Here is a 230686-nt window from a genome sequence, read left to right as displayed (position 1 = left end):
GGCCATGACAGTCAAAATGATGATCGGGCTTGTTTTGGTCATCACGGGCGTCATCCTGCTGAACCGTTCCAAGTCCCAAAAAGCTAAAAAAAATCAAACGGCCCGGAGCTGACCGTTTGAACTCGTCAAGCGCGGGCAGCTTTTACTTCAACCTCAAGCTCCATCTCCACGTTTCCTTGGACCGCTCGTGAAATCATACATGAGGACTCCGCTTTTTGCGCTAACTTCCTGGCGAGCGTAAAATCCGTTTCGGCTGCATCCGGCTTTAATAATATAAACGGGCGGTGAATGATTTTCTGGTACGTGAACACACCGTTTGTGACGTCTACAATTCCTTCAGATTCCATATGTAGATCTTCTTTATCCAGGCCGCTTCTTTCCATCATCGCCGCAAGCGTTATAATATAACAGGTCGCGGCCGCTCCAAGCAGCATTTCATCAGGATTTGTGCCTTCTCCGGGTCCGTCCATTTCCTTAGGAATGGACACAGCCGTCTCCAGCCGGCCGCTTTTAATATCGCCGACGTCGTTGCGATTTCCGGGCCAATTTGCTTTTAAATAAAAGTGATGTTTTGCCAAGGGACAAACCTCCTTTTTTTCAGTTTACTCATCTTTCACTGGTTTGTCTTTTTTTAAGCTCACGAATACTCTTGATTGATCACTCTTTTTATCGTACGGACAAACCGGTAAAATTCCTCCGTTTTTGTGAATTCCCTTTCGCGGTAATCAAAATTATCAAAAAACGCTTCCCGCTGTTTTCTGCTGATCTCAAGCTGTATGCTCAGCCCGGTTTGCGCCTGGTTATTGATATTTTCGGTGTCAACCCCGGCCAGACCGGTTTTTGAGGTTGCCAATTCTGCAGAAAATCCGTTTCGTTCGAGAGCTCTCACCAATTTTTTCGCCCGCTTCCGGTCGCTTCCTCCGACAAGAGTATTTTTCTCGTCGCCTTTATAACCGTGCACTGCGATAACATAACGGTGCTGCTTAATGCTTTCGACTGCTGAAGGCTCATCGAACTTGGTGCTCGTAATATGAAGAGTCTGGTTATCATGCGCTTTTAATCCCTCAAACAGGTAGGTTGAATAATCATCCCTGAAAGAGCGGACGATCTCGCTCACCCCGCCCTCAATTCTCCCTCCGTGCGGCGACATGATCAATACGGGGCTCCCCTTTCGCTTATTGTACGATATATGATAATCATCGGGGTCTTCGTGTTCAGCCAGATCTTTAAAATCTGTGTATGTATCAGAAGAATTCGAGGGATCAGGGTCTGACGCATAATGAGCACATCTTATTAGTAAGACCATTGCTACGATAATGATGACATTAAGTAAAATTCTTTTCATCAGCTCTCCTTCATTGCTCCTTTCTGAAAAATGACATGTTCATTATATGGATTTTTGTCAATAGGTCTTATCTTAACATTCTATTAACATTATCATCAGTGAAAAACTTCCCGGTTTCGAAAAATCAATGGATTGTCACGGTTCAAGCGCTCAAATGCCGGGCATCAGTGAAAAAAGGTTGAGAGAGGGCAAAAAAAAAGGGAGGAACGCCCGAATTTTCAGGGGCGGGAGATTCACGGCCGGAAACGGACGGCATCAAGAATACGCTTTTAAAAATGAATATCCGCCTCCCGAAGCAAATGCGCAGGACAGAATGGAGCCCGTCAAAAAAGTTCTCATCTGCCTTTTTGTACAGCAAAATGCCGTTTCAGCCCGCTCATCCCCTTTTTTTATAATAATGGTCCGTTTTGAAATGGAGCCGTCTTTTTTCATATATATAATATCAATCGGAAGCTGTTTTTCCAAGGAATGTCTCAATATTATGTTCATGTATATACCTCCTTCCGCCGGCTTCATTATAAACGCGTTCCGTTTCAACTCGATTTCTTCTCCTGAAAAAGCCGCAAGTAACCAGCTCTCCTGAAGGACAAACAAACTGACCGAACATACGGCCTGTTCATATGGTATAGAGAGAATCGCCAGAATGGGAGGAAAAGTATATATGTTTGGTTACTCAATGGTACAAATGGTGCGGTCAAATGCTCATAAGCTGGACTGGCCGCTCAGAGAAAACGTCTTACAGTTATATAAACCTTTCAAATGGACACCTTGCTTTTTGCACAATTTTTTCGAAAAAAAGGTGAAAAACAGAAAGAAAATGTCAGTCATCATTGAATTTGAAGAGGGCTGCCATGAATCCGGTTTTCACAGCACAGGACAGGTCTTATTAAAAGAAAAACGCTGCACCATAAAAAAGCAGTTTCAAACAATCAATTGCTGCAGCGCCGAAGTCACTCCGTCCGCTCTTCACATGCTTCTTTCGCAATGCCGGGATATCCGTAAAATCTATTTAAACCGTGAAGTAAAAGCGCTCCTTGATACGGCAGCTGAATCGTCTCATGCAAAAGAAGTGACCCGTAACGGCACCGTATTAACAGGAAAAGGCGTAACCGTCGCCGTTATTGATACCGGAATCTATCAGCATCCCGATTTAGAAGGCAGAGTTATCGGATTTGCGGACTTCGTCAACCAAAAGACAGAACCGTATGACGACAACGGGCACGGCACCCATTGCGCCGGTGATATTGCAAGCAGCGGCGCTTCATCTTCCGGTAAATATCAGGGGCCGGCGCCGGAAGCCGATCTGATCGGAGTCAAGGTTTTAAACAAATCAGGATCAGGAACCTTGGCTGATATCATTGAAGGTGTGGAATGGTGCATACAATATAATAAAGAACACACGAAGAATCCGATCAGAATCATCAGCATGTCACTGGGCGGAGATGCGCTCAGATATGATAAAGAAACGGACGATCCGCTCGTCAAGGCCGTTGAAGAGGCATGGAATGAAGGAATCGTCGTCTGCGTCGCCGCGGGCAACTCCGGTCCGGAAGCTCAAACGATTTCAAGCCCCGGTGTCAGCGAGAAGGTCATCACGGTAGGCGCCTATGATGACAATAATACGGCCGGCAATGAGGACGATACGGTCGCTTCATTCTCAAGCCGCGGCCCGACGGTGTACGGAAAAGAGAAGCCTGACATTCTTGCGCCCGGGGTCGATATCGTATCTCTCCGTTCTCCGCGTTCATATCTTGACAAATTACAGAAATCAAACCGTGTAGGCTCCTTGTATTTCAGTCTGTCGGGCACGTCCATGGCCACTCCGATCTGTGCTGGCATTGCCGCCTTAATCCTTCAGCAGAACCCGCAGCTTTCGCCTGACGAAGTGAAAACACTGATCAAACAAAGTCCGGATCAATGGACAAATGAAGATCCGAACATTTACGGAGCGGGCGCAGTAAACGCTGAAAACGCCGTGCCGAAAGAGTAATCTTTTTATCATGAGAACGGGGTCGTCTAAACCTGCAGATGACTCCGTTTTTCAGGTGAACAGATGAAACATTTATAATGAAGGAACTCGGAATGCTTCAGAACCGGCTGTCAGAAAAAAAGATCAATCAAGGCAGTGTATTTCTAAAAAAATAGGGAATAAGTATGGTGTAGATAAAAGGAGGAATCACAATGGCACTTACAAACACCGAATTGTCTGAATGGCTGCAAAAACAGATCGGACAAACGCTTGATATCAGAAAAGGAGAGCTGACAGACAGCCGAAACGAGATTTCTGATATGGACCAGATCATGCTTCACCTTGATGATGTTCTCGTCCGCCGGACAAACCATCCCGATGACTATGTAGCGGACGAAGAGCTCGTCTTAAAAGGGCACGGCACAACCTATACGGAGGAAGGAAATGTCCCGCTTCCTCAAGATGCGTATGAAATCCCTCTGCTCGGCGATATTACCATCCAAAAGGAGCAAGACGGATTAAAGGTACATACAGATCGGGCCGTGTATACAATCGGGACCCGGAAAGAGCAATAAAAAGAAAAAACGCCCTGAACCAGCGGCGTTTTTTTATTGGTTTTTTTCTTCAGAATATCCGTGGAACATCGTGAATGCGCAAAGCATAATGCCTAAAATAATGATAATCGGAAGCCAGATCACGGCAAACTTATAATCCGGTTCGGCAAAAGCGCCGATGACCGCCCCAAAGCAATACAGAACCAAGGCAAGCGCGCGCAAAACAACATCTCTCGTAAACTGCTTCCGCTTGTCCGCTTTGTAAAACCTTGCGGTGAGATCTTCAAAAAAATTAGCGAGCGTTCCCGTTAATACGGTCGTGGAAATCCCCGCTACACCAAGTTTTCTCGCGGCTGTCGTCTGCATTCCCATTGCGAAGCTGAGCAGCATAATCAGCACATAAACAGAAATTGCGTCTGCAAAAAAGCAAGAGAACAAAGCAAACAGCAGCAAAACAGCTCCTTCAATAGCTAAAGCTGCAGTTACCGCAGGGGGCCAGAATGATTTCTTTTTATTGCCCACAAGCAGGGCCGCGGCAATAACGCCGGCAATAAATCCGATTAACGAGGTTAACGATTTGAGTACGGCAAGGTGCCATGAGTTGCCGATCGCCAGGCCGAACAGAACGATGTTCCCCGTCATATTGGCGGTAAAGATATGTCCCAGGCTTAAATAACCGATCACATCCACAATTCCCGCTGTTAAACAAAGAAGTAAAAGTGCAATATTTCGGTATGTAGTCACTGTCAATGTGATCCAATCCTTTCTCATGCTGATTCCAACATATAAGTTTACTCTTTGCCATTTCATATGTCCAGCCGGCGTGCCGCTTTTTCAGAGCATAAAAAAACTCCGGCGAACCGGAGAAGCTACTGAACGATAAATAGTACTCTCGTGCCGTCGGAGTATCCGCTCATTTGATTTCCAACCCATGAACCGGCCCCGCGGTTATCCGACGGGGTTACATATCTGATATCAGCCCCCGCCCCGCCTTCTGTGCAAACTGCCATGGGCCATTCATCACGGTCAAACCCGGGCTTTGTCGGAATTCCTTTCAATGATTCTTTCCTTCTATTCTCCGCTCCGCCCCGATCAATTGTACAAATCTCAGAATGACCTGCCGAAATGGCGTCTTTTATATGATTTCCCGTCTCCGGATATTTTGACAGCGGGAAATACAGCACCTGATCGTATCGGGATGCGGCACGAGCAGCACTGTCCGAATGGATGCCGGCGCCCGTAAGGCCGACCTGAAGAGAGATCACCAAAAGCAGACTTGCCGCCCATTTCATAAACGCATTCATTCACATCCTCCTTAAGAAGTTGATATGAAGCGTAAATATGTATATTAGCCGGATTTAACACACATGATGAAATGGCAAAAAAAGTTTGCTGTTTTGTTGATAATCAACGAAAATGGCGGCTTTACGATTTGTCTATTGAACCGGCTTCTGTTTCCTTATATATTTTAGACATACTTATGAGCCGTTGTGATCAGTGTCTTCGGCAGATAAAAGGAGGAATGCCGTCCGGTCGGCAGGCACCGGCTGTTTGTTATGTCTTTTCAAAAACATGAAGGCGGGGAATCCAGATGGAAAAAACAATGTTTCACCCACACTCACCCGAGTTTCACGAAAACCCTTTTGCGGTTTTAAGCAGATTCAGAGAGCAGGACCCCATACATAAATTCGAACTGCAGCGTTTCGGAGGCACCTTTCCGGCTTGGCTCATCACGCGTTATGATGATTGTATGGCGTTTTTAAAAGACGGCAGAATTACGAGAGATGTAAAACGGGTCATGCCGAAGGAGCTGATCGCGAAGCTGAATGTCAGTGAAGATATCGATTTTGTCTCAGAGCATATGCTGGCAAAAGACCCTCCGGATCATTCACGTCTTCGATCTTTGGTGCATCAGGGGTTCACTCCCCGGATGATTGAGCAGCTTCGCACCGGGATAGAGCAGATCACAGAAGAGCTGCTGGATGAAATGGAAACAAAAGCAGACCCTGATATCATGAGAGATTTCGCCGCACCGCTTCCGTTTATCGTCATTTCCGAACTGCTCGGGATTCCGAAAGAGGACCGCGCCAAATTTCAAGTGTGGACAAACGCAATGGTCGACACGTCAGAAAGCGGACAAGATGCGACCAACCAGGCTCTCAAAGAATTTAAACAATATATGAAAACACTGATCGAAGAAAAAAGAAAACATCCGGCTGAAGATCTGACAAGCAAGCTTATTTACGCTGAAGAGGACGGCCAAAAGCTGAGTGAATCAGAGCTGTATTCCATGTTGTTTTTGTTAGTCGTTGCCGGGCTTGAAACAACGGTTAACCTTCTCGGCTCCGGCACCCTGGCGCTTCTTCTGCACAAAGACCAGATGGAGAAGATAAAGAGGCAGCCGGAAAATATCCAGACGGCGGTCGAAGAGCTTTTGCGTTATACCTCTCCCGTCATCATGATGGCGAATCGATGGGCGATTGAAGATTTCACCTATAAAGATGTTTCTATTAAAAAAGGTGATATGATATTTATCGGCATCGGTTCAGCCAATCGGGACCCGGAATATTTTGATGATCCTGATACATTAAATATAGCGAGAACACCGAACCGTCATATCTCTTTTGGATTCGGCATTCATTTTTGTCTCGGGGCTCCGCTCGCCCGGATGGAAGCATCTATTGCCTTTACCGCGCTTTTAAAACGGTTTCCGAATATAGAGCTGAAAGGCGCACCCGAGGATGTAACATGGAGAAAAAATGTGTTTTTGAGAGGGCTTGAAACATTGCCTGTCAGATTTTAATATCGCCCCCTGTTTATCGGGGGTTTTTTTAATGTCTTATAAACGGAAATCAATACAGTAGTGAATATTTAGTACATAGTGAATTTAGTTCTATATAGATAAAAAAAGCGGCCGGATTGCTCCGGCCGTTCTCTATTACCGTTTTACCAACTCATTTGTTTCGTCCAGCTTTTTTCTGAAAGATTTAAGGAAATTTGCGCTTATCGTTCCTTTGTTTGCGTACAGTTTTTCGCAGAATGCCTTAATGGCATTTTGCGTCTTTGGTTCCGACAGCATTGTGACATGATTGGAAGAGTGAACGTCCAGCAGGTGAAACTGTTTCATCTGGCGTTCCCATTCTTTCCAATACGCATCATGGTCTAACGGGATTTGTTCTTCCTCTGCTGTCAGATAACGTTCAAGATCTCCGAGGAACAAACCGCTTTTATTACGGAAGTAGTAGCATTGCAGCGCTTCCGGATGAGGCAGCGGCTTCATATCATACTCTTCCATTCCGTAAGCGAGCTGCGTCTTCATCATTTGCTCCAGTTGCATCCGGATCGCTTCTTCGGATTTTGGCAGACCGCGCTTTTTGGCAAGGCCGATCAATTCTTTCAATACTGCTTCTTCCTCAGCCTGGACGGTAATGTCTTCTCTGCTGATTAATGCCTCTTCAAGGTTTTCAGGCTTAAGATATGCTGTAAGCATCGTATTGATCGTTTGCAGCATGACCGACTTAACAGATGGTTTTCTTTCTTTCCATTTTTCACTGTACGGGGTGTCGATCATGACGGCGCTTTTTACCGTATGACCTTCCTCCTGCAAGAGGCGCGCGGTTTCATATGCAAGCATTCCGCCCAAGGAATATCCGCCGAGGTCATAAGGCCCTTTCGGCTGTACCGCTTGGATGATTCTCATATAAGAAGCGGCCGTCTCTTCGATTCCTTGCAGCGGCTCTTTCCCTGTCAAACCTCTTGCCTGTATGCCGTAAAAAGGTCGCTGACTCTTTTTGGCGAATGGCTGGTATGCTTCAACGCCTCCCGTTCCGCCGTGAAACCAAAAAACAGGACGGCCTTTTTCTCTATCATTCAGCTTGACGAGTTCTGGAAAATTTCGGCCCGCCTCCTGCGATTGGTTCGTTTTTAACAGCATGCTAATCTCCTGAACAGTGCTGCATTTCTGAAGAGCCTCCAGACTGATGCGGCTGTCTCCGTCCTCAAGTTTCTTCAACAGCTGAATAGAGGAGATTGAATCGAAGCCGTATTCAGTCAGCGGCTTATTTTGATCAATTTCCGCTGCCTTCATCCCCAAAATGTCTGCCACAATGTCAGCCGCGCTCTCGCAGCGGATCTGAGGAGTCTGTGATACCGGTGCAAGGCTGATGTCTTCTGACTGACCGCCGTTCCAATACTTATGGTTTTCAAAAGGATATGTCGGAAGCGGCACTCTTTGAACAGATTTGCCTTGGTGGAGTCTGTCCCACGGTATATCCGCACCTTTCACCCAGCAAAATGCAAGTTTTTCCAGATTGTTTTCAGCCAACAGCGTCTCCGTGACGACTGTACCGAGAGTCCCTTCCAGTAAAACGCCGATATCTCCTGATCCAGTCTGCTGACTGCCTGTAAAGAAGCTTTTCATTCCATTGCTTTCTTCGGAAAATGCTCTGTACTCTTTCAGTTTTTCCAGCAATTCATCTTGATTGCGGGCAACGAGTGCCAGGCGGCAGTTCATCGCCTCACGGCCGGTCTGAAGCGTATAAGCAATATCCCGCAATGACGGAGTATCTCCAGTTTGCACAAAATCAGCCAGCTGACCTGCGGCCGCCTTAAGACGTCCTTCGCTCTTAGCAGAAAGCACGATAAGCTGCGGTTCACACGCAGATTCTTTGTCTTTATGGCTCGGGCTGTACTGTTCCAAGACGACATGCGCATTCATGCCGCCGAAGCCATAGCTGTTAATTGCGGCCCGGCGCGGGATCGGTCTGCCCGTATGGTTGGTGAGCTGTGTCCATTCCTGATTGTCTTCGGTGAAACGGAAGCGGCTTTTCTGAATGGCCATTTGCTCATTTGCAGCTGTAAATCCCGGAATGCCCGGGATGGTATGATGCTTCATGGCCATCGCCACTTTTATAAGGGCGGCCAGTCCGGAAGCGAGTTCGCCGTGCCCGATGCAAGGTTTCACGGTGCTGATATAACAAGGCGCGCTTTCCTCTTGATTTGCAGATTCGCCGTAACCCGCTTTGATTGCATTAAACTCCAGCGCATCTGCCATTTCGGAGGCAATGCCGTGCGCTTCAATATAAGTGACAGTTTGCGGATCAACATCGGTGTCTTCGTACGCTTTTTTCATCGCGGCCTTCATTCCCGCCGGATTCGGTGCGTGAAGCGACATGCCTTTACCGCCGTGAGACACTCCTGTTCCTTTAATGACCATGTGAATATGATCGCCGTCTTCAATTGCCGCCTCAAGCGGTTTGATGATGATCACGCCCGCCCCTTCGCTTCTGACAAAGCCATCGGCATCTTTTTGGAACGATTTCGCCCGGCCGTTTTTGCTTAAATATCCCATTGAGTCAAAACCGATAAAGCCCTTCGGCGATTGCAGAATATTGGCGGCCCCCACGACAGCCTGCTCACATTCGTTATGACGGATTGATTGAACCGCCCTGTGCAATGCCACCAGCGTTGACGTGCAGGCAGCCTCGTAATATTCACTCGGTCCTTGTAAATTCAAGGCATATGATATTCTGTTCGGAATGATGGACGGGATGGCTGTTCCATTGTTCGGATCGCTGTTGCCCGCGGCAACGAAAACGCCTGTCGGTCTGCTTGATAATTCCTTATTTGTCAGGCCCGCATCCTCCATTGCCTTCCATGTATGCATCAAAAGCAGAAATTGCTCCGGCCCCATTTGTGATGCCTCTTTAGGGGAAATTCCGAAAAAGAGCGGTTCAAATTCGCCGACACCGTCAATAAAACCGCCCCATCTGAGACTCGTGTCATTCTCATCACCGGCGTAACGGCGCCAGTCCCAGCGGTCCGCCGGAATTTCGGTAATACAGTGATCCCCGTTTACGATGTGCTCCCAAAAAGACTGGATATCCGGGGATTGCGGAAACTGAGCTGACATACCGATAATCGCGATTCCTTGCTTGATATCGGCGTTATCACAAGGCGGATGCTGTTTCTTCGGTAAAGTGCGTTCTTCTGTTTCCGTGACCCTGGCCTCTTCTGAATGCTTATGATCGGCAAGCAGTTGAGAAAACTTGCTCTCATATGCTGACGCGAAGTGGCGGGTCAGCTCCTCCGCGGTCGGATACTCGAAAAACAATGTTGGATTCACATCGATGTCCGCCTCTTGGCCGATCTCTTTTGTCAGCCCGATCAGGCTCGCTGAATCAAGTCCCAATTCCATGATATTCGCGTCAGACGGGAGAGATGGCGCGGGTTCATCCATCATCTTGGCGAGCTTGCCAAGGACGTAGCTGCGGATATCATCTGTCAGACTGCCGGCAGAAATCGGTGCTCCCGCATTCTTAACAGCCGTTCGGGCCGGCTGATTCATCTGTTCGGTTTTCGGGCGGAATCGTTTCAGGGCATAGCCTTCAAAACGCATCACCACTTCCGATCGGCTGCTGATGACATCTGCGTTAATCAGAATCATTTCCCCCGTTTGTTTGGCCAGCTTGATGTGCAGCCAGCAATCGGTAAGATCTTCCGGGCTGCTGAAGGTGATGGAATTAATGCCGAACGGCAGATAGCTTTCCGCCTCCGTTTGGTCCAATAAAGAAAGCGAGGCCAAGTAAGCACTGTTGGCGATTAATGGATTTACGGCATAATGATGCGCTTGTTGTGAGTCGCTATTGTTCAGGTTCACTTTTGCTAAAACGGCATCAGTGCCTTTGTACAGGCGGGTGATCGTTTTAAATTCTTCTCCCCACACGACGGTTCCCGTTCCGTCTCCGTATAACTCATCTATCCGGCCCACTTCCCGGTAAGAGCGCTGAATGGCCGCCAGATCCGCGTGCTGCTTTTGAAACGGATACGGGCTGCACTCGGCATACGCCGCTATGCTCCAATCAGGAGACGTGCGGCTGCGGTGCATTATGCTCAGTTCAAATCCATCCCCGTTTTGTTTCGATTCTGTTTTCAGCTCGATGCGATCGCCTTTTTTTACGGTAATGGGGCTGACGTAATTCAGTTTTTTAATTTGTCCTCCTTCCGCTTCAGGTAAAAGATCACAAAAATGATCGACTGCCAGACTGTTATATGTAGCGCCGACGAGTACCGGTTCTCCGCTGAATTGATGCCCTTTCACGTATGGGTCGACATCACTGTATACCGCCTGAACGCCGGCAGCGTTTTCTGATTCACCGAATTGAAAAGAAGTCCCGTGGTCAAAAGCGTAGGCCGGCAGATGAACAGCGTGCTCCTGCTGCAACTGATCAAACGCGATATTCTCTCCTTTTTCCCATTGCCGCGCACGCCGGCCAATATCAGAATCGGAGAAATTGAGATTCCGCTGATCCATGCGGTAAGCGGACAGCTTATTCAGCAGTTCCTGAACGGAAGCAGCCGTAAATGCCGCCCGATACTCCGAATGATGCGTTCTTTTTTGCAGCGCGGATGCGATGGCGGCCGGATGAAGAGATGGCGTCTTTTCTAAAAAGGCCGCCAGTCTGTCAAGATAGGCTTCAAAACTCCATTTTGTTCTCGCTGACACAGGGAAAATATATTCCTCATCTCCGTGACGGCTCTGATCGGAATTCGGGCTGATATATTCTTCTACGATGAGATTTGCATATGCCCCGCCTGCCCCGAAGGAATTGATCATGCTTCTCCGCGGTATGATGTCTCCTGTCTCGGCATCCTTCAGACGTTCCCAATACTCGGTTTTCTCCTGCAGGTAAAAGGCCGTTTGTTCAAGCGCGATATTCGGATTTTGCGGTTTTGCGTTAATCGTCGGGACTAATGTTTCCCGCTCCATTTGCAACAGCACTTTCGCGAGCTGGGACATGCCGGAAGCCGCCTCTAAATGCCCGAGATTTGACTTGACGGATCCAAGCGCGCAAAATCGCTTTTTATCGGTATATTGCGCGAACGCGTTTGTCAGGGCAATGACCTCAATCGGATCTCCCAATACAGAGCCGTTTGCCGCTGATTCAACATAACTGATTGTTTCCGGATTGATTCCGGCCTTGTCGATGGAAGCCGCCATGAGCTTCGCCTGCTGTTTCGGATCCGGAGCCGTGTACATCTGCCTTCCGCCGCTATGACACAACGCGCTGCTTTTAATGACCCCGTAAATATGGTCTTTGTCGGCAACCGCTTTGGAGAGCGGCTTCAAGAGCACCGCCCCGACTCCTTCTCCCGGCATCAGGCCCGTGCCGGTTCCGAAGCTTTTGCTTTCACTTCCCTGTTCAAGCAAATTCGCCCGTTCGAGCGCATCATATTTAGACGGTTCAAGCGTGAGATTGACCCCTCCGGCAATCGCCATGGAACAGCTGTTAAGCTTCAGGCTTTCACAGGCGAGATGAATGGCGCTCAGTGAGCTGGAGCATGCGGTCGTAACGCCCATGCTCGGGCCCGTTAAATTGAAAAAGTGGGAAATGCGGTTGGCGATATGCCAATCCCCTCCGTTAGAGCTGAGCGCAGCTTTTTCCAACGACGGGATATTCCAGAAATATTGATTGTACATACTTCCCATAAATACACCGATGCCGCTGTCTGATTCCTGCCATTCGTTTACTCTTTCTAACGAGTAACCGCCGTTTTCAAATGTTTCCCATACGGTTTCTAAGCTTAGACGGAGCTCAGGCGTCATCTCCATCACATGGTCTTCCCGGATGTCAAACAAGTGATGGTCAAAAGCGTCAATATGCTGCAGAAATCCGCCGTACCGTGTTTTGCGTTCTTCTTTTCGTGTTTCTTTTGCCATTGTTTTCAGAAGACCGGATTTCCATCTGTTTTCCGGAGCTTCCGTAATACAGCTGTCTCCGGCTTTTAAATGCTCCCACAGCTCATCGAGGGTTTCAGACTCGGGATAGCGGCCGCTGATGCCGATAATGGCAATGTCGTCACGATCAGAACGATTAACGGTGACGGTTTCTGTTTCCGGCTTTGGCGCTTTTGGCTCTTTTTGTTCAGTGATAAACCGCCGTGTTTCCGTGACAAGCGGCACCGGTTCATTCATTACAGGTTCCAGATGCTTTGTTTCAGGAGGCGCTTGTTCGGCTCCGAATGCCTGTTGCAGCTTATCCGGGTAAGTTTCCAGCAAATACTCGGCAAGTTCTTTCGTATTCGTGTGTTCAAATAAGACCGTTTTCGGCAGCTCGCCCGTCAATGTTTCCAGTTCGCGGATAAAATTCACCTGCAAAATGGAGTCGATGCCGTATTTTTCAAAGCTGGTTTCCGGCTGAATGCGCTCGGGAGCAAGCTTTATGGACTTGGCTAACGTTTCTTTTATGAATTGCACAGTCCGGTCTGTGACTGAAAAAGACGGTTCTGTGAAATCAGCCGGCTCTTTGGAAGCCGCAGTTTCTTCAACCGCCTGCGCGTCCGGCTGCTTTTGCCTGATGACGCCGTCGCTTTCTGCCGCCACGATCTGCTGGCCGAGGTGATGTGACGATTCCGCCATAAATGTAACGTACCGATATCCTTCGCTTTCCAGCGCAGACTGCCACGCTTCAGGATACAGCCCCGGGCATCCGAGAATGCGCAGTTTGGCGTCTTCATACAGCCACCAGCCTTCCAAAAGGCCGAATGTCAGGTGAGAATAAACCGAATGGCTGCTGATCTCATTTAATAGCAAAATCCCATTCTTTTTAAGCACCGCTTTGGCATTGCGAAGTGTCCGCCGAATATTTTTTGTCGCGTGAAGCACATTTGCCGCAATTACCGCGTCATATGCGCCCGCCTCTATACCTTGCAAAGCCGGGGGCTCTTCCACATTAAACCGCTTATAAGTCAAATACGGATTGTCGGGACCGTATTCTTTTTCAGCATGCATGAAAAAGGCCTTTGACAGATCGGTGTAGCAATATTCTTTCACATGATGTTTGTACTCTTTTAATCTTTTGAAAACGGCTACGCTTGTCCCGCCCGTCCCCGCTCCGATCTCTAATATCCGGATTTCCGCGTTCGGATCTTCTTTCAGGCGTTCTTCAATGAAAGCTGTCAATGTGTCAGCGAGCACCTCATTAAAGTAGTCTGCCGTTTCATTGTTTTTATAGATTCCTTCCACCAATTCCATTGAGGAATCAGGAAACAGAACATCAGTGGCAGAAACTCTGCCGGATAAAATATCCGGCAAAGCTCTGAGAGCGGTCTCCACTAAGGTGATCATCGCCTGTTTGCTGCTGTCCTTGAGTAAAGGAGCTTTCTTTTCATCCCATTCTTGCCACAGAACGTCCGCACGCTCTATCGGACCCGTTAACACATACGTACTGCCTGACTGTTTCAAAAAGCCTTTTTGCACCAAGATGGAGATGCTTTCTTCCAGCCACCTGCCGTAAAATCCCTGCATGACAGGCTGTGTTTCGTTTTCCGTAAAAAATCCGACAGATTTCAGCTGGCCTGCCAATAGTTTGTAAAGAAGATCTTCAGTGTTTTGCAAAGCCGTCCCCTCCTTAACTCAATTGTTGTACATGTCTTGTTACTTTAGGCTGATAGCTTCGCAGTTTTTGCATCGCCGAGCCGTGATGTTCAGGGTATACTTCTATCATTTCTTCCGGTTTTTCCTCCGGCTCTTCCGCCTGTTTCATCATGACGAACTGATTCAATGGGCCGCCGAGCAATCGTTCAAGCGCCGCCATTGCTTCCGGCGCTTCAATTGATCCGACTCCCGCCAGTTTCATCCGTTCTTGATATTCGGCAGATGATACGATTCCGACACTGCCCCAGTAGCTCCAATTCATCACTGCCGCCGAATACGGCCGAACTTGAGCCAAATGAGCGGCAAAGGCATCTTTGAAACTGCATCCGGCAGCATAATTGCTTTGTCCGGCTGCTCGTGCAAATGATTGAACAGATGAGAAGAACAAAGCAAAGTCCAGCGGCTCATTTTGGAACACGCGGGCCATATTCACGCTGATATTGACTTTTGCAGCGAGCACGCTTTTAAAACGGCTTTCCGGCATATTTTTCAGGCTCTGATCCTCTAAAACAATTGCGGAATGGATGATTCCGTTAATTTGCGGGTGCGTGCGTTTGATCGTTTCATACGCCCGTGTGAGCTCATTCGGATTTGCCGCGTCAGCTTCAATATAAATCGGCGCCGGGCCGAATTGGCTGAGTCTGTCGATTTTTTCCTGGATGGCGCTGTTATGTTTTCGTCTGCCGATCCAAACGACTCGCGCCTGATACGTTTTCACGGCATATTCGCTCCATGCCTCGCCGATGCCCCCCGCACCGCCGATGACAACATAAACGCCGCCTTGTTGGTAAGCGGGCCGGCTTGACACCGGCTGCTGTACAGGAATAAGGCGCTGTTTGTACCAGTGATTGTTCCGGTACGCCCATGTATTGCCTTGCTCATCAAACGGCGCTGAGAACAGCTCCGCCTTTGAAACATCTTCCGGACATCCGGCATCAATCAGCCTTGTTTGCCAGTTCGGATACTCTTTTGCGAGCGAGCCGACCAAACCGTGAATGCCTGCATGAGCCGGATCAATAATGTCCGCCGGCTGTACGGACTGTGTTTTTATTGTGACTGCAGTCAAGCTGATTCGCTTGCCTCCATATCCTAAAGCAAGCATGGCCTTAATCACTCTGTACATCTGGATGACGCCCGCATCCTGAGCTTTTACCATGTCATCAGCGCTGTGAAAAGGAGCGATCCATACGATATGCCCGAAAGACCCTGTTGCTTTCAGTTCAGCCGCAACAGCCTCTATTTCATCCTCCGGGTTGATATTAAGCCGTTTCGCAGAAGGATGATGCAATTGAAAAACCGCGCTTTCCTCATCCCCCGCGATAAAGACAACCTCTTCCGTCTTATATGCCGGGCTTTGATCACGGAATTCCGCGAGATCCCACACCGGAGCCAGAAGGTTTGATCCATTTAATGATGTTTCCGGCGCGGGGCCTTCCATCATTCTGGAAGAAATCCCTTTAATTCTGACACAGACCCGGCCGGTCTCATCGCATAAGTCAATGTCCATACGCTGTATTTTTTCATCCGTTCCCCGGGAGCTGACGTACGCCCACATGCTTGTCGTGCACGGGCTGAAAATGTCCAGTTCTTCAAGGGCGAACGGCAGTGACAGCTGGTTATCATCTGCGTGCAGCTTCAGACCGATTGTCGCTTGCAAAGCTGAATCAAGCATACACGGGTGAAGAACGTATTGATCTGCCGTTTCTTCGAGGAAGGAAGGCAGCCGGAGCTCAGCTAATACTTGATTGCTTCCGATATGAATGTGCTGAATTCCTTGTTGTCCGGGACCGTAGTCAATGCCGATTTTGCTGAATAAGCCGTAACACTGTTCAGAAGTCAGTATACTGAGGCCGCATTGAGCTTTCAGTGCGCCTATATCACGGTGCGGAGCCTCCCCGGCGCTGAGAATGCCGGCAGCACCCTGACAGTGTATCTGCCTGCCGCTTGCTTCTGTTTGTGAATCCGTGTAAATGTCATACACGATTTCACCGTTTTCCCTCGGGTTCAGGCTGATTTGCGCTTCAATCGGGCGGTTTCCCGCTTCGATCGGCCGAACCCAAACGATGTTTTTCAGGCGGGTGACATACGGACGTTCCTTTTGCCCTTTGACTGCCTGAGCAACCGCCGCCCTAGCCATTTCCAAGTAGGCGACGCCCGGCATAACCGGCTTGCCTTTAATAAGATGATCGGTGAAAATCGTCTCTTGTCCCGTAAATTCGGATCGGTACCGCTGCTCTGTTAAATCTGATACATTTTCGTGAAGCAGCGGGTGCAACACCCGCGACGTCGGCACAGCTTGCGGTTTCTCTGCTTTCGGCCGATTGTCCGTGATCCAGTACCGCTCTTTCGCAAACGGGTAAGCAGGAAGACTCATCCGTTGGGGCTTGATATCTGAATATAAGCCGTCCCATTTGATATCCGCGCCCTGCACCCATAATTCCGCAAGCTTGACATTTTCTCGGCGGCTTATCAGCTCTTCGATATCCGCTTCGCCGTTTGCGCCTGCCAGAATGGATTTCAGGGAGGTTTTACCCGCTTTTCCTTTATAAATGCCCGCTATATCATAACGTCCTTTCGCACAGCTCTTTAGCTTGTCCCGCAGTTCTTCGGCCGAGGAAGCGATAATGGCCGCTCTTTCTTCCATCGCATCACGTCCCTGCTGAAGCGTGTAAGCAACATCCGCAAGATCCGCATCCGTAAAAGAAGCTTGCGCCAGCTGCTGCGCCTGTTCCTGCAGACGCTCTTCCTCTTTGGCCGACAGCACAAAGATTTGAGGGTGTGTGAAAACAGCTGTTTTTCTTTCTACCTTCGGGATATATTCTTCAATGACGACATGGGCGTTTACGCCGCCGATGCCGAAAGAACTGATTCCCGCACGGCGCGGCAGATGATTGCCGTTTTCGTCTTTCAATGCCGTCCATTCTCTTTTTTCCTGTACGATGTAAAACGGACTGTCTTTCAGCTTGATATACGGGTTGATGACCTCGCTGTGGAGGCTTTTTGCAAGTGTTTTATGCTTCATCTGCATCAGCACTTTGATCACACCCGCGACACCGGCTGCCAGTGACAGGTGGCCGATATTGGTTTTAGCCGATCCCAGACCGCAGTGACTCGCGTAAACGGCGGAATCGCCTGTTTTTTCGTACAGCTTTTGAAAGGCGGATTTCAGGCCGTTGATTTCGACCGGATCGCCAAGCTCCGTTCCGGTTCCGTGCGCTTCTATATAAGTGACTGTTCTCGGATCAATGCCTGCTTTGTCATAAGCCGTTCTGACGACTTCCGCCTGGGCTTTCGGGTTCGGTGTCGTCAAGGAGTTCGCGCGTCCGCCGTGGTTGACCGCGCTGCCTTTGATGACACCGTAGATATGATCGCCCGCTTTTTCCGCTTCTGACAGCTTTTTCAAAAACAGAATTCCGGCACCTTCACTGACGGCAAATCCGTCCGCCCTGTCGGAGAATGTTTTACATTTCCCTTCTTTGCTCAGAGCGCCGGCTTTGTCATAAGCGATGTGGCCTTGCGGTGTGACGACGGTATTCACGCCGCCGGCGATCGCCATATCGCAGTTCCCGTTTTCAATGGCGCATACGGCGTGATGAATCGCGACCAGCGAGCTGGAACAAGCCGTGTCGATCGGTTCACTCGGCCCGTGCAGATTAAGCATATAGCTGACGCGGTTCGGCCCCGCTGACGGACTCATATTTGCGGCTGACGCACCGCCGATATCCAGGTCGGAAAACAGTGAACCGTATCCGGTATTCCCCGTGCCGATATACAGGCCTGTTTTCGTGCCGGAAAGGCTTTTAGCGGAATATCCCGCATCTTCTATCGCCTTCCACGCATACATCATTAACAAGCGCTGCTGGGGATCCATCTGTTCGGCTTCCAGCGGTGAAATTCCGAAGAACAGCGGATCAAAATCCGCAACTCCGTCGATAAACCCGCCCCACTTTACATTTGTTTTGTTGGCTTCATTAAGCGGGTCACCGTAATACTCACGCCAGTCCCAGCGATCCGCCGGAACCTCTGTTATACAATCTTTTCCCTCTTCTAAGTTGCGCCAATACTCATCAATATTTGCTGCCTTCGGAAACACTCCGCTCATGCCGACAATAGCGATCGGTTCCGGTTTATGTTCAGCCGCAGTCTGAACAGGCTGTACGGCAGTTTTTGCAAATCGTTTGTTCCCTGCCAGTCTGATGCCGCCATCATCAGTTACGCCGCTTTGTTTTTCTTCTTTCGGCTGTGTGCTGCCGGCAAATTGTGTTTGATAGTCTTCTGCTAAATGATGCGCCAGGGCTTGAATCGTCGCATATTCAAAAAATACGGTCGGTGTCAGATCAAGCTGATAAGTGTCATTCAGCTTGTTGGCGAATTCCGTCAGCGTAATGGAATCAAATCCGTATTGATTAAACTCCAATTCGATATCGATTTCTTCAATGTTTATTTTCAGAAGCCCGGAAACCTCTTTTGCCAGCAATTCCTGAAGTTTTGCCGTCAGGTCTTTCGGCGCAGGCGTTTCATCCGTTTTCTTAACCGGTGCAAAAGCGGCTGCAGGAGTCTTTTGAAGCAGCTTTTCCCGCATTACGGCGCGGTTTCCTTCCATGACGAGCACGCTTGTTTTCCCCGTGCTCCATGCTTTGTAAAGAGCTTCTATTCCGGTCTCAGTGCGCATCGGCGTTACACCGGTTCTTTTTTCGGTGAGCTTCGCCATTTCTTCATTGACTTGCATTCCGCCGTCTTTCCAAAGCGGCCAATTGACCGACAATGTATGTCCGTGGCGGTACATTGCCGTAACCAGCGCGTTGCGGTATGCCGCATAGCTGTCCATAAATGCGTTTGCCGCCGCGTAATCCGCCTGTCCCGCATTCCCGGTGACGCCGGAAATGGATGAGAAAACAATGAAAAAGTCCAGTGCTAAATGCTCGGTTGCTTCATCAAGGTTGACAAATCCGTCCGTTTTAGGAGCCAATACACTGTAAAACTCTTCGGTTGTTTTCTTTGCGATATACTGATCTTTCATCACACCCGCGCTATGAATGATGCCGTGAAGGCCGCCATATTCCGTCTCAATTGTTTTGACCAGGTCTGCCGCAGTTTGAGCGTCTGTTACGTCAGCCTGCTTGTATTCCGCTTTTGCTCCGAGTGATTCAAGCGATTGCAGCTGCATCCGCTGATTCTCACTTAAAGCGGAACGGCCTGTCAAAACCAGTGTCGGCTCTTTGACTTTGCGGGCGATTTCTTTCGCGAAAATAAAGCCTAAGCCCCCGGCTCCTCCGGTAATGAGATAAATGCCTCCGTCGTTCCACGGAATGCGTATTTTGCCGCCGGACACGGCCGTTTCTTTGACATCTGCGCTGTATCGGATGCCGTTTTCATAATTGATATGGCTGTCATCAGCCCGTGTTTTATTTTCTCTGATGATGTCTGTGATTCTGCCGTTTTCCGCCGGTTCTATTTCAATCAGCTGGGTTTTCAGTTTTTTATGTTCCAGGCCGGCTGTTTTTAACAGAGCTGAAATGCCTGAGAGCAGCTGATGCTTATCTGTTTTAGAGAGAACCGTCTGGATGAGGACGTCTCCATCCGTCTCTTCCTTCAGCAGTTTTTGCAGCGTCTCCAATATCCGTCCTGTATAATCACGGAAGCGCGCCGCCGCTTTCCCATGCTGGGAGGTCATTTCAATACATTCAGCTCCCGCGGCTTCAACGGCTTGTTTCAATCCGGCGTCTGTGTCACAAAGCAACACGATATGCCGGGCAAAAACCGGTTCCGTTTGAACGGCGGTTTTATCGCTTCGGCTCCATACCGGCTCAAGCATGAGCGTTTCCGGAGCTTTTTCTTTTTTCTCAGGTTCTTTTTCAGCCGTTCTGAATGACAAACCTTTCAGCCTTACGCAAACCTTGCCGTTTTCATCACAAATATCAAGATCGCGCTTTTCAATCTGGCCGGCTTTGTGGTCTTCAGAAAGTCTGGCGTAAACCCACATCTCGGCAGCGCATGCGCTGAATACTTCAAGCTCCTGAACCGCAAACGGAAGCATCAGTTTTTCATCATTTGTTCCGGTTAATATGCTTGATGCCTGCAATGCAGAGTCCATTAAGCCCGGATGCATGACATACTCCTGTACCGTGTCCGCACAAGCCGCATCAAGTGACAGTCTGCCCAATACGAAATCATCACCTGTATAAATCGCTTTGACACCCCGGAAAGCCGGGCCGTAATCAAAACCGATTTTGCGGTACATATCGTACACTTCATCTGCAGAAAACGGTGTCTCGGCGGATTGTGATCTCAGCTTTTGGAGATCAATGACCGGAGCCTCGGCGTCAGGGCGGACTGATACTGCCCCTTGGCTGTAAACGGACGGCTGATCTGTGTCCCGGCCGCTGTAAATGTCGAATTGAACGTCATTTGCCGTTTCAGGAATGAGACGGATGTTGACATGAACCGGCTCGTCTTCAATGGTGATCGGCCGCACCCAAACCGTATTCTTAAGCTTGACGCTTCCTAGTCCGGCCGGAACTTCAGATGCCTGTTCCATTGCTGCGCGCGCCATTTCAAGATGTGCCACTCCCGGTAAAATCGGCACGCCTTTTACAACATGGTCCGCAAGGTAAAATTCTTCTCCTGTATAGATTGAACTGAACCGCTGTTCTGCAAGGTTTGAAGTATTTCTGTGCAGAAGCGGATGAAGCGCGTCTTGTTTTCCGGCAGATATAGTGCTTGTTTTTTCGTGTTTTCCGGTATGTTTCGCCGCCCAATAACGGTCTTTTGCAAAAGGATACGACGGCAGGCTCATGCGTTTAGGCGGCCGGTCTCCATACAGCTTCGCCCAATCGACGTTCAGCCCTTTGACCCACAATTCAAGCAGCTTCGCGTATTTGCCGCGGGCCATCCATTTTTCAACGGCTTCTTGAATTTCTTCATCTTCCGTCAGCATTTGCAGCGTGCCTTTGTCTATTCTTCCTCTGTACAAGTCCGCGTGCTTATCTCCAGTGATAAACTGTGACAGTTTTTCCTGCAGTTCTTCTGCGGATCCGGCAATAACCGCCAGGCGTTCTTCCATGGCGTCCCTTCCGATTTGGAGGGTATATGCCATAGAAACGAGGGAGGATTGATCGTACCGCTTTTCTGTAAGCGCGCGTTTCAGCTGTTTTGCCTGCTCTTTCAAGCGTTTTTCATTTTTGGCGGACAGAACGAAAAGACATGAATCGATATGAGAATCATCTGCTTCCTCTCTGTCTTCTGGAATGTATTCTTCGATGACGACGTGGGCATTTACGCCTCCGATGCCGAATGAGCTGATGCCCGCGCGGCGCGGCTGTTCGTTTCCGCGTTCGTCCGTCTGCGTCTTCCATTCCATCGTCTCCCGCACCAGATAAAACGGGCTGTCTTCAAGCTGAATGTACGGATTTACCGTCTCACAGTGGAGACTTTTTACTAGTGTCCGATGCTTCATCTGCAGCAAAATTTTAATAATGCCCGCTGCTCCCGCGGCAAGGGATAAATGGCCGATATTCGTTTTGACCGACCCTAAGCCGCAATAGCCGGCCGCTTTCTCTTTTCCGTCTGTAAACGAGCTGAACGCTTGTTTCAGGCCGTTAATTTCAACGGGATCTCCCAGTTCTGTTCCGGTGCCGTGCGCTTCGATATAAGAGACTGTTTTCGGATCAATGCCCGCTTTTTTGTATGCGGCTTTAATGACTTCCGCCTGTTGTTTCGGGTTAGGCGTTGTTAAAGATGCCGCACGGCCGCCGTGATTCACCGCGCTTCCTTTAATGACGCCGTAAATATGGTCCCCATCCGCCTCAGCGGCTTTCAGCTTTTTGAGGAAAAAGAGCCCTGCTCCTTCACCATGGGCAAAACCGTCAGCCTGATCAGAGAACGTTTTGCATCTTCCTTCTTTACTCAGCGCGCCTGCTTTGTCAAAACTGATATACACATCCGGAAGAACAATCGTATTGATTCCTCCCGCCAAAGCCATGTCGCACGTCCCTTCTTCAATTGAAGAAACGGCATGGTGTATGGCAACGAGCGAGCTTGAGCAGGCGGTATCAATCGGTTCGCTCGGCCCGTGCAGATTGAGCGTATAGCTGACACGGTTCGGTCCGACAGACGGACTTGTATTCGCCGCGGATGACCCTTCAATCTCGGCATCGGCATTGGCTAAAAGAGAACCGTAGCCGGTATTTCCGGTCCCGATAAACACACCTGTTTTTGTGCCTGAGAGACTCTTTGACGCATATCCGGCATCTTCAATCGCTTTCCACGCGTGCGTCAGCAAGAGTCGCTGCTGAGGGTCCATTTGCTCCGCTTCCCGCGGTGAAATCCCGAAAAACAACGGATCAAATTCAGCAATTCCGTCTATAAACCCGCCTTGGTTGACGTTTGTTTTATTGGCTTCTTTTGCGGGATCTCCGTAATAGTCCCGCCAGTCCCAGCGGTCTTTCGGAATCTCGGTCATGCAGTCTTTGCCTTCTTTTAGGTTCTGCCAGTAAGCTTCAATGTCTTCTGCCATCGGGAAAATCCCGCTGATGCCTACGATTGCAATCGGTTCCGGCCCTTGGTCCCGCTGCACTGTCTGCGGAAGTGTCTCAGGCAGAGTGCGGCGTCGCTTAACGGCCGGGCGCGTGATTTGAGTCTCTTTTACCGGTCTTGCCGATTGAACCGTTTTTGTATTTACCGCAAACCGTCCGGCAAATTCCTCTTCGTATTCACTGATTAAATGAACGGCAAATTCATGGATTGTCGGATGATCAAAGAAAATCGTCGGCGTTAACGTAAGCCGGTACGTTTTGTTTAACTGGTTCGTAAACTCAGTCATCGAGATAGAATCCAGCCCGTATTTTGTCATTTCTTCATGAGGATCAATTTTGTCAATGTTTACTTTTAACAATGAGGCCGTCTGCTGTTTTAACAGATGCTTCACTTTTTCAAGCAGGCTGTCAGCATCAATGTCATGACGTACGCCGGTCTCTGTTTCCGGATGATCATTCTCTTTGCGGAACAGTTTTGCTTTCATGTGTTTCACATCTCCTTCAAGAACCGTCATCCGGGCTGTCCCGCTCATCAAGCCTTGATATAAAGCCTTGATGCCGGCATCTGTGCCGAGCGGTGCGATTCCCGCCTCCTGCATCAGCATATCTTCCGTCTGCTTTCCTGCCTGCATTCCGCCTTCTTTCCATAACGGCCAGCTGACAGAAAGCGTCTTTCCGTATCTTTGTCCTGCGGCTTGTAAAGAACGGCGGTACTCGGCATACATCTCCATAAAGACATTTGCAGACGCATAATCAGCCTGGCCGACGCTTCCAAGCACACCTGATAAGGATGAGAAGACAATAAAGACATCTAATTTCTCATGTTGTGACGCTTCATCAAGATACACAAGGCCCTTCACTTTCGGAGCGAGAACATCTTGGTATTCCTCTGCCGTCTTCTTCACCATGTAGTTGTCTTTTATAATGCCGGCACTGTGAACAATCCCGTCCAGCCTGCCGTGCCGTTTGCGGATATTGCGGATCAATCGGTATACTTCTGCTTCGTCCGTGACATCGGTCTGCTCGTAGAAAACAGAAGCGCCGGCAGCACGTACTGTTTCCAGCATGTCTTTCTGCTTTTCTCTGAGAGCGGACCGGCCGGTTAGTATGATGACGGTGTCTTTTGTACGGTTTGCGATCTCTTTTGCAAAAATCAGACCTAAACCTCCCGCTCCTCCTGTAATGAGATAAACGCCTTCGTCTTTCCATGGAATGTCCGGCTCCGCTCGAGGTATATCCATTTCTCCCCAACCAGCGGCAAAGCGCTTGCCGTTTTCATATTTCACATGGACGCTTTCGGCATGCATACGGTTTTCGGACGCTTTTTCCGCTATGCCTTCAGCACTTTCTTCCTCCTCGGCTTCGATCATTTGACAGATCAGCTTGGAATGTTCAAGGCACGCGGTTTTGAAGAGGCCGGTAATGCCTGAGAACACCTGCTGTAAGCCTGCTGACCGCGTAACAGCCTGAAGAAGAACGCGGCCCTTCGGCTTGCTTTTCATTATGGTTTTGATATGGTCAAACAGCTGGCCCGCATAAGAATGATACCGCTCTGCAATGGATGCGGGACGAGCGTCCAAGATAATGACGCTTGCATGTTCAAGCTTTGCTTCCACGGCCTGTTTTACAGCTTCATCGTACTCACAAAGGAAAATGATATGCTCTTCATACGAAGGCTCGTGGTCCGCCGGTTCCGGCTGCTCTTTCCAGACCGGTTCAGCGAGCAATGTGTCCGTACGGCTGACCGAAACGCCGGCACCCGCGTTTTCTTCCATGATCCGCGTTGAGAAACCTCTCATCCGCACACAAAGCCCCCCGTTATTGTCATATAGATCAATATCGGCTTTTTGGATAGGATCGCCGGCTTTATTGTTCGCACTGAATGTGACGTGCACCCACATATCATCAGCGCACGGATTCAGAACGTCCAGCTCCTCTAAAGCAAACGGCAATGCGGCTTTGAATGGTTCCCCGCTTTCTGTAAGCAGCGCTCTCGTCACGTTTTGCAAATATTCGGCGGCCTGAAGCGCACCGTCCATCATACTCGGATGAAGGATATAATCAGCTTTTGTATGAGAGACGGATTCAGGAAGCTTCAATTTAGCAAGCAGCCGGTCTTCGCCTTTGTATACAAGCTGCACCCCTTTGTATCCGGGCCCGTAATCAGCACCGATCATTCCTTTGTAAAACGCTTGAGATTCGATTGTTCCCTGTGTGCACCGGCGCTTCAGCTGCTCAATATCCGCCGCTTCCTCCGGTTCCTTCCGGATGATTTCAGCGATGCCCTGATTATAAAGAGGAGCTTCTTCACCGATAGAATCGTTACCCCCGTACATTCTGTAATGAATCTGTCCGTCCTCTTCTTCATAAAGTCCGATATGGACACGGACAGCCTCCTGATCGGCTATCACCGGGCGGACCCATACGATATTCTTTAAGCGCAGGCCCAGAGATTCCTCTGTTGCCCCGCCGATGCTTTTCTCCGCCGCGGCCCGTGCCATCTCAAGGGTAACGGCAGCCGGCACGATCGCCATTCCTTTAATGATATGCTCGGCAATAAAATACTCTTTTCCCGTGAATTCCGAACTGAACCGCTGCTCCTGCAAGACAGATGTATTCTGATGTACCAGCGGATGCAAAAGTTTGGTATCTGTTTGCTTCACAGTTTCCTCCGGCCAGAAGCGCTCCTCTGCGAACGGGTAGGTCGGCGCACTGATTCTTTGCGGCGCGGAATCCTGATACAATAAGCCCCAATCGACACGCGCTCCTTCAACCCAGAGCGCCGCGAGTGCTTTCAGCTTTTCATCCCGTGTCTGACATGACGCAAGCTCTTCCATCTCCTGAGCTGACACTCCTCTGCTTCTCACTTTTTCGCCCCGTAAGATGTTTTGGTCATTGCCGTTGATAAAATCCTGCAGCTGACGCTTCAAATCGTGACGATCATGACTGATAAAAACGGCTCTCTCTTCCATCGCTTCACGTCCGGTCTGATACGTAAATGCCAGATCATGCAAGGAAACATCGTTTTCGGCTTCATCCAGAAAGCCGGATAAACAAGATGCATAGGCAGTAAGACGCTGCTTATTTCTCGCTGACAGCGGAACGATAAAAGGCGGCTGTCCGTCATTTGATCCGCTGATCGTTTTGTTTTCATACTGTTCAAAAATGGCGTGGGCGTTTGTTCCTCCGAGTCCGAATGAGCTTAACGCTGCGCGGTGCGGCGTCTCTCTCTCCGGAAGCGGTTTTCGCTTATCCGCCACATAAAACGGCGAATCGCTGAATTTGATATTCGGATTCGGTGACGTGTAATTAATGGTAGGTGCCAGCTCCCGATGATATAAACTCATGGCGACTTTGATGCACCCGGCCAGACCTGCTGCTGTATCCAAATGTCCGATATTCGTTTTTACGGAGCCGATCCCGCAATACTGCTCCCGGTCCGTGTAACGTTTATACACTTGCTGCAGCGCGGACATTTCAATCGGATCACCCAATGTCGTTCCAGTGCCGTGCGCTTCGATATAGGAAATCGTCTCCGGGTGAATATTCGTGCTGTCTAAAACATGCTGGATGACGTCAGTCTGGCCTTTTACACTCGGTGCGTAAAAACCGACTTTATCCGCTCCGTCATTGTTCAGACCGATGCCTCTGAGCATGGCGTATATGTGATCTCCGTCCTGAACGGCTTGTGACGCCTTTTTCAGCAGAATGACGGCCGCTCCTTCTCCGCCCGCCATACCGTCGGCTGAAGCGTCAAATGCCTTGACATGCCCGTCGCTTGAAAAATTCAATCCGTTTTGGTGCACATAGCCGATGCCGGTCGCTGCATGCAGAGTTGCTCCGCCGACGAGCGCGTATTCCGATTCTCCGCTCGTTATGCTTTTGTAGGCTGAATAAAGACCGACTAATGATGATGAGCAATTGGAATGAACGAAATAGCTTGGCCCTTTTAATCCGAGCTTATGGGAAACCATCGTCGGAATCGTACCGCTCTGTGCTAACACCCATGACACATAGCCGTCGGGAGAATCATGGCCTTCTGTTGTTTTTTCCGGCAAAAGCGACCGATACGAATTATTGCTTGCCGACATATATACGCTTGTCTTCGGAATCTCTTTCGATACATATCCCGCGTCCTCGACGGCTTTCCAAGAATGAAGCAGCAGAAGCCGAAGCTGAGGGTCCATAAATTCTGCGTCTTTCGGAGAAATGTGAAAGAACTCAGGGTCAAAGAGATCTTTTCCTTCTATCGTCGATAATGCCGGCACATAGTCGGGATTTTCGATCAAATCCTCAGGCACACCGGCTTCCCGAAGTTCTTCTTCCGAGTAGAAACGGACGCTTTCTTTTCCTTCTCTTAACTGCTTCCAAAACTCATGATGATTTTTCGCGCCGGGGAACTGGCAGGAAATCCCCACTATCGCCACACTGTCTTCAAAGTAAGACGGCATCCCGTTTTGCGGTGTATGTTCTTTTTCTCTTTCATCTTGGCCGGGCACCTCTGATTCAGCTGCCTGTTTTGTTTCAACAATAAATCGGCTGATCGCCTGAATGGTAGAGTGTTCGAATAAATCCGTGACGGTAAAATCGCATTCCAGCTCCTGTTTAATGCGTTCTGCCGCTGCAACAGCCAGAAGCGAGTCTCCTCCCACATCGAAAAAGCCGTCTTCGGTTTTGATGCCCGCCGTATTCAGCAGGTCTTCCCATATTGCGGTCACTTTCGCTTCCGCTTCTGATAACGGCAGTCTGCCCGTCTTTTCAGACCGGTGAACGATTACCTTGCGCTGTTTTAGGTCTTTGCGGTTCACTTTTCCGCTCGGTGTTAACGGCAGCGCATCCAGACGGATAAAATGGGCAGGCGCCATATAATCCGGCAGACTCGATAAAAGATGGTTGCGGAGCGCTTTTTCATCTGCCGTATGACCGGAGCGGGCCGTATAATAAGCAATCAGCTTTTTATGTCCGTTCTTTTCCTGAACAACTACCGCCTGATCAAGGATATCCGGATGTTCGCTCAATTTCGTTTCAATCGCTCCCAATTCGATGCGGAAGCCGCGGATTTTCACCTGACTGTCAATACGGCCGGCATATTCTATATTTCCGTCAGGCAGCCATCTGGCCAAATCACCTGTCTTGTAAAGTTTTTCTCCTTCACTAAACGGATTATCAATAAATGATGCCGCCGTCAGCTCAGGCTGATTGTAATAGCCTCTGGCCAGACCGGCGCCGGCCACGCAAAGCTCCCCGGCCACACCGTCAGGGACGGGGCTGAGCTTTTCATCGACGATATAAAGCCGCGTATTGTGAATCGGTTTCCCGATCGGCGTATTCCTGCTTGTGATTTCCTTTTGGCCGCAGCTGTAGTAAGCGGCATAAATGGATGTTTCCGTCGGGCCGTATATGTTTTCAATTCTGGCATGTTTGAAGATGGAAACTGACTTTTTGACTAAATCTTTCGGAAACGCCTCACCTGCCACCATCACATACTTCACAGGGCCGTCTTCTGTAAATGCCGTATGCCGCTTTACCGTTTCCAGAAACACATTAAACACGGCGGGCGCAAAATTCAGATGCGTGACCTGGTGGGTTTGGATGTATTCCATGCAAAGCTGCGGATTTTTTTCTGCACCAGGCGGCAAAATGACAAGCCGTCCGTTTCCGATAAACCAGCCGAATAATTCAGAAATCGAAACGTCAAATACGTAATTCGTTTTTAACAAATAGGCATCCTCTTGAGCGACCGGGTACTCAGCTTCCAAAAACTGCAGCGTATTCATGATGGCCCTGTGCTCAACCATGACGCCTTTCGGTTTTCCCGTGCTTCCGGATGTATATAGAATATAAGCGAGATGATGCGGTTTTGAACGCGGCGTCAGTTGTGCCCCGCTGACAGAACGTCCGCTGTTTTCAATTTCCACCGTGCTCACACCGCCGATGGCCAACTGTTCAATCATGCAGCGCGTCTTTTCCTGCGTTAATACAATTGAAACGCCGCTGTCAGTCAACACGTGCGCCATCCGTTCGTTTGGAAAAGCCGGGTCCAGCGGCACATACGCGCCTCCCGCTTTTAAAATGGCGAGGATGCCGATGACCATCTCAAAAGAACGCTCCGTACAAATGCCGACCGGGCATTCCGGTGTGACGCCCTTTTCTTGCAGGTACACAGCGAGCGCCGTGCTTCGTTCATCTAATTCGCGATATGTAAGACTGTTTTCACCGAATGTGACGGCTTCTCTGTCAGGGTGGCGTCCGGCTTTTTCTGCAAACACTTCATGAATGCAGCGCTCATTCGGCTGATGGGATGAACGGCTTGCTTCACGTTTTTGATTAAGCAGGCCGGAACATGCTTCAAAAGCGATCTCCGGATCAGAAAGCACCTTTTCTGCCAGTTTCATATAATGCTCCGCCATCCGTTCGATGAAAGAAGGGCTGTAGACATCCGGGTTGTACAGAAATTGCAGGACGGTTCCCGTTTCTTTTTTATAGACTTCAAGCGCAAGCTCAAATTCGCCTTCCTGATGAATGTCTTCTATCATTTCAATGCCGAGTGATTGATATAGTTCCGTCAGCTTTTCCGCTCCTTCTGTGCGGAAGAAGTTTTGATAGAAAAACGCGGTTTGAAAAACAGGCGACACCGCAGGCGAGCGTTCCGTCTTCAATTCTTTGACAAGCGCGGGAAACGGATACGCGGCATGGTCCAGCCCTTCTGCCAGTGTCAGCTGCAGCTCCTTCAAAAACGACGTAAAAGATTTGGCGCCCGTCTCCCTGCTTCTGACCGCGATCATATTAATAAAGTATCCGATGACAGATTCAAATTGAGCCTCAGAACGCCCCATCGTCGGCATGCCGACGATGACATCTTCCTGATTCGTATATTGATAGAGCAGTCCTTTAAAAATAGCGAGATACACAACGGATTCATTGACATTATTTTTTTGGGCACAAACTTTAATCTGCCGGTTCAGTTCATCAGGAAGCAAGCGCTGATACGCCTGCCCCCTGCACGTTTGGACCGATGATCTCGGATAATCCGACGGAAGCTCAAGCACCGGCAGCGGTCCTTTCAGCTGCTTTTTCCAATAAGACAGATGCGTTTTTCCCGCTTCGCTTTCCAGCAGCTCTTTTTCCCATTTCACAAAGTCATGATAATCTGCGGCCTGCTGAAGCATGACAGGTTCTTTGCCTTCACTTGCTTTTGCATAAGCGTCCAGCAGCGCCGACATAAACGTCATAAGAGAGACGCCGTCAAAAATGATATGGTGAATGGTGATTAACACAATCGGCTCCCGCTTCGCCCGCCGGAATACTTGAACACGCAGGAGCGGCCCGGTTTCAAGCGAGAACGGTGCTTTTGCTTTTTCTTTAATAAACGAAAGAGCGTCACGCCCGCTTAATTCGGAAAGATCCATTTCTTCAATCGGAAAATGCCGATCCGTATCTTCTATCTGATACGGAAGGCCGTTTTCCTCTTTTATCACACTGGTCAAAATAGGGTGCTGGCGCTGCACGGACAAAAGGGCGTTTTTGAATGTCTCGACATCCAGCTTTTGAAAACGAAAGCATAACGGAATGTTATATGCGCTCATCTCCGGAAACATTTTCTGAAGCATCCACAAACCTTTCTGGCCTTCAGAAAGCGGACGTTTTGCAGTTGTCCGCTTGAAAGCCTGAAGCTTTTGTTCTACTTCAGCGATGGTGAGCGTTCCTGATCTGTAGGCATCGAGAAGTTCTTTATGATTCATAGGTCTTACTCCCTTCTATGATGTCTTGCACTCTTTTAAAATCTAATGTCCCCTCAGAGACCTGTTTCATCATGGCGATGATCTCCTGATCCGTATACTCCTTGTTATCCGGAGCGGCGGCTTCTGTTTCGGTTTCTTCCGTTCGGTAAAACGTTTCGATCGCTTCTTTATGTTCTGTCAGGTAATAGCTGATGACGTCTCCGAGCGTGGCATAGCTGTAAAATAACGCCGGAGTGACTTCAATGCCGTAATGACTCGACAAAAGAGCGGCAAATTTGGCTAAATAGATGGAATCAAATCCGAATTCCGCCCAGTTTTTATGCAGGACGAGTTTATCTTTGGATATTTTCAGCAGACTGTGTATCAGCTCTTTCAAATCCGCTTCGAGCCGTTTTTCCGCGCTTTCTTCCGGGATGCGGCGGCTCACGGTTTCCAAAAGCGCATCCGTTTTTAATGAATCGTCCCGCCGTATGCCTAAAAATCGTTCGGCACGGCTTCTTTCACCGGCAATGACAAGGCACTGGGTGTTGTCTTGAGAAATGATGCGCTCAAAAAGCTCAATGCCTTCATCTGTTTCTAAAAGGCGCTGGCCGCTTGATTTCAAGTACATGCCCGTCGTCTCTTCACCGCCGACGGCCATTCTGCCGTTTTTCCAGACCGGCCAGTTTATGACAAAAGCGTTTCCGCTTTCTGATTGTTCGTTTTTATAGTGGGCATACGCCATTTGAAACCTGTTCGCGACCGCGTAATCACAGCAGCCGAAATCCCCTAAAACAGCCGATGTGGATGAAAAGTAGCAGATGAAATCAGGCGTTTCGTTTTTCAGCCACTCGTCAAGAAGCAGGCTTCCGTTTATTTTCGGTTCAAGCGTACTGCGGAAATTCCCGATTTCATTTTCAAAGACGGATGTTCTGCTTTCGATGCCCGCCGCATGAATGACGCCGTGAATGGCTCCGAATCGTTCTTTCGCGCGCTTGATGCAGTCGCCCATTCCGATCGGATCACAAACATCGGCTTCGGCGTAAAGAACACCCGCACCGAGATTTTCCAGGTCTTTCATTTTTTCTTTCTTTTCTTCATTGATCGGCGACCGCCCCGTGAGAATGACATTTGCCTGGTAGTTCCGGGCCAGATGGCGGGCAAATAAGTAGCCGAGCCCTCCTAATCCGCCTGTAATGAGATATGTTCCGCCGGTTCTGATCCTGCCGTTTTCTTTCGTTAGTCCGGTTGGTTCGGTGTGATAGACATATCGTTTTCCCTCTTCCAAGAAAACAGTATGGTCTGTTTCAGCTTTCAGCTCGTCCCAAATGGTTCTCACCCAGTCCGTTATGGCCGCACCGGCTTTTCTGAAGTGGCCGGTAACACTTGTTTTCGGGAGAACAATGCCGAGCGAACGCTCAAAGCCGATCCATGATTCCAAGTAGCACCTTTCCAGACCGGATGCATATTCCCCCGCCAATAACAGCCTTTCCGGCTGCAGACCGGTCTCAGCCATTGCTTTGAGAATATGGACGATACATGAATAATCTTCGATGCAGCTTTTATCTTCAAGCGCCCATAAATACAAAATGGCAGAAGCCTCACCGTACTCTTTTTGAATATCCGCAAAAGCGTTCACATATGATTGCGGATCTTCCCGCACCACTTGGCAGCGGCCGGCGGACAGAGCCTCATACCGGTCTCCCTGAGCGATAAAAATAACGTCAATGTCACTGTCATACGATTTGACCACAGAGACGGCTTCCTGCTGCTTCTTCTGATCAGATAAGAAAGAAATCACCGTTTTGACTTGCTTTGCTCCGGCAGCCGGCAGAGCCTGTTCTTTAAGAACTTCTCTAAAAGCCATTACTTCAAATTGTTCCGCCGGATCACTTTCATCAGCCGGCGCGTTAACGGGCGCGGCCTTGCTTTGTACAGGCTGCTGATGCCAGAAGCGTTCTTTCACAAACGGATAAGCAGGCAGGCTGATGCGGGCCGGAGGACGGTCTCCGTATAATTTCGCCCAATCGATGTCCAATCCTTTTACCCAAAGCTCAAGCAGCTTAGAATATTTCCGTTTGCTGATCCAAGCGTCTATGATTGTTTCCATATCATCATCCGCCGAAAATACGGCAAGCATCCGTTTGTTTTCTTCCGTGCCGTCACGGTGCAGTCCGGCGCTGTTTTGTCCGGCGATAAATCCATTCAGTTTTTCCTCAAGTTCATAAAGTGAATGGACGATAAAACCGAGACGCTCTTCCATCGGCACCCGGCCCGTCTGAAGAGTAAAGGCTATGCTCATAAGGTCGCTGCCGCTGTATCTTTTTTCACGGATGGCGTCTCTGAGCTGTTTTGCTTTTTCAGTGAGCCGTTCGCTGTTTTTCGCGGACAGGACGATGATGGCGGACTGATCTGCCGGCGTTTCATCAGGCTCTTTGTCTGCCGTATATTCTTCTATGACGAGGTGGGCGTTTGCTCCTCCCGCGCCGAAGCTGCTTAACCCCGCCCTTCTCGGAAGCTCTTTGCCGCCGATGACGGGACGTTTCCACTCACCGAGCTCCTGCTGAACGGCAAACGGCGTATACGCGAAATCAATATTCGGATTCAGCTGTTCCGCGTGCAGGGACGGTGCAATTTGGCGGTCTTTGAGCTGGAATAGTATTTTTGTCAGACCCGCAATGCCCGCGGCGCTTTCACAATGACCGATATTTGATTTTGCGGAGCCGATGGCGCAAAACTGTTTGTCTGTTGTATCCTCTTCAAATGCTTTCGTTAATCCGGCGATTTCAATCGGATCTCCTAATGCGGTGCCCGTACCGTGGGCTTCAATATAACTGACGGTGCGCGCCGGGACGTTTGCCCTTTGGAAAGCTTCTTTTATTAAGGCGGCCTGCGCATTCGGATTCGGAACGGTGTATCCGTTCGTTTTGCCTCCGCTGTTAATGGTGCTTCCTTTAATCACACCGTAAATGTGATCGTTGTCGGCAATCGCTCGGTCTAACGGCTTTAACACGACCGCGCCCACCCCTTCTCCGTCGACAAAACCATCCGCGCGGTCTCCGAACGATTTGCACGTGTCACCTGCGGAAAGCATGTTCATGACTGACAGATTCATATAATGGATCGGATCGGTCACTATGTTTACGCCCCCGGCAATCGCGCATTCGCTTGAACCGCTGTATATGCTCTCAAGCGCCAGATGAATGGCCGTCAAAGAAGAAGAGCAGGCTGTATCAACGGCAATGCTCGGCCCTTGGAAATCAAAAAGGTAAGATACCCTGTTGGCAATGGACCAGTAGCCGTAGCCTGTCGGGTAGTTTTTGTTCATCGCGCCGGCAAAAACACCGATTTTTCTGCTTTGGCACAGGTTGTCAGGCGTATAGCCGGCATCCTCGATACTCGCATACGCCGTTTCTAAAAATAATCGCTCCTGCGGGTCCATTCGCTCTGCTTCCAAAGGAGAAATCTGAAAGAACAGCGGATCAAACTTGTCCATATCCTCAATGAAGCCGCCCCATTTCGTATAAATAGAGCCTTCTTTACCTTTCTCTTCATCGTAGTAATCCTTCCAGTTCCAGCGTTCCCGCGGGATTTCTTCTATGCAGTTTTTTCCTTTTTTAATATTAGCCCAAAGCTCAGCCGCTGTTTTTGCCTGCGGGTAGCGTCCTGAAACACCGATGATGGCCACGTCGCGAACCGAACTTTGCCGGACCGTCTCTTTGGCTGCCCGTTTTTCCCTCCGCCGCCAGTCAGTGCGAAGCGGCTTAGCCGGCTGTACAGCCTGCGGTTCTGGTGATGCCTTCCGTTCTTCCTGAACAGGCGTTTGTCCCGTCAGTTTGATCATCGCGTCTTTTTTCGTTTTGATTAAGTGAGCGACGAGCGCCTCAATCGTCTGATATTCAAAAAATAAAGTGCTGCTGACTTGGTCCAATACATTTCGTAACGCGTTTGTCAGCTGTACAACGACGATAGAATCAATTCCGTATTTTTCAAGCGGCGCTTTCGGATCAATTTGAGCCGGCGGAATTTTTAATGTTTCTCCGATTAACGTTTTCAAGTACTCGGTGCTTTTTTCTGTTAAAGACGTGTCGCCTTTTTGCACCGTTGTTTGCGCCTGAAGTTCCGGCGCATGTACTGCTTTTGGCTGAGCGGTCCGTTTTTCGGCCCCTGATTTAAGCGTTTTTTGGCGAACAATGCCGTTGCTTGTTGCCGCTATAATCTGATGGCTTAATTCATGTGCCGCTTCTGCCGGGAAGAAGACAGAATGCCAGCCTTCACTTTCTAACACGCGCTTCCAGCTTTCCGGATACAAGCCCGGGCACCCCGGAATACGAAGGGCAGAATCTTCATGCAGCCACCAGCCTTCAAGCAGTCCGAAAGTAATATGCGGGAACAGGCTGTTTCCCGCCATTTCATTTAAGAGCAGCAAACCGTTGTCTTTTAAAACGGCTTTGGCGTTTCTCAGCGTCTGGCGGATGTCTTTCGTCGCGTGGAGCACATTGGCCGCAACGACGATGTCGTATGCGCCCGGCTCTATGTCCTGGCCGGCAAGCGGCGCTTCTGCGTTAAAAAGCTGATACGTCAGATAAGGATTCCGTTTGCCGTATTCCGTCTCCGCATGCACGAGAAAAGCTTTCGATACATCGGTGTAACAGTATTCTTTTATATGGTTTTGATACGGCCTAAGCTTTTCAAATATGCCTGCGCTTGTGCCGCCTGTGCCCGCTCCGATTTCCAGGATGCGGATCTCGGCTTTTGAATGTTTGCTGATGTTTTCTTTCACATAAGCCGTTAATGTATCTGACAGGGCGCTGTTAAAGTAATCCGCGACTTGGTTGCGCTTATAAATTCCTTCAACAAGTTCCATTGAAGAGTGCGGGAACATGATGTCTGTCGCCGGCACTTCTTCCCGCAGAATGTCCGGCAGTGCTTTAAGCATCGTCTCGGCTAAAACAGTCATCGCTTTTGTATCGGCGTTATTGAGCCATTCCTCTTTTTCCCGCTCCCATTTTTGCCATAGCGAGGCGGTTGTGTTTTCGGCTCGCGCCGACAGTTTATATGAATCCGCATTCCCTTCCAGATAGCCATGTTCCAGAAGGAAAGCGATCGTTTGATTGAGCCATTTTTTAAAGTATTCGTGTTCGGGCTCATACGCTTTAAGGCTTTGCGGCGTCAGCAAGTCTGCTTCTTTAAGCTGGGCGATCAAAAGCTGATACAGAAAATCATCGAGCTCCTGATGGTCAGCCTCTCTAACAAGACGTGCGCCGGGCGGAGCGACCTTCGGCTGTTGTGAAAAGACAAGCGGCTGAGGCGGATAAACGGAAATCTTGTCTCTTTCATTCATCCCTTCGACTGCGACCGGTTTTGTCGTATGAATGAAGGCCGCCTGATCAATCGGCAGCGTCATAAGGGTTTCAAGCGCCTCCATTGCAGCGTCCGGTTCGATCAATCCCAATCCGATCTGATCCATCAGCTGAATAAAATCACCGTCTTCAGCCGCTTCGCTGTTGCCCCAATAGCCCCAGTTCATCACTTTGACCGGACAATTCCATGTCTGATCAAGTTCCTTCGCAAATGCGTCACTGAAAGCGCATCCTGCGGCATAATGGCTTTGTTTCACGTTATGAATAAATGCCACAAGCGAGGAGAAGAAGAGCGCAAAGTCAAGCGGCTCCCGTCCAAATACCTCCGCCATGGACACACTTACATCGGCTTTTGCCCGCAGCACCGATTTGAACTCTTCTGTCTTCATATTATTTAAGCTTTGCTCAGACAGATCCATTGCCGAGTGGATGATTCCGTTCATTTTTGTGTGGCGCTCTTTTATGAACTGATAAGCCCGCTCTAAGGAAGAACTGTCGGCGGCATCGGCGGAAACATATTCAGGCGCCGGACCGAATGCGCTGAGCCGGTCGAGTTTCGCCTGTATGGAATCATTCAGTGTGCTTCTTCCGATCCAAATGATGCGTGCTTTGTAGCGGCGGATCATGTATTCACTCCATGCCTCGCCAAGATATCCGGCGCCTCCGATCACGGCATAAACCCCGCCTGTTTGGTACAGCGTGCCGTTTTTCGGCATATTGTCAAGCGGGATCAGCTGCCGCTCAAACAGCTGCTGATTGCGGTACGCCCAAATTTGACCGTTTTTCCCGGCAGAAAGACTGAGCGCCTCTTCGATCGGCCAGCTGCCGTCCGTTTCTGTGTCAATCATGCGGATATGCCAATGCGGATATTCTTTCGCCATTGTTCCGGCAAGTCCGCTGACTGCGGCTTGTGACGGGTCGGCGCTGTCTTGATCCGAAAACGGCTGGGCATTTGCTGTGACGATGCACCAGTCCAAACGTTTTTCTCCGTACCCTAAGGCAAGTAATGCTTTCATCAGCTTGAACACATGAAGAACGTTCCTTTCCTGTTCCTTGAGGCTGTCAGCACTCTCAGCCTGCGGAGCAAGCCAAATGATTTGCTCCAGTTCTTTTTGTCCTTCAAGCATGTGCGTAAGAGATGTGATATCATCCGTACCTCTGATCGGATAATAGGAAGCGTTCGGCAGATGTTCTTTTATGCGCGTATGTCTCGAATCCGTTCCGCCGAATACTGCCGTCTGCTTATCCACCGCTGCTTCCCCGGCTTTTTCAAGCGCAACAGGCTCCCAAGCCGGAATCAGCATCGTATGGCCGACAGGCGCCTCCGAGGTTTCTCCGCCCGCTGTTTGGCTTGTGTCAAGCGCCCGGACGGACGCCCCTTTCATCCGGACATAAACCGTACCGGCATCATCACACATATCAATGTCAAATTTTCTTACGTTGTCATCTGCTTTGCTTCCTTCTGTGTACCGGATATATGACCAGATATGTTCAGGACACGGTCTGAACACTTCCACTTCCTGCATCGCAAACGGCAAAGAAAGCTCGTGGCTGTCTGCATCGTCATGTATCGAGCGGACAAGCAGACCGACGGAAGCGTGAAAAGCGGCGTCCATCATACTCGGGTGAAGCGTATACTGTTCTTTTTTGTCATGTACGGCAGCTGGGAGTGAAATACGGGCCAATAATCGGTCTTCTCCAAGCAGCAACTGCTGTACGCCCCTGTATGCCTCTCCGTAATCCAGACCGATCTTCTCAAAAGCACCGTAACATTCTTCCGCAGTCACGATTCCTAAATTGCAGGAAGCTTTGACAGACTCGATATCTATCTGGGCGCTGCCCTGTTCGGTAATGACCGCTTCACCCTGGCTGTGAATAACCGGATCTTCGTCGTTTTCCGCCTCACTGTATATTTCATAGGTAATCTCACCATTATCTTCTGGGTAAAGGGCGATATGTATTTCTTTCGGCTTGTCTTCAATTATGACCGGACGGACCCAAACAACCTGCCTGAGTGTGACGCTATGGTCTTTTTCCGTCACGGCAGCGGCCTTTTTGACCGCCTCTGCGGCCATTTCCAAATAGGCGACACCCGGCAGTATTTTTTGTCCGTTGACGACATGGTCAGATAGGAAAAATTCATCTCCGGTAAAAAGAGACGTGAAGCGCTGCTGCGAAAAATCTGACGTATTTTCTTGTAAAAGCGGATGCAGCACTGTGCCTGACGGGCTTTTCTCCTGTTTTTTCTGCTGCGGAATCCAATAGCGTTCTTTTGCAAACGGATACGTCGGAACGCTTGTTTTACGCGGTTTATATGAACCGTACAGCTTATTCCAATCTATTATTTTCCCTTCTGCCCATAACTCGGCAAGCCGTATCGGATCATCCGTCTCAGGAGCGGGTTCGCTCAGTTCCGGCAGCTCGGCTTGTCCGCGCCAAAGACCGGGGATGTTTTCGTTTCCTTTTACGAAATCATTCAGCTTTTCTTTCAAGTCGCGGGTGTCATTTACAAGGAAGACAGCTCTCTCCTCCATTGCTTCACGTCCTGTCTGAAGAGTATAAGCCAGTTCAGACAGCACCGTCTTTTCTGAAAGCGATCGGGCTAGTTTTTCCGCATAGGCCAGAAGCCTGTCTTTATTTCTTGCTGACAGCGGGATGAGTTTTGCTGCATCGTTCTCAGGTGCAGGCGCTTTTTGTTCAGGCTGAATGTATTCTTCTAAAATGATATGGGCATTCGAACCTGATGCACCGAAGGAACTGAGTCCGGCCCGGCGCGGATAATGTGTGACTTTACCGTTTTCTTCGGCTGCCGGCTGCTTCCACGGAGCAGTCTGCTGCTGTACGTAAAAAGGAGATCCCTCAAATTTCAGGTAAGGATTTAATTCCGCAGAATGCAGTGATTTGACAAGCGTTTTGTGATGAAGCTGCAGCGCCGCTTTTGTTAACCCGCTGATCCCCGCCGCTGATTCTGCGTGGCCGATATTTGATTTGACCGAACCGATGGAACAAAATTGCTGATCCTGCGTCCCTTGGCTGAACGCTTTTGACAGACCTTCAATTTCAATCGGGTCTCCTAACGAGGTACCCGTGCCATGGGCTTCCACATAACTGACGGTCCGCGGGCTGATACCTGCTTTTTTCAGACAGGCCTTAATGACTTCTGCCTGTGCAGCAGGACTCGGGACGGTAATTCCGCTTACTTTCCCTACGTGGTTAACGGCGCTTCCTTTAATGACCGCGTAAATGCGGTCGCCGTCTTGTTCGGCTTTTTCCAGCGGCTTGAGCAATACCGCACCGACTCCTTCTCCGGAAACGTAGCCGTCCCCGCCCTCGCCGAATGTACGGCAGCGGCCGTCACTTGAGTGCATGCCCACGCTTCCGTAGCTGAGATATTTCGCCGGGTGCAGCGACAAGTTCACCCCTCCCGCAAGCGCGGCTTCACATTCGCCGCGGCGGATGCTTTCAATGGCCAGATGGACGGCGGTCAATGATGAGGAACAAACGGTATCCACCGCGATGCTCGGCCCGTGGAAGTCACAATAATAGGACACTCTGTTGGCGATCTGCGCATAATTCAGTGAAACCGGAAAAGGATCAGTTTCAGATAATTGTTCTGCGCCGATTAAGGAATAATCTTTATGCATCACCCCTGCAAATACGCCGATCGGATGCTGTTTCTCCCCTTTATTCCCCAGCGTTTCAGGCGTATACCCCGCATCTTCAATCGTTTCCCAGCATGTTTCTAAAAACAGGCGCTCCTGCGGGTCCATCGTTTCCGCCTCACGCGGTGAGATTCTGAAAAACTGCGGATCGAAGCAGTCGGCATCGTCAATGAAACCGCCCCATTTTGATACTGTTTTTCCAGACGGGGACGTTACGTTTTGATATGTTTTCCAATCCCATCGGGACTTCGGAACTTCTGTGATGCAATCCGTGCCTGCCTTCAGGTTTTCCCAAAACTCCGCCACACTTTTCGCTTTCGGATAGCGGCCGGCCATTCCGATAATCGCGATGTCTCCGGTGTTTTTATGATGTTCTGGCGCGTCCGGTGCTTCAGCTTCAGACCGTGATGGTTCGGCTGCACGTTCCGCACATTCAAATGAAACGGTCTTTTTCAAAAAGGCTGCGAGTTCTTTTATATTTGTATATTCAAAGAGAAGAGTGGGCGCGAGGTCCGCACCCGTCTTTTTACTGATATCCTGTACAATCTCAAGCAAAGAAGATGAATCCAGCCCAAGCTCATAGTAGCCTGCAAGAACGTCCAACGTCTCCCAAGGCTGACCAAGCTTATCAGCCAAAAGCTTCTTTAAAAACAGAATGATGTCTTTTTCATCTGTGCTTTCCGGCTCAGTTGCAGCCTGTTGATTCTGTTCGGCTGTATTCGCGTCTTCTTCGAGCCGAACCGCTTTTCCCGTAATGTTTTTAAGCTCCGCCACCTTTTGTCCGGATCGGCTGAAGTACTCGATCGTCATCGTTGTGAGTTCTTTTTCCTGACGGACGCCGGAAGCGGCGATACGCGCCGTGCACTCTGATTGCAGCCTGTCGGCGGCCGTGAACGATTCATAATATAAAGGCAGGTGAAGCCGGTTTGTTTCAGAAAGCAAACCGCTCGCCCCGATTCCGCTCGCATCCAAAAGGGCCGGATGGAATAAAAAGAAATCTTTTCCTTCTTCGCAAGAAAGCTCAGCCAGCATGCCGCCTTCTGTTTCGTACAATCGTCCGTTCGATTTCATCATGCCGGAATGAACCAAGTCATGATCCAGGCAGCGGTTATACATGTCATCAAGATTCAGAGATCTGCCTGACTGCTTCACATCGCCGAAATCAATGGTTTCGTCAAATGTGACAGCGTCCCTTTTCACCATTTCAGCCGTCGCATATTGTATATTGTCTGACAGCTCGTCACCTTGCTGTTTCTGCCCTGAAAGGGAGATGAGCCACTTTCCATCTCCGCTATCAGAACATTGAATGGTCAGAATGATTGCAGCCGTTTCACTGACGGTTAAAGGCTGATAAATCGTAACGTGCTTCAATTCGAGCTCATTGTATACATAACCGTGTTCCTGAAAAACCTGATAAATCAAATCGATATAAGCAAGACCGGGCAATACCGCTTCACCAAAGACCATATGGCCCTTCATGATGGGATGATCCAGTGAGATATTGATTTTTTCCGATATCATTCCTTCCCACTCCTCTCTCATTTAAATGCTTTCCAGAACATTTTTTTCGCAGGAAGCTCTTGTTTCTCCGCTCGTACGTCAGGTTCTTTTACCAGAGCCTTACGTCTTAATGACGGTACCGGCAGCGGCTTTCTTTTCAATCGGGTATCTTTTTCTTCCCAAGCTTCCAGAATAACGTGGGCGTTCGTTCCGCCGTCGGCAAAGCAGTTGATGGCTGCTGACGGTCTGGCTGCATCCCATTCGCCGGCTGTTTTATGAAAGTGAAAATCTGTCTTTGTTATATCAAAATACGGCATCGGTTCGTCTCCTGAGAGAAACGGAACCGTTTGTTTATGCTTCAGCATTAATACGACTTTAATGAAGCTTGCGATGCCTTCTGCGCAAAGCGGATGCCCGATGTTCGGCTTGATTGACCCGATGCCGAGCGGAACATGCTGACCTGAGCGGTATACGGATTGAATCGCCTTCAGCTCAAGCAAATCAGTCACCGCGGAACCCGATCCGTTTGCTTCGATATAAGTGATGTCTTCCGGCTTTTTGCCGCTTTTGAAAAGCGCGCTTTGCATAACGTCTTTTTGCGCCTGCATATTAGGGGCTGACGGGCCTGCCGTTCTGCCGTCATTGTTCATGGCGGCGGCCTTAATGACTGCGTGTATCGTGTCGCCGTCTTTTTGCGCCTGGCTTACTGTTTTTAACAGAACCATGCCGACGCCTTCACCGAGGACAACTCCGCCTGAACGCTTGTCAAATACGTGAAATGCCGGTTTTTCGTTTAACAGCCCGCGCTCTTGGAACATCCGGTGCGCCGCATCCGTGTTCAGCAGGCTGACGCCGCCAACTACCGCCGCTTTGATATCGCCGCTTCTCAGTGCCTGAACGGCCATGTTCATTCCTGTCAAAGCCGATGAACAAGCCGTATCAAGCACGATGCTCGGCCCGCGCAGATCAAAAAATTGCGAAACGTTTGCCGCTAAATAATTCTGCCCGCCCGCAACGATCGGGTTGCGGGTATTCGCAAGACTTTCAGGATCAGGCTGATGCTGGCTGCGGCCTCCGATATACACACCGGCTTCTATGCCCTTGATTTCTTCACGGGTATAGCCGGCATGGCACCAAAGTTTCAAGCTCTCTTCCAACACCGCCAACGCCTGAGGGTCCATCGCTTTCGCGTCGTTTTCCGGAATGAAAAAGAATTCGGAATCAAAGTGATCCATATTGTCAATCAATCCCGCAACGTATTGATTTGCATATCCGAAACGTTCCGCCGGGACGGAGCCGATTGCGGACCTGCCGCTTCTCAGCAAGTCCCAATATTGGTCTAACGATTCCGCTCCCGGAAAACGGCAGCTCATTCCGACGACGGCAATGTCTTCAGTTACAGCATCACGCTTTTGTTCAGTGTGAACCGTTTGTACGGCAGCCGGAACCAAGATTTCAGTATCAGGTTCCTCTCTTTCTGCAAGCAGCGGCTGCCCATTGGATACAAGCCATTCGGCAAACGCGTCAATCGTCGGATGTTCATATAAAACAGATGGGTCTAAGTCCTCTTTGAGCGCTTGATTCATTTGCTGTAAAAGCTGCGCTAAAATGATCGAATCAACCCCGTAATCCTGAAACGGTTCGTCTGTTTCCAGTTCTTCCGGAGCGATTTTCAGCTCATCGGAAAACAATTTCACAAGCCACGCCTTCGTATCAAGAAGCAGTTCTCTGTCTGAATGTTTTTCCGCGGCTTTGCCGGTTATTACGGCTTCAGTCTCTTTTTGTGTTTTCTCTTGACAGAGCAGCCTGTCAGGATGCCATTCGCTCCGATCAACGATAGCCGGCAGAACGGACGGGCGGATGTTTTCAGATAAAATGCGGTCCAGCAAGTCAAGTCCTTCCGCGTTGGACAGTCCCAGCAGCCCGGTCTGCTTCAGGCTTTCTGTGCGGACTTCACCCAATCCGGTTTCCTTCCAGTTCGGCCATTGAATGCTGACTAACGGATATTGATGCTGATGAGCCGCCGCGAAATAATCCATGTACGCATTTGCCATCGCATAATCCGACTGTCCCGCCGCGAGCGCCGGAACGACTGCAGATACTGAAGAAAATAAGACAAAAAATTGCAAAGGATCATTTGTGAAAAGGCTGCTTAATGTTTGAAGCCCTGCGACTTTCGGTTCCAGCACTTCTTGTATATCGTCGGCAGTCTTTCTGATAAACGCCGGATTTACTGAATTAACCGATCCCGCACAGTGAATGACGCCGCCGATCGGTCCCATCGTGCGCCGGATCGTTTCAATTTCCGCTGCCGCCGCATCATGATCAGACAATTTCAGACTGATCACCGCCACTTGCACTCCTTTTGCTTCAAGCTCTTCAATCCCCCGTATCTTCTCTTTCAGCCTCGTATTAACGGCTGACCGTTCATGGCGGGGAGGAATCGGTTCCCTGCCTGTCAGCACTACTTTTTTCACGCCGTGTTTTTCTGTGAAATGGCGGGCGCATAAGAGACCCAGTCCCCTCGTGCCTCCGGTAATGAAAAGCACATGGTCTTCAGGAAACGGTGCGGGCTTATGTTCTGCTCGCTTCCCGCTTGGAATCTCCCTGAATAAAGCACGGTATCTCTGTCCGTTTCGGCGGCAGATTTCCGGTTCTGTGCTGTCCGCCGAAAATTCATCTGCAATCTGTTTGGCAAGCGTCTGCTGATCCGTATCTGTATCGGCATCCATGTGTCTTGACGTCACGTTTTGATACTCATTTTGAAGCATTCTGTACAGGCCGCTTTTTGCCGCTCCTGCAAGATGAATCGTTTTCTGCTGAAATGGCTCCAATCCTTTTGTTACATATAGCAGCGTCAGCGGCCGCGCTTGCCGGCGGCTTGTATCAATCAGAGTCTGGAGCCGGCTGATCCCTTCCAGTGAAAGGTCTTCGTCTCCGCATCCCGTCAGATCGATTGCGCCATCTATGTGATTCCAATCGCTAGCTGCAGTATCAGCGGAATCGACCGGGAGAATGAACGAGTCAGCGAAATGCTTCGCAGTCTCTTCGGCTAGCTCCGCTGTCCTTGCATCAGCCAGAATCATGACCGTCCTGCCGCTTTTCTCACCGGCCGAATCGATCTCACACGGAACCCATTGCTTTTCTAAAAGCACAGCCTTGCGCCGGTCTTCTGTTTCCTGCGGTACGGCTTTCGGCTCAGGCAGCCAGTACGGCTCCTTCGCAAATGGGTAAGCCGGCAGACTGATTCTGCGGGGTTTTTCGCCTTGATAGAGTCTGTCCCAGTCCATCTGAAGCCCTTTGGCCCACAATTCCGCTATTTTGGCGTATTTTTTCTTATCGAACCATGACCTCACAAGCTGCTTCAGGTCATCGTCCGTTTCAAATGCTTTGATTTCTTTTTTAGCCGTTTTGATATGGGCTTCATATATCCCTTCACCCGTATTTCCGTTTACAAAATCGGTTAAACGGCTGATCAGTTCTTCTCTCGAACCGGCTGTAACCGCAAGACGGTAATCCATCGCATCACGCCCGGTTTGAAGCGTGTACGCCATATCTGAAAGATTGATATTCTGATTGGCTTTTGCAAATTCGATCACAGACTCGGCATAGGTTTTTACCTGGGGCGCTTTTTTCGCCGACAGCACAAAAATGTTTGTCTCATCAGGCTTACGGCTTCCCCGGTCTTTCGGCTGATACTCTTCGATAACGAGATGAGCGTTTGTGCCGCTGTAGCCGAATGAGCTGACACAGGCCCGCCGCGGTGCTCCGCCTGTTTCCCAAGGTTTGAGTTCGGTATTGACAAATAAAGGCGAGTCATCGAAATCAAAATGTTCATTCGGCGTGCTGAAATGAAGGGTCGGTACAAGCTGCTGATGCTTCATCGACAGCAGAACCTTCTGGACGCTTGCTACACCTGCCGCCGCCGACGTATGCCCAATATTCGATTTAACCGAACCGATGGCGCAAAATTGTTTGCGGTCCGTTTTTTCCTTAAATACAGAAGACAGGGCTTCTAATTCAATCGGATCCCCCTGCTTTGTGCCGGTGCCGTGCATTTCCGCATAGGTGATGCTCTCAGGGTGGATGTTGTGCGCTTCATACACTTGGCGCTCTAAATCCATTTGGCTTTTCGCGCTTGGTGCGGTAATGCCGTTGGTTTTTCCGTCCTGGTTAATTCCAGATCCGATAATGACTCCGTAAATATGGTCTTGATCGGCTTCCGCATCTTTCAGCCTCTTCAAAACGAGCGCCCCCGCGCCTTCGCCGGGCACAAATCCGTTCGCACTGTTATCAAATGCTTTACATTGGCCGTCAGGAGACAGCATTCCGGCTTCACACATGCTGATGTATGATTCAGGCGTTAAATACAAGGTCACGCCGCCGACAAGCGCCATGTCAATTTCATGATTCAACAGCGCCTGACGCGCCAAATGAGTCCCGACGAGAGATGAAGAGCATGCCGTATCAATCGGAATGGCCGGCCCTTTCAAATCGAGATAATAAGGCAGGCGGGCCGCCGCGATGCTGAAACTGTTGCCCGTCGCGCTTCCTCCTGTCTGATGGTTGTTTAACATCAAGCCGTATTCATTGTTCATAATCCCCAAATAAACGCCGCAATTTTTCCCGTTTAATTCTTTTGAGCTGTAACCCGCATCTTCAAAGGCTTTAAAACCTTCCTGTAAAAATATCCGGTGCTGCGGGTCCATAAGTTCCGCTTCAGACGGAGAAATATTAAAGAACAGCGGATCAAATTCTTCAATGCCGTCAAGCATACCGATTGATCTGCAGTATACTTTGCCCTTCTTGTTTAAGGCCGGATCATAGTATTTGTCTACATCCCAGCGGGAAAGCGGGATGTCGCGAATGGCATTTTTCGCACGGGCTAAGTTGTCCCAATACGTCTTTAGGTCCGGCGCATCCGGGTACTTGCCCGACATGCCGACGATGGCTATCGCGTCCGCTATCTCGTCTTTAGGCTCCCGTTTGGCCTGCACCGGTTCAGGTTCCTTTTGAACCGTTAATCTCTCAGGCTCGGCAGGTGTTTGCTCCTGCAGGGCGTGTTGCTGTGTAAGCGGCTTTGGACGTACGGGAACCGCCTGTTTTTTTCTTCCGCGGACGGACGGCTGCGTACGCAGAAAATCGGCAAATTGGCGGATTGTCGGATAATCATACACTTTCGTTACGTTACAGTCCGTGCCGTACCGTTTATTGACGGCCTTTATCCATTCAAGACCGGTAATCGAATCCATACCCAAGTCAATAAAGGCCTCATCAATATCTACCTCATGCCGCTCCATGTACAATACATCAGCCAGTGCTTTTGATAACTCGTCATGCACCGCTTCAATCGGTTCTTCCGGTTCGGCGGAAGCTGCCGTTTCAGACATCGCCTCCAGAATATCCGCTTCTGCTTGTATCACATGCTGCTTATGAGCGTTTAAAGGCTGCAGCAGTATGTTTGACGGTTTTTTCACGGCCTCTGTTTTCTGCGGTTCGGTTGCTTCCTCAAGGATCGGTTCTGTCCCGAGCTCTTTTTGCAAGAAAGCCGCAAACTGGCGAATTGTCGGATAATCATATACTTTCGTCACCGTAAGGGACGTGCCGTATGCTTTATTAACAGCCTTTATCCATTCAAGACCGGTGATTGAATCCATGCCGATATCAATAAATGTGTCGTCTGCGTCGATATCGTCGGCATCCATATATAAAACGTCTGCCAAACTTTCGGTCAATACGGCACTTACTTTTTCAACGGAAACCGCCGGACGGGAAACAGACTGTACGGTTCTTTTCGGTTTCGCGCCGCTCAAAGGCTGCAATGAAATGTTTGACGGTTTTTCTTTGGCAGTCTCCTCGTGAAGAGTTGTTACTTCAATGACCGGTTCCGGGGCGGCCGCCGGTGCGATCGGCGCAGACTGTGTTTCGCCCGGTCTTTTGACAGCTGCATCTGCTGATATGTCGATCCAATAACGGTCTTTTGCAAACGGGTAGGCCGGGAGACTGATTTTTTGCGGTCTGCCCATTTGATACAACTTATCCCAATTCAGCGGAAGACCCTTCACCCAAAGCTCTAATACCTTTGCGGCTTTGCCTTTTTCAAGCCACGCCTCAATGGTTTTTTCCATGTCCTCATCAGCCGCAAACAGCGCCATCGTGTCTTTATTCTGTTTGACTTGTCCGCGGTAGAGCTGGTCAATTGACTCCTTGCCGCCCGTAAATTCGTCAAGCTTTTCTTCAAGCTCGCGCAAATTGCTGACAATCATTCCGAGACGCTCTTCCATCGGTTCACGGCCGATTTGAAGCGTATATGCGATCCGGCTCAGATCCGCTTCCCGGTAACGCCCGCTCCGCAGCGCATCAAGAAGACGTTCCGCCCGTTTTTGAAGCCGTTTCTCATTTTTCGCGGAAAGGACGATCATCGACGGATGAGGCGCGGCAAAAGCCGTCTCCTTATCCTCATCAGCTGAATATTCTTCGATGACGATATGAGCGTTGACACCGCCGGCTCCGAATGAGGAAAGCCCCGCGGTTCTCGGCAATTCTTTATTTATTCCGTTTTCATTTATGACCGGTCTTTTCCACTCTTCAAGCGTCTGCTGCACTTTAAACGGCGTAGCGAGAAAATCAATATTCGGATTAAGCGTCCGGGAATGCAGTGACGGTGCGAGCTTCTTATGTTTCATTTGCAGGAGCACCTTCGTCAGACCCGCGATGCCCGCCGCGCTTTCACAGTGCCCGATATTGGATTTCGCTGAGCCGATGGCACAAAACTGTTTATCTTGTGTTTGTTCTGAAAAGACTTTTGTCAGACCCGTGATTTCAATCGGATCGCCGAGTGAAGTCCCGGTGCCGTGGGCTTCGATGTAGCTGACCGCCCTCGGATCGGTTCCCGCGTCTTTTAACGCCTGTTTGATCACCGCGGCTTGGGCGTTCGGATTCGGTACGGAATACCCGTTTGTTTTTCCATCATGGTTCACGGCCGTTCCTTTGATCAGGCCGTAAATATGATCACCGTCCGCTTTCGCTTTAGAAAGCGGCTTAAGGAGTACGGCGCCCACTCCTTCACCGGGCACATAACCGTCCCCGCCTTCTCCGAAACTTTCACATCTGCCTTTGCTTGATAAAAATCTGTTCTGGCCGAGCATCAAATATTTATTCGGATGAACGGATACATTGACGCCCCCGGCAAATGCTGCCTCGCATTCCCCGTTCCGCAAGCTTTGGCATGCCAGATGAATGGCTGTTAAAGAAGAAGAGCACATCGTATCCAGAGCCATGCTCGGGCCGTTAAAACCGAATACATAGGAAGCCCTGTTCGCAATTGATGACGGATTTCCGGTCAGCGCAAGCGATTTTCCGCGCGCCTGTTCTTCTGCTCCGTAAAGCTGATATTCCTCATACATGACGCCGACGTAAACACCGACATTGGCGCCAAGCAAATCACCCGATTTTTCCGTGAGCTTTTTGCGCGTGTAACCGGCATCTTCCATCGTTTCGTAGACACATTGCAGGAATAACCGCTCCTGCGGGTCCATCAATTTTGCATCCCGGGGCGAAATAGAGAAGAACTGCGGATCAAATTTGTCCACGTCTTTCAAAAATCCTCCCCATTTTCCGTACGTCTTGCCTTCTTTATCTTTATCAGCGTCGTAATAAAGACTGTGATCCCAGCGATCGTTTGGAATTTCGGTTATGCAGTCAGTGCCTTCACTCAAGTTCTTCCAAAATTCCTGAAGATTTTCGGCCTGCGGATATCGTCCTGACATACCGATAATCGCGATATCTTCACGCTCTGTCAGCTGCTGATTTTTCCGCGTGTCTGGACGGACTTGCGCAAAGCCTTTTTTGCCTTCATTCCGTTTGAAAACGGGCTTTACTTTCGCTTTCTCAGACAGCGCCGGTTTGGCTGCAGGGGTTTCTTCTGTTTTCATCCCGGTCACTTCCAGCAGCGTGTCCCGGTGTGCTTTCATAAAATACTGCGCCAGCGATTCGATATTCTGATATTCGAAAAACAAAGTTTTTGACAATGAGCCGAAGCTCTTTTCCAGCCGGCCCGTCAAATGCATAATCATAATCGAATCAATACCGTAATCTTCCATAGGCGCCTTGGCGTCAATTTTGCCGACAGGAAGTTTGGTCACTTCCGAAAGCACTTGTTTCAAGAAATGCTCCGTTTTTTCTGCAAGCATGTTCTCTCCGCCCGCTGTAAGACCTGCCGTTTCTTCGGTTTCGCTGCCCGAATCCAGCTGTTCATCCGCTGATTTTTTCAGAAACGCCCGGATTTTTGCGGCGTAGCCTTCCGTCACCATGACTTGGGATGTGTTTGCCGCCCACCCGCGGTACAAAGCCTGAATGCCGTTTTCTGTTTGCATAGGGACCATACCGCTTTCTTTTGTCAGCATGGCTTCCGTTTCAGCATCAACCGTCATGCCGCCGTCTTTCCAAAGCGGCCAGCAGATTGAAAGGGTGTGTCCATAGCGTTCATTTCGGGCTTTTTTACGGTTTCTTTTTTCACTGAAGGCGTTCATAAACGCATTGGCCATCGCATAATCAGCCTGACCCGCGCTTCCGGCGCTTCCGGCTCCGGAAGAGAAAAGAATCAGAAAATCCAGCTCAATGTCCTTTGCCGCTTCATCAAGATGAACCAGCCCGGAGACTTTCGGCGCCAGTACATCACGGATTTCATCCTTGTCCTTTTTCAGAATATAGTTGTCTTTTATCGTTCCGGCGCTGTGAATGATACCGTTTAAGCCGCCGTACTGCCGACAGATGTCCGCTATGAGCGATTGAACTTCTTGTTTTTCCGTCATGTCCGTTTGTTTGTACACGGCTTGCGCGCCGAGATCGGACAGTTCTTGAAGCTGGGATTTTTTACGGTTATCCAACAGAGAACGCCCCGTTAAAATAAGAACGGCGTCTTTTGCATGCCGGGCGATTTCTTTGGCGAATAAAAATCCGAGTCCGCCCGCACCGCCTGTGATCAGATAAACACCTTTATCCTTCCACGGCTTTTCGGCGCCGAACTGTTCCAGCCCTGTTTCCTGCCATTGTGCCGTATAGCGCCTGCCGTTTTCATAGCGAATATGCTTGTCATCAGGATGAGCGCTGCATTCTTTTACATATCGGGACAGCGTGTCTGCCTTGACGTCCGGCTCCGCTTCAATCAGCTGGCCGGTCAGGTTCGGGTTTTCAAGCGCCGCTGTTTTCAAAAGCCCCGTTAAGCCGCAAAGGAGCTGCGTATCCGCTTCTTGAGGCACGACAATCTGAATGAGCTCGCGCCCGCCGGAATTTGAAGCGAGGATTTTCTTCACTTCTTCGAACGCCTGAAGCGCACAAGCTTCAAACCGTTCGTCTTCACTCTTATGCTGATCACGGAGCACATGACAGCTGAAGTCTGTCTGTATGCTGTTCATTTGATCCGTAAACCGGTCAGATATCATCACGTGACGGGCTTTGAAATGGATCGGCGCTTTTTCATGTACAGCGGCCTTCTCTTCCCATACGTGTTCAAAAAATAGTGTATCTGTTTTATCCGTTTCAATTTCCCGTGCGGAATAACCAGTCATTTTCACACATACATTGCCTTGTTCGTCACACAAATCAATATCCAGCTTCTGCACAGCATCTTCAGGCTTACTTTCGCCGCTGTACGCAATGGATACCCACATATCACTTTTACAGCTTTTCAACACATCAATCTGTTCGAGAGCAAACGGCAGCATCGGCCGTATGTCAGTCCCGTCTCTGTCAAGCATTAACCCGATTGTCGCGTGGAAGGCCGCATCCAAAAAGCTCGGATGGAGGACAAACTGATCTTTTGTATGAGAAATAGATGACGGGAGTGAGAGCTTCGCGAGCACTTTGCTGTCGTTTGCATAGATTTCCGTGACCGCTTTGTGAGCATCTCCGTATTCAATCCCCATCTGTTTGTATGCCTGATAGCAAGCGTCAGGTGTGATCAGACGGCGAGACTCTCTTAATTTGTCAATCTCGATTTTGGCCGGTTCGCGCGCTCGGACAAACGCCGCGCTTCCTTGCGCATAGAGAACGGGCTCTTGTTCCGAGGAAGCCGATTCACTGTAAACCGTAAATCCCATCTCTCCATTTTCTTCGTCATAAAGGCGGAGATACAGTTCTGCGGACTCATCCGCCGCTGTAAACGGACGTATCCATACGACATGTTTCAGCCGGACTGTTCCTTCTTCCTTCGTTTCTGCCGCATGTTCCACGGCCGCCCGAACCATTTCCAGATAAGCCGCGCCCGGTAACGTCCGCTCGTTTTTGACGACGTGATCTTTCAGGAAAAATTCTCCGCCGCTAAAAGAGGACCGAAAACGGACGCCTGACATGTTTGATACATTTTCATGAAGGAGCGGATGCAGCATGCCTGCATTTTTTTGCGGCAGCGATTCTCTTTTCTCCGCCTTCGGCACCCAATACCGGATTTTTTCAAACGGATATGTCGGCAGGCTGATCCGATTCGGTTTGTTTTCACCGTACAAGAGATTCCAATCCATCGTTCCTCCGCCGGCCCACTTTTCGGCAATCATCCCCAGACTCCCGGAGGAAAGCCATTTATGTATCAAGTCCGGAGCAAGCTCTGCCTGTTTGCTTTTATCGGCTCGGTTCCGCCAGCACCCGCTGACCGTTTTACCCGCCAGAAAGCCTTCCAGCCGCTCTTTGAGCTGTGTCATATTCTGAGCGGTGAACGCAACCCGCTCCTCCATCTGTTCACGGCCGATCTGAAGTGTATACGCCGCATCCTCAAGCGGCAGGCCGGGATGAATAAATGCAGACAGCTTCGCAACATACTCTTTTAGCCGTTCTTCATTCCGGGCTGAAACCGGAAAAATGAATGTCTGTTCTCCTGCCGGTTCAGCATTTGTTCCGTGTGATTCTTCAGGGATAAATTCCTCCAGAATGAGATGCACGTTTGAACCTGTCGCCCCGAAAGAACTGATGCCTGCACGCCGGGGATATACGGTCTCATTTCCGTTTTCCGTCACTGAGGGCTGATGCCATTCTTCGGTATGATGCTGGACGTAAAACGGTGATTGTTCAAAATCTAAATACGGATTCAGCTCCTCGGAATGAAGAGACGGCACCAAAGTTTTATGGTGAAGCTGCAGGGCAACCTTGCTTAAGCCGCTGATGCCCGCCGCCGATTCCGCATGGCCGATATTGGACTTCACTGATCCGATCGAACAGAACTGTTTGTCCTGTGTGTACTGGCGGAACGCCTTGACAAGGCCTTGAACCTCAATCGGATCGCCGAGAGAAGTTCCCGTCCCGTGCGCCTCAATATAACTGACCGTGCGCGGATCGATGCCCGCTTTGTCCAGGCATTCTTCAATCAAATCGGCCTGCGCGACAGGGCTCGGCACGGAAATTCCGCTCACTGTCCCCACGTGATTGACGGCACTGCCCTTTATCACCGCATAAATCCGGTCTCCGTCTTTTACCGCCTCTCGCAGCGGTTTTAATAAAACGGCACCGATTCCTTCAGCCGGTACATAGCCGTCTCCGTCTTTCCCGAATGTATGACAAACCCCGTCTGTTGAAAACATGTCCCATAAACCGTATGTCAGATATTTATTCGGATGCAGCGACAAGTTGACGCCTCCGGCAACTGCCGATTCACATTCCCCGCGCCGAATGCTTTCCGCAGCAAGGTGAACCGCAGTCAGCGAAGATGAACAGACCGTATCGACCGCCATGCTCGGCCCATGAAAATTGCAAAAATATGAAACTCTGTTTGCGATTTGCGCATAATTAAGAGAAAGCGGGAATACATGATCTTCGGAAGAAGCTTCAGCCCCGACCAACGTATAATCCTTATGCATCACCCCTGCGAAGACGCCGACGCGCTGTCTCTTATTCCGTCCGCGCGCCTCTGCGAGCGACTTCGGCGTATATCCGGCATCCTCAATCGTTTCCCAGCATGTTTGTAAAAACAGCCGTTCTTGAGGGTCCATTGTTTCAGCTTCCCGCGGCGTAATCCGGAAAAATTGGGGATCAAAGCAATCCGGATCATCAATAAATCCGCCCCATTTTGAAATGCTCTTTCCGGAAGGCGACTTTACATTTTCAAACCGGCGCCAGTCCCAGCGAGACTCCGGAATTTCGGTAACACAGTTTTTTCCTTCTTTCAGGTTTTCCCAGAATTCATGAATATTTTCGGCCTGCGGGTAGCGGCCGGCCATGCCGATAATGGCGATATCTTCATCTTGCGGAACACTGCTTTTCCGTCTTCTCTCTGTTTGCGGCTCAACCGGCTTCTCCATTTTTGCCGGAGGCGCGCTGAAATGGCTCCCGTACTGCTCAGTCAGGAAAGCTGCCAGCTCTGCTGCCGTCGTATATTCAAACAGCAAAGTCGGAGAAAGGGTTTCGCCGATTTTTTCGCTGATCGTTTCGACGACGTCAAGCAGTCCGGACGATGTCAGCCCCATTTCATAGTAGCCGACTTGAGAATCAATCTGTTCAAGCGGCTTGCCGATTTTTTCCGCCATCAGATTCATGACATACCGCTCTGCTTCCTCATGCGGGTGTCCGCCTTCAAGCGATGCCGCAACTTCCGGTAAACCGGCTTTTTCAGGAGACTTCTCAGCAGGCTTACGGTCTGTATTGATCAGCTCGGCATCCCGCACGAGCTTGCTTGTGAAATCTTTCAGCTCGGCTACTTTCCGGCCGGATGCGTTAAAAAACTCCAGTGTAATGTAAATGAGCTCCTTTTCCTGCCGAAGCGACGAACGTTTGATTCTCGTGATGCAGCCGCTCTGCAAAGGTTCGGAAGCTGTAAAAGATTCGTAGAAAAGAGGCAGAAACAGCCTCTTTTCCCCATTTAACAGCGATGAGATCAATAGGTTTGCGCCGACGCCGCTTCCGTCAAGAAGAGTCGGATGGAACAAAAACCCCCCGGCCTGTCCCATCGCGTCTTTTCCGAGCGATACATCAAAGGTGACGCCGTCCCGCTCCTCAAACACTTCTCCTTCTGCTTTCATATATCCGCTGTGAACCAATTCCTGGCTTCTGCATTGTGCATACAGCTCATTTAAATCGATGGTGCGTTCCGCCTCGCGTTTGACAGAGTCAAGATCAAGCGTGTCACTGAAAACTGCGGGTGCCGTCTCGTGCATTTCCGCTTTGACGTAAATACGTTCTTCCGGCTGTACGCGTCCGCCGCTGACCTCAGCCCCTTTTGCGGTAAGTTTCCATCGCCCTTCTTTTACCTTTGTACATTCAACCGTAAGCTTGACGGCGCTGTCTTCTTTCGCAATAAGCGGCTGATATATGGATAAATGGCGCAGCTGAAGCCCGTCGTATGAATAGCCGCGCTCTTTGAAAATCTGATAAAACATATCAATATAAGCCAATCCCGGAAGGACTTTTTGTCCGTAAACGTCATGATGTAAAATAAACGGATTTTTCAGCGATAAAGTGATTTGCTTATTGAAGTTCTTCACGTTAAACCTCCACTTCATAGGTATCCCAGATGTTTGCCGCAGCTTTTTCGTTCGTTTCTTCTTTGCTGTCCGGCGAAATCAGCCGCTTATTTAATGCAGGCGGTGTTAAAGGATGGCGCTTGATTGGGCGCCCTTCGTCTTCCTGCCACGCTTCCACAATGACGTGGGCGTTTGTTCCGCCGTCGGCAAAACAGTTAATTCCTGCCGCCGGTATTGGTGACGGCCAGTCTGCCAGAGTGCGGCTGAACTGAATATTGGCCTTTTCTCTATCAAAATGTGTATTTTCATGCTCGCCTGATAAAAACGGGATAAAGCTCTTTTCTTTCAGCATGAGAACAACTTTTATGAAACTTGCAATTCCTTCCGCGCAAAGCGGGTGCCCGATGTTCGGTTTCACAGATCCGATTCCGAGCGGGCCGGCGTCTTTTGAACGGTAGACGGATTGAATGGCCTTCAGTTCTAACAGATCCGTCACGACCGTGCCTGAACCGTTCGCTTCAATATGAGTAATGTCTTCCGGCTGTTTTCCGCTTTTTTCAAGAGCCGTCTTCATGACGGATTTTTGCGCTTCCAGACTGGGCGTAGCCGGGCCTGCCGTTCTTCCGTCATTATTGACGGATGCCGCCTTCACTACGGCATAAATAGAATCTCCGTCTTCAATCGCCTGAGACACGGTTTTTAATAGAACCATTCCGACACCCTCGCCCAGCACAACTCCATCGGCGCGTTCGTCAAATACATGGAACGACTGCGCTTTACTTAATATGCCGCGCTGTTCAAATAATTTATGGGTTTCTTCTGATTCAAACAGGCTCACGCCGCCGACGACGGCCGCTTTTATTTCTCCTGTTACAAGAGCCTGCACGGCCATATTCATGCCGACTAAAGCAGAAGAACAAGCCGTATCGAGGACAACACTCGGGCCGCGCATATCAAAATATTGAGAGAGATTTGCGGCCAAATAATTCTGGCCCAGCGCGATGATCGGGTTTTTCGCATCCAGCAGTTTCTCTTCACCCGGTTTGTGACGGCTGCGTCCGCCGAGATACACACCTATTGCTTCTCCCTTTATCTCATCCGGCGTATAGCCAGCGTGATACCACAGGTTAAGGCATTCTTCCAGAGCGGCCAAAGCTTGAGGGTCCATTGCCTTTACATCTTCTTCTGCCAGTAAAAAGAAGTCCGGATCAAATTGATGAATTCCATCAAGCATTCCCGCGTAATAAGGCGTCTTCAAACCCCATCGCTCAGCCGGAACAGGACCGATAGCCGAACGGCCTTCAGCCAAAAGCGACCAGTACGCCTCTAAGGAAGCCGCCCCCGGAAACCGGCAGGACATGCCGACGACCGCGATATCTTCCCGGTGAATCTGTTTTCCGGCCTGCTCTTCTTGCACCTTAACGGCTTGTGTTTCAATCACCGGCTCAGCCGGCTTCTTCAGAACAGGCTCCGCCGCCAAATCAAACCGTTCTGATAAAACTTCTGTATATCCTTCGAGAAGCCAATTTGCGAAAGATTGAATCGTCGGATATTCATACAGAATGGACGGGTCAAGCGATGTCGAGAGATTCCGGTTGATCCGCTGCAGAAGCTGAGCAAGGATAATGGAGTCCACTCCGTAATCTTGGAATAATACGTCTGTCTCAAGCTGATCCTGGTCAATCCGCAGCTCTTCAGAAAATAATTCTATCAGCCATTCTTCTGTTTTCCTTGTTAATTGAGCGTTGTCTGCGGCAGTATAAGCGGTTTTTTCCGCCGGTTTTACCATAGCCGGACTCATTGGCTGATCCTGCCTGCTCCGCCGCAGGAATCGCTCCGGCTTCCACAGCTTAGGATTCAGAACGGCCGGCAGCACCGGGCCCCTTGCTGATTCAAGAAGTATGCCGTCAAGGAGCTGTAATCCTTCTGCATTCGTGATGCTGTATAGCCCGCTCTCTTTATAAGCTTTGTTCGTTACTTCGCCCATTCCGGTTTCTTTCCAGTTCGGCCACTGAATGCTTACGATCGGCAGCTGCTCTTTGTATGAGTTTGCAAAATAGTCCATATACGCATTGGCCATGGCATAGTCGGCCTGTCCTGCCGAAAGCGCCGGTATCGCAGCTGACACGGAAGAGAACAAGACGAAAAACTTCAGCGGCTCTTCGCTGAGCACACTGTATAACGCCTGAAGCCCGTCTACTTTCGGCTCGAGCACGCGCTGTATGTCTTCATCGGTTTTTCTGATGAATGCGAGCGTCTCTTTATCGGTCACACCCGCGCAGTGAATCACGCCGCCGATAGGTCCGAGCGTCTGTTTTATCTGACTCAGTTCCTGTCTCAGCCCGGCTTCATCAGCTAACGGGACTGACAATACCTTCACTTGTACACCTTTGGATTCCAAGTCGAGAACAGCTTCAATTTTCGCTTTTACAGAAGCCGTCACCCCATTCAGTCCGCCCGTCCACTCACTTCGCGGCGGAAGGGTCTCACGGCCTGTAAGCACCAGTTTTTTCACTCCGTAATGTTCGGCAAAATGGCGTGCGCATAAAAGGCCGATCCCCCTCGTACCCCCGGTGATCAGAAGCACATGGTTGTCCGGAAAATCAATTCTCTCGCCTTGCATATTCATATTTTCTGAGCCGCTTAATACAGCGCGGTAACGCAAGCCATCCCTCCGGCAAACTTCCGCGTCATCAGTACGGGCATGAAACTCATCGGCAATCTGCTTCGCCAGTTTGTCAACAGAAAGCCCTCCTTCAAGGTCGAGATGCCTTGAAGACAGATGACCGTACTCGTATGCCAGCATTCTGTACAGACCGGCCCGTTTTGCTCCTGTTGTTTGATTGGCTTCTTTATCTAGTGACTCAAGGTCTTTCGTGACACAAAGCAGTGTCATCCCTTCTTTATGCCCATGCTCAATCAATTGCTGAAGCCATTTGATACCGGCCATGTCTTGAGAATCTTCTTTCGCTGCGCCGAGGAGGTCGATGACTCCGCCAAACGCCTGCCAGTCATATTCACCGGTAAGGTCTGATGCTGTGATGATACGGTGATTCGGCATATGCGCTGCGATCTCTTCTGCGAGATTGATCGTGTCCCCGCCTGTCAAAATCGCAACGGAACGTGCGCACGGTTCACCCAGTTCGAGCGGGCTCGGTTCCCATTGTTTCGTCAGAATACGTTTCATCCGTTCCTCTGTATGGACCTTCTTTTTGTCAGGATTCTCAGGCACCCAATACGTGTCTTTTGCGAACGGATAAGACGGAAGACTGAGTAAACGCGGCGTACCCTTTTCATACAGCCGGTTCCAATTCAATACGCCGCCTTTCACCCATACCTCTGCCAGCTTGGCGAATTTTCCTTTTTTAATCCAGGCGTCAATGACGATGTCCATATCTTCATCTGCGGTGAACAAGGCAAACGTATCTTTATTGCGGTGAGACTGGCCGGTATACAGCCCGGCAATGTTTTTCTCATTTTTCGTAAATGCTTCCAGCTTTGTTTCCAATTCCGCCATCGTCGCTGCAAGAATGGCCAAGCGCTCTTCCATTTCGTCCCTTCCGGTTTGCAGCGTATAAGCGACGCCCGCCAAGTCTTGATCTGTATACGGCGTTTGACGGATCGCTTTTTGCAGCTGCCGCGCCTGTTCAAACAGTTTTTCTTTTGATTTGGCGGACAAAACGATGATTGCCGGATTTTCCGGGCTGTGCTCAGGCTGAGCGGCTGCTTTCGGGACATACTCTTCAATGACGATATGAGCGTTGACCCCGCCGATGCCAAATGAGCTGACCCCGGCCCGGCGCGGAATGGCATTTCCGTTTCTATCTTTTGCTGCCGTCCATTCCTGATTTTCCCGCACGATGTAGAAAGGACTGTCATCGAGCTGAATGTACGGATTGATCGTCTCGCAATGCAGGCTTTTCACCAGCGTTTTGTGCTTCATTTGCAAAAGCACTTTCATGACGCCTGATACTCCCGCGGCAAGCTCTAAATGGCCGATATTGCTTTTGACCGAACCGATGCCGCAGCGGTGACCGAAGACTTCAGGCTCTTGATTTGTTTTCGCCAGCTCGTGAAACGCCGCTTTCAAACCGTTTATTTCAATCGGGTCGCCCAATTCCGTTCCTGTACCGTGCGCTTCAATATACGTAACGGTGCTCGGGTCCACTCCCGCTTTCCGGTATGCTTTCACCAATAAATCAGCCTGCAGTTTCGGATTCGGCGAGGTTAACGTATTCGCCCGGCCGCCGTGGTTTTCAGCCGTACCGCGGATCACGCCGTAAATCGGATTGCCGTCACGTTCTGCATCTGTCAGTTTCTTCAGCATCAGAATTCCCGCGCCTTCTCCTCTGACATACCCGTTGGCATCTTTGGAGAAGGTTTTGCATTTTCCGTCTTTGCTGAGCATGCCTGCTTTGCTGTAGCTGATATGCGCTTCTTCCGTCAGAATCGTGTTGATTCCCCCGGCAATCGCCATGTCGCATTCTCCGTTTTCTATAGCGGATACCGCCCGGTGAATCGCCACAAGCGAGCTTGAACATGCCGTTTCAATCGGCTCACTTGGCCCGTGAAGATTTAACAAATAGCTCAAACGGTTCGGACCTATGGAAGGAATCATGCTGCCTGTCGCCGCATGTCCTTCCGGCGCAAGACCTGCCCTTGTGAACAAATCTTTATAACCGGTATTTCCGGTGCCGATAAAGACGCCCGTATTTGTGCCGGAAAGGCTTTCCGGCTTACAGCCCGCATCTTCTATCGCCCGCCATGCATAAGTCAATAACAGCCGCTGCTGCGGATCTAAATATTGGGCTTCCCGCGGTGAAATCCCAAAGAACAGCGGATCAAATTCAGCTATTCCGTCGATAAAGCCGCCCCACTTGATATTCGTTTTGTTCCCTTCAAGATTCGGGTCGCCATCAAACGCTTCCCAATCCCAGCGTTCTTTCGGAATGGTTGTGATCGAATCCTTTCCTTCTTTCAAATTGCGCCAAAATTCCTCTATATCCTTCGCGCCCGGGAATCGGCCGCTGATTCCGACAATCGCAACCGTATCCAAGCGGCGCGGCTCTTGTGTCCCTGCCGCAGCGTTCATTACCGTTGCGAAGCGCTTTTTCCGCTGCATTTTCGATTTTTGGGCTTTTGGCTGCTCTTTTTTCGGAGACTCTTTCTTCTTTTCGCCGAAACGGCCCGGATGCTCTTTTGACAAATATCCGGCGAGACCGCTGATCGTTCCGTACTCAAAGAAAATCGTCGGCGCCAGTTCCAGCTGATACGCTTCATTTAATTGATTCGTAAAGACGGTAAACGATACGGAATCAAAACCGTATTCACTCAATTCCGTATCTGTCTCAATGTCCTCACGATCAACTTTTAAAATGCCGCTTACCATGGCTGTCAAAGCGGTGTGAAGCGTTTGAAGAGATTCTTCTGCATCTTGTTTTTCTTCCGGCTGAGAAGGAAGGCCGGCTTCTGCCTCATCCGTCAAATACTCTGCTAAACTGCGGATCGCCCCGTGTTCGAAGAAGATCGTCGGCGCCAGTTCCAGCTGATACGCTTCATTTAATTGATTCGTAAAGACGGTAAAGGATACCGAATCAAAACCGTATTCACTCAGTTCCGTATCAATATCAATCTCGTCTTGGCCGACTTTTAAAATTGAACTGACCAATCGGATAAGCACACCGTGCCATTTGTCTCCCGAAACGGCGGATACAGGCTCTATTTTCTCCACCTGCGGCTTTTCAGTTTCAGAAACGGATAGGAACGACTGTTTTAATTTTGCTGCGTGTCCTTCAGCTGCTAAAAGCTGCGGCTTTTCCTGAGCCATTCCTTCATAAAAAGCAGCCAGGCCTGACGCCTTTTGAAGCGGAACCATGCCGAAAGCTTTTTTCATCATTCTCTCCGTCTCGTCTCCCGCCTGCATACCGCCATCTTTCCACAGCGTCCAGTTAAAGGCGACCGTTTTTCCGTGCCGAAGGCCATTTTCCGTAAGGGATTGCCTGTAAGCGGCGTATGCATCCATAAACGCGTTGCCTGCGGCATAATCAGCCTGCCCGATATTGCCGAGAATGCCGGAAACACTGGAGAACAATACGAAAAAGTCAAGATTGCAGTCTTTGCTGGCTTCATCTAAATAAGCGGTTCCGATCACTTTCGGATCAAGCACTTCCCTGAACTCTTCCTTCGTTTTTTGCAGCAGGAAGCGGTCTTGTATCACTCCCGCAGCGTGAATAATCCCGTTAAGCTTTCCGAATTCGGCCGTAACCTCTTTTATCAGCGCTTCATTTTCCCGCCGGTCTGCCGCATTCATCTTTTTGTAGACGACATTTGCGCCTGAGTGCTGAAGCATAGCAAGCTCACGCTGTTTGGCTTCTGCCAGATTTGAGCGGCCGGTCAGAATGATTTTCGGGTGTTTTACGCGACCTGCGATTTCTTTTGCGAACATCAAGCCCAGGCTTCCTGCCCCTCCGGTAATCAGATATACGCCTTCGTCCTTCCAGACGATGCCGCCCCCTGCGGGATGCATTTCTTCCCAAGCCTTCACATACCGTTTGTCTCCTTTATAACGGATATGTTTATCATGCGGCCGATGACTGTCGTTTTTCAGTTTTTGAGCGACAGCCGGTATTTCACCGATTGATTCCATTTCGATGAGCTGACAGTCAAGTTTTCCGTATTCTAGCTCGGCTGTTTTTAACAAACCTGTTAACCCCGCAAACAATTGCTGGCTGCCGTCTGCTGAAATAACGGTCTGAATCAGAATGCGGCCCTGCCTTTTTTCGCTGATGATCCGCCGGATGTGTTCGGCGATTGTCTGCGCGTAGCTTTGGAAGCGTTCAGCGGCTGTTTCACCCTCACCTTCTGCAATCAGCAGTTCGGCGTCTTTCAGGCCGGATGCCGCTTCATCTTTTATACGGCAGGCATCTTCACAAAGTATGATCAAATGCTCATCAGCATGGACAGAAGCTTTCTCGGATGCGGCAGCTTCTTTCCAGACCGGTGCAAACAAGACCTTTTCCGAGCCTGATAGCCGCTGAGCCGATTCTGCATCGCCTTCAAGCACTCTCGTAGAGAATCCTCTCACCTTCACGCAAAGCGCTCCTGTTTCGTCGAACAGGTCAATGTCGGCTTTCTGCACGGAATCACCGGTTTGATATCCTTCACTGAAGCGTGCATGCGCCCGCATAATCGGCGTGCATGCTTTGACGACTTCAAGATATTCCAGCGCAAACGGCAGAATCAGTTTTTGTCCGGAAAACTCCTGCATAATGCAGATCGTCGCCGTCTGAATAGCCGAATCAATGATGCTCGGATGAAGCGTAAATTGTCCGTTCGTATGAGAAACAGAATCCGGAAGCTGTATGTCCGAAAGCACTTCTTTCTCGCCGATAAAGGCGGACTTAATGCCTTGGAAGGCTTTTCCGTGGAACATCCCCCTGCTCCGGCCTTCCCGATAAAAGACCGCCGGATCAAGAATGTCCGCTGTGCATCTGTTTTGTATGGCAGAAAGGTCTCTCTCAGGCTCTCGTTCAGCCTTTATGATTTCGGCACGCCCTTGGCTGTGCAGCACTTCTTCATCGTCAGCGTTTATGCTGTAAATGTCATATGAGATGATGCCGTCCTCTTCAGGGAACAGCGCAATATGGACCTGGCGCTCTTGTTCGTGAACGACGATCGGCTTCATCCAGACGGTATGATGGAGCGTTATTCTGTCTTGGTCTTTTAATAAGCCGCCAAGCGCCCGTTTTACCGCTTCATAAGACATTTCCAAATATGCCGCTCCCGGCAGCACAGCTTTTTCCCTGACCACATGATCCTTCAGGAAAAATTCTGAGCCTGTAAACCGTGAGCTGAACCGCTGAAGGGTTAAATCTGACGTATTTTGCTGCACGAGCGGGTGTAAAACTGAGACTCCGGTGTGTGCGGCAGATGTTTTCTTTTCTGCTTTTTTCGGCCAGTACGGCTCCTTTGCAAACGGGTAGACCGGCACGCTGATTCGTTTCGGATGCTTGTCTTTGTAAAGCTTGTGCCAATTGATGGCGACACCTTTACTCCACATTTCACAGAGCTTCGATCCTTTTCCTTTCGCAAGCCATTTCTCAATGAGTTCAGCGCTGTCATCATCATCAGAAAGCCAGGCAATATCTTTCGCCTGCTGTTTTTCTCCCCTGAAGCAGCCTGTTACAGCCGGCTTATCATTGATAAAATCGGCAAGCTGCCGCTTCAGCTCCGCAGTGCCGCTTGTGATAAAGGCCGCGCGCTCTTCCATCGCTTCCCTTCCGACTTGGAACGTGTAGGCAAGATCAGCGAGGTCGACGTCCGTTTTTCTTTCCAGAAAAGCCAGCAGCTGTTTTGCGTACTCCTTCAGACGATCTTTTTTTCTGGCAGACAACGGAATGATGAACGGACCGGCAGCGTCTGCTGCCTCAGATGCATCCGGATATTGTTCAAAAATCGCGTGTGTGTTTGTTCCGCCAAGACCGAAAGAGCTTAAAGCCATGCGGTGCGCTCTGTTCTCACGGGTTAACTCTTTCTTTTCTTCCGCTACGTAAAACGGAGAGTCTTCTAAATGAAGATTCGGGTTCGGCTCTTTGTAATTGATGCTCGGCGCGATTTCCTGATGATATAAGCTCATGACAACCTTGATGCAGCCCGCCATTCCGGCCGCTGTATCCAAATGCCCGAGATTTGTTTTGACTGAACCGATGCCGCAGTATTGTTTTTTATCTGTATATCGGCCGTACACCGATTGAAGTGCGGACAGTTCGATCGGATCGCCGAGTTTTGTTCCTGTGCCGTGAGCTTCGACGTACGCGATCGTTTCGGGATGGATGCCCGTCTGATCAATGACCTTCTGAATGACCTCAGCCTGTCCTTTGACGCTCGGCGCATAAAATCCGACCTTATCCGCTCCGTCGTTATTGACGCCGATTCCGCGCAGCAGCGCATAAATATGGTCGCCGTCCTTAACGGCATCAGACGCTTTTTTCAAGAGCACGGCGCCGGCTCCTTCACCGCCGATCATTCCGTCAGCAGCCGCGTCAAACGCTTTAATATGCCCGTCGCTCGAAAAATTCAGCCCCGGCTGATGAACATATCCGGCGCTTGATTCCGTATGAAGGGTCGCACCGCCGACAAGGGCGTACTTGGCTTCGCCGGACTGCAGGCTTTGAAAAGCCGAATGCAGGCCGATTAACGAAGATGAGCAGTTGGCATGGACAAAATAGCTCGGCCCTTTCAACCCGAGTTTATGAGAAATCATCGTCGGAATCGTACCGCTTTGGGCAAGCACCCATGACACGTAGCCATCCGGCGTTTCCAGCTGTGCTGTCGTCTCCTCCGGCAGCAGGCTGCGGTAAGAGTTCGTGCTGGCAGACATATACACGCTTGTTTCCGGAATTTCTTTTGAGATATATCCCGCATCCTCGATTGCCTTCCATGAATGGAGTAAAAGCATTCTCAGCTGAGGGTCCATATATTCCGCATCTTTCGGTGAAAAGCCGAAGAAACCGGGATCAAACATTTCTTTCCCCTCTAAAACTGATTTAGCCGGAACGAAGCCGGGATGATCAGCCAGTTCTTCAGAAATACCGAATCGGCGGAGCTCTTCTTTTGAAAAGAAGGTGATGCTTTCTTTGCCTTCTTTGATGTTATTCCAAAATTCATAATGATCTTTCGCTCCCGGAAACTCACAGGATATACCGATAACCGCAAGGCTGTCCTCGTAATAATCGGGAAATTCTCCCGCTAGGTGTTCCCGGTCTTCTGTATTCACTTTCTTTTGCGGCACAGGAGCCAAAACGGCTTCTTTCGGTTTTTGTTCAGTGATGTACCGGCTGATGTCTTTTACCGTCGCGTATTCAAACAGCTCCGTTACACTGAATTCACAATCCAGTTCCTGCGTCATCCGCTCAGTGACAGTCACGGCAAGAAGCGAATCTCCCCCCGCATCAAAAAAGCGGTCATCAAGCTCTATATCTTTGCTTTTCAATACATCCTGCCAAATCGCCAGCACCGCCTGCTGGATATGAGATGATGAAAATGTTTGTGTGTCCGGCTGCTTTTCCGTCAGGTCGCGGGCAGCAAGAAGCTTGCGGTCCACTTTTCCGTTCGGTGTGAGCGGCAGCTCTTCAAGTCGGATAAACGAAGCTGGCGTCATATAGGCCGGCAGCGCTTGTTTCAAATGATTGCGCAATTCCTTTGCAGATGGAAGCGGCTCTCCGTTTTTCAGGATATAAAACGCGCAAAGCTTCTCATTTCCGGAGTGATTGTTCACAACCACTACGCTTTCCTGTACGGCCGGATGGGCATTCAGCCGGCTCTCAATATCTCCGGGTTCAATCCGGTAGCCGCGGATTTTGACTTGGGTGTCCATCCGTCCCATGTATTCAATGCGGCCGCCGGGAAGAAAACGCGCCATATCGCCTGTTTTATAAAGCTTTGATCCCAGTTCGAGCCGGTGGCTGACGAAAGCTTTATCTGTCAGCTCAGGCTTGTTGAAATACCCTCTTGCCAATCCGTCTCCCGCAATACAAAGTTCTCCCGGCACCCCTTCTAAAACAGGGTTGAGACCGGAATCCATAATATACACGCGGGTATTGGCGATCGGGCGTCCGATCGTAAGCGCACTCTCATTTTCCGTGATACGCTGCACCGCGGACCAGATTGTCGTCTCTGTCGGCCCGAACATATTCCAAGCCTCACTTTTCGTATCTAGAAACTGCTGCTTCAATTGTTCGCTGAGCGCCTCTCCGCCGCAAAGGATTTTCACTTTTTCTTCATTTGACCATCCGGAATGAAAGAGCATTTTCCACGTAAACGGCGTCGCCTGCATGATCGTCGGTTTGTACTCTTGAATCAGCTCTTTCAGCTTTCGTGCGTCTTTTGTGACTTCTGTCTTACAGATGTTGCACTCCGCTCCTTTGATTAAAGGAAGGTACAGCTCCAGTGCCGCGATGTCAAAGCAATATGTCGTGACGGCAAGCAGTTTGTCTTCGGACGAAAGCCCCGGTTCATTCGCCATCGAGATTAAGAAGTTGGTCAGCGCCCGGTGCGGAATCATCACGCCTTTCGGTTTGCCCGTGCTGCCCGACGTGTAAATGACATACGCCAGATCGTCAGGTGTCACTAACCGCTTCAGCGACGTTCTTTCCGCGGCTGTACTTTCAATATGAGACCAATCGCGGTCAATGGCAGTTGTCTGCACGCCTCCCCAGTTCAAAGAGTGCTCTAAATCAGCTGTCGTCAGGCACATTGAAATCCTGCTGTCGGTGATCATATATTCCAATCTGTCAGCGGGATAAGAAGGATCAAGCGGCACATACGCTCCCCCGGCTTTTAAAATGCCGAGAAGGCCGACAGCCATATGCAATGAACGGTCTGTATAAATGCCGATGAGATCATCAGGGCCTGCACCGTGCGCCTGCAAATAGAGCGCCAGCTTCGTGCTTTTTTCATCAAGCTCACGGTACGTCAGCTTTTGCTGTTCATACACGACCGCACAAGCGTCCGGCGTTTCTGCCGCCTGACGTTCGAATAATTCATGGAAGCAGGCATCCGGATATTCACGGCTTGTCTCATTCCAAGTCTTAAGAATCATGTGCTCCTCTCTTTTTGTCATGAGAGAAACGTTCTCAAGCGGCATATCCGGATTCGCCGTCAAAGCTTCAGCAGCCTGTACAAAATGGCTGAAAAGCCTGGCCGCCCCTGCTTCGTCGAATAATTCGGTGCTGTATTTAATCGTAAGATCCATGCCTGATGCTTCTTCCCACATTTCAAATACAAGATCATATTCCCCCTCCTGATGAATGTCTTTTACAAATTCACAGGAGAATTCCTTGTATTCATCAAGCATCGATTGATAGCTCGAATGCTGCAGAAAGTTCTGATAGAAAAAGGCATTGCTGAAAACAGGCGAACCGTTCTGCCGGGGTTTCGCATGCACATCACGCACCATTTTCGGAAACGGATAAAATGAGTGATCCAGTCCGTCCAGAACGGCATCCTGCACCTTTTGAACAAAGTCAGCAAATGTTTCTTTTCGTCCGGCTCTGCTCCGTATGGGAAGCATGTTGAGGAAATGGCCGACCACTCCGTCAAAGCGTTCTTCGGGTCTGACCATTGCAGGCATGCCTGTCACAATATCTTCCTTATCCGTATATTTGCTTAAAAGCACCATGTAACAGCTCAGCATGACGGTAGACAAATGAATCGAACGGGATGCGGCAAACGCCGTTATATTATTCAGCAGCCGTTCGGGAAGACGGCGTGTCAGCGTATCTTCTGTAAACTCCGGAACACTGCTGTCCGTGCGCATCGGCGGAAACTGAAGGTCAGGCAGATCGCCCCCGAGCTGTTTCATCCAGTAAGCGCGGGCAGCTTTGCTTTCTTCACCCGCTAAATACCGCTTTTCCCAAGTTGCGAAATCGGGATGAATCCCGGGAGCGGCGGCCGTAAACTCTTCTTTTCCCTCCAGCAGCGCCTGATAATGATCCAGCAGACTGTGAATAAATGTAATGGATGAAATGCCGTCAAACACGATGTGGTGAATGACCGTCAAAAAATAATGTTCCGCGGCGGATTTTGAAAGCAGCTGCACGCGCAGCAAAGGCCCGCCTTCTTTGACAAACGGCTCTTTCACTTTTTTCCGTATCAGAGCGGATATTTGTGATTCATTGACGTCAGAAATATCTTCTTCCGAGAATACAAAAGGATCTGCCGCTTCTATGAAATAAAACCCGCCGTCTGTTTCATTCACGGCGCTTTTGAGCATCGGATGCTGCTTTAATACGAACTGAAACGCCTGTTTCAGTTTGTCTTTGTCGATTCCGGATGTGAATCGGAAACATAGCGGGACATGGTATGCAGTCGTTTCAGGCGACAATTTCTGCAATGTCCACAGCCCTTTTTGGACTTCTGAAAGCGCTGGCGCCGTTTGCCGTCTCTCCCGTTCTGCCGGCGGTTCGGCTTTTTGGGAATGATGCTCCGCTGACATGTTTGCCGCTTTTTCAGCAGTATAAGCCGCTAAAGCGCCAATCGTCGGGTTTTTGTGCAGCTCTCTTGCCGTCAGCCGGATGTGATACGTTTTTTCAATTGATCTGGCGAGTTTCATCATCTTGATGGAATTGACGCCAAGACTTTGAAACGGCGTATTTGGATCAACGAGCTCATCCGCGATGGAAAGTTCCTCTTTCAGAAAACGGATAAAATCCCGTTCAATTTCTTTCTCTGCAGAAGCCGTGTCTGAATTGCCGCCTGCTTGTCTGTTATTATGTAATGAATCAAATTGCCCTTGTTCGAATGAATGTTTCAGCTGAGTGCGCTGGATTTTCCCGATCGCCGTCTTAGGAATGTCTTCTTTTGCGACCGGAAGCAGATAATCAGGGGTAACGCCGATTCTCTGTGTCACGTGCTGGTGAATGTGATGAAGAAGCTTCGTCATGCGGTTCTCATCCAACGGAACAGATGTCACAAAGAAAATCGCCAGCTCATCTGTCGTGCTTTGATTCGGCCGGACGGCGCATGCCGCTGTATAAGACGTTTCAATTTCCGGCAATTCCTCAACGGCTGATTCAATGGCGTGGCTGTAATAATTCACACCGTTGATAATGATGGCATCTTTCGTGCGCCCCGTTATCGTCAGGCGGCCTTCACGCAGAAATCCGAGATCTCCCGTTTCAAACCAGCCGTCTTCTGTAAAGACACTGTCATTTAAGTCCGGGCGCTCATAATATCCGCTCGTTACAGTCAGACCGGACACTTGGAAGCGGCCGATTTCTCCTTCTTCCACCACTTGATTGCGGTCATCCGTAATTCTCATATTAAATCCCGGGATCGGCAGACCGATCTCGACGAAACGATCGTCGTCCCTCGTGTTTTCCAATGTAAACTCATCTGAGAAAATAACGCCCGAAGACGTTTCGGACATTCCCCATGCGGGACGGATGGCATTAGCCGGCAGACCGTGCGGCTCTAAAAGCTCCATAATTCTGCGTCCGACTTTCGCAACCGCGGCCTCCCCGCCGTTCAGCATGTAACGCATGGAAGATAAGTCCCATTTCCGCGTTTGAATCTCTTCTGCAAAATCGGCAAGCAGTCCAAAGGCAAAGTTGGGGGCCCACGTGACCGAAGCGCGGTAATGATCAATCAGGTCGAGCCATTTTAAAGGGTCCATCAAAATGGATTCGCTCGGTATGTTGATTTCCTCACATCCGAGATAAACATCACGCAGATGAAGCATTCCGATGCCGCCGACATGGTCAAAAGGCATCCAGTTAAACGTGACATCCTCACTTGTATAGCCCTGCATCTGAATATTTCCTTTGACCATGCAGACGATGTTTTCATGGCTGAGCATCACGGCTTTCGGCGTGCCCGTGCTTCCCGAGGTCAAAAGCAGCATCGCCAAATCTTCCGGACGGGGATGATGACAGTCCGTATCCATTTCGTGCGCACTGAGATCTTCTGCCGCCAAAGCGCAAAACCCGGAAAGCTCCTGCTCCTCCGCCCATTCAGTCATCTCCGGCAGCACGTCACGGCTTGTGATGACATACGGCTGATTCAACAGCATCCAGGCGTCTTTTAGTTTTTGCGTCCCGCTGTTCATTTCTGTATAAGCCGGAGCGGCCGCAAGCGGAACCGGGATCGCTCCTAAAAAAACACAGCCCCAAAAAGCAGGAATCAGCTGGGAATTGTCACTGAGCTGTAATATGACTTCATCCTGAGCCTTCACTCCTGATTGGCGGAGCCCTTTCACAATCGAAAGAGCGATCTTTTTCAGGCCGCTGTAAGTCTGGTACACTTTGGTGCCGTCAGGCTGTATATATGTGATGCCCTTTTGATCTCCCGCTGCCGCGGCGGTTTTGTGCAGGACTTCAGGAATCGTCATCGGCTGATCCGCTGAAAGCCGCAATGATTTTCCATAGCTGACAGATGGCTTGAGTAACCCGCTTGCCTTCATATCACTTTTCATAGAGCTGCCTCCATTTCATCTGTATGTAAGATGTATGTCTTATACTCCGTACATCGTCGTGATTCTTTTTTTCACTTCATCATCATGAAACGTCTCATCGTGCATGATTAACTCCTTCTCAATGACGGCCGGAAGCTGCTCGCGAAACGGCGTCACCAAGTGCCTTTTCAATGTAATTAAAGAGTTTCTCGGTTTTTCCGCAAGCTCACGGGCCAATTCCTGCGCATAGTCTAGTACTTCCTGCCGCGGAAGCACCGGAAAAGGCACCCCTCTTTTCTCCAGGTCACCGCCGCGGTAGTGGCCGCCGTTTAACAGCATTTCATGGCCGAGGCTTGCCCCAAGCTTCTCCGGAACGATAAAGGTAGCGCCCATTCCGGGGGTGAAACCGTATTTCATAAAGTTTGCGGTATACACGCTTTCTTTGCTTAAAATGACAAAATCACTGAAAAGCCCCATGACAAACCCGCCTCCGATTCCGTGGCCCTGCATGGCGGAAATGACGGGGATATCACATTCCAGCGCCAAAGAGTACATGCGGTCTTCCGTAAACTTCGTGATGCCCTGCTGAATCCTGAGCAGGCCTTCCTGTGTGCCTCCGGAAGCAAAGTAATGGCCGTATCCTGTTAAAATCACAGCTTTATAGACTGACGATTTTTTTATACGGGTGAATGCTTCCATCAATCCATCCGTCAGTTCTTTGGAGAAGGCGTTTTTATGGGCTTTATCCTGCATTGTCACTTGGATAATATCCGGTTCAATTTCGAGCAGTTCAACTGCGGCGTTCGGCATGATATCCTCCTAACTGTTCTCCGTTTCCCAAGGAAGCCGTCCCGTTTCTGCATAACGGGTAATGGCTGATTGGTTATCCGGATCTGAAAACATCGCTTGATTTTCGGCTAAAGCAATGGATTTCGAACGATGAACAAGGTCGTTTAAGGAATCCATGTATTTTTTATAGCGGATGACTGCTTTTTTCGACAGCGGACGAAGGCGCAGCAAATGCTTTCTCAGCTCTGTTGCTGAGTCCGGGACGCATACGTCACAAAGTCCCCATTCAAGCGCCTGGCGTGCCGGCACGGGCTTTGTCATAATCGTCATATAATGCGCCTTTTGAAATCCGATTCTTTGAATTAAAAACGGCAGAACGCAGGCCGGATAAAGTCCGAATAACAGTTCAGATAAACTGAACGAAGCACTCTCCTCTGCAATGACGATATCGCAGGCGGCGGCAAAACCGACACCTCCCGCATTTACTTTTCCGCGGACGCGGGCGATTGTGATGTACGGCCCGGATTTTAATGCCAGCCACAAACGGTAAAGCGGCTCCTGCGATTCCGCATGCTGTATACCCTGCCTCATTTTCCGGTACATCTCATCAAAATCCGCCCCGAAACAAAATACCTCCGGCTGCCCTTCAAGCACTACGGAGGTCACGGAGTCTTCACATTCAGAAAGAACGTGCAGGCATTCCTCCACTAAACGCTCATTAATCGTATTGTTGGCTTCAGGCCGATCAAAGGTGATGAAGCAGACATTTTGCTGAAAACGGACGTTTATCGTTTCATAGGTCACGATATCCACCTGTATTTCCGATGAAATTCCGTGATTTCTTCCAAATACAAACGAGGGCTTCCTGTATGATGGTCTAAAATGTTCGGCACCATATTCATATCCAATTTGACATTCCTAGTTCCGAACTTCACCAGACCGCTGCCTTTAAACAGTTCTTCATACTCCTCCATGGACAGCCTGTATCTGTTGTTCAGGTGCTCTTCTATTTTGAAAGAGTGCTGCCGCGTTTGTCCTTCAGGCGTCACAACGCCGCTGTAAAATTCTGAACAGCACCCGGAGCCGTACGAAAAACAGCCGATCCGCTTAGAAGTGTCGAATGCCCCTTGGTCAATCGTGCTTGCAAGAGCCAATAAAGAGGCTGCTCCCATAATATTTCCGACTCTTTGGCAATAGCGGAGCCCCGGCTCTACCCTGGTTTGAAAATCCTGTTCGATTTCAGCGTTTTTCGCTTTTGCAAGCTTGCGCATCATCGTCCGGTGGGCTCCTTTGACCATGCCGCCAAACGGTGTATGGAAGGCAAGATAGTGAAACGTCTCTTTGTAGTCAGCGCCCGGCACACGGTTTTTGTACTCGCGAAATGTCTGTTCACAGCAATCGAGGTAAGACATCAATGACAAATCGGCATCACCGGCTTCACTGTCCGGGATCGGACGGCATGTATCCATCACCTCATAGCCGTAGTAGCCGTTGGCGCCCGCATCCGCCTGAAATACGATGGGATTTTCACCGATCAATAAGGCGACGGCACCCGCTCCGGCGCTCGGTTCTGCGTAAGACCAATCCTCGCTTAACGCATCGCCGCCTTCGGCAATTAAAAACCGGGAAATATCCGTCGCGACGACAAGCGCCTTCGCTCCGGGGGATGTCTGCGACAAAATAAAGTTAAGCGCCATCTGCAAACCCGCCGTTCCTGAATAACAGGCTTGCTTCAGTTCAAATAAACGGCAGTTCCGGTTGAGGCCTAAGTAATCATGAATATATGTACTGAGTGATTTTCCGAAATCGATGCCGGACTCCGAGCAGGTAATCAGCAGCTCGATTCTGTCTTTTTCAGCCTCTGTCAATCGGTCGATAATCGGCTTTGCCGCGTTAACGCCGAATGTGACGGGGTCTTCGTACGGAAGCGCCACCGCTTTTTCTTTCATCAGTAAATTCTCAAATCTGGCAGGGTCTAAGTTTCTGTACTCCGCCAGCTGCATGACATCAAGGTATGCTGTCCCGCCAAACACATTTATCGCTTCTATTCCGGCAGCCGCCATGAACTTCGCCTCCAATATGAATTTTGAGTTTCCGATTATTTCACCGTTTTATCAGACAGCCTGTACCTTTTCATAAAGCTTTGCCGCCAATTCGCCGATGTTTGACACTCCCGTCAGCTCAACACGCGGGATCTGCAGTGATAATTCTTCAAGCATCATCGTGATAATTTCGGCGCGGTCCACTGAATCCGCCCCCAGATCAACTAACCGGTCTTCCTGTGAAAGCTGTTCGCCTTCTAAATCAGGCAAAACCTCGTAGATTGTGTTCTGCAGCAATTCAAAGATTTTTTCTTTACTCATTGTCAGTTCCTCCCTGTTTCATCTTTTATGAATATTCCATGTTTTCAATCTATCATTTCGTCTTGTCAACACGTTTGCAAAAATGAACCTAACTTCTGATTCAAAAGCGAGGCCGTCTCTTCCATAAGCCGCATGCCGATATCATCGGCATGGCGGTTTTTCCAGGACTCCAGCTCCGTACCTTTCACCCATTGATTAAAGGCGCCTAATGCCGGGCCGCAATGAATCTGGAAGTCTACCTTGGCATCCGGGTCTCCTTTAATCGCCGAAGCAGAACTTTGCCTGAAATACCATTTGAATATGAGCGCCATTTTCTGTTTCGGATTCCGTTCGGCTTTTGAAATGTCTTCATTCGAATAATGAGCCTTCACTTTGTCATAAATACTGCTTACACTTGCCTTAAAATACTTCTCTTCTATTTGTCTGAGTGTCTTTTCATCAATTTCTTCAATTGAGCGGTGACGCTGATACAGTTCATGCAGCTTAGAGGCGCGGGTCGGAAAGAACAGCCCTTTCTTTAATACCTGCACCTTGCTGCCTGATTCAAACATATCGCCGGCCGGCGCGTAGGCCGTATCCTGTACATTCATCTGCTGCAGGAGGTCCTTTACGAGGCCGCTCGTCGCTGCCTCAACGGTGCATTGGTTAATAGATCCGGTCACAATAAAATCAGCGCCGAGCATAAATGCGGCCATGGCAGCCTCGGGCGTTCCGATTCCCCCTGCGGCTCCGATGCGGACGGTTTTGCCGTATCGGTATTTTTTCATCATGTCATCTCGTAAACGGATGATCGCCGGCATGAGACTGTAAGCAACTCCGCCGTCAGTGTGGCCGCCTGAATCAGCCTCTACGCAGATGTCATGCGCAACGGGTATTTCTCTCATCAGACTTGCTTCTTCAGCGGTAATTTTGTTTTCGGCTGCAAGTTTCTGCAGAATGTGATCAGGCGCCGGGCTGAGAAACGCTTCCGCTACTTCCGGACGGGAAAGCTTGGCGATAATCCGCTGACGCGCTATTATTTGTCCTCCGGCACCGCGTTTTAACCCCTTAGCGCGAAACCTTACTAAAGCGGGAGTAACCGTTAAAAACGCTGATGCTTCCAAGTTCTGAACCCCATGCTTCAATAAAAGATCAATCATTTTTTCTTCTGAATCTGTATGTTTCATGTTATGTACAACATTTATGCCGAAGGAACCGCCGTCACGAAGCTCATGCTGAATTGACAAAATGGCGTCCTCGACGTGCGCGATGTTCAAACCGCCCGTTCCGAAAAAGCCCATCATTCCTTTTTCGGCCAGTTTGACGACCATTTCCTTCGAAGAAATTCCGCGGTACATGCCGCCGGCCAAGTAGGCGTATTTCAATTGATAATCGCGCTTAAACTCTTCATTTCCTAAAGACGCCGCCGTAATTGAGCTTTTTCCAGTCTCAGCCGGGACTTTGATTTCATCTGTTATCGGCTCCGCTTCAGCCGTAATTCTTTGAATCAGCCCCGTCAGCACTTTTCCGGGACCGATTTCCTCAAAGCTCATGTTCTTTCTTCCCATTAAGAAACGGATACTGTCAGTCCAGTTCACCGATCCCGTTATTTGTCCGGTGAGTGTCTCTTTCAGCTCTCTCTGCTCATAGGGTCTTGCCGTCACATTTGAAATGACCGGAATGGACAGCGGCTTAAAATGGAAAGACTCGATAAACCGTGAAAATTCCTCCTTCGCTTCCAGCATGTATCTGGAATGAAAGGCGCCGCTGACATTTAAGCGGTGAACCATTTTTACGCCGTTTACGGCTTCAAAAACGGATGCGGCTTTTTCAATATCTTCTTTATAGCCGGAAATGACAATTTGCTGCGGTGTGTTCATGTTGGCGATATCAATCATATCCAAGTGATTTTCTCTTAAAACATCCGTCACCTGCTCATGAGTCAGGCCGATCACCGCTGCCATGCCGCCTCCTTTTGCGCGGCTCATCAGTTCGCCCCTTTTTTTGACCAGCTGTAAGCCTTCTTCAAAATCAAAGACGCCCGAGGCGTATAACGCGTTATATTCGCCTAAACTGTGTCCGGCGGTAAAATCCGGTTTCAAGCCGGTTTCTTCTGTTTTTTTCAAATAACTGAGGGCATTGACGACATAGAGCGCCGGCTGAGTGAATTGAGTCTGATTGAGACGTTCTCCGTCCCGGCACAGCTCCTGAATGGAATATCCGAGAATGTGATCGGCCTTTGCGGTTAATTCAGGATAGCGGCCGAACAGGTCCTCTCCCATCCCGATTTTTTGCGAGCCTTGGCCTGGAAAAACAAAGCTGATCATCTTACAGTCTCCTTCCGGGCGGTGATAAAATGCTGTCTTCTATTTGCTGCAAATGTGTTTGTTCTTTATGAAACGGCGTCATAATGGCACGGATGCGTTCAGCCGATCCTGCAGGAAGAATCTGTTTGGCAAATGCGGCCAATGTTCCGGAAGGCCCGGCATCGATATACAATCCTTTTTGGCGGCTGTCTGCGAATTGAAGCGCTTCGCGGAATCGAATCGGCTTTCTTACGATATCCCAGAAAAAGTCCGCTTGTATATCGGTCTCAGCCTCTCCTGTCGCACTGGAGATGTACGGTATAAATGGAGTCCGGATTGATTTCTGAGCTAAAAAGCGCTTGTACGGCTGTTCCGCCTGATCAACCAGCGCTGAGTGAAACCCGTAAGATACCGGCAATAGCTGATGAGGAATCTGCTTTTCTCTCAGATCGTCCATGATCCTTTTGATATGCTCCCGCTCTCCCGAGATGACAAAGTGAGAATGATAGTTTACAGATGCCAATTCACTATGTTCGCCGAGCAGCGGATCATCTTGATATAAAGCCGGATCACCCAGTATCGCAAGCATGCTGCCGTTACGGCAAGTTTCCGTAACGATTCGGGCCTGTTCCAGCACGCAATCTAAAGCATCCTCGGCGCTCAGCACGCCCGACACAGCGGCCGCTGCATACTCTCCGAGGCTTGCTCCGATCACATAATCGGGACGTATGCCTCTTTGCTCCAAAGCATATGCAAGTGCGTACTCAGCCATAAAAATGGCAGGATGGCTGAAAAGAAGGCGGTCAAATGGATCAGACAGACGATTGCCTGTATGATACATCTCTTTAAGGACAGAGTAACCGAAACGGCTGACTGCAAAATCGTCCAAGTCAAGCATTTTCTGCCGAAAAGCGGCGTTATGTGCAAACAGCTCTTTCCCCATTTGATAGTATTGGGAACCCTGTCCAGAAAACATGAAAACAATTGGCTGGTTCATTTGTTCTCCTTTTTGCTCTTTATTTTTTTAAAATATTGATTTGTGAGTTTTTCGTGATGTCGTGTGCAGGTGAAGTGGTCGTGATGTTGTATGGCTGGCACTATTGTGTGAGATAAGAATTTTGACTTGCGTTCCGCTACATGGCGGGTGAAGCTTCAGTTTCTTTTTTGATGCGGTGAATAAGTCCTGTCAGCACATGGCCCGGGCCGACTTCTTCAAATTCCATCCGCCCTTTGTCCAGCAGATAGCGGATGCTGTCGTTCCATCGCACTGAATGGTCGATCTGATCGGCCAGAACGGAGTGGATTCCGTCTTGCTCATAAGGTCTGGCATGCACATTAGAAATGACGGGAATTGATATAGCAGAAAAATGAAATGACTGTAAAAATTTTTCGAACTCTTGTTTTGCTTCACTCATATATCTCGAGTGAAAAGCGCCGCTTACGTTTAACGGATGAAACATCGTAACGTCTTTTAATCCTTCGAATACGCTTTTGGCTCTTTCAATGTCTTCTTTGCGTCCGGATATGACAACTTGGTGAGGAGAATTCATATTGGCAATATCAATCGTATGTAATCCGTGCGTTTGAAGGGCGTCTGACACTTGAGCTGCAGTTAACCCCATAACAGCGGCCATTTTTCCGTCAGTGGCCATACTCATTAATTCGCCTCTTTTACGGACAAGCTGCAGGCCGGTAATAAAATCAAAAGCACCTGCTGCAAACAGCGCATTATATTCTCCCAAACTGTGGCCGGCCACATAATCCGGCTTTATGTCATTGTCTTGGATTTTTTTCAAATAGCTTAACGCGTTTACAACATATAAAGCAGGCTGGGTGAACTGCGTCTTATGAAGATTGGAATACGGATTCTCAAGACAAAGCCGTTTCATGGAATATCCGAGTGTTTCATCAGCCTGCTCCGTTAAGTCTTTAAATTCATCAAACAATGAGCTCCCCATTCCCTGCTTTTGAGAACCTTGTCCGGGGAATAAGTATGTGATCATTTTCTCAGCCATCCTTTCTCGGATTCAGATAAGAAGCATGTTCAAGTTGATAGTAACTTCACAAAAATACCATGTCAAGTTAATTTATCCTATGCGAACTCCTGAATAATGCCTATTTTTCCCTGTCAGAAGGCGGACTCAGGGCTTTCGGAACAGGCGTAAGCAGAATGTCCCATCCGGCCTGCCCGGCGTTCTCTTCCGCAAACTCCCGTTACTCAGTCATTCATCACCAGAAATCTAGTAATAACTACCATTCCATTTCAGAACTTCTTTGCCTCAAAAGAAAAGCTAGTTAGATAGAACTAAATTACACATTACTTAAAATGAAACAGCCCTTTTTGATTTTTTCTGTTGCGAAAATTCACGAAATGTTCTTTTTTTTCAATCTGAAAGTAAATATTGTTTTTCAAAAGACTCTCCATTTTTTGACCCGGCTTCTCCCCGAAGGAGTGCCCCGGATACACACGCACATGCGGCGGAATGGAGGCTTTGATCCTCTGTATACTGTGAAACATATCTTCAGCTGAGCTGCCCCTGTCCTCACATATACCGCACCCTTCTGTAAACACGGTGTCACCGGTAAAAAGATGATCAGATAGCAAATAGCACATTCCCCCGGCCGTATGTCCCGGGGTCAGTATACTTCTGATGATAAACCCTCCGGCCGCAAAGGTTTGGCCGTCTTCAAGCGCTATTAAGTTTCTGCACCGGAATTGATAGAAATCGATTTCCGCCGACGACATGTATATATCAGAATGATAGATTTGCTGAAGCGGCTCCGCCAAGTTTACATGGTCATAATGCGAATGTGTTAATAAAATAGCTGATAAATCAACATCCAATTCATGCAGTTTATCGGTTATTTTATCGATTTCCCAGGACGGGTCCACCGCTATCGCAGATTTTTTTGAGCGGTCTGCGATAATATAACAATAGTTGGACCACATCTGGTGATAAGTTTTGATTTGATGCACTTCATATGTATGATCCATTGTCACCATTCCCATTTAAAAGATCCGGGCAGACTGCTGCCGCCGCCCAGCCGACTGTAACCACTTTACCAGATGACACCACGTTTTTCCATGGATTTTCCGGTAAAGATAAAAAACTGTTCAAATCAACCAAAAGAACCAGCCTCCGGTTTTTAAAATTTGTTATCGTAATATATAAGGAAATAAGAATATTCATTTACATGAATACTTTAGGAGATTTTATTCAGAAAATGAAGGATGGTATAATTTTCGAATAAAAAGAAAGAAAAACAAATCGAGTTTTTATTTTGAAAAGAATTGTCGAAGTAGTCTGAGAGGATAATCAGTCTTTAAATGACATTCAATCTAGATTCTTATTTCAATCCTTTTCTTCAAGATAACCTAAACCCATACGGCTTCCCCAAAATATATCAGAATACCTTAGCTCCTTACCCGAATTTAAATGTTATGCTTATGAGTTGGCATTAACGCACAATTCCGAATTAGAAAAATACGACGTAATTCACACACAAGATGTTGTTTCCTCACTTCACTTTCTTGGAACAGCCGGAGCATTCTCCCCTGAGTAATCTTTTATGCTAGAGATAAAGCATCTTCTGGACCAAACGGCACGTACGCCGCTTGATGGATTACTTAAACTCTTATGTTTCCTCTTTAAACGGGACTATTGTTGGTGATTATCAAATTTAACCTGTGTTAAGCTTTAGACGGGAGGTAATTATGGAAAATAAAAGAAACGCTGAACCGAGCCCAAAAGCTATAAGAATTCTAACTTACATCATTCCTATAGTTTTAATAGGGCTTATCCTTCTTCTTAAGAATATTAATACCGCAGCAGCAGAAATTTCATTTTATATTGTTGCTGTCGGTGTGGTTCTCTTAGTGGTTTTCAGTTTGATCAAAAATAGAAAAAACCGCAGGAAGAACTAAATGTAATGGGGGCTAATTACTAGTCCCCTTTGACTCTTTCAGATTGTCAGCTCACCAAATTCCAATTTTATTTAAATTCTTCTCCCATCTCTTCCCATGAGAATCATCTTGCTCTTTAAGAGATTTTTCACAAGTAACATTCAATGAAAAATTCGGGACCATACAAAAAAACCCCCTGCTTTTTTTATTGTGCTTCCAGGTTCATCTTCAGTGACAGCAAACTCTTGCAAGTATGGAAATCCTTCCTCTTTTGTTTTAAGATGTTTATGTTCGAAGATAGGAGAGGAAATCATTATGGCTTTATTTATTGCATTGTTTGGTGGTTTCATGGTTATAGGGGCATTTATTGGGGTAATACTGCTGGTTCCGGGAAAAACTAGAAGAACTGGACTTCTGCTGTCTCTTACATGTATCGTTATATTACTTTCAATAGGGTTCATTAATAAGCATTTTCTTAAATATGAAGATGAACCTATTGCGACCATTACGCCAGGCGAATATAAAAAAATAAGAGAAGATATGACTTATGATGAAGTCAAAAAAATTGTTGGCGGCAAAGCGAAATCTGAATATAAAATTAATAAATATTCATCGCCAGATTATGATTTTGATGGAGAGGACGGCTTGGAAAATGATGCAACGGTATCTCTTCATTTTGTTGATGGTAAGTTAAGCGTCAAAAGTGAATATGGGTTAATTACTAAAAGTGATCAATCAGAATTAGATGACTCACCGTATGTGGATGTAACGGAAAATCCCGAAAATAAAATTAAAGAATTAGTAAATGAACACCTACATAACGTTTCTGTCGAAGATATTGAAGTCAATCAGGATCTTGGAACTAAAGAAAACGGTCAAAACATTGCACTGGTTCACTTGTCCTTTGATTTAAAAAATTCATTAGCAAGAACTAAGAAAATGATTGAATTATATAGTGATGATTTAGCTGCTCGCACAGCAATAGAAGACAAAAGCGTTAATGAAATCTCTGTATTTTGGAAAGCTCCATACATAGACGAAAACGAAACCCTAGCAAAAGTATCTTACAAAAGATCCGGTGAAAAGATGAAGGTCAGTGCGAGAAACTATTCTCAATCTTTAAGTTATTAATCAATTTAAATGAAAAAAGCCCTCTCTTTAGGGACTGCCCCCCGTTTTTGAGACAGGGATCAAAAACGGGGGGCAGTCCCATGCTATTCTGTTCTTTTATATTTTCTATACTTCTGTTTTATTCTCTCCTGTCCCTTAACCAATATATTAAAAATATCTCTGCACTTTTCCATGTCCTCATACGCTTCTTGAAAACTATATTTTTCTTTATACATATGGTAGAATTTCTGATGTAATTCAATTAACTCTACCAATTCATAATCAAGATATTTGTAAACAATCTCTTTTTGTTCGGTTAGAACTTTGTCAAAATCATTAACATTTAATTTAATATGCATTGCCTTAGACTCTTCATCCATAAATGATGTTTCTATCCATAAAAAGCGATTGAAACTAGGTTTTAGAAAACGTAATAATTCATTTATCTTGGTCAAAGTTTCAGTCACATTGCTCATGAAAATTTCTTTTTCTCTGTGCTGAATCTGAAGTTTAACACCGTAATATGTAATTGCACCGCCTAATATTGCTCCCATAAAAGCAATTAATCCAGCCCAGATGGTTTCTTTATCTTCAAAGAATGTATTTAATATTCCTGAATAAAGAAGTATATCTCCAAGAAATAAAGATAGAATGATAAATATTAATATAGTGTCTTTAAAATTAAGTTTCAATATCTTCCCTCCTCATTATCGGTAAAAGGAAGGAACAAAGGAACCATTTGCAAAATTTGTCGAACGATTCATTAGAGTTGTTTGCAGAGAACATAAAAAACGCCCCCCTTATTAGACAGCGCTTAATTCTCACAATGAATATTTAGTACACAATTCATTTAGTTATCAAACTGAATCATACCCTCTTATGCTGTAACAAATGTCGCCGTGCTTGTTGTATTCATTCTTTAAAGAGGGTTCTTCTTTAGTTGACTTGACTTCTAATATTTGACCAGCGTTAAGAATTTGTTTGATTTTGTCCAGAGCCGCTTCCTTGCAATGTGTGTCCCGCATTACTAAATTCTTCAATGAAATCCCTCCAATAGAAAAAGCGCCCTCCCGATTGGGAAAGCGCCTGTCTGTTTATTACCTATACCATAATACCTTATCTAAAACAAAATGGTGTGCCGTTATCGTGCCACCTTTCTGCCAAAATCTTTTTAGTACATTCCTTTTTGCTCTGCTGCAGTCATCCCGCTCACCCCTTCATTACTTGGTATCGTTCTATCAAACCATGCCTTTCTCTTCTAACGCTGAACCTGTTGCGCCTCTACTCATCCCGCTCACCTCCTGTAACACAATAATATCACGAAAAACGCCCAAATTTTCCATTTATCCACAAAATCCACGAATTACCCATATGTTATAGACTGTGCAACTGCCTGAAGTGTCGCCAGCCCTTGCCTCTACTGTTTTCAATCCATACCCCTAAAATGAATTCCACGTATGCTTTTTGAAGGGAATCAATAAAAATATGCAGAAAAAAAGACTCATCTTGTTTATGAGATGAGCCTGCTTATATTTTAAATTTCTTCATGGCATTGTTCATGGCATCCTGGTTAATTCCAATGTATCGAAGGGTTGTCCGCTGATCTGAGTGATTAAAAATCTCCTGCAGCATGGCAACGTCTTTTGTTTGCTTGTAAAAATGGTATCCGAATGTTTTCCTCAGCGTGTGCGTGCCTATATCATCCAAATTGACATACTCAGCAGCAGCCCTCAGAATCTTATAAGCCATCGACCGGGAAATGGACTTGTTGATCCCTTCGCGGCTTTTGAAAAGATATTCATGATCTTCTTCCCCCTCAATATATGCCTTTAATTCTCTTTGAAGTTCCGGCGTCATTTCAATTCTCTTTTTCTTTTTGGTTTTCTTCTCTATAAGGTTGAAATACGGCCGCTTGGCGTCTCTTACTCTCAGCTCCAGTATATCTGATATACGAAGGCCTGAGTTTATACCAGTGACAAATAGCATGTAATTCCGTTCGCTCTGTTCTTTTAAGAACCGTTTGATATAGAAAATACATTCCGGATCCCTTATCGGCTGAACAAAATTCATTCCGGCGCGACCCCGTCCTTATAGACTTCCACGCGAAGAGCAAAGGCCAGCCGATAAAATGCTTTTGCTTTCGTTCAGATATCAAATTTTGTAAGTGAACGACTCGGTCATACCGATGTGAAAATGACGGCTGATGTCTATATCCATATCAATCAAAAAAGCATTAATCGGTTTGATGAATACCTAAACAGCTAAAAACCAATGGGCAAAATGTGGGCACGAGGGGTACATCCCACACAGAACCCTTCTACATCACACGCTTAAACATCTTCTCCATCTCATACGTGCTGTGGTGAATAATGATCGGCCGGCCGTGCGGGCATGTGAACGGGTCTGTCGTTCGGCGCAGGTCGTCCAAGAGCGCTTTGATTTCATCGTTTCGCAAATGGCGGTTCGCTTTGATTGAGCCTTTGCAGCTCATCATAATGGCCGCTTCCTCCCGCAGTTTTTTAATATCGATCTGTTTGGCGTCAAGCACCTGCTGAATGATTTCTTCAATCAGTTCAGCTTCTTCCCCTTTTGGAAACCAGGCCGGATGGCAGCGGACGATGTAGCTGTTCGTGCCGAATGCTTCTAAAAATACTCCGACGCTTTCAAGCTCATGCTGATGCTGGTCAATGATCAGCGCTTCATTTGCCGCGTAATGAAAGGTGAGCGGCACGATCATGTCCTGTACTTCAGGCTCGACCTGCCCGACTTTTTCCCGGAAATATTCGTATTTAATCCGTTCTTGTGCCGCATGCTGGTCAATGATATACAAGCCATTTTCGTTTTGGGCTAAAATATATGTCCCGTGCATTTGGCCGATCGGATACATCACCGGAACTCTTTCTTCCCGTATTTCTTCAGAGACAGCTTCCGGTTCCGGAGTATCGGAAACAGGCGCTTCCGTTACCGGCATGCCGAGCTCCGGCGGCACTCCGTGATCCGCTTCATTCGGGAGGATCTCTTCTTCTATTATTACCGGCTCAGGCTCTTTTACGACCGAACTCAGCTTCATTGGTGAGTAAGACGGCTCCGGCGTTTTTTCAGGAAGTTTCCGCTCAGGGGCACTTTCCTCGAACGTTATGAATTGCTGTTCGTTTTTGGCCGGTGCCGGCGCTGATTTTTTCGGGAGCTGGGCGCTCGGAATAAGCCGCTGCTTTTGAAACACTTCCTTTATCCCGTCACGGATCAGCTCATGCAGCTCCGTCTCTTTGCTGAGGCGGACTTCAAGCTTTGAGGGATGTACATTGACATCGACCAAAATCGGGTCCATCGTAATTTCGATAAACGTAATCGGATGGCGGCCGATCGGCAGAAGTGTGTGATAGCCCTCATGCACCGCTTTTACAAGCGGGAAATTCTTAATGTATCTTCCGTTAATGACAGATGACATGTAGTTTCTGGATGCACGCGTGATTTCCGGAAGCGCAATGTAGCCCTTGACTTCAAAATCAAGCGAGCTGACATGGAGCGGTATCATTTTTTTCGCAACCGCCGTCCCGTAAATTGCGGCCAGCACATGGCGCACGTCCCCGTTACCGTTTGTCTGCAGCAGATTTTTCCCCTGATGGCGGAGACGGATCGATACTTCCGGATGCGCAAGAGCGATCCGGTTAACAACATCCGTAATATTGCCGAGCTCCGTATGCACGGTTTTCATATATTTCAATCTGGCGGGTGTATTGAAAAACAGATTGGTAACGATAATCTCCGTTCCTTTTCTGCTGGAGGATTTCTGTTCAGAAATGATATTCCCGCCCTGAAGAATGAGATGGGTGCCCGCTCCCTCGCCGATGCTCGTTTTGATTTCCAGATGAGAAACAGACGCGATACTTGGCAAAGCTTCTCCGCGGAAACCGAGTGTTCTCACCCGGAACAGGTCGTTTTCATCTTTGATTTTACTGGTCGCGTGGCGGCGGAAAGCCCGCTTGCAATCATCGGTTTCCATCCCTTCGCCGTTATCGAGCACCCGAATCGACGAAAGCCCCGCTTCCTCTATGTCGATTTCAATGACTGTACTGTTTGCGTCGATGGCGTTTTCCACCAATTCTTTAACGACTGAGGCAGGCCGTTCGACCACCTCGCCGGCCGCTATTTTATTTGAGAGTTCATCTGACAGCTGGATGACTTTTGCCAAGTCCGTCACCTCTTTCTATTTTAATTTTTTTTGCAGCTTGTACATTTCGTTCATTGCTTCAAGCGGCGTCATATCGAGAATATTGATTGACTTAAAGGCTTCAAGCACTTGTTTTTCTTTATTAGAAACAGCCGGTGCCTTCTGTTCTTTTTCACCGTCAGCAAAAAAGGACAGCTGTGCCGGTTCTTCTCTGACGGCGGACTTTTTCTCAGATACCGCCGGAAGCTCCGGTTTATCTCCCGTCTGCTCAAGCTGTTTCAAAATCTCCTGCGCGCGGCTGATCAGATCGTCCGGGAGCTCGGCAAGCTGGGCGACATGAATGCCGTAACTTTTATCTGCGGCTCCTTCTTTGATTTGATGGAGAAACACGACCGTTCCGTTATATTCCTCTGCGCGCACATGAACGTTTTTCAGCTGAGGAAGCTTATCTTCAAGCACCGTCAGCTCATGATAATGCGTGCTGAACAGTGTTTTAGCGCCGATATGATCGTGAACATATTCAATAATCGCCTGTGCCAGCGCCATTCCGTCGTACGTTGATGTCCCGCGGCCGATTTCATCAAACAGGATCAGGCTGTCTTTTGTGGCGTTCACAATCGCGTTTTTCGCTTCCAGCATTTCCACCATAAAGGTGCTTTGTCCGGAAATCAAATCATCCGCTGCCCCAATTCTCGTGAAGATTTGATCAAAAATCGGCAGAACCGCTTCTTTTGCGGGCACAAAACAGCCGATCTGGGCCATGATCGATAAAAGTGCGATCTGTCTCATGTACGTGCTTTTACCTGACATATTCGGACCCGTAATCAGGAGCATTTCCCGCGAATCGCCCATCAGGCAGTTGTTCGGCACGTATTCTTGACTGTCCATCACCTTTTCAACGACGGGGTGTCTCCCTTCAATGACTTTTACTTCATTATCAGAAAAGACGGGCTTTGTGTAATGCCTGTTTTCACTGATCGTAGCAAAGCATTGCAGTGCGTCCAGCTCACTCATTTGTTTGGCAAGACGCTGCAGACGCGGAATAAATTGTTTCACCTTTTCACGCAGTCCGGCAAAAAGCTCATATTCCAGCTCGCAGATGTTGTTTTCCGCTTCTAAAATAAGCGCTTCTTTTTCCTTCAATTCCGGCGTAATGTACCGTTCGGCGTTTGTGAGGGTCTGCTTCCGCTCATACCGTCCGTCCTCAAGAAGATGAAGGTTTGCTTTTGTGACTTCAATATAATAGCCGAACACTTTATTGAAACCGACCTTTAATGAACGGATGCCCGTATAAGCGCGTTCCTGCTGCTCCAGTCTGGCAATCCAGTCTTTACCGTTTTTGCTGGCGTCACGGTACTCATCGAGCTTCTGATGATAGCCGTCTTTAATTAAGTTGCCTTCTTTTAACGATAACGGCGGGTTTTCATGAAGGGCTTCTTCTAACAGGTCAAGCAAATCTCCGCACAGATCAATCAAGCCGGCGCGTTCTTTTGCTTTTTTATGGTTAAGAGACCCTACAAGCTCTTTGATGCTCGGCACTTGTTTTAAAGATTCTTTCAGCTGGATTAAATCCCTTGCGTTGACGTTTCCGAATGCGACCCGGCCCGCCAGACGTTCTAAATCGTATACTTCCTTCAGGCGCTCTCGCAGATCTTCACGCTCAAACAGATGATTGATCAGCGTCTCGACCATTTCCTGGCGTTCCTCGATTTGGGATGCCCTGATCAGCGGGCGGTCAATCCATTGTTTGAGAAGCCGGCCGCCCATTGCTGTTTTCGTCTCGTCTAAAAGCCAAAGCAATGACCCTTTTTTGCTTTTCGAACGGATCGTTTCCGTCAGCTCAAGATTCCGTTTTGAATACAGGTCAATTTTCATCGCTTCTTCCAATTCATATACTTGAACCGGCTGCAGGTGATCCAGGCTCCGTTTTTGCGTTTTCTGCAAATACGTATATAAACGCATAAACGTCTCTGTCAGCTCTTCGCCCGGCAAGTGCTTTGCGATTTCAATGCGTTCTGTTATTTCCCCGTCTTCGATGGAAATCGTGGCGCCGCACCGTTCTTTCAGCTGAGCAGCTGTATGTTCGTTAAACTTGCTTGATACGACAATTTCCCTTGCGCCGACTGAGTAAATTTCTGACATGACATCCTCAATCCGCTCAATAAATACGGCCAGGTTTTCTCCGGTCGTTAAGTCCGATAAAGCGAGACCGTATCCGTCACGGAATTCGGAAACGGAAGCGATAAAGTTGTTTTCCGACTCATGAATGCCTTTTCCATCCATCACGGTTCCCGGTGTGATCAGCTGGACGACTTCTCTTTTTACAACGCCTTTAGCCGCCTTCGGATCTTCCGTCTGTTCACAGATCGCCACTTTATAGCCCTTTTTAATCAGCTGTTCAATATAAGCCGCCGCGGAATGATACGGCACGCCGCACATCGGAATTTTATCAGCCGAACCTCCGTCTCTGCTTGTCAGTGTAATTTCAAGCTCTTGTGACGCTTTTTTTGCATCTTCAAAAAACATTTCATAAAAGTCACCAAGCCGAAAAAATAAAAAGGCATCTTGGTGCTCTGCCTTTATCTTCAAGTATTGCTGTATCATAGGCGTGTAACTAGCCATCATTTAATCCCTCACTATGTATCTTCTCTTATCCGAATCCCATTATAACATAAACAAAAGAGTGATATCTTTATATATAAAAAAGAGACTTGGGGTGTTAAACTCCCCTAGCCTCAACTTATTCTTCAGGATCTCCGACTAAAAATTCAGGGTTAATGTCCTCTAATTCTTCATCAAGATCGTCTTCCCAATCATCATCATCGTCTTCTTCCCAGTCAGGATTGACTTCGACGACGACTTTCGTTTCACCGACCACTTCTGCTAAAAATTCTCTCTCTGCCTGAACCACGATTTTATTTCCGTTAGGAGAAATGGTGACTTCAAGACAATTCGGCTGCTGCAGCACTTTGGCAATGACTTCGTGTTCGTCATCTAAGTAATTTGTGTCTCTGTATCTGAGTTTAATCACATCGACATACTTTACTCTCTCGGTTACAACTTCCGTTTTTGTATTATCGGCGTAAGAGTACCAGACGTTTATATCATAATACCCTTCAATTTCTACAGTCTTCCCGATCTTTTCGGCATCGTACTTGTGGTTGATAATCCAGCCGCCCAATATACTTGACGGTTTTTCTCCAGGTGAGATCGTGTTGGTGCATTGGGTGAATTTTCTTCCTTTCGCAACTACCGCTTTCGTAATAATTTCCCTGTATTCAGACATTCCGGCAGGCCTCCTTGTTCTTCTTCGTGTTATCTTATGCTGGGCATTTGTCTCATGTGCATTTTTATAATAAAAATATAAAAATACAAAGTTTCTGTTTCATTGTATGCAGCCCTGCCCAGAAACTTTACTTTTAAGTATGATAAAACTTTCCAGTAAAATGGGACAAAACAGTAAGTCAATGAAAATTTAGTACATATTACAATTAGTTCTCAAATAGCAAAAAAACACGGGCCGATGAAGGCCCCGTGTTTAAATAGAACAGCTGTTATTCGAATGTTTTACTTTTGAACCGGTTTCTCCCGTCAGCAGGTTGCCTCCGGTAGATGTAATGATTTCGTTTGTCACCTGATTTGAGATCGTATGTGCGACAAGCTGAAGAAGGTCATTGACCTCAATCTGGGAATCTCTGAATTCCTGAATGATCGGAATCCCTTCAAGCTCTTCCTGCAGGGCGTCAATTTTACTTTCCACTTGTTTCAGCGCTTCAAGCTTTTCGTAGTGCTTCAGGTTAACGGCTTGCTTTTGCAGGGTTTTAATCTGATTAATAATCGCGGAGACTTTTTCATTTTCGTTAATCTGCGCCTCAGCGCGTTTGAAAAAATCAACTTCTTCTGTTTCAGAAATCATTTTCGCAAGGTTCCTAGCCTGCTGTACAATGTCTTTCTTAGAGTAAAGCGTCATTATTATTTCACCTCGATTGCTTCTCCTGCCATCACACCGTCAAGCGACCATGTTTTCGCCTGTTCGATTTTGACGCGTACAATCTTGCCGATGGCGTCTTTCGGCCCTTTGAAGTTGACGAGCTTGCTTTTTTCCGTATAGCCGGCAAGAATGTCAGGGTTATTTTTGCTTTCTCCCTCAACTAATACTTCGACAGTCCTGCCTTCATATTCCTTCATTTTTTTGGCTGAAATTTCTTTCACCAAATCATTGAGGCGCTGAAGACGTTCTTTCTTGACCCTCATCGGAACATTGTCTTTCATCTTCGCTGCCGGCGTGCCTTCACGCGGAGAGTAAATAAACGTATATGCGCTGTCAAATTCCACTTCTCGATATAACGAAAGCGTTTCTTCAAACTGTTCATCAGTTTCATTCGGGAAACCGACAATAATATCGGTCGTCAGTGAAGCGTTCGGCATCGCCGCTTTAATTTTTCCGACAAGCTCCAGATAGCGTTCTCTGTCATATTTGCGCGCCATCATTTTTAACATCGCTGAGCTTCCTGATTGAACCGGAAGATGGATATGGTCAAGAAGGTTGCCGCCTTTGGCGAGCACTTCGATCAGATGATCATCAAAGTCACGCGGATGACTCGTCGTGAATCGGATTCTAGGAATATCAATTTTACGCAGTTCGTCCATTAAATCACCGAGACCGTACGTCATATCCTCAAAATCTTTTCCGTACGCATTCACGTTTTGACCGAGCAGCGTGATTTCTTTATAGCCTTCGCTTGCAAGTCTTCTGACTTCCTGGATAATTTCCTCAGGACGGCGGCTTCGTTCTTTTCCGCGGGTATACGGTACGATGCAGTATGTGCAGAACTTGTCACAGCCGTACATAATGTTGACCCAGCCTTTAATTTTTCCGTTGCGGACTTTCGGAAGGTTTTCAATGACATCCCCTTCCTTCGACCACACTTCAATGACCATCTCTTTTGATAAATATGCCTCTGATAACAGTTCCGGCAGACGGTGGATGTTGTGCGTGCCGAAAATCATATCGACAAACGGGTGCTTCTTAAGGATGCGGTTTACGACTGATTCTTCCTGTGACATGCAGCCGCAGACACCGAGAATCAGGTCCGGATTATTTTTTTTGAGCGCCTTTAAATGGCCGAGCTCTCCGAACACTTTGTTTTCAGCATTTTCCCGGATAGCGCAAGTGTTTAATAAAATAACGTTCGCGTCATCAACCGAATTTGTCGCTTCATAACCGAGCGCCATAAAAATACCCGCCATGACTTCCGTATCATGCTCGTTCATTTGGCATCCGTACGTGCGGATATAAAATTTCCTGCCTTCACCGAGGCCTTTAAATTCTTCTGAGATTTTAAAATCGTTATGATATTGAACGGATTCTTTGCCCCGTTTTTTCGCATCTTTTAAAGAAGGCGGAATATAAACGGCTTCAAAATACTTGCTGTAATCCTTTTCGGATTTTTTGTCCGCCGGATTCACTTGTCCGCTTTCCTGCTTTTGCTTTTCATTCATGTTCGAATGTCTCCTTTCAACCGAAACTTCCACCCTCAAGTATACTGGTTAAAAGCGTTTGGCACAACCGCCAGCCTATTATTGTACACCTTATTGAGAATAAGAATCAATAAGAAATAAAAAAGAGGGAATCATTTCCCCCTTACACAAGCTGAAGCTCTTTTGCGGCTGAACGGATAACTTCCAAGGCCCGGTCAAGCTCCTCTTTTGTATGCTCCGCCGTAATAATGGTGCGGATTCTCGCTTTTCCTTGGGCGACCGTCGGATACACGATGCTTTGTGCAAAGACGCCGCGGGTCAATAAAAGGTCTGATAATGCCTGGGCTTTTTCTTCCTCCCCTATTAATATCGGCACGATCGGTGTTTCGCTTTTTGTGAGGGTCAGTCCCATTTGAACCAGTTTGTCTTTGAAATACGCCGTGTTCTCCCATAGCTTTTCCATATGCTCCGGCTCTTCCAGCAGGACGTCAATGGCTTCTATGCATGCGGCCGTTACCGCAGGCGGATGAGAAGTGCTGAATAAGAAAGGACGCCCTTTATGGCGCAGGTAATCGATCAGAACCTGCGACCCTGCGGCGTAACCGCCAAGCACTCCGATGGCTTTGCTTAATGTGCCCACCTGTATGTGAACTCTTCCGTCAAGCCCGAAGTGATTAACCGTTCCCCTTCCGTTTTTTCCGAGTACGCCGGAAGCATGCGCGTCGTCGACCATCACAAAGGCATCGTACGCCTCTGCAAGTTTGACGATGTCAGGCAAAGGAGCGATGTTGCCGTCCATTGAGAATACGCCGTCGGTGACGATCAGGCGCATGCGGTAATTCATTGATTTTTTCAGCACCCTTTCCAAATCGTCCATATCAACATGGCGGTACACCTTTTTATCTGCTTTTGTGAGCCTGATTCCGTCAATGATGGAAGCATGGTTCAGTTCGTCAGAGATCACGATATCCTCTTTTGTAAGAATGCTTGATAGGACGCCCTGATTCGTTGTGAACCCCGATTGAAAAACAAGTGCCGCTTCTGTTTTTTTAAAGTTTGCCAATTTTTTCTCCAGCTCATTGTGCATTGTGAATGTTCCGGCGATTGTCCGGACGGACCCCGTACCCGCCCCGAATTCTTCCGCGGCGCGTTTGGCCGCTTCGACAAGCCTTGGATGCGACGTCAAACCGAGATAATTGTTCGATGAAAGCTGTATCACGTTTTTCCCTTTGACTTCCACCGACGGACCCTGCTTCGTTTCAATTTGTTTCATTTGCTGCCACGTTTTATTTTCTTTCATTTTATCAAGCTCGGCTTTTAGAAATTCAAATTCTTTCATTATAGAACCCTCCCCTTATGGAATCAAAATGACTTTGCCGCACCGGCCCTTTCTCATCAGGTCAAACCCTTTTTCAAAGTCTTCAAGCGGAAACTGATGCGTGATCACCGGCGTCAGATCAACAAGGCCGGATTCAAGCAGGTGCGATACCTTCCGCCATGTTTCAAACATTTTTCTGCCTGTGATGCCTTGGACGGTAAGTCCTTTAAACACCACGTCATTTGTCAGGTCAACCGTCACCGGACGTTCCGGCAGACTCAGCATGTGGAACCTTCCCCCGTTGGCCGCCATCTTTAATCCTTGTGTTATGGCTGTCGGGTGGCCGGACATTTCGCAGACAAGGTCGATCCCTTCTCCGCCTGTTAAGGTGTCAATCACCTCAAGCGGATCTTCCTCGTCAGCTGGAATGGTGATCGTGGCTCCCAATTTCTTCGCAAGAGCCAGCCTGTAATCATTTTTATCAATGGCCACAATACGGGACGCACCGGCCGCTTTAGCCACCGCCACCGCCATCAGTCCGATCGGTCCGCAACCGATAATTGCAGCGGAACCGCCCGCAAGCTGGCTGTTTTCCAGCACCGTATGCACCGCGTTGCCAAGCGGCTCTTGAACAGAAGCGACGGCGGGGTCCATATCAGCGGGATTTTTCCAAACATTTCGAGCCGGCACTTTGACATATTCAGCGAAGGAACCGGCTGTATCTACGCCGAGGATCTTTGTATGGGTGCACACATGATGTTTTCCTGTTAAACAAGGGACACAAGTACCGCAGACGAAGTGGGTTTCAGCCGAAACGTAGTCACCTATTTTGACATTTGTGACGTGCTTGCCCGTTTCCGCTACGATACCGCTGAATTCATGTCCGAATACTTGAGGTGTTTTGATTCGTTTCTGCGCCCATTGATCCCAATTATAAATATGCACATCTGTACCGCATATAGATGCGGCCTGTACTTTAATGAGAACTTCATTCTCATTAATGGAAGGTATGGGAATTTCTTTCAGAGTTGCTCCGAAAGCGTTTTCATTTTTAACGATAGCTTTCATCTTTCCTCCCAACATGTACACTCCTCCTCGAAAAAACACTGTAATAACTGGATTGTAACATGAGATAAAAAGGAGGTAAATACCAGTGTCCACTCCAAGAAAACAACTGCTTCCGTCCGGAAAAATGGGCGGGATTTTTTTTGAATATTATATGAATAAAGCCATTTATCATCTCTTCGTACTATCAATATAATATTGTGAGAAAATATGACAACAATAAAAACAACCCGCTCGCCTTACGCAAGCAGGTTGAGAATGTCATGTTTTTGTTTTTAACGGGGTTCGACGATTAACTTAATCGCCGTTCTTTCTTCTCCGTCAATCTGTATATCTGTAAAAGCCGGAATACAAATCAAATCTACGCCGCTTGGCGCGACAAAGCCTCTGGCAATCGCAACCGCTTTAACAGCCTGGTTTAAGGCACCCGCCCCAATTGCTTGAATTTCGGCGGCTCCGCGTTCCCTCAATACACCGGCAAGCGCGCCTGCTACTGAATTTGGACTTGATTTTGCTGAAACTTTTAAGATTTCCATTTCTGCTCCCCCTTAGTTTTACAATGGATAAGTGAGTGTTCATTAGAACAATCATTATTAGATGTTGCTATCCAAAAAGCCATCCCCACAATGCTTTTCAAAAATAGCGGGCTACCTTCCATTTCTACTATATTCACTAAGAAGTTGCTATATTCCTGCTTTTCCTTTTAATATTTTTATAAAATAAACACATGATCACCTATTCAAAGAACATATGGTCATCATTGATTAATATCCGTTCGATATTTACGGCCTTTTTCGTTTGATCGTCGATGTCAATGAGCACTCCGCTCAGCGTAGTTTTACCTTCCGCCACCGTAAACCGGACGGGAAGATTGGTTTTAAACCGCTTGATGACCGTTTCTCTGTCCATACCGAGAATTCCGTCGTACGGACCCGTCATGCCTACATCAGTAATATATGCCGTTCCTTTCGGTAAAATGCGGTTATCTGCCGTTTGCACGTGTGTATGGGTGCCTACCACGGCAGAGGCTCTTCCGTCTGTGTACCAGCCGATCGCAATTTTTTCGCTTGTCGCTTCGGCGTGAAAATCAATAAAAATGTACGGCGTGCGCTTTTTCGCTTCTTCTATTAATTCATCCGCTTTAGCAAACGGATCATCAAGCGGCGGAAGAAACGTCCGCCCCTGTAAATTAATGACGGCAAGCTCTTTTCCGTTCGATTTAATATAGGTAATGCCTTTGCCCGGCGTACCTTCCGGGAAGTTCGCCGGCCGGACAAGATGCGGCACATCATCAATAAAGTCGAAGATCTCTCTTTTATCCCACGTATGGTTTCCCATTGTAATGGCATCTGCTCCCGCTTCCATCAGGCTGTGGTAGATCTTTTCTGTCAGTCCTTTTCCGTGTGCTGCATTTTCTCCGTTAATAATTGTAAAATGCGGTTTATGTTTCGCTTTCAGTTTCGGGACATATTCTTTTACCATGTCGCGGCCCGGGGAACCGACAACATCTCCGATAAATAAAATTCTCATACATTCCATTCCTTCCTTTTCAGGGACTCAAAAAAATAAAGTGATGCGCTAAGCATCACTTTATTTTGCATACTCTACGGCTCGAGTTTCTCTGATTACGGTCACTTTAATGTGGCCCGGATAATCAAGCTCGTCCTCAATTCGTTTACGGATATCACGTGCCAAACGATGGGCTTCTAAATCATTAATGGAGTCCGGCTTCACCATGATGCGAACTTCACGGCCGGCCTGAATCGCAAATGATTTTTCAACACCTTCGTAAGACTCGGAGATTTCTTCAAGCTTTTCAAGTCTGCGGATATAGTTTTCGAGCGTTTCACTTCTCGCGCCCGGTCTTGCGGCTGACAGTGCATCAGCGGCAGCGACCAGAACGGCGATAATGGAAGTCGGCTCTTCGTCTCCGTGGTGTGACGCAATACTGTTAATGACGACTGGATGCTCTTTATATTTGGTCGCAAGCTCCACTCCGATTTCCACGTGGCTTCCTTCCACTTCATGGTCAATTGCTTTTCCGATGTCATGCAGAAGACCGGCCCGCTTGGCAAGCTTTGCATCTTCTCCAAGCTCGGAAGCCATTAAACCGGCTAAAAACGCAACTTCCATAGAATGTTTCAGTACGTTCTGCCCGTAGCTTGTACGGAATTTCAACCGGCCGAGGATCTTGATCAGATCCGGGTGGAGTCCGTGAACGCCGACTTCAAACGTCGTCTGCTCACCCATTTCCCGGATATAGTCATCAACCTCACGGCGGGATTTTTCAACCATTTCTTCAATGCGCGCCGGGTGAATACGGCCATCCTGAACAAGTTTATCAAGAGCGATTCTTGCCGTCTCCCGTCTGATCGGATCAAATCCGGAAAGAATGACTGCTTCAGGTGTGTCATCAATAATCAGGTCAATACCTGTAAGCGTTTCAAGCGTACGAATGTTACGCCCTTCACGGCCGATGATACGTCCTTTCATCTCATCATTCGGAAGATTGACGACCGATACCGTCGTTTCGGCAACATGATCTGCTGCACAGCGCTGCAAAGCAAGCGACAGAATGTTTTTCGCCTTTTTATCTGCCTCTTCTTTCGCACGGTTTTCGGTTTCTTTTGTCATGATGGCGATGTCATGTGAAAGCTCATTTTCAACCCGGTCAAGAATGATTTGTTTCGCTTCATCCCGTGTCAGGCTCGAAATGCGTTCGAGTTCTGACTGCTGCATACGAATCATCTCATCCACTTTGCTTTCCATCTCTTCAATATGTTGTTGTCGTTCATTCAGAGAATGATCTTTCTTCTCCAACATCGCTTCCCGTTTATCAATTCCTTCATGTTTACGGTCAAGATTTTCTTCTTTTTGAAGTAAACGGTTTTCTTGTTTTTGAAGCTCATTTCGTCTTTCACGAACTTCCTGTTCAGCATCTATTCGAAGTGTATGGATTTCGTCCTTTGCTTCAAGCAGAGCTTCTTTTTTCAGTGCTTCAGCATCACGCTTTGCATCTTCAAGGATTTGCTCGGCAGCACCGCGTGCGCCCGCAATCTTTGCTTCGGCAATGGTTTTACGAACATAGTAGCCAACAACTAAACCGAGCAGAGTCAGCAAAATGGAGATGAGAACCGTCATTGGGGTCATACTTTCACCTCCTCTTGCTATGAACTTGGTTTTTGCTTAAATAAGTGCCGGCATGTACATTGTTTGATTTTCTCAACATACAGAACCTTCACAGGGAATGAGTCTCTCATGCCCTTGTCAAGTTTAAATGGTTTAACAATCATGTTAAAAAAACAAATGTTACAACTTCATTGTAATTGTGTCGGAAATACTTGTCAAGCTTGCCAGCTTAACGATTCGCCTTCAGCTCGGAATCTTCGCCATGTATATATCATACCATACCTAGATCCGCTTTTCGTGAATGACGGCTCTGTCAGTCCGCCTGGTTAAGCAATTGGTAAATTCTATTGTTTACCTGTCCCAATTTGGCGTTATTCTGAATGTTTGACAGTAATATGACATATTTGCTTGCCGAATGGCTGAAGCTGTTCAAAATGTTGTAACCGGGCATAACACCGTGATTGGAATAGCTTCCCGGATCAATGTAAAACCCCATGCCGTAAGCGGCACTGCTTCCTGCTGTAAACATTTTTGTGAAGCTTGCTTTTGAAAGGAGCGTGTTGTTTACGATCGCTTTATCAAATTTATAGAGATCTTCAGCGCTCATATACATGTCGCCCGCCCCGTACAGCTGCGATAAGTCCAAAAGGTGCGGCGTTACAAGACTGCCGCTCTCATCGACTTTGTAGCCGACGGCAGGATATTTGGCTTTGGCAAATGTTTTGTAAAATCCGGCATGCTTCATTCCGGCCGGTTTGAACACGTGTTCTTTTATATATTGTTCATAAGACTCCCCGCTGACCTGAGATACGATATAAGCAAGCACTGAATAGTTGGAATCCCTGTAATCCCAAACCCCGGGCTGCCGTTTAATTCCGCGGTATTCTATATCCTTGATTAAATCAATTGGAGAAATCGGTCCCTGCCCCTCAATATGCCCGTTTATGCCGGACGTATGATTGAGCAGGTTTTTCAGTGTAATGCGCGTGCCGTTAGGAAAATTCGGCAAGTATGTACTGACGGGGTCACTCGTCTGCAGCAGCCCTTTTTCTTCAAGCTGCAGGACAGCCGTCGCGATTAACGCTTTTTGTGAAGAACCGATATAATATGATGTCTCCGGATTGTTTTTAATTTTTTGTTTTCGGTCCGCATAGCCAAAGCCTTTTTTCAGCACAACTTTTCCATCTTTTACGATCATTGCTGTGCCGCTGAACCCGATCTGTTGCAAGTAATTGCTGATCTGTTTATTGTGATCGATTGATTTAGGTGTTTTCTCTTTTTGCGTCTTTTCTTTTTTCTGTTGAGTCTGGTCTTTTGAAGTATCAGATTGAGCGGCGGGAGCGCTTTTAACGGATTCCTTCTCCCGGTGATGCGCTGTGACGGTCCAGATCATAATAAAAACAGTGACAAGCAGCAGAAAAAGAAACAGCCCTCCCGTTTTCATCAGCTTCTTCTTTCTTTTTTTATTTATTCTTGTGCGGCGGGGGCTCGTCATCTTTTTTCCTCCTCAGATATAATTTCAACTTTCGCCATGATGTTAGACGAGTGAAGGGTGAAAAAAGTTGTAACATTCCAGATAAAATTTTCCGAAACAGCCAGTGTTTTTTGAAACACACAAAAAAAGAGCGGAAATTGCTTATTCCGCTCTTTTGATCGTGTTTTTATTCTTCTAATTCCATCTCTTCCTGAACTTCTTCCGCTTTGTCCGTTACACCGTTATTGTCCAAACCGTAATATTCACGGATTTGTTCCTGAATCATCAGCATGATGTCTTTATTTTCTTTTAAGAACTGCTTGGCGTTTTCACGGCCCTGGCCGAGGCGTTCTTCTTCATAAGAATACCATGAACCGCTTTTTTGCACGATATCCAGTTCAGTTCCAAGGTCGATGATTTCCCCTTCTTTGGAGATTCCTTCACCGTACATAATGTCCACTTCAGCCGTACGGAACGGAGGAGCGACTTTGTTTTTTACGACTTTAATTCTCGTTTTATTCCCCATGACGTCGTTGCCCTGCTTTAATTGCTCGGCACGGCGCACTTCAAGGCGCACGGAAGAATAGAATTTCAGCGCGCGGCCCCCCGGTGTCGTCTCCGGATTTCCGAACATAACGCCGACTTTTTCACGAATCTGGTTAATAAAGATTGCGATTGTTTTAGATTTATTGATAGCGCCGGAAAGCTTACGGAGCGCCTGAGACATGAGACGCGCCTGTAAACCGACGTGTGAATCACCCATGTCACCTTCAATTTCAGCTTTTGGAACAAGCGCCGCAACAGAGTCAACGACTACGATATCAACAGCTCCGCTTCGCACCAGCGCTTCAGCAATCTCTAGCGCCTGCTCTCCCGTATCCGGCTGAGAAAGCAGAAGCTCTTCGATATTGACACCGAGCTTTTGCGCGTAAACAGGATCAAGAGCATGCTCAGCATCAATAAATGCTGCCTGTCCGCCTTTTTCCTGAACCTCAGCGATTGCGTGAAGCGCTACAGTCGTTTTACCTGAGCTTTCAGGTCCGTATACTTCAATAATCCGTCCGCGCGGGTATCCGCCTATTCCGAGAGCGGTATCAAGTGCAAGGGAACCGCTTGGCACCGTTGAAATTCTTGTATCCGTTTTTTCTCCGAGCTTCATGATGGAACCTTTGCCGAATTGTTTTTCTATTTGCTTAAGAGCCATATCTAAGGCTGCCTGACGATCACTCATTTATTTTTTCCTCCTTTATCTTGCCACTACATATACTATACCTTGTTTACTGGCATTTGCCAAGAAAAAAGCGAACGCATATTCGGATTTTTTCCGCGTTCGCTTTTCTGCAAAAGAGCATAATTTCCCTTATAAAACTTAAAAATCAGAGAAAACGGCTCTTTAAAACTTTATTTTTGATCCAGCATTTTCAAAATGAGATGGCAGCCGTATTTAGCGGCGCGCTTTCTGATTCCGGTTCTTGAGCCGGCAAAGTTAAATTCGTGCACCTCTTCTTTTCCTTCCGCCGAAATGCCGATAAAGACGCGGCCCGGAGCATGCCCTTCCTGCGGGTCGGGACCCGCAACCCCGGTAAAGCTGATGCCGATATCGCTTCCGGTCAGCTTTCTCACACCGGCTGCAAGCTCTTTCGCACACTCTTTGCTGACCGCTCCGCTTTCTGCGAGCGTCTCAGCTTTCACGCCGAGCACATGCTGTTTCACGCTGTCGGAATAACAGACAACGCCCCCTGCAAATAGTTGAGACGCACCGCTTAAATCAGTCACCCACTCAGAAAACAGGCCGCCTGTAAAGCTTTCGGCAGAGGAAATCGTGATTTTGTTTTGTCTGCATGCTTTTGAAAGCTCCTTCACCAGAGACGTATCATCATATCCGTAGAAAAATTCACCGACACGTTCTAAAATGGCGGCTTCCGTTTCTTTTAAAAGCCGTTCTGTTTCTTTTTCGTCAGCATGTTTCGCCGTTAAACGCAGCGTGACCTCTCCGTCAGCAGCAAGCGGCGCAATCGTCGGGTTCGTCTGCGCATCAATGATATCTTCTAAATCAGCTTCAAGCTGGGATTCACCGATTCCGAAAAACCGCAGCACGGTTGAAACGATTTTCTCATTAGAACCGAGCTTTTTAAGAAGCAGCGGCTTCGCTTCATTTTCAAACATCGGACGCAGCTCGCTCGGCGGTCCGGGAAGCAGCATATAAAGCCTTGAGCCGTGCTCTGCAAGCATTCCCGGCGCCATGCCGAAATGATTCGCCAAAACGTCTGAGCCCTCAATGACGAGCGCCTGTTTGCGGTTATTCGGCGACATGGTCCGTTTTGTTTTCACGAAATATTCTTCGATCGACCGGAATGCTTCGTCATTCAGAACGAGCGGGCGCCCCAGTGTGTTTGCAATGGTTTCTTTCGTTAAATCGTCCTTGGTCGGCCCGAGGCCGCCTGAAAAAATAATCAGGTCTGAGCGCTCTTCGGCAATGCGGATGACTTGCTTAAGCCGCTCCGGATTGTCACCGACAGCGGTATGATAAAACACGTTTACACCGATTTCCGCCAGCTCTTTACTGATAAACTGCGCGTTCGTATTGGCGATCTGGCCGAGCAGAAGCTCCGAGCCGACTGCAATGATTTCTGCTTTTTTTGCTATTTCCATCTTTAAGTCCTTCTTTCTTAGTTAGATGTTTTTAACGCATCCCAGTTCTTCGCAAAATAATCCCAGCCGGAAATGACTGTGAAGAGCACAGCTACCCATAAAGCGATATCGCCGAACGGGAAAGAAACGAGCTCAAACGGAAGATTATGCAGCAAAAGCGCGGCAACAGCGATGATCTGAGCCCATGTTTTAATTTTCCCCAGCATATTGGCGGCTACAACTTCCCCCGTTCCCGCCAGCACAAGTCTTAATCCCGTTACGGCAAATTCGCGGCTGATGATGATGATGACCATCCACGCCGGCGCAAGGTCAAACTGCACAAGCGTAATTAATGCCGCGGATACCAGCAGTTTGTCAGCCAGCGGATCTAAAAATTTCCCGAAGTTTGTCACGAGGTTCAGTTTTCTGGCGTAGTAGCCATCCACCCAGTCAGTCGTTGATGCGATAATGAATAAAACAGCTCCTGTAAGATGCGCTACCGGAATCGATTCATCCCCTATATGAACGCTGCCCCACTGAAAAGGAACAAGCATGATAATCATAAATACAGGAATTAAAGCGATTCTTGCCAGTGTGATTTTATTCGGTAAGTTAAACATAAAGCCCCTCCAATAATATGTACTCGGACGTGAAGAAAAAGTCATCTTAATCGTTCAGATGACTTTTCCCCTTTTATTTTTTCATCTTGATTGTGATGGTCTGCGCCATCACATCATGCGGATTGAGTTCATAGGACAGAACCTCTCCGTTGATTTTAATTTTCAGGTTAGGGGCATAGCCCGTGCGGATTTCAATCTGCTTTTGATCCGTGACGTCTTTTTTAAAGGTTTCGCCTTTTTGCAGCGTTCCTTCTTTTAAAGAACCGCCGCTGTCATCACGGACGCGGATCCATGCGCTGTCAGAAGCAATCAGTTCAAGCTTATACTTATCTGCCCCGGAGACGTTGTATGAAGAAGCTGAGCCTTCCGTTCCGGCCGCTTTGATCTCCGTCTTTTCACTGCTTTTTTCTTTCTTTTTCTGCTCTGATGCTTTTGTGTCCTTTTTATCTTTCTTGCTGTCAGATTGCGCTTCGTCATTTGTATTGCCGTCGTTTTTCAGCGCAGAATCCTTAGGAATCTCATACTTGCTCCCACTTTGGGTGACGGCTTTATCTCCGTCTGTCTGTCCGGATTTGCTCATTCCGAGCTGAATAATCGCATAAATGATCGCGATGACGATAATGACACCGATGACGACAAGGACGGTCGGAAGCCATTCCGCCGCCTTTGAAGCGGACTTAGGAAGCTCCCTTTGCATGGCAAGACCGGAAATTTTTTCCGACACATCGTCATGGTACGTGTTAGGGATGTCTTTTTTATATTCTTCAAATAACTGATCGGAATCAAGCCCGACAGCTTCAGCGTATTGCTTGATAAACGCCCGCACATAAAAATTGCCGGGAATGACGTCATAATTGCCTTCTTCCAGAGCGGTTAAGTATCTTTTCTGAATTTTCGTCGCCGCCTGGAGTTCATCCAATGACATCCCTTTTTCCTCTCTGGCTTCTTTAAGCCGGATTGCTAATTCTGTCACAACAAACACCTTCCAATATTAAAAATCAAAGCTTGAAAAACCGGTCTGATCAAACATTTGCGGTTCTTCTGCATGTTCATATGTAATGACTTCGTCAGGATCATTTCTGAGTTCGATAATATAATCGAAATCATCGAGCGTATACTCCGAATTTTGAACAAAAATATCGGGGTGCTCCACGACCTTTGTCGCCGGAAGCCGCATAATTTCACTGACGAGCTGAAGATGGCGCTCAGATCCCCGTCTTGTCGAAACGATGCCGTCGAGGATAAACACGTTTTCCGTGCTGTATTCATCGGCAACCAGCTGGCTCCGGATCGTTTGTTTTAGCAACGTTGATGATACGAAAAGCCATCTTTTGCTGGCACAAACGCTTGACGCAACGATGGACTCTGTTTTTCCGACCCTCGGCATTCCCCGGATTCCGATCAGTTTGTGCCCTTCTTTTTTAAACAGCTCAGCCATAAAGTCAACCAGAAGGCCGAGCTCGTCCCTTTCAAAACGGAAGGTTTTTTTGTCATCGGCATCACGCTGAATGTATCTTCCGTGGCGGACTGCGAGACGGTCGCGAAGCCTCGGTTCTCTCAGCTTCGTTACTTTAATGGTCTCCATTGTTTTTAAAATTGATTCCAATCGTTTAATTTGATCTATATGCCGGCATCTGAGCAGCATTCCCCTTCTGGAAAGGTCGACACCGTTAATTGTGACAATATTAATTGACAGCATCCCGAGAAGAGATGAAATATCCCCGAGCAGGCCGGGGCGGTTCACTTGAATTTCATATTCAAAATACCATTCGAGCTTTGCCAAATGATATACCCCCTCCATTGTGGCAAATTTTTACCTTCCTTTATCATAAAACATTTTTCTCTAATTAGAAAGAAGAATGTTGCTCTATAGAGGAAAACATAAAAAAAGAGAGGAGAAATCCCCCCTCTTAATGAGTGCTGTTATTTTCAACAAGCTTCACCATCATATTTGCGATGGCGCGCTGTTCATCTTCAGAAGCAACGCTCCAAAGATCAGCAAGCACTTTTTCCTGATGGTTTTTCGAGTCGACTTCGTTCGCAAGGTAACCGCCGATTTCTGTAGCGAGGTCAGTGATCGTTTCATCACTCATCCCTTTTTCCTGCGCATAGTTCAATCTGTCGCCAAGGAAATTCTTCCAATTATCCCAGTTTTCTAATACTGACATGTTGGGTTCCTCCATTTCATCTGTTGTTACAAAATTATTTTGTCCGTGCAGATGCAAACTATACACACATTTTTTTCAGCAGTGCCAGCCGCCGTTTACGGATAATATATGCCCCGTAATATAGGAAGCCTTGTCCGATAATAAAAAGGCCGCCGCTTCGGCGATTTCCTCCGGCTTTGCCAGCCGGCCCGCGGGAATTTCCTCTGCCAACGCTTCTTTTTCATCAGACGTGAACTGATCAAGCATATTTGTATCAACGGCACCCGGCGAGACTGCATTCACGCGGACGCCGCTCGGAGCAAGCTCTTTGGCAAGCGCTTTGACGAACGAATGCTGCGCTCCCTTGACCATGCTGTATAATACCTCGCACGATGCGCCTGTTTCTCCCCAGACGGAACCGATCGCGACGATGCCCCCGCTTTTTTCCCGGATCATGCCGGGCACCAGATTACGCGCCAAAAGAAACGGACTCGTCACATGCAGCTGCACCATCTCCCGCGCCATGTCATCCGTAACGTCCGTAATCAGGCCGAAATGACTTTTGCCGCTGTTTAGTATCAGGGCGTCCACAGGCTGCTTAACGGAACGGCTGAGTGTCTCCACGCCATCCGGTGAGGACAGATCCGCCTGAATAACGGAGGCTTTTACGCCGAATGATGCGCTCAGCCTTTCCGCAAGCCTGTGTGCGGCTTCCTTATTAGAATGATAATGCAAAAGGACGTCATATCCGTTTTTTGCGAGGACTTCACTTATACTTTGTCCGATTCCGCCGCTTGCTCCGGTTACGAGCGCTGTCTGTTTCATCAATCAATACTCCTTCTTTCCCCAGAAAAACATCCCTCAGGGCGTGAGGGATGTTTTTTGTTATGATTTTGGCACGACTTTGCAGACTGTCAGCCTGTCTTCTGATATTTCTTCTTTAATGACCCGCTTTACGTCTTCCAGCGTAATCTGCTCCAGTACGGTTACGACATCAAACAGACTCATATCTAAAAAGGCGTAGCGTGTAAATTGGTTGGCGATATATTCAGGCGAATTGAGCGCTTTTAAGAATGACCCGATCTTCTTTTTTCTCGCAAGATCAAGTTTTTCCGCAGTCACGGCTGATTCCGCATCAAGCAGCATGTGTTTTAATTCGTCAGCGAGCTTATCCGGCTCCGGTGTATCTCCTCCGACAGAGGCAAAACCGAATCCGTATTCAGCCGTGTAATCAAAGCTGAAGGTTTCATCAATGTAGCCTTTGTCGTACAAGTCACCGTAATGCGGTGAGCTTTTTCCGAAGAGACATTCAAGCATGAGGTTCATGCTGAGCTCGTGCTTCAACAGCTCCTGCCCCGTTTTATAAGGGTCTTTCGCTTTTAAACCGACAAGACATTTTGAGCCTTGCACGTTCATTTTTAACTCCTGCTCCCGGCGGAAAACTGCTTCCTGCTCCTGAACTTCTTCACGTTTGATTTCAGGCTGGTCTGTAAAAGGCTTTTTCTCCTGGTTTTTCCGCACCTGGCTGATGACCGCTTCAGGATCTACGGGACCGACGATAAAGAGCAGCATATTGCTCGGGTGATAAAACGTTTCGTAGCACTCATACAGCAGATCTTTCGTAATATGTGAGATGCTCTCCACCGTTCCGGCAATGTCAATTTTCACGGGGTGGTCTTTATACATATTTTCGATAAGGCCGAAAAACAGCCGCCAATCCGGATTATCATCATACATATTGATTTCCTGGCCGATGATACCTTTTTCTTTTTCAACTGATTTTTCCGTGAAATACGGGTCCTGAACAAAATCCACGAGTGTCTCCAGGTTTTTCTCCACATTAGAAGTGCTGGAGAACAGATAAGCGGTTCGTGTAAATGATGTAAAGGCATTTGCCGACGCCCCCTGCTTACTGAAGTCCTGAAACACGTCGCCGTCCGCTTTTTCAAACAGTTTATGCTCCAGAAAATGCGCGATTCCGTCAGGGACGTGTACCATTTCTTCCTTATTTAAAGGAACGAATTGATTGTCAATGGAACCGTACTTTGTCGTAAACACGGCGTATGTTTTATTAAAGCCCTGTTTCGGCAGCACATAGACATCAAGGCCGTTTGCCATTTTTTCATGATACAGCGTTTCCTGAAGCTGTTCGAAGTTTATCGGTTTAGTCAAGATGCTCCCCCCGTCCCTTTTAAGAAATAAGTCGTATCCAGCTTAATGTTCTTTCCGACATTGATAATGTCCTCTTTTGTCACTTTCTCGATATTGTCAAGGAATCTTTCGATCGGTATCTCTACTTGGGCTGAGGCCTGCTGATACAGAAATTCCGCTAAACCGTATGCCGTATCAATGGTTTCTAATACTTGATTTTTAATAACGGCTTTCGTTTGGGCGATATCATCTTCTGAAAAGTCACCGTTCTGCATAGCCTGAAACTGTTCTTCAATGATGGTGACGGCCTGCTTGTAATTTTTCACCTCAATGCCCGACATGACCATCAAAAGCCCTTTGAAGCTTTCCACCCTTGAGGCTGCATAATAGGCGAGGCTCGCTTTTTCACGGACATTTATAAACAGCTTTGAATGAGAGAAACCTCCGAACAGCCCGTTAAACACCTGCAATGCCGGATAATCCGGATCTGTATATGTCGTATTGGTCCGGAATCCGATATTCAGCTTGCCCTGCTTGACGTCCTCTTCATCAATGACTTCCTTCGGATCGGGCTGTTCATTCGCCGCGCTTCTTTCAAAAGGCTGCAGCTCCCGTTCTTCCGTTTTAAAATACGTATCAACGGCCGTTTTCACTTGATCTGTATCAACATCGCCGATGACGTACAGGTCCAGCTGGTCTTCGCGTATGGCTTTTTGATAGGCTTCATACAAATCTTGCGGTGTAATGTGTTCAACATCATCGAACTCGCCGTTGACGTGAAGCGCATACGGTTCGCTTTTGCACATTTCCTGAACGAGACGCAGATTAGAATATCTCATCTTATCATCATATACGGCTTGAATCCGCTGTTTCAGCGTCCGTTTTTCCTGCGTGACATAAAGGGGCAGGAAGGCGCCGTTTTCCAAAGCGGGCGAAAAGACAAGCTCTGATAAAAGCTGAAGACCTTTTTCCAATAACGGTGTGCGGTCCTTCAGATACTTTTCATTAGGAATCTCAAGTCTGAACGTAATGACATGACGTTCTCCCTTTTTTGTCAGATCAGCTGAAACGGATGTGCCGTACAGCTCATCAAAATAAGAACGCAGATCAGCGGTTTTCGGGCGGCTTTCTGTTCCGCGCAGAAGCACATGCGGAAACAGCGCCCTTTTTGTTACGAGCTCTTTCGTTAAAGGAGCCAGCATTTTAAACGTCAGCGAAACGGTTTTAAATTTCTCGGTCTTTACGATGTGGGCGGTGATCCCGCCGTGCTTTGACTTCATTTCATTTACGTAAGTCATGTGAAACCTCCTTCGTTCATTCTTTCATAGTATGTATTATGACCAAATTTCAGCATTCGCAAAAAAGAGTACGCAGATGTAATTATATCAACTGGAGGATTTATAAGGAAACAAAAAACCTCTGCCCGAAAACAGGCAGAGGCATTGAACGTTATTTTTTCAAATTGAAAGGCCACCAGTTGGCTCTTCCGAATATTTTCACCATGACCGGTACAAAAAACGGAAGGACGACAATTGCGTACATGAGAAGGCCTGTTAATACCACGGTTGCAATCTGTAATAAGGAAAGAACGCCTGACGGCAGCATGGCCGCAAAGGTTCCCGCTAAAATAATCGCCGCAGAAATGATGACGGAACCCATATTTTTCATACTGCTGATCATTGCGGGTTCCGTTCCTTCTTTTTTAAGCTCATTAAAGCGGTCCATTAAAAAGATGGAATAATCCACGCCAAGAGCCATCAAAATGACAAAGCCGAAGAACGGCACGGCCCAGTTTACGCCCGGATACCCGAAGAAGTGTGTAAAGATGTATTCCGTCACGCCGATGGATGCGAAATACGTCAGTACGAGCGACGCCACTAAATAAACAGGCATAATGAGGGAGCGCAGCATCACGATGAGAATCAGAAAAATTCCCGCCAGCATAAACATTGCCGTCCGTTTGAAGTCTGAATCCGATACTTCCTTCAGATCGGCATTCATGCTGGAGACTCCCGAAACGCCGAAGGAAGCATTCTTCAGATCCGTGTTCGGAATGGCCCTTTTTACGCTCGCTTTGATCGCTTGAATATCTTGAATGGCCGTATTTGAGTAAGGATTGTTATCAAGAACGACAGTCAATTCTGTCGTTTTTCTGTCATCTGACATGTACGTATTAAACACGCTTGTGAAATCACTGTTTTTCAAGGCGTCTTTCGGCACAAACCAGCCTGTCATTTCTTTGTCTGACGCCTTGTGAAGCTCACCCAGGTAATCATTCGCCCCCATCATGCCGCTTGATACTTTCTTAAGCCCTTTTACACTGTCGTTAAGGCCTGAAGAAAGATCGCTGAGCCGGGAAGAAAAATCGCCGAGACCGCTCTGCATTTTTTTCTGGCCCTCCGCGAGCTGTCCCGCCGCCGATTCAAGGCGCGGCATTTGTCCTGCGAGAGCCCCCTGTCCGTCTGACACTTGCTGCAGTCCGTTTTCAATACTGGTCAGACCGTTGATCATTGCGTTAATTTGAGTGTCAATCTTCTTCTGAGCGGCTGCCAGTCGGGTAAATTGTTTTTCCGCTTGCTGCAGATGAGCCTTTTGACTGTCGACCTGTTTAGAAAAAGCTTCTGCATCCGCGTTTGCCTTGGAAACGGCTGACTGTACACCCGTAAAGGCCGATTTGATTTCTTGGTAAGAGGGATCGGTTTTGACTGACGGTATTGACGCCTCCAATTTTGCAAACGGCAGCCGGGCAAGCTGCTTGTTCAAATCGGCAAGCTGTCTGCTGGCTTCATCTTTCATCGGCAGGACGGTTTTTACCAATTTTAAAGCGTTTTGCGTTTCTGAAGCGAGACCGCTGTTTTGGCTGAGCTGTGAAGTCAGCATTTGTTTTTGCTCTTCAATCTGCTTTCTCATCTGGGCGACGCCGGCTTTATTCTCGTTCACGCCAGCCTGCAGTTTATTCAGGTTTTCTCCTATATCAGAAAGCCCGGATTTCAGAGACAATGTTCCGTCAATAAGCTGATTGACGCTTTTCCCCGACTCTTCGATCTGCGGCTGTGAATCAGCTAACGACTTTGCGGCATGCCCTAATCCGTCCGTAATTTTTTCAAGTCCTGTATTGCCTTTATCAAGCCCTTCTTGAAGCTGCTTTGCCTGATTTGTGACAAATAATTGATTCAATCCGTTTCCGGCAGGGCGCGTGGCGCTTCTGACCGTTTTTACACCCTCTGTTTTTTCAAGTTCTCTGCTGATTTTTTCGATATCAATCAGGTGTTTTTCGGTATTTAGAGTCTCATCATTTTTGATGACGACTGTGGCCGGAAGAAGTTCTCCCGGGCCGAATGCGTCTGAAATCGTATTAAACGCGCGGACGGATTCATATTTATCCCCGATTTCGTCAAGACTGTTGTAAGATAGCGACCCTTTGTAAAGAAGGATAGGCGGGACGGTGAATACCGCAACGATTGCAAGACTGATGAGCGGCCTTTTAAATGAAAACCGCCCTGACGTTTCCCATGCTTTGCTTTGAGGATGGGAAATATCGCCCTTAACAGGCCAAAACAGTCTTTTTCCTAAAACAGCCATAAAAAACGGCACGATCGTCATGAGCGCAAGCAGCAGCACCGCGACACCGACCGCAACGGCGGCTGCCGACTGATACAGCTTAAATGTCGCAAATCCGATGCAGGCAAATCCGATCAGCACCGCACCGCCGCTGTACAAAACCGTCTTTCCGGCCGTTTTGTAAGTCACGACGATCGCTTCTCTTATATCAGCGCCATGCGACAGTTCTTCTTTAAACCGGCTGAGAAGCAGAATGCAGTAGTCTGTGCCGATTCCGAACATAATCGCAACCATAAAAATCTGAGTAAAAGTTGAGAGCGGAAAATTCAGCTGATCGACTAAAAATGCGACAATCGACTGGCTGACTAAATAAGATATCAATACTGATAAAAGCGGCACGAACGGAGCGACCACTGACCGAAATACAAGAATCAGCACGATCAGGATAAAAGCGACCGTTATATATTCAGTCTTTTTCAAGCCGTCCTGTGAGCTTTTTAACACATCTTCGTCGATCAGCGATTGGCCTGTAATGCCGTATGATACGCCGTACGGTTTCAGCTCTTTATCAATTTTATTTTTTATTTCGATGATATCGTTTTTGGATGTATCAAGCTGCAGCTGAACGAGCATCGTTTGTCTGTCTTTTGACAGCAGCTGTTTTTTGATGTCGTCATTTTTCTCCCCGAAGTATGAAGTCACCGTTTTAATCTGAAGCGCTTTTTTATGTTCAGACAAAGTGCTGACGGCTTCTTCCAGACGATCTTTTTTGTCTGTCATTAAGCCTTTTTCGTGAAATACGATGACGGCAGAAGAAGACGGTGCATCTGAATCAGACATTTCATCAAGCAATTCATGGGCGTAAGAAGAGGAATATCCGTCCGGTACGGAGATCTGCCCTTTCTCCCGTGTCAATTCAGCCATATCAGGCGCTGTAAGCATAAATATCACCGTTGCGGCGACCCATACCGCGGCGATGATCCAGCGGGCTCGGATAATGTTTTTCATTATGTCTGCTGATCCTCCTCTGTCATCATCAATCGATATAATTTTTCATATGTATTCACGAACATCTCCGCCTCGTCTTCATCAAAATACATAATATATGAACGGACGAGTTCCTCAATCCGCCGCTCCACACGGTGAAATACTTCCGTTCCCTTTTCCGTGACATTTAAAAGTATGCTCCGGCGGTCGCTTTGGCTGCGTTCTCTATTGATGTAGCCTTTTTCATACAGACGGTTCGTCATAGATGTAATGGCGCTTTTATTGACGTGGCACACCGCGGCCAGTTCAATTGATTTGCAATCGGGATTGAGCATAATATAGCGGAGGATATAATATTGATCCAATGTCAGTTCTTTGTTCACTTTTTCAGCGATAATGCTGTCAATTTTTTTTAAGACGTGCAGGTATACATCGGAATAACGCTGAATCAGCTGCTTTACTTTTTCTTCATGCACCTTTTCCCCCTCCTTCCGATAGTTAATATGTTTAACTATTAAAAAGAATAACGACTTGACGGTATCATGTCAATCTTCAAAATAAAATAAAAAAAAGACAGTGCAGATTACACCGTCTTTAATGATTCCTTCTTTTCTTTTGCTTGTGATGAGATATTTAACAGCGCTAAAAATACAGATACAATGCCGCAAAAAGCGGATAAAATAAAAATCAGCCAGCCTGCATTTGACATCAAGGCAGCAAAGATCGGCGGTCCCGCCGCTACTCCGATAAACCGCATGCTGTTATAAAATGAGGTGATGGTTCCCGATTCCTCGTTGTCTACGCCTTCTGTGATGACAGCGTCTAAAGCCGGCAATGCCATTCCGATACCGATACCGCTGACACACAAAAAGATAAATAATAAATAAAAACTGTGATTCCACCATAGGCCGATAAACGACAGTGTCACGGCACTCATTCCGAAAACGATGCAAAACTTCATTTTGCCTTGGTCTTTTCCGATTTTTCGGCCTGATATATATGAACTGACGGATAGAAATAAAAGCGGGATTGCCAAAAGCGCTCCTTTAGCCACACCGTCAATTCCGTATTTCTTCTCCAGTGAGTCTGATAAATAAAAAAGAACCCCGAACAGCAAAAACATAATCACGCAGCCGATGATAAAAACCGTAAAGAGCCAGCGTCCGTCACGCTTAAATATGCGGCCGACATTTTTCACAAATTCGGAAATAGAAGGCGCTTCTTTTTGTTCCTCCGGCTTTGCCACCAAAAACAATACGAGAAAAAAACTGATGAGCGAAAAAAACGGAATGAACCAAAACGGCATAAACCAAAACCATGCAGCCAAGAGCGACCCGAGAATCGGGCTTATTACTTTCCCGGCTGTGTTTGACGTCTCAATGTCGCCGAGCCCCGCGGTAATCCGCTCATCATCCCCTTTGAATAAATCACCGATAAACGGCATCACTACAGGAGCCGCCCCTGCCGAACCGATTCCCTGCAGCACCCGCCCCGCCAAGATAATGGGATAAGGATGCTTGAACGCGGTGGAAGCTATCGCGGCAAGCGCTCCGCCCGCACCGGCTATGAGAAGACAAGGCAGAAGAACCTTTTTTCTTCCGAATTTATCGGACAGATATCCGGCAATCGGAATACAAATAATCGCCACAATCGAATAGACCGTTATAATTAACGATACTTGAAAAGACGATATGGACAGCTTCTTTTCAATCATCGGAAGCACAGGAATCAGCATGGAATTCCCGAGTGTCATCACGAGCGGTACAGAAGCCAGAGCAATGATATTTTTCGTTCCATTTTTCTTCTTACTCAACTTATTCACCCATTCACTATACTTGGTTGTTTCCTGTTTTATTGTGCCTTGCAGAAAACAAAGTATGTACTGAAACGGCAAATAAAAAACAGACACATGATGCGTCTGTCTTAAAAACGTTTTCTTACAACATGAAAACTGAACTTATCAGCCCGGAAATAATTTAATGAATACAGCACAGGTTCATCATTCTGATTATAGTGGGTTTGCTTCAGCAATAAAAGCGCCGTCTCCGGCTCGCATTCCAAAACCGGTGAAATCGTATCGTGATATCCGATCGGTTCGATATCAGCAACGGCATAGCTGATCACAGACCCGGAGTTTTTTTCCAAAAGATCAAAAATAGACTCCTGTTCATGACAGAAAGAATTCGGCAGAATGTGCATCGGAATCGTATCTAAACAGTAAACGACCGGAGTGCCGCTTGCCGTTCTCACGCGTTCCAAATAAAAAAGCTCCTGCTCAGGCTCAAGCCGGAATCTAGCGATATCTTCATCAGACGGCGTGATGACCTGAGACGACAAAAAAATCGTACCCGGCACCATGTTCGCCTGCTGAATCGTTTTCGTCACGCTGTTGAGCTGTTCAATACCTGAAAGAAACAGCGGTTTTGTATGGACGAAAGTGCCCACACCGTGCCTTCTGATAATCACATGCTCCTCTTCAAGGATACGCAAAGCTTCACGCAGAGTTGCCCGGCTGACACCCATTGATTTTGAAAGCTCAAATTCAGAAGGAAGCTTTTCCTTTTCGGTGTAAATTCCGTTTTGTATATCCTCTTTGATTCGCTCAATCACTTTTAGATACAAGTGACGATTGTCAGCTTTTGTAGACATGTTTCCCCTCCGTAAACCACTTTCATAAATTATTGAACAATTGGGACAACTATATCATGTTTTGATAAAAAAATAAATAGGAATGATTTTGGTGATAACATTTTCAGTGAAAACTCTCTCCTTTTTAAGAAGAGAGCTCATCATATTGTTCCTTAGATAATAGTACTTCCCTCGGTTTGCTTCCTTCATACGGCCCGACGACGCCCCGTTCCTCCATTGCGTCAATCAGACGGGCAGCTCTCGTATATCCGATTCTGAACCGCCTTTGAAGCATGGAGACTGATGCCGTCTGCATGCCGATAATCAAATCGACCGCTTCGTCATAGAGATCATCCGTTACTTCACTGTGTGTTTCCGAAACTTCTTCCGGAATCATCTCTTCTTGATACTGCGCTTTTTGCTGCGTAATGACATGATCTACGACATGCTCAACCTCTTCATCGGATAAGAATGCCCCTTGCACACGCACCGGCTTATTTGCGCCTACAGGCAGAAACAGCATGTCTCCGCGCCCCAGAAGCTTTTCAGCGCCGCCCATGTCTAAAATCGTCCGTGAATCGGTCTGAGATGAGACACTGAAGGCAATTCTTGACGGAATGTTGGCTTTAATAACACCGGTAATAACGTCGACTGAAGGCCGCTGTGTCGCGATAATCAAATGAATTCCCGCTGCCCGCGCCATCTGTGAAAGTCTCGTAATTGAATCTTCCACGTCGGAAGAAGCGACCATCATCAGATCGGCAAGCTCGTCAACGATGACGACGATGTATGGCAGCTCAGGCTGCTTGACTTCTTCTTCGGCATTTGACCGCTTAATATGGTCGTTATAGCCTTCTATATTTCTCGTACCCGTATGGGAGAACAGCTCATAGCGGCGCTCCATCTCATTGACGACCTTTTTCAAAGCCTGCGAGGCCTTTTTCGGATCTGTCACGACCGGCGCAAGCAGATGAGGAATGCCGTTATACACATTCAGTTCAACCATTTTCGGGTCAATCATCATCATCTTCACTTCATGCGGTTTGGCCCTCATCAGAATGCTCGTAATAATACCGTTGACACAGACGCTTTTTCCGCTTCCCGTTGCCCCCGCTACGAGCAGGTGGGGCATTTTGTTCAGTTCGGCAAGCACGGCTTCCCCGGAAATATTTCGCCCCAAGCCGATCAGAAGCTTCGCGTCCGGCTTGTCATTGAGCTTGGATTCAAGCACTTCTTTTAACGAAACCATCGCAACTTCAGCATTGGGCACCTCGATGCCGATTGCCGATTTGCCCGGAATCGGCGCTTCGATCCGGATATCCTTCGCGGCAAGCGCGAGCGCGAGGTCATCGCTCAGATTCACGATTTTACTGACTTTGACCCCGACGTCCGGATACACCTCATATTTTGTGACCGCCGGACCGAGATGAACCTGCGTCACTTTCGCCTTTACGCCGAAGCTTTGAAAAGTCCGTTCGAGTTTTCTTGCATTCTCGTAAATGTTTTTCTTATCGGTCTGCTGGCCTGTATGTTTCGGGTCAGCCAGTATGTCCAATGAAGGCATTTGATAATCTTTATTTTCAAGCTCTGTAAACGTCATCGGCGGAGCCGCAGCCGTTTCGCCACTGTCTTGAGCGCCGCCGGAAGGCTCATCTTTTACCGCTTGTGCAGCCTCCTGCGTTTTTTCCAGAATCAGCGGTTCGGCGGGCTCTTCCTGACGGTCTGAAAAGCTTGAAATAATCGGCTCTGAATGGATGATCGGCGAAATGATTTCCTCATCCTCTTCCTCCGGTTCAGGCTCTTCTTTTTTCTTTTGAACCCGTTTTTGTTTTTTGCCCGATTTTGTTTTTGTTTTCGGCGAAGACATATTCGTTCTGACCGTCTTCATATCCTCAAGAAATGCCTGCCATTGACCGCGGATAAACCGGCCGACGGGGCTCGTCCACTTTTTGAGCGTTTCCTGCAGTGAACGGCCCGTTACCAGAATCAGCCCCATTAAGATCAGCACGATCGCCATGATTTGTGAACCCGTTGATGCAAATAGAAAGTGGGAAGCTGCAAACAGTACCGCGCCGATCATGCCGCCGCCCAAATCAGGGGAAGCAGCCTGCTGTTTCATGTCAATCATAAACAGCTCCCACGTGTTGCCGATGACACTTGCCGACCGAATCGACCCGTGATGAGACAGATTTTTAAAGAGCTGCACGTGAGACAGCAGCAATATACTGGCGATAATACAGTACAACCCTGCCTTTCTTCTCGTTAAAAGGCTTGGACTCTTCTTTTTCCAAAACAGCGAAATTCCGAGAAGGAAGAGCGCAATTAAGCATAAAATAAACCACTCTCCGGCAAAAAAACGGAACAAGTACACAAATGTCTGTCCCACAACGCCGAGCTGCAAAACAGCAATAATTGAGATTGCAACACAGAGCAGTCCGCTTAGTTCGTATTTTAGATTGAGCTTACTCTCTTGTTTCTTTTTAGATTTCCGTTTTTTCTTTGCCACACTCATCACCTTACTGCGTTAAAAAATGTAAAATCATACATCATGAAGAAAAGCAGCCTTTTGCCGGCTGCATTTTTCTGTAGGATTCCCCTATTATAGCATATTTTGCCCCCGAGAAACGGACTGAATGCCGGTTAGATTTTCAGCTTGATTTTTTGTCCCGGAGCGATGTCCGGATTCAGAAAATCCATCGGGTTCGTACTTAAAATTTGTACGACTTCAGCTTCATTTCCCTTCATCTCAACTAGCAGCGGCACGCCGGCGTAATCGACCTGTTCATGCACGCTTTGCTCTAGATCCTGACCGTAAACGACTTCTTGGGGCATGACGGTATAAAGGATCATTGAATCATCCTTCCTTCCTCGCCCTTTCGTTCCTCAATCAGCTGATTCAGCTTTTTTATCGCCTGTCCGACGCCGCCCACGGCATCAATTAATCCGTAATCAGCCGCATCTTTCCCGACTACGTTCGTCCCGATGTCCCTGGTTAAGTTTCCTTTTGAAAACATCAGCTCTTTGAATTTTTCTTCGGAAATATTTGAATGATGGGTCACAAAGTTGACGACCCGATCCTGCATTTTATCCAAGTATTCAAACGTTTGCGGAACGCCGATAACCAGACCTGTAAGCCGAACGGGGTGAATGGTCATTGTCGCTGTTTCCGCGATAAAACTATGATCACATGACACGGCGATCGGCACACCTATGGAGTGGCCCCCGCCGAGTACGATTGAAACGGTCGGTTTTGATAAGGATGCGAGCATTTCCGCAATCGCAAGCCCCGCTTCCACATCGCCTCCGACGGTGTTTAAGATGATCAGAAGTCCTTCGATTTTCGGATTTTGCTCAATCGCGACGATTTGCGGAATGACGTGTTCATATTTGGTTGTTTTATTTTGCGGCGGGAGCTGGACGTGCCCCTCAATTTGGCCGATGATCGTCAGGCAGTGAATATTGGTATCTTGGGACATTTGCGGCAGAGATGTCTCTCCCAGCTGCTGAATTTTGCTCATAATGCTGTCTTTCGCATCTGATTTTTCGGGCTGCTGTTCTTCGGTGTTTTCCATACGATGATCCATTTTATCTTTCACCCTTTCCGAATGTCTCTTTGTATTATGAACAAAGATGATGATTTCCATCCGGGACATGAACAAAAACAAAGCCGGAGCATCATGCGCTCCGGCTTTGTATACATTATACTTCCATAATGATCGGAATGATCATCGGCTTGCGTTTTGTTTTTTCATAAAGGAATTGATTCAGCGCATCACGCATTGCTTGTTTCAGCGTGGACCATTCTACGGCAGATGTTTCCGTCGCTTCAGTCACGATAGAGCGGACGAGCTCAGTAGCTTGTACAATTAAACCTTCTGATTCTCTGACATACACGAAACCGCGCGTAATGATCTCAGGACCTGATACGAGGTTCTTTTTCTGCTTATCGAGTGAGATCACGACGATGAGAATGCCGTCTTGTGATAATAAGCGGCGGTCTCTCAGTACGATGTTGCCGATGTCGCCGACTCCGAGGCCGTCAATCAGAACGTTTCCGTACGTGACTTTATCCCCGATTTTCACATTCTGACCGCGGAATTCAACGACGTCACCTTTTTCAATCAAGAAAATGTCGCTGCGTTTCATGCCGATCTCTTCTGCGATTTTGGAATGCGCTTTTTGCATTCTGAATTCACCGTTAACCGGAATTAAATATTTCGGTTTCAGCAAATTAAGCATGAGTTTCAATTCTTCCTGCGAACCGTGACCGGACACATGCACTCGTTTTTGGGCGAAAATGACTTGAGCGCCGGCGCGGGCAAGCAGGTTGACGGTTTTGGAATATATCAATTCATGCCCCGGAATCGGTGTTGATGCAATGACAACGGTGTCTCCTTCTTCAATGTTAAGCTGCTTGTGCGCCTGCTTGGCCATCCGCGTAAGAGCGGCCAGCGGCTCACCATGGCTTCCGGCTGTAACAATTGCCACTTCCCGCTTCGGATATTTTTTCACATCCTGCACAGGAATAAACATTTCATCTTCGGCTTCAATATAGCCGAGCTTGCGCCCAAGCTGAAGCACGTTTTGCAGATTTTTTCCGGCGATTGCAAGTTTGCGGCCGTTCTGGACGGCAGCCTGTATCACTTGCTGGATCCGGTTGATATTAGACGCGAATACAGCAATGATGACACGGTTTTCTGAACTGTTCATCGCATCGGAAATTTCACCGCTTACATATGCTTCTGACGGAGTATACCCCGGGCGCTCCGCATTGGCGCTGTCAGAAAGCAGGGCGAGCACGCCGCTGTTTCCGATTTTGGCAATTTCGCCAATATCACATGATTGGTGATAAGCAGGCGTCTGGTCAAATTTAAAGTCTCCCGTGCATACAATAGAGCCAAGTGATGTTTTGAAGCTGACTCCCACTGAATCCGGAATACTGTGAATCGTTTTAAAGAACGATACTTTCGTTGATTCAAATGTAATGACTGATTTAGAGTGAACTTCACGCAAATCAGCTTTTCGATTATGCCCGTACTGCTTGAGTTTTTCTCTCAGTAATGCAAGAGTAAGCTTCGTTCCGTATACCGGCACCGACAGCTTGTTCAATAAATAAAAGACGCCTCCGATGTTTTCATCGTGCCCGTGTGTCAGAAAGATGGCCTTCACGCGGTCAGCCCGTTCTACTAAGTAGGAAATATCCGGAATGACGACATCAATACCGAGCATTTCATTTTCAGGGTGCATCAGCCCTGCATCCACTACAAATATGTCTGAGTCAATTTCAATGACATATAGGTTCTTCCCAATTTCTCCGACGCCGCCAAGGGCGATAATTCTGACGTTTTCTGTATTTTTCTTTTTCAAAATCTGTATCCTCCTAGTCTCATACCCGTCCATCATCACTTGTTCCTATTATAACTGATATCAATTTTAGAAAACAAGAAGAAGCGGAAGGTTTAGGGAAAACCAATATGTATACAAAACGGTCAAACTCACGATAAAAATGAGAATGACCGCGTATTTTAACTGTATAAATTTTTTCTTACAGTTCGCTGATGACGCTGCTCAGGCTCAGACGTTCATCTTCATTCAGCGGGATAAGAGGAAGACGCACAGATCCGACATCAAGGCCTTTCAGCTGTAGCGCCGTTTTGACCGGAGCCGGATTAGGCGCTTTAAAGAGCTCCTTCATGATCGGCAGAAGCTTCTGATGAATCAGCGCCGCGGTTGCCGTCTGCCCGTTCGTATAGTTTTTAATCATCTGCTGCATGTCAGAACCTACGATATGGCTGGCCACTGACACGACTCCTCTTCCGCCGACTGCGAGAATAGGAAGCGTTAACCCGTCATCACCTGAATAGACGTAAAAATCTTCCGGTGTTTCGGCAATGATTTTCGTAATGGCATCAAGATCGCCGCTCGCTTCTTTAATCGCAGAGATATTCGGAATCTCCGCAAGTCTGATGGCCGTTTCCGGCGCAAGTGAAGCGACCGTTCTGCCCGGCACGTTGTAAAGCATCACAGGAAGAGACGTTTCTTCCGCAATGGCTTTAAAATGACGGTACATGCCCTCTTGGGAAGGCTTATTATAATACGGCGTGACAAGCATAACGCAATCGACGCCGGCTTCTTCAGCTTTTTTTGTCAGTTTAATGGAGTCTTTCGTATTGTTGCTTCCCGTACCCGCAATAACAGGCACGCGTCCGTTCACTTCTTTGACTGTAAATTCAAAGAGTGCAATTTTTTCTTCCGTTGAAAGTGTCGGAGATTCGCCGGTCGTGCCTGCGACGACTAAAGAATCCGTGCCGTTTTTCAACAAATAGTCGATTAATGTAGACAGTTTTTGAAAGTCTACATTCCCTTTACTGTCAAAGGGGGTAATCATCGCTGTAGATATATTTCCGACATTCATTTTTTTCACCTCATCATGATTCAATCACATTTACTTTGAAAGTTCAAACACTTCATGCAGCGCATTTACGGCCGTTACCATATCTTTTTCATGAACGAGCACCCAGATCGTCGTATGGCTGTCGGCAGATTGCAGAATCGGAATGCCTTTATCAGAAAGTGCGGAGACGATTTTTGACGTGACACCCGGAACACCCATTATCCCGGCGCCGACCGCTGACACTTTCGCACAGCTCTCCGTCACTGTCGGCTCATACCCTAATTCAGCCAAGATGCTGCGCGCGGCTTCCGTTTTACTGCCGGCTACGGTATATACGATTTCACTCGGCGTAATGTTAAAGAAATCTACGCTGATTCCGGCATTTGCCATTGCTTTAAAGACTTCAGTCTGAACGTTGTATTGCCCCATTTTGGCGGGAACCTTAAATTGCGTCACATCTTTCACATGGGCGATCCCCGTAATCAGCCGTTCGAATACATCGCTGCCGATGTTAGACGAATGATGGGACGTCACCAAAGTGCCTTTGTCTTTTGAATAAGTGGAGCGCACGCGGATCGGCACCTTTGCCTGCATGGCGATTTCCACCGCGCGCGGATGAATGACTTTCGCGCCTTGATAGGCAAGGTTGCAGATTTCCGTATATGTGACGTTCGGAAGCGGCTTAGCATTTTCCACGATTCTCGGATCGGCTGTCATAACGCCTTCCACGTCCGTAAAAATGTCGATAAACTCAGCATCTACCGCCGCGCCGAGCGCCGCTGCTGAAGTATCGCTTCCTCCTCTGCCGATCGTCGTCGTGTCGCCTTTTTCAGTCGCTCCCTGAAATCCTGCGACAACGACAGCGTCATGGCTGGCGAGTGCAGCGAAAAGCCGCTCTGTTTTCATTTCTATAATTTTGGCGTCAGTATGCTGGGCATTGGTTAAAAAGCCGGCTTGGGCTCCTGTTAAAGCTGCGGCTTTTATGCCGTTTTCCTTCAGCATGCTGGAAAAAACAACGGACGAAATCGTTTCTCCGCAAGACAGAAGCATATCCTGCTCTCTCGGAGAAATGTCGGACTGGCTGCCGTAAAGGAGCCCGATTAAAGAATCTGTCGCGTACGGGTCTCCTTTTCTTCCCATCGCCGATACGACAACGACAACTTTATAACCTTCACTGATGGCATCTTTAATGTGTGCTAGCGCAAGCTTGCGGCCTTTGTCATCTTTTACGGATGTTCCGCCGAATTTTTGAACAATGATCTTCACTATTTTCACTCCAAATTAGTCTGACGTAACAGAAGAGAGCAGGCAGAGCCTTACTCTCTTCTATTCGCCTATAGAAAATACGTTTGTTTTATACGAGGTTCAGTTTTTGCAGGCTTTCCGCGATTTGGACTGAGTTCCAAGCGGCGCCTTTTAACAGGTTATCAGAAACAACCCACAAATGAAAACCGTTTGCTCTGTCCAAATCTTTCCGGATTCTTCCTACAAATACATCGCGTTTGCCGACGCAATCAGCAGGCATCGGGTAAAGCTGCTCCGCCGGATCATCCTGAAGCGTAACACCCGGAGCTTCTTTTAAAAGCTGTTTAATATCTTCAACGGTTGCGTCATCACGGTCAAGCTCAATGTAAACAGATTCTGAGTGCCCTGTTTCAATCGGCAGTCTGACACATGTCGCAGCCACTTCCAGCTTCGGCATATGCATGATTTTTTTCGTTTCATTAATCATTTTCATTTCCTCAAACGTATAGCCGTTGTCTTGGAATTTATCAATTTGCGGAATGGCGTTAAATGCGATTTGATAATGCTTTTTGTCGCCTTTAACCGGCATAATGGACGGTTCTGCGGGTTCATTGTTTAAAATCGCCTTTGTCTGGCTGTACAATTCTTTCGCCGCTTCATTGCCGGCCCCGGACACAGCTTGGTAAGTAGATACAATGACTTTTTTCAAACCGTACGCTTTGCGGATCGGTTCAAGCGCAGCCACCATCTGAATCGTTGAACAGTTAGGGTTGGCGATAATGCCGTTATGTTTGTGCAGATCACCTTCGTTCACCTCTGGCACCACGAGCGGTGTATTTTCGTCCATACGGAATGCGCTGGTATTGTCAATCACGATGGCTCCCCGTTTTACAGCCTCAGGCGCCAAGCTTTGTGATACGCTTCCGCCGGCGCTGAATAACGCGATATGAACGCCTTCGAAGCTTTCAGGAACAGCTTCCTGCACTGTATATTCTTCGCCTTTAAACATTACTTTCGTACCAGCAGAACGCTTTGAGGATAGTAGTGTGAGTGTTTCGATTTCAAAGTTTCTGTCTTCCAGTGTTTTCAGCATTTGCTGTCCTACGGCTCCCGTCGCTCCGACAACTGCTACGTGTAATCCTCTTCCCATCTGTAAAACTCCTTCCGCCAATTAAGCATCATTTATTGAATTGACTTTGCATTTTACGTTTTATTTTACCATAGAATAGTCACGGATTGACCGAATTTTTTTATTCCGGAATGATTTTCTGTCATCATTCATGATGGTGTACGAGCACCGGCTGAACCTGCTGGTGCAAAAGAGCTTTTTCTACCGTAATCGGAAGGAGATCCATTCTGGCGACGAGAGATGTCGGTTTTTTCACGTGGTCATCCTGGCCGAACGGGATGAAATATATGTTTTTTGCGGACATCAGCCTCATTAAATTCGTTCCGTTTAAACCGAGTCCGTCGTTTGTCGAAATTCCGAGCACGACCGGGCGGCCGTTGCGGATCGTCGCTTTCGCAGCCATAAGGACGGGGCTGTCAGTCATCGCATTTGCGAGTTTGCTCATTGAATTTCCGGTTAAGGGGGCGATGACCATGCAGTCGAGCGGAAGTTTCGGCCCGAGCGGCTCTGCTTTTACGATGGAATCAATCGCCTCAAAGCCTGTTGCTTCTTCAATTTTTCTGACCCAATCTCCCCCCTCCCCAAAGCGGGTATCGGTCGATTGAACGGTTGACGTCACGACCGGCCGGACTTCAGCTCCTTGACTGATAAGCGCCTCTATTTGCGGAAAAACTTCCTCATATGTGCAGTGCGAGCCGGTTAATCCGAATCCGATTCTTTTCCCTTTCAGAGACATGGTTATTCCCCCTCTTTCTTTAAGTCTGCCAAAAGCTTGCTCAATACGTTCGCAATAATCTGTCCGGCTGTTTTCGGGGCCACAATTCCCGGAAGACCCGGGGCAAGCAGCGCTTTAATGCCTTGTTTTTCAGCATATTTGAAATCCGTCCCGCCCGGGCGGGATGCTAAATCCAAAATCAAGGTCTTCGGCGTCATGCGCGATAAAACGCTTTGATTCAGAATCAAGCTCGGTACGGTGTTAATGCAGATATCAATATCATTTACATGTTCAGTAAGCTCTTCAAGTTGAAAAGGAGAAAGCCCCATTTCCGTTATACGGGCCAAATGAGCCGAACTCCGCGCGCCCACTTTTACCTTCGCCCCTAACGCCGCAAACGTCCGGGCGATCGTCATACCGGTGCGCCCCATGCCGAGAACGGCGACATTTGATCCGTGAATGGTATAATCCGTATGCTGAATCGCCATCATGATTGTTCCTTCAACAGTGGGAATCGAGTTGAATATCGCGATATCGTCCCGTTCAAATAATTTCACAAGTTTGCGGCCCGCTTCGCTGGCGATCCCCTCAAGATACGCGTTGGAGATGCCTGAATAAATGACGCAATGCTCCGGTGTCCGCTCAAGATAGCTCTGCTTTAATATCACTTCTTCATTTGAAAAAACCGTGGAAACAACGCCTTCTCCGGTCGTTGCCGATACGGGCAGGATGATACTGTCTATTTTTTGAAAGGGAATCTCATCGATTTTGCATTTGACGGTTCCTGTAAAACCGTCATCCAATTGGTCAAACCCTGCAAGATAAATATCGGCATGCTGTTCTGTCAGCTTTCTTATAATCTCTAGCTGTCTTGCGTCACCGCCAATGATCGCAATTGTCAATCCGGTTAACATCTGAAACGTTCACCTTCTTTACAGTTACTGGATCTTTTAAGTGTCATCCTCCTCTTCATCGTATGTGCGAAGAGAAAGGGCGGTGAATGTACAGCGTCTTTTTCATAAAAAAAGCACCGGCTGTATGAGCCGGTGCTTGCAACAATTGAATAAGATCTACTCTTCGGGAGGCGTGATCTCCCCCGGAACGTCTAAAATGATCATGTCTGACCCGATTTTTTGGATATGGTTCCAGGGGACGCGGATGTCATGGCCTTGTTTTCGCAATCCGAACCATTTTACCGTCGGTATCAACAGCGCGGTAATTTGTCCGTCCTGTTCATTAATTTCCAAATCGGTCTGGCCGAGCACACCGAGCCGCTCTGCCCGTTTAATGTCCACAATTTCTTTACCTGACAGTTCACTGAGCCTCATGATAGCCACCCCCTTGTACTATATGACCCGGAGCAAAAAAAAATGCCTGCCCCGTATAGAGGCAGACTGCTTTTCTGCTTAAGATGAAGCCGGCATATTGCCGGTCGGGCTGATAAGCGATAGTGCGTAATCATCCGTAAATAAGCGGCGGCTGAGGCCGTTGACGCTTTCCAGGCTGACCGCATTTAATTCAGTGATAATTTCATCCATGGTCTTATGCTTTCCGAGCAGGAGTTCGTTTTTCCCGTTCCGGCTCATTTTGCTGTTTGTGCTCTCTAAGCTGAGCATTAAGCTCCCCTTCATTTGCTCTTTGCTGTTTTCCAGCTCTTTCGGGGTGATACCGTCACGTTTTAGAACCGATAACGTTTCCTGAATGGTTTCAGACAGAAGTCCGAGCTGATTCGCGCCGGTGCCTCCGTAAATCGTCAGCATACCGCTGTCTTCATAGGAACTGTGATAGCTGTATACAGAATAGGCCAGTCCTTTATCTTCGCGCACATCCTGGAAAAGACGGCTGCTCATGCTTCCGCCCAGCACGTTGTTTAAGACGATCAAATCGTAAATGTCCGGGTCTCCGACTTTCAGGCCTTTGAAACCGAGACAGAGATGCGCCTGTTCGGTGTCTTTTTTTCTGGTCAGCTTTTCATAATGAAACTCAGGCTCGCTGATGCCGCTTGCTTTGCCCTTCGCTTCGTATGTACCGAACCATTTCTCCACGTCTTTAATGAATTGTTCTGTTACATTTCCGGCGACAGAAATGACGACGCGGTCCGGCGTGTAAAAGTCATCCATATGCTGTCTGAGAGAATCACCGTTAAATGACGAAAGCGTTTCCTCCGTCCCGAGAATCGGGTAGCCGAGCGAATGATTGCCGTATGTCGCTTTGCTCAGCAGATCGTGGACAATGTCATCCGGCGCGTCTTCATACATTTTGATTTCTTCATATACGACGTTCTTTTCTTTTTTGAGCTCATCTTCGTCAAAAGCAGAATGAAAGAACATATCAGCCAGCACATCAAGTGCGTAGTTTGCATGCTCATCCAGAACTTTGGCGTAATAGCACGTATATTCTTTTGAAGTGAAGGCATTCACTTGGCCGCCTATCCGATCGAAGGATTCTGCGATTTCCCGTGCGGACCTGGTATTTGTTCCTTTAAAAAACATATGCTCAAGAAAGTGCGAAATACCGTTTGTCTCCGGTGTTTCATGACGTGACCCCGTCCCGATCCAGACGCCGATTGCCACAGACCGCACCGTTGGATTATTTTCAAGCACAACTCTTACACCGTTTTGGCATGTATAGCGTTTTATCAAGTCTGTTCCTCCTATTCAAAGACAGGCAAACTGCCGCCTGCTACTTCATCAGCCTGTTTTCATCCATTAAGTCAGACACTGAGCCGAGCGCGTAGCCTTTTTCTTTGATTTTTGCAATCAGTGTATCCAGGCTTTTCGCAGTCGGATCAGTCGGATGCATTAAAATCATGGCTCCGTTATGTATTTTGCTCAACACCCTTGTTTGTAAAACAGCCGGAGACGGTTTTTGCCAGTCAATGGTGTCAACGGTCCACATGATGGTGCCCATTCCTTTTTCCGCCGCAAGGTCGACCACGGCTTTTCTGAAGCTGCCGCTTGGCGGCGCAAACCATTTTGGCTTTATGCCGAGCGTCTCGCTGATTTGTGCATTGGTTTTGTCAAGCTGTTCGGAAATGCTTCCTGAAGTCAGTTTGCTCATATCAGGGTGATTGTATGAATGATTTCCGATTTCATGTCCGTCTGCCGCTATTTTTTTCCCAAGTTCCTGATTGTTTTTCAGCCATTTCCCTTCAAGAAAGAAAGTTGCTTTGACCTGGTGCTGCTTCAGAATAGGCAGCATTTGCTCCACGTATTCGTTTCCCCAGGCGACATTTATCAGGAATGCGACCATCGGTTTGTCGGGATGTCCTTTATAAATGGGTTCGGGCGCGAGAGAATCAAGATGGACTTTCGGTTTCACCTGCTCATAGACAAGGTCGTCTTCGTGAAATTCTCCGTCCTTTTTCATTTGCTTATAGGATTTTTCCACATTGACTTTTAAACCGTTATATCCCGGTATACTCTTCCATATTTTATCAATCCGCGCGTCTTGCGGCTTTACTTCATACTCTGACGCTTTTTGCAGTAATTCTTCATAGAGCGGATCTTTTGATGCTGACACTGTTACAGCGTCTTTTTTCATTGCGTCTATGTAATCAACTGTATACGGATTTTTTAACATTTCAAACGAAACAAAAAAAAGAAATAAAAAAACGGCAAACGGCACGAATTTTTTCAACATGTCCTTCCCCCCTCATCACACATTATGTATGAGGAGGACAAGGTAGAACCCGTCTGTTGTCTTTCTCAAAATAAAGAAGCCGGGTCTCCCAGGCTCCTTGTTAGGTTTTCATTTAAGATTGTTGTTGTTCCTGTTCTTTTTCTTTCTCTTCGCGCAGCACTGCTTTACGCGACAGATTCACTCGTCCCTGTTTGTCAATTTCAGTTACCTTCACAAGGATTTCGTCACCGATTTTCACAACATCCTCAACCTTGCCGACCCGTTCGAGCGCTAGTTCAGAGATGTGAACGAGACCGTCTTTTCCGCTGAAGATTTCAACGAAAGCGCCGAATTTCTCAATCCGTTTGACTTTACCGAGGTAAAGCTGGCCGACTTCGACTTCTCTGACAAGATCTTCGATGATTTTTTTCGCTTTTTGGTTGCTGCTTTCATCAGTAGAAGAAATAAAGATAGTGCCGTCTTGTTCAATGTCAATTTTAACACCGGTATCTTCAATGATTTTGTTGATTTGTTTACCGCTCGGTCCGATAACGTCACGGATTTTATCCGGATTAATGTTCATCGTTAAAATTTTCGGCGCATATTGAGAAAGTTCTTTTCTTGATTCACCAAGCGTGCTGAGCATGCTGTTCAAGATTTCCATTCTTCCTTTTTTCGCCTGCTGAAGCGCTTCTTCAAGAATTTCTCTTGAAAGGCCTTCAATTTTAATGTCCATTTGCAGCGCTGTCACGCCTTTTTCCGTGCCGGCTACTTTAAAGTCCATGTCACCGAGGGCGTCTTCCATCCCTTGAATATCCGTTAATACCGTATAGTACTCGCCTGATTTCACAAGTCCCATCGCGATACCTGCAACAGGGGCTTTAATCGGAACACCTGCGTCCATCATGGCAAGCGTGCTCGCGCAAATGCTGGCCTGTGAAGTGGAACCGTTTGATTCAAGCACTTCGGATACGAGGCGGACCGTATACGGGAAGTCTTTTTCATTCGGAATGACCGGCTCAAGCGCACGCTCTCCAAGAGCGCCGTGACCGATCTCACGGCGTCCCGGTCCGCGCATCGGGCCTGTCTCCCCAACGCTGAACTGCGGGAAGTTATAATGATGCATAAAGCGTTTTGATTCTTCCACGCCTAAACCGTCAAGAATCTGAACGTCCCCAAGGGCGCCTAATGTACAAACGCTGAGCGCCTGCGTCTGTCCTCTCGTAAACAGCCCGGAGCCATGCGTTCTCGGCAGAAGGCCGACTTCTGAAGAAAGCGGGCGGATTTGATCAACGCCGCGGCCGTCCGGACGGACTTTTTCTTCTGTGATCAAACGGCGCACTTCGTTTTTCACGAGTTTAGACAGTGTCTGTTTCACTTTTTTAATCGTATCTTCATCATGCTCTTCTTCTTCGAATTTCGCGACAACTGCATTTTTCACTTCATTGATCGCGTCTTCGCGAGCATGTTTTTCGTGAACCTGAATGGCGCTGAGAAGATCCGGCTCCGCAAGGCTTTTTACTTTTTCGCTGAGCTCTTCGTCAATTTCATACAGTTCGATTTCTGTTTTTTCTTTGCCGACTGCTGCGACGATTTCTTCTTGGAATGCGATCAGGCGCTTAATTTCTTCGTGACCGAACATAATCGCCTCAAGCATGATTTCTTCAGGAACTTCATCCGCTCCGGCTTCCACCATGTTGATGGCGTCTTTTGTGCCTGCAACGATGAGGTTGATATCACTTTTTTCAAGCTGGTCAACCGTCGGATTGATGACGAATTTCCCGTCAATGCGGCCTACCGTCACACCCGCGATCGGGCCTTCAAACGGGATATCGGAAACGCAAAGAGCGAGTGATGAACCGAACATTGCAGCCATTTCAGATGAGCAGTCCTGATCAACACTCATGACAATGCTGATGACTTGTACTTCGTTACGGAATCCGTCTGCGAAAAGCGGGCGGATCGGACGGTCGATCAGACGGCTGGCTAAAACGGCCTTTTCACTTGGACGGCCTTCTCTTTTAATAAAACCGCCCGGAATTTTACCTACTGCGTATAATCTTTCTTCATAGTTAACGGTAAGCGGGAAAAAATCTAGCGGTTTCGGTTCTTTTGATGCGGTTGCTGTGCTGAGCACTGCAGTATCGCCGTAGCGGACCATGACAGCGCCGTTTGCCTGTTTGGCAAGCTGGCCGGCTTCTACTGTAAGCTGTCTGCCGGCCCAATCTATGGTAAAGACATGTTTCTCTTGTCCCATTCGATTACGAGCTCCTCTCTTAATGTGTGAAATAATCAATTACTCCTATTATGAACGAAATGAATTGAACATATCAATGTCAAAGTAGTATGTAAAAGGATTTCATTGTTTTTTTATCATTATTTTTTTCGCTTTAATACGATAAAAAAGCGGGAATCCTCCCGCTTTTTACGATTATCGACGTAAGCCTAGTTTGTTAATTAACTCACGGTAACGAGTTACGTCTTTATTACGCAGATACGTAAGAAGATTACGACGTTTACCTACCATTTTAAGAAGACCGCGACGTGAGTGGTGATCTTTCTTGTGAGTACGCAAATGCTCGTTCAAGTTGTTAATTGAGTCTGTTAGGATAGCGATCTGAACTTCTGGAGATCCAGTATCAGATTCGTGTGTTTTGAACTCGCTGATGAGTTGATTTTTACGCTCTTGAGTAATTGCCATCCTGTTTCACCTCCATATCATAATTAGCCCCAGTTACCTAGCAACCGTCGGTGACTTCGGATTGCCAAGCAATGGTTTTAAGACTACGAAACATATGATACTAAAAATCGCGCCCATATGCAAATCTTTTAGAAGAAAATTTGTGTACTTTTGATGTTTTTCCCGTTATTTGCTGAAAAAACGGATCGCTTCTTGTTTGTCTTTCCCGATCTGAGCCGTCAGTTCATCGATGCCGTTAAACTTCCGTTCGCTTCGGATTCGTTTGTACCACTCGATTTTAACGTCTTCTCCGTATACATCCTGTTGAAAATTAAACAAATGTACTTCAATTGACGGCTGATCGGGACGCTTTTCATAAAAGGTCGGTTTGTAGCCGATGTTGCAGACGCCTTCATACACCTCGCCTTTTATTTCGGCTTTCACTGCATACACGCCTGTCGGCGGCACGATATAACTGTTGTGCAGGCCGACATTCGCGGTCGGAAAACCGATGGTGCGGCCTCTTTTGTCTCCGTGAATCACAGTGCCCCGGATAAAATACGGCTGGCCGAGAAGAGTGTGCGCCAGTTCAACGTCACCATCCTGCAGCGCTGACCGGATATAAGTAGAGCTGATCTTTCTGTCCTGCTCGGTCTGTTTCTCGACAGTCGTGCATCCGGCCTTGCCGTTTAAATCGTCCGGCAGCGTCTCCATCGTGCCTTTTCCGTATTTTCCGTACGTAAAATCGAAGCCTCCCACAGCGTGCCGCGCGTTTAACCCTAAAATATACTCCTCGGCAAACTGTTTTGGAGAAAGAGACGCAAACGCTTCATCAAACTTTACGACATACAGCACATCAGCGCCTAAACGTCCGATCTGGCTGATTTTATCTTCAAGCGGCGTAATCAGATCCTTTGGCTCTTTGTCCCTGCCCAACACATGGGAAGGGTGAGGATGAAACGTCATAACGGCCAGCGACAGGCCTTTTTCTTCGGCAATTTGTCTGGCTGTTCCGATTACTTTCCGGTGTCCCAAATGAACGCCGTCAAAGTAGCCGAGCGCCATGACAGACGCCGGCTGCTCTTCTTTTTGTAAATGATGCGGATGAGAAATATGTATCGTCTTCACAGAACGGTCACCTTTTTTCTTATTGTTCGCTTTTTTGCATGAGCACTTTAGCCGGTTTCAGCAGTCCTTTTTTTGAAGGATGCGGCATATAAATGGCCACACATTCTCCGTCTTCAGTACAGACCGCTATACGGGCGTCAGCTGTCATTGCAGAAAATTCCGCCGGGATGTCAAACACTGACCCGTTTTCAGCTTTCTTAGCTAATGTATCACTTATGACCCATTTCGGCAAATGATTGAGCGCTCTTTCAATCGGCACGGCATGCTCTGCAACCGTTCCGTCTGAAACCTGCTGTTCAAGTTCCTCAAACGTGAAACACTCATCAAGGCTGAAATCGCCGGAAGCGGTGCGGATGAGATGCGACATATGCGCGGGATAGCCGAGTTTTTCACCGATTGTCACTGCCAATGTTCTCACGTAAGTGCCCTTTGAGCACGTGACTGTAAAGCGGAATGATGATGTGTCTTCTTTATAAGTGACAGGGGAAGTGAGCGCGATATCTTCAATCGTGATATTCCGCTTCGGCCGCTCCACTTCAATACCGGCTCTGGCGTATTCATAGAGCTTTTTTCCGTTGACCTTTACAGCGGAATACATCGGCGGCACTTGCTCCTGCGGTCCCTTCAGTTCGTCTAAAACGGCTTTGATATCCGCTTCTTTCAGCGGCTCCTTGACAGGTTTTACGCTGACCGTTTCTCCAGTCTGGTCTTCGGTCGATGTGGAGAAGCCGAGAGTGATCTCAGCATCGTACGTTTTTGACTTGTCGGTGACGTACTCAACGATCTTTGTAGCCCGTCCGACACAGATCGGCAGTACGCCTGACACTTCCGGATCAAGCGTTCCCGTATGCCCGACTTTCTTTGTTTTTAACAGTTTTCTTATTTTCATTACACAGTCGTGAGAAGTCATGCCGACCGGTTTATGTAAAAGGAGAACTCCGTTAACCATCTGTCTTTCGCTCCTTTGTTATCAATTGTATCCCGTAAAACGCAGAAAAGAGGACAGACGACACTCGCCCATCCTCTTTCCTTGTTATTCAGACGGTTTATCTGAATGCAGTTCGTGAATCAATGTTTCAATACGGTTGCCGTACTCAATTGATTCATCAAATTCAAATTCAAGCTCAGGCGTTTTGCGGAGTCTGATTCGGCTGCCGATTTCAGAACGGATAAATCCTTTCGCTTTCTCAAGCCCTTTCAGCGCCTCCTCTTTCTTTTTCTCTCCGCCGAGAACGGAGATATACACCTTCGCTATTTGTAAATCACCTGAAACACGTACGTCTGTTACAGTGAGAAATCCGATTCTCGGGTCTTTCAGCTTTCGGCTGATAATATCCCCGAGCTCTTTTTTCATCTGCTCGCCGACACGGTTTGCTCTCATACTCAATTCAATCACCTCTAAGTTAAAACCACTCTGTTCTAGTGATCGTCCGTTCTATTTCGGGAAAGGAGTCAATAAACGCGAGTACGCGCTGTATCTCCTTTTCCGCCTGAACGTGAGAGGAGGAGACGACGGCGATTCCGAAGCTGGTCCGCTGCCAAGTGTCCTGATAGCCGATTTCTGCAGCCGACACGTTGAACTTATTCTGAACCCTCGTTATAATCCGCTTCAGAACGGCTCGTTTCTCCTTTAATGATCCCGCATCATAAATGATGCATTCACATTCCGCAAATCCGATCACTTTCTTTCGATTTCCTGCATGACATACGCTTCAAGGATGTCGCCTTCGCGAATGTCATTGTATTTCTTAATTGTAATACCACATTCATATCCTTGTGAAACTTCTTTCACATCATCTTTGAAGCGTTTCAGAACGTCTACTTCCCCTTCGAAGATGACCACGCCGTCACGGATCAGGCGGAGTCCGCTGTCACGTGTAATGTGGCCGTCTGTTACATATCCGCCGGCAATCGTGCCGATTTTCGACACTTTGAATGTTTGGCGCACTTCAACCTGGCCGATGACTTTTTCTTCGTATTCAGGATCAAGCATTCCTTTCATCGCCGCTTCAATTTCTTCGATGACTTTGTAAATGATACGGTGAAGACGGATATCTACATTTTCAGCTTCAGCCGTGCTCTTAGCATTTCCGTCTGGGCGCACATTAAACCCGATAACGATTGCATTTGAAGCAGATGCGAGAATGATGTCTGATTCCGTAATCGCACCGACGCCTGTGTGAATGATTTTCACTTTTACGCCTTCTACTTCAATTTTTTGGAGAGCGGCTGTTAACGCTTCGGCTGAACCTTGAACGTCAGCTTTTACGATTAAATTGATGTCTTTGACATCGCCTTGTTTAATTTGTTCAAACAGATCATCGAGGCTCAGCTTCGCTTTGTCGCTGCGCTGTTCTTCCAGTTGCTTGGAAGCGCGTGCTTCACCGACAGAACGGGCTGTTTTTTCGTCTTTAAAGACGAGGAATTGATCGCCAGCCTGCGGTACGTCGTTTAAGCCCGTGATTTCTACAGGTGTGGACGGTCCGGCTGTTTTCACGCGGCGGCCGAGATCATTAACCATGGCCCGCACGCGGCCGAATGTATTTCCGACAACGATCGGATCTCCGACATTCAATGTTCCCGTTTGAACGAGAAGTGTCGCGACAGATCCTCTTCCTTTATCGAGCTCAGCTTCAATAACCGTTCCTTTTGCCTGACGGTTCGGATTGGCTTTCAGCTCTTCCACTTCACTGACAAGCAGAATCATTTCGACAAGCTCGTCAATTCCCTTGCCTGTAAGAGCGGACAGAGGAACGAAAATCGTTTCTCCTCCCCATGCTTCAGGAACGAGTCCGTATTCAGTCAGCTCCTGCATGACACGGTCAGGGTTCGCGCTTTCTTTATCCACTTTATTCACGGCAACGATAATCGGAACCTCAGCCGCTTTCGCATGGTTGATGGCTTCGACTGTCTGCGGCATAACGCCGTCATCGGCCGCTACGACTAAAATGGTGATATCAGTTACTTCCGCACCGCGCGCCCGCATTGTTGTAAACGCCGCGTGTCCCGGAGTATCTAAGAACGTGATTTTTTTGCCGTTTTCTTCGATCTGGTAAGCCCCGATATGCTGGGTGATTCCGCCGGCTTCTCCTTCAACAACTTTTGTTTTTCTGATGCTGTCAAGGAGGGTCGTTTTCCCGTGGTCAACGTGGCCCATGATCGTCACGACAGGCGGACGGATTTGAAGATCTTCTTCTTTGTCAGCCTCTTCATATTTTTCAAGCTCAGTTTCTTCAAGCACAATCACTTCTTCTGTTTCTACACCGTATTCAGATGCGATCAGTTCGATTGTGTCTTTGTCAAGCTCCTGGTTAATGGTAGCCATTACGCCCAGAAGCATCAGTTTTTTAATGAGTTCAGACGGCTCTTTGCCCAGTTCCTCGGCTAAAGCTCCGACTGTTAAAGAGCCGGAAAACGTAATTTTCTCAGGAAGCTCTTTTTTCGGCTTCAGCGGTTTTTGCTGATACTGATTTTTGTTGTTATGATTGCGTTTGTTTTTGTTTTTGTTGTTGTTGTTGTTCTTCTTGTTTTTGTTAAATTGATTATTCTGCACGTCATTCTTCTTTCCGTCTCGAATTTTGTTTGGTTGATTCCCAGCAGGCTGCTGATTAATCCCTTGCGGCTTGTTTTTGTTCGTTTCCGCAGGCTTCTGAGATGTAACGCCGGCGCCGCCTTTTTTAAATTTCGCATCAAGCTGCTTAATGGTCTTTTCTTCAAGCATTGCCATATGGTTATTTACTACTATATCCATGTTTTTCAGCGCAGTCAAAATTTCCTTGCTTGAAACATTGATGGCTTTTGCATATTCGTAAACTCTCATTTTAGCCATTCGTTCACCCCCAAAAATATTAATCGAGCAAGCTGATCAGCTTATTCGCAAAACCTTGGTCAGTGACGGCGACAACGACACGTGATTCCTTGCCGATAGAGCGGCCGAGATCCGCGCGGCTTTCGACTTTTTTATAAGGCACTTTATAATAATTGCATTTATCGGATACTTTTTTTGCAGTATTCGCAGATGCATCTTCTGTCAGCAGAACAAGTTTTGCACGCGCATTTCTAATTTCTTTTATAACCAAGTCCTCGCCCGACACGACCTTACGAGCTCGATTGGCCAGACCCAGCAAGGGAAACCATTCCATTCCAGACATGTTATTTTTTCACCTTTTCCGCCAGTTCCAGCAATTCTTCGAAAATCTGGTCATCGATTTGTGATTGAAATTGATTTTGCAATGTGTTTTTCTTTTTCGCAGCTAAGATGCATTCTTTCTCAAGGGTGATATAGGCACCCCGCCCGTTCTTCTTTCCGGTCGGATCGACTGAAATCTCTCCTTCTTTAGAACGGACAATTCGGATCAGTTCCTTTTTAGGCTTCATTTCCCCCGTTACCACGCATTTGCGCAGAGGAATTTTTTTTCGCTTATTCACCTAAAGTCACCTCTTATTCATCCGATTCGGCTGTTTCAGGCTCCATAAAGAGCGGCTCTAAATCGTCATCTTCTTCATGCTCTCTCGGATAGATGCCAAGGTCTCTTGCATCCGTTTCACTTTTGATATCGATTTTCCAGCCTGTCAGTTTCGCAGCTAAGCGGGCGTTTTGCCCTCTTTTTCCGATTGCCAGAGAAAGCTGGTAATCAGGAACGATGACAGTCGTGGCTTTTTCTTCTTCGTTGACGATGACATCCAGCACTTTAGACGGGCTGAGCGCATTGGCAACAAATTCAACCGGATCATCAGACCAGTTGACGATATCAATTTTTTCGCCTTTCAGTTCATTGACGATCGCCTGCACGCGCTGGCCTTTGGGACCCACGCATGAACCGACCGGATCAACGTCAGGATCATCAGTGCGGACGGAAATTTTAGAGCGGTCGCCCGCTTCTCTGGCAACGGATTTCAGTTCGACCGTTCCGTCATAAATTTCCGGCACTTCAATTTCAAAAAGACGCTTCAACAGACCGGGATGCGTTCTTGATACATAGATCTGCGGCCCTTTTGTCGTTTTTTCGACTTTTGTGATAAATACTTTAATCCGATCGTGCGGTTTATAGCTCTCATTCGGCATTTGTTCATTGACGGGCAGCAGCGCTTCAATCTTGCCGAGAGACACGTAAATAAACTTGCTGTCTAAGCGCTGTACAATTCCCGTCATAATGTCTTCTTCACGATCGATAAATTCTGAGTAAATCACGCCGCGCTCAGCTTCACGGACACGCTGCGTCACCACTTGTTTCGCCGTCTGTGCAGCAATGCGGCCGAAGTCTTTCGGCGTTACTTCTATTTCAACGACATCTCCGACAAGGTAGTTCGGATGGATGTGCTGGGCGTCGTCAAGCGAGATTTCAAGTCTTGAATCGTATACCTCGTCTACGACATCCTTTCTTGCGAACACGCGGATCGTGCCCGTCTCACGGTTCAGATCGACCCGTACGTTTTGCGCCTGGTTAAAATTTCGCTTATACGCGGAAATTAAGGCAGCTTCAATTGCTTCGATGATAATGTCTTTACTGATGCCTTTTTCTTTTTCAAGAATAGTGAGAGCATCTAATAGTTCACTGCTCATGTTAGCGGTCTCCCCCCTTAAACACTAATACTTCATTCATTAAAATGTTACAGCTAATCTTGCGTTAGCTATTTTTTCATACGGAATATTGACCCGTTTCTTTCTTGTTTTGACCGTCATCTCTATTGTAACAGTTTGTCCATCAAATTCAGCCAATTTGCCTTCAAACACTTTTAAACCGTCAATCGGTTCGTACGTTTTCATGTACACATTTTTGCCCAGTGATTTTTCGAAGTCGGCTTTTTTCTTTAATGGACGCTCGGCTCCAGGAGAAGATACTTCAAGAAAGTAGTTCTGGGTGATCGGATCGGCCTCATCCAGCTTTTCGCTTAACGCTTCGCTGACTTTAGCGCACTCCTCAATATCAACACCGTTCTCGGAATCAATAAACACGCGAAGGAACCAGTTTTGACCCTCTTTGACAAATTCAATGTCTACGAGTTCAAGCTGAAGGTCATCCAGTATGGGCTGAGCCATTTCTTGAACGGTATCAGTCACTTTTTTGCTCATGTTTTTCCTCCTTGTGCTGTCGATATCATATCAGCCGTTCCTCTGCATAAAAACCCTGCTTCAAAAGAGCAGGGGCATTGAGAAAACGATGAACATGTCGAGGCAAAATTGCCTGTTCAATACAAAAGAGCGGGTTTCCCCACTCTTTGCCTCGGTAATCGTTAGCATTTCCAATAAAACTATACCATAACCATATATTTAATGCAAATCAAACTCCGCTCGGAGGCTGTGCACAAAGCTTAAAACAGAGACAGCTGATTTTGGTCCGGAAGGGACTCAAGACAGCCGTGACGGTCTAAATACTCTAAAATGGTTTTTGACACTTTTCCGCGTTTTTGAAGATCCTCTTTTGAAAGGAACTCCCCTTCTTCCCGCGCTTTCACAATATTGAGAGCGGCGTTGGTTCCGAGTCCCGGAATTGAGTTGAACGGCGGGATGAGACTGTTGCCGTCAATGATAAATTCCGAAGCGCTCGAACGGTATAGATCGACCTTCTGGAAGGAATAGCCGCGCTCACACATTTCAAGCGCAAGCTCTAACACGGTAAGGAGGTTTTTCTCCTTCGGCGAAGCATCAAGCCCTTTAGAGCTGATATCATCCATCACCGCTCTGATAGCGGTCGACCCTTTAATCATTGTATCAATGTCAAAGTCATCTGCGCGGACGGTAAAATACGCAGCATAATATAAAAGCGCGTGATGCACTTTAAAGTATGCAATCCGCACCGCCATCAGCACGTATGCGGCGGCGTGGGCTTTCGGGAACATGTATTTGATTTTTTTGCATGAATCAATATACCAGTTCGGCACATTGTTCTTTTTCATTTCTTCTTCCCATTCCGGCGTCAGGCCTTTGCCTTTACGGACGAATTCCATGATTTTAAAGGCCAGTGAAGGCTCAAGGCCCTGATAGATCAAGTAAACCATAATGTCATCACGGCAGCCGATCACTTCGCTCAGTTCACACGTATTGTTGTGTATCAGTTCCTGCGCATTGCCGAGCCATACGTCCGTTCCGTGGGAAAGCCCGGAAATCTGGACAAGCTCGGAGAACGTCGTCGGCTTCGTATCCTCAAGCATCTGCCGCACAAATCGCGTCCCGAATTCAGGAATGCCGAGCGTCCCCGTTTTACAGCCGATCTGCTCTTCAGTGACGCCTAGCGATTCTGTACCTTGGAAAATCTTCATAACTTCCGGATCATCTGTCGGAATCGTCTTCGGATCAATTCCGCTTAAATCCTGAAGCATCCGGATGACTGTCGGATCATCGTGCCCCAATATATCAAGCTTCAGCAGGTTGTCATGAATGGAGTGGAAGTCAAAATGAGTCGTTTTCCATTCAGACCCCGTCGCATCTGCCGGGAATTGTATCGGTGAAAAATCGTAAATATCCATGTAATCCGGGACAACGATAATCCCCCCCGGGTGCTGGCCGGTCGTTCTCTTAACGCCGGTGCAGCCTTGCACCAGACGATCGATCTCCGCGCCGCGCATGTGTAGGTTGTGATCGCCCGCATAGCCTTTCACATATCCGTAAGCCGTCTTTTCCGCGACGGTGCCGATCGTTCCCGCGCGATACACGTTATCTTCACCGAACAATACTTTCGTGTAGTTATGGGCATGGGGCTGATACTCACCTGAGAAGTTCAAGTCGATATCGGGTACTTTGTCACCTTTAAAGCCTAAGAACGTTTCAAACGGAATATCATGTCCGTCCTTTTTCAAAGGCGTGCCGCAAGACGGGCAGGTTTTATCCGGAAGGTCAAAACCGGAACCGACTGATCCGTCGTTAAAGAATTCGGAATATCGGCAGCTCGGGCACACATAGTGCGGAGCGAGCGGGTTTACTTCAGTGATTTCCGTTAAGGTCGCTACAAGCGATGAACCGACGGACCCCCGGGAGCCGACGAGATAACCGTCATCCAGAGACCGTTTTACAAGCTTATGAGAGATGAGATAAATAACGGCGAATCCATGGCCGATGATACTTTTTAATTCTTTTTCTATTCTCGCTTCCACAATTTCGGGAAGCTCTTCACCGTAAATGCTTTTGGCGCGCTGATAGCTCATTTCACGGATTTCTTCATCAGCCCCGTCAATTTTCGGCGTGTACAGATCGTCTTTGATCGGTTTGATCTCATCGATCATCGAAGCGACTTTCTGTGTATTGTCAACCACGATTTCTTTCGCTTTTTCCGCACCGAGGAAGGAGAAAGCCTCCAGCATTTCATCTGTCGTTCTGAAGTGCACTTTAGGCAGTTCGTGTCTGTTTAACGGGTTGGCGCCGCCTTGGGAAGATATTAAGATCTTCCGGTAAATTTTATCCTCATCGTTTAAATAGTGGACATTTCCCGTAGCCACGACCGGCTTATTCAATTTTTCCCCGAGCTTCGTAATGTTGGCGATGATTTCTTTCAGCGCTTTTTCATCCCGGACGAGCTCAAGCTGCAGAAGGTGTCTGTATACTTCCGGCGGCTGCACTTCAAGATAGTCATAGAAGGATGCGATATCTTCAACCTCTTCAGGAGATTTTTGCATCATGCCTTCAAAGACCTCTCCCCTGTCACAGGCAGAGCCGATTAACAGACCTTCTCTGTATTTATTAAGCTGCGACCTCGGAATGCGCGGCACTCTGTAGAAATATTGAATATGAGAAATGGACACGAGCTTAAACAGATTTTTAAGGCCGGTCTCATTTACGGCAAGCAATGTAGCGTGATAAGGCCTTGATCTTTGATAAGCATTGGATTGTCCCATATTCTCATTCAGCTGATCATGATAAAAAATGTCTTTTTCAGCGGCATCTTTGAGCATTTTCAACAGCAGGTAGCCCGTTGCTTCAGCGTCAAAGACCGCTCGGTGATGCTGGGTTAATTCGATATCAAACTTCTTACATAACGTATTTAAGCGGTGATTTTTAAACTCAGGATACAGGAAACGCGCGAGTTCCAGCGTATCAATGACCGGATTTTTCGCTTTTTCCGTTTTCAAAAGACGCTTGTACGCCACATTTAAAAATCCCATATCAAAGCTGGCGTTATGAGCCACAAGCACGTCATCGCCGATCCATTCTTTAAAATCCCGGACGACGTCAACGACATCGGGAGCGTCGCGGACCATGTCGTCCGTAATCCCGGTAAGCTCTATCGTCGTTGCTGACAGCGGATGGTGCGGATTGGCGAACGCTTCGAATTTATCGATGATTTCTCCGCCTCTTATTTTGACTGCGGCAAGCTCAATGATGGTGTCATACACTGCGGACAGACCTGTCGTTTCAACGTCAAAGACGACGTATGTGTCTTCTTCCAGGAGACGGTGAGCTGGATTGTATGCGATCGGAACACCGTCATCTACGATATTGGCTTCCATTCCGTAAATCATTTTAATGCCGTGTTTTTTCGCGGCGGAATAGGCATCCGGGAAAGACTGCACAACGGCATGATCAGTTAACGCAATCGCTTCATGTCCCCATTTTTTCGCCTGTTCGACAAGCTTTCCGATGCCCGTTACAGCATCCATTTGGCTCATCGGAGAATGCAGATGAAGCTCAACCCGTTTTTCGCCTTCAGGAGCGGAGTCTTCACGGGTTTTGGCTTTTATTTCATTCACGTCATTTGCAATCATGACGAGGTCTCTGACGAATGTATCGTTTTGAATGCTTCCCCGCGCCTTCACCCACATGCCTTTTTTCAGCGTTTTCATCAAAGCGGCGTCTTCTTTTTCTCTGGCGAACATTTTTACTAAAATGCTGTTTGTATAGTCCGTGATTTTGAAAATGCAGAGCGTGCGTCCGCTTTTCAGCTCGCGTGTTTCAGCATCAAACACAAACCCCTGCACCGTAATTCTTCTTTCTTCATCCATGATGCTGTCAAGCGTCCGGATTTCTTCGTTCTCTTTAATTTGATAGCCGATGACAAGCGGTCCGGACGGAGCCTGATCCTCATCGCCCTCTTTTTCCTTCTTCTCCATTTCGATAAGCGCCTGCATCGCCCGCTCCTGATCTTCAGCAAGCTTTTGCTCGCGGAATTTCTGGACTTCTTGGTCAGATACGAAAATTTCGGTATCCAGCTGCAGTTCCGGAAAGCCGAATTGGCGATAGCTGTGCTGAATCAGTGCGCTGTATTTATTTTTGAGCGCAGATGCTTCTGTATCTGTTTTTGTTTTCACGATCAGCTTGTTTCCCTTGAGCTTCGGCTTCTGCTGATTCAAAAGAGCCACCATCGGCGGCGAGGTTCCTTCAAGCTCTTCAATACAGCGTGTCCAATAATCCTGTACAAGCTCCTCTGTCACTGTAGGGTCAATGACCTGAACAGACGATGTGACACGTGCGATGTGAGCAAACGATTGTGTTAACCTCATCATGAATGAATCATATATTTGATACGGCAAAAGAGCCTTAAAGCGAAATTGGAAATGCCAGGCTTTTTCTGCTTTATGGATTGTCAGTTTATCAATCTCTCCGTCTTCAAAGTATGTCATGAAGGTATCATCTGTCATATTAAGCTGCTGCAGAAGAATCTGAAACTGTCTTCTGTTTACTGATAACTGTTCCATTCAGACAGTATCCCTCCCTTAAAACATCATAAGTGAAGGTACCTCCGCAGGTGATGAGGTACCTTCTTTTTTCTCTATTTTAACATGATTTTGTATGATTCGTTATGGTGATTACTTCGTCTTGATAAATTCAGAAAGCTCATCCACTGAAACTTCGGCAGATTCACCGGTTTTGCGGATTTTCACTTCTACGATGCCCTCGTCGGCACGTTTTCCGACAGTGATGCGGATCGGAAGGCCGATCAGATCAGAATCAGCAAATTTCACGCCTGCGCGTTCAGCGCGGTCATCGTATAATACCTCATAACCTTCCGCCTGGAATTTGCCGTAAAGCTGTTCAGCAAGCTCTTTTTGCGCTTCGTTTTTCATATTCAGCGCCAAAATATGAAGATCATACGGAGCAACGCTTTTCGGCCAGATCAAGCCTTTTTCGTCGTGATGCTGTTCAGCGATGGCTGAAAGCGTTCTGGACACGCCGATTCCGTAACATCCCATCAGCATCGGCTGCGCACGCCCGTTTTCATCAAGGTATGTCGCATTCATCGCTTCAGAGTAACGCGTGCCGAGTTTAAAGACTTGTCCGACCTCAATCCCTTCAGCGAAACGGATCGTGCCTTTTCCGTCAGGTGACGGATCGCCTTCCTGAATGATTCGAAGATCGGCATACGCTTTTACAGACGCATCACGTTCGATGTTTACGTTTCGGTAATGACGGTCTCTTTCATTCGCGCCGCTAACAGCGTTTACCATTACTTTCACGGCTTGGTCGGCATAAATCTCAATGTCGCCGGCAGCGCCGATCGGCCCCGCAAATCCCGGCTCCGTGCCAAGTTTCTCCGCTACTTCTTCATGAGACGCAAGCTCAACCACTTCCGCGTTCAGAAGGTTTTTCACTTTCACGTCATTGACCTCATGATCGCCTCTCACTAACACGAGAACAAATCGGTCATCAGCTTTAAACAGGATTGATTTGATGCAGGCGCTCGGCTCGATCTGCAAGAACGAAGCGAGCTCTTCAATGCTTTTGACATTCGGCGTATCAATTTTCTCCAATGCTTCGGGTGTTTCATCTGACGGCTCGCTGTTCATGACAACTTCCGCCATTTCCGTATTGGCTGCGTAAGAGGATCCATCGGAATAAGCGATGGTATCTTCCCCTATTTCAGAAAGAGCCATAAATTCATGCGTATCTTTTCCGCCCATCGCGCCTGAGTCGGCAATAACGGGACGGACGTTTAATTCACAGCGTGCGAAAATGCTGCTGTATGCGCCGTACATGTTTTGGTATGTTTCCTCCAGACTTTCTTCAGAAGCATGGAAAGAATACGCATCTTTCATGATGAATTCGCGTCCGCGCAATAACCCGAAACGCGGGCGTTTTTCATCTCTGAATTTAGACTGGATCTGGTAAAGAGTGAGCGGCAGACGCTTATAAGATTTCACCTCATCGCGCACGAGAGAAGTAATGACTTCTTCATGTGTCGCGCCTAAAGCAAATTCGCGGCCGTGGCGGTCTTTCAGACGCATTAATTCAGGCCCGTACGTATACCATCTGCCTGATTCCTGCCATGTTTCAGCCTGCTGAAGGGCCGGCATCAGCATTTCCACCGCGTTGATTTTTTCCATTTCTTCACGCACGATCTTCTGAATGTTTTGAATGACCCTGTAAGCCAGGGGCATGTAGCTGTAAACCCCGCTCGTATTTTGTCTGATAAATCCCGCTCTCAGCAGAAGCTTATGGCTTTTTGCTTCAGCATCAGCCGGCACTTCTCTCAGGGTCGGAATAAGCGTCAAACTTTGTCTCATGTCTTCGCACCTCTGATTTTTTACTAGTCAATTATAAGAATAAACGCTGGATATCGTTCCATGTGACAACCAGCATAAGAAGCATTAAGAAAGCTACGCCGATAAATACGACAAATGCTTCCTTGTCACGGTTTATCGGCTTGCCGCGGATTGCTTCAATGAATAAAAACAGCAGCCGCCCGCCGTCAAGCGCCGGTATCGGCAGCAGGTTGACGATTCCCAGGTTGATGCTTAAAAACGCCGCAAACCGCAATAAGTTGATGATGCCGGTTTTTGCAACTTGATCCGTCATATCATAAATGCCGACAGGACCCGAAAGCATATCAAGCTTAAACTGGCCTGTCACAATTTTGCCCAGATTGGTCAGAATCGCTTTTGTGACATCAACGGTAGATGTCGCGCCGTAGGCGATCGCTGCAAGCGCGCCTTTTTCAGTCGGCGCATAAGAGCCGAAGCGGCCGATTGTTTTTTTATTTTCATCTTTTACAGCTTCAGGTGTAACCGAGATATGAAACGATTTGCCGTCCCGTTTGACGGCGACATCGATTTTTTTCCCGGGATTTTCTTTTACCGCTGTCACGATGTCGGTCCATGACCTCATTTTTTCACCGTTAATGCTCTGGATATAGTCGCCTTCTTTTAAACCGGCAGCCGCTGCGCGTCCATTGTCTGTCAGCTTCCCGAGCTCAGGCTGATTCGAAGGCACGCCTTGAATGAATCCAAGCATGACGAGAATGACATACGCTAAGATGAAGTTCATTATCGGACCGGCAGCAATCGCCTTAATCCGCTTCCATACGGGCTTAGACCCGAATTGTCGATTGTAAGGCGCAATCTGCACTTCTTCTCCGTCTACGATAAAAAAAGAGGTCTGACTGACAGTAAAGCCTGCCAGTTCATCTTCTTTCCCCTGCTCGTACCCGGTAATCTTCATTTTGTGCTCAAGATCAGCCGTCTCCACCTCGATAATTAAAGCGTCGGGATATTTTTCCTTTTGATTAATGATGACTTTTTCCACTTCGTCATCTTTATTAAAAAGAAGTCCGACGGTATAACCGGGTTTAACTTCGATCATCTCCGGGTCTTCACCGGCCATGCGGACGAACCCGCCGACCGGAAGGAGTCTGATCGTATACACGGTTTCATTCTTTTTAAATGAAAAGATTTTAGGGCCGAAGCCGATCGCAAATTCACGGCAAAGGATTCCCGCTCTTTGGGCGAGCAATAAATGCCCCAGCTCATGGAAAAAAACGAGCGTTCCGAAAATAATAATAAACGCGATAACTGTATTCACGAACATACCACCTTATGTGAGTATTGAATTAACGTATCCCCGGGTGTCTTTGTCCACTTCTTGGATATCCGCAAGACTCGGATCCTGAATTACGCTGTGGCGGTCCAATGCTTTTTCAATCAGGTCCTCAATCGATAAGAATGAAATCCGTCCGGCAAGAAAAGCGGCAACGGCTTCTTCGTTGGCCGCATTTAAAACCGTCGGCATTGTTCCCCCTATTTTACCTGATTCAAAGGCAAATTGTAAGCAGCGGAACCTTTCAAAGTCAGCTTTCGCAAAATGAAGGCTTCCGATCTCCCATAATTCAAGCCTTTTTGTTTCAGGCAGAGGCAGCCGGTCCGGATATGTCAGCGCATATTGAATCGGCACCCTCATGTCCGGATTTCCGAGCTGGGCGATGACGCTTCTGTCGTGAAATTCAACCATCGAATGAATGATGCTCTCCTTATGTAATACAACGTCAATCTGTTCATACGGAATGTCAAACAGCCAATGCGCCTCAATAACTTCAAGTCCTTTATTCATCATTGTAGCCGAGTCAATCGTGATTTTTGCGCCCATCGACCAGTTCGGGTGGTTAAGGGCGTCGGCAATCGTTACAGACTCAAGCTCCTGCCGCGTTTTATCTCTGAAACTGCCGCCGGATGCCGTAATGATCAGGCGCTCGATATTTTTGCTCTGTTCGCCTTGCAGCGCCTGAAAAATAGCGGAATGTTCGCTGTCGACCGGAAGAAGAGGAACACCGTATCGTTTTGCGTGTCCTTTCACTATATGCCCGGCAGTGACGAGAGTTTCCTTATTTGCAAGCGCAATTGTTTTTTTCTGTTCAATCGCTTTCAAAGTCGGGATTAAACCGACGCTTCCAAGCAGCGCATTGACCACGATATCCACTTCGTCCATGACTGCCGCTTCAATCAGGCCTTCTTCTCCGATGCCGATTTGGCATTCATGAGAAAAAGACGCTTCTTTCACTTTTTGGTATGTATCCATGTCGCCGACTGCTACATATTTCGGCTGAAACGTTCTGATCAACGGGATCGCTTTCTCGGCGTTTTTACCGAAAGTCATCGAGACGAGACGGAACTGATCTTGATGCATGCGCAATACGTCTAACGTCTGCTCCCCTATTGATCCTGTTGCTCCTAAAAGACAAATATTCTTCAAAATGCCACTCCCATTCTATGCGTCCAGATCGGTCTTATTTTCATATTAGCCTTTCTCATGAAAAAAGCGCAAGCAGAAAGTATAAGAACGGCATGACAAACAAAAAGCTGTCAAATCGATCTAAAATGCCGCCGTGCCCGGGAAGGATTTTTCCCGAATCCTTCACATCATAGTGCCGCTTTAGCGCTGATTCAACCAAATCCCCGATCTGTCCGAACACAGACAGAACAAGCGTGATGACCAAAAGAACCGGGTATGAAATCGGAAGGTGCGCAAACAGCTGAAAAACAGCCGTAAAAATAAGGGCGATGACAATACCGCCGAGAAACCCTTCCACTGTTTTGTTGGGACTGATTTCGGGCCACAGCTTCCGCTTCCCGAGCGACTTTCCGACGAAATATGCGCCTGAGTCCGTTGACCATATGACAACGCAGGCATAAAAGATATACAAAAGCCCGTTTGTTTCAATGTTTCTGATTTCAATAAAATAATGAAAACACAGTCCGATATATACCGTCGCGAGAACGATAAACCCGACTTCGTCAAACGTAAAGGTGTTTTTCACGAGCACCGTGTAGCTGAGCAGAATCAATACGGCGAAAATCGTTACTTCCATTTTCGCATCGAAAAAATGATACTTGTCCGGCATCATATACAGCCATAACAACAAGAGGCTGATCAGACCCGGAAAAGAAAAAAATCTGAGCTTTTTCATCCGCAAAAGCTCAAAAAGCGCTATACTTCCCATCACGTAAACAAATACGGTGAACGGCAATCCTCCGAAAATAACCAAAAATAAAAATAGTGCCGCTGCCAGAACACCTGTTAACAATCTTTGTTTCATTTCCACCATCCTCTAAATTCCGCCAAACCTCCGGCCCCGCTGCTGAAATTCTCCCACTGCCTGCAGAAAGTGATCTTCTTTAAAATCGGGCCACAGGACATCTGTAAAAACAAATTCACTGTAAGCCACCTGCCAAAGCATAAAGTTGCTCAATCTGATTTCTCCGCTCGTTCTGATGAGCAGCTCCGGGTCCTGGATTGATTCTGTCATTAAATGCCCGGAAAAGAGCGCTTCATCAATGTCTTCGATATTCAGCGTGCCGCTTTTCACCTGTTCGGCCAGTGCTTTTGCCGCATTGACGATTTCCGTGCGTCCGCCGTAGTTCAAAGCGAAATTGAGAATCATCCCGTCATTTTGTTCTGTATCTTTTACGGCTTTCTCAATCGCCCTGTACGTATGAGAAGGGAGCGCGGATTCATCTCCGATAATTTTCACCTGTACATTTTCCTCTATCAATTCAGGAAGATACGTATTCAGGAACTCTTCCGGAAGCTTCATCAAAAAGTCGACTTCCATCTTCGGGCGCTTCCAGTTCTCCGTTGAAAACGCATAAAGAGTCAGAACTTTAACGCCGAGCTGACTTGCGAGCTTTGTCACCCTTTTTACCACTTTCATTCCTTCATGATGTCCGGCAATCCGAGGGAGTGAGCGCTTCTTCGCCCAGCGTCCGTTTCCGTCCATAATAATAGCAATGTGTGCGGGAATTTCACCCTTCAGTATGTCTTCTTTTGTATACCGTTCTAAGTTGGAAGCCGCATTCTGCTGATTCTTCCAATTTTTGAGTATGTTGAGCATGAGATTCCTCCGTCACCCAAAAAGGTTGCGTTGCTGATGATCAATGTAATCAACAGTATTAACAAAAAAACCCCCTGTAAACATGAGAGGGTCTTTTCACATTATCTATTGTACATAGTTTTTCATTAAACTTCCATGATTTCTTTTTCTTTGTCCTTTGTGACGCTGTCAATTTTTGACACATATTCATCTGTCAGCTTTTGAACGTCTTCACTGGAAGCACGAAGCTCGTCTTCTGTAATGTCTCCGTTTTTCTCAAGTTTTTTGAGATCATCGTTGCTGTCACGGCGGACATTACGGACTGCTACTTTCGCTTCTTCCGCGTATTTTTTCACGACTTTGACAAGTTCTTTACGTCTTTCTTCCGTCAAAGCCGGGATCGCGATACGGATAATTGTGCCGTCACTTGTCGGCGTTACGCCAAGATCAGCTTTCAGGATCGCTTTTTCAATATCGCCGATTGCCGTTTTGTCATACGGTGTGACAACAAGCATACGCGCTTCAGGCACATTGATGGAAGACAGCTGGTTTAAAGGTGTTTGGGCACCGTAGTATTCTACTGTCACTTTATCCAATAGAGATGGGTTGGCACGTCCTGCGCGGACTGACGCCAATTCGCGTGAATAAGCGGCAACCGCTTTTTCCATGCGTTCTTTTGTTTGTGTTAATACTTCGTTTGACAACGTTATTTCCCCCTTACGATCGTTCCGATTGATTCGCCGATTACGGCACGCTTAATATTTCCTTCTTCCATAATAGAAAAGACGATCAGCGGAATATCATTATCCATACATAATGAAGAAGCCGTAGAATCCATGACTTCCAGCCCGTCTTTTAACACATCGAGATAAGATAATTTTTCGTATTTAACGGCTGACTCATCTTTTCTCGGATCAGCATTATACACACCGTCGACATTATTTTTCGCCATTAAAATCACGTCCGCTTCGATTTCAGCGGCACGCAGCGCTGCGGTTGTGTCCGTAGAGAAATAAGGATTTCCTGTTCCCGCGGCAAAAATAACAACGCGTTTTTTCTCCAGGTGGCGGATGGCTTTTCTTCTGATGTAAGGCTCAGCGACCTGACGCATTTCAATTGATGTCTGCACTCTGGACTGAATTCCGAGCGTTTCCAGGCTGTCCTGCAGGGCAAGTGAGTTCATGACAGTAGCAAGCATGCCCATATAATCGGCCGTCGCACGGTCCATTCCTAAGTCACTGCCTGTTTTTCCGCGCCATAAGTTGCCGCCGCCTACGACTACGGCCACTTCGACGTCAAGCTCAGCGATTTCTTTTACCTGTTTAGCGATGGATTGGATGACAGTCGGATTAATGCCATTTCCCTGCTCTCCTGCCAATGCTTCTCCGCTAAGCTTTAAAACGATACGATTGTATTTTGGTTTTTCCATAATAACCTCCAAGTGTAAACATTGCCGTTTCCTATTATGCAAGAGAAAAAAAGGTTTGTAAATATAGTTTTAAAAATAGGGAACACAAGTAGTGTCCCCTATACTGCCTGAAAAGCCGCGAAAGATTCGCCAAGGCTTTCCGCCATTATTTTTTCACTTGGTTCATAACTTCTTCAGCAAAGTTTTCTTGGCGTTTTTCAATACCTTCTCCAACTTCGTAGCGGACGTAAGTTTTAACAGATGCGTTTTTCGCAGCCACAACTTGTTTCACTTTTTCGTCTGGGTTTTTAACGAAAGCTTGGTCTAATAAGCAAATTTCTTCGAAGAATTTGTTCAGACGGCCTTCAACCATTTTAGCTACGATGTTTTCCGGTTTGCCTTCTTGAAGAGCTTGCTGAGTCAGGATCTGACGCTCATGGTTTGCTTCTTCTTCAGACACTTGGTCGCGGGAAATGTAACGAGGATTTACCGCTGCAACATGCATCGCGATGTCTTTTGCAAGATCTTCGTCAGTTGTTCCGCTAAGAACGGATAATACGCCGATGCGGCCTCCCATGTGAAGGTAAGCACCGAACGCTTCGCTGTCTTCTTTTGAAATAACAGCAAAACGGCGAAGAGTGATTTTCTCTCCGATTTTAGCAACGTTGCTTGTGATGTATTCTTCAACAGTAGAACCATTTTCCATCTTTTGACCCATTGCTTCTTCAAGATCAGCAGGAGCGTTTGCAAGAAGGTGGTCAGCAAGCGTGTTCAGAAGCTCTTTGAAGCCTTCGTTTTTCGCAACGAAATCAGTTTCAGAGTTTACTTCTAAGATAACGCCTTTGTTGCCGTCAGTTTTAATAAGAGTAGAACCTTCAGCAGCGATACGGTCAGCTTTTTTAGCCGCTTTCGCAATTCCTTTTTCTCTCAGAAGGTCGATTGCTTTGTCCATATCTCCGTCAGTTTCAGTCAATGCTTTTTTACAGTCCATCATACCAGCGCCTGTTTTTTGACGCAGTTCTTTTACCTGCTGTGCAGTAATAGCCATTTGAATTCCTCCTTATATGTGTAAACAAGATATGTATAGATACATTTTTCTTGAAAAAAGGTGATAAAAGGCAGTCCCTTCTATCACCTTTTGATTAGGTTACGCAGTTGTCGTTTCTGTTTCAGGTGCAGTCTCTTCAGCAGCTTCCGCTTCTTCTTCGCCTTGCTTCGCTTCAAGAATAGCATCTGCCATTTTAGAAGTAAGAAGTTTGACAGCGCGGATTGCGTCATCGTTTGCAGGGATTACGACATCAATTTCATCAGGATCACAGTTTGTATCTACGATTCCGATGATAGGAATGTTCAATTTGCGAGCTTCCGCAACAGCGATGCGCTCTTTGCGAGGATCGATGATGAATAATGCATCAGGAAGATCCTTCATGTCTTTAATTCCGCCGAGGAATTTTTCAAGACGCTCTAATTCTTTTTTCAATTGAACAACTTCTTTTTTCGGAAGTACTTCAAATGTACCGTTTTCTTGCATTTTCTCGATGTCTTTCAGACGCTTAATGCGTTTTTGGATTGTTTCGAAGTTTGTCAGTGTACCGCCCAACCAGCGTTGGTTGACATAGTACATGCCAGAGCGTACAGCTTCTTCTTTAACAGAATCCTGAGCTTGTTTTTTTGTGCCGACGAAAAGGATTTTTCCGCCTTCAGCAGCAAGGTTTTTCGTGAAGTTGTAAGCTTCCTCTACTTTTTTCACTGTTTTTTGAAGATCAATGATGTAGATTCCGTTACGCTCCGTGAAAATGTAACGCTTCATTTTTGGGTTCCAGCGGCGTGTTTGGTGGCCGAAGTGAACACCAGCTTCAAGCAATTGTTTCATAGAAATAACTGACATGTGATTTCCTCCTAATAAAATGGTTTTTTTCCTCCGCTTAGGTCATTTTTGTGCAGAACTGCCGTTTGCAGCACCCTCTGCATAAATCGTTAAGCGTGTGTATTTAACACCAAGAAATAATATAACACAGCTTTATGCGACAATCAAGAATCCTTTACAGCTTTGCCGCGAAATTTTAAAAACAGCTCGATTTCTGTCTTTCCGCTCTGCATCCGTTTGGCAATTTCCGCGGGGGTGAGCCCTTGTTCATATAATTCTGAAACACGTTCTTCAAACGAATGCGCGCCGCTGTTTTCGTCACTTTCAGCCCGTTCCGTTGCACTGATGAGCTTTTCCATGTGGTCCGGAATATCAGGCTCTTCTTTCGGTTCCGGCCGGGGTTCAGCGTCTTCTGCGTCCGGCGCTTGACGGCTTTTTGCGTCTTTGAGTCTTTCATTTTCTTCTTTCAGCTCAAGCAGAAACGCTGCAAGGGTGTTTTCCGTCTCTTCAAGAATCTTCTTCTGCTGGCGCTCCGTCTCCTTGAGGGCTGAAAACCTCGTGTACAGAATAATGACGGCATAAAGCAGTACGCCGTGAAGCACAAAGCTTAAAAGCCATAATAGTGTTGACATGTTTTTCACTCGCTAACCATGAGTTCATTATTGAATTACTTTTTCAAGCAGGTGCTTTAATTTGAACAGCGCCTTTGAATGAATCTGTGAAATCCGCGACGTCGAAAGGTTCAGGACTTGTCCGATTTCGGTCAAAGTCAGTTCTTCTTTATAGAATAAACTGACGACAAGCTGCTCTTTTTCAGAGAGCTCATGAATTTTGCCCGCAAGCTGAGCGATCAGCTCGTCCTTCATGATTTTTTCTTCCGGCGGCACATTTTTGTCATCTCTGATCATCACTTGAATATTCTCACCGTCATCCTGGTCGTGAAGCTTTTCATCAATTGATAAGAGATTGGCAAAAAACCCTTCATTCATCGTTGATACTACGTCCTGCTCCGTCATCCCCAGCTCTTCTGCGATCTCTGAAGGCGTCACATTCCGAAGGTAGCGCTGTTCAAGTTTTTCGATCGCCGCTTCGACTTTTTTTGTCTTCTCCCGTGAAGTTCTGGGCAGCCAATCTTCTTTACGCAGCCCGTCGATGATTGCACCGCGAATTCTAAACGAGGCATAGGTATCAAATTTTAAATCCCGGCCGGGGTCAAATTTTTCTAGGGCATCATATAAACCAAGCATACCAAGGCTCATTAGATCGTCTTTATGCACCGATTTCGGCAGTCCGACGGAAATTCTGCCGACATGATATGTGACCAGCGGCATGTAACGGCGCATTAAATCATCACCGGCTTTAGGATCTTTCCACTCTTTCCAGCGCGACCAAAGCACCTGATCTTCATAATTCAAGGATTGCATTGTTATCCCCCTACCTCATACCTTTATTAAATCGTTGTTTCACCTTGTTTAACAGTTCGAATGTGCAGCATGCAGGACTTTGGCTCAAATTCAATCGTCCGGCCGCTTGAGCCGCCCGTATCTTCACTGATGACCGGAATGTTATACAATGAAAGCTGCTCTTTGATGGCCGCTACATTCCTCGGACCGATTTTCATCAGGTCGTTTGTCATTTTAAACTTAAACATCTCCGCTCCCCCGGCGAGTTTTGCCTTCAGGGCAAACTTGCGGCAGCCGGCTTTCAAAAGCATATCAATCGTCATCTTAACGGCGGTGTCCGCGTATTTTGCACGGTTGAGCTCCGCCGTTTTTGATAAACCGGAGTCCGGCAGCATGACATGAACGAGTCCTGCCGTTTGTTTGTCTTTATCGTATAAAACCAGCCCCACGCATGAACCGAGTCCCGAGGTCCGGATTTTATCCGGGTAACGCGCGACTTGAACATCCGCAATCCCCACTTTAACGACTGCGGCTTCAGCACGGCTCATAAAGCCGCACCCAATGAGACGAAGAGCTTTTCAAAAGAATCATAGTCCGGGAGCATAAACATGTGGGCTTTGAGCTCCTGCCGGCTGCCCTGGTCAAAAATAGAAGTATCCACGACAATGGCATGCTCTCCGACTTGGCTGAGCTCCATCAGCCCTTCACTGATAACCGCGCCGAACATATCAAGTGAGATTTCCGGCACGCTCGGGTAAATCTCAAGCTTTGTCAAATCAGCCAATGCCGTTAAATAGGAACCTGCTAAAATATTGCCGAACTCATGTAAAGCAGAAGAACTCAAATGATCTTCGCCCAGCTGGTCAATATCAAAATCCGGATTTCCGATCAGCTCTCTGATAAACTGTTCCGCCTGATCAAAAGGCATGATGAGAAAGATAGAGCCGGTCATGTCGCCTTCCATTCTTAAAAAGATACTGGCGACCGGCGTTTCAGCCCCGCCGAAAAAATCAGCGAGCTCATCAAATGTCAATAAAGTCGCAAACGGCACTTCCATGTCTATCTTTCTGTTCAGCAGCTGAGCCATTGCAGAAGCCGAGTGACCCGCCCCGATATTTCCGACTTCCCGCAAAATATCCATCTGCTCTTCTTTGATCGCTTCAAACTTACTCATGTTGTCTTTTCCCCTTTAAGCATTAGGCTCTCCGGACGCAGATGCCGAAGCACCTTTATCCAGCACCGCATGCGCATCGATAATATTGAGGAGCCTGTTATCTTGCTTAACGATCTGTTTAATCCACACATCCGTTTCCTTTGTCTGGCTTTCAGGCGCGGATTCGATTTCATTTTCATGCACGGTGATGACGTCATTGGCCTCATCCACGACCCATCCGACATCGGCGTCACGATAAGAAATGATGATAATCCGAGTCTCTTCTGTGATGTCCTGTTCAGGCTGATTCAGACGTTTTCTTAAATCAAGAACCGGGGTAATCACTCCGCGCAGATTAATAACGCCGCGGATATAAGATTCCACACCCGGGACCCTCGTCGGTTTTTGCCACTTTTCAATTGATTTCACCTGGGAAACTGAGATAGCGTATTCTTTCCCGTTTATCATAAACACAATCATTTTTTCACCTGTTTTGATTTCAGCAGTCATTCGGGCACCTCCTCGTGTCGTTTTAGTAGATCAGCGCATTACAATCAATAATCAGCGCCACTTCTCCGTTTCCGAGAATCGTAGCGCCGGAAATCGCAAAGACGTTCGTCAAATAGTCGCCGAGTGATTTCAGTACGACTTCCTGCTGTCCGATAAAAGAGTCCACGACAAAAGCAGTGGATTTATCGCCCTTTTTCACGACGATTACATGGAACTGATCGGCATCCTGTTTTGAATCCGTAATGCCGAATTCTTTTTTCAGATAGACGATCGGAACGATTTGGCCTCTGAAATCAATCACTTCTCTGTCATGCGTCTGCAGGATATCTTTCTTATCAATAACAGCCGTCTCTATAATAGAAGAAATCGGTATCGCAAACGTCTCTTCTTCCAGTTTAATGAGAAGAACGGATATAATTGAAAGTGTCAGCGGAAGCTGGATACTGAAAAGAGAACCTTGGCCTTCCGCGGATTTGACACTGACAGAGCCGCCGAGTGATTCGAGTTTATTTTTCACAACATCCAGACCGACGCCCCTCCCTGAAATGTCAGAAATTTGATCGGCAGTCGAGAAGCCCGGAGCAAAAATAAGCTCGTAAATCTCATTATCTTCAAGCGTTTCAGCATCACGTTCGGTGATTACACTCCGTTCGAGCGCTTTTTCAAGAATTTTCTTTCTGTTCAAGCCGGCCCCGTCATCTTCAACCTCAATAAAGACGTGATTGCCGCTGTGATATGCCTTAAGCACCACATGACCTGATTCCGATTTTCCTTTATTCACCCGCACTTCAGGCGATTCAATGCCGTGATCGATGCTGTTTCTGATTAAATGGACAAGCGGATCGCCGATTTCATCAATCACCGTACGGTCCAGCTCCGTTTCAGCTCCGATGATGGACAATTCGATTTTCTTGTTTAATTCCTTTTGAAGCTGGCGGATCATTCTCGGGAAACGGTTAAAGACGGTTTCTACCGGCACCATCCGCATATTAAGAATAATAGACTGAAGGTCGCCCGAGATTCTGGTCAGGCGTTCAACGGTTTCAGTCAGCTCATTGTGGTCAAGCTCTTTGGCGATCTGCTCAAGACGTCCGCGGTCAATGACAAGTTCTTCAAAAAGGTTCATCGAAGAATCCAGTCTTTCAATGTTGACGCGAATCGTTTTCGAGCCGCTTTGATGCTTCGGCTGTTCTTCCGTTTTCGCTTGCGGCCTTGGCTGTTTCTCAGCCTTTTTAACCGGAGCTTCCTTCACCGGTTCAGCCGCTTGCGGTTTTTCGGCCGTTTTTAACGGCGCACCGGCAGAAATTTTGACATTCTCCACTTCTGAAATGCCGCTGATGAGTTCTTTAATTTCTTCAGCAGGCTGCTTTGTCAAGAAACACACCTGAAAATCCGTTCCGAAATCTTCCGTCTCAAGCACTTCCGCGGCGGGTATCGTTTTTGCGACTTCCCCGGCTTCATTCAGCTTTTCAAATATCATGTACACCCGCACGGCTTTGAGCATGCAGCTTTCATTCAGGGAAACCGTTATTTCATAGCGGCTGAATCCTTGCTCTTCCGCCTCTTCAATAACAGTCCGTTCGAACTCATCATAATTCCATTCAGTTGAAGCCTGTTGTTTTGAAGCCGGCGGTTCTGCTGTTTCGGCTGAAGCCGCAGTCTCTTGCACCGCATTTACGTCGAGCTTCGCACTCACTTCAGAAATATCACGTTTGCCGTCTCCTCCGTCAATAATGGACTGCACCATCTCTTCAAGATGATCAAGCGCTTCAAACAGCACATCCAGCCAATCTGATGTAACGGGCATTTCTCCGTTGCGGATGGCGTCCAGCACATTTTCCATCAGGTGGGTTAAATGCGCCAGATCTGTATATCCCATCGTTGCGCTCATGCCTTTCAGCGTATGGGCAGCTCTGAAGATGTCATGCACAAGCTGAAGGTCTGCCGGATCTTTTTCCAACAGCAGCAGCTTTTCGTTACATGTCTGTAAGTGCTCTTTACTTTCATCAATAAAGACATCTAAATATTGATTCATATCCAATTGATTCACACCCTCTCTTTTTTCACACATCCGGTGATGGATGCCGCGATATCTTCCACATGTTTAATCTCATGAATGAGGCCCGCCTTTATCGCTGACTTCGGCATTCCGAACACAACACAGGATTCGTCCGATTCCGCAATCGTTTTAACGCCGCCTGTTCTGAGCATTTCTTTTACGCCTTCGGTTCCGTCGCTGCCCATGCCGGTCATAATGACGGCTACCTTTTCGTAATCGGATAAGCGGCTTGCCGACCGAAACAAATAATCGGCTGACGGTTTATGCCGGCTTTCCGTATCATGAACGTCAAGAATGAGGCGGAGCCTTCCGCCTTCCTCTGCAACCGTCATATTTTTTCCGCCGGGCGCGATGTACACCCATCCGTCTTTCGCTTCTTCACCGTTTTCCGCTTCTTTGACCTGAATATCTGACAAATGGTTGAGTCTGTCTGCAAGTGAAGCGGTGAAGCCTTCAGGCATGTGCTGAACGACAAATACAGGCGCCTTTAAATCCTTCGGCAGTTTCGGAATCACCTTTTGCAGAGCCCGCGGTCCGCCTGTAGAGGTCGCGATGAATACGGCCTGCTTGGCGGATTTTGCTTTCGGTCTTTCAAATCCCGCCAAAGCCGGACGTTCCGGGATAGAAGACTCTTTCACTGCCGCCTCAGGTTTTTGTGCGCGGGACAGCCCGGCTGCAATCACCCTCTCAATCAGCTGCTCTTTAATTTTATAAAGATCAAGTGAAATCGCTCCGGAAGGCTTGGTGATAAAATCAAAAGCGCCCATTTCCAGGCAGTTGATCGTTCGGTCCTTCCCTTGCTGTGTCTGGCTCGATACCATGATTACGGGAAGTTTATATATGCTGATGATCTTCCGCAATGTATCCGTTCCGTTCATGACCGGCATTTCAATATCAAGCGTGACAACATCCGGTTTGAGAAGCTCTATTTTCTTCAGCGCCTCTTCCCCGTTTCTGGCTGTCCCGATGACTTCTATCTGCACTTCCGCAGCCAGAAAATCGGTAATCATCTTTCTCATAAAAGCTGAGTCATCAACGACAAGCACACGAATCACTGTAAAGTCCTCCTCAATAAAAAAGAAGATAATCTCTCAATAAATGCCGGTTTCTCTTCTCTTGGTTTGTTTTCTTCCGTTTGAAACAAGACATCCGTCAGAAGACGGACGGACCTGCTGGCTTTTGCTTGAGGACTTTTTATTAAAAAAGGCACCTGGTCAATGACGGCTTGACTTACTAGCGGGTCATCGGGTATGGAGCCGGCGAAACGCACTTCCGCGCCTAAAAACGTGTGAATCGCATGAGAAAGGCGGTTGTACGTGTCCAGCGCCTGTTTTTGGGAGCGGGCGCGATTGACGGCAATGTTTACGGTCAGCCGTTCATCCGCGAGCAAAAGATGTTTGATCGCGCTGTAGGCATCCATAATGGCCGTCGGCTCAGGCGTTGTCACGGCGAGAATGTCTTCCGCCGATAAAATAAACGGCAGCTGTTCTTTTGAAAGTCCCGCTCCCATATCAAACAGAACGTAATCAAAATCGCTTAATACAGCGGAAAGACCATTCATAAAAGCCGCCCACTTCTCTCCGTCAGCTTGATAGATCGCCCCAAGCCCCGTTCCTCCAGATATGTAGCGAAGGCCTTTCGGACCGGAGGAAAGTGATTGAGCCAACGCGTGCCGATTCTCCATCACATCAATAATGGTGCGGGAAGAAGCAGCGCCGATCAGCACATCAATGTTGCCCATTCCGATGTCAAGATCAATGATGAGTGCTTTTTTTCCTTTCTCCTGCAGGGCAACTGCCATGTTTAATGTTAAATTAGATTTTCCGACGCCGCCTTTACCGCTGATGACGGCTAATGTCTTCGCTTTTTTCTCATAAAGCTCCGGCTTGATCATTTGCCGCTCTCTCATTTTCCTTCTTAATGACTCTGCCTGATCGGGTTTCATGTCAAAAGCATCCTTACAAACTCTTTTGGTGAAGCCGATAGGATGTCTTCAGGCACATCCTGTCCATTTGTCAAATAGGCGGCGCCGATTCTTGATTCCGACAGCACTTGAAACACGGAGCCGAGTGAGGCGGTTTCATCCGTTTTCGTGAAAATGAATTGATTGACCGGCACACCGGAAAAACGTTTCAGCACCTGTTTCATATCTTCATATTTTGCAGATGCCGATAATACGAGAAAGGATTGTAAGCCTGATTCAAACGGAATCATCTCTTGTAATTCCGTAATATACTGCTCTTCTTTAAAGTTTCTACCGGCTGTATCAATGAAAACATGGTCATATTCAGCGAATTTTTCCAGTGCCTTCAGACATTCTTCCTTTGAATAGCATACTTCAAGAGGAGCCTGAAGCAGCTCCGCATATGTCTTCAGCTGCTCGACCGCGGCAATCCGGTAAGTATCCGTCGTCATAAATGCAATTTTTTTATGCTCTGTCAGCATTGATGAGGCCGCGAGTTTCGCAAGTGTAGTCGTTTTGCCGGCCCCGGTTGAACCGAAAAGCACGACGTATTTTGATTGAATCCCTTCCTGCCACCTGTCTGCCGAAGGGAGTTTTTTCACTAACAAATCCTGCAGTTTTGAGCTGACATTATCTTCAGTTAAATCTCCGGAAACAATTGAAGAACGGAGCAATTCACTGAGTACGGCGTTTTGCGTATGATCAGGAAGCCCGGCTTGCTTCAATAGTCTCTCGGCTTTTTTTAATGGTTCAGGGAGCACTTCTTTATAATGCGCCAGTTCGCCGGAAATACTTTGATCCGGAAGACGCGGCGGCTGAACAGGCTCAGCTTTCTCCGCCGTTTCCGTCTTTTTCATTTCTTCAGCGGCAGCCGGCGGCGTTTTTCTCGCTTCCCTGACGTCACGATCTAAAACCGCTATCACTTCGACGGCCTGCTGTGACCGCAGCCCCAGCCATTTTCGTTTCTTTACTTGTTTGGAATGTAAAATAACGGCATCATTGCCGAGTTCCTTTTTGATTTGCTTCGCGGCATCCTGCATTGAAGCGGCTGTAAATTTTTTTATTTTCATTAAATATCCACCACTCCAATGCTCTGTACTTCAACATTTGCTTCCAGCTCATTATAAGAAAGAACCGGAAGATCAGGGAAATACCGTTCTAACAGCTGTTTTACATACATTCTGACAGCAGGCGAGCAAAGAAGAATCGCCGACTCCTGGCGGATGGAAAGCTGCTCAGCCTCTTTAGCGACAGAACGGATGATGCTGTCTGAAACCTCAGGGTCGAGTGACAGGTAATTGCCCTGTTCAGTCTGCTGTACCCCGTCTGCAATCGCTTTTTCCACCCGGCCTGAGCATGTGATGACCTTCAGCGTTTCATGCTCTCTCGCATATTGTGCCGTGATTTGTTTGGCAAGCGACTGTCTCGCGTATTCTGTCAAAAGATCTGAATCTGTCGTTAATCTTCCGTAATCGGCAAGAGTTTCAAAAATGGTCACCAAGTTTCTGATTGACACTTTTTCTCTCAGCAATTTGGCAAGCACCTTTTGAATATCGCCGACAGAAAGAGGGTTTGGCGTGACTTCCTCAACAAGCACAGGATAATTTTCCTTCAGATGATCGATCAGCTGCTTTGTTTCCTGTCTGCCGACCAGTTCATGGGCATGCTGCTTAATTTTTTCTGTAATATGCGTAGATACGACTGACGCCGGATCAACAACTGTATACCCCAGCATGTCCGCTTCATCTTTTGCAGCTTCGCTGATCCATTTTGCGGGAAGTCCGAACGACGGTTCTATCGTTTCAATTCCTTCAATGACGTCATCTTCAGGCGTCGGTGACATCGCTAAGTAATGATCCAGCAGGAGCTCTCCTTTAGCGACTTCATTGCCTTTAATTTTCAATCTGTATTCATTCGGCTGGAGCGCGATGTTATCCCTGATGCGCACAACCGGAATGACAAGTCCCAATTCAAGCGCAAGCTGACGTCTGATCATGACGATGCGGTCAAGAAGATCACCGCCCTGCCCCGCGTCTGCAAGCGGCACGAGTCCGTATCCGAACTCAAATTCAATGGGATCAATATGTAAAAGCTGCACGACGCTTTCCGGGCTTTTCAGTTCATCCGCCTGAGCCTCTTCTTCAAGAATTTCTTCCTCTTCTTCGCTCGGCTTATCCGTTTTGGACAGCATGTAAGCGCCGAATGCAAGCAGACCGGCGATCGGCCCCGTCAGCAGAATGCCGATCGGTGTAAGAAGACCGAGCAAAAGTACAGTTCCCGCGGCTACATACAAGAGCTTCGGATAAGCAAACAGCTGGCCTGTAATATCATGACCGAGGTTTCCTTCAGATGCCGCTCTCGTCACGACAATCCCCGTAGCCGTTGAGATGAGCAAGGCCGGCATTTGAGAAACGATACCGTCACCGACCGTCAGCATTGTAAAGTGAGACGCAGCTTCTTGTATGCTCATCCCCTGCTGCAGCATGCCGATTACGATTCCGAAAATAATATTGATCATCACGATGATGATACCCGCGATGGCATCCCCTTTGACGAATTTGCTCGCACCGTCCATGGCGCCGTAAAAATCGGCTTCCCGGGCGACTTTTTCACGTCTGTGCTTTGCATCCTGCTCCGTAATCATGCCGGCATTTAAATCCGCGTCAATACTCATTTGCTTTCCGGGCATCGCATCGAGCGTAAATCTCGCCGCCACTTCCGATACCCGCTCGGCGCCTTTTGTAATGACGATAAACTGAATAATAATCAAGATAATGAAGACAACAAGCCCTACCAGCACATTTCCGCCGACAACGAAATTCCCGAATGTCTCAACAACCTTTCCCCCTTCTCCGTGAGAAAGAATCGAACGTGTCGTCGACACATTGAGCGAAAGCCGAAACAGCGTCAATAACAGCAGCAATGACGGGAATATCGAGAATTGCAGCGGTTCTTGCATATTCATTGTGGTGAGAAGCACGATCAACGCAAGAGAGATATTAATGATGATCAAAATACTTAACAACCATGGAGGGAATGGAATCACCAGCATTGCCACAATGAGGACAACACTTATTAAAACCGATAAATCTCTTGTTGACATGCTGTTTTTCTCTCCTTTTGAATCTGAAATTCACTATACTTTTTGTTTCGTTTTATATACATAAGCCAAAATTTCCGCAATGACTTTGAAAAACTCTTCCGGCACAGCCTGGTCAATGTCAACCTGATCATATAACGCACGCGCGAGCGGCCTGTTTTCAATCGTCATGACATCGTGTTCTTTGGCGATCTGCCTGATTTTTAATGCGAGATGGTCGACCCCTTTGGCAACAATGTAAGGGGCGTCCATTTTCTTTTCATCATATTTTAAAGCTATCGCATAATGGGTCGGGTTGGTAATGATGACATCCGCTTTCGGCACTTCCTGCATCATCCGCCTCATCGCCATTTCCCGCTGCTTCTGCTTAATTTTGGACTTGATTATCGGATCACCCTCCGATTTTTTGTATTCATCTTTTATATCCTGCTTTGACATTCTGATATTTTTCTCATAGTCAAAACGCTGATATAAATAATCAAGCCCGGCCAGCAGCATTAAAGCCCCTGATCCCGCAAGCCCCATCCAAAGCGTGAGCTTAGAAACGAAAGTGAGCACTTCCGCAGGCGTTAAAAGCGGAAGGCGAAGAATATCGCCATAATGAAGCCAGAGCACCATAAAGGCGGCAAAACCGACCACAGTAATCTTCAAAATGGATTTGACCAGTTCAACAATCGCCCTCATGCTGTAAATCCGCTTAAATCCTTTCAGCGGGCTGAGCTTATTCAAGTCAGGCTTGAGGACTTCCGCAGAAAACAGAAAACCCACCTGCATGTAATTGCTCACGACACCTGCCACAAGCGCGACCAGCATAATCGGCGCGAGGATGAGGCTGATATCTTTCACCGTATCCACGAACAGTTCATGCACGGCAGATGCTGACAGGTGTAATGTTATCGATTTCGTATAAAACGTTTTAATAAAGGACAGCAGCCTGTCCCGCATATAAGGACCGAGCGCGATCAGCGAAAGAAAGATAATCAGTAAAGAAACGGCTGTATTCACATCCGTACTTTTCGCGACCTGTCCTTTCTTTCTTGTATCCTTCCGTTTTTTCGGAGTGGCTTTCTCCGTTTTTTCACCGGCAAAGAATTGCAGATTCAGTCTGAGTCTCATCATGTCACACCGACCAATGCCAATAGATTCCGCATGGTTTCAACGGTAAGGCTGAAGATGTTGCGGACGACGACAAACATCACCGACATACAAACGATCAGCATAATAAAGCTCACGGCTATTTTCAGAGGAAGCCCGACAACGAAAACATTCAGCTGCGGCACCGTTCTCGCTACAATACCGAGCGCCAAATCAACTAAAAACAGACTGGCCACAACCGGCGCAGACATTTGAAAAGCGATAATAAACATGGCATTGAAGCTTTTTGCGATAAAAAGTCCAAACTGATCATTTCCAAACGACGGAAATGCCTGGTCAAGCGGGATATACTGAAAGCTGTAATAAATCCCGTCCAATAAAAGATAATGGGCGTTTACGCTGAGCATAAATAACAGCGCAAGCGTATAAACGAATTGTCCGATCAGCGGGCTTTGCGTTCCTGATTGCGGATCAATGACATTGGCGATGGAAAAGCCCATCTGAAAATCAATAAAGGAACCTGCTATCTGAATGGCTGTCATCATCATGAAAGCGATCAGCCCGAGGCTCAAGCCCACAACGGCCTCTTTTATGACAAGCAGCATATACTGTTCCCCTATTTCTATTTCCGGCGCATGTTTCAGCGTGCTGAAGCAGATCACCGAAAGAAAAAAAGCAAAGCCGATTCGGTGAACCGCCGGCAGATTCCGATGTCCGAACACCGGCACCGTTACAAAAAAAGCAGAGATTCTGATAAAGACCAATAAAAAAGCGGGAAATAAATCAATGATGGAATTCATTTGATTCTACCCTGCAAATCGGTTCAGATGAGAAAACAGATCAGTTGTGAACGAAAGAATCGTCGACAGCATCCAAGGACCGAAAAAGATCAGTCCAAGCATCACCGCCACGATTTTCGGAATGAACGCAAGCGTCTGTTCCTGTATTTGAGTTGTCGCTTGAAAGATACTGACGAGCAAACCGACGATCAGCGCGATCGCAAGCAGCGGCCCACTGATCATTAGTGTTACATATACGGCTTTTTCCGCCATGGAAATTACAAATTCTGAACTCACAATTAGCACCTACCCTAAAAGCTGTCAAGCAAAGATTTCACGATTAAATACCATCCATCGACCAAAACGAAAAGCAATATTTTAAAGGGCAGAGAGATCATAACCGGCGGAAGCATCATCATTCCCATTGACATTAAGACGCTCGCCACGACCATATCGATAATTAAAAACGGAATAAAAATCATAAAGCCCATTTGAAAAGCGGTTTTGAGTTCTGATATCGCATAAGCGGGCACCATCGTCGTCAAAGGAATATCCTGAATCGATTCAGGTTTTTTCATCTTGGCATAGTTCATAAACAGCGCCAGATCCTTCTGCCTTGTATGCTTGCTCATATACTCTTTAATCGGCTTCTCGGCTTTTGTATATGCTTCATCGAGACTGATTTTGTTGTCCATCAGCGGCGTTAAGGCTTCCTTATTAATCTCTGAAAAAGTCGGCGCCATAATAAAAAACGTCAAGAACAGCGCAAGGCCGATTAAAACCTGGTTGGGAGGCATGTTCTGCGTCGCCAGTGAGGTTCTCACAAAAGACAGGACGATGACGATTCTCGTAAAGCAGGTCATCAAAATCAGAATCCCCGGCGCCACTGAAAAGACAGTCAAAAGCAGCAGTAATTTAACAGTGGAGCTGACTTCGGTCGGACTGCTTGAATTAAAAAGATTAATAAATTCATTCATGATGATAAGGGCCTTTCTTCTTTCCTTCAGAACGGCTTTGTTTCAGCTCGTTCAACTGTTCTTTCAGCGCTTTTGAAAACGACGGAAGCATCGTTTGCGGCTTTTTTTCTCCATCCTTACGCGGATTTACGAGCTTGGTCCATTCCACTTTTGAAGACATCGACTCTTCGTATTGGCTCAGAATCGCCTCGCGCTCTTTTTCATCTTCAATTTCTTTTAAAAGCTGTATCGTTTCGCCCACACCGACTACGAGAACGCTGTTTCCCACTTTAATCAGCTGCACGGAACGGTTTTGGCCGACTGACGTTCCGCCGATATTTTCTACATATTGAAACGGCTTCAGCAGACGGTTTCTTCTATTCATCAGTTTGACAAATCCATAGATCAGCAGAATGACGAATAATAACGCCCCAATCATCTTTACAAAATCAAAAGCGGAGACAGAAGATGCAGAAGCATCCCCTATCTCTTGATCAGCCGTTTGTTTCGATGTATCGCTTTTTTTCTCTGTTTTGTTTGTTGATTGTTTGTCAAACCATTCGTTGACGGTGGAATTGTCAGACTCCGCCGCAAAAGCAGGGAACGGATGTACATTGAGTAAAACGAAACAACAAATCAAAGCTAGTAAACCATGACTCTTTTTCAACAGTCGTACACCCTTTAGCTTAATGTTTTATTAATGGCTTCGAGCACGCGGTCCGCTTGGAACGGTTTCACGATAAAGTCTTTTGCGCCGGCTTGAATCGCGTCAATAACCATTGACTGCTGGCCCATAGCCGAACACATGATGATTTTCGCCTGCGGATCGATTTGTTTAATTTCCTTTAGAGCTGTAATCCCGTCCATTTCAGGCATTGTAATATCCATTGTCACAAGGTCGGGGGAATGCTCTTTGAATTTTTCGACCGCCTGCGCTCCGTCTGAAGCTTCAGCTACAACGTCAAAACCGTTCTTCACTAAAATATCTTTGATCATCATTCTCATAAATGCTGCATCGTCTACAATTAAAATTCTGTGTGCCATAATCTGTTTCTCTCCTCTATGTTCGCTTATTTTAAATTGTTAAGGCGGTCTGCCTGACTTAAAATATCAGTGACTCTCACGCCGAAGTTTTCTTCTATAACAACGACCTCGCCCTTTGCCACGATCCGCTGGTTGACCAGGATGTCAACGGGTTCACCAGCCAGCTTGTCAAGCTCAATAATACTTCCCGCAGAAAGTTCAAGGATTTCTTTGACGCTTCTCTTCGTTCTGCCGAGCTCAACCGTAACGGAAAGCGGAATATCCATCAGCATATCAAGGTTATTCCTTGATCCTTGCGCCGCTTCGTTATGATCAAACGCCTGGAATTCTACCGGAGCGACTTGAACAGGAGCAGCTTTTTTTGCGGTTCCCTGTCTCTTCGGAAGCTCAGGTTTTGCCTGTGGCTCCGGCTGCATGGCAGGTTCCGGCTGCGGCGTTTCGTATGTTTCCTGTGGTTCTGATACGGTTTCTGCGGCCTTGGACTCATGCTGGTCTGCAGTCATCAGTTCTGCGATCAGATCTTTCGCAAACGTAATCGGATAAAGCTGCATGATGCTCGAATCGATTAATTCACCGACTTTCAGACGGAATGACACTTTTACGAGCAGGTCATCCTCAGGTATTCTGTCGGTCCCTTTTTCTTCTGTCACATCCAGAAGTTCAACCCTTGGCGGAGAAATGTCAATCTTTTTACTGAACACGGTCGACATTGACGTCGCAGCCGAGCCCATCATTTGATTCATTGCTTCCTGCACGGCGCTCAGGTGGATTTCACCGAGTGACGGATCGGCGCCCAGGCCGTCTCCGCCGATCATCAAATCCGCGATGATGGCCGCGTCGCTTTGTTCGACGACGAGCAAATTGCTGCCGTCAAAGCCTTCTGTGTAGTTCACTTCAATGGCAACATACGGATGAGGAAATTCATCACTGATTTTGCTTTTTGAAATGACGGTCACACTCGGCGTCGTAATGTCCACTTTTTGATTTAAAAGAGTGGACAGCGCCGTAGCCGAGCTGCCGAACGAAATATTCCCGATTTCTCCGATCGCATCGCGCTCAAGTTCAGACAAGTTCGCCTCTTGAGGCTGTTCTGTATCCTCTGATTGACTGCTTGTGCCGTTAAGAAGAGCATCGATTTCATCTTGAGATAATCTATTGTTCATCTTGTTCACCTCTTATGTCGTGATCTAAAATTTGCACTGCCTGTCTTCGATTCACCCGGCCGGCCTGCCCTAAAAACTTCGGTTTGTTTCCGACCAATACAGTAAGAGGATCAGTCACTGATTTGTCCAGAGTTATACAGTCCCCGACTTCCAAACTTAAAAATTCTTCTATTGTCAGTTCAGAAGCGCCCAAGAGAGCCACAACGGGAATTTGAGCCGTCATGATGCGCTTTTCAAGCAACTTCGTTTCTTCGGGCTTCGCTTCATTCCGGTCTGATTGCATCCAATAATGTACGGAAAGCTTAGGGATAATCGGCTCAAGTACGACATGGGGAATACAAAGATTAATGACACCGCTGATTTCACCTATCTGTGTATTGAGAGAAATGACAACGACTGTTTCATTTGGGGAAACCATCTGTACAAACTGAGGATTCACTTCAAATTCAGTCATTTCAGGGTCAATATCAGCAATCGATTGCCACGCTTCTTTGTAGTTGCCCAGTGCATTTTCAAATAAGTTAGAAATAATATTCGTTTCAATTTCCGTAAGGCTGTCAGCTTTGTTATGAGTGATGCCGATGCCTCCCATGACGCGGTCAAGCATTGCGTATGCGATGGTGGGATTAACCTCCATCATGATTCTGCCTTCCATCGGATGGACATCGAATAAATTTAAAATCGTCATGTTCGGTATGGAACGGATAAATTCTTCATACGGCACCTGATCAACTGAGCTGACGGATATATGAATATACGTTCTGAGCTTGGCGGAAAAGTGTGTTGTGAGAAGCCTCGCAAAGTTATCATGTATCCGGGTTAAACTGCGTATCTGATCTTTCGAGAATCTGAGAGCCCGTTTAAAATCATATACCTTTACTTTTTTCTCTTTTACTTCCTTTTTCAGCTCTTCCGCATCCGCCTCACCCGTGGAAATGGCGGAAAGCAGTGCGTCTATTTCATTTTGGGAGAGAACTTCTCCTGACATTTTCTTCACCTCCGTATTCTGTCAAATTTGTTTTTATTGCAGATTAAAGGAGGTAATGTACACTTTCTGAACTTTTCCTTCTTGGAGATAGCTGTTTACTTTCTCTTTTAATGATTGTTTAAACGCTTCTCTTCCTTTATCTCCCTCAATCTCTCCGGCGCTTGTGTCGGCTAAAATGGAAATGATGTTGTCTTTCACCTGAAAATCGCGTTTTTCAAGTTCTTCCTTCGCTTTAGCCGAGTCGGTTTCAAGCTTGATGCCGATACGGATGATGCTGTCAGACTTTAAGTTTGTCGTAATATCGTCGACAGACACAGTGGCTGCAACGACTTCGTCAATTGTCGGCTTTTTATCTTTGCCGGAATTTCCGCTGACGACAAAATATGCTGCCGTTCCGAGGCCGGCGATGACAATTAAAATAATCAGCAAAATGATGACTAATTTTTTCTTCATTCTTCTTCCTCTATTCCCTGATCCAGTGAAAATATTTGTATGCTATGGTAAAACGATATGACTTTTTTGAGAACTGCTTCTTCCGGTTCTTTCACTACGAACTTTTTGCCGTTGGACAGTGTAATCGTCGTGTCGGGGAAGCACTCAATCTGTTCGATAAACAGCGCGTTCAGCGTAAAAGGCTGGCCGTTTAAACGGGTGACTTGAATCATGCAATCCGGAGAAGCGGCCTAACCGCCTCTCCTCCCTCCTTACCGTTTCAGATTAACCAGCTCCTGAAGGATTTCATCTGAAGTCGTAATGATTTTTGAGTTTGATTGGAAACCCCGCTGAGCAACGATCATTTCGGTAAATTCATCTGTCAGATCTACGTTTGACATTTCAAGATAGCCAGCCAAAAGCTTACCCGTTCCGTTTTCGCCCGGCGTGGTGACTGCGCTCGCAGCTCCTGAACTTAATGATTCTCTGTAAAGGTTGCCTCCGATTTTTTCCAGGCCGGCGCTGTTAGGGAACGTGACCAGACCGATTTGTCCGGCATCATGAACCTCATCCCCTGCATCAGTGTATGTAACGGTTCCGTCTGCACCGATGCTGTAATCTTTCGCATCAGTCGGAATATTGATTTTGCCGCCGCCGATTTTTTCAAGGTAGTACCCGTCAGTCGTAACAAGGTTCCCTTGATTGTCCTTTCCGAAATTCCCCGCACGTGTGTAAACAATTCCCGCACCTGTATTAATCTGAAAGTAGCCGTCTCCGTCAATGGCTAGGTCGGTTTTATTCTGTGTAGCCTGCGGGGCGCCGGTTGAATGAACGACATCAATGGAAGAAGTCGCGGCACCCAAGCCGATTTGTTTTGAATTGGTCACGTTTGAACCGCCGGCGACTGTCTGGCTGATCATATCTTTAAATGTAACGCGGCTTTTCTTAAATCCCACTGTGTTGACGTTGGCGATGTTATTGCCGATTACATCTAATTTTGTCTGAAAGTTTTTCATGCCGCTGATTCCGGAATATAATGAACGTAACATGTTAAATTCCCCCTGGGTTTCTTTTTATTTAGATGTTTCGCTGACGGCCGTGACATTCCACGGACTGACCTCTTTGCCATTTTCAAGCACGAGCACGTAATTGCCGTTTGAATGCTTGACTGAATTGACCGGGCTTGTCTGATCCTTCCCGTCGCTGTCGCCGAATGTGACATTTTTGCCGATCCAGTTCACATACATCGTAAACGGATCTTGATTTTCTACAAATTTAGTCATCGTCGTATTCATATTCATCATTTGCTCCAATGAAGAAAATGTCGCCATCTGGCTGATGAATTCTTTGTCATCAACCGGATTGAGCGGGTCCTGGTTTTGAACCTGTGTCATTAAGATCTTCAGGAATTCGTCTTTCCCTAAATTCGTGCTGCTGTTTACTGCGGAGGTGCTCTTCGCGCTTGATGTGGTTGAAGCGCCCGCCGCGGCATAATCCGAGTTTACTGATGTCAACTATTCTTCCTCCATTTCATTGAGAGAAAGCTCCTCCAGCATATCTCCGAAATCGCCTGACTGCTGCTGGTTCTTCTGCTCTCTCTGTCCCTGATGCTGCTGTTTATTGTGATCGGCCGTCTGTCCGTAAACAGGCTGCTGATCCCCGCTTTGAAGCGGGACTGAAAAACGGTCGACCTGGACCGACATATTCGGAAGCGACTGTTTCAGCTGAGGAAGATGCTGTTCCAGCAGCTCTTTCGCAGACTGGCTGGATGCGATTATTTTGCTTTGAAACATCCCGTTTTCGTTTGTCACCTTAATTGTGACAAATCCGAGGTTCTCGGGATTAAGACGAATCGTAAAGCTTCCGGTTGTTTTCCCGAAAGGCGTGTATTTCATCTGTTTCCAGCCGCTGATGACCTGATCCGTTAACGGTTTATTTTCTGCCGGCTGCTGTTCAGCTCCTGCGGACGTTTGCTGAATACCGGCAAGGCTTCTCGTTCCCGAAAACAGTATATGTGCAGACAATTTGCTGTCAGGCGCATTTGCGTGAGAAACCGTGCCGCCGTTTTGCTGTTCTGTTTTCCCGGCTGACTCTTGGGATGATTCAGATGATTGAGATAACACAAAAGCTTTCAGCTCAGTTTCAGCCATATCCCAATCCTTTGTCCCCTTTTGAGAAAGGCCCGCAAGCTGCTCCGTGACGCTTTGAAAGCTCTTCAGCTCAGCGGCTGTCATGGAGTAAAGTTTAGATGCAGATTCGTTTTTCGGAAAAAATGTCTGCCGCAGGTCTTGAATCACGCGGTCCGGGACACCTTGTTTTTTCAATGCCTCTAATAAACGGGCGCCTTCCTGGTAAACCGCCTTTGCCTGCGCGCTGTCAGGCAGTTCCTGCTGAGATGTGAAGAGCTGGGATACGGCTTCTTGAATGAACAGCAGCCCCTTCTCAAGCGCATCCTTGACGGAATCCCCGTCTTTTGCGGAAGAATCCGGTTCATCCGTTTCAGGCTTCTCCCCATGCTGTTTTCCCGCTAACATGTCTTCAACAGATTCGGCAAGCTGTTTCAATAAAGGAAGAGCTGTTTCAGCCGTCTGCTTTCCTTCAAGAGCTTTTACCGCCTCAAGCAGCTGTTTCAGCTGCAATTCTTTATCTTCCGGGCCGGCTTTAAGCCAATCACCGATTTTCGATAGGGCATCATTCAGCTCTGCATCACTTGTTTTTGTTTCATCTCCGGGCTGCCGGGGAGAAGTGATTTCCGACAGGAGCCAGTTCTGAAATAGACCTAAGCTGTTTACATTCATCTTCACATTGCTGTTTTGCGCAGTCTGCGTACGATTACCCGTTAATTCAAGCAGCTTCAACTTACATCACTCCTTATTTCCGTCAGCGGATAGTTTTTCTGTATATTTAGCCGCTTGTTCAGGAGTCATTTTCGTCAAGATTTCAGCAAGCTGCTTTTTACTTAATCCGTTTAAAATATCGAGGGCTTCTTTTTCTTTCAGCTTTACGATAATGCTTGCCGCTTTACCGCTGTCCATACTTTTATAGATGTTGATCATTTTATCTTTTCCGGCTGAATCCGAAGCGTCTTTTTTCGTTTCATCCGTCTTCGTTTTCTGCTGCTGTTCAGCTTCCTGTTTCAGTGAACGGATTTTCTGATTCAGATTATCGATTTCGGACTTGCTTGTGTCTAAATCTTTATTCAAAATGTTAATTTCACTTTTTTGTTCCTTTATGGTCTTTTCAAGAGAAGCCGTTCTGTCTTCCTTCTGCTTTTCCGCCGCACTTTTCATTTCTTTCGTTTCGGGAACCAATTCTTTTAAAACAGGCGTTTTAGCGGCTGTTTCCTGAATCGGCTTCATCACATCAACGCCGGCAGCCCAAAGGATGATGCTTGCGACGATGATCAGAAAAATCAGCGGGATCATGATAAAAAGCAGGATTGAACCGAACTTTCCAGATCTCTTTTCTTTATCGGCCATTTCATTCGCTCCTAATGCCCCTGAATCATAAACTGCTTGATTGAAATGTCGTCCATTTCCCTCATCTCTGCAGCTTTGTCTTCAAGTGCGAACATATTAAATTGTTTTTCCCGCATTTTTTCAAATTTCTTTACTTCAATGTTTTTTTCGGTGAGCTGTTCCTGCTTCTCATTCATTTCATTTCGTTTCATGATGACAAGCTTTTGATAATGATAGATGGTGTTCTCAAGATTGGAAACGAATTGCTGATAATGTCTCATTTCCTGAACGCTCATCCCGCATTTCAGCTTTGATTCTTTGTCTTTTTCGAGCAATTCTTTTTTGCTCATATTTTCATATAGTTTTTCAGCCACTGTCTCAAATTCAGAAACCGATTGTCTGTATTCAGTCAATGTTTGGTCTTTTTCATTTTCTTTTAATTCCAACAGCTTTTGAAATCTGAATTGGTATGCCACGATGTTTATTCCTCTTTTCCTGTCAGACTCGTCAATGCCGCAATGCTGTCTTCCAATTGAGCAGGTTCTTCCGTTCCTTGTTTTAAAAATTGAATAAGCTGCGGATAAAACTGAATCGCTTCATCAATTTCTCTTGATGACCCTCTTTTGTAAGCTCCGATATTAATGAGATCTTCAGAGTTTTGATAAGTTGACAGAAGATCGCGGAATTTGTTGGCCGCCTCTATATGCGATGTGTCTGAAATATTAGACATGACCCTGCTGATGCTTTTCAGGATATTCACGGCCGGGAACTGCCCTTTGTTGGCAAGCGCCCGATCGAGAACGATATGCCCGTCTAATATTCCGCGCACCGTATCGGCAATCGGTTCGTTCATATCATCTCCGTCAACGAGAACCGTATAAAAAGCGGTTATCGTTCCTTGTTCATTCGCGCCCGTTCTTTCCAGCAAACGGGGCAAAATAGCGAACACAGAAGGTGTATATCCTTTTGTTGTCGGCGGTTCCCCCGCTGCCAGGCCGATTTCCCGCTGAGCCATCGCGACCCTCGTGACGGAGTCCATCATGAACATCACATTCCGGCCTTTATCGCGGAAGTACTCTGCAATGGCGGTGGCCGTATACGCCGCTTTCAAACGCATTAAGGCAGGCTGATCAGAGGTCGCGACTACGACGATCGAGCGTTTCAGACCTTCTTCGCCTAAATCCTTCTCGATGAATTCACGCACCTCGCGCCCCCGTTCACCGACGAGTGCGATAATGTTTAAATCAGCTTCAGTCTGCTTCGCGATCATTCCCATCAGGGTGCTTTTTCCGACTCCGCTTCCGGCAAAAATCCCGATTCTCTGCCCTTTTCCTACTGTCAGCAGACTGTCAATCGATCTGACGCCGACACCCATCTTTTCCCGTATCGGCGGCCGTTTCATCGGGTTTGGCGGCGGCTGCTCTGTCGAAACGGGGGACAAACCTTTCGGAAGCGCCCGGCCGTCAAGAGGTTCGCCGAACGCGTCGACAACTTGTCCGATTAAACCCGCGCCTACTTTGATGCGGAGCGACTCGCCAGTGGCCTCCACAATGCTGCCCGGCGCGATGCTGGCCGCTTCCAGATAAGGCATTAACAGAATGTTTTCATCCTGGAAGCCTACAACCTCAGCTTTAATCGCTTTTTTCGCATGGCCTTTCGGATAAATGAGACAAACATCTCCGATTGAGCTTTCGGGCCCTTTTGATTCAATCATCAGCCCGATGACCCGTTTAACCTTGCCGTAGCGTTTGTACGGATCCGCTGTTTCAATTGAGTCTATTAAATGCTGTGTCTTCATTGCTCCGCTCCCGCCTCAAGCGCCGTTAAAAGTTTTTGCTTTAATTGCATCAGCTGGGTGTCTATGCCTGCATCGACACGTCCGAACGGAGTTTCTATCGAGCACGTTCCCTTCGCGGCTTTTTCATCGGCATATAAGCTTAATCTGCATTCTTTGTATAACAGCTGCTGAATTTCGTCCATATGCTGATGAACCGTCTCATAATATTCAGGGTCCACATAGATGGAGATGTCATCATAATCTTTTACTTCGGCTACTACCTGTTTGACCAGCAGAAGGAAAGCCTCTTTATCATCACTTTTTTGCCGCCATACTTTTTTAGCGAGCGCAACGGAAAGCTCAATGATTTCTTCCTCAGCGCTTTCCAGTTTTTCCTCGACTGACTGTCTCGCCATTTCCATAACGGCATTGGCCCGGCTGATGAGATTGGCATATTCAGCTTGAGCCTCGGCTTTTCCCAATGCCATGCCTTCTTCATATCCTTCTGCCTTTGCTTCTTCTATCAATCTTTGTTTTTCTTCCGCCCAGCGGTGTTTCTCTTCTTCAATCTGACGAAGAGTGTGCTCAAATTGATTTTTCGCTTCTTCAGACACCCTGTCGGCTTCTGCTTTGGCAAAAGCCATGAGAGCCTCTGGATTTTCGGGTTCCTCCCGGTCTGGCTGGGAATGTGTTTTCCTGACTTCCTGCAAGGAAAGCTTGCGTCGTTTTTGTTCAGGAGAAAATGATGATTGCTGTTTAATGATATTAGACAATAATATCGTCTCCTCCGCCTCGCGCGATTACAATTTCTCCGGCTTCTTCCAGCTTGCGGACGACGCCCACGATTCTTGATTGCGCCTCTTCCACATCACGCAAACGCACAGGCCCCATAATTTCCATTTCCTCTTTAAACGTTTCAACCATACGCTGTGACATATTGCTGAACACGATTTCTTTGACTTCCTCGCTTGCAACCTTCAACGAAAGCAGGAGGTCGTCGTTTTCAACGTCTCTGATCACGCGCTGAATCGCACGGTTATCAAGGGTGACAATATCTTCAAAGACAAACATCCGTTTTTTGATTTCATCCGCCAACTCAGGATCTTGGATTTCTAATGAATCAAGAATCGTTTTTTCCGTTCCTCTGTCTACGCCGTTTAACACTTCAACAACGGCTTCTATGCCGCCGGTCTGCGTATAGTCCTGCGTAAAGGAGGAGGACAGCTTTTGTTCAAGGACCCGCTCCACTTCATTTATGATTTCAGGAGACGTTCTGTCCATAACCGCAATCCTTCTTGCCACCTCAGCCTGAACGTCCGGGTTCAGCTCAGACAAAATCTGTCCGGCCTGCACCGGGTCAAGGTAGGATAAAATCAGCGCCATCGTTTGCGGATGTTCCTGCTGAATGAAATTTAAAATCTGTTCGGGCTCCGCTTTTCTCGCGAAATCAAACGGCTTTACCTGCAAAGAAGAGGTGAGCCTGTTTAAAATGCTTACCGCTTTGTCTTCTCCGAGCGCTTTTTCAAGCACTTGGCGGGCGTAATTTAAACCGCCTTGTGAAATATAGTCCTGAGCGATTGCGATATTATGAAATTCTTCAATGATTTCATCTTTTCTTTGATGATCGACGCTTCTGACTCCCGAAATCTCGAGTGTCAATCTTTCAATTTCTTCTTCAGACAAATGCTTGTACACAGAAGCTGATACATCAAGGCCTAAGGAAATCATGAGGATGGCTGCTTTTTGTTTTCCTGTAAGCTTGTTCTGATCACGTTTCGCCATTTTCCATTCCCCCTAATCCTCGTCCAGCCAGCTTCGAAGCAATTTAGCAAAGTCTTCCGGTTTTTCTTTAGCCATTTTTTCAAGCTGTTTTCGTCTGACTGTTTCTTCCGTTTCAATTTTCTCTTCGTTGATATCAGGCAATCGAACCGGCTCCGGCGGTGTTTCATATTCATATTCTTCGTATTCATCCTCTTGTGAGCGTTTCTTTCTGATAAGGAGAATAATAAGCAGAATAATGGCCGCAAGCAGTACGCCGCCTGTAATGTATACCCAGATCGGAAGCCCTGAAGATTGTGCCGAATCTGTGTTCAGGCTTGTTTTTCCGTCAAACGGCTGAACGGATACAACGATTTTATTGTTGATATCATTGTCTGTCAGGTTTTGATTTTGCGTTTCGTTTTTATCAAGAGACGTTCTGACGACCGTTCCTAAAATCTTCTGTATATCAGCCTGTCTCTGTGCTGATAAGGAAGCGGCATTTTTCGGATTAGGCGGCTCCACCATGACCTGAATGCCTAAATCACGCACTTTATACGGGCTTTCCGCGATTTCTTTATGAATGCGGTTGACTTCATAGTTGATTTTATTGCTGCTTTTTTCGTAGTCCCCGCTGTTTGAACCGTCATTTGTACCTGCATAATTTTTGTTCGCGATATCATCGCTTCCCGTTCCGGCCGTGCCGCCGTTGGCCGCGCCGTCGCCTTTATACGTTTCCGCAACTTTTTCGGCGCTTACCGCTATGCCTTCCATGTTATCTTTATCGACAGGTTCGACAGTGTCTTCAGTGCGTTTTTCCTTCGTGAAGTCAATATCCGCCGTCACGGAAACAACGACCTTATCCTGCCCCATCATTGTGCCGAGCAGTGACTGAACATGTTTTTGAACGTCCTTTTCGACCTGCGACTTAATACCTTGCTGAGAAGCATAACTGTCAGAAACGGACCCTGCACCGCTGTCACTTTTGTCATAATATGTAGAATTTTGATCCATTATGACGATATTATCTTCTTTTAAGTTCGGAACACTTTTAGAAACGAGATGGTACAGCCCGTTGATCTGGTTTTGATCAAGCGAGTAGCCCGGTTTCATCTGCAAAACGATTGAAGCGGACGCTGCCGGCTGATCTTCACCGACGAACACGGCTTCTTTCGGCATATTGATCATGACCTTCGAGCTTTTAATACCGTCCATTTCATTTATCAGGTTTGACAATTCGGTCTGAGTCGCCTCAACCTTTAAAACGTCAAACTCATTATCCGTCAGGCCGAAGCCCGCATTTTGTCCGAAAAACGAATAATCAATTGATCCCGTTTTCGGCAGGCCTTCTGCGGCAAGCTGGACTTTAAGCGAATCCACTTGGCTCTCAGGAACCTTAATGACCGTGCCGCCGTCAGCAAGTTCAGAAGACACCTTTTTCGTATCGAGCTCTTCTTTAATCTTCCCCGCTTCTTCCGCGGACAAATCTTTATAAAGAGGCACCATCTTTTCAGACGAAGTAAAAATAATAACGACGATGAGTAAAATAATGAATGCGGCCAAGCCGCTTACCATGAGTATCTTCTGTGTTTTTGATCTGTTGTTCCAAAACGCTGCCGTTTTGGTTTTCATTTGCATTAGAGTACGATTCATGTTAACCCCCGGTCATTCCAGTCATTCTCTTCAATCTGACCACTACATCTGCATTCTCATGATCTCCTGATAGGCTTCCACGGCTTTATTGCGGAATTCGGTAGCGGCCGTCAGAGAAATATTTGCTTTTTGGGCAGCGATCATGACCTCGTCAAGGTTTACATCCTTTCCTGCAGCCAGTTCGTTCGTTATTTGGTCAGATTTCACTTGTGACTCATTTAACGAATCAATAGAGTTTTTTAAAAGCTCCGAAAAGCTTGTTTGGTTTGAAGAATCAGTTTTTTGAGTTTGGTTTAATTGATTCGTTATGTTTTGAGTGTTTTGGGTTTGTTGAAGCTGAAAAGGAGTAATAGCGTTAACCACTTACATCACCTTACTTTCCGATTTCTAAAGCCTTCAAAAGCATGCCTTTGGAGGCGTTTAATGCAGTTACGTTTGCTTCATATGATCTCGTGCTGCTGACAAGATCCACCATTTCCTTTAATGGATCTACATTTGGTTTTTGTACATATCCGTCTTTATTCGCATCAGGATTCTCCGGATCATAAACGAGATTAAAAGCGGACGGGTCTTCCGTAACACCAGATACCTTTACGCCATTTCCCGCGCTTCCTGTTCCGTTCATCTTGGAATGTAAAAGGGACGAAAATGATTCGCCTCCGGATTGGAGAGATACCAGCTTTCTTCTGTAAGGCACCCATTCGCCATTTACCTGCTTCGCTCTCGTTGTATCCATATTGGCCAGGTTGGACGATACGACGTCCATCCGGACACGCTGTGCAGTTAAAGCGGAACCCGAAATATTTAAGCTTTGAAAGCCACTCATTATTTTCCTCCTGTCAAGACGGTTTTCAGAGAATTGAATTTGCCGCTCATTCTTTCAACCAAAGCCTGATAATTAATTTGGTTTTCGGCTAAATCTGTCATTTCTTTGTCGATATCGACATTGTTTCCGTTTTGCTGGTACGATGTATCACTGCTGGACACGATAGAATAATCGTCCCCCGAACCCGTAAAGTCAACGTGCCGATAGTCGGTTTTTACAGCCTCAAGATTGGATGTTTCCTGATCTAACAAATTTCGGAAAGAGACTTTTTTTGCCTTATAGTTCGGTGTATCTATATTGGCGATATTATTAGTTAAGACTTTTTGCTTAATGTCCGCTCTCCCCAAGGCATTCTCAAGATTTTGTATAGTTCCAGAAAATAAGTCCAAATCCACTTACCTCCATTTCAGATATTTTTCTCCTAAAAATCCTTGTCGAGAATTGTAAAACCATATGCTTATTGTAAGAAATAACAGGCTTAAAGTCTATGAAGTTAGGCTAAAAAAAAGTGCTCAATTATATCTATTTTGCATGTGGGTATTAAGTCCTAGAATATTTGTACTACAAGGATTTGTTTAATATAAGACTGAAAATAGCAGAATTTCTGTATCTTCCTCCTTTTTTCACACAGCAAGATGGATTATCTCAGATCAGATTCCAATAAGCAACTTTAAACTGCAACTTTTCACCTATTGTCCATAAAAAAAGCAGGACCCCCATTTTCAGGGACCCTGCTTTTGTCTTAATGAGATTTAAGATTTTCCAATTCAATAAGGAATTTGTTGTTCAGAACTTTAATGTACGTCCCCTTCATTCCCAGTGATCTGGATTCAATGACGCCTGCGCTTTCCAGCTTTCTCAGCGCGTTAACGATTACTGAACGCGTAATGCCGACACGGTCCGCAATCTTACTTGCCACAAGCAAGCCTTCGTTTCCGTCAAGCTCTTCAAAGATATGCTCAATCGCTTCAAGTTCACTGTAAGACAGAGAACTGATCGCCATTTGAACAACTGCTTTGCTTCGCGCCTCTTCTTCGATTTCTTCCGCTTTTTCTCTTAAAATCTCCATTCCTACAACGGTTGCTCCGTATTCAGCAAGAATGAGATCATCATCTTCAAATTGATCCTGCAGACGGGACAGAATCAGCGTGCCCAGTCTCTCTCCTCCGCCGATGATCGGCACGATCGTTGTTAAGCCCGCTTGGAACAGGTCTCTGTTTTCCACAGGAAACGCCGTGTATTCGCTGTTGATATCAAGGTTTGAAGACGTCTCCGGAACATTGAACAGATTTCTCGTGTACTCTTCCGGGAACTGGCGGTCTTCAAGCATTTTTTTCATACGGTCATTTTCAATCTGCTGATTAATAGAGTAGCCCAAAAGCTTTCCTCTGCGGCTGACGACGAAAATATTAGAATCAATGACGTCACGAAGCGTTTCAGCCATTTCTTTAAAGTTTACGGGTTTGCCTGCCGCAGCCTGCAGCATGCTGTTAATAATTCGTGTTTTTTGTAGTAAAGCCATGATAAATAATCCTCCTAGAATTCCTCTTATTAAATTTTCACAATATAAATTGACTTAGATCTTTGTTGTTTGCAATCGTTCCGAGCTTTTCTTCAACGTATTGCGGCGTGATGGCTACTTTTTCCATCGTTACGTCCGGCGCTTCAAACGACAGGTCTTCCAAGAGACGTTCCAATATCGTGTGAAGCCTTCTCGCTCCGATGTTGTCCGTATCCTGATTCACATGATAAGCCACTTCGGCGATCTTACGAATAGCTTCGTCAGAAAATTCAAGAGATATACCTTCTGTCTGCAATAAAGCCTGATATTGTTTTAACAGCGCGTTATCGGGTTCGACGAGAATCTTCACAAAATCATCTACCGTCAGTTTGCTCAATTCTACACGAATCGGAAAGCGGCCCTGCAGCTCCGGAATCAGATCAGACGGTTTGGCCATATGGAATGCCCCGGCTGCGATAAACAGCACGTGATCTGTTTTGACGGAGCCGTATTTCGTGACGACGGTAGATCCTTCGACAATCGGAAGGATATCTCTTTGAACGCCTTCTCTCGATACATCTGCTGAGGAAGAAGCCCCTCCGTTTTTTGCGATTTTATCTATTTCGTCAATAAAGATAATGCCGCCCTCTTCAGCTCTTAACACGGCCTCTTGGCCGACTTCATCCATATCGATTAATTTGCCTGCCTCTTCATTGGTCAGAACCTTCCTTGCTTCTCTGACCGTCATTTTGCGGCGTTTTTTCTTTTTTGGCACCAGATTGCTCAGCGCATCCTGCATATTCATGCCCATCTGCTCCATCCCGGAGCCTTGCAGCATGTCAAACATCGACGGCTGCTGCTCTTCCACCTCTACGGAGACGTAATGGTCTTCGAGCTCTCCCAATGCGAGCTGATGCGCCATGCGCTTTCTTTTCTCTTCAAGGCTTGCTTCTTCCTGCTGGTCGGTTTCATCATCATTTGCCGCCTGGCTTCCTCCGAAAAGCATTTCAAACGGATTTTTCACACCCGCTTGTTTTTTCTTTCCCGGAACGAGAAGCCGCACTATACGTTTGTTTGCATTTTCTTCAGCCTGTTCTTTCACTTCGCTGATTTTTTCTTCTTTAATGAGCCGCACGGATGTCTCAACGAGGTCTCTGACCATTGATTCAACATCTCTGCCTACATAGCCGACTTCTGTAAATTTTGTCGCTTCAATTTTTATAAATGGCGCACCGGTAAGCTTGGCGATCCGTCTGGCGATCTCTGTTTTCCCCACCCCGGTCGGGCCCATCATCAGGATGTTTTTGGGAACGATCTCGTCTCTCAGTTTTTCATCAAGAAGACTTCTGCGATAGCGGTTTCTTAATGCCACGGCGACAGCTTTTTTCGCATCCTGCTGTCCTACAATGTATTGATCCAACCGATCTACGATTTGTCTCGGTGTTAACGGTTTGTTTTCCATGCGCCTCAAGTCCTTTCTAATCAAGTTCTTCCAAAATGATCTGATCGTTTGTGTACACACAAATCTCGCCCGCGATTTTTAAAGCGGCTTTTGCAATATCTTTGGCGGACAGATTCTCTCCGGCATAGGTTTTCAGCGCTCTTCCTGCTGACAGGGCGTAGTTTCCGCCGGAGCCGATTGCCAAAATGCCGTCATCCGGCTCAATCACTTCACCTGTTCCCGATACGAGAAGCAAGGTATCCTGGTTCATGACAATCAGCATGGCTTCCAGCTTACGCAGCACTTTATCGCTGCGCCATTCTTTCGCAAGCTCAACCGACGCACGTTTTAAATTGCCGTTGTATTCTTCAAGCTTCGCCTCAAACATTTCAAAAAGTGTGAAAGCGTCTGCAACAGATCCCGCAAATCCGGCCAGAACCTTTCCGTTAAACAGCTTTCTCACTTTTCTCGCGGTATGTTTCATGACTACAGCCTGACCGAATGTGACCTGGCCGTCTCCTGACATAGCGCTTTTCCCGTTATGCCGGACGGCAAAAATCGTTGTCGCATGAAAAGATGACATGAGAAGGGCCTCCTTTTAATTTTCTTTAAAAGCTCTCGGGTGGTGGGACATATATGTGTTTCTCAGCATTTCCTTCGATACATGCGTGTATATCTGCGTAGAAGACAGATTGGAATGGCCCAAAAGCTCCTGGACGCTTCTTAAATCAGCCCCTTCATTCAGCAGATGAGTCGCAAACGTGTGCCGAAGCATATGCGGGTGTATATGTAAAGTGCCGGATGCTTTTTTTACAAGCCCGCTTAAAATATACCGGATTCCTCTGGCGGTCAGCGGGCCGCCTCTTTGATTGACAAACAGCACATCATGAGGCTCTTTTGCTTTTTCAAGCAGGCACTGCCTTCCGCTGTTGATATACAGCTCCAGCGCATCACGGGCATATGAGCCGAACGGGATATAGCGCTGCTTCTTGCCTTTCCCGTGAACGAGCACCGTATCCATGAACAGGTCAAGATCGCCGACAGTAAGCGTACAGCACTCACTGACCCTCATTCCGGTCGCATAAAGAAGCTCAAGCAGGGCCTGATCGCGCATCCCTGACGGCTGACTTCTGTCTGAAACAGCGAATAGTTCCTCAAGTTCTTTTTCATAAAGAAACTTCGGAATCCGTTTCTCTTGTTTCGGCAGATGAACAAGCTGAAACGGATTCTCTTCAACAAGCTTTTCCCTCATTAAAAATTTATAGAAGCTTCTCAAAGCTGAAATTTTCTTGCTGATTGTTTTTCTTGACAGGCCTTTTTCATAAGCCTCTGTCAAAAATATTCTCACATCATGATATGCAGCTTCTTTCATTCCATTTATATTTTGAGCATGCAGAAACATCCCAAATTCTTCAATCGAATTAACATAATTCACAATAGTATATTGTGAATAATTTTTTTCAATTTGTAAATATTCAACGAATAACTTTAAAAAAAAGTTAACATTCTCAGTCATTATGAAGACCTCCCTCTCCGAAGGGCTTTTAAATGGTATCATATAATGCATCGAAGTTGCAATGAAAAGCTATATCGTTTTCGAAATAGTTTGAATAGTCTCAATTGCGCGTTTAGCGTATTCTTCATTTCGTTCTTTTTTGTTTTTAATTTTTACAGGCAATTCTTTTAAGAGGCCGAAGTTTGCATTCATCGGCTGGAAGTTCTTCTGATTTGTCGTCGTAATGTAGTGAGCCATGCTTCCGATCGCCGTCTCCTGCGGGAATGTCACAAGATCCTGACCGAGCACAAGTTTGGCGGCATTGATTCCCGCTACAAGACCTGAAGCGGCAGATTCAACATAACCCTCTACGCCGGTCATTTGGCCCGCGAAAAACAGATCGTTCCGCTGTTTAAATTGATATGTCGGGTTCAAAAGGCTCGGCGAGTTGATAAATGTGTTTCTGTGCATGACGCCGTATCTGACGATATCAACATTTTCAAGGCCGGGGATCAGTTTAAGCACTTCTTTTTGGTCTCCCCATTTTAAATGTGTCTGAAAACCTACAATATTATAAAGCGTTCCCGCCGCATCATCCTGTCTGAGCTGAACGACTGCATAAGGGCGCTTGCCTGTTTTCGGATCTTCCAGTCCGACCGGTTTCATCGGTCCGAACAGCATCGTTTTCTTGCCTCTTTTCGCCATGACTTCAATCGGCATGCAGCCTTCAAAGAAGATTTCTTTCTCGAATTCTTTTAAAGGTACCGTCTCAGCCGTCGTCAATGCTTCATAGAAACGGTCGAACTCTTCCTCTGTCATCGGGCAATTTAAGTACGCCGCTTCTCCCTTGTCATAACGGGATTTTAAGTACACTTTCTCCATATCAAGGCTGTCTTTTTCGACAATCGGCGCCGCCGCGTCATAAAAATACAGATACTCTTCTCCCGTGAGCTCTTTCAGCTGCTGTGAAAGCGATTCTGACGTAAGCGGTCCGGTCGCGATAACAGTCGGGCCTTCCGGAATCTCTGTTACTTCCTCAGTAAGAACCGTTACGTTCGGATGGTTTTTCACGAGATCCGTCACGCTTTCCGCAAATTCATGACGGTCAACGGCAAGCGCTCCCCCTGCCGGAACCGAGCATTTATCAGCAGATTGAATGATTGCCGAGTCAAGGGCCCGCATTTCTTCTTTTAATACGCCTACCGCATTGGCGAGTGTATTTGAACGGAGGGAGTTGCTGCATACCAGTTCGGCGAATTTATCAGTATGATGGGCTGCCGTCTGCCTGACGGGCCGCATTTCATATAGTTTCACTTGAATTCCTCGTTTTGCAAGCTGCCATGCCGCTTCACTTCCGGCAAGGCCTGCTCCGATTACATTAACTGTTTGCTGGTTCATTTCTTTTCATCTCCTGTTGTTTGTCCCTTCCACACAAAGAAGGTGAGCAAGGCTCTGCTCACCGCTACTTCTGTGGTTCTTCCTTATAATCGCATTCGACGCATTGGACTTGTATGCCTTTTTTAAGCTTTTTCTCTACGAGCATATTTTCACATTTCGGGCATTTTCGTTCAATCGGTTTGTCCCAAGATACGAAGTCGCATTCAGGATAACGGTCACAGCCGTAAAAGACGCGTTTCTTTTTTGATTTTCGTTCGACAATGTTTCCTTCATGGCACTTAGGACATTTTACGCCGATTTGTTTGACAATCGGTTTTGTGTTCCGGCAGTCAGGGAAGTTGGAGCACGCCATAAATTTGCCGTATCGGCCCATTTTATAAACCATCCGGGAGCCGCATAATTCACAATCTTCATCGGCGTATTCAGGTTCGATTTCCACTTCTTTCATTTCGGCTTCCGCTTTTTTCACGCGTTTTTCGAAGTCGGTGTAGAAGCTATCAATGATTTGAACCCATTCTGTCTGGCCATCTTCAACATGGTCAAGGTCTCTTTCCATTTTAGCCGTGAATTCAACATTGATGATTTCCGGGAAAAACTCCATGATAAGATCCAGCACGATCTGCCCAAGCTCAGTCGGCACAAACCGTTTATTGTCTAATCCCACGTAACCGCGGCGCTGGATGGTGTCAAGAGTCGGCGCATATGTCGAAGGACGGCCGATCCCCAGTTCTTCAAGTGTTTTAACCAGGCGCGCCTCTGTATAACGCGGAGGCGGCTGAGTAAAGTGCTGCTCAGGCTCAATATCTTTCGATAAAACCGTGTCTCCCTCTTTAAGGTCCGGAAGCATGCGGTCTTTTTCTTCCAGCTGATCGTCTTTACCCTCTACATAGACTTTCATGAAGCCGGCGAATTTGACTTTACTTCCGTTTGCCCGGAATGTCAATCCGTTATTGCTGAGATCGACGCTCATCGTATCTAGGACTGCAGGCGCCATCTGGCTTGCAACAAAGCGCTCCCAAATCAGCTTGTATAATCTGAGCTGGTCTCTTCCAAGCACCGCTTTTAAGTCGGCAGGTTTTCTGAGCACCGAAGTCGGGCGGATCGCTTCGTGGGCATCTTGAGCATTTTCATTTTTCTTTGCCGGTTTCCGTTTTCCCGCTAAGTACTCTTTTCCGTACGCCTGATCAATAAAAGCTGACGCTTCTTCAACGGCTGTATTGGAAATCCGCGTTGAGTCCGTTCTCATATACGTGATGAGCCCGACTGTCCCTTCTTTGCCGAGATCAATTCCTTCATATAATTGCTGAGCGATCATCATCGTTTTCTTCGCTCTGAAATTCAGCTTCCTGGCAGCCTCCTGCTGCAGAGTGGACGTTGTAAACGGCAGAGCGGGATTTCGTTTGCGCTCTTTTTTCGTAACCTTGTCAACTGTATACTTATTGCCTTTCAGCTGAGCAAGGATGGCTTTTACGTCTTCTTCGCTTTTTAAAGGAAGCTTTTTGCCGCTTTTCCCGAAAAATCCGGCTTCAAACGTCTCTTTTCCCTTTAAAAATGAGCCGGTAATCGTCCAGTACTCTTCAGGTTTAAAGTCGTTGATTTCCTTTTCCCGGTCGATGATCAGCCGGAGCGCAACGGATTGCACACGGCCCGCACTGAGGCCTTTTTTTACTTTTTTCCAAAGAATCGGGCTGATTTTGTATCCGACGAGTCTGTCTAGTATGCGGCGCGCCTGCTGCGCATCGACAAGATCCATATTAATCATGCGCGGATGTTTAAATGATTCTTTAATGGCGTCTTTCGTTATTTCATTAAAGACGACCCGGCAGTCCGAGCTGAGATCCAGATCAAGGCTGTGTGCGAGATGCCATGCAATCGCTTCCCCTTCTCTGTCGGGGTCGGCCGCGAGATAGACTTTTTTTGCTTTCTTTGCCGCTGTTTTTAATTCTTTTAAAACAGGGCCTTTTCCGCGGATCGTAATATATTTCGGTTCAAAGTTCTGTTCGATGTCAACTCCCATTTGACTTTTCGGAAGATCCCGGACATGTCCCATTGAAGCCTTGACTTTATATTTCTTCCCTAAATAACGTTCAATCGTTTTCGCCTTTGCCGGCGATTCCACGATGACTAGATAATCAGACATTTTCATCCCCCTCAAGAGGTGTTCTCTCTCTTTTCAAGTATCAATTCATTTTAGAGCTGCCTTTTTATGGCTTTCAACATTTCATTCTTTATGATGAACGTCATTTTATACATGAAAATAATGTGCAACTTTAAATCCTCACTATTATTAAATATTACAATACCGTTTGTCAAACGATATTTCAAAAGGGTTCCGTATACTGAACGCATCGGGCGGTCAGCTCTCCGTCAATATCCTCTGCGCATAATACAGCTTTCGCCCCTTCTTGAATGAGTTTTATAGGTCCTCCGGAATATGGATTAAATATGGAACCCGGAACGGCAAATACCTCTCTGCCTTGATCGAGGGCCTGGTAAGCTGTGATTAATGAACCGCTTTTTTCTTTTCCCTGCACGACCACAATTCCTTCACTTAGTCCGCTGATTATGCGGTTTCTCATCGGAAAGTGCCATTTTTTCGGCTTTGTTTCAGGAGGATGTTCTGAGAGTAGGAGATGGTGTTCAGCCATGTATTCTGCTAACAGGAGATTTTCCCGGGGATAGATATGATGGAATCCGCCGGCTATCACGCCGATCGTAAGCCCTTTTGCCCTGATGCTCGCCTTATGAGACAATCCGTCTATACCGGATGCAAGCCCGCTTACAATGACCCAGCCTTTTTTTGAGAGTTCGGCGGAAAGATGCCCAGCCGCTTTTATTCCGTCTTCCGTCGGTTTCCGCGTTCCTACAATCCCGATTTTTCTGCCTTTTTCAAGAAGCAGCGTGTTCCCTTTTGCATACAAGACAGCCGGCGGATCATAAATCGCTTTAAGCCATGTTGGATAACGGCTTGATGAAATCGGAATGACAGTAATGCCTTCGCGGCGGTAATCGGACAGAACTTCATCAAGTTCCGGTTCCTTGCGCTCTATTTCCCGAAAAATTGCTTTCGGGGCTGTTTTCCCTTCTGATAAAACAGTTAATGGATGCGGATCCGGTAAAAAAGACAGAGAGTGATCAGCTTTCCACCATTTTAATAGAAGAGACGGGGAAATGATTTGATTAATACTGCAGACCATTAAACAGCGCGATGCTTGATCCAAATCTTGCAACCTCCTCTTTTTTTCAGCAAAAACAGGAACAGCCATTACGGCTGCCCCTGCTTCGATCAGTGCGTTTTGCACGTTTCAAATAAGCCTTTTTCTTTTAACACCTTAATCAGCGTTTCACCCATTACAGAAGGGGTTTCCGCGACTTCAATTCCGCAGGCGTTCATCGTTTTGACTTTTTCTTCTGCCGTGCCTTTTCCTCCGGAGATGATGGCGCCCGCGTGGCCCATGCGTTTTCCCGGAGGCGCGGTTTTACCGCCGATAAAGCCGACAACAGGCTTCGTCATGTTCGCTTTCACCCACTCAGCCGCTTCTTCTTCAGCTGTGCCGCCGATTTCTCCGATCATGATGACGGCATGTGTTTCAGGATCTTCATTGAACGCTTTTAACACGTCAATAAAGTTCGTGCCGTTGACCGGATCGCCGCCGATCCCTACAGCGGTAGATTGGCCTACGCCGGCTTCTGAAAGCTGATGGACGGCCTCGTATGTCAATGTTCCTGAACGGGATACAACGCCTACATGGCCCTTTTTATGAATGTATCCCGGCATAATGCCGATCTTGCATTCTTCAGGTGTAATAACACCCGGGCAGTTCGGCCCTATTAATCTCGTTTTCTTGCCTTCCATAAAGCGCTTCACTTTCACCATGTCCAAAACCGGAATGTGCTCAGTGATACAAATGACAAGATCAATTTCCGCGTCAACCGCTTCCATAATTGCGTCCGCCGCAAACGGAGCCGGCACGTAAATAACTGACGCATCAGCGCCCGTTGTATGAACCGCTTCTGCGACCGTATTGAATACCGGTACGCCTTCCGCTTCCGTTCCGCCTTTTCCAGGTGTTACACCGCCAACGATATTCGTGCCGTATTCCAGCATCTGCTTTGTATGAAATAAAGCGGTAGAACCTGTAATCCCCTGTACAATAACTCTTGTATCTTTATTGATAAAAACACTCATTATCTGGTCCCCTGCCTTTCATTCTTTCCTAAACTAAGGATACGATTTTCTGTGCGCCGTCTGCCATTGATTCCGCAGATGTGATGTTTAAGCCTGATTCATTCAGGATTTTCTTTCCTAAATCTACGTTTGTCCCTTCAAGGCGCACGACCAGCGGCAATGTCAATCCGACTTGTCTCGTCGCTTCAACAACGCCCTCGGCGATGACATCACACTTCATGATGCCTCCGAAAATATTAACGAAAATTCCTTTTACGTTTTGATCGGAAAGAATGATTTTAAAAGCTTCCGTAACTTTTTCTGCGGTTGCGCCGCCCCCGACATCAAGGAAGTTTGCAGGTTCTCCGCCGTAGTGTTTAATGATATCCATTGTAGACATTGCAAGACCCGCGCCGTTTACCATACAGCCGATATTTCCATCAAGGGAAATGTAGCTTAAATCGTATTTTGACGCTTCGATTTCTTTCGGATCTTCTTCATCTAAATCTCTGTATTCCATAATGTCTTTTTGTCTGTATAACGCATTGCTGTCGAAGTTCAGTTTAGCATCCAGCGCCATGACGTTTCCGTCCCCCGTAACGACGAGAGGGTTGATCTCGGCGATGGAGCAGTCCTTCTCAACAAATGCTTTATATAAGCCGAGCATAAATTTAGCGGCTTTGCCGACAAGCTCTTTCGGGATGTTAATTGCGAATGCAATTTCCCTTGCCTGATAGCCCTGAAGGCCGACAGCCGGATCAATTACCGCTTTTTTAATTTTTTCAGGTGTTTTTTCCGCTACTTCTTCAATCTCCGTTCCGCCTTCTTCAGACGCCATTAAAACGATTCTTGAAGTAGCGCGGTCAAGTACAAGCCCGACATAGTATTCCTTTTTAATATCGCAGCCTTCTTCAATAAGTAAGCGTTTTATTACTTGTCCGTCCGGACCCGTTTGATGTGTGACGAGCGTCTTGCCTAACAGTTCTTCGGCATACTCTTTCACTTCATCTTTTGTTTTTGCAATCTTTACCCCACCAGCTTTGCCGCGGCCGCCAGCATGGATTTGCGCCTTTACGACATAAACCGAGCTTGACAGGCTCTCTGCTTTTTCAACTGCTTCCTCTGCTGTAAAAGCCACTTTACCTTCAGGAACAGACACCCCGTATTTTCTGAGGACTTCTTTTCCCTGGTACTCATGGATATTCATTTCCCATCCTCCTAACTTATGTAGCAAAACTAAAAATAGACTGCGCTTTCATTCTATATAATACTGGAAGAATTGTCTAGGGTTCAAAACAAAATCTTTATATCCTTCCAAACATTCTAACTTTTATTTTATTGAAAATATAAATTTAAACGGAGTCCGGGAAATGAATGGTCCTTATTTTTCGTTTTTCAGGGTTTCGTCCAGTCTGTAAACAAATGAAAAAATTTCGGCAACGGTTTCATAAAGCGCCTCCGGTATCTGATCGTCAACCGTCAAATGGCGCATTAATTCGACAAGGGTCCTGTCTTCCTGAATGGGGACCCCAGCCTTCTCAGCTTCTTTTATAATATTTTCCGCCACGTGCCCCCTGCCTGTTGCGACAACCTTCGGGACTTGGTCTTTCTGCCGGTCGTAATGCAGGGCGACAGCTCTTCTTAACGGCGTTTGCTCTTTCATATTTTCACATCCACTTTTCTTCCGCCGTCTTTTTCTATAAACTCTTCCACAAGAGCGCTCTGGTCTTTCGGGCGCCGTTTTTTAGCCGTGACGCCTGACAGGCTGAAGCCCGTTTCTTTTACGGCTTCTTTTAAAGCCGGTACGAGAGGGTCGATGGCCGCCTGAAGCTCAAAATCAGTCTCAACCGTAATGGTCATTACATTTTGCTGAATGATGCAGTCCACGACGGTTTCTTGCAGTGTTTCAAGATGCAGCAAAAACAGGAGCCTGCAATGTGACGGATCGAGTTTTCCGTCCGGCTTCTTCCGTCCTTTAAAGAGAACTGTGATGTCATTCTCATACGCGGACGCTCCCAGCGGAAATGACAGCACCATCTGCGTAAAAGAAGGGTTATGCTGCTCAATAAACAGCTGGCCGTTTAATTTATGAATAAGCGGTTCCGCCTCTTGTTTAACGGATTGGGGCGCTTCTTGAAGCGTCCGGACGGCTTGGAGGGCTGTTTTCAGCGCTTGTTTCTCCGGCTGCGGAGACATGCCTTTTTCAAGCGCTGTAATAAATGATAATTCATCACGCGTGCCCAGTCCTTTTTTGATTTTCTGCAAAAGGCTTAATACATCATGTTTTTCCGCATATTTCAATTCGGTGAGCTGAACGGCTTTTTCGAAAACAGCCGCCTCCTGTTCTGTCAAATGTGCTTTTTGAAGAACAGGTGCTGTTTTAAATGTTTTTTCTTGAGAAATGAAAGCCTTAATGATCTCCGCCGTTACTTTTACGGGACGGTTTTCAGTTTTTTCTGCCGATGTCATTAATTTCTCTATAATCTGTTTTGCCGTTTTTTCAGGCAGTTCCGGATCTGTCCGTGCACTCGGAGGAGAAGGTTGGCTTGAGACTGCCTTTCCGTTTTCACGAGTCTCTCGGACAAATGGTGATTGTTTTGATTCCGTCCGTTCTCCTTCATCCATCAGCCCGGTTTCTGAGATCGGCATGCGTGCAGCCTCGGCAAGCTTCTTCAAGAGACGTTCTGCATGTAGATCCGTTTCCGCATTTAACACGTCAGAAACCGCCTCTTTGAGCACAGACAGCTCTTTTGCCGATTGCGGAGCCTGATTGATTGCCTGAAGCAGTCCTGAGAGGAGGCGACGGGCCGGAACCGGATATTTAACGGCATGAATGGCTGACAAGACTTCCGGATGTGCGGGCAGTTCCCGTTTCAGCGCAAATACGATTGTTTCCGCCGCTTTTTTCAATTCGGCGGCCGGAAGCGATTCAGCCCAGCGGATGCAAGCTTTGAGGCTGTTTTCCGTCATCGGCAGCTTCTGCTGCATAAATGTTTCGGCAATCTGCAGAGACACAGGGCCCGGTTTGACAGAAAGAGCGTTTAACAGTCTTCCCGCCGCTTCCTGAACGGTTTTCGGGCTTCCTTCGAATTGGTCAATGACATGAAGCCGGCCCGTTTTTTCCGCCGGCTGTTTGTCATAAGAAAACCAGTAATACGCCTGCGGACGAAGGGCGGTTTCAAGTTTTCCCTGCATCGTCCGGCCGCCGATTTGGATAAGGGCGCTTTGATCGTCCAGCAAACGGAGAACCTTCCCTAACAGCAGCCTTTGAGCGCCGCTGTCTTTACCGCCGTCTTGCCGGTCCGGAGGGATTTCCGCCGTCAGCTGTCTGAAAGCCGCTTGGATTTCGCCGCTTATGTTCATGTCTTAAGCCTCTTTTCTAACAATAAGATTGAACGGGAGCGAACGTTTTTCGGTGAATAGTTGTCGGTCCGTATGCCTGAAGAGCTTCAAGATGTTCTTTCGTTCCGTAGCCTTTATTTTTTTCAAAGCCGTACATGGGGTAGGTTTTGGCGTACTCAGCCATGAGACGGTCCCGCGTTACTTTTGCGATGCAGGCTCCGGCGGCAATTGACACGCTTTTGGCATCCCCTTTTATAACTGATGACTGCGGAATGTCAAGCGGAAGGGTCATGGCATCAACAAGCAGATAATCAGGTATTTCCGTTAAAGCATTGACGGCTTTTACCATCGCCAGTCTCGCGGCCTCATAAATGTTGATCCGGTCAATGACGTCCGCATGGACAATGCCGACTCCTACAGCCGCCGCTTCTTCCGTGATCCGGCTGTAATACTCCTCGAGCTTCTTTTCCGACAATTTCTTCGAGTCCGTGAGACCGAGAATCTCGCATTCTGCCGGCAAAATGACGGCGCCGGCGACAACCGGTCCGGCAAGCGGCCCTCTTCCGGCTTCGTCAACACCCGCAATCAGGCGGAAACCCTTTTTGGATGACAGTCTTTCGTATGCCGTCATGTTCAGCCATTGCTCTTTAAGAGCTTTTTCCTTCGCGTGCTTTTTCAGCCATTGCTCTAAAAGCGTCTGTACGCTTTTTCTCGGGTCTTTCTCACATTGGGCAAGGAAGGGGTCGCTTTCGTCCCTGACCTCTTGCAGGCGTTCTTTTACGCTTTTTACGGTTAATGTATTCACGTTCTCTTCTCCCTTACATTATGTATATCGGTGTTCTGCGGAAAAAATAAAGACCCGCATCGCTGCGCGTCTTTATTCTGATGGTGTTTCAAATGAAAGCCTGCCGAATTTTTCCGTCCGGATGTCCCGAATGATGACTTCCGTTGTTTTATCATAGTCAACCATTCCGCCGCCCATCAAACAGCCGCGTTTTTCACCGATCGCGTCGAAAAGAGCGGCGATATCCTCAGGGATTTCCTGAAGTCCGTAGCGCTCCTTCAAGCGGTCGGGATAATGCTCTTCCAGAAAGCGCAGCCCGAAGACGGCCACATCCTGCAGGTTGATAATCGTATCTTTAATCGCCCCGGTGATCGCCAGGCGCAAGCCGACAAGCTCATCTTCAAATTTAGGCCATAAAATTCCCGGTGTATCGAGCAGCTCTAATTCCTTGCCTACCTTTACCCACTGCTGTGAAGTGGTAATGCCGGGCCTGTCTCCCGTCTTGGCAATGTTTTTCTTGGCCAGCCGGTTAATGAGCGTAGATTTGCCGACATTCGGAATGCCGATGATTAATGCGCGGATTGCTCTTGGCCTAATGCCTTTTGCTTTCATTTTATCGAACTTATCTTTCAGCAGCTCTTTCGAGGACGGCACGATTTGATGCAGTCCCTGCCCGTTAACGGAGTTTATTGAAAGAGAGGGAATGCCCTGTTCCTGAAAGTGGTCCTTCCACTGGGCAGTCACAGCCGCATCCGCCTTATCGGCTTTATTTAAAAGCATAATGCGCGGCTTATTTTTTAAAATCTCCTCAATCATCGGATTTCTCGATGACATCGGGATTCTCGCATCCACCAATTCGTATACGATATCAATTAATTTCAGTTTTTCTGTTACTTCCCGTCTCGCTTTAGCCATATGGCCCGGGAACCATTGAATGGTCATGTGACTTCGACACCTGCCTTATTTACCGGAACCGGATGTTCCGATGATCTCTTATGTATTTTACGTTGCTTGTTCCGCTTTTACAAATTTCATATAAAAAAAGAGCCTGTTACGGGTAACAAGCTCTTTTCGTTCGTTATCATTATCGTCTGATTTCTTTAATACGAGCCGCTTTTCCGCGAAGTTCACGCAGGTAGTAAAGCTTAGCGCGACGTACTTTACCGTAACGTACAACTTCGATTTTCGCGATTTTTGGTGTGTGTACAGGGAATGTACGTTCAACGCCAACACCGTAAGAAATCTTACGAACTGTGAACGTTTCGCTGATTCCACCACCACGACGCTTGATCACAACACCTTCGAAGATCTGGATACGCTCACGGTTACCCTCAACAACTTTTACGTGTACACGTAAAGTGTCACCAGGACGGAACGCAGGAAGATCAGTGCGAAGCTGTTCTTTTGTGATATCTTGAATTAGTTTTTGCATCGTTTTCAACTCCTTCCAACAGATGCTCTTGGCCACAACTGCAAGGCACAGCGGAACATCGTTTTCAAGCTTCTGAAGGATAAGCCTCCTTAAGCCACAAGTAGTATCTTATCATATCTTCATCGCCTGCGCAATAGAATCTATTCGTTTTCCCACTCGGAAATCCATTTTCTTTGCTCATCAGTGAGAGGATAGTTTTCAAGAAGATCCGGACGTCTTAAAAAGGTTCTTCTGATTGATTCTTTATTGCGCCATTCTTGTATTTTGGCATGGTTGCCGGACAGAAGGGTCTCAGGCACTTTTAAGCCTCTATAATCTGCAGGCCTCGTATAGTGCGGATGCTCTAAAAGCCCCGTGCTGAAGGAATCCTCCACGTGGGATGCTTCTTTTCCGAGGACGCCCGGCAAAAGCCTGACAACGCTGTCGGCGATCATCATGGCTGGGAGCTCTCCCCCGGTCAGCACAAAATCCCCGATGGAGATTTCATCAGTGACAAGATGTTCCCGGATCCGTTCATCATACCCTTCATAATGTCCGCAAATAAACATGAGATGTTCCTCTTCCGCCAGCTCCTCGGCTTTCTTCTGCGTATAACGCTCACCTTGCGGGCAGACGAGAATAATGCGCGGCTTGGCGTCCGTACCGGCTGTCAGCTTTTCAACCGCATCAAATACGGGCTGCGGCTTTAACACCATCCCGGCTCCCCCGCCGTACGGGTAATCATCAACCGTTTGGTGTTTATTATCCGAAAAAGCCCGGAAATTGATGACGTCAAAACGGACAGCCTCTTTTTCCTGTGCTTTTTGCAGAATGGATGAGCCGAGCACCCCTTGAAACATTTCGGGAAACAGTGTTAAAAAGTCGATTTTCATTCGTCTATTAACCCTTCCATTACATGAATCTTAATTTTCTTCTCATTTATATTAATATCCTTTACCACAGAAGCAATATACGGAATAAGCGCATCTTTTTTGCCTTTTCTTGCAACCACCCATACGTCATTAGCCCCGGGCGTCAAGATTTCCTTCACTGTGCCGATCAGTTCCCCGTCTTCTGACACAACCTCGCAGCCGATGATTTCATGAAAATAAAATTCATCTTCTTCAAGCTCTCCCAAGTCTTCTTCAGGGACTTTGATCACCATGTTTCTTAGGTGTTCGACTTCATTGAGACTCGGCATTTCTTTGAATTGCAGCAGGTGAAACTGCTTGTGAAGCCTGTGGGCGCTGACCGTTACTTTGATTGGCTCCGCAGCCCCTTCCGCAAACAAATAAAGCGTATTGCCGGGCTTGTACCGTTCTTCGGCAAAGTCCGTTTTAGAAATGACCCGCACTTCGCCTTTAATGCCGTGGGTATTTACAATTTTGCCTACATTAAACCATCTGTTTGTCATATTATCACCTCGGGCGGATTTCAATTACTACCCCGTCTTTTATGACGATGGTATTTGCCGCTGTTTTTTCATGCCAGTTATCACCGACGTTGATTGAAAGCAGCGCATCGATCTCCTTTTCCTTCACTTCGCTTCCAAGCGGGAGCGACTCTGTCTGGCTTATTTGGAAATCGATCATTTTGATTTTGTCTTGTCTTTTCTCAATGGCTTTTTTAAAAGATTCCGCTACATCGGGATTCTGCTGATCTTTTTCATGTTTTCTAAGCTGAAAATAGAGCTGGCTGCATTCTCGTTCAAGCGTTTGCTTTTTTTCTGCAAAAGAGGCCAAAAGCTTTTCCTTGCTTTGCTCGGTCAGAACCTGCATAACGGTTACCCTGTGAATAATCTGCATAGGACCAGACTCCCCACTCTTCCAACATATTTCTGTTCATTTGCCTTTTTTACGTGTAAAAAAAGGGGAGGTGCCGGCCCTCTCCCTTTTTCAGTCAAATATTTCAAATTGAACTTTCTTAGAAGACTGTGCGCCAGCTGCAAAAACGACGGTTCGAATCGCTCTTGCAGTCCGGCCTTGCTTTCCGATAATCTTACCGGTATCTGACTTATTGACAGATAAGCGCAGCGCAATCTTTTGATCAGTCTCTTCCTTTGTGACCGTTATGTCTTCCGGATGGTCGACAAGCGGAGCCACAATGCTGACAATCAAATCTTCCAAGTTCTGATCAGTCATTACTTGCCTTGTTTAGCGTTGTGGAATTTTTCCATAATTCCTTGGCTTGAGAACAAGTTGCGGACTGTGTCAGAAGGTTTAGCTCCTGTTTGAAGCCATTTAAGAGCAAGCTCTTCGTTGATTTTCACTTCAGCCGGCTTTGCAACCGGGTTGTATGTGCCGACTGTTTCGATGAAACGGCCGTCACGCGGTGAACGAGAATCTGCTACAACAATACGATAGAAAGGAGATTTTTTTGCTCCCATACGTTTTAAACGAATTTTTACTGCCATTTTACTAGCACCTCCGAAAATATTTCAACAAGATAGTATATTAACAATGATAAAAGTGTTTGTAAAGTGTTTTTTCTTAACAACGGTTTTATCATGTATAACCGATTACATAAAAGGTAATTTAAAGCCTTTTTTCTTCCCTTTTGTCATGTTGGTCATCTGCTTCATCATTTTTTTCATTTCCTCAAACTGCTTTAAAAGACGGTTGACTTCCTGAACGGATGTTCCGCTTCCTTTGGCAATCCGCTTCCGCCGGCTGGCGTTAATGATATCCGGCTGTTCTTTTTCAAGAACAGTCATTGATTTAATGATCGCTTCCACATGATTCAGCTGTTTTTCATCGACTTGGATGTTTTTTAAGCCTTTCATTTTGCCTGCGCCGGGCATCATTTGCAGCAGTTCGTCAAGAGGCCCCATGTTTCGGACCTGGCCGAGCTGCTCCAGAAAATCATCCAATGTGAAGCTCATCGTTCTCATTTTCTGCTCAAGCTCTTTGGCTTTGTCTTCATCAACGGTCGCCTGAGCTTTTTCAATCAGCGTCAGCACGTCACCCATTCCGAGAATCCGGGATGCCATCCGTTCAGGATGGAACGCTTCAAGAGCATCGAGCTTTTCTCCCATTCCGGCGAATTTAATCGGCGTTTCGGTGACCGCGCGGATAGAAAGCGCCGCACCTCCGCGGGTATCCCCGTCAAGCTTTGTTAAAATGACACCCGTTAAACCGAGCTGGTCATTAAAGCTTTTGGCGACGTTTACCGCATCCTGACCGGTCATTGAGTCGACGACAAGGAAAATTTCCTCAGGATTTGCGACTTCCTTTACGCCGGAGAGCTCATCCATCAGTTCATGATCGATGTGCAGCCGTCCGGCGGTATCTAAAATCACATAATCATGATGCTCTTCCTTCGCTTTTTCAATCGCCTGTCTGGCAATTTCCACCGGGCTGACCTGATCGCCAAGCGAAAAGACCGGCATATCAAGCTGTTTCCCCAGGGTTTCCAGCTGTTTAATCGCGGCGGGGCGGTAAATATCCGCAGCCACGAGCAGCGGTTTGCGATTATGTTTTTTGCGCAGCAGGTTGGCAAGCTTCCCCGTGGTTGTCGTTTTACCGGCACCTTGGAGCCCGACCATCATAATAACGGTCGGCGGGCGTTTGGCGACGGCAATTTTGCTTTCTTCGCCGCCCATCAGCTCGGTAAGCTCTTCTTTTACGACTTTAATAACCTGCTGACCGGGTGTCAGACTCTGCATAACGTCCTGTCCGACAGCCCGTTCACTTACTTTTTTCACAAAATCCTTTACGACTTTAAAGTTAACGTCAGCCTCAAGAAGCGCAAGACGAACTTCACGCATCATCTCTTTTACGTCTTGTTCGCTGACTTTTCCTTTTCCGCGGATTTTTGAAATCGTCTTTTGCAGTCGGTCGGCTAATCCTTCAAATGCCATTGTTTGCCGCCTCCTAATCTAATTTCTCAAGCGCTTCAATCAGAGCCGTCATTTTTTCCTCTTCCTGCAACCCGGAAGCAAGCTCTTTCAGCTTTGTAAACATTTCTTTACGCTCCTGAAACTTTTTAAAAAGGAGCAGTTTTTCTTCATATTGTTCAAGCATCGCTTCAGTCCGTTTGATGTTATCGTAAACGGCTTGCCTTGAAACGTCATACTCTTCGGCTATTTCACCAAGGGAGAAATCGTCCAGATAATAAAGCGACATATAGCTCTTTTGTTTTGACGTCAGCAACGACTGATAGAAGTCAAATAAATAGTTCATTCTCGTCGTTTTTTCGAGCGACATTTGAGCTCTCCCCTTTGTTAAGTCAAATCCCTTTACAAAAACTTAGTTTACATGGTTTCAGAGCGTGTGTCAAGTTTTTATCTTGTCAAAGCATGATGCTCTTTTTACATCATAAGTTTTTTCAAAAAAATTCATATAGACCGTCGTTAAAATACTCGAATTCTTGTTTTGATACACGGTAGCGGCAATAGCCTTCGTAAAAAGCATTGAGGCATGCTTCATTTGTGACAAAATGACTGATCGCTAATGATTCATCATATCGCGGATCTCCCGCCGATATTCCCGCAGCATCGATAAACAGATAGACCTCTCCGTCTTTCACCAGCACATTATCAGTCGTGCAGTCACCGTGAATCATTGTCTGCTGAACAGGAACAGGCCTGTACCTGTCCAATTCCTTCAAAAGCTCTGCACTTCCTTCAGCCTGTCCTTTTTTGACATATTCCCCGGCTCGTTTGATTTGCAGATCGAGCCAGTCTGTTTCCGGCTGTAAACCAGAGACCATGTCGGTTTCATGCAGCCGTTGCAGAAACCGGCCGAAACTTTTGATCAGCTTTTTCTTTTCAGTATCCCCTTTTGCTTTTCTTAAAGCCGAAGTCAGGGTGATTCCATCCTCAAATGACATGATGATATGGCTGGCATGCTGTTCCTGTATCATCCCATAATAAACAGGAACAGGCAGACGACGAGTTTCCGTCAGTTTTTGTAAAACGAAGGCTTCTCTCATTAACCATTCCCGATACTTCTGTTGAAAAGAACTTTTCAGCAGAAATGCGTCTTGGCCGGTCACTATTTTTCGAACGGTTGAAGTGCCTCCCTGTTCATCCAACAGCGACATATGGTTTATCGCGCCGATCTTACTTTCCAATTCAGCTTTCAGCCATTTGTCCAACAATTACCCCCTCCATTCCGATCTATCAATGCGTATAAAAAAACGAGTATAAAACCGTCCATTTTATACTCGTTTTTTATTCATTAATCCTCGGCTTTTTCAACTAAATCAGAAAAGAGACCGTATACGTAAGATTCTGCATCAAACCGCTGGAGATCGTCAACCTTTTCTCCGAGGCCGACCAGTTTCACGGGGATGTGAAGCTCATTGCGGATTGCCAGGACGATACCGCCTTTTGCGGTGCCGTCAAGCTTCGTTAACGCGATACCCGTCACATTCGTCGCTTTGGAGAATTCTTTCGCCTGCGCCATCGCATTCTGGCCTGTCGTCGCGTCCAGCGCAAGGAGAACCTCATGCGGAGCCTCAGGCACTTCGCGTTCGATGACGCGTTTGACTTTTTCAAGCTCTTTCATTAAGTTAACTTTATTCTGAAGGCGGCCTGCCGTATCACAAATCAGCACATCCGCTCCTCTTGCTTTAGCCGCGTGTACGGCATCATAAATAACCGCCGCAGGGTCGCTTCCGGCAGCCTGCTTAATGACAGGCACGCCTGTACGCTCCCCCCACACTTCAAGCTGTTCAATCGCCCCGGCTCTGAAGGTGTCTCCGGCAGCGAGCACAACGGATTTGCCTTCATTCTTCAGCTTATGGGCAAGTTTTCCGATCGTTGTCGTTTTTCCGACGCCGTTTACCCCGACAAGCAGAATAACGTTCAGGCGCCCGTCCTGAATATTTAATTCAGAAATCTGTTCGTCGCCGCTGTTATAAATGTCGACAAGCTTTTCAGAAATGACGGACTGCACTTCCTGAGGATCCTGGATGTTTTTCAGCTTCACTTCTTTTTTGAGCTCATCAATCAGCTCCATGACGGTTGTAAAACCGACGTCAGCGCCAATCAGCACTTCCTCAAGCTCCTCGAAGAAATCCTCGTCGACTTTCCGGTAGCGGGAGACGAGTTCGTTCACTTTATTCGAGAAGGAATTTCTTGTTTTTTCAAGACCATCTTTAAATTTTTCAGAGACGGAGTCTGTCTGTTTCGTGATTTTCTCTTTTAATTTTTTAAAAAAGCTCATCTTTCAACCTCTTTCCTCGTTACTGAACGAATTCTTTTGTTTCTTCCAGTTTGACCGAAACCATTCGGGAAACGCCGGATTCCTGCATCGTAACACCGTAGAGGACATCCGCTTCTTCCATGGTGCCTTTTCTGTGGGTGATGACGATAAACTGGCTGTCGCCGCTGTATTTTTTTAAATATTGCGCAAACCTGAATACATTGGCTTCATCAAGCGCAGCTTCCACTTCATCAAGGACGCAGAACGGCACGGGCCTTACTTTCAGAATGGAGAATAAAAGGGCAATGGCAGTCAGCGCCCGTTCTCCCCCTGACAAAAGATTTAAGTTTTGCAGTTTTTTGCCCGGAGGCTGCGCGATAATGTCCACCCCGGAGTTAAGAAGATCATTCGGCTCAGTCAGCTTCAGTTCAGCCCGTCCTCCTCCGAATAAAGAACGGAACACGTCGTTGAATTGAGAACGGATCTGGATAAACGTTTCATGGAATCGCTTCGTCATTTCAGAATCCATTTCTTCAATGACTTGAAACAGTGTGTTTTTCGCTTCCGTCAGGTCATTTTTCTGCTCTGTTAAAAACTGATACCGTTCGTTTACTCTTTCAAATTCATCGATGCTGCCGAGATTGACCGTTCCGAGCTCTTCAATTGAAAGCTTGATCAGTTTGACCCGTTTTCTCGCCTCTTCAGGCTCGAGTTCGAGCTGATATTGTTCTTTTGCCCCTTCAAAGGATAAGCTGTATTCCTCGCGTAAATATTGCAAGAGATTATCAAGCTCAACTTCCATCCGGCCGAGTTTTACCTCTTCATCTTTCAGAATTTCTGTTTTTTGCTTGTAGAGACGCTTCATCTCTTTCAGCTCAAGTTCGTTCGTATCAAGCGCCCGCTGGAGCTTCACACGCTGGTCGCGCCTGCTGGCGATCAATTCAATCGTTCTCGTTTTATCGTGAAGCTTGTGATGGGCTGCTTCTTCAAGCTGCTCCTCACCGCTTGTGCTGGACGTCATCTCTGAGGTCAGGAGGCTTAAATCTTCCCGTGTTTCTTTCAGAGCGAGCTGCGTTTCCTCAAGCTCTTTTTTCAGCCTTTTGAGGTTGTCTTCTTCACTCGAGCACGCCTGTTCTTTTTTCGCAGCGGCCACTTTACATTCCGTCAGTTCATGAGAGAGCGTTTCTTTTGTTGAGGATAGGGTCTGCTTTTGTTTTGTCAGCCTTTCCATCTCTTCCTCAAGCTCTTTCAGCTGGCCGGATGCCTCACTCAGCTGTTCTTCCAGAGCTGATTTGCGCGTCTCTTTTTCCCGGCTGCTTTCCGTCAGTGATGCTTTCTCCTGATCGTAAAGCTCCAGATGGGTATTGATGTTCTTTTCAGCGACTTCGAGTTCATACAGCCTGCCTTTTACATCCTGCTGCTTTGTTCTGAAAGCTTCACCGTCTTCACGGAGACCGCTCAGCGTATGTTCAAGCTCTTGAATGGCCTGCTTCAGCGTTTTGACCTCTTTTTCGAGCAGAGCTGTTTTTTCTTCCATTTCGGCAAGCCGCGCAGTCACCGTCTCAAGCTCACGACTTCTGCCGAGCAGAGAATTGTTTTTCTTTTTGACCGCGCCGCCTGTCATTGATCCGCCTGGATTGACGACATCGCCCTCAAGCGTCACGATGCGGTAGCGGTGCCCGAGAAGCTTGGCCAGTTCATTCGCGCCTTTTAAATCTTCAGTGATCAGCACGGTGCCGAGAAGGTTTTGAATAACATTCCGATATGCCGCATCATATGTGACAAGCCCGCTCGCTGTGCCGAGGAAAGACGGATGCTTCTGAGCCGTCTGTTCATCACGGGTTTGGAGCTGGCGCGGTTTCATAACCGTAAGCGGCAGGAACGTCGCGCGGCCGAAGGAATTCTGTTTTAAATATTGAATCGCTTTCCGCGCCGCCTGCTCATCGTCTGTGACAACGTGCTGCGCCGCTGCGCCGAGTGCAATCTCGATCGCCGTTTCATATTTTTGTTCGGTGGCAATCAGTTCGAGAACGGCGCCACGGATGCCGCCAAGCTGCTCTTTCTGTTTCAGCACTTCTTTTACGCCTTGGTAAAATCCTGAAAAATCGCCTTGCATCGTTTCAAGCATATCTTTTTTGGATCTGGCCTGCTGGACGAATTGATATGCCTGATACAGCGCAGATTCTTTCTTTTCATATTGGCGTTTTTTCTGTTCATATGCTGTCTGGACTTCACGAAAGCGGACGACCTGATTGTGAATATCCTCTTCAACGGAGGCCAATTCTTCTTCGCACGCCGCTTTGCGGACTGCAATATCGTTACGTTCTTCAAGGTATTTTTCATTGTTTGCTGTCAGTCTCGCCTGCTGGACCGCAGATTGGGACATCTGGTCATCTAAAAGCTGCAGCTCGTTGCGAATCGACGCCTGGCTGTTTAACAATTCAAAGTAATCGCTTTTTAATTGTTCGATTTTGTCTTCTACATTTTCATTATGCAGACTGAGAGCCTGCTGCTTTTCTTTCACCTGGGCGTTTAACCGCTTCACTTCCGCACGAAGTTTATCATAGACGGCAGACTGTTTTTCAATGTCCGCTTTCAGTTCGGCTTCTTTGTTCGTGTAATGTGTAACGGATTCCTCAAGCTGTTCCCGGTTTTGCGCGGCGTTTTTTTTTCGCTCTTTCAGCACTTCTTTCCGGCCTTCCAGCTTTTCCAGCTCTTCACTTGTCACGAGCAGAACCTGCTGCAGTTCGTTGACGGATTCATCAAGCGCGTGGATTTTATCTCTCGTCTCTTCTATCATCGCTTCTTTTGCGGACAGAGCCGATGATTCCTCCAATTCTTCTTCTTTTGCCGCCTGCACCTTTTCTTTTAAACCCGACCATCTGCCATGCAGTTCTTCGATGTCAAAGGCGGTAAGGGCGATTTCGACATGTTCAAGCTCTTTCTTTTTTTCTAAGTAGTCTTTGGCGATTGAAGCCTGGATTTTCAGCGGTTCGACCTGATCTTCAAGCTCGTGGAGAATATCTTCCACCCTGTTTAAGTTATCCTGCGTCTCAAACAGTTTGTTTTCCGCTTTTTTCTTTCTTGTTTTATATTTCAGCACGCCGGCCGCTTCTTCAAAAATACTGCGGCGGTCTTCCGCTTTGCTGCTGAGAATCTCTTCGACTTTCCCCTGGCTGATAATAGAGAATGCTTCTTTCCCGAGCCCGGAGTCCATAAATAAGTCAATGATATCTTTCAGGCGGCACTGCTGATTGTTGATGAGAAATTCACTTTCTCCGGAACGGTACACCCGTCTCGTCACGCTGACTTCGTGGTAATCGATCGGGAGAAAATGATCTTCATTATCAAGCGTTAACGTGACTTCGGCAAGGTTCAGCCGCTTGCGCGAATCACTTCCCGCAAAAATGATATCTTCCATTTTTCCGCCCCGAAGCGAGCGGGCTGATTGTTCGCCGAGCACCCAGCGGATGGCTTCGGTAATGTTGCTCTTTCCGCTGCCGTTCGGACCGACAACGGCCGTGACGCCTTTTACAAAGTCAACGGATATCCGTTCTGCAAATGATTTAAATCCTATAACGTCTAAACGTTTGAGGAACATCCCAGATCCTCCTTATCGTATAAGTATCTCAATATTATCATAATCACCCGCTTATATCAGGCGCAGACATACTGAAATCCCCCTAGGGAAACAGGGGGATTTTATTGTTTCGTATGATGTTTTTGCATTTTTGCAAGAGCTTCCTGTGCCGCATGCTGCTCGGCTTCTTTTTTGGAACGTCCGTTCCCGATACCGAGCGCCTCACCTTTAAGAGAGACAAGCGCCTCGAATTCCCGGTTGTGGGCAGGCCCTTTTTCATTGAGAATTTTGTACTCAAGCGATCCTTTTCCGTCCCGCTGTACAAATTCTTGAAGCTGGCTTTTGAAATCCATCACATGAGAAAAAGCACCATCGTTTATTTTAGGGAACACGTACACTTTCAGGAATTGCTGAACCGGCTCAAGGCCCTGATCCAGATACAGTGCGCCGATAAACGCTTCAAACACATCCGCTAAAAGCGCAGGACGCTTTCTGCCGCCCGTCATTTCTTCTCCTTTTCCCAAGAGAACAAGGTCGCCGAATGACAATTCATGGGCAAGTGAGACGAGTGACGGCTCGCATACGATAGCGGCTCTCAGCTTCGTCAAATCTCCTTCACTCATGGCCGGATATTTGGCAAATAAGAATTGGGAGATCGTCAGTTCCAAAACAGCGTCACCTAAAAATTCAAGCCTTTCATTGTCTTCATACGGCTTTTTCCGATGCTCATTCACATAAGATGAATGTGTAAATGCTTGATACAAAAGTTTCTCGTTTTGAAAATGAACCGAAATCCGTTCTTGGAACTCTTTAAATTGCTCTATTTTTTTATAGAACTTTTTTTTATCTTTAAAATGTGAGTGTTTTGACATAGTAACCTCCATAGGCACATCAGGTTCACCGCGCTCCCCGCCGTAAACGGAATCGGCAGCGCGTACAGCGTCAGACGCCGGTAACCGAACGATTAAAGGGCTAAAGCCCCGCTGTCAGGCGGGACTTTTAGCATCAGCTTATTGCTGGTTTTGTATGTAGTTCACAGCGTCGCCGACTGTTGCAATCTTTTCAGCATCTTCGTCAGAAATCTCCATATCAAACTCGTCTTCAAGTTCCATAACAAGCTCAACTACATCTAGGGAATCAGCACCTAAGTCTTCCTTGAAAGAAGCTTCAAGTTTGACGTCAGCTTCATCAACGCCAAGGCGGTCTACGATGATTTTCGTTACACGCTCTAATGTATCTGCCATAGCAATTCACCTCCCCTCAAGTATTATAGTGGATTCGTTTTTAAAAAACTAGAGAAACTAGGATGAAATTTTAAAAACAAATCTTTACATCACCATTCCGCCGTCAATATGAAGGGTTTGGCCCGTCATATAACGCGATCCTTCAGAAGCAAGGAACGTAACAACGCTGCTGATATCGGAAGGATCACCGAAACGCGCGAGCGGAATCTGCTTCAGCATTTCATCTTGGACTTCTTTAGAAAGCTTGTCCGTCATATCCGTGGAAATAAAGCCCGGAGCAATGGCATTAACCGTAATATTGCGGCTCGCAAGCTCTTTGGCTGATGACTTCGTTAAGCCGATTACACCGGCTTTTGCCGCCACGTAGTTCGCCTGGCCGGGGTTTCCGCTGACGCCGACGATTGATGATACGTTGATAATCCGGCCGGAGCGCTGTTTCATCATCTGTCTTGTAACGGCTTTCGTGCAGTTGAATACACCTTTTAGGTTAATGTTAATGACATCATCCCATTCATTTTCTTTCATTCTCATCAGAAGATTGTCTTTTGTGATCCCCGCATTGTTCACGAGAATGTCGATTGAAGAAAATGCAGCGACAGCCTCTTTCATCATGTTTTGTACTTCTTCGGAATTTGATACATCGGCTTTTACCGCGATCGCGTTTCGGCCCAAAGATTTGATTTCATCTACGACTTCGTTCGCTTTCGCTTCATTCCCGGAGTAGTTGACTACTACGTTACAGCCGTTTTTCGCAAGATCAAGCGCGATCGCCCGCCCGATTCCGCGGGACGCTCCCGTTACCACTGCTGTTTTTTCATTAAGCATCCTGATTCTCCTCCTTCAGCGTTTGAATCGCCAGTTCGATGGTTTCATGGTCAGAAACCGCGATTGTTTTAAGGCGGCGGTTCACTTTTTTCACAAGGCCTGAAAGCACTTTTCCGGGCCCGATTTCAACAAACGTCGTGACACCTTCGTCAATCAGTTTGTTAATGGTTTCTTCAAAGCGAACAGGTGAATACAGCTGTTCGATCAGTTTTTTCTTGATATCGTCTTTTTCTGTCATAACGTCAGCCGAAACGTTTGAAATCACGGGAACAGCCGCATTTTTCAACTCACAGGCGCTGAGCACCTCCTCGAGTTTTTGCGCTGCCGGCTTCATTAATTCAGAATGGAACGGTCCGCTTACTTCTAATGGGATTGCCCGTTTTGCTCCGTTGTTTTTCGCTTCTTCTGAAGCCAGCTCCACGCCTTTTGCCGTTCCGGAAATTACGATCTGGCCGGGGCAGTTCAGGTTTGCAAGCTGTACGAGATGACCGTTTTCCGTCACTTGATCCGTTACCTTTTTCAAGGACTCTGCATCCATTCCGAGAATAGCTGCCATGGCGCCTTCTCCGGCCGGCACGGCTTCATTCATGAATTCTCCCCGTTTTCTTACCGTGTAAACGGCATCTTTAAATGTCATCGCTCCCGCCGCAACAAGCGCCGAATATTCTCCGAGGCTGTGGCCGGCGGTGAAATCAGGGGTGATGCCGGATTCTTTAAACTTTTCCAATACGGCGATGCTCGTTGTCAACAGCGCAGGCTGCGCATTGTATGTAAGGGTCAATTCTTCGGCGTCACCTTCAAAAATGAGCGAGCTCAGCTTTGTTTCAAGCGTTTCATCCGCTTCATCAAAAATACGTTTTGACGCTTCTTCGCGTTCGTACAGGTCTTTTCCCATACCGATATATTGTGATCCCTGTCCGGGAAATAAAAATGCAATCTTACTCATGATGCGGTAACCTCCAGACTACTCATCTGTTTTTTCTTCTTTTACTTCTTCTTCTATAAATGCGGCCACGTTTTGGCTGACCATTTCTCTCGCCTGGCGCAGCGCATGGTAAACAGCGCGTGCGTCAGAAGAGCCGTGCGCTTTAACGACGGGCGCTTTCAAACCGAAAAGACTCGCCCCGCCGTACTCAGAATAGTCCATTTTCAGTTTCATTTCCATCAGCTTCGGCTTCAGCACTCCCGCTGCGAGCTTAGAAACAAAACTTGAAGTCAGTGTATCTTTCAGCATTTTGAAAATCGATAACGCTGAACCTTCCAATGTTTTCAACGTGACGTTGCCCGTAAAGCCGTCTGTGACGATGACGTCAGCAGCGCCTTCGAGCAAGTCTCTCGCCTCAACGTTTCCGACAAAATTCACGTTTGTTTCTCTTAATAATTCAAACGTCTTTTTTGTCAGGTCGTTTCCTTTCTTTTCTTCCGTGCCGACATTTAACAATCCGACGCGGGGCGAGCTGATTCCGAGAACCTGCCGGGCATATACAGATCCCATAATTCCGTACTGGACGAGATGCTCCGGTTTGGCATCGACATTGGCTCCCACGTCCAAAAGAAGGAAACCGTCGCCTGAAACGGTCGGAAGCGTCGGCGCAAGCGCAGGCCGGTCGATTCCTTTAATTCTGCCGACGATAAACAGTCCCGCTGTCATGAGTGCGCCTGTATTCCCCGCTGAGATGCAGGCGTCCGCTCTGTTTTCAGCCACTTCCTGCGCCATCAGCACCATAGAAGAGTTTTTCTTTCTGCGTACGGCGCGGACCGGTTCATCCGTCGGTTCAATCACTTCATCGGCGTGCAACACAGTGATGCGGTCTGATGTTGTTGGCAAGTGTGATTCTATCGTTGTCTTGTCACCGACCAGCGTAATATGAAGATCGTCAAATGCCTCAATACTCTTCATTACTCCGTCAATAACAGCTTTGGGTGCGTTGTCGCCTCCCATTGCATCTACAGCTATTCTCATGCATGCTCCACCTTTATGATTGTTTTGAACGGTACATGTCAAAGCTGCCGGAGAACACGACTTCTTCTCCCACATAGCTGTTGACTTCAACTACCGTTCTGCCTTTTTCTTTTTCGACTGCCGTCACTTTGGCTTTCGCAACGACGCGCTCGCCTTCTTTCACCTGTCTTGTAAAGCGGATATTTGCGCTTGCGGTCAGCGCCAGCTCATCATCAATGACGGCTACGGCGAGTGAGTTCGCCTGCGCAAACAAATGATGCCCCCGCGCAATTTGATTGCGGCTGAAGACATGTTCGCGTCTTACTTCTAATATGGAAATGGCCTGGCCGTCAAGCTCCAGATCAATAATTTCACCGATCACTTCGTCTAAAGACAGTGATTTCACTTCATCATCAAGCGTTTGTTCTGCCACGTTTTTAATTCTTTCCCTCAGCTCCGGTATTGAGAGCTCTAAGCGGTCTAAACGGATCGTCTGAATGCTGACGCCGAATTTCCCCGCTAATTCTTCATCTGTGATGAAGGGTGTCGATTTGATCGTCTGCTGCAATAATTTTTGGCGTTCTTTCTTGCTTCTTCTCATCTGTAAACACCATCCGGACAATTAAGACTAGGTACTAATAGTAGTATATAATCTCATAGATTGGAATGCAATGATTGTTTTTTGAAAGCCGCCGAATTTTACAGAATCAGCTTAATTTCTCCCCTTCTAGGACGCCGCTTGAAAGTAATTGGCCGCGCAGCATACGGTATTCGTCATCTTTCCAAAAAGCCTCTGAAGACACCAGATTGGCCGCATCCTGGCGGGCCGTTTCCAAAGCTCTGTAGTCATGAACCATATCCGCCACCTTGAACTCGGGCATACCGCTCTGTTTTTTTCCGAAGAAATCACCGGGTCCGCGCAGTTCAAGGTCCTTTTCAGACAGCTCGAACCCGTCGTTTGTCTCCGACATGATTCTCATCCGTTCCTTCCCGGTTTCGGATTTCGGATCGGCCATCAAGATGCAGAAAGATTGGTGGTCTCCCCGCCCGACCCGGCCGCGGAGCTGATGAAGCTGAGATAATCCGAAACGGTCGGCGTCATAGATGACCATAATCGTCGCATTCGGCACGTTCACCCCGACTTCTACGACGGTTGTTGACACAAGTACCTGACATTGATTGGCGCTGAATTCTCTCATCACCTGATCTTTTTCATCAGAATGGAGCTTCCCGTGCATCAGGCCGACATTCCATTTACCGCGGTAAACGTCAGACAGCATGTTATATACGTCAATCGCATTCTGCACATCCAGTTTATCCGACTCTTCAATGAGCGGGCAGATAATATAGGCTTGCCTTCCCTGTTTCAGCTCTTTTTCTATAAAAGCCAAAATCCGCTCCAGCATGTCGTGTTTCACCCAATACGTTTCGATTTGTTTTCGCCCCGCGGGCATTTCATCTATCACGGAAACATCCATTTCTCCGAAGACGGTAATGGCCAACGTTCTCGGAATCGGAGTGGCTGTCATAAACAGCACATCCGGATCCTGACCTTTATTCTTGAGTTTTTTGCGCTGTTCGACCCCGAACCGGTGCTGCTCGTCCGTAATGACAAGGCTCAGCGCTTTAAATTCCACTTCATCCTGGATTAAAGCATGGGTCCCTACTAAAATATCAATCTCTCCGAGAGCAAGCCGCTCCAAAAGCTCCCTGCGCCGCTTTCCTTTTACAGAACTCGTCAAAAGCGCGATATTTACATCTTCATTTGCAAACAACGATACGAGAGAATCTGCATGCTGTTCGGCCAGAATTTCAGTCGGCACCATTAATGCCCCCTGATACCCCGACAGAATCGCAGCGTACAAAGCGATGGCGGCGACGGCCGTTTTCCCTGAACCGACATCACCTTGCAGCAGACGGTTCATTCGGTAAGGGGATGTCATATCAGCGGTAATTTCCCGAAGCACGCGCGTCTGTGCGGTTGTGAGCGAAAACGGCAGGCTGTCTGTGAAAGCGGCGAGCTTTTCAGCAGGAAACACATGGCTGATGCCTTTTGACTGTTCCCTTTCCGCTTTACGGAACGCCTGCATTTTCAGCTGAAATAATAAGAATTCCTCGTAAACAAACCGGCGTCTTGCCTGCTGTAACGATTCCCTCGTTTCAGGCTGATGCATCGTCTGCAGGGCATGTTTGTAATCAGGCAGCTTGTAGCGGATTCTCAATTTTTTAGGAAGCGGATCGGCCGCACTGTCCAAATGATGCTGCAGCGCTTCCTTAATAAACCGTCTCATCATTTTTACGGTGACGTTTTCTTTAACGGAATAAACAGGCTCAATGCTTTTATCTTCTTGATGAGGACCGTTTTTTAATTCCTGCACGGAAACGGTCTGTCTGTGTTTATCCCATTTCCCGGATATCGTGACGACAGAACCTAACGTCAGTTTCTTTTTTAAGTAGGGACGGTTAAAGCAGACCGCGGTAATTAAATAATTGCCGACAAGCACCCTGAATGTCAGCCTGTTTCGTTTTTTGCCGTAATAGGTAAGAGAAGGTTCTGAATGAACCTTCCCTTCTACCGTCACTCTTTCTTCATGTTTTACTTCTTCTAAATCCCTCAGCTCATAGTCGTCATAACGGTAAGGGAAATAATTCAGAAGATCAGAAATGTCATAGATACCAAGTTCGTGCAATGTTTTTTCTGTTTCCGGCCCAATGCCCTTAATCTCCGCTATACTAGTTTGCTGATGGTGTGTCACTTGATTTCAGCGCTCCTCCGAAAATTTTTTTCTCTAATTCTCTTCCCGTCGGTGTCGCGGCTAAACCGCCTTGTCCCGTTTCACGCAGTGCTGTCGGCATTGTCTGGCCAATCTTGTACATCGCGTCAATCACCTCATCGCAAGGAATGCGGCTTGTAATCCCGGCCAGCGCCATATCCGCCGCGATCATTGCGTTGGATGCTCCCATTGCGTTTCGTTTGACACACGGCACTTCTACCAATCCGGCGACCGGGTCACATACGAGACCGAGCATATTTTTCAGTGTAATCGCCATTGCTTCCGCTGATTGCTGAGGCGTTCCGCCCGCCATTTCCACAATCGCAGCCGCTGCCATGCCTGATGCTGACCCGACTTCCGCCTGACAGCCTCCTGCCGCTCCTGAAATACTCGCATTGTTTGCTACGACAAAACCGAACGCGCCGGCTGTAAACAGAAAACGGATCATTTGTTCTGTCGTAGGGTTCAGCTTATGCTTTACGGCGAATAACGTTCCCGGCACAACCCCGGCAGAGCCGGCGGTCGGTGTAGCGCAGATCGTTCCCATCGCCGCATTGACTTCATTTGTCGCCACAGCTTTAGAAACGGCGTCTAAAATCAGATTGCCCGACAGGCTTCTTCCCGATTGGATGTATGCCTGAAGTTTCACGGCATCTCCGCCTGTTAAACCGGTCTGACTCGTGACGCCCTTCAGCCCTTTTTCAACAGCTGCTTCCATGACGGAGAGATTGCGCTCCATTCCTTGAAAGATTTCTTCCCGCGTTTTTTGCGTCACTTCCATCTCTTGCGTGATCATCACTTCCGAAATCGGAATTTGTTTTTCTTGAGTGATTTCTATTAATTCTTTTACATTACGAAACATGTCATTTTCCTCCTGACTTTTTAGTCAGCTATCTTAGTAACCTGTATAATATTAGGAAGTGTTGAAAGCTCGTCAAGCACTTCTTCTTCAATATTCTGATCGACCTCAATCGTCATCAGCGCAAGCTGGCCGACGTCCTTACGCGCCACTTCCATATGTCCGACGTTGATGGAGAATTTCGCAAGCACATTGGCAACGCCTGCAATCGTGCCGAATTTATCATTGTGAACGACTAAAATAGCCGGATGGTTTCCGGAAAGACGCAGCTCAAAGCCGTTGAGCTCCGTGATTTCTATTTTTCCGCCGCCGATGGAAATACCGGTAAGGGCAAGCTCTCCCTCATCATCAGAAATGACGATACGCGCCGTATTCGGATGAACGGGCACGGCATCCTCTGTACGGAACTCTACATATATGCCCTTCTCTTCCGCAATTTGAATCGCTGTTTTAATCCGTTCATCAAATGTATCAAAATCAAGCAGGCCGCCGATAATCGCGACATCAGTGCCGTGACCCTTATACGTCTCCGCAAATGATCCGTAAAAAGACACAATGATCCGGCGGGGCTCCCGCCTGAATAGGCTTCTGGCCACTCTGCCGATCCGGGCGGCGCCTGCGGTATGTGAACTGGACGGACCGATCATTACCGGGCCGATAATATCAAAAACGCTTCTATACTTCATGCTGGTTTGTTCCTCCTTAACATCACTTCATTCAGCGCTTTTCTTTAGACTAATTGAACATTTCTCAATTGGCAAGCAGGCACACTGCCGCACTGCCGCAGGTAAATAAAGACATAAGAATAGAAGGGCCTGATAAGCCCTTCTATTCTGCCGCAAATATATATGGATACAGAGGCTGTCTGCCGTTATGGATTTCAACCTCGATATCTTCACAGACGCTAGCAATATACTCAGCGAGTTTCTCAGCTTCTTCTTCCGGCGCGTCCTCTCCGTACAAGATGGTGACAATTTCATCTTCTTCCCCGATCATTTCATCCAGCAGCAATTTCGCCGCACTTATCCGATCTTCGGCGCTGCCGATAATTGAACTGTTTAAAATGCCGATAAAATCACCTTTTTTAATATCTTTGCCGTCAATATGGGTGTCTCTGACTGAATATGTCACCTGTCCGCTTTTCACATTCCGGATGGCCTCAAGCATATTGGCTTCATTTACGTCAGCCGGCTGGTCAGGGTTAAACGCAAGCAGGGCGGTCATACCTTGAGGGACCGTTTTTGCCGGAATGACAATGACATTTTCTTCAGCCACGCTCGCCGCCTGATTGGCAGCCATCACAATATTGGAATTGTTCGGAAGAATGAAAACCGTCTCCGCATTGACAGACTGAACGGCTTCAACAATATCTTCCGTGCTCGGATTCATTGTCTGGCCGCCTTCGATTACGTGTGAAGCGCCGATGCTCGTAAACAATTCAGAAATGCCCTCTCCCATTGCCACAGTCACGATGCCAAAAGGCTTGCGGGCTTCTTTCATAACGCCGGCCGGCTTTTTTTCATCATGTTCTTGGCTGATGATTGAAGTATGCTGTTCCCTCATGTTTTCAATTTTAATTTTAATCAAATCGCCGTAACGCTGTGCGAGATTGAGTACATTCCCTGGTTCTTCGGCATGAATATGGACTTTCGCCAGCGTATCATCAGCCACGACCAGCAGTGAATCGCCGAAACGGCTCAGTTCGTTTCTGAACGTCTCTTCCTTGAACGTCCGTTTATCTTGATCCAGCCTCACCATCACTTCCGTACAAAATCCGAATTCAATGTCTTCTGTACTCAGCATGCTCTGCGCGCTTTTATGATGCTCGGCATTCACCATATCATCAAGTGCCGGAAGAACCGCTTTTTTCGGTACGGCCTCTCCTTTTAAAGCAGCCAAAAAGCCTTCATATACACAAAGCAGACCTTTTCCGCCGCTGTCAACGACACCGACGTCCTTTAGAACAGGAAGCAGATCCGGCGTACGGTTCAGCGACGCTTCCGCTTCTTCAATAACGGCCTCCATGACCGAAATAATATCGGTTTCTTCTTTGGCCGAGGCGACCGCTTTTTTAGCCGCATCCTTGGCCACGGTTAAAATCGTTCCTTCAACCGGTTTCATGACCGCCTTATATGCCATATCCACTCCCGCTTGGAGTGCTGCGGCAAATTCTTGGGCGTCTATTTGGTTTTTGTTTTCAATGCTCTTTGTGAAACCTCTGAACAATTGGGACAAGATCACCCCTGAGTTTCCTCTCGCTCCCATAAGCAGGCCTTTTGACAGGGCGATGCCGACTTTGCCGATGTCGGGTGAGTCAATGTGCTCTACCTCTCTTGCACCGGATGACATCGATAAATTCATATTTGTTCCGGTATCGCCGTCAGGCACGGGAAACACGTTCAGCGCATCCACCGCGGATGCGTTTTGAGACAATGTCTCAGCCCCCGCCAGAATCATTGCCGCAAAAGCTCTCCCATCTAAGTTTCGTCTAGACAATACTCATCCTCCTCACTACGGGTTCGTTACTCGTACGCCTTGGACATAAATATTTACAGAATCAACTGCAAGTCCGATTGTTTGATTTACTGTGTATTTTACCTTCGTCTGAACATTGTGGGCTACTTCGGATATTTTAGTGCCGTAGCTGACAATAATGTACATGTCGATATGTATTTGTTCGGCTTCCTGACGGACATGTACGCCTTTTGCGAAGTTCTCTCTCCGGAGGATTTCAGACAAACCGTCTTTAATCTGGTTTTTTGAGGCCATCCCCACTATTCCGTAACAGTCAATGGCAGCGCCTCCGGCAACCATTGCGATGACTTCGTTGGATATATCAATCTGTCCGTATTTTGTCTTCATTTCAATGGACACACAGGTTCCTCCTTCAGGTGCATAGAGTTATCATTATTCTACTATATGTATCCCATTATGAAAAGAAAAGATACAGACAGCGGCCTTCAGCGCGGAAATGTGATTGGTTTTACATGTCAAGTGATTTTTCTTGAAAGTAAGGGAAACAATAGTTGCAAACGGTTTTTAGCTGTGGTAAATTATTTAAAGTATTGTATAACGAAAGCATCTGAGAAACTATGTTTGAAAAGATGTTTCGCGCAGTTAGGAGGGAAACAAATGGCACGTAAATGTTTTATTACAGGTAAAAAAACAAAAGCCGGAAACAACCGTTCTCACGCAATGAACGCTTCTAAGCGTACTTGGGGCGCCAACCTTCAAAAGGTCCGCATCCTCGTTGACGGCAAACCTAAAAAAGTGTATGTATCTGCCCGGGCTTTAAAATCCGGTAAAGTTGAGCGTGTATAAGCAAAAATGAACGCCTGCCCTTTTATGCGGCAGGCGTTTTTTATGCGTTCAAAGAGGGCAATTTCAGCTTCTTGGGCTTACTCTTTTCTAAATGAGCCCAGCATCGCCCGGACAATTCCTCCTAAAAACTTCGGCAATTTAATGGTATAAAATTTCATTTTGTCCCCTCCTATAAGTCCCGTATCCGCTGCGTTCATCACTTTAGGATTCATGGTTTTTTCCGCATATGGCAGAAGCCGCTTTTCTAATCCGCGCTCCTTACCATTATTAATATGCCTTTTGCAAACGAAAAAGTACCTCGTGAATGAATGAGTTCGTTACTAATACATAGTGTGGAACCCAGAGGAATATGACAATTATCAAGGGGATATTTAAAACCGTCGAGTGTCAGGCCGTCTGCCGCTTCCGTAAACGGAATGAAAGAAATATAGCGTCTGCGCGCTTTTTCTTCAATTGTATAACGGCCGGGCCCGAACATCTGAATGTCATTCTGCCGGTCGATCAGCTCGACATCGGTATTCTTGTGTAAGGCTTTATACAGCAGCTGGATGTTCCCTAAAAAGTGATCGGCTCTTCCGCCCGTCACACCGAACATCCGAATGGTTTCCGGTTCTTTTTGTAAAGCCCAGTCAAGGGCGAGTTCAAGATCGGTATAATCTTTTTCCGCCTGATACACATGGAGGGCCGGCGCCGCTTTTTGAATCTGCATGAGCTCCTCTTCCGTAATGCTGTCAAAATCACCGAAAGCTTCCTGCGGAATGATTCCGGCTTCCAAAAGAGAAACCGTCCCTTTATCGACTCCGACCCACGTCGTATCTCCGTCAGTGTATTCGGATAGATCGGGAATAAGCTCCCGCGGGCCGCCCGCAACGATATTGATTGTCTTCATATGTTTTCCTCTCTCTTAGACGCGAAAAGAGCCGGCGGCTTTCACCGGGCTCTTTTTCAGCATGTTTATTACGCGTTTCGGATGTCAGCGATGGCTTTTTTCCGATCCGGCTGATTATATACGGCAGACCCGGCAACAAGCAGATTGGCGCCCGCTTCAGCGCATAGAGGGGCTGTTTCTTTATTAACGCCTCCGTCCACTTCGATTAAAAGCTCAGACAGGCCTTTCTCCTCAGCCAGCTGTTTGACCTGACGGATTTTCGGCAGAACCGAATGAATGAAGCGCTGGCCGCCAAAACCGGGGTTAACCGTCATTAACAGCACAAGGTCAAGTTCCTCGATCACATGTTCAATCATTTGGACGGGCGTATGCGGATTGAGCACAACTCCCGCTTTTACCCCCTGCTCTTTTATCAATTGAATGGTCCGGTGAAGATGCGGACACGCTTCAGCATGAACGGAAAGGATGTCCGCACCGGCTTTTGCGAATGCCGGGATGTAGCGGTCCGGGTTTTCAATCATAAGATGGACATCCAGCGGCAGATCAGTCACCGGACGGACGGCTTCAACGATAAGCGGCCCGATTGTAATGTTAGGGACGAAATGGCCATCCATGACATCAATATGGATATAGTCCGCCCCTCCTTTTTCCACGTCTTTAATTTCCTCGCCCAGTGAAGCAAAATCGGCGGAAAGAATTGATGGCGCAACCTTAATCATATTAATACCTCGGCTTTCTCTCTTTTATTTCCTGCATAAATTCTTTGTAATGCTCATAGCGGTACGGCTGAATCTCTCCTTCTTCCACCGCTTGCTTTACCGCGCATTTCGGCTCCTTAAGATGCAGACAGCCTCTGAATTTGCAAGAGGCGCTTATTTCTCTGATCTCAGGGAACGTGCTGCCCAGCTCTTCTTCCTCAATGCCGGTAAATTCAAGCGAACTGAACCCCGGAGTATCCGCCACCAGACCGCCTGATGTATGAATGAGCTCCACATGGCGCGTCGTATGTTTTCCGCGTCCCAAATGCGCGGAAATCTCGTTTGTTTTCAGCTCAAGCTCCGGGCTGATCGCATTTAAAAGCGAAGATTTTCCGACTCCGGACTGACCGGCAAACACCGTCGTTTTGTTCTCGAAGTGTTTCACAATGCCTGTTAAACCGCTGTTTTCTTTTGATGACGTCACATATACGTCATAACCGATCCCCTGATAGTCTTTCACGTAAGAAAGTATCGCCTCTTTCGATTCCCCGTCTGCAGCTAAGTCCATTTTGGTTATGCAGATGATCGGGTGAATGCCGTTGGCTTCCACAAGGACGAGAAAACGGTCCAATAAAGACGTGCTGAACGCCGGCTGAACGGCAGAAAAGACGAGAACGGCCTGATCGACATTTGAAATCGGCGGCCTGATCAGCTCGTTTGTTCGTTCTTTGATTTCCAGCAGGTAGCCTTCTTTATCATTTTCAGCCTGATAAACGGCATAATCGCCGACCAGAGGCGTTATTTTATTTTTTCTGAAAATGCCCCGGCCCCTGCATTGAATGATCTTGTCCTGTGATTCATCCAAGACATAATAGAATCCGCTTAACGCTTTTATAATTTTGCCCTCAGGCATAGGGTCCCTCCTTGTCAGTCATTATCTTTCGGGTATTCAATCGTTTTGTAGCTGACGACTTTATGATCGACCATCACTTGATAATACCCCTTCTGTCCCTGATCAATCTTCAGTTCAATTGTTTTTTCAGTCGGCTCTTTTATTTTAAACGAGTCATACGTATCAGAGATGCTGTGGTCCTTATCATCGATGGCGATTTGCACTTCAAGCTCGTCCCCTTCATGTTCGGGTTCGTAAGGAATGCCGATTTTTTCTTTTACCGTTTTCGCCGGTTTTTCTTCAGGTCCGAGCGAGAACGTCACTTCAACATTACTTCCCGGCTTAACCGCAGTGCCGGCTGCCGGCTCTTGCTTCATGACTTGTCCTTTTGGCACGTCATCTGAATGGGCTTGTTTTTCAACAAGCTGCAGGCCGTTATCTTCAAGATACCCTGAAGCCGCTTCTTTGCTGTAAGTCTTTAAGTCCCTCAGCGTAACGTCCGCCGGGCCGAGGCTGACCGTTAGATTGACTTCATCGTCGCTTGCGACCATGTCGGTGCCGGCTGACGGGTCCTGATCAATTACGGTGCCGGCCTCGCTGTCATCGTTCTCTTCTTTGACATTGACATGTTTGAAGCCTTTTTCCTTCAGCGCTTTTTTTGCGTCGCCGATCTGCCGCCCTTTCACGTCGATCAGCTGGGTTTTCGGTTTTCCGATGCTTTTGTACAGTTTTACAGAAGAGCCTTCTTTAACGGTAGACCCCGCTTTTGGGTCCGTTTTGACCATTAATTCCTCTTCTATTTTGTCATCTTCAATGTCCGTTATATCAGGATCCGCCCGGAGCCCGTTCTTTTCAAGCAGTGCTTCCGCTTTTTCGTACTTCATGCCCCGTACGTCGGGGACGCTTACATCTTTAGGCATAAACAAAGACGGGAACACGGTGACCGCAAGAACAGCCGCCATAATGAAAATGAAACAGACGGACAGCAAAACCCACGGCCATTTCCGTTTTTTCTTTTTGGCGGGCTGCTGTTCCTTATCATCCGTCTCCCCCGGCGTTTCCGCCTGAGGCGCGGCTTTTGCGCCGTCAGCAATAACGGGAATGGCTTTTGTCATTTCCTCATCATCCTGAACGGAAAATTTTTGTTCATTCAGCCTGCCGGCGTCAAAAGCCGTTCTGATGTCCGCTTCCATGTCCTCGGCGCTTTCATAGCGGTGAAACGGGTCTTTAGCGGTTGCCTTTAAAATAATGTTTTCGACGCTCTGCGGAATGGAAGGGTTCCATTTTCTGGCGGAAGGCGTTTCTGTTTGCAGATGCTTAAGCGCTATGCTGACTGCTGATTCTCCGTCAAAAGGGATTTTGCCTGTTAAAAGCTCAAACAGCACGATGCCGAGCGCGTAAATATCTGATTTTTTCGTTGCAAGACCGCCTCTCGCCTGCTCCGGAGACAAATAATGAACCGAGCCCAGCACAGAATTCGTATGTGTGATTGTCGTAGACGTAAGCGCTGTGGCGATGCCGAAATCCGTCACCTTGATATGCCCTAAATGGTCTATCAATATATTGTGCGGTTTAATATCCCGATGCACGATATGGTTTTGATGGGCATGGGCGATGGCCGAGACGATCTGCTCCATAACGGACAGCGCTTCTTTCGGATGAAGCGGTCCGTGTGTGGTTATGTATTCCTTTAATGTCATGCCTTCCACATATTCCATGACAATGTAATAAATATCGCCTTCCTCCCCGATATCGTAAATACTCACGATATTCGGATGATCGAGGCTTGATGCCGACTGTGCTTCTCTTCTGAAACGCCTGATAAAATCATTGTCATTCACAAAGTCAAACCGCAGAATTTTAATTGCGACTTCACGTTCGAGAATGATGTCCTCAGCTAAAAAAACGTTTGCCATTCCGCCGCCGCCAATGGGCCGGAGGATATGATAACGCCCGCTGATCCGCTTGCCGGTTAGCACTTGTCTTCACCCTCTTTTGCATCTGCGGAAAACTCAATCAACACAGCCGTGATGTTATCTTCGCCGCCGTTTTGATTCGCTTTGCTGATGAGAAGGTCTACTTTTTCCTGAGGATCAGATTCGGCTTGAAGCATTTGTTTGATCTCGTGATCTTCTATTTTATTTGACAGTCCGTCAGAGCATAAAAGCAGCTGATCGCCGTCAGACAGTTCAAAAGAACGGGCGTCGGGACTGATGGTTTCATCTGTCCCCAGCGCTCTCGTCAATACATTTTTCCGCGGATGGTGCTCGGCGTCCTCTTTCGAAATTTCCCCCGTCTTGACCAGCTCATTCACAAGCGAATGGTCCTCAGTCAGCTGAGTGAATTCCCCCTCTTGAAGCAGGTAGCACCGGCTGTCACCGATATGAGCCACAGTGACAAACTTCCCGGTGAATAAGGCGCAAACAACGGTGGTGCCCATTCCCCGGCATTCTTCATTCGCTTTAGCGTGGTCATGTACTTTGACATTCGCCTCATGAATCCGGTCTTTCAGCCAATCCTCGCAAGCAGACGGCAGAGAAGGAACCGTTTCGGTCCGGTTCCACTGCTCTTCCATCGCCGCAACCGCCATCCTGCTCGCTACATCTCCGGCAAGATGACCGCCCATGCCGTCGGCGACAACCGCAAGCACCGCGTCTTCTTTTGTGAAAATGCCCGCCGCATCTTCATTATGCCGGCGGACTTTACCTGTATCTGTTTTCAAGGCTGTAATCAACCTCTTCACCTCGTCTCGTCTTGACGCTCCTTCGCGCGAAGCTGACCGCAGGCCGCGTCAATGTCATGGCCTTGCTCTCTTCTGATCGTGACATTTACACCGCGGGATTTTAACGTTTTTTCGAATGCGAAAATCTGATCTCTCGGTGTGCGGACGTAATCCCGTTCAGGCACATAGTTTACCGGAATTAAATTGACATGGCATTTCACGTCTTTTAACAGTTCTGCAAGCTCTTCTGCATGTTCGACCTGATCATTTACGCCGCCGAACAGCCCGTATTCAAAGCTGATCCGTCTGCCTGTTTTCTCGATGTAATATTTGACGGCCTCCATAAGGTCAGGAAGCTTATAGGCTTTGTTAATCGGCATCAGACGGCTTCTGATTTCCGTATTCGGAGCATGCAGAGAAATCGCGAAATTGATCTGCATTTTTTGATCGGCGAAATCGTAAATCTTCGGAATGATTCCGCTGGTGGAAACTGTGATATGACGCGCTCCGATGTTCAGCCCTTTATCGTGGTTAATGATTTTCAAGAAAGCGAGCATTTCGTTAAAGTTATCAAAAGGTTCACCGATTCCCATGATCACGACTGAGCTGACGCGTTCATCCGTTTCATCAAGCGCCTTTTGCACTTTCACGACTTGAGCGACGATTTCTCCCGCTTCAAGATTCCGTTTCAGACCGCCGAGCGTTGACGCGCAAAATGTGCAGCCGATCCGGCAGCCGACCTGTGTCGTTACACATACAGAATTACCATACTCGTGTCTCATTAAAACCGTTTCGATCGTATAACCGTCATGAAGCTCAAATAAAAATTTCATCGTGCCGTCTTGAGATGTCTGTTTTACAGCCGTTTTCAGCGTTGTCAGCACAAAATGGCTCTCGAGTTTTTCACGCAGGCTTTTTGAGAGGTTTGTCATTTCATCAAATGAAGAAACCCGCTTTTCATAGAGCCATTCAAAAATCTGTGCTGCGCGGAACGGCTTTTCGCCATTCTCAGTCAGCCATTGTTTGATTTCATCTAATTCAAAAGAGTAAATGGACGGCTGCTCAGTCCGCAGCTCTTTCCGTACGCTTGTCTTTTTTAATTGTGTCATTTTTTATCCCTTCTTTCTCATGCTGCTAATAAAGAAACCGTCTGTTCCGAAATAATGCGGAAGAATTTGAAGGCTTCCATCCTGAACAAAGGGTCTCGCCTTTTCAGGCAGCCGCTTTTCAAGAGACAAATCGGGTTCAAACTCAGGGTGTTCTTGTATAAACGCATGCATAACTTCTTCATTTTCTGTCCGGTCCATTGTACACGTACTGTATACGAGTGTGCCACCTTTTTTTACTAATGGGGCGATTTCCCTTAAAATGCCGAGCTGGATTTCTGACAGCCGTCTGCTGTCCTCCGGCGTCTTCGTATATTTCATATCGGGTTTTCTTCTGATGACGCCGAAACCTGAGCAAGGGGCATCAACGAGAATACGGTCAAACCGTTCTGCGCCAAAGGCCTCTCCCGCTTTTCGCGCATCCATCGTTTGTGCGTCGATGATCGTAAGTCCGAGCCGTTCTGCGCCCTCTTTAATCAGCTTCACTTTATGGCGGTGAAGATCAAGCGATGTGAGGCTCCCCTCGTTCTCCATCAGTTCCGCAATGTGAGCCGACTTTCCGCCCGGTGCGGCGCATGCGTCTAAAACGGTTTCGCCCGGCTTCGGGTCCAGCGCCCGCGCGACAAGCATTGAGCTTTCATCCTGTATGGATACCCGGCCGTTTTGGAAAAATGCCGTGTTCGCGATGCTTCCTTTTAAAAGCTTAATCGCATCAGGAGAAAGGTCTCCGGCTTCTGCTTCCAGACCGGCATTCTCCATCTCATTCAGCACCGTTTCCCTGTCGCTCTTTATGTGATTGACACGGAGCGTCTGCTTCGGCGGAATGAGATGAATCCGGCAGATCTTTTCAGCCGCCTCAAAGCCGTACGCCTCGACCCACTCTTTTACGAGCCATTCGGGATGGCTTGTCTCTGTAGAAAGACGGAGAACCGGGTCTTCAATTTCAGCGAATGACGGCGCCCCCTCACGCTGCAGGGAGCGGAGGATGCCGTTGACAAAGGACGCAATGCCCTTATGCCCGCGTTTTTTGGCGATTTCAACCGCTTCATGGATGGCGGCGCGATCCGGAATTTTTTCTAAATACTCCATTTGATACGCGGACAGACGAAGCAGCTGAATCACCCACGGCTTCACCTTATTCGGCTTGCGGATAAAAGGCTTCAGCATAAAGTCTAAGGCGATTTTATTTTGCAGCGTTCCGTAGACAAGCTCTGTCAGCAGCCCTCTGTCCTGATCGCTGAGCGTGTTCGTTTTGATAACCGATGTAAGAAGCAGGTTGCTGTATGCCTGATTTTGCTCAAGCTTCTCAAGCGCTTCAAGGGCGAGCTCCCGGACATTAATTTTCTTCATTTGCTTCTCCTAACACGTCACCGGGCTGCACATTTTTGCCTCTTACAAAATCTTCGCCCTTCATCCGTTTTTTTCCCGCCGGCTGCAGCTCAGTGATTAAAAGGGCTGTGCTGTTTCCTGATGCGACGACAATGCCGTTTTGCTCCGTGCGGATGACTGTTCCGGACGCAGCTTCAGTTTTTGCCGCAACTTTTTCAGAAGCCCATACTTTAATATTTTGACCGTTCAAAGTTGTATAGGCGACAGGCCAAGGGTTTAAACCTCTGATCTGGTTGTAAATCTCTTCTCCGGGCTTTGCCCAATCAATCCGCTCCTGCTCACGCTTAATGTTAGGCGCGTAAGTCGCTTTTGATTCGTCCTGTTTGATCGGTTTAATATTTCCGGATATGACGTTCGGAACGGTCTCTGACAAAAGCTTTGCCCCCGCTATGCTTAATTTGTCGTGAAGCGTGCCGACGTTATCCGCTTCATCAATTTCCACTTCGATTTTAGAAATCATATCGCCCGCATCAAGCTTTTCAACCATATACATGATCGTTACGCCCGTTTTCTTCTTGCCTTGGAGAATCGAATAATGTATCGGCGCTCCGCCTCTTAATTCAGGCAATAGTGACGCGTGTACGTTGATACAGCCGTATTTCGGGCCGTCCAGCAGCTGCTTGGGCAGGATCTGTCCGAATGCCGCCGTAACAATCAGGTCCGGCTTCAGGCTGAGCACTTTTTCTATTTCTTCTTCGAGCCTTACTTTTTCGGGCTGAAGCACGGGAATGCCGTGACGTTCAGCTTCAGCCTTTACAGGAGGGGGCGTCATGATTTTTTTTCTGCCTTTCGGGCGGTCAGGCTGCGTAACGACACCAACCACTTCATATCCGTCTTCAATAAGCGTGCGCAGGACGGGAACTGAAAAGTCGGGCGTTCCCATAAAAACGATCCTTGTCATCCAATCATCCTTCCATTTCTGCCAGTTCTTCTTCAGTGTAGTAAGCCGTAATTTTTGATGTGAATAAAATGCCGTCTAAATGATCCATTTCATGCTGAACGGCTCTGGCCAAAAAACCCTCCGCTTCTAAAATAAACGGTTTTCCTTTACGGTCGTGGGCTTTTACCTTTACGTAATCCGGGCGGGTGACATCGCCGTAAACCCCGGGAAAGCTTAAGCAGCCCTCGACTCCGGTCTGTTCACCGCTCTTTTCAAGAATAACCGGATTTATAAGGTCGATCCGGCCGCTTTCTTCACCGATGTCCACGACGGCCGCTCTTTTTAAAATGCCGATTTGCGGCGCGGCGAGGCCGACGCCATCCATTTCGAGCATCGTATCGTACATATCGTCAAGCAGTTTTTTTAATTTTTTATCAAACACTGTCACTTCATCGGCAGGTGTTTCCAGAACCTCCGCCGGGTGTGTGACGATTTTTTTCACAGCCAAAATTTTGCCCTCCAAAAACTAATGTTACATCAGCATGTACGGATTCATATCGATTGAAATCATTACATGCTTTTGCGCAATGTCGCGTTTATAGTGCTCCAGTATCTTTTTCAACTGAATCTGCAACTCGTTTTCCTGTCTGTATTTTATCACGCATTGATAGCGATATCTATCTTTGATCCTGGCGATCGGGGAAGCCGCCGGCCCGAGAATTTTCGTGTCAGGCCCGCATCCCGCTCTTAAATAGTTTGTAATCTTTTCTGCGGTGACCGCGGCTTTTGCCGCCTCTTCATGAGAAACAGTCACCAGCGCCACGTAATAATAAGGCGGGTATGACTGGGCCCTTCTGTGCGCCATTTCCTGCTGAAAAAAAGTTTCATAGTCGTGCGTTTTCGTCAGCTGAATGCTGTAATGAGACGGTGTATACGTTTGAATGACCACCGTTCCCGGCTTTTCATGCCGCCCGGCCCGTCCGCTTACCTGCGTCAGCAGCTGGAATGTCTTCTCCGCAGCCCTGAAATCAGGGATGTGAAGCGTCGTATCTGCGCTTAATACTCCGACGAGCGTCACGTTCGGAAAATCAAGCCCTTTTGCGATCATTTGCGTACCGAGCAGGATATCCGCCTTCCCTTCACCGAACGCTGACAACAGTTTTTCATGGGCGCCTTTTCTTGAAGTGGTGTCCACATCCATCCTGATCACGCGCGCCTGAGGCAGCACTTTGGTAAGCTCCTCCTCCACACGCTGCGTGCCCGTGCCGAAAAAGCGGATATGTTCGCTGCCGCATTCCGGGCATGTTCCCGGGACAGGTTCCTCATGGCCGCAGTAATGGCATTTCAGCCTTTGTCCGTAGCGGTGATAAGTCATTGAAATGTCGCAATGCGGACATTGCGGCACATAACCGCAGTCCCGGCACATCACAAACGAGGAATACCCCCGTTTATTCAGGAAAAGGACAGCCTGCTCTTTTTTTGCAAGCTTCTCTTCCAGCTGTTCCATCAGCTCTCTTGAAAACATTGATCTGTTGCCGTTTCTCAGTTCTTCTCTCATATCAACGAGAGAAACGTCAGGCATGAGCTGGCGATTTACGCGATGTTTTAACGGTAGCAGCTCATAAACGCCTTTTTTCGCCCGCGCAAATGATTCCAATGTCGGGGTGGCGCTCCCGAGGACGACCGGACAGCTGTGATGCTCGGCCCGGCGGATGGCTACGTCCTTTGCATGATACCGCGGCATTTCCTCCTGCTTATAGGAAGATTCGTGTTCTTCATCAATAATGATCATGCCGAGATTTTCAAACGGGGCAAAGATGGCCGATCTGGCTCCGACGACAAGCCGGACTTCCTTGCGCTGAATCTTCCGCCATTCATCGTATTTTTCACCTGTGGATAATCCGCTGTGCATGACCGCAACCTGTGAGCCGAAGCGGCCTTTAAAACGGTTGACCATTTGCGGTGTCAACGAGATTTCCGGAACGAGCACGATGGCTTCTTGTCCTTTTGCCAGCACTTTTTCAATGGATTGCAGGTAAATTTCCGTTTTGCCGCTTCCCGTGACGCCGTGAAGCAGAAAGACGTGATGCACATGGTCGGCTACAGCTTGTTTAATCGGCTCAAAAGCGGCCCGCTGCTCTTCTGTAAGAGAGAGCGGCTCTGTTTTTTTGAACATTCTGTCCTGATAAGGATCGCGGTAAACCTCCTCAAAGCTTTCCGTAAGAAGCCCCTTTTTAAGAAGCGTTTTCAATGTCGCTGAACTGGAATCGGTCTTTTTGCAAAGCTCGGCCGCGGAAATCTTTGCTCCCCCGCCGATAAAATAAGTAAGCACGGCGAGCTGTTTAGAAGCCTGTTTTGTCAATGAACCTGCGTGCCGGGCGAGTTCTTCTTTGTCTGCCCCCGCTTCGATCATGCGGATCATTTTTTTATTCGTTTTTTGGGCGACTTTATATGTGACATCAATGCTTCCTTTGCGCACGAATTTCTGAAGTGACGAAAGAATGCTTTCATCGGTAATATCCGAGTACAGAAGACTTTTTTGATTCCTGAAAAGCTGTTTGATGTCCGGTGTCAGCGCTTCTTCGTCAACGACTTTCAGCTCTTTCTCGTACTTCGCCTTCAGTGCGGCGGGCAGCATTGCCTGAAGCGCCGTAATTTTAAACGACAGCGTTTTGTCAGAAAGCCATGAAGACAGCTGCATCAGTTCCTCAGTCAGAACGGGCGTCAAATCAAGAAGCTTCTCGACTTCCTTCATTGAGCCGCCGTTTAATTCAGACGAATCTTTCAAACCGGTCACAAATCCTTGAAGCTTGCGCGGGCCAAACGGGACAATCACCCGCATGCCGACTTCGATCATCCCTTTTAAATGATCGGGAATTTTGTAATCAAAGGGTCTGTCAATGTTTTTGGAGCTGACATCGACAATGACTTCTGCTACATTCATACCGGTTTTCGGTCCTCGGCTTTCAAAGCGGTCATTTCCTTCAGCATTTCAAAGGAAACGTCAAGTTTAGACATAAGCGCAAGCTCCCGTTTTCTTCCGTCCCGGAAATAGAAGGTGACGACATTCGTATCCGTGCCAAATCCGGCTCCTTCCGCTTTCACATCATTTGCAACGATCATATCAAGGTTTTTCTGTTCGAGTTTTCTGCGCGCATAGCGTTCGACGTCTTGCGTTTCAGCCGCAAATCCGACCAGCAGCTGGTGTGTTTTCCGTTCGCCGAGTTCTTTCAGTATGTCTGCCGTACGGTTGAATTCGATCACGAGCGAACCGTCTTTCTTCTTCATTTTGTGATCAGAAACAGCCGCCGGCGTAAAATCGGCCACGGCCGCCGTCTTAATCACCATGTCGCATGAATCAAACACAGAAAGCACGGCTTCTCTCATATCGGCTGCCGATTGCACAGGAAGAAACTGATACAGCCCGACTGGCGGCTCTATTGACACCGGGCCGGAAATCAGCGTCACCCGCGCCCCGAGACGGACGGCGGCTTCAGCAGCGGCGTAGCCCATTTTGCCGGTGGATTTATTTGTGAAGAAGCGGACAGGGTCCACGGCTTCGCGCGTCGGACCGGCCGTAATGACAATATGTTTTCCTTTCAGCGGCGCATCGTCTTCAGGCTCCTTAAAATGCTCTCTGACACGCTCAACAATAAGCTCCGGCTCCTCCAGCCTTCCTTTGCCGACATATCCGCATGCCAAATAGCCTTCACTCGGCTCGATAAAGCGGACCCCGTCCTGATAAAGCACAGAGATATTCCGTTTCACCGCCGGATGATCATACATATGGACATTCATCGCAGGCGCCACCCAGACCGGGGCCTCAGCCGCCAGCACCGTCGTTGTGAGCATATCGTCAGCAATTCCGTTGGCAAGCTTGCCGATGATATTTGCCGTAGCGGGCGCGACAATAATTAAATCCGCCCAGTCAGCGGCATCAATATGAGAAATCACCTTCGGATTTTGTTCATTAAATGTATCTGTATACACTTCATTCCGGCTCAGCGCCTGAAATGTCAGCGGAGAAACAAACTCACGCGCGGACTCAGTCATAATCACTTTGACATTTGCGCCGGCCTGAACCAGCTTGCTCGTGAGTGCGGAAGCTTTATAAACGGCAATTCCTCCGCTTACGCATAGCAGAATGTTTCGGTTTTTCATGAAGTCTTCTCCCCTTTATGAAAGCATTGGACAAATCCCAAACGGAAAAAAATAACAACCTATGTAGAGATAGGTTGCTACGTGTGCTTGTTATTCGCTGTCTTCTCTTTCAAACGAAAGCAGGCCCGCGTCAATTTCTTCTAAAGCTTTGCCTACATATTTGTGAGAAATGGTATGTTCAATCTGCTGGTCTTTTTTGATCTGCATTTCACGCGCGCGTCTTGCAGACACGGTCACCAGCGTATATTTAGAATCTAATTTATTCATTAAAGAGTCAATTGACGGATCTAACATAAGTTATTCTACCTCCAGCATTTTCTTATATCTCGGAGCGACGCGTTCACGTTTTAAGTGCTCGGCGAGAACGATTGCGTTAATCTTATCGCAAGCCGTTTGGATATCGTCGTTTTCAACGACATAATCATACGCGTCCATCATTTCGATTTCAGCTTTTGCGGCATTCATTCTGTTTTCGATTAAATCGTCGGTTTCAGTCCCTCTTGTCACGATTCTGTTTTTCAGTTCAGAAAGACTCGGCGGCGCTAAGAAGATAAACAGGCCTTCCGGAAATGCATTCCGCACTTGGAGCGCGCCCTGCACTTCAATCTCTAAGAAGACGTCTTTTCCTTCTTGAAGCGTCTGTTCGACATAATCAACGGGCGTTCCGTAATAGTTGCCGACATATTCCGCCCACTCAAGCAGTTTGTTGTTTTCAATCATGCGTTCGAATTCATCTCTTGATTTAAAGAAATAATCGACGCCGTCGACCTCGCCCTCTCTCGGGTTTCTCGTCGTGACTGAAATTGAGTATTCAAATTTCGTGTCCTGTTGTGAAAATATTGCTTGCCGAACCGTTCCTTTTCCAACTCCGGAGGGACCTGAGAGAACGATTAATAACCCTCTTTCTTTCATGCGGCAATTACCCCTGCCCTTCATCCATAATTTCTTCTTTCACAGAAAGTCTGTGTGCAACTGTCTCAGGCTGGACGGCAGATAAGATAATGTGATCACTATCCATGACGACAACTGCACGGGTTCTTCGTCCGTATGTAGCGTCTATTAGCATTCCGCGGTCTCTTGCATCCTGGATCATTCGCTTTATTGGCGCAGACTCCGGGCTGACAATCGAAATCATCCGATTGGCGGAGATGATATTGCCAAATCCGATATTAATCAGTTTAATCGTCATCTTCTACGTTCCCCCTGTAAAATAGACGTCTCTAGTGTAACCTGAAGAGACCGTCTGTAAACAATACGCACAGTCGCTATTCTATATTTTGCACTTGTTCCTTCAATTTTTCAATAGAACTTTTCATTTCAACGACAAGCTTTGTGATTTGATGATCATTGGCTTTTGAGCCGATCGTGTTCGCTTCCCGGTTAAGCTCCTGAACAAGGAAATCAAGTTTGCGGCCGACTGCCCCGCCTTCTTTTAATATATCACGGAATTGAACAAAATGGCTCTTCAATCTGGTAATTTCTTCCGTAATATCAGAACGGTCGGCGAAAATGGCGCATTCCGTGATCAGCCTGCTTTCGTCGAGTGCGTCCTCCGTCCATTCCTTCATTCGGGCGTAAAGACGCTCGCGGTATTGAATAACAACGGCCGAAGCGCGCTCTTTCACCTGTTCGGACAGCGTCTCAAGCCGCTCAATGTGCAGAAAGCAGTCTTCCGCCAAAAGCCGTCCTTCTTTTTCCCTCATGTCACAAAGTTCCTTTACAGCCAGCTCAGCGGCTTCCCTGATGACTTCTTCAAGCTTGTCATCACGCATCTGTTCTTCGTGTATCTGCGCAATATGTTCAAATTTAAAGAAATCCATTGCATCGGGTTCTGCGGCCAGGCTGTAGCGCTCTTTCATGACGCGTGCGGCGCTCACATATTCATCAAGGAGCTCCCAATCGATGTTCAGGCTTCTTTTTATGAGCGCGTCACTGTTTACAGTGAGAAACAGCTCTACTCTTCCGCGCTGTATATGCTGCAATATCGTTTGTTTCAGCTTATCCTCTACATATAGCAAAGGCCGTGGCAGGCGGGCGTTCACTTCTTTGAACCGGTAATTGACGGATTTCAATTCAACGGTTGCCGAGAGATCGCCTTTTGTGCTGCTTGCGCTGCCGAAGCCTGTCATACTCCGTATCATATGAAACACCCAATTCTTTCCCGTTATCAAAATAAAAGGGCAATAGACATGCTATTACCCCTAAGATTATATCATATGGAATTATTTTTTTCTTGTCAAAAGTGAACCCGCCAGCAAAAAAGTAGGTATGCCCGACATACCGATAATCAGCATCCAATCGCCCGGCGTAATCGGCACTGTTTTGAAAATCGGCTGCAGCGGCGGATAATAGATGACGATGACCATCAGGAAGATAGAAGAAATGATGGCGCCGAGCAGATAGATATTTTCAAACGGATTCCGGGAGAAAACAGACGTTTCGCTCCGGCAGTCAAACACGTGTATAAGCTGAGCTAGGACAAGAGTCGCGAATGCAACGGTCTGTGCGTAAGGCAGATTTTCAGGATTGCGGTGATAGACGATGATAAACGCTAAAATGGTTGCGGCACCGATTAAAAACCCTCTTGATACGACTTTCCAGCCCAGTTTTCTCGCAAACACTCCTTCTTTCGGATGCCGCGGCTTCCGCCTCATCAGATCTCCTTCCGGCTGATCCATACCGAGGGCCATCGCCGGCAGCCCGTCAGTGACTAAGTTCACCCACAATATCTGAATCGGAACGAGCGGCAGCGGCAGAGCGAGAAGCATCGCAAACAGCATCACTAAAATTTCACCGACGTTGGAGGCGAGCAAATACCGGACGAATTTTCTTATATTTTCATAGATATTCCGTCCCTCTTTTATGGCTGATTTAATCGTAGCAAAGTTATCATCTACCAGAATGAGAGAAGAGGCTTCCTTTGCCACATCCGTTCCCGTCACGCCCATGGCAACGCCGATATCTGCCTGCTTTATGGCCGGCGCGTCATTAACCCCGTCTCCCGTCATGGCGACGACGTGTCCGTTTTCCTGGAACGCTTTGACGATTTTCAATTTATGTTCAGGCGACACGCGTGCGAAGACGTAGACATCATCGACCGTTTCGATAAGTTCTTTCTCCGTAAGCTCATTCAGCGTCTTGCCGTCCATCACACGCCCCTTTTTCGGAAGAAGACGCAAATCTTTTGCAATGGCCTTTGCCGTTTCGACGTGATCCCCTGTGATCATAACCGTTTTAATGCCGGCTTCACGGCATTCTTTAATCGCCTGTCTGACCTCCGGACGGGGCGGATCAATCATGCCTGACAAGCCGAGCATCGTCAGATTTTTTTCCGCCTGCTCCATTGTCGGCTTTTCTCCGGGCTTAAGCGGTTTATAAGCAATCGCGATCGTACGCAAAGCTTGCGACGCCAGCTCTTTCAGAACCGCTTCCGTTTCTGCTTTCTTTTCTCCTGAAAATGGCGCGCTTCTTGCGTCGTACATCAGATGTGACGAGCGGTCAATCAGCACATCGGGCGCTCCTTTAGTGATGACGAACTGCTTTTTTTCCTTATCCTCTACAATGACGGTCATCATTTTGCGGACGGAGTCAAACGGAAACTCGGCAACCACGCGGTATTGCCCGCTGAGCCAATCGTTTGAATAGCCGCCCTTTCTTGCAGCCGTCAGCAGTGCTCCTTCTGTCGGATCGCCGTCGAGTACATAATGGCCGTCTTTCAGTGCGATTTCGGATGTGTTGCACAACGCGCCGAAAACCAGCATCTGTTCAAGAATCTTCTCATCTTTCAGCTTGATTTCCCGCTCATCTCGGGTGAAAACGCCCTCCGGCTCATAGCCGATGCCTGACACTTTAAATGTTTTTCCCCCTGACCACATATGGGTGACGGTCATTTTGTTTTGTGTCAGCGTGCCGGTTTTATCAGAACAAATGACAGAGGCGCAGCCCAATGTTTCAACCGCCGGGAGCTTTCTGACAATTGATTTTTGTTTGATCATGCGCTGGACGCCGATTGATAATGCCACCGTAACAATGGCGGGAAGCCCTTCCGGAATCGCGGCGACGGCCAATGACACCCCGGCCAAAAACATGCTGTAAAGCTCATGTCCCTGTAAGACGCCGACTGCAACGACCAATACCGTTAAAAGGAGCGCGACGATAATTAAAATTTTGCCGAGCTCTTCAAGTCTTCGCTGCAGCGGTGTTGAAAGGCTGCCGGCGGATTCCAGCATATCGGCGATTTTCCCCATTGCCGTATTCATTCCTGTACCGACGACGACGCCGACACCGCTGCCGCGCGTTACGATCGTACCCATAAACGCCATATTGCTGATGTCGCCTAACGAAACATCCGGCTTTCTCAGTTTATCAGCTTGTTTAACCACCGGAATTGATTCCCCGGTCAGCGCCGATTCCTCAATTTCAAGGCTTTTCGCTTCAACGATCCGCACATCCGCGCCAATCCGGTCGCCGCTTGAAAATTTCATGATATCGCCGGGAACGAGCTCCTTGGACTGAATTTTCTTCCAGCTCCCGTCCCGCAACGCTGACACATACGGCGTTGACAGCTCTTTTAATGCGTGTAAAGACTTTTCCGCACGCCGCTCTTGAAAAAAACCGAGAACCCCATTGACAAATACAATCGCCATAATCGCTACGGCATCTACATATTCGCCTAAAAACCCGGATATTAAGGTTGCCGCCAGCAGCACGAGCACCATAAAATCTTTAAATTGGGCGAAAAACACGGCGATCGCCGGTGTCCTCTTGCCCTCCTGAAGCTCGTTCGGTCCGTGCTTTTCAAGGCGTTTTTTCACCTCTTTTTCGGTCAACCCCTGTTTAATGGACGTATTTGTTGCTTTCAGCAAATCGGTTTGTCCCATTTCATGAAACTTCATTCTTCTCGTCCACTCCCCTGCCTCGCTTTAGAGATGTCACTCTGTAAACAAGCTTATTCTGACTCGTCCCTTTTCATGCTATAATTATCGAATGCAGGAAGAAGGAAAGGGTGTTTTATATGTCTTTTGATGGCATGTTTACATACGGAATGACACATGAATTAAACAGCCGGATTGCCGGAGGCCGGATCACGAGAGTCCATCAGCCTTTTAAGCACGATGTGATATTCCATATCCGCGCTAACGGAAAAAACCATAAATTATTATTATCGGCGCATCCGAGCTATTCACGGGTGCACATGACGAATCAGGCCTATGAAAATCCGAGCGAGCCGCCGATGTTTTGTACGCTGCTCAGAAAGCATATAGAAGGCGGATTTATTGAGAAAATAGAACAGGCCGGATTAGACCGGATTATGATATTCCGCATAAAAAGCAGAAATGAAATCGGCGACGAAACCGTCAGAATGCTGTATGTTGAAATTATGGGGCGGCACAGCAATATTATCCTGACTGACGGAGAAGGAGCCATCATCGACGGGCTGAAACATTTATCTCCGTCGATGAACAGCTACCGGACCGTTCTGCCGGGCTATGATTACAAGCTTCCTCCCGCTCAGGAAAAAATTTCGCCGCTCGCCGCGGACGAAGAAGACGTTTTGCGTTATCTCAGTTTTCAGGAAGGACGGCTTGACCAGCAGATCGTCAGACATTTCTCCGGTGTTTCTCCGCTGTTTGCAAAAGAAGCCGTTCACAGAGCGGGTCTCGCTAACAAAATAACGCTGCCGAAGACGCTGATTGAAATGTTCCATGCCGTGAAAGATTGCAGGTTTACACCGAACATTACGACAGCCGGCGGAAAGGAATACTTTTATCTCCTGTCTCTCACACATGTAAACGGAGAGGAGCGCACCTTTCACTCTCTGAGTGAGCTGTTGGACCGGTTTTATTTCGGCAAGGCGGAACGCGACCGCGTCAAACAGCAGGCTCAGGATCTCGAGCGGTTTGTCGCAAATGAACGGAAAAAGAACGCCAATAAGATAAAAAAGCTGGAAAAGACGCTCGACTACTCAGAAAATGCGAAGGAATTCCAGCTATACGGCGAACTGCTGACGGCGAATTTATATATGCTGAAAAAAGGTGACAAAGAAGCGGAAGTCATCAATTATTATGATGAAGAAAGTAAGACGGTGACCATCCCTTTAAATCCGAACAAAACACCGTCAGAAAACGCGCAGATGTATTTTACAAAGTATCAAAAGGCGAAGAATTCCGTCGAGGTGGTAAAAGAACAGATCCGTCTGGCCGAGGAGGAAATCGCTTATTTCGATCAGCTGATCCAGCAGCTCTCCTCCGCCTCCACAAAGGATATTCACGAAATAAGGGAAGAGCTTGTGGAAGGCAAATATCTGCGACCGAAACAGCAGCGAGGACAGAAAAAGCAGAAGCAGCACGTTCCTGTTTTGGAGCAATATGAATCTTCACGGGGATTGACGATTCTTGTCGGCAAAAACAATAAACAAAATGAGTACTTAACGACAAAAGCTGCCGCAAGGGATGATTTATGGTTCCACACGAAAGACATTCCCGGTTCCCACGTTGTGATTAAAAGCAGCGATCCGGATGAACAATCCATACTGGAGGCGGCTGCGATCGCCGCTTATTTTTCCAAGGCGAAAGATTCCGGCTCCGTTCCCGTTGATTATACAAAAATCAGACACGTGAAAAAGCCAAACGGCGCAAAGCCCGGATTTGTCACCTATGACAGCCAGCATACCGTATTTGTCACACCTGATGCCGACCTTGTCATACGGCTGAAAAAATAAACGCACCTCCAAGCTGAAACCCGCACTCAGCTTGGAGGTGTTTTTTATTACTTATAAACGGAGACGAAACTCTCCCAGCCGTCAGAACCGATCTTTACAGTATCTGATCAGTTTCCCGTCATGTCTGCCTGATCCGCCGGGGCCGTCTCTGATTAAAACGGTCACACCTGATTTGGCGGCGGATACTGTCACCTTCCCTCGCCGAACCTGAGCACATCCGGGCGGGTCTCTGACCTTTCCTTTGTATGCGGGCGGAATCCAGGCGGCATCGGGACCAGATAAATATTCCGCGTCACTTCGCAATCCTGACCGCTTGTCGGCATATAACATTCAAACTGCCCGCTTTCGTTTTGAATTGTTCACATTCGGGGACTGTCAGGACAGTATAAAAAATACCCTGCCTGATGACAGACAAGGTGTTTTTTATGGTCTTCTTCTTTTCTCAAATAATCGATCCACTTCTTCAGCCAAATCAGCAGTAATGAGAGGCTCTATGTCCTCAGCCAGTCTTTTCGTATGTGCCGGGCTTGCGCCGCTTGTTGATACGGATACTTGAATGCGCCCTTTGCGGATGATCTTCGGCATATACACGCTGCCCTGTTCAGCATCGCTTACACAATTGACCAGCTGCGTTTCAGAAGCGCTCGCGGCTATCTCCTGATTCACGCTGCGGTCATTTGTCGCGGCAATGATGAAAAAAGCGGGCGCGAGATCCTTCATTTCAATTTTACGGGAAACCCAGCGGATACGTCCATCATCCGCCAGCTGTTTCATTTCAGGCAGGGCATCGGGACTGATTACAGTAATATCCGCGCCTTCCGGAAGCACCGTTTTGAGCCTTCTTAAGGCAACATTGCCTCCGCCCGCGATGATAATTCTTTTTCCGCTTA

At 47.4% G+C, this 230686-nt stretch carries 173 protein-coding genes (2 of these 173 cut by a window edge); 8 read left to right on the top strand and 165 right to left on the bottom strand.

Features of this window, described 5'->3' with window-relative positions; all coding sequences use genetic code 11:
- Positions 1-112 carry the end of an SMR family multidrug efflux transporter EbrB gene (erbB, locus tag RUW00_RS02720; protein WP_007410379.1) on the top strand. 242 nt of this gene lie to the left of the window's left edge, so only the last 112 of its 354 coding nucleotides appear in the window; the start codon falls outside the window, past its left edge; the stop codon is at positions 110-112.
- 13 nt (positions 113-125) lie between these two features.
- On the opposite strand, the gene RUW00_RS02715 is transcribed toward erbB, so the two are convergent.
- From RUW00_RS02715 to RUW00_RS02705, 3 genes are all read right to left on the bottom strand, one after another.
- The gene (locus RUW00_RS02715) at positions 126-578 is read right to left on the bottom strand and encodes an OsmC family protein (protein WP_014305039.1); all 453 of its coding nucleotides are present in this window, start codon (positions 576-578) and stop codon (positions 126-128) included.
- Positions 579-637: 59 nt separating this feature from the next.
- Positions 638-1345, bottom strand: a complete 708-nt coding sequence (locus tag RUW00_RS02710; protein ID WP_095272096.1) for a poly-gamma-glutamate hydrolase family protein — start codon at positions 1343-1345, stop codon at positions 638-640.
- A gap of 255 nt (positions 1346-1600) precedes the next feature.
- Positions 1601-1834: a hypothetical protein gene (locus RUW00_RS02705; RefSeq protein WP_038461471.1), complete on the bottom strand. Its 234-nt coding sequence runs from the start codon at positions 1832-1834 to the stop codon at positions 1601-1603.
- A gap of 172 nt (positions 1835-2006) precedes the next feature.
- Here RUW00_RS02705 and aprX point away from each other — a divergent pair, with 172 nt between their 5' ends.
- Complete coding sequence (gene aprX / locus RUW00_RS02700) at positions 2007-3335, top strand: serine protease AprX (protein WP_160216862.1); 1329 nt, start codon at positions 2007-2009, stop codon at positions 3333-3335.
- Positions 3336-3526: 191 nt separating this feature from the next.
- On the top strand, positions 3527-3889 hold the full coding sequence (ymzB, locus tag RUW00_RS02695; RefSeq protein WP_007410383.1) for a protein YmzB: 363 nt from the start codon (positions 3527-3529) through the stop codon (positions 3887-3889).
- 33 nt (positions 3890-3922) lie between these two features.
- Here ymzB and RUW00_RS02690 read toward each other — a convergent pair whose 3' ends face one another.
- On the bottom strand, positions 3923-4678 hold the full coding sequence (locus tag RUW00_RS02690) for a YoaK family protein (protein WP_095060096.1): 756 nt from the start codon (positions 4676-4678) through the stop codon (positions 3923-3925).
- 59 nt (positions 4679-4737) lie between these two features.
- A complete protein-coding gene (locus RUW00_RS02685; RefSeq protein WP_021493650.1) occupies positions 4738-5172 on the bottom strand; it encodes a NucA/NucB deoxyribonuclease domain-containing protein in 435 nt (144 codons plus the stop codon).
- A gap of 287 nt (positions 5173-5459) precedes the next feature.
- On the opposite strand from RUW00_RS02685, the gene RUW00_RS02680 reads away from it, so the two are divergent.
- The gene (locus RUW00_RS02680; RefSeq protein WP_167409046.1) at positions 5460-6671 is read left to right on the top strand and encodes a cytochrome P450 family protein; all 1212 of its coding nucleotides are present in this window, start codon (positions 5460-5462) and stop codon (positions 6669-6671) included.
- A gap of 135 nt (positions 6672-6806) precedes the next feature.
- Here the strand turns inward: RUW00_RS02680 and RUW00_RS02675 are convergent, their stop codons facing one another.
- From RUW00_RS02675 to RUW00_RS02610, 14 genes are all read right to left on the bottom strand, one after another.
- On the bottom strand, positions 6807-14264 hold the full coding sequence (locus tag RUW00_RS02675; RefSeq protein WP_280145111.1) for a beta-ketoacyl synthase N-terminal-like domain-containing protein: 7458 nt from the start codon (positions 14262-14264) through the stop codon (positions 6807-6809).
- 13 nt (positions 14265-14277) lie between these two features.
- Entirely contained in the window at positions 14278-30579 is a 16302-nt protein-coding gene (locus tag RUW00_RS02670) for a non-ribosomal peptide synthetase (RefSeq protein ID WP_280145110.1), read from the bottom strand.
- Positions 30569-41104 carry a type I polyketide synthase gene (locus RUW00_RS02665; RefSeq protein ID WP_280145109.1) on the bottom strand — a complete coding sequence of 3512 codons (10536 nt, stop codon included), beginning with the start codon at positions 41102-41104 and terminating at the stop codon, positions 30569-30571. Before RUW00_RS02665 ends, RUW00_RS02670 begins: the two co-directional genes overlap by 11 nt.
- A 17-nt stretch (positions 41105-41121) precedes the next feature.
- On the bottom strand, positions 41122-54549 hold the full coding sequence (locus RUW00_RS02660; RefSeq protein ID WP_315956459.1) for a type I polyketide synthase: 13428 nt from the start codon (positions 54547-54549) through the stop codon (positions 41122-41124).
- A gap of 1 nt (position 54550) precedes the next feature.
- Positions 54551-69499, bottom strand: a complete 14949-nt coding sequence (locus tag RUW00_RS02655) for a non-ribosomal peptide synthetase (RefSeq protein ID WP_280145108.1) — start codon at positions 69497-69499, stop codon at positions 54551-54553.
- 39 nt (positions 69500-69538) lie between these two features.
- Positions 69539-70288, bottom strand: a complete 750-nt coding sequence (locus RUW00_RS02650) for a polyketide synthase (protein ID WP_003154094.1) — start codon at positions 70286-70288, stop codon at positions 69539-69541.
- Between the two features lie 9 nt (positions 70289-70297).
- On the bottom strand, positions 70298-71071 hold the full coding sequence (locus RUW00_RS02645) for an enoyl-CoA hydratase/isomerase (protein ID WP_095272065.1): 774 nt from the start codon (positions 71069-71071) through the stop codon (positions 70298-70300).
- A complete protein-coding gene (locus tag RUW00_RS02640; RefSeq protein ID WP_017417811.1) occupies positions 71068-72330 on the bottom strand; it encodes a hydroxymethylglutaryl-CoA synthase family protein in 1263 nt (420 codons plus the stop codon). The genes RUW00_RS02645 and RUW00_RS02640 overlap by 4 nt, the downstream gene beginning before the upstream one ends.
- Before the next feature lie 51 nt (positions 72331-72381).
- On the bottom strand, positions 72382-72630 hold the full coding sequence (locus RUW00_RS02635; RefSeq protein WP_014417817.1) for an acyl carrier protein: 249 nt from the start codon (positions 72628-72630) through the stop codon (positions 72382-72384).
- A gap of 65 nt (positions 72631-72695) precedes the next feature.
- Complete coding sequence (gene fabD, locus RUW00_RS02630) at positions 72696-74936, bottom strand: ACP S-malonyltransferase (protein ID WP_095272062.1); 2241 nt, start codon at positions 74934-74936, stop codon at positions 72696-72698.
- 1 nt (position 74937) lies between these two features.
- On the bottom strand, positions 74938-75912 hold the full coding sequence (locus RUW00_RS02625) for an acyltransferase domain-containing protein (protein ID WP_017417808.1): 975 nt from the start codon (positions 75910-75912) through the stop codon (positions 74938-74940).
- Positions 75913-76048: 136 nt separating this feature from the next.
- A complete protein-coding gene (gene fabD / locus RUW00_RS02620; RefSeq protein WP_015417505.1) occupies positions 76049-76918 on the bottom strand; it encodes an ACP S-malonyltransferase in 870 nt (289 codons plus the stop codon).
- A 314-nt stretch (positions 76919-77232) separates the two neighbouring features.
- A complete protein-coding gene (locus RUW00_RS02615) occupies positions 77233-77910 on the bottom strand; it encodes an MBL fold metallo-hydrolase (protein ID WP_003154103.1) in 678 nt (225 codons plus the stop codon).
- The gene (locus tag RUW00_RS02610) at positions 77894-78043 is read right to left on the bottom strand and encodes a hypothetical protein (RefSeq protein WP_223255065.1); all 150 of its coding nucleotides are present in this window, start codon (positions 78041-78043) and stop codon (positions 77894-77896) included. Before RUW00_RS02610 ends, RUW00_RS02615 begins: the two co-directional genes overlap by 17 nt.
- Positions 78044-78630: 587 nt before the next feature.
- Between RUW00_RS02610 and RUW00_RS02605 the strand changes: the two genes are divergently transcribed.
- Positions 78631-78840 (top strand): hypothetical protein, encoded by a 210-nt coding sequence (locus tag RUW00_RS02605; RefSeq protein WP_232489698.1) that lies wholly within the window; start codon positions 78631-78633, stop codon positions 78838-78840.
- Positions 78841-79134: 294 nt separating this feature from the next.
- A complete protein-coding gene (locus RUW00_RS02600; protein ID WP_315956458.1) occupies positions 79135-79950 on the top strand; it encodes a hypothetical protein in 816 nt (271 codons plus the stop codon).
- Between the two features lie 83 nt (positions 79951-80033).
- On the opposite strand, the gene RUW00_RS02595 is transcribed toward RUW00_RS02600, so the two are convergent.
- The 127 genes from RUW00_RS02595 to RUW00_RS01965 all read right to left on the bottom strand — a co-directional run bounded on the left by RUW00_RS02595 (position 80034) and on the right by RUW00_RS01965 (position 209891).
- Positions 80034-80621, bottom strand: coding sequence for a globin family protein (locus RUW00_RS02595; RefSeq protein WP_280145105.1), 588 nt, complete (start codon positions 80619-80621; stop codon positions 80034-80036).
- A 165-nt stretch (positions 80622-80786) separates the two neighbouring features.
- Positions 80787-80969 carry a hypothetical protein gene (locus RUW00_RS02590; protein WP_280145104.1) on the bottom strand — a complete coding sequence of 61 codons (183 nt, stop codon included), beginning with the start codon at positions 80967-80969 and terminating at the stop codon, positions 80787-80789.
- 487 nt (positions 80970-81456) lie between these two features.
- Positions 81457-81999, bottom strand: coding sequence for a tyrosine-type recombinase/integrase (locus RUW00_RS02585; RefSeq protein ID WP_280145103.1), 543 nt, complete (start codon positions 81997-81999; stop codon positions 81457-81459).
- Between the two features lie 247 nt (positions 82000-82246).
- Positions 82247-84121: a DNA mismatch repair endonuclease MutL gene (gene mutL / locus RUW00_RS02580; protein ID WP_280145102.1), complete on the bottom strand. Its 1875-nt coding sequence runs from the start codon at positions 84119-84121 to the stop codon at positions 82247-82249.
- Between the two features lie 15 nt (positions 84122-84136).
- Positions 84137-86722, bottom strand: coding sequence for a DNA mismatch repair protein MutS (mutS, locus tag RUW00_RS02575; RefSeq protein WP_095272028.1), 2586 nt, complete (start codon positions 86720-86722; stop codon positions 84137-84139).
- A 118-nt stretch (positions 86723-86840) separates the two neighbouring features.
- On the bottom strand, positions 86841-87386 hold the full coding sequence (cotE, locus tag RUW00_RS02570) for an outer spore coat protein CotE (RefSeq protein ID WP_003154111.1): 546 nt from the start codon (positions 87384-87386) through the stop codon (positions 86841-86843).
- A gap of 252 nt (positions 87387-87638) precedes the next feature.
- Entirely contained in the window at positions 87639-88070 is a 432-nt protein-coding gene (gene ricA, locus RUW00_RS02565) for a regulatory iron-sulfur-containing complex subunit RicA (protein WP_003154113.1), read from the bottom strand.
- A 2-nt stretch (positions 88071-88072) separates the two neighbouring features.
- Positions 88073-89602, bottom strand: a complete 1530-nt coding sequence (gene miaB / locus RUW00_RS02560; protein ID WP_003154116.1) for a tRNA (N6-isopentenyl adenosine(37)-C2)-methylthiotransferase MiaB — start codon at positions 89600-89602, stop codon at positions 88073-88075.
- Between the two features lie 142 nt (positions 89603-89744).
- The gene (locus tag RUW00_RS02555; RefSeq protein WP_109955188.1) at positions 89745-90923 is read right to left on the bottom strand and encodes a glycine C-acetyltransferase; all 1179 of its coding nucleotides are present in this window, start codon (positions 90921-90923) and stop codon (positions 89745-89747) included.
- 12 nt (positions 90924-90935) lie between these two features.
- Positions 90936-91982 (bottom strand): L-threonine 3-dehydrogenase, encoded by a 1047-nt coding sequence (gene tdh / locus RUW00_RS02550; RefSeq protein ID WP_160216854.1) that lies wholly within the window; start codon positions 91980-91982, stop codon positions 90936-90938.
- Positions 91983-92239: 257 nt separating this feature from the next.
- A complete protein-coding gene (gene spoVS, locus RUW00_RS02545) occupies positions 92240-92500 on the bottom strand; it encodes a stage V sporulation protein SpoVS (RefSeq protein WP_003154135.1) in 261 nt (86 codons plus the stop codon).
- A 199-nt stretch (positions 92501-92699) separates the two neighbouring features.
- Entirely contained in the window at positions 92700-93494 is a 795-nt protein-coding gene (locus RUW00_RS02540; RefSeq protein ID WP_003154137.1) for a TIGR00282 family metallophosphoesterase, read from the bottom strand.
- Positions 93495-93554: 60 nt separating this feature from the next.
- On the bottom strand, positions 93555-95114 hold the full coding sequence (rny, locus tag RUW00_RS02535) for a ribonuclease Y (RefSeq protein ID WP_003154140.1): 1560 nt from the start codon (positions 95112-95114) through the stop codon (positions 93555-93557).
- Between the two features lie 292 nt (positions 95115-95406).
- On the bottom strand, positions 95407-96588 hold the full coding sequence (locus RUW00_RS02530; protein WP_071181769.1) for a serine hydrolase domain-containing protein: 1182 nt from the start codon (positions 96586-96588) through the stop codon (positions 95407-95409).
- 166 nt (positions 96589-96754) lie between these two features.
- On the bottom strand, positions 96755-97798 hold the full coding sequence (gene recA / locus RUW00_RS02525) for a recombinase RecA (protein WP_003154145.1): 1044 nt from the start codon (positions 97796-97798) through the stop codon (positions 96755-96757).
- A gap of 170 nt (positions 97799-97968) precedes the next feature.
- On the bottom strand, positions 97969-99219 hold the full coding sequence (locus RUW00_RS02520; RefSeq protein ID WP_029973453.1) for a competence/damage-inducible protein A: 1251 nt from the start codon (positions 99217-99219) through the stop codon (positions 97969-97971).
- Positions 99220-99236: 17 nt separating this feature from the next.
- A complete protein-coding gene (pgsA, locus tag RUW00_RS02515; protein WP_007409821.1) occupies positions 99237-99818 on the bottom strand; it encodes a CDP-diacylglycerol--glycerol-3-phosphate 3-phosphatidyltransferase in 582 nt (193 codons plus the stop codon).
- 73 nt (positions 99819-99891) lie between these two features.
- Positions 99892-100791 (bottom strand): helix-turn-helix domain-containing protein, encoded by a 900-nt coding sequence (locus tag RUW00_RS02510; protein ID WP_280145101.1) that lies wholly within the window; start codon positions 100789-100791, stop codon positions 99892-99894.
- A gap of 18 nt (positions 100792-100809) precedes the next feature.
- On the bottom strand, positions 100810-101601 hold the full coding sequence (locus tag RUW00_RS02505; protein WP_003154149.1) for a DUF3388 domain-containing protein: 792 nt from the start codon (positions 101599-101601) through the stop codon (positions 100810-100812).
- A 127-nt stretch (positions 101602-101728) separates the two neighbouring features.
- Positions 101729-101986: a DUF3243 domain-containing protein gene (locus tag RUW00_RS02500; RefSeq protein WP_003154150.1), complete on the bottom strand. Its 258-nt coding sequence runs from the start codon at positions 101984-101986 to the stop codon at positions 101729-101731.
- A gap of 75 nt (positions 101987-102061) precedes the next feature.
- Entirely contained in the window at positions 102062-102790 is a 729-nt protein-coding gene (ymfI, locus tag RUW00_RS02495) for an elongation factor P 5-aminopentanone reductase (protein ID WP_172869437.1), read from the bottom strand.
- Between the two features lie 60 nt (positions 102791-102850).
- A complete protein-coding gene (gene yfmH, locus RUW00_RS02490; protein ID WP_029973455.1) occupies positions 102851-104137 on the bottom strand; it encodes an EF-P 5-aminopentanol modification-associated protein YfmH in 1287 nt (428 codons plus the stop codon).
- Positions 104134-105414, bottom strand: coding sequence for an EF-P 5-aminopentanol modification-associated protein YfmF (gene yfmF, locus RUW00_RS02485; RefSeq protein ID WP_012117578.1), 1281 nt, complete (start codon positions 105412-105414; stop codon positions 104134-104136). Before yfmF ends, yfmH begins: the two co-directional genes overlap by 4 nt.
- A 151-nt stretch (positions 105415-105565) precedes the next feature.
- Positions 105566-108685, bottom strand: coding sequence for an MMPL family transporter (locus tag RUW00_RS02480; protein ID WP_280145100.1), 3120 nt, complete (start codon positions 108683-108685; stop codon positions 105566-105568).
- Entirely contained in the window at positions 108685-109140 is a 456-nt protein-coding gene (locus RUW00_RS02475; RefSeq protein ID WP_003154157.1) for a MarR family winged helix-turn-helix transcriptional regulator, read from the bottom strand. The genes RUW00_RS02480 and RUW00_RS02475 overlap by 1 nt, the downstream gene beginning before the upstream one ends.
- Before the next feature lie 107 nt (positions 109141-109247).
- Entirely contained in the window at positions 109248-110477 is a 1230-nt protein-coding gene (gene bcbE / locus RUW00_RS02470) for a bacillibactin exporter BcbE (protein ID WP_017417794.1), read from the bottom strand.
- A 110-nt stretch (positions 110478-110587) separates the two neighbouring features.
- A complete protein-coding gene (locus RUW00_RS02465) occupies positions 110588-111313 on the bottom strand; it encodes a GntR family transcriptional regulator (RefSeq protein WP_007409813.1) in 726 nt (241 codons plus the stop codon).
- 124 nt (positions 111314-111437) lie between these two features.
- Positions 111438-113798 carry an FtsK/SpoIIIE family DNA translocase gene (locus RUW00_RS02460; protein WP_141235115.1) on the bottom strand — a complete coding sequence of 787 codons (2361 nt, stop codon included), beginning with the start codon at positions 113796-113798 and terminating at the stop codon, positions 111438-111440.
- A gap of 134 nt (positions 113799-113932) precedes the next feature.
- Positions 113933-114142 carry a YlzJ-like family protein gene (locus tag RUW00_RS02455; protein ID WP_061862200.1) on the bottom strand — a complete coding sequence of 70 codons (210 nt, stop codon included), beginning with the start codon at positions 114140-114142 and terminating at the stop codon, positions 113933-113935.
- Positions 114139-114876 (bottom strand): ClpP family protease, encoded by a 738-nt coding sequence (locus tag RUW00_RS02450; RefSeq protein WP_095272137.1) that lies wholly within the window; start codon positions 114874-114876, stop codon positions 114139-114141. The genes RUW00_RS02455 and RUW00_RS02450 overlap by 4 nt, the downstream gene beginning before the upstream one ends.
- A 115-nt stretch (positions 114877-114991) precedes the next feature.
- Positions 114992-116659, bottom strand: a complete 1668-nt coding sequence (gene rnjB / locus RUW00_RS02445) for a ribonuclease J2 (RefSeq protein ID WP_021493672.1) — start codon at positions 116657-116659, stop codon at positions 114992-114994.
- Positions 116660-116837: 178 nt separating this feature from the next.
- On the bottom strand, positions 116838-117707 hold the full coding sequence (gene dapA, locus RUW00_RS02440; protein ID WP_003154166.1) for a 4-hydroxy-tetrahydrodipicolinate synthase: 870 nt from the start codon (positions 117705-117707) through the stop codon (positions 116838-116840).
- A 30-nt stretch (positions 117708-117737) separates the two neighbouring features.
- On the bottom strand, positions 117738-118952 hold the full coding sequence (dapG, locus tag RUW00_RS02435) for an aspartate kinase (protein WP_003154168.1): 1215 nt from the start codon (positions 118950-118952) through the stop codon (positions 117738-117740).
- An 88-nt stretch (positions 118953-119040) separates the two neighbouring features.
- A complete protein-coding gene (asd, locus tag RUW00_RS02430) occupies positions 119041-120081 on the bottom strand; it encodes an aspartate-semialdehyde dehydrogenase (protein ID WP_014417793.1) in 1041 nt (346 codons plus the stop codon).
- A 124-nt stretch (positions 120082-120205) separates the two neighbouring features.
- The gene (dpaB, locus tag RUW00_RS02425) at positions 120206-120796 is read right to left on the bottom strand and encodes a dipicolinate synthase subunit B (RefSeq protein ID WP_007409809.1); all 591 of its coding nucleotides are present in this window, start codon (positions 120794-120796) and stop codon (positions 120206-120208) included.
- A 2-nt stretch (positions 120797-120798) separates the two neighbouring features.
- Positions 120799-121689, bottom strand: a complete 891-nt coding sequence (gene dpaA, locus RUW00_RS02420; RefSeq protein ID WP_021493674.1) for a dipicolinic acid synthetase subunit A — start codon at positions 121687-121689, stop codon at positions 120799-120801.
- 156 nt (positions 121690-121845) lie between these two features.
- Entirely contained in the window at positions 121846-122103 is a 258-nt protein-coding gene (locus RUW00_RS02415; RefSeq protein ID WP_003154176.1) for a YlmC/YmxH family sporulation protein, read from the bottom strand.
- Between the two features lie 78 nt (positions 122104-122181).
- Positions 122182-123417 carry a M16 family metallopeptidase gene (locus tag RUW00_RS02410; RefSeq protein ID WP_021493675.1) on the bottom strand — a complete coding sequence of 412 codons (1236 nt, stop codon included), beginning with the start codon at positions 123415-123417 and terminating at the stop codon, positions 122182-122184.
- A gap of 40 nt (positions 123418-123457) precedes the next feature.
- Positions 123458-124417 carry a polysaccharide deacetylase family protein gene (locus RUW00_RS02405; protein WP_315956457.1) on the bottom strand — a complete coding sequence of 320 codons (960 nt, stop codon included), beginning with the start codon at positions 124415-124417 and terminating at the stop codon, positions 123458-123460.
- A 112-nt stretch (positions 124418-124529) separates the two neighbouring features.
- Positions 124530-126653 (bottom strand): polyribonucleotide nucleotidyltransferase, encoded by a 2124-nt coding sequence (gene pnp, locus RUW00_RS02400; RefSeq protein ID WP_007611468.1) that lies wholly within the window; start codon positions 126651-126653, stop codon positions 124530-124532.
- Between the two features lie 174 nt (positions 126654-126827).
- Complete coding sequence (gene rpsO / locus RUW00_RS02395; RefSeq protein ID WP_003154182.1) at positions 126828-127097, bottom strand: 30S ribosomal protein S15; 270 nt, start codon at positions 127095-127097, stop codon at positions 126828-126830.
- Positions 127098-127262: 165 nt separating this feature from the next.
- Positions 127263-128204 carry a bifunctional riboflavin kinase/FAD synthetase gene (gene ribF / locus RUW00_RS02390; protein WP_007611467.1) on the bottom strand — a complete coding sequence of 314 codons (942 nt, stop codon included), beginning with the start codon at positions 128202-128204 and terminating at the stop codon, positions 127263-127265.
- A 19-nt stretch (positions 128205-128223) separates the two neighbouring features.
- Positions 128224-129153: a tRNA pseudouridine(55) synthase TruB gene (gene truB, locus RUW00_RS02385; RefSeq protein ID WP_315956456.1), complete on the bottom strand. Its 930-nt coding sequence runs from the start codon at positions 129151-129153 to the stop codon at positions 128224-128226.
- Positions 129154-129237: 84 nt separating this feature from the next.
- Entirely contained in the window at positions 129238-129591 is a 354-nt protein-coding gene (gene rbfA / locus RUW00_RS02380; protein WP_003154185.1) for a 30S ribosome-binding factor RbfA, read from the bottom strand.
- 16 nt (positions 129592-129607) lie between these two features.
- A complete protein-coding gene (locus tag RUW00_RS02375; protein WP_003154188.1) occupies positions 129608-129886 on the bottom strand; it encodes a DUF503 domain-containing protein in 279 nt (92 codons plus the stop codon).
- A complete protein-coding gene (gene infB, locus RUW00_RS02370; protein WP_015417484.1) occupies positions 129883-132033 on the bottom strand; it encodes a translation initiation factor IF-2 in 2151 nt (716 codons plus the stop codon). Before infB ends, RUW00_RS02375 begins: the two co-directional genes overlap by 4 nt.
- Before the next feature lie 19 nt (positions 132034-132052).
- Positions 132053-132355: a YlxQ family RNA-binding protein gene (locus RUW00_RS02365; protein WP_003154192.1), complete on the bottom strand. Its 303-nt coding sequence runs from the start codon at positions 132353-132355 to the stop codon at positions 132053-132055.
- Position 132356: 1 nt separating this feature from the next.
- Complete coding sequence (rulR, locus tag RUW00_RS02360; protein WP_003154193.1) at positions 132357-132632, bottom strand: glucose-induced regulator RulR; 276 nt, start codon at positions 132630-132632, stop codon at positions 132357-132359.
- Positions 132633-132645: 13 nt separating this feature from the next.
- A complete protein-coding gene (gene nusA / locus RUW00_RS02355) occupies positions 132646-133767 on the bottom strand; it encodes a transcription termination factor NusA (RefSeq protein WP_072177010.1) in 1122 nt (373 codons plus the stop codon).
- A 39-nt stretch (positions 133768-133806) separates the two neighbouring features.
- On the bottom strand, positions 133807-134277 hold the full coding sequence (rimP, locus tag RUW00_RS02350; RefSeq protein WP_007409801.1) for a ribosome maturation factor RimP: 471 nt from the start codon (positions 134275-134277) through the stop codon (positions 133807-133809).
- A gap of 239 nt (positions 134278-134516) precedes the next feature.
- On the bottom strand, positions 134517-138830 hold the full coding sequence (locus tag RUW00_RS02345) for a PolC-type DNA polymerase III (RefSeq protein ID WP_072177009.1): 4314 nt from the start codon (positions 138828-138830) through the stop codon (positions 134517-134519).
- A gap of 111 nt (positions 138831-138941) precedes the next feature.
- The gene (gene proS / locus RUW00_RS02340; protein WP_095272002.1) at positions 138942-140636 is read right to left on the bottom strand and encodes a proline--tRNA ligase; all 1695 of its coding nucleotides are present in this window, start codon (positions 140634-140636) and stop codon (positions 138942-138944) included.
- A gap of 31 nt (positions 140637-140667) precedes the next feature.
- A complete protein-coding gene (rseP, locus tag RUW00_RS02335) occupies positions 140668-141936 on the bottom strand; it encodes an RIP metalloprotease RseP (protein ID WP_280145098.1) in 1269 nt (422 codons plus the stop codon).
- A 6-nt stretch (positions 141937-141942) separates the two neighbouring features.
- Complete coding sequence (gene dxr / locus RUW00_RS02330; protein WP_003154208.1) at positions 141943-143094, bottom strand: 1-deoxy-D-xylulose-5-phosphate reductoisomerase; 1152 nt, start codon at positions 143092-143094, stop codon at positions 141943-141945.
- 55 nt (positions 143095-143149) lie between these two features.
- Complete coding sequence (locus tag RUW00_RS02325) at positions 143150-143947, bottom strand: phosphatidate cytidylyltransferase (RefSeq protein WP_007409796.1); 798 nt, start codon at positions 143945-143947, stop codon at positions 143150-143152.
- Positions 143948-143950: 3 nt separating this feature from the next.
- Complete coding sequence (locus RUW00_RS02320) at positions 143951-144733, bottom strand: undecaprenyl pyrophosphate synthase (RefSeq protein WP_014417783.1); 783 nt, start codon at positions 144731-144733, stop codon at positions 143951-143953.
- A 125-nt stretch (positions 144734-144858) separates the two neighbouring features.
- Complete coding sequence (gene frr / locus RUW00_RS02315; protein ID WP_003154212.1) at positions 144859-145416, bottom strand: ribosome recycling factor; 558 nt, start codon at positions 145414-145416, stop codon at positions 144859-144861.
- 2 nt (positions 145417-145418) lie between these two features.
- Complete coding sequence (pyrH, locus tag RUW00_RS02310; protein WP_003154213.1) at positions 145419-146141, bottom strand: UMP kinase; 723 nt, start codon at positions 146139-146141, stop codon at positions 145419-145421.
- Positions 146142-146286: 145 nt separating this feature from the next.
- Positions 146287-147168, bottom strand: a complete 882-nt coding sequence (gene tsf, locus RUW00_RS02305; protein ID WP_007611455.1) for a translation elongation factor Ts — start codon at positions 147166-147168, stop codon at positions 146287-146289.
- Between the two features lie 99 nt (positions 147169-147267).
- Positions 147268-148008: a 30S ribosomal protein S2 gene (gene rpsB, locus RUW00_RS02300; protein WP_003154215.1), complete on the bottom strand. Its 741-nt coding sequence runs from the start codon at positions 148006-148008 to the stop codon at positions 147268-147270.
- Between the two features lie 143 nt (positions 148009-148151).
- A complete protein-coding gene (locus RUW00_RS02295) occupies positions 148152-148619 on the bottom strand; it encodes a DUF6115 domain-containing protein (protein ID WP_280145096.1) in 468 nt (155 codons plus the stop codon).
- A 27-nt stretch (positions 148620-148646) separates the two neighbouring features.
- Complete coding sequence (gene sigD, locus RUW00_RS02290; RefSeq protein WP_003154217.1) at positions 148647-149411, bottom strand: RNA polymerase sigma-28 factor SigD; 765 nt, start codon at positions 149409-149411, stop codon at positions 148647-148649.
- Positions 149412-149437: 26 nt separating this feature from the next.
- Complete coding sequence (cheD, locus tag RUW00_RS02285; RefSeq protein WP_003154219.1) at positions 149438-149938, bottom strand: chemoreceptor glutamine deamidase CheD; 501 nt, start codon at positions 149936-149938, stop codon at positions 149438-149440.
- Positions 149935-150564, bottom strand: a complete 630-nt coding sequence (gene cheC, locus RUW00_RS02280) for a CheY-P phosphatase CheC (RefSeq protein ID WP_014417781.1) — start codon at positions 150562-150564, stop codon at positions 149935-149937. The genes cheD and cheC overlap by 4 nt, the downstream gene beginning before the upstream one ends.
- Positions 150565-150579: 15 nt before the next feature.
- On the bottom strand, positions 150580-151053 hold the full coding sequence (cheW, locus tag RUW00_RS02275) for a chemotaxis protein CheW (RefSeq protein WP_003154225.1): 474 nt from the start codon (positions 151051-151053) through the stop codon (positions 150580-150582).
- Positions 151054-151075: 22 nt separating this feature from the next.
- Positions 151076-153094 carry a chemotaxis protein CheA gene (gene cheA, locus RUW00_RS02270; protein WP_280145095.1) on the bottom strand — a complete coding sequence of 673 codons (2019 nt, stop codon included), beginning with the start codon at positions 153092-153094 and terminating at the stop codon, positions 151076-151078.
- Between the two features lie 5 nt (positions 153095-153099).
- Positions 153100-154167: a protein-glutamate methylesterase/protein-glutamine glutaminase gene (locus RUW00_RS02265; protein ID WP_280145094.1), complete on the bottom strand. Its 1068-nt coding sequence runs from the start codon at positions 154165-154167 to the stop codon at positions 153100-153102.
- Positions 154164-155057, bottom strand: a complete 894-nt coding sequence (locus RUW00_RS02260) for a MinD/ParA family protein (RefSeq protein WP_095271992.1) — start codon at positions 155055-155057, stop codon at positions 154164-154166. Before RUW00_RS02260 ends, RUW00_RS02265 begins: the two co-directional genes overlap by 4 nt.
- Positions 155054-156145: a flagellar biosynthesis GTPase FlhF gene (flhF, locus tag RUW00_RS02255; protein ID WP_095271988.1), complete on the bottom strand. Its 1092-nt coding sequence runs from the start codon at positions 156143-156145 to the stop codon at positions 155054-155056. The genes RUW00_RS02260 and flhF overlap by 4 nt, the downstream gene beginning before the upstream one ends.
- The gene (flhA, locus tag RUW00_RS02250; protein ID WP_014417777.1) at positions 156145-158178 is read right to left on the bottom strand and encodes a flagellar biosynthesis protein FlhA; all 2034 of its coding nucleotides are present in this window, start codon (positions 158176-158178) and stop codon (positions 156145-156147) included. Before flhA ends, flhF begins: the two co-directional genes overlap by 1 nt.
- Positions 158179-158211: 33 nt before the next feature.
- Positions 158212-159291, bottom strand: a complete 1080-nt coding sequence (gene flhB, locus RUW00_RS02245) for a flagellar biosynthesis protein FlhB (RefSeq protein ID WP_014417776.1) — start codon at positions 159289-159291, stop codon at positions 158212-158214.
- Positions 159291-160070, bottom strand: coding sequence for a flagellar biosynthetic protein FliR (gene fliR / locus RUW00_RS02240; protein WP_014417775.1), 780 nt, complete (start codon positions 160068-160070; stop codon positions 159291-159293). Before fliR ends, flhB begins: the two co-directional genes overlap by 1 nt.
- A gap of 6 nt (positions 160071-160076) precedes the next feature.
- The gene (gene fliQ, locus RUW00_RS02235) at positions 160077-160346 is read right to left on the bottom strand and encodes a flagellar biosynthesis protein FliQ (protein WP_003154234.1); all 270 of its coding nucleotides are present in this window, start codon (positions 160344-160346) and stop codon (positions 160077-160079) included.
- Positions 160347-160360: 14 nt separating this feature from the next.
- Positions 160361-161026, bottom strand: coding sequence for a flagellar type III secretion system pore protein FliP (gene fliP, locus RUW00_RS02230; RefSeq protein WP_007409786.1), 666 nt, complete (start codon positions 161024-161026; stop codon positions 160361-160363).
- A complete protein-coding gene (fliZ, locus tag RUW00_RS02225) occupies positions 161019-161672 on the bottom strand; it encodes a flagella biosynthesis regulatory protein FliZ (RefSeq protein WP_003154237.1) in 654 nt (217 codons plus the stop codon). The genes fliP and fliZ overlap by 8 nt, the downstream gene beginning before the upstream one ends.
- A 14-nt stretch (positions 161673-161686) precedes the next feature.
- Positions 161687-162049, bottom strand: a complete 363-nt coding sequence (gene cheY, locus RUW00_RS02220) for a chemotaxis protein CheY (protein ID WP_003154238.1) — start codon at positions 162047-162049, stop codon at positions 161687-161689.
- A gap of 26 nt (positions 162050-162075) precedes the next feature.
- Positions 162076-163212 carry a flagellar motor switch phosphatase FliY gene (fliY, locus tag RUW00_RS02215; protein WP_095271983.1) on the bottom strand — a complete coding sequence of 379 codons (1137 nt, stop codon included), beginning with the start codon at positions 163210-163212 and terminating at the stop codon, positions 162076-162078.
- Positions 163202-164200, bottom strand: a complete 999-nt coding sequence (gene fliM / locus RUW00_RS02210) for a flagellar motor switch protein FliM (RefSeq protein ID WP_003154240.1) — start codon at positions 164198-164200, stop codon at positions 163202-163204. Before fliM ends, fliY begins: the two co-directional genes overlap by 11 nt.
- Before the next feature lie 33 nt (positions 164201-164233).
- A complete protein-coding gene (fliL, locus tag RUW00_RS02205; RefSeq protein WP_014417773.1) occupies positions 164234-164653 on the bottom strand; it encodes a flagellar basal body-associated protein FliL in 420 nt (139 codons plus the stop codon).
- Positions 164650-164865 carry a swarming motility protein SwrD gene (gene swrD, locus RUW00_RS02200; protein WP_003154243.1) on the bottom strand — a complete coding sequence of 72 codons (216 nt, stop codon included), beginning with the start codon at positions 164863-164865 and terminating at the stop codon, positions 164650-164652. Before swrD ends, fliL begins: the two co-directional genes overlap by 4 nt.
- Positions 164866-164904: 39 nt before the next feature.
- On the bottom strand, positions 164905-165681 hold the full coding sequence (flgG, locus tag RUW00_RS02195) for a flagellar basal body rod protein FlgG (protein ID WP_007409783.1): 777 nt from the start codon (positions 165679-165681) through the stop codon (positions 164905-164907).
- A gap of 24 nt (positions 165682-165705) precedes the next feature.
- Positions 165706-166146: a flagellar hook assembly protein FlgD gene (gene flgD, locus RUW00_RS02190; protein WP_095271980.1), complete on the bottom strand. Its 441-nt coding sequence runs from the start codon at positions 166144-166146 to the stop codon at positions 165706-165708.
- Complete coding sequence (locus RUW00_RS02185) at positions 166147-167490, bottom strand: flagellar hook-length control protein FliK (protein ID WP_095271975.1); 1344 nt, start codon at positions 167488-167490, stop codon at positions 166147-166149.
- A 6-nt stretch (positions 167491-167496) separates the two neighbouring features.
- Positions 167497-168111 (bottom strand): MotE family protein, encoded by a 615-nt coding sequence (locus RUW00_RS02180; RefSeq protein WP_015388236.1) that lies wholly within the window; start codon positions 168109-168111, stop codon positions 167497-167499.
- Positions 168112-168122: 11 nt separating this feature from the next.
- Positions 168123-168566 (bottom strand): flagellar export protein FliJ, encoded by a 444-nt coding sequence (gene fliJ / locus RUW00_RS02175; protein WP_003154253.1) that lies wholly within the window; start codon positions 168564-168566, stop codon positions 168123-168125.
- Positions 168567-168571: 5 nt separating this feature from the next.
- A complete protein-coding gene (fliI, locus tag RUW00_RS02170) occupies positions 168572-169888 on the bottom strand; it encodes a flagellar protein export ATPase FliI (RefSeq protein WP_014417770.1) in 1317 nt (438 codons plus the stop codon).
- The gene (fliH, locus tag RUW00_RS02165; protein ID WP_017417778.1) at positions 169885-170640 is read right to left on the bottom strand and encodes a flagellar assembly protein FliH; all 756 of its coding nucleotides are present in this window, start codon (positions 170638-170640) and stop codon (positions 169885-169887) included. The genes fliI and fliH overlap by 4 nt, the downstream gene beginning before the upstream one ends.
- Positions 170633-171649: a flagellar motor switch protein FliG gene (gene fliG, locus RUW00_RS02160; protein WP_003154256.1), complete on the bottom strand. Its 1017-nt coding sequence runs from the start codon at positions 171647-171649 to the stop codon at positions 170633-170635. Before fliG ends, fliH begins: the two co-directional genes overlap by 8 nt.
- Before the next feature lie 12 nt (positions 171650-171661).
- Positions 171662-173278, bottom strand: a complete 1617-nt coding sequence (gene fliF / locus RUW00_RS02155; RefSeq protein WP_280145093.1) for a flagellar basal-body MS-ring/collar protein FliF — start codon at positions 173276-173278, stop codon at positions 171662-171664.
- A gap of 42 nt (positions 173279-173320) precedes the next feature.
- On the bottom strand, positions 173321-173641 hold the full coding sequence (fliE, locus tag RUW00_RS02150) for a flagellar hook-basal body complex protein FliE (protein WP_280145092.1): 321 nt from the start codon (positions 173639-173641) through the stop codon (positions 173321-173323).
- A 10-nt stretch (positions 173642-173651) separates the two neighbouring features.
- Positions 173652-174104 carry a flagellar basal body rod protein FlgC gene (flgC, locus tag RUW00_RS02145; RefSeq protein WP_003154259.1) on the bottom strand — a complete coding sequence of 151 codons (453 nt, stop codon included), beginning with the start codon at positions 174102-174104 and terminating at the stop codon, positions 173652-173654.
- Positions 174104-174493, bottom strand: a complete 390-nt coding sequence (flgB, locus tag RUW00_RS02140; protein WP_003154260.1) for a flagellar basal body rod protein FlgB — start codon at positions 174491-174493, stop codon at positions 174104-174106. Before flgB ends, flgC begins: the two co-directional genes overlap by 1 nt.
- A gap of 353 nt (positions 174494-174846) precedes the next feature.
- The gene (codY, locus tag RUW00_RS02135) at positions 174847-175626 is read right to left on the bottom strand and encodes a GTP-sensing pleiotropic transcriptional regulator CodY (protein WP_003154263.1); all 780 of its coding nucleotides are present in this window, start codon (positions 175624-175626) and stop codon (positions 174847-174849) included.
- 37 nt (positions 175627-175663) lie between these two features.
- Positions 175664-177067 (bottom strand): ATP-dependent protease ATPase subunit HslU, encoded by a 1404-nt coding sequence (gene hslU, locus RUW00_RS02130; protein ID WP_017417774.1) that lies wholly within the window; start codon positions 177065-177067, stop codon positions 175664-175666.
- Positions 177068-177083: 16 nt separating this feature from the next.
- Positions 177084-177629, bottom strand: coding sequence for an ATP-dependent protease subunit HslV (gene hslV, locus RUW00_RS02125; protein ID WP_280145091.1), 546 nt, complete (start codon positions 177627-177629; stop codon positions 177084-177086).
- Between the two features lie 15 nt (positions 177630-177644).
- A complete protein-coding gene (gene xerC / locus RUW00_RS02120; protein WP_007409774.1) occupies positions 177645-178562 on the bottom strand; it encodes a tyrosine recombinase XerC in 918 nt (305 codons plus the stop codon).
- Positions 178563-178631: 69 nt separating this feature from the next.
- Positions 178632-179939, bottom strand: a complete 1308-nt coding sequence (gene trmFO, locus RUW00_RS02115) for an FADH(2)-oxidizing methylenetetrahydrofolate--tRNA-(uracil(54)-C(5))-methyltransferase TrmFO (protein ID WP_160182662.1) — start codon at positions 179937-179939, stop codon at positions 178632-178634.
- Positions 179940-180003: 64 nt separating this feature from the next.
- Positions 180004-182079, bottom strand: coding sequence for a type I DNA topoisomerase (gene topA, locus RUW00_RS02110; RefSeq protein WP_095271967.1), 2076 nt, complete (start codon positions 182077-182079; stop codon positions 180004-180006).
- A gap of 181 nt (positions 182080-182260) precedes the next feature.
- On the bottom strand, positions 182261-183160 hold the full coding sequence (gene dprA, locus RUW00_RS02105; protein WP_061862189.1) for a DNA-processing protein DprA: 900 nt from the start codon (positions 183158-183160) through the stop codon (positions 182261-182263).
- A 65-nt stretch (positions 183161-183225) separates the two neighbouring features.
- Positions 183226-184128, bottom strand: a complete 903-nt coding sequence (gene sucD, locus RUW00_RS02100; RefSeq protein WP_003154281.1) for a succinate--CoA ligase subunit alpha — start codon at positions 184126-184128, stop codon at positions 183226-183228.
- Positions 184129-184156: 28 nt separating this feature from the next.
- The gene (sucC, locus tag RUW00_RS02095) at positions 184157-185314 is read right to left on the bottom strand and encodes an ADP-forming succinate--CoA ligase subunit beta (RefSeq protein ID WP_003154283.1); all 1158 of its coding nucleotides are present in this window, start codon (positions 185312-185314) and stop codon (positions 184157-184159) included.
- 174 nt (positions 185315-185488) lie between these two features.
- Positions 185489-185770, bottom strand: coding sequence for a FlhB-like flagellar biosynthesis protein (locus RUW00_RS02090; protein ID WP_014417762.1), 282 nt, complete (start codon positions 185768-185770; stop codon positions 185489-185491).
- Positions 185767-187470 carry a glycosyl transferase gene (locus tag RUW00_RS02085; RefSeq protein ID WP_280145090.1) on the bottom strand — a complete coding sequence of 568 codons (1704 nt, stop codon included), beginning with the start codon at positions 187468-187470 and terminating at the stop codon, positions 185767-185769. The genes RUW00_RS02090 and RUW00_RS02085 overlap by 4 nt, the downstream gene beginning before the upstream one ends.
- Before the next feature lie 16 nt (positions 187471-187486).
- A complete protein-coding gene (locus tag RUW00_RS02080) occupies positions 187487-188254 on the bottom strand; it encodes a ribonuclease HII (protein ID WP_021493691.1) in 768 nt (255 codons plus the stop codon).
- Between the two features lie 72 nt (positions 188255-188326).
- The gene (gene ylqF, locus RUW00_RS02075; protein WP_007611396.1) at positions 188327-189175 is read right to left on the bottom strand and encodes a ribosome biogenesis GTPase YlqF; all 849 of its coding nucleotides are present in this window, start codon (positions 189173-189175) and stop codon (positions 188327-188329) included.
- Between the two features lie 142 nt (positions 189176-189317).
- Positions 189318-189665 carry a 50S ribosomal protein L19 gene (gene rplS / locus RUW00_RS02070; RefSeq protein WP_003154288.1) on the bottom strand — a complete coding sequence of 116 codons (348 nt, stop codon included), beginning with the start codon at positions 189663-189665 and terminating at the stop codon, positions 189318-189320.
- Between the two features lie 140 nt (positions 189666-189805).
- Complete coding sequence (trmD, locus tag RUW00_RS02065; RefSeq protein ID WP_022553353.1) at positions 189806-190537, bottom strand: tRNA (guanosine(37)-N1)-methyltransferase TrmD; 732 nt, start codon at positions 190535-190537, stop codon at positions 189806-189808.
- Positions 190534-191058: a ribosome maturation factor RimM gene (gene rimM, locus RUW00_RS02060; RefSeq protein WP_003154290.1), complete on the bottom strand. Its 525-nt coding sequence runs from the start codon at positions 191056-191058 to the stop codon at positions 190534-190536. The genes trmD and rimM overlap by 4 nt, the downstream gene beginning before the upstream one ends.
- Positions 191059-191062: 4 nt before the next feature.
- Complete coding sequence (locus RUW00_RS02055; protein ID WP_003154291.1) at positions 191063-191449, bottom strand: YlqD family protein; 387 nt, start codon at positions 191447-191449, stop codon at positions 191063-191065.
- A gap of 90 nt (positions 191450-191539) precedes the next feature.
- On the bottom strand, positions 191540-191785 hold the full coding sequence (locus RUW00_RS02050) for a KH domain-containing protein (protein WP_007611392.1): 246 nt from the start codon (positions 191783-191785) through the stop codon (positions 191540-191542).
- The gene (gene rpsP, locus RUW00_RS02045; RefSeq protein WP_003154296.1) at positions 191785-192057 is read right to left on the bottom strand and encodes a 30S ribosomal protein S16; all 273 of its coding nucleotides are present in this window, start codon (positions 192055-192057) and stop codon (positions 191785-191787) included. Before rpsP ends, RUW00_RS02050 begins: the two co-directional genes overlap by 1 nt.
- Positions 192058-192162: 105 nt before the next feature.
- Complete coding sequence (gene ffh, locus RUW00_RS02040; RefSeq protein WP_007409763.1) at positions 192163-193503, bottom strand: signal recognition particle protein; 1341 nt, start codon at positions 193501-193503, stop codon at positions 192163-192165.
- 13 nt (positions 193504-193516) lie between these two features.
- Complete coding sequence (locus RUW00_RS02035) at positions 193517-193849, bottom strand: putative DNA-binding protein (RefSeq protein ID WP_003154299.1); 333 nt, start codon at positions 193847-193849, stop codon at positions 193517-193519.
- Positions 193850-193970: 121 nt separating this feature from the next.
- Positions 193971-194741 (bottom strand): phosphotransferase family protein, encoded by a 771-nt coding sequence (locus RUW00_RS02030; RefSeq protein ID WP_072176998.1) that lies wholly within the window; start codon positions 194739-194741, stop codon positions 193971-193973.
- A gap of 83 nt (positions 194742-194824) precedes the next feature.
- Positions 194825-195814: a signal recognition particle-docking protein FtsY gene (ftsY, locus tag RUW00_RS02025; protein ID WP_003154301.1), complete on the bottom strand. Its 990-nt coding sequence runs from the start codon at positions 195812-195814 to the stop codon at positions 194825-194827.
- Between the two features lie 19 nt (positions 195815-195833).
- Positions 195834-199394 (bottom strand): chromosome segregation protein SMC, encoded by a 3561-nt coding sequence (gene smc, locus RUW00_RS02020; protein ID WP_315956450.1) that lies wholly within the window; start codon positions 199392-199394, stop codon positions 195834-195836.
- Between the two features lie 101 nt (positions 199395-199495).
- On the bottom strand, positions 199496-200245 hold the full coding sequence (gene rncS / locus RUW00_RS02015) for a ribonuclease III (protein ID WP_014417754.1): 750 nt from the start codon (positions 200243-200245) through the stop codon (positions 199496-199498).
- A 138-nt stretch (positions 200246-200383) separates the two neighbouring features.
- Complete coding sequence (gene acpP / locus RUW00_RS02010; protein WP_003154310.1) at positions 200384-200617, bottom strand: acyl carrier protein; 234 nt, start codon at positions 200615-200617, stop codon at positions 200384-200386.
- An 84-nt stretch (positions 200618-200701) separates the two neighbouring features.
- On the bottom strand, positions 200702-201442 hold the full coding sequence (fabG, locus tag RUW00_RS02005) for a 3-oxoacyl-[acyl-carrier-protein] reductase (protein ID WP_003154312.1): 741 nt from the start codon (positions 201440-201442) through the stop codon (positions 200702-200704).
- Positions 201435-202388 carry an ACP S-malonyltransferase gene (gene fabD, locus RUW00_RS02000; protein WP_007409759.1) on the bottom strand — a complete coding sequence of 318 codons (954 nt, stop codon included), beginning with the start codon at positions 202386-202388 and terminating at the stop codon, positions 201435-201437. Before fabD (RUW00_RS02000) ends, fabG begins: the two co-directional genes overlap by 8 nt.
- 18 nt (positions 202389-202406) lie before the next feature.
- Positions 202407-203405, bottom strand: a complete 999-nt coding sequence (gene plsX / locus RUW00_RS01995; RefSeq protein ID WP_280145089.1) for a phosphate acyltransferase PlsX — start codon at positions 203403-203405, stop codon at positions 202407-202409.
- 13 nt (positions 203406-203418) lie between these two features.
- The gene (gene fapR / locus RUW00_RS01990) at positions 203419-203985 is read right to left on the bottom strand and encodes a transcription factor FapR (RefSeq protein ID WP_003154320.1); all 567 of its coding nucleotides are present in this window, start codon (positions 203983-203985) and stop codon (positions 203419-203421) included.
- Positions 203986-204091: 106 nt separating this feature from the next.
- Positions 204092-206140, bottom strand: a complete 2049-nt coding sequence (recG, locus tag RUW00_RS01985) for an ATP-dependent DNA helicase RecG (RefSeq protein WP_280145088.1) — start codon at positions 206138-206140, stop codon at positions 204092-204094.
- Positions 206118-207020, bottom strand: a complete 903-nt coding sequence (sdaAA, locus tag RUW00_RS01980) for an L-serine ammonia-lyase, iron-sulfur-dependent, subunit alpha (protein WP_003154324.1) — start codon at positions 207018-207020, stop codon at positions 206118-206120. The genes recG and sdaAA overlap by 23 nt, the downstream gene beginning before the upstream one ends.
- Before the next feature lie 20 nt (positions 207021-207040).
- On the bottom strand, positions 207041-207703 hold the full coding sequence (gene sdaAB / locus RUW00_RS01975) for an L-serine ammonia-lyase, iron-sulfur-dependent subunit beta (RefSeq protein WP_017417764.1): 663 nt from the start codon (positions 207701-207703) through the stop codon (positions 207041-207043).
- A 142-nt stretch (positions 207704-207845) separates the two neighbouring features.
- Positions 207846-209513, bottom strand: a complete 1668-nt coding sequence (locus RUW00_RS01970) for a DAK2 domain-containing protein (protein WP_022553356.1) — start codon at positions 209511-209513, stop codon at positions 207846-207848.
- A 15-nt stretch (positions 209514-209528) separates the two neighbouring features.
- Complete coding sequence (locus tag RUW00_RS01965; protein WP_003154327.1) at positions 209529-209891, bottom strand: Asp23/Gls24 family envelope stress response protein; 363 nt, start codon at positions 209889-209891, stop codon at positions 209529-209531.
- 258 nt (positions 209892-210149) lie between these two features.
- Between RUW00_RS01965 and rpmB the strand changes: the two genes are divergently transcribed.
- Entirely contained in the window at positions 210150-210338 is a 189-nt protein-coding gene (rpmB, locus tag RUW00_RS01960) for a 50S ribosomal protein L28 (protein WP_003154328.1), read from the top strand.
- 77 nt (positions 210339-210415) lie between these two features.
- On the opposite strand, the gene spoVM is transcribed toward rpmB, so the two are convergent.
- The 17 genes from spoVM to RUW00_RS01875 form a co-directional block, all read right to left on the bottom strand.
- The gene (spoVM, locus tag RUW00_RS01955) at positions 210416-210496 is read right to left on the bottom strand and encodes a stage V sporulation protein SpoVM (protein WP_003154329.1); all 81 of its coding nucleotides are present in this window, start codon (positions 210494-210496) and stop codon (positions 210416-210418) included.
- 86 nt (positions 210497-210582) lie between these two features.
- Entirely contained in the window at positions 210583-211227 is a 645-nt protein-coding gene (locus RUW00_RS01950; protein WP_014417750.1) for a thiamine diphosphokinase, read from the bottom strand.
- A 68-nt stretch (positions 211228-211295) separates the two neighbouring features.
- A complete protein-coding gene (rpe, locus tag RUW00_RS01945; RefSeq protein ID WP_014417749.1) occupies positions 211296-211946 on the bottom strand; it encodes a ribulose-phosphate 3-epimerase in 651 nt (216 codons plus the stop codon).
- A 1-nt stretch (position 211947) separates the two neighbouring features.
- The gene (rsgA, locus tag RUW00_RS01940) at positions 211948-212838 is read right to left on the bottom strand and encodes a ribosome small subunit-dependent GTPase A (protein WP_007611350.1); all 891 of its coding nucleotides are present in this window, start codon (positions 212836-212838) and stop codon (positions 211948-211950) included.
- A gap of 14 nt (positions 212839-212852) precedes the next feature.
- A complete protein-coding gene (gene pknB / locus RUW00_RS01935) occupies positions 212853-214796 on the bottom strand; it encodes a Stk1 family PASTA domain-containing Ser/Thr kinase (protein ID WP_315956448.1) in 1944 nt (647 codons plus the stop codon).
- On the bottom strand, positions 214790-215551 hold the full coding sequence (locus RUW00_RS01930; RefSeq protein WP_007409750.1) for a Stp1/IreP family PP2C-type Ser/Thr phosphatase: 762 nt from the start codon (positions 215549-215551) through the stop codon (positions 214790-214792). The genes pknB and RUW00_RS01930 overlap by 7 nt, the downstream gene beginning before the upstream one ends.
- 5 nt (positions 215552-215556) lie before the next feature.
- Positions 215557-216648: a dual-specificity RNA methyltransferase RlmN gene (gene rlmN / locus RUW00_RS01925; protein ID WP_014417746.1), complete on the bottom strand. Its 1092-nt coding sequence runs from the start codon at positions 216646-216648 to the stop codon at positions 215557-215559.
- 3 nt (positions 216649-216651) lie between these two features.
- Positions 216652-217995, bottom strand: coding sequence for a 16S rRNA (cytosine(967)-C(5))-methyltransferase RsmB (rsmB, locus tag RUW00_RS01920; protein ID WP_014417745.1), 1344 nt, complete (start codon positions 217993-217995; stop codon positions 216652-216654).
- On the bottom strand, positions 217982-218935 hold the full coding sequence (gene fmt / locus RUW00_RS01915; protein ID WP_095271948.1) for a methionyl-tRNA formyltransferase: 954 nt from the start codon (positions 218933-218935) through the stop codon (positions 217982-217984). The genes rsmB and fmt overlap by 14 nt, the downstream gene beginning before the upstream one ends.
- A 4-nt stretch (positions 218936-218939) precedes the next feature.
- The gene (gene def, locus RUW00_RS01910) at positions 218940-219422 is read right to left on the bottom strand and encodes a peptide deformylase (RefSeq protein WP_095271945.1); all 483 of its coding nucleotides are present in this window, start codon (positions 219420-219422) and stop codon (positions 218940-218942) included.
- Positions 219423-219446: 24 nt separating this feature from the next.
- Positions 219447-221858: a primosomal protein N' gene (gene priA, locus RUW00_RS01905; protein WP_061862181.1), complete on the bottom strand. Its 2412-nt coding sequence runs from the start codon at positions 221856-221858 to the stop codon at positions 219447-219449.
- Positions 221855-223075 carry a bifunctional phosphopantothenoylcysteine decarboxylase/phosphopantothenate--cysteine ligase CoaBC gene (gene coaBC, locus RUW00_RS01900; protein WP_003154345.1) on the bottom strand — a complete coding sequence of 407 codons (1221 nt, stop codon included), beginning with the start codon at positions 223073-223075 and terminating at the stop codon, positions 221855-221857. Before coaBC ends, priA begins: the two co-directional genes overlap by 4 nt.
- A gap of 90 nt (positions 223076-223165) precedes the next feature.
- Positions 223166-223369: a DNA-directed RNA polymerase subunit omega gene (gene rpoZ, locus RUW00_RS01895; RefSeq protein ID WP_003154346.1), complete on the bottom strand. Its 204-nt coding sequence runs from the start codon at positions 223367-223369 to the stop codon at positions 223166-223168.
- Between the two features lie 3 nt (positions 223370-223372).
- Positions 223373-223987, bottom strand: a complete 615-nt coding sequence (gene gmk, locus RUW00_RS01890; RefSeq protein ID WP_003154347.1) for a guanylate kinase — start codon at positions 223985-223987, stop codon at positions 223373-223375.
- A 7-nt stretch (positions 223988-223994) separates the two neighbouring features.
- Entirely contained in the window at positions 223995-224264 is a 270-nt protein-coding gene (gene remA, locus RUW00_RS01885) for an extracellular matrix/biofilm regulator RemA (protein ID WP_003154355.1), read from the bottom strand.
- A 76-nt stretch (positions 224265-224340) separates the two neighbouring features.
- Entirely contained in the window at positions 224341-225216 is an 876-nt protein-coding gene (locus RUW00_RS01880; RefSeq protein WP_014417740.1) for a YicC/YloC family endoribonuclease, read from the bottom strand.
- Between the two features lie 81 nt (positions 225217-225297).
- Positions 225298-227970 carry a calcium-translocating P-type ATPase, SERCA-type gene (locus RUW00_RS01875; protein WP_061862180.1) on the bottom strand — a complete coding sequence of 891 codons (2673 nt, stop codon included), beginning with the start codon at positions 227968-227970 and terminating at the stop codon, positions 225298-225300.
- A gap of 119 nt (positions 227971-228089) precedes the next feature.
- Here RUW00_RS01875 and RUW00_RS01870 point away from each other — a divergent pair, with 119 nt between their 5' ends.
- Positions 228090-229796 carry an Rqc2 family fibronectin-binding protein gene (locus tag RUW00_RS01870; protein ID WP_095272133.1) on the top strand — a complete coding sequence of 569 codons (1707 nt, stop codon included), beginning with the start codon at positions 228090-228092 and terminating at the stop codon, positions 229794-229796.
- An 81-nt stretch (positions 229797-229877) separates the two neighbouring features.
- On the opposite strand, the gene RUW00_RS01865 is transcribed toward RUW00_RS01870, so the two are convergent.
- Both RUW00_RS01865 and RUW00_RS01860 read right to left on the bottom strand, forming a co-directional pair.
- Positions 229878-230126, bottom strand: a complete 249-nt coding sequence (locus RUW00_RS01865; RefSeq protein WP_017417756.1) for a hypothetical protein — start codon at positions 230124-230126, stop codon at positions 229878-229880.
- Between the two features lie 93 nt (positions 230127-230219).
- On the bottom strand, positions 230220-230686 hold the 3' portion of the coding sequence (locus RUW00_RS01860; RefSeq protein ID WP_095271941.1) for a precorrin-2 dehydrogenase/sirohydrochlorin ferrochelatase family protein. The gene runs 22 nt beyond the window's last position; only the last 467 of its 489 coding nucleotides appear in the window; its start codon lies off the right edge, out of view; the stop codon is at positions 230220-230222.

It is taken from the genome of Bacillus sp. IS1, assembly GCF_032461585.1.
Taxonomy (GTDB): Bacteria; Bacillota; Bacilli; order Bacillales; family Bacillaceae; genus Bacillus; species Bacillus velezensis.
Note: the sequence above shows the minus strand (reverse complement) of the source record. Positions and strands in the feature narration are given on the sequence as shown.

Excerpts from the sequence above, each read along its gene's own strand:
- RUW00_RS02710 (WP_095272096.1), bottom strand. The coding sequence starts at position 1,345 with ATGAAAAGAATTTTACTTAATGTCATCATTATCGTAGCAATGGTCTTA.
- RUW00_RS02705 (WP_038461471.1), bottom strand. The coding sequence starts at position 1,834 with ATGAACATAATATTGAGACATTCCTTGGAAAAACAGCTTCCGATTGAT.
- aprX (WP_160216862.1), top strand. The coding sequence starts at position 2,007 with ATGTTTGGTTACTCAATGGTACAAATGGTGCGGTCAAATGCTCATAAG.
- ymzB (WP_007410383.1), top strand. The coding sequence starts at position 3,527 with ATGGCACTTACAAACACCGAATTGTCTGAATGGCTGCAAAAACAGATC.
- RUW00_RS02690 (WP_095060096.1), bottom strand. The coding sequence starts at position 4,678 with ATGAAATGGCAAAGAGTAAACTTATATGTTGGAATCAGCATGAGAAAG.
- RUW00_RS02685 (WP_021493650.1), bottom strand. The coding sequence starts at position 5,172 with ATGAATGCGTTTATGAAATGGGCGGCAAGTCTGCTTTTGGTGATCTCT.
- RUW00_RS02680 (WP_167409046.1), top strand. The coding sequence starts at position 5,460 with ATGGAAAAAACAATGTTTCACCCACACTCACCCGAGTTTCACGAAAAC.
- RUW00_RS02670 (WP_280145110.1), bottom strand. The coding sequence starts at position 30,579 with ATGAATCATAAAGAACTTCTCGATGCCTACAGATCAGGAACGCTCACC.
- RUW00_RS02665 (WP_280145109.1), bottom strand. The coding sequence starts at position 41,104 with ATGATATCGGAAAAAATCAATATCTCACTGGATCATCCCATCATGAAG.
- RUW00_RS02655 (WP_280145108.1), bottom strand. The coding sequence starts at position 69,499 with ATGAAAAGTGATATGAAGGCAAGCGGGTTACTCAAGCCATCTGTCAGC.
- RUW00_RS02650 (WP_003154094.1), bottom strand. The coding sequence starts at position 70,288 with ATGCCGAACGCCGCAGTTGAACTGCTCGAAATTGAACCGGATATTATC.
- RUW00_RS02640 (WP_017417811.1), bottom strand. The coding sequence starts at position 72,330 with ATGGCGGCTGCCGGAATAGAAGCGATAAATGTGTTTGGCGGGACAGCA.
- RUW00_RS02635 (WP_014417817.1), bottom strand. The coding sequence starts at position 72,630 with ATGAGTAAAGAAAAAATCTTTGAATTGCTGCAGAACACAATCTACGAG.
- fabD (WP_095272062.1), bottom strand. The coding sequence starts at position 74,936 with ATGATCAGCTTTGTTTTTCCAGGCCAAGGCTCGCAAAAAATCGGGATG.
- RUW00_RS02625 (WP_017417808.1), bottom strand. The coding sequence starts at position 75,912 with ATGAACCAGCCAATTGTTTTCATGTTTTCTGGACAGGGTTCCCAATAC.
- fabD (WP_015417505.1), bottom strand. The coding sequence starts at position 76,918 with ATGATCACATACTTATTCCCCGGACAAGGTTCTCAAAAGCAGGGAATG.
- RUW00_RS02615 (WP_003154103.1), bottom strand. The coding sequence starts at position 77,910 with ATGGATCATACATATGAAGTGCATCAAATCAAAACTTATCACCAGATG.
- RUW00_RS02605 (WP_232489698.1), top strand. The coding sequence starts at position 78,631 with ATGGAAAATAAAAGAAACGCTGAACCGAGCCCAAAAGCTATAAGAATT.
- RUW00_RS02600 (WP_315956458.1), top strand. The coding sequence starts at position 79,135 with ATGGCTTTATTTATTGCATTGTTTGGTGGTTTCATGGTTATAGGGGCA.
- RUW00_RS02585 (WP_280145103.1), bottom strand. The coding sequence starts at position 81,999 with ATGAATTTTGTTCAGCCGATAAGGGATCCGGAATGTATTTTCTATATC.
- mutS (WP_095272028.1), bottom strand. The coding sequence starts at position 86,722 with ATGGCTAGTTACACGCCTATGATACAGCAATACTTGAAGATAAAGGCA.
- cotE (WP_003154111.1), bottom strand. The coding sequence starts at position 87,386 with ATGTCTGAATACAGGGAAATTATTACGAAAGCGGTAGTTGCGAAAGGA.
- ricA (WP_003154113.1), bottom strand. The coding sequence starts at position 88,070 with ATGACGCTTTACTCTAAGAAAGACATTGTACAGCAGGCTAGGAACCTT.
- miaB (WP_003154116.1), bottom strand. The coding sequence starts at position 89,602 with ATGAATGAAAAGCAAAAGCAGGAAAGCGGACAAGTGAATCCGGCGGAC.
- tdh (WP_160216854.1), bottom strand. The coding sequence starts at position 91,982 with ATGTTGGGAGGAAAGATGAAAGCTATCGTTAAAAATGAAAACGCTTTC.
- spoVS (WP_003154135.1), bottom strand. The coding sequence starts at position 92,500 with ATGGAAATCTTAAAAGTTTCAGCAAAATCAAGTCCAAATTCAGTAGCA.
- RUW00_RS02540 (WP_003154137.1), bottom strand. The coding sequence starts at position 93,494 with ATGAGAATTTTATTTATCGGAGATGTTGTCGGTTCCCCGGGCCGCGAC.
- rny (WP_003154140.1), bottom strand. The coding sequence starts at position 95,114 with ATGACCCCAATGACGGTTCTCATCTCCATTTTGCTGACTCTGCTCGGT.
- RUW00_RS02530 (WP_071181769.1), bottom strand. The coding sequence starts at position 96,588 with ATGACGAGCCCCCGCCGCACAAGAATAAATAAAAAAAGAAAGAAGAAG.
- recA (WP_003154145.1), bottom strand. The coding sequence starts at position 97,798 with ATGAGTGATCGTCAGGCAGCCTTAGATATGGCTCTTAAGCAAATAGAA.
- RUW00_RS02520 (WP_029973453.1), bottom strand. The coding sequence starts at position 99,219 with ATGGAAATAGCAAAAAAAGCAGAAATCATTGCAGTCGGCTCGGAGCTT.
- pgsA (WP_007409821.1), bottom strand. The coding sequence starts at position 99,818 with ATGTTTAACTTACCGAATAAAATCACACTGGCAAGAATCGCTTTAATT.
- RUW00_RS02500 (WP_003154150.1), bottom strand. The coding sequence starts at position 101,986 with ATGTCAGTATTAGAAAACTGGGATAATTGGAAGAATTTCCTTGGCGAC.
- ymfI (WP_172869437.1), bottom strand. The coding sequence starts at position 102,790 with ATGAAACAGACAGCGCTCGTAACCGGAGCAAGCGGCGGAATCGGACAA.
- yfmF (WP_012117578.1), bottom strand. The coding sequence starts at position 105,414 with ATGACTTACGTAAATGAAATGAAGTCAAAGCACGGCGGGATCACCGCC.
- RUW00_RS02480 (WP_280145100.1), bottom strand. The coding sequence starts at position 108,685 with ATGAAAAACATTATCCGAGCCCGCTGGATCATCGCCGCGGTATGGGTC.
- RUW00_RS02465 (WP_007409813.1), bottom strand. The coding sequence starts at position 111,313 with ATGTCTACAAAAGCTGACAATCGTCACTTGTATCTAAAAGTGATTGAG.
- RUW00_RS02455 (WP_061862200.1), bottom strand. The coding sequence starts at position 114,142 with ATGATCCTTTATACCGTCATGCCCCAAGAAGTCGTTTACGGTCAGGAT.
- RUW00_RS02450 (WP_095272137.1), bottom strand. The coding sequence starts at position 114,876 with ATGGATCATCGTATGGAAAACACCGAAGAACAGCAGCCCGAAAAATCA.
- dapA (WP_003154166.1), bottom strand. The coding sequence starts at position 117,707 with ATGAATGTCGGAAATATATCTACAGCGATGATTACCCCCTTTGACAGT.
- asd (WP_014417793.1), bottom strand. The coding sequence starts at position 120,081 with ATGGGAAGAGGATTACACGTAGCAGTTGTCGGAGCGACGGGAGCCGTA.
- dpaB (WP_007409809.1), bottom strand. The coding sequence starts at position 120,796 with ATGTCTCTGAAAGGGAAAAGAATCGGATTCGGATTAACCGGCTCGCAC.
- dpaA (WP_021493674.1), bottom strand. The coding sequence starts at position 121,689 with ATGTTAACCGGATTGACAATTGCGATCATTGGCGGTGACGCAAGACAG.
- RUW00_RS02415 (WP_003154176.1), bottom strand. The coding sequence starts at position 122,103 with ATGAGGCTCAGTGAACTGTCAGGTAAAGAAATTGTGGACATTAAACGG.
- RUW00_RS02405 (WP_315956457.1), bottom strand. The coding sequence starts at position 124,417 with ATGTTGAAAAAATTCGTGCCGTTTGCCGTTTTTTTATTTCTTTTTTTT.
- pnp (WP_007611468.1), bottom strand. The coding sequence starts at position 126,653 with ATGGGACAAGAGAAACATGTCTTTACCATAGATTGGGCCGGCAGACAG.
- rpsO (WP_003154182.1), bottom strand. The coding sequence starts at position 127,097 with ATGGCAATTACTCAAGAGCGTAAAAATCAACTCATCAGCGAGTTCAAA.
- truB (WP_315956456.1), bottom strand. The coding sequence starts at position 129,153 with ATGGTTAACGGAGTTCTCCTTTTACATAAACCGGTCGGCATGACTTCT.
- infB (WP_015417484.1), bottom strand. The coding sequence starts at position 132,033 with ATGGCTAAAATGAGAGTTTACGAATATGCAAAAGCCATCAATGTTTCA.
- RUW00_RS02365 (WP_003154192.1), bottom strand. The coding sequence starts at position 132,355 with ATGTCTGGAATGGAATGGTTTCCCTTGCTGGGTCTGGCCAATCGAGCT.
- nusA (WP_072177010.1), bottom strand. The coding sequence starts at position 133,767 with ATGAGCAGTGAACTATTAGATGCTCTCACTATTCTTGAAAAAGAAAAA.
- rimP (WP_007409801.1), bottom strand. The coding sequence starts at position 134,277 with ATGAGCAAAAAAGTGACTGATACCGTTCAAGAAATGGCTCAGCCCATA.
- RUW00_RS02345 (WP_072177009.1), bottom strand. The coding sequence starts at position 138,830 with ATGGAACAGTTATCAGTAAACAGAAGACAGTTTCAGATTCTTCTGCAG.
- proS (WP_095272002.1), bottom strand. The coding sequence starts at position 140,636 with ATGAGACAAAGTTTGACGCTTATTCCGACCCTGAGAGAAGTGCCGGCT.
- rseP (WP_280145098.1), bottom strand. The coding sequence starts at position 141,936 with ATGTTCGTGAATACAGTTATCGCGTTTATTATTATTTTCGGAACGCTC.
- RUW00_RS02325 (WP_007409796.1), bottom strand. The coding sequence starts at position 143,947 with ATGGTGGAAATGAAACAAAGATTGTTAACAGGTGTTCTGGCAGCGGCA.
- RUW00_RS02320 (WP_014417783.1), bottom strand. The coding sequence starts at position 144,733 with ATGCTCAACATACTCAAAAATTGGAAGAATCAGCAGAATGCGGCTTCC.
- pyrH (WP_003154213.1), bottom strand. The coding sequence starts at position 146,141 with ATGGAAAAACCAAAATACAATCGTATCGTTTTAAAGCTTAGCGGAGAA.
- tsf (WP_007611455.1), bottom strand. The coding sequence starts at position 147,168 with ATGGCTATTACTGCACAGCAGGTAAAAGAACTGCGTCAAAAAACAGGC.
- rpsB (WP_003154215.1), bottom strand. The coding sequence starts at position 148,008 with ATGTCAGTTATTTCTATGAAACAATTGCTTGAAGCTGGTGTTCACTTC.
- RUW00_RS02295 (WP_280145096.1), bottom strand. The coding sequence starts at position 148,619 with ATGTCAACACTATTATGGCTTTTAAGCTTTGTGCTTCACGGCGTACTG.
- sigD (WP_003154217.1), bottom strand. The coding sequence starts at position 149,411 with ATGCAATCCTTGAATTATGAAGATCAGGTGCTTTGGTCGCGCTGGAAA.
- cheD (WP_003154219.1), bottom strand. The coding sequence starts at position 149,938 with ATGAGCCGTGCTGAAGCCGCAGTCGTTAAAGTGGGGATTGCGGATGTT.
- cheC (WP_014417781.1), bottom strand. The coding sequence starts at position 150,564 with ATGAGTAAGTTTGAAGCGATCAAAGAAGAGCAGATGGATATTTTGCGG.
- cheW (WP_003154225.1), bottom strand. The coding sequence starts at position 151,053 with ATGACTGCTGAAATCAAAACAGGTGAAAAAATGATTGTGTTTATGATA.
- RUW00_RS02260 (WP_095271992.1), bottom strand. The coding sequence starts at position 155,057 with ATGAAACCCGATCAGGCAGAGTCATTAAGAAGGAAAATGAGAGAGCGG.
- flhF (WP_095271988.1), bottom strand. The coding sequence starts at position 156,145 with ATGAAAATAAAAAAATTTACAGCCGCTTCAATGCAGGATGCCGCGAAG.
- flhA (WP_014417777.1), bottom strand. The coding sequence starts at position 158,178 with ATGTCAACAAGAGATTTATCGGTTTTAATAAGTGTTGTCCTCATTGTG.
- flhB (WP_014417776.1), bottom strand. The coding sequence starts at position 159,291 with ATGAGACTCAGACTGAATCTGCAATTCTTTGCCGGTGAAAAAACGGAG.
- fliR (WP_014417775.1), bottom strand. The coding sequence starts at position 160,070 with ATGAATTCCATCATTGATTTATTTCCCGCTTTTTTATTGGTCTTTATC.
- fliP (WP_007409786.1), bottom strand. The coding sequence starts at position 161,026 with ATGAATGAATTTATTAATCTTTTTAATTCAAGCAGTCCGACCGAAGTC.
- cheY (WP_003154238.1), bottom strand. The coding sequence starts at position 162,049 with ATGGCACACAGAATTTTAATTGTAGACGATGCAGCATTTATGAGAATG.
- fliY (WP_095271983.1), bottom strand. The coding sequence starts at position 163,212 with ATGAACAATAGATTATCTCAAGATGAAATCGATGCTCTTCTTAACGGC.
- fliM (WP_003154240.1), bottom strand. The coding sequence starts at position 164,200 with ATGTCAGGAGAAGTTCTCTCCCAAAATGAAATAGACGCACTGCTTTCC.
- fliL (WP_014417773.1), bottom strand. The coding sequence starts at position 164,653 with ATGAAGAAAAAATTAGTCATCATTTTGCTGATTATTTTAATTGTCATC.
- swrD (WP_003154243.1), bottom strand. The coding sequence starts at position 164,865 with ATGATTCAAGTCACCCGTTTAAACGGCCAGCCTTTTACGCTGAACGCG.
- flgG (WP_007409783.1), bottom strand. The coding sequence starts at position 165,681 with ATGTTACGTTCATTATATTCCGGAATCAGCGGCATGAAAAACTTTCAG.
- RUW00_RS02180 (WP_015388236.1), bottom strand. The coding sequence starts at position 168,111 with ATGGCCGATAAAGAAAAGAGATCTGGAAAGTTCGGTTCAATCCTGCTT.
- fliI (WP_014417770.1), bottom strand. The coding sequence starts at position 169,888 with ATGAAGACACAGCATTTAATAGACTCAATTGAAACAGCGGATCCGTAC.
- fliG (WP_003154256.1), bottom strand. The coding sequence starts at position 171,649 with ATGGCGAAACGTGATCAGAACAAGCTTACAGGAAAACAAAAAGCAGCC.
- fliF (WP_280145093.1), bottom strand. The coding sequence starts at position 173,278 with ATGAATCGTACTCTAATGCAAATGAAAACCAAAACGGCAGCGTTTTGG.
- flgC (WP_003154259.1), bottom strand. The coding sequence starts at position 174,104 with ATGAGTGGCTTTCAAAGCTTAAATATTTCGGGTTCCGCTTTAACTGCA.
- codY (WP_003154263.1), bottom strand. The coding sequence starts at position 175,626 with ATGGCTTTACTACAAAAAACACGAATTATTAACAGCATGCTGCAGGCT.
- hslU (WP_017417774.1), bottom strand. The coding sequence starts at position 177,067 with ATGGAAAACAAACCGTTAACACCGAGACAAATCGTAGATCGGTTGGAT.
- hslV (WP_280145091.1), bottom strand. The coding sequence starts at position 177,629 with ATGTCATCTTTTCATGCGACAACGATTTTTGCCGTCCGGCATAACGGG.
- xerC (WP_007409774.1), bottom strand. The coding sequence starts at position 178,562 with ATGACTGAGAATGTTAACTTTTTTTTAAAGTTATTCGTTGAATATTTA.
- trmFO (WP_160182662.1), bottom strand. The coding sequence starts at position 179,939 with ATGAACCAGCAAACAGTTAATGTAATCGGAGCAGGCCTTGCCGGAAGT.
- topA (WP_095271967.1), bottom strand. The coding sequence starts at position 182,079 with ATGTCTGATTATCTAGTCATCGTGGAATCGCCGGCAAAGGCGAAAACG.
- sucD (WP_003154281.1), bottom strand. The coding sequence starts at position 184,128 with ATGAGTGTTTTTATCAATAAAGATACAAGAGTTATTGTACAGGGGATT.
- sucC (WP_003154283.1), bottom strand. The coding sequence starts at position 185,314 with ATGAATATCCATGAGTACCAGGGAAAAGAAGTCCTCAGAAAATACGGG.
- RUW00_RS02090 (WP_014417762.1), bottom strand. The coding sequence starts at position 185,770 with ATGAAAGAGCAAACGCCGTTAAGAAGAGCTGTCGCCCTGCATTACGAC.
- RUW00_RS02085 (WP_280145090.1), bottom strand. The coding sequence starts at position 187,470 with ATGAACATAAGCGGCGAAATCCAAGCGGCTTTCAGACAGCTGACGGCG.
- ylqF (WP_007611396.1), bottom strand. The coding sequence starts at position 189,175 with ATGACCATTCAATGGTTCCCGGGCCATATGGCTAAAGCGAGACGGGAA.
- rplS (WP_003154288.1), bottom strand. The coding sequence starts at position 189,665 with ATGCAAAAACTAATTCAAGATATCACAAAAGAACAGCTTCGCACTGAT.
- trmD (WP_022553353.1), bottom strand. The coding sequence starts at position 190,537 with ATGAAAATCGACTTTTTAACACTGTTTCCCGAAATGTTTCAAGGGGTG.
- rimM (WP_003154290.1), bottom strand. The coding sequence starts at position 191,058 with ATGACAAACAGATGGTTTAATGTAGGCAAAATTGTAAATACCCACGGC.
- RUW00_RS02055 (WP_003154291.1), bottom strand. The coding sequence starts at position 191,449 with ATGCAGATTATTCACAGGGTAACCGTTATGCAGGTTCTGACCGAGCAA.
- RUW00_RS02050 (WP_007611392.1), bottom strand. The coding sequence starts at position 191,785 with ATGACTGATCAGAACTTGGAAGATTTGATTGTCAGCATTGTGGCTCCG.
- rpsP (WP_003154296.1), bottom strand. The coding sequence starts at position 192,057 with ATGGCAGTAAAAATTCGTTTAAAACGTATGGGAGCAAAAAAATCTCCT.
- ffh (WP_007409763.1), bottom strand. The coding sequence starts at position 193,503 with ATGGCATTTGAAGGATTAGCCGACCGACTGCAAAAGACGATTTCAAAA.
- RUW00_RS02035 (WP_003154299.1), bottom strand. The coding sequence starts at position 193,849 with ATGTCGCTCGAAAAAACGACGAGAATGAACTATTTATTTGACTTCTAT.
- ftsY (WP_003154301.1), bottom strand. The coding sequence starts at position 195,814 with ATGAGCTTTTTTAAAAAATTAAAAGAGAAAATCACGAAACAGACAGAC.
- smc (WP_315956450.1), bottom strand. The coding sequence starts at position 199,394 with ATGTTCCTCAAACGTTTAGACGTTATAGGATTTAAATCATTTGCAGAA.
- rncS (WP_014417754.1), bottom strand. The coding sequence starts at position 200,245 with ATGTCAAAACACTCACATTTTAAAGATAAAAAAAAGTTCTATAAAAAA.
- acpP (WP_003154310.1), bottom strand. The coding sequence starts at position 200,617 with ATGGCAGATACATTAGAGCGTGTAACGAAAATCATCGTAGACCGCCTT.
- fabG (WP_003154312.1), bottom strand. The coding sequence starts at position 201,442 with ATGCTTAATGAAAAAACAGCAGTGGTAACGGGAGCGTCCCGCGGAATC.
- fabD (WP_007409759.1), bottom strand. The coding sequence starts at position 202,388 with ATGAGTAAGATTGCATTTTTATTTCCCGGACAGGGATCACAATATATC.
- plsX (WP_280145089.1), bottom strand. The coding sequence starts at position 203,405 with ATGAGAATAGCTGTAGATGCAATGGGAGGCGACAACGCACCCAAAGCT.
- fapR (WP_003154320.1), bottom strand. The coding sequence starts at position 203,985 with ATGAGAAGAAGCAAGAAAGAACGCCAAAAATTATTGCAGCAGACGATC.
- sdaAA (WP_003154324.1), bottom strand. The coding sequence starts at position 207,020 with ATGTTTCGTAATGTAAAAGAATTAATAGAAATCACTCAAGAAAAACAA.
- sdaAB (WP_017417764.1), bottom strand. The coding sequence starts at position 207,703 with ATGAAGTATAGAAGCGTTTTTGATATTATCGGCCCGGTAATGATCGGT.
- rpmB (WP_003154328.1), top strand. The coding sequence starts at position 210,150 with ATGGCACGTAAATGTTTTATTACAGGTAAAAAAACAAAAGCCGGAAAC.
- spoVM (WP_003154329.1), bottom strand. The coding sequence starts at position 210,496 with ATGAAATTTTATACCATTAAATTGCCGAAGTTTTTAGGAGGAATTGTC.
- RUW00_RS01950 (WP_014417750.1), bottom strand. The coding sequence starts at position 211,227 with ATGAAGACAATCAATATCGTTGCGGGCGGCCCGCGGGAGCTTATTCCC.
- rpe (WP_014417749.1), bottom strand. The coding sequence starts at position 211,946 with ATGATTAAGGTTGCGCCATCAATTCTTTCCGCCGATTTTGCTTCACTG.
- rsgA (WP_007611350.1), bottom strand. The coding sequence starts at position 212,838 with ATGCCTGAGGGCAAAATTATAAAAGCGTTAAGCGGATTCTATTATGTC.
- rlmN (WP_014417746.1), bottom strand. The coding sequence starts at position 216,648 with ATGACACAATTAAAAAAGACAAGCGTACGGAAAGAGCTGCGGACTGAG.
- rsmB (WP_014417745.1), bottom strand. The coding sequence starts at position 217,995 with ATGAAGAAAATTAATGTCCGGGAGCTCGCCCTTGAAGCGCTTGAGAAG.
- fmt (WP_095271948.1), bottom strand. The coding sequence starts at position 218,935 with ATGACAAGGATCGTTTTTATGGGAACGCCCGACTTTTCAGTTCCCGTC.
- priA (WP_061862181.1), bottom strand. The coding sequence starts at position 221,858 with ATGAATGTAGCAGAAGTCATTGTCGATGTCAGCTCCAAAAACATTGAC.
- coaBC (WP_003154345.1), bottom strand. The coding sequence starts at position 223,075 with ATGAAAAACCGAAACATTCTGCTATGCGTAAGCGGAGGAATTGCCGTT.
- rpoZ (WP_003154346.1), bottom strand. The coding sequence starts at position 223,369 with ATGTTAGATCCGTCAATTGACTCTTTAATGAATAAATTAGATTCTAAA.
- gmk (WP_003154347.1), bottom strand. The coding sequence starts at position 223,987 with ATGAAAGAAAGAGGGTTATTAATCGTTCTCTCAGGTCCCTCCGGAGTT.
- remA (WP_003154355.1), bottom strand. The coding sequence starts at position 224,264 with ATGACGATTAAACTGATTAATATCGGATTTGGCAATATCATCTCCGCC.
- RUW00_RS01880 (WP_014417740.1), bottom strand. The coding sequence starts at position 225,216 with ATGATACGGAGTATGACAGGCTTCGGCAGCGCAAGCAGCACAAAAGGC.
- RUW00_RS01875 (WP_061862180.1), bottom strand. The coding sequence starts at position 227,970 with ATGAAGTTTCATGAAATGGGACAAACCGATTTGCTGAAAGCAACAAAT.
- RUW00_RS01870 (WP_095272133.1), top strand. The coding sequence starts at position 228,090 with ATGTCTTTTGATGGCATGTTTACATACGGAATGACACATGAATTAAAC.
- RUW00_RS01865 (WP_017417756.1), bottom strand. The coding sequence starts at position 230,126 with ATGTTATATGCCGACAAGCGGTCAGGATTGCGAAGTGACGCGGAATAT.